Below are 220819 nucleotides of genomic sequence, written 5' to 3'. Positions count from 1 at the left end.
CATTAAGGTCTTACCGGCCCTTCGGGGGCGAACCCGAAGAGCCAAACCTTGGAAACAATCCCGGCAATGCACCACTCGGGTGCTTGCCTCAAAGAAATCCCCAGCCTTACATCCCCTGACGGGGGTGCAGGGCCTCGGGGTTATCCGGCCTGCCGGCCGAATCGTTAAAGGCACTGGCTTTTAACACGCTGTTGAGTTCTCAAGAAACGGACACCCACCGCGCTCGACCGGCTTTCGCTGGTCTCGCCCCGGGGCGACTGTTCTTACTTTATCGGTTCCGGCCGGCTTGTCAATTTCCGGCTTTTCCCGATGCCTTTCGGGTTCTGCTTGCGCGGTTCCTTCCGGGCGGTGGTGCTATTTCATCAGATCCGGCCGGTTTGTCAAAATCGGCTGTTTCCGACCCACCGACGGACCCCGGGCACGGCGAAGCCGCTCCGGCGGAGTCTGATGGTGGTTTCCCCGGTCGGCCGGCCGCCGCTCGGGCGTCCTGCATCCGTAAGGGGACGAGGGGTTAACTTACGCGGTCGGGTCGGCGGCGTCAAATCGGCGCGCGGGGCTCCGCCGGGCCGGGCCGACCGTGCCTGAACTGTGTTGAGGGGGGCGTTTACCTGCTGAAGGGGAACCAGGCATGCTTGTTGACCATCTACTTGATGGAAACCCAGCCCACAGGGAAGGAACCACATGAGCTACTACCCGCCACCCGCCCCCGGTGGTCCCGGTTCGTACGGCGTCCCGCCGGCGCCGCCGCCGAACCACCTGGTGTGGGCCATCCTGACGACGCTGTTCTGCTGCCTCCCGGCCGGAGTCGTGTCGATCGTGTTCGCCGCGCAGGTCAACGGCAAGTGGAACAGCGGTGACCACGCGGGTGCCATCGCGGCTTCCAAGAACGCCAAGACGTGGGCGATCGTGTCGGCGATCGTGGGCGTGGTCGTCGGCGTCATCTACTTCATCTTCAGCGTCGCGCTCGCCAGCAGCAGCACGACGTACTGACGGATGACCCGGGAGCATCGGCTCGCCCCGCCTCGGCGGGGCGGGCCCTCGCCCGATCGCGACGGCGCGTCCCGCGGCCTGACCGCGGCGGCGCGCCGTCTGCTCTCCCCCCTGGGCGTCGCGGTGCTGGCCGTCGCGGCGACCGGGTACGTCGCCGCGGTCGACCCGAACGAGCAGGGGCACTACCCGACATGCCCGTTCCTGGCGCTGACCGGCTACCAGTGCCCCGGCTGCGGGGCGCTGCGCACGGTGCACGCCGTGGCGCACGGGCAGCTCGGCGAGGCCGTCGCGCTGAACGTGTTCACGGTGACGATGCTGCCCGTCCTGCTGTTCTTCTGGGTGCGCTGGGCCGTCGCGCGGGCCCGGGACCGCCCCACCCGGACGAAGGCGGCGGACCCGCGGCTGATCTGGGCTTTCTTCGCCGTCGTCATGGTCTTCTGGGTGGTGCGCAACCTCCCGTTCGGCGCCGCGCTCGCCGCCTGACAGAGCTGTTCGCGCGGCAGGCGGACGGCGGGCCTGCAGAACCGGGAGGCGACGCCGTCGGGCACCCCTGGCGGAGGCGTGCGGGCGCGTGCCGGCACCGGCCTCGATGGACGGCGGCACGCTGGACGAGCGGGTCGCCGGGATGTCGGGGAAGGGCGAGGTGGCGCGTTCCGACGAGGCCTCTCTCGCGGTGTTCGGGGCGGACCCGCTGAGCTCGTCGTCGCGGACGCCGTCCGCCGGGGCGGCGCGCACGCAGGGGCGGACGCTCGCGGCGTTCTGGGAATAGGCCCTGCGGGTCCGGGCGGCCGCCGTCCCGCCGCCCGGCGCGCGGGCGGGCGGACTTCCGGCCTCGGCGTCCGGCCCGCGGCGGGCGCCGCGGGCCGGAGCGGCAGGGTCAGCTCGCGGGGGCCTTCTCCGCGCCGTTCTCGGGCGGGGACGTGCGGGCGAACACGTTGAACACGAGGTTGAGGACGATCGCGGAGATCGCGCCGAGGGTGATGCCGCTGTTGAGGATCGCGGAGACCTCGCGGGGCATCTGCGCGAAGACCTCGGGCGCGGCGGCGGGGAGCAGGGCGAGCGCGATGCTGACGGCGACGACGAGGGCGTTGCGCTCCTGCCGCAGGTCGACCTTGGAGAGGGTCTGGATGCCGACGACGCCGACCATGCCGAACATCGCGACGGCCGCGCCGCCGAGGACGTCCGGCGGGATGGACGCGACGTAGCCGGCGGCCTTCGGGAACAGTCCGAGCACCATCATGATCAGGCCGGCGGCGACGACCACGAAGCGGCTGCGGACGCCGGTGAGGCGCACGAGGCCGACGTTCTGCGCGAAGCAGGTGTAGGGGAAGGCGTTCAGGACGCCGCCGAGGAAGGTGGACACGCCGTCGGCGCGGAGCGCGCGGGTGATGTCCTCGTCGCCGACCTCCTTGCCGACGATCTCGCCGGTGGCCTTGGCGTCGCCGACGGTCTCCACGACGGTGACCATCATCACCAGCAGCATCGCGATGATCGCGCCGATGTGGAAGGTGGGCATCCCGTAGTGGAAGGGGGTGGTGACGCCGACCCAGTCGGCCTGGCCGACCTGGTCGAAGGTGGTGTCGCCAAGCGCCCAGGAGACGAGGGTGCCGCCGACGAGGCCGAGCAGGACCGCGATGCTGCTGAGGAACGGTCGGTGCATCCGGTAGACGGCGAGGATGAACAGCAGGGTGCCGCCCGCGTACATGAGGTGCTTCCAGCTGCCGAAGTCGTCGGCGCCCGCGCCGCCCGCGGCGTCCTTCAGCGCGTTCGGCAGCAGGATCAGGCCCATGATCGTCAGGACGGTGCCGGTGACGAGGGGCGGGAAGAACCGCAGGAGGCGGCCGAGGAACGGCGCGGCGATCAGCGTGACGAGGCCGGCGGTGATGGTGGCGCCGTAGATGGCGAGGAGCCCGGCGGTGGCGTTCTCCGCGCCCTGCCCGATGGCGATCATGGGGGCGACGGCGGTGAAGGTGACGCCCTGCACGATGGGCAGCCGGACGCCGACGCGCCAGAAGCCGAGCGCCTGGATGATCGAGGCGATGCCGCAGGTGAACAGGTCGGCGTTGATGAGGTAGACGAGTTGCTCGTCGGACAGTCCGATCTGCCCGGCGACGAGGATGGGGACGATGACCGCGCCGGCGTAGAAGGCGAGGACGTGCTGGAACCCGTAGAGGGCGAGCTTGGGGACGGGGAGAACCTCGTCGACGGGATGCCTGCGCGGTCCTGCTTCGGACATGCGTGTGTCGCCTTCCGGGGTCGGTGAGGTGGGCGCCCGCGGTGACCTGTGCGGATGCGCCGATTCCGACGGCCGAACATACCGGCCCGGACCGGTTCGTCCCGTAACCGCCCCCGGTGGGCGCCGGGGGCGGTGCGCGCGTCAGGCGGGGTCGGTGAAGGCGGGCGGGCGCTTCTCGAAGTAGGCCCGGACGGCCTCGGCCTGGTTCGGCGTTCCGCGCAGGGCGCCGAGTTCCCGGGACTCCTCGAGGAACTGGCCGGCGAGGTCGCGGTCGGCGGCGCGGTTGAGCAGCCGTTTCGCGGCGCGGACGGCGTCGGGGCTGTTCGCGGCGATCTCGCGGGCGAGGTCGGTGGCGGCGGCGTGCGGGTCGTCGGCGGTGCGGGTGGCGAGGCCGATGCGGACGGCGTCCGTCCCGCTGACCGTGCGGCCGGTGAAGGTGAGCTCCTTGGCGGTGTCCTCGCCGACGAGCCGGATGAGCGCGGCGGTGCCGGTCATGTCGGGCACCAGTCCCCAGCGGATCTCCAGGACGGACATCTTCGTGTCGGGGGCGACGATGCGCAGGTCGGCGCCCAGCGCGATCTGGAGTCCGCCGCCGAGCGCGTGGCCGTGGACGGCGGCGATGACCGGCTGGGGCAGCTCCCGCCAGGTGTGGACGGCCTGCTGGCCGAGGTTGGTGATGCGGCCGGGCGCGCGGTCGGTGATGTCGGACGATCGGGCGGAGCCGGCGGACGCGCGCTCGGCCATCGCGGCGAACGCGGCGAAGTCGAGGCCGGCGCAGAAGGCGCGGCCCTCGCCGGACAGGACCACGGCCCGGACGGACGGGTCGGCGGCCAGGGCGTCGCCGGTCGCGGCGAGCGCCTCGAAGGTGGGCAGGTCGAGGGCGTTGAGCTTGTCGGGGCGGTTGAGCCGCACGTCGGCGACCCCGTCGTGGACTTTCACGGTGACGCGTTCGGTCATGCCGTTCATCCCTCCTGCGAGACGTCTCCGGAGATCATTCCAGGCGGTCGCGGAGCCAGGCGAGGGCGACCTCGCCCTGGGCGCGCTGGAAGGCGCGGAGGGCGGGCAGGCCGGGCGGCGGCGGCTGGAGGGCGCCGTGCACGAAGAACCCGGCGACCGCGGCGAGGACGGCGGTGACGGCGCGGTCGTCGGCGGACGCGGCGAGCGGGTGGGCGGCGAAGGCGTCCGCGGGCGGCGGGCCGCCTTGGAGGCGGACGCTCGGCAGCATCGCGAGGAGGTCGAACCAGGGGGCGGACAGGCACGCCCAGGGCCAGTCGACGACGACCACCCGGCCGGGGGTGAGCAGGATGTTGTCGGCGCGGACGTCGGCGTGCGCGAGGGTGTCGCCGGCGGCGGCCGCCTCCCAGGACTCCTCGAGTTCCGCGAGTTCGGGGAGGCGGGCGCGGGCCCACGGGTCGAGCCCGTCGGGCCCGCCGGCGCCGGCGGGCCCGGCGGCGAGGAGCCGCCAGCCCCGGAAGGCCGGGCCGAAGCGCTCGGCGACGGTGGGCGCGTCGATGGGCGCGGGCGTCATCGCGGCGGCGAGGTCGCCGAGGGCGGCGAGGACGCGGGCGAGTTCGGTGTCGTCCCAGGGTTCGCGGGGCGGCGCGCCGTCGACGTCCTCGAAGACGAGGGTGACCCAGCCGTCCCGGTCGAAGGAGCCGAGCAGCCGCGGGGCGGGCGCGGACCGGGGCAGCGCGGCGGCGACCCGGGCCTCCGCGCGGTGGATGCCGGGCGAGTCGGGGTTGAGTTCGGCGCCGACGGACTTGACGAACGCGCGACGTCCGTCGTCGAGCCGGAGGCGGGCGGCGACGCCGGGCGAGTATCCGCCGGGCTGCGTGGTCGCCTCGGCGACGCGGGCGCCGAGCAGGGTTTCGACGTCGGCGCGGACGTGGTCGGGCGTCTTCTCCCAGGGCAGGCGGGTCATGACGGCATTGTGCCGCGCGGCGGTCAGGTGACGGGGACGATTTCGGCGCGGGCGAGCCGTCCGTCGCGGACGTCGAGGATGCCGAGGGTGCCGTGGGGCTGGCGGCGCCGGTCGGTGGGCGAGCCGGGGTTGAAGATGCGGACGCCGTCGCCGGTCTCGTCGAGCGGGATGTGGGAGTGGCCGAAGACGACGAGGTCGGCGCCGGGGAACCAGCGGCGCATGCGGGCGGTGCGGCCGCGTTTCCGGCCGCTGTCGTGAACCATCGCGACGGCGAGTCCGCCGAGGTCGAGTTCGAGCCGTTCCGGGGCGCCCCAGGCGGCGACGTCCGGCCGGTCGTTGTTGCCGAGGACGGCGTGGACGGGCGCGTACTGCGCGAGTTCGTCGAGGACGGGCGCGATGCAGACGTCGCCCGCGTGCAGGATGACGTCGGCGCCCCGCAGGTGCTCGGCGACCCGCGGCGGGCACGACTTCCAGTACCGGGGCGCGTGGGTGTCGGAGACCACGACCGCTCGCACGGTTCCATTGTGTCACCGGGGCTCGGTGATTTTGCGCCGGGGCGGTCCGGACCGCGGTGGGAAAGAACTGTAAGCGCGATGTCATTACGGTGCGCTGACCTGCGGGGTTAGGCTCGTGGTCCTCGCGCTCGCCGGGGCGGCCGATCGCCCCCGGCCGGCCCGCGGCGACCCGGTGCGCGAGGATCGGGGCGGCCGGGCGCCGCGGGCGGAAAGCCACTCCCTTGCACCGGCCCGGCGCCCGGCCGCCCGCCCCGCGCTACTCGGTGAGGTAGAGCTTCTGGTCGAAGACGCCGGAGCCGGGGGCGCTCTCGCCGCGGGCGACGGCGGTGCCGGTGCCGGTGCCGTCGGACGGGCAGAGGAAGTCGCTGCCGGGCTTCTTCACGAGGGTGATGTCGGTCGCCTCGCCTTGGGCGTCGTCGACGCCGGGGAGCGGGCGGTTCGGGTTGTCGCGGTTGTAGACGTCGAAGGACAGGCCGTCCTCGCCGCCGGTCTGGAAGCCGTAGTTGCAGGTGCGGACGCGGCCGAGGAACTCGCCCTGGAGGCTGAAGGTCAGGTCGCCGTCGATGGCGAGGGTGCCGTCGCGTCCGCCGGGGGCGGGGTCGTAGGCGACCCGGCCGCTGTTCGCGGGGATTTCGCCGATGTCGGTGGGCGGGGAGCTGAGGCCGTTGGACGTCGTGCAGGCGCCGATGGACGCGGACGTCAGCGCGCCGGCGCCCGCGGCTTCGACGGTGCCGCGCAGTTCGGCGCCGTCGCAGGTGCCGGTGACGGTGACGCCGAGGAACACGACGGAGAATTCGAGCGGCCCGACGGTGGACACCTGGAAGGCGCCCGAATAGGGCGCGCCGGTGGCGGTGCCGGCGCGGACGGTGGTGGTGGCGGCGGCCGCGGGGCCGGCCGCGAGGACCGCGGCGGCGGACGCCGCGATCAGGGGAGCGGTGATTCTGCCGAGAGCTTTCACGGGGTGGTCACTCCTCGGTGAGGCGTTCTGCTTCCGCGCACGGCGCGGCGCCGTGCGCGGCCCCCTCGCGCGGCACGGGGGCACCGTGGCCGCGCGGATTACAGATCGTTTCTACCTCGGTGATCCCGTGCTGAAAAGAGCGTCGGACATTTATTTTAACATTCTGCATTCCATTGATAAATGCCCGTTAATGATCACTCAATCGACGGTGGATAAAGCGTTCCAATGCACCTGCCCGGCTTCCCGGCCTTGCGTCGGCGGGGCCGCCGTCAGCGGCGCTGCGGGACGCCCCGGACGTCGGGGTTCGCGCAGTGGACGAGGGGTTCGCCGCGCAGGTGGCGGGCGACGTCCCGGGCGACGATGCGGGCGGCGTTGGCGGCGGTCTGCTTGCTGGCGCCCGCCAGGTGCGGGGTGACGATGATGTTCGGGGTGGTCAGCAGGCGGGAGCCGGCGGGGACGGGCTCCTCGGGGAAGACGTCGAACGCGGCGGCGAACAGGTGGCCGGACTCGACGGCGTCGCAGACGGCCTCGTAGTCGAGGAGGGAGCCGCGCGCGCAGTTGACGATGATGGAGCCGGGGGCCATCGCGGCGATCTCCCGGGCGCCGATCATCCCGGTGGTCTGCGGGGTCGCGCGGGCGTGCAGGGAGAGGATCTGCGCGCGCGCCAGCAGTTCCTCGAGGGTGACGAGTTCCGCGATGCCGGCGAGGTCGTCCAGGCCGTCCAGGTACGGGTCGTGGACGAGGACGCGGGCGCCGAGCGCGGCGAGCGCCCGGGCGACGCGGCGTCCGACGGCGCCGCAGCCGACGAGGCCGACGGTGCTGCCGAGCAGCTCGATGCCGACGTCGTCGTAGCGGTAGTAGTCGCCGCGCCACCGGCCGCCGGTCAGGTCGACGTGGGTCTGCGGGATGCGGCGGACGGCGGCGAGGATCAGCGCGAGGGTGTGCTCGGCGGTCGCGTCGGCGTTGCGTCCGGGCGCGTAGCAGACGGCGACGCCGTGCTCGGTGGCGGCGTCCAGGTTGGCGTTGACGGGCCCGCCCCGGGTGATGCAGAACAGCCGCAGGTCGGGGGCGTTCTCGAGGATCCGGCGGGTGAGCGGGGCCATCTGGGTGACGCAGACCTCGGCGCCGCGCAGCGCCTCGATGAGCTGGTCCTCGGTACCGGACGCCTCGTCGACCTCGGCGACCCGGCCGAACGGCTCGACGGGCCACGGCAGGGTCAGCTCGGCGAACTCGAGGTCCGCGGCGGGCCCGCCGCCGGGGCCGTCCGCCGTCTCGGCGCGGAGCGCGTCGACGAGGAGGCGGTTGAGGACGAAGTGGTCACCGGCCGCGAGGACGCGGGTCGTCATTGCTTGCTCCAGGGAACGAGCGATCGTTCGATCGCGGTGTTGAACTCCAGGAGGGCGGCGTCGCCGTCCCGGAGCCGTATCTCGGTCAGTGCGCAGTTGCCCAGCGACGGGAACCGCCGCCGGTAGTCCTTGAGGGGGACGCCCAGCAGCGCGCAGAGCGCGAGCCGGATCGCCGTCGAGTGCGCGACGACGAGGACGCGGCCGCCGGTGTGGGCGGACGCGGCGTCGTGCAGGGCGGCGGTGAAGCGGGCCGCGGCGCGGGCCGGGTCCTCCCCGCCGGGCAGGTGCCCGGCGACGGGGTCGGCGAGGAAGGCGCGCAGGGCGTCGGGGAACTTGCGGTCCATGTCGTCGCGGGTGAGGCCCTCGCCCTCGCCGAAGTCGAGCTCGCGGAGCCGGGCGTCCACCCGGACGTCCGTGCCGAGCGCGGCCGCGGAGGCGGCGGCGGTCAGCCGGGCGCGGGACAGGTCGGACGACCACACGGCGTCGGGCCGCGCGAGGAGCGCCCACGCGGCGAGCAGCCGGGCCTGGTCGCGGCCCCGGGCGGTCAGCGCGACGTCGCTGCTCCCGGCGTAGCGGTTCTCCGCGTGCCATTCGGTCTCGCCGTGGCGGACGAGGACGATGCGGGTCATCGGCGTGCACCTTTCATGCCGGTCATGCCGGTTCTTTCCCGTGCGCGGTCGGCGGTGGCCGCCGGCAGCCAGCCGCGGCGTTCGAGTTCGCCGACGAGCCGCAGGTAGGCGTCGTCGAAGCGGCCGGCGCGGTCGGGGCGGGGGTCGACGACGGTGCGGACGGCGACCATGCGGGCGGCGACCTCGGCGACCGGGCGGCCCGGGGACGCGGCGAGGACGGCGGCGCCGAGGGCCGACTCGGACCGGCGGGGCAGCACGACGGGCCGTCCGAGCACGTCGGCGCGCAGCTGCACCCAGTAGGGGCTGCGGGCCGCTCCCCCGGTGAGGGTGAGGTCGCCGCCGGTGGGGGCGCCGAGCAGGTCGAGGTGGTCGAAGCACAGCCGTTCGATGTAGGCGACGCCCTGCAGGACGGCGGCGTAGTCGTCGGCCTCGTCGCCGGTGCCGCCGAGCCGGAAGCCGCGCGCGTCCGGCGCGAGGAACGGGAAGCGCTCCCCGGCGGGGACGAGCGGGTAGGCGAGCGCCGCGGCGGGTTCGCGGTCCGCGGCGCGGCGGTCGAGGCCGGCGAGGTCGCGGCCGGCAAAGTCGCGGGTGAGGGCGCCGGCGCCGGTACTGGACGCGCCGCCGGGCAGCCACCGGCCGTCGGGGGCCTTGTGCGAGTAGACGGCGCCGAACGGGTCGTGGACGGGGTGGTCGGTGACGCCCTTGAGGACGAGCGTGGTGCCGAGGACGGAGTTCCAGGAGCCGGGGGTGAGGCGGCCGGTGCCGAGCTGGGCGGCGCACCCGTCGGTGGCGCCGGCGACGACCGGGACGCCCTCGGGGATGCCGGTGGCGGCGGCCGCCGCGGCGCAGACGGTGCCGAGGGGCGTGCCGGACCGTTCCAGCGGCGGCAGCAGGCCGTCCGGGACGCCGAGCGCGTCGAGGACGTCCCCGGGCCAGCGCTCGGCGATCAGGTCGGCGCCGGTCTTCAGCGCGTTGGACAGATCGGCGGCGACGGGGCGGCCGGTGAGGCGCCGGTTGACGAAGTCGGCCTGGTGGGCGAGGCGGGCGCCGTCCGGCGGGCGGGGCGTGTGCTCCAGCAGCCACAGCAGCTTCGGGAGCGCCCAGGCGGGCTGCATCCGCTGGTACCCGAGGCTCCGCCACAGGTCGGCGCCCGCCTCGTTGACGCGGTCGACGTGCGCGGCGGCGCGCGTGTCGTCGTACATGAGGGCCGGGGTCAGCGGGTTCCCGTCGCGGTCGGTGAGCAGGATCGTCCCGGACGTCGCGTCGACCGCGACGGCGCGGACGGCGCCGGGCGGGACGTCCCGGAGCGCCTGCGCGCACGCGGCGGCGACGGCGTCCCACCAGTGCTCGGGGTCCTGCTCGTGGCGGGGCCCGTCGCGGCGCCCGGTCAGCTCGGCGCCGCCGGCGCCGATGACGTCCCCGGCGGCGGTGACGGCGAGGGCGCGCGCGCCCTGCGTGCCCAGGTCGATCCCGAGCCAGACGTCGTCGTTCACGAGTTCCTTTCTGCGGTGCGCGCCCGCGCGGACGCGAGGGTGGGCCACGCGGACGCCGTCGCGGCCCGGACGTCGAGGAAGTCGCGGTAGGCGGCGGCGTAGTGCGCGGCACGGGCGGGGTCGGGTTCGTGGACGTCGCCCGGACGGACGTGGGCGGCGGCCGCCGCGCCCGCGTCGGCGGCCCGCCCGGTGGCGAGCAGGCCCACGAGGAACGCTCCGCGGGCGCCCGCCTCCGTGTCGGCGGACCGGACGACGGGCACGCCGGTGGCGTCGGCGAGCATCGCCAGCCACACCGGGCTGGCGGACCCGCCGCCGCTCACCCGCAGCTCGGTCGGGCGCGTCCCGGCGGCGGCCAGGCAGTCGCGGACGACCAGGCTGAGGCCCTCGAGGACGGCGCGGGCGATGTCCGCGGCGGTGTGGTCGACGGTCAGACCGTGCAGGCCGCCGCGCGCCGCCGGGTCGAGGAACGGGGCGCGCTCCCCCGCCGGCGACAGGTACGGCAGGAAGACCAGCCCGTGCGCGCCGGGCGGTGCGGCGGCGGCCAGTTCGGCGAGTTCGCGGGGGGCGCCGAGGCCGAGCAGGCGGCACGCCCAGTCGACGACCTGGCCGCCCGCGAGCGTGGGGAACGCCCGCAGGAACCGGCCGGGCAGGCCCATCGCGACGGTCAGCCCGGACGGTTCGCCGGTCAGGTCGGGCTCCTCGACGACCGTCTCGGTGCACAGCGTCGTCCCGAGGATGGTGCACGCCCGTCCCGTCTCGACCGCGCCGGTCCCGATGGCGGTGGACGCGATGTCGTAGGGGGCGAGGACGACGGGGAGCCCGGCGGGCAGGCCGAGCGCGGCGGCGGCGTCCGGGGCGAGGGGCGCGGCGCGGTCGCCGTCGTCGCGCGGGTCCGGCAGCAGCGGCCGCGCCCACTCCATGCCGTAGCGGCGCAGGAGGTCGTCCGACGGGCGCCGGGTGCGGACGTCCATGAACGGGGCGGACGCGTCCGAGGCGTCCATCGCGATCTCGCCGGTGAGCCGGGAGAAGATCCATCCGCCGCAGGTGAGGACGGCGGCCGTGCGGGCGAGCCGGTCGGGGTCGTGTTCGCGCAGCCAGGCCAGGATCGCGTTCGGCAGGCCCGCGAAGGTCAGCGACCCGTTGACGCGGAACGCGTCCTCCAGCACCCCGGCCCGCGCCCATGCGGCGACGACCGGGGCGGCGCGGCCGTCGTTCCACAGGATCGCCGGGCCGGCCGGGTCGCCCGCGCGGTCGACCGGCCAGCAGCCGTCGCCCTGCGCGGTCAGCGCGAGGTAGTCGACCGCGCCCGGCAGCCGCGGGAGGATCTCGCGGACGGCGTCCGCGACCGCCCGCCACACCGATTCCATGTCCTGTTCGGCGTACCCCGGGCGGGGGCGGCTCACCTCGGCGGGGCGCCGGGCGACGGCCAGTTCGGTGCCGTCGGCGGCGTACCCGACCGCTTTGATCATCGTGGTGCCAGCGTCGACGCAGACGACGGCCATCGCGTTCCTCCCTCAGGCCCGGCCGTGCGAGCGGCGGGACCGGCGGGCGGCCGAGTCCAGCGCGACCGCCAGCATCAGCACCGCGCCGGTGACCATGAACCGGTAGGACGAGTCGAGGTTCAGCAGCGTCAGCCCGTTCGAGATCGACTGGATGACGACGATGCCGAGCAGCGCGGCGAACGCGCCGCCGCGCCCGCCGAACAGGCTCGTCCCGCCGATGACGGCGGCGGCGATCGCGTTCAGGTTGACGTCGCCGGTGCCGCTGCTCTGGTTGGCGGCGGCGAGCCGCGACGCCGCCAGGACGCCGCCGAGCGCGGCGAGCGACGTGCACAGCACGAACGCCGACGTGTAGATCCGCTGGACGTCGATGCCCGCGCGGCGGGCCGCCTCGACGTTGCCGCCGACCGCGTACAGCGACTTGCCGTACTTGGTGCGGGACAGGGCGTAGTGCGCGGCCAGCACGAGGCCGAGGAAGAGGACGAACATCCAGCCGACGCCGCGGTCCCGGTTGAGGTACCAGACGGCGAGCCCGAGCCCGGCGAGCAGCGCGACGCTCCGCAGGATCAGCGTCCGCTCCCCGGTCGCGGGCAGGTCCGCCCGCCGCCGCTCGGCCGCGCGGAGGCGCCCCGTCCAGTAGAGGGCGGCGGCGCCCGCGGCGACCAGCGCGTACGCCAGCCACGGCGGGACGAACGCGAGCTGCGCGAACGTGACCGGCCAGGAGTCGAACGGCAGGTTGATCGAGCCGTTGGGTCCGAGGATCCACAGTTGCAGGCCGAGGAAGCCGAGCAGCCCGGCGAGCGAGATGACGAAGCTGGGCACGCCGAGCCGGTTGTAGACCTGCGCGTAGCACCAGCCGACGGCGGCGCCGAGCGCGACGGCGGCGAGGATCGCGACCCACGCGGGCATGCCCCGGTCGACGAACAGGACGGCGGTGACGGCGGCGGCGAGCCCGCTGATCGATCCGACCGACAGGTCGATCTGCCCGACCAGCAGCATGAACACGACGCCGAGCGCGATCACCCCGACGGGCACGCACTCCAGCAGCAGGTTCACGAGGTTCGCGCTGGACAGGAAGATCGGGTTGAGGATCTGCATCACCGTCCAGATGACGACGAGCCCGGCGACGACCGGCGCGACGCCGAGGTCGCCGCCGCGCAGCCGGGCGCCCGCGGCGGCGAGCCGGGCGCGCGGGCCGCCGCCGGGCGGCCCGGCCGGTGCGGGCGCCTTCGCGGGCGGGGCCGCGGCGGCGCCGCGGGTGGTGGTGTCACTCATCGTCGGTCCCCTCGTCTCCCGTCCCCGCGTTGCCCGTACCCCCGTCGCCCGTATCCCCGTCGCCCTTCCCCGCGGCGGCGGCGCGGGCGGCGGTGCGGCGCGCCACCACGTTGTCGCCGGCGCCGGTGATCGCGGCGACGAGCTCCTCGCCGGACGCGGTCCGGGCGTCGAACACGCCGTTGTTGCGGCCGAGGCGCAGCACCGCGACGGTGTCGGCGACGGCCCGCACGTCGGCCATGTTGTGGCTGATCATGATGACGCCGTGGCCGCGCTCGCGGAGCCGCTCGATGAGGTTCAGCACCTCGGCGGTCTGCGCGACGCCGAGCGCGGCGGTCGGCTCGTCCAGGATGATGATCTTCGGGTCGCCGAGCAGCGAGCGGGCGATCGCGACGGTCTGCCGCTGGCCGCCCGACAGCGCGGCGACCGGCACCTCCACCGCCGGGATCTTCGCGGACAGCTGCGCCAGCAGTTCCCGGGCCCGGACCTCCATCCGGACGTCGTCGAGGCGGAGCGCGCGCAGCTCGCGGCCGAGGAACAGGTTCTCGATGACGTTGAGGTTCTCGCACAGCGCCAGGTCCTGGAACACGGTGGCGATGCCGAGCTGCTGCGCGGCGGCGGGGGTGGGGACGGTCACCTCCCGCGACTCGAACGTGATCGTGCCCGCGTCCGGGCGGTGCACCCCGGACAGGACCTTCACGAGCGTGGACTTCCCGGCGCCGTTGTCGCCGACCAGGGCGACGACCTCGCCGGCGGAGACGTCCAGGGAGACGTCGGTGAGCGCGGCGACCGCGCCGAACGACTTGCTGATCCCGCGCAGCGACAGCAGGGGGCCCGCCGCGCCGGCGGCGGGGGTGGGCGATGGTGACATGGCGAACCTTCGAACGGGAGCGGCGGCCTACTGGATGCCGAGTTCGGCGCACTCGGCCTTGTACTCGGCGGTGCACGCCTCGGCGGCCTTCAGCGGCCCGCCCGGGCCGAAGAGGACCTCCTTGATGTTCTCCCGCGTGACGACGGTCGGGGTGAACAGCTCCGAGGGGGTGTCGAAGAGGGTGGTGTTGCCCTCGGGCGTCTTGCCCTGGACGAACGTGTGCGCGGCGACCGCGGCGGCCTCGGCCACCGTCTTGATCGGCTTGGAGATGGTGTTGTACTGGTCGCCCTTGATGATCCGCTGCGCGGCGGCGAGCTCGGCGTCGTTCCCGGTCACCGGGGGCACGTCCTCGCCCGCGGCCTTGAACGCGGCGATGGTGCCGCCGGCCGTCCCGTCGTTGGCGGCGACGACGCCCGCGATCTTCCCGCGGAACTTGCTGATCTGCCCGCTGACCCACTCCTGGGCCTTGCTGGGCTGCCAGCCGGGCGTGTCGTACTCGGCGAGCGGCTCGAACCCGGCGCCGTCGACCGAGCCGTGGATGCCCTTCTTGATGAGGCCCGCGGCGGCGTCGGTCGGCGAGCCGTTCACCTGGAGGATCCCGCCCTCGGCGTCCTCGGCCTCGAGGTGGTCGACGAGCGACTTGCCGATCATCGCGCCGATCTTCTCGTTGTCGAACGAGACGTAGTAGTCGGACTTCGCCTTCGGGATCGGGCGGTCGTAGGCGATCACCTCGACGTCGCGGGACTGCGCCATCCGGACGATCGACGCGGCGGCGGCCGAGTCGACGGGGTCGATGACGATCACCGAGACGCCCTGGGCGAGCGCGGAGGTGGCCTGCTGCTGCTGCTTCGCCGCGTCGGAGTCGGCGTTCTGGTAGAGCACGGAGCAGCCGCCGCACAGCTCCTTCATCTTCGCCTTGAACAGCGGCGCGTCGTACAGCTCGTAGCGGGTCGAGGCGAGGTCCGGCATGAGGAACGCGATCTTCGCGTCGTCTCCGCCGCCGCCGGATCCGGAGTTCTGCGACGCGCAGCCGGCGGCGGGGGCGAGCACGGCCAGCGCCGCGCCGATCGCGGCGGCCGTCCTGCGGGGGGTGGTCTTCACTGGGGGTTCTCCTCGGTGCCACGCCCGTGATGAAGGGCGACTGAGCCGGGTGCGGCGGCCGTCCGGCCGGAACGATCGGGCCGCCGCGAGGAGAACGTAACATCAACAACGTTAGAAGTGTCAATACCAGAATGTTAATTAACACTCGCCTACGTGAATTTTGCGGCGGACCGTCGCGAAGGCGCAGGTCACAGGTCCATACCGGTCACGCGAAGACAGCGGCGGGCGAGCCCGCCGCGGGGCGGTGTTCACACCGCCGGCCGGCGGCGGTCACCGGCGGCGCGCCGCCACCTCGTAGCGCACGTTGTGCCGGTCGAACTCGTCGAGCGCCTCCGCGGACGCGCCGTCGTCGACGATGACCCGCTCGAAGCCGCCGAGCGGCGCGACCCGGTGCAGCGCGGTCCGCCCCAGCTTCGTGTGGTCCACCAGCAGGACGGTGCGGACGGCGCTGCGCAGCATCGCGCGCTTCACCACCACCACGTGCTGCTCCTGGTGGCAGGCGTTGCCGTTGGAGATCGCCGAGGTCGACACGAAGCACAGGTCCACCTGCAGCGCCTCGATCGCCTCGACGCACGAGACGCCCATGAACGAGTTGTGCAGGGGGTCGTAGTCGCCGCCGAGCGCGATGAGCTTGAGGTCCTGCACGGGCGCCAGCAGGTTCAGCGCGTCCAGGAAGTTCGTGACGACCGTGAGCGGTCCGGCGTCCTGGAGCCGCCGCGCCACGGCGAGGGCCGTGGTGGAGTCGTCCAGCATGATCGCCATGCCGGGTTCGACGAGATCCATCGCCCGGTCGGCGACGGCCTCCTTCTCGTCGCGCTGCGCCCGGCCCCGGTACCCGACGCTGCTCTCGAAGACTCCGGAGCGCTGGGCGGTGACGCCGCCGCGGAACTTGCGGACGATCCCCTGCCGCTCGAGTTCGTCGAGGTCGCGGTGGATCGTCATCAGGCTGACCCCGAACCGCTCGGCGAACTCGGCGGCGGTGGCCGAGCCCTGCGCGAGCACGGTCTCGGCGATGGCGTCCTGCCGCTGGGAGGGGCCCCGCCGGGTGCGTTCGCTCATGCCGCTCCTCCGTCCGGACGCCGGGAGGGGCTCCGCGGCCTCGGATGACAGGGGAGTAGTTAACACTACGAGTGTTAACTACTCAAGACCCGTCTCGGAGGGCGTCAGCCCAGCTGGACGCCGAAGAACAGCGCGACGAGCGCGCCCACCGCGCCCAGGGCGCCCCACACCGCGAGACCCGCCTTGGACGTCGCCCGCGCGTGCAGGAACGCCGCGACGCCCGACAGCAGGACGAACGCCATCTTGACGTTCAGGGTCATCTGCGCCTCGTCGCTCATCTCGCCGGACGTCATGTTCCAGATCCCGGTGAGGACGAGCACGCCGAACGCGGGCCACGCGATCATGTTGAAGCGGCGCGCGGCGACCTTGGTGACGCCGTCGAAGCCGCGCAGCGCGGGGACGAGCGCGCCGAGCACGATCTGCCCGCCGACCCACACGGTCGCGGCGAGCACGTGCAGGAACAGCCGGACGTCGGCGAGCGTGACGCTGAGCACAGGGGCCTCCCGGGGCGAGGCGGCCGCGCCGGGTGCCGCGCGGCCGTTGACCTGGACGATCTTTCTCCGGGGAACGCTACCGCCCGCCCGCGCGGCGTCCCGTCCGGGGCCGGGTGTGGCGAGGCGCACAGGATAAATCGGACTTTTCAATTCCTATTTGACTCTAGGCTCTTGACCATGCACCTGACTCAGTCGACCGACCTGGGCCTGCGCGTCCTCATGTCGCTCGGCGCGGGGACCGACCGCCGGTCCGCCGCCGAGCTGGCCGACCGGCTGAGCGTGCCGCCGCAGCACATGGCGAAGATCGTGCAGCGGCTGCGACGGCACGGGTTCGTCGAGACGGCCCGGGGGCGCGGCGGCGGCGTCGTGCTCGCGCCCGGTGCCCGCGAGGCGACGGTCGGCGCGATCGTCCGGGCCCTGGAGGGCCCCGGCGAGGTCGTCGACTGCGACAGCCCGCCGTGCCCGCTGCGCGGGGGCTGCCGGCTGCGCGGCGTGCTGCGGGCGGCGCAGGAGGCGTTCCTGGCGTCGCTGGACGGCGTCCGCCTGCGCGACCTGGTGGCCGATCCGGCCGAACCCGTCCTGTTGTCACTGGCGCCTCCCGCCCCGCCCGTCCCGGACGCGGCGGGACCGCCCCCAGAGGAAGGCTGATGATGCTGTCGTCCGACCACGCCGAGACGGTCCGGGCCACGCTGCCCGCGGTCGCCGCCCACGGTGTCGAGATCACCGGCACGTTCTACGACGCGATGTTCGCCGCGCATCCGGAGCTGCGGAACCTGTTCAACCAGGGCAACCAGGCCAACGGCGAGCAGCGGCAGGCCCTCGCGGGCTCGGTGGCCGCGTTCGCCGAGCACCTGGTGACGCCCGACTCCGGCATCCCCTTCCAGCAGATCATGTCGCGCATCGCGCACAAGCACGCCTCGCTGGGCATCCGGCCGGAGCAGTACACGATCGTCGGGCGCCACCTGCTCGAGGCGGTGGCGGAGGTGCTCGGCGACGCGGTCACACCGGAGGTGCACGCGGCCTGGTCGGAGGTGTACTGGCTGTTCGCGACGCTGCTGATCGCCGAGGAGGCGCGGCTCTACCAGGAGGCGGCCTGCGACCCGGCGGCGCCGTACCGGACGTGGCGGGTCGTGGAGCGGCGGGACGAGGCGCGGGACGTGATCTCGCTCGTGCTGGCGCCCGCCGACGGCGGCCCCGCCCCCGCCCACCTGCCGGGCCAGTACGTGAGCGTCGCCGTCACCCTGCCGGACGGGCTGCGGCAGCCGCGCCAGTACACGCTCTCGCGCGCGACCGCCGACGGCACCGCGCAGATCACGCTCCGCCGGGTGCGCGGGACGGACGGCGCCCCCGACGGCGCCGTGTCGACGCACCTGTTCGAGCACGCGGTGCCGGGGACCGAGCTGGAGGTGTCGGCGCCGTTCGGCGACGTCGTCCTGCCGGACGAGCAGGACCCGCTCGTCCTGATCAGCGCGGGCATCGGCATCACCCCCGCCGCCGCGATGATCGACCGGCTCGCGGACGCCGGCACCGGCCGGCCCGTGCTGGCCGTCCACGCCGACCGCTCCCCCGGCGCGCACGCGCTGCGCGCGCAGATCGCGGACGCGGGCCGCAGGATCCCCGGGTTCCGGCAGGTCACCTGGTACGAGGAGCCCGGCGACGCCGCCGCCGACGCCGACGTCCGGGAGGGGCTGCTCGACGTCGCCGCGCTCGACCTGCCGCCGAAGGCCCGGGTGTTCATGTGCGGGCCGCTGCCGTTCCTGCGGGAGACGCGGCGCGGCCTGCTGGACGCGGGCGTCTCGGACGAGCGCGTCCACTACGAGGTGTTCGGTCCCGACCTCTGGATCCGCTGAGCCGGATCGGCACCTTGCGCTCCCATCCCCGGCGGGGTGGGAGCGCCCCCGTCGCGGGAGCGGGCCGTCCCCGCACCGGGGCCGCCCGGGCCCGCCCCCGGAACGAAGGAAGATCTTCCCGGCGCGGCTGGAAACGACCGCCCCCCGCGGCGATACCGTTTCCGCAGGACGTGCAGGCACGGGGCGACCCGGAACGGGAGGCGGGACCGACATTGACTGCTCAGCGTGACCTGGCGGCGGCGTTGCGGCGGGCCGGGGTGTCCGGGGTGGACGACTCGGCGCTCGCCCGCGCGATGTACTCGTCCGACGCGTCCCTGTACCGGGTGCCGCCGCAGGTGGTGGTGACCCCCCGCGAGACCGGCGAGCTGCCTGCGGCGCTGGCGGTGTGCCGGGAGTTCGGGGTGCCGCTGACGATGCGCGGCGGCGGCACGTCGATCGCGGGCAACGCGGTCGGGCCGGGCGTCGTCGCGGACGTCTCCCGGCATCTGAACCGGGTGCTGGAGGTCGACCCGGACGCGGGGACGGCGCTGGTCGAACCCGGCATCGTCCAGGCGCGGCTGCACGAGATCGCGGGCGCGCACGGGCTGCGGTTCGGGCCGGACCCGTCGACGCGGACGCGGGCGACGCTGGGCGGGATGATCGGCAACAACGCGTGCGGGTCGCGCGCGCTGGGCTACGGCCGCACCAGCGACAACGTGCTCGGGCTCGACGTCGTGGCGGGGACCGGCGAGCGGCTGCGGATCGGCGACGTGCCGGGCGGCGCGGCGGCCGGGGACCTGCGGAGCCCGCTGCTGGAGCGGCTGCGGTCCCTCACCGCCGACCGCCTGGCGCTGATCCGGACGGAGTTCGGGCGGTTCGGGCGGCAGGTGTCGGCGTACTCGCTGGAGCATCTGCTGCCGGAGCGGCGGTTCGACGTGGCGCGCGCCCTGGTCGGCAGCGAGGGGACCCTCGCGCTGACCCTGGCGGCGCGGCTGCGGATGGTGCGGGAGCCGGCGCACCGGCTGCTGGTCGTGCTGGGGTACGGGTCGATGGCCGAGGCCGCCGACGCCGTCCCGGGGATCCTGCCGCACGGGCCGGTCGCGTGCGAGGGCCTGGACTCGCGGATCACGGGCGTGGTGGCGGAGCGGCGCGGGCCCGGCGCCGTCCCCGAGCTGCCGAAGGGCTCGGGGTGGCTGCTGGTGGAGCTCGCCGGGCCGGACGCGGGCGCCCTGCGGGACACGGCGGCGCGGGTCGTCGCCGACGCCGCCTGCACCGGCTCGATGGCGGTCGAGGACATGGCGCTGGCGGACGCCCTGTGGCGGATCCGCGAGGACGGCTCGGGGCTGGTCGCCCGCACGCCGGACGGGGAGCAGGCGCACGCGGGCTGGGAGGACGCGGCCGTCCCGCCGGAGCGGCTGGGCGCCTACCTGCGGGAGTTCGAGGCGCTGCTCGGCGAGCACGGGCTGGCGGGCGTGCCGTACGGGCACTTCGGCGACGGCTGCGTGCACGTGCGCATCGACTTCCCGTTCGGCCGGTCCGGCGGGACGCGGGTGTTCCGCGACTTCCTGCACGACGCCGCCGCGCTGGCCGCCCGGCACGGCGGCACGATGTCCGGGGAGCACGGGGACGGGCGGGCGCGCGGCGAACTGCTCCCCCACATGTACTCGGGCGACGCCCTGGCGCTGTGCGCGGACGTCAAGGACCTGTTCGACCCGGACGGCGTCCTCAACCCGGGGATCATCGTGCGCCCCGCGCCGGTCGACGCCGACCTGCGGGCCGCGCGGGTGCCGCGGGCGACGCGGCGGGAGCTGCCGCTCGGGCTGGCCTACCGGGACGACCGCGGCGACCTGTCGCGGGCCGTCCACCGCTGCACCGGCATCGGCAAGTGCAGGGCCGACAACACGGGCGCGGGCGGTGTGATGTGCCCGTCCTATGTCGCGACCCGGGAGGAGAAAGACTCCACGCGGGCGCGGGCGCGGGTGCTGCAGGAGGTCGTGTCCGGGAAGCTCGGGCCGGACGGGTGGCGCTCCGAGGCGCTGCACGAGGTTCTGGACCTGTGCCTGTCCTGCAAGGGGTGCGCGTCCGACTGCCCGACCGGGATCGACATGGCCTCCTACAAGGCGGAGGCCCTGCACCAGCGGTACCGCCGCAGGATCCGCCCGCGCGCGCACTACGCGCTCGGGTGGCTGCCGCGGTGGACGCGCCTGGCCGCGCGCGCCCCCGCGGCGATCCGTCCCGCGAACGCCGCGATGCGGTCGAGGGCGCTGCGGCCCCTCGTCGCGTGGGCCGCCGGGATCGACCGGCGCCGGTCGCTGCCGGAGTTCGCCCCGGTCACGTTCCGCCGCTGGTTCTCCTCGCACACCTCCCCGGAGGGCCGCCGCGGCGACGTCGTCCTGTTCGTGGACACCTTCACCGACGCGTTCTCGCCCGACGTCGGGAAGGCGACCGTGCGGGTGCTGGAGGACGCCGGGTACCGCGTCACCGTGACCGAGCGGCCGGTGTGCTGCGGCATCACGTGGATCTCCACCGGGCAGCTCGACGGGGCGCGCGCCAAGGCTCGCCGCACCGTCCGCGCGCTGCTGCCGCACGTCCGGCGCGGCGCGAAGGTCGTCGGGATGGAGCCGTCGTGCACCGGCGTGCTCCGCGCGGACGCCGAGGAGCTGCTGGCCGGGGTGGACGCGGCCGCCGCCCGGGAGGTGGCCGCCGCGACCCGCACCCTCGCCGAGCTGCTCGCCGAGACCGACGGCTGGACGCCGCCCGACCTGTCGGGCGTGTCCGGCGTCGCCCAGCCGCACTGCCACCACCACGCCGTCATGGGCTGGCGGCCGGACGCGGCGCTGCTGCGGGACGCGGGCGCCGACGTGCGCGGGATCGGCGGCTGCTGCGGGCTCGCCGGGAACTTCGGCGTCGAGGAGGGCCACCACGACGTGTCGGTCGCCGTCGCCGAGCACCGGCTGGTGCCCGCCGTCCGCGACGCGGCGGACGGCGACGTCGTCCTCGCCGACGGGTTCAGCTGCCGCACGCAGCTCGACTTCCTCGCCGGGCGGACGGGCGAGCACCTCGCCCAGCTCCTCGCCCGCCACCTGCCGGACTAGCGGAGGGCGCGCGGGCGGCCCGTTCAGCGGCGGGTCCGGGGCCGGCCCAGGGTGCGGGAGAGGGTGAGCGCGGCGGTGTGGACGGCCGGGGCGACGGCGGCGAGCCGCATCCCGGTGGACCAGCCGGACACCGACAGGGCGCCGAGCGCCTCGCCGTCCGGGCCGAGGACCGGGCTGGCGGCGCACACGATGCCGTTGCCGGACTCCTCGCGGTCGTAGGCGACGCCCTCCGCGCGGATCGTCTCGAGCTCCCGGGCGAGCAGGCCGGGCGCCGTGACGCTGCGTCCGGTGGCGCGGACCAGCCCGGCGTCCATGACCGCCCGGACGACCTCCGGCGGGGAGAACGCCAGGATCGCCTTGCCGACCCCGGTGACGTGCGCGGGGAGCCGGCCGCCGACCTGGGACGGCATCGGCGGGCCGCCCGGGGAGCCGAGGATCTCCACGTAGACGACCTCCGCGCCCTCCAGCACCGCGAGGTGGACGGTCTGCCGGGTCGCCTCCCGCAGGTCCGACATGTACGGGACGGCGGCGTCGCGCAGCACCCGCTGGCGCGGCACCCGCTGCCCGATCTCGAACAGCCGCAGCCCGAGCCGCACCCGGGAGCCCTGCCGTTCGAGCAGCCCGGCCTCGACCAGGTCGAGGGCGATGCGGTGCGCCGTCGACTTGGGCAGGCCGCTGCGGCGGGCCAGCTCCGCGGCGCCGAGTCCGTCGTCGTCCGCGCGGAACGCGGTCAGCACCGCGACGACGCGCCGGAGAAAACTGTCATCGGACGACATGACCCCACTTTAGGAGAAGCGTCCCACCGTGCGGGACGCGCGCGTTGCCGCACGGCCGCCCCGCGGGCAGGCTCGGAACCGCCATAACGACGAAAGGACGGCCATGGACCCCGGTTCGGTGGAGAAGGCCGCGGGCGCGCTGCTGGACGCGTACGCCACCGGCACCCCCATCTCCCCCCTGACGACGGACTACCCCGACATGTCCATCGCCGACGCCTACGCCGTCCAGGCGGTGCAGGTGAAGACGTGGACGGACGCGGGGGCGCGCGTCAAGGGCCACAAGGTCGGGCTGACCTCGGCGGCGATGCAGCGGCAGCTCGGCGTGAACTACCCCGACTCCGGCGTCCTGCTGGACTCGATGTTCCTGCCGGAGAACGACGCCATCGAGCGCACGCGGTTCCTGCAGCCGCGCGTGGAGCCGGAGGTCGCGTTCGTCCTCGGCCGCCGCCTGGCCGGGCCCGGGGTCACCGCGGCGGACGCCGTCGGCGCCGTCGAGTACGTGCTGCCCGCGCTGGAGGTCATCGACTCCCGCATCGCGGACTGGAAGATCAAGCTGCCGGACACGATCGCCGACAACGCCTCCAGCGGCGGCGTCGTGCTCGGCACGCGGCCCGTCCGGCTGGACGGCCTCGACCTCGCGCTGATGGGCTGCCTGCTGCACCGCAACGGGAACCTGATCGACACGGGGGCGGGCGGCGCCGTGCTGGGCTCGCCGATCAACGCGCTGGTGTGGCTGGCGAACGTGCTCGGCGAGAGCGGCCAGGCGCTGGAGCCCGGCCACGTCGTGCTGCCCGGCTCCATCACCGCGATGGTCCCGGTCGCGCCCGGCGACACCATGACCGCCACGTTCGCCGGAGTCGGGTCCGTCACGGCCCGCTTCGCAGAGGAGGACGCGTGAGCAAGCTCAGCGCCGCGATCGTCGGGCCGGGCAACATCGGCACCGACCTGCTCGTCAAGCTGCTGCGCAGCGACCTGATCGAGGTCCACTCGATGATCGGGGTGGACCCGGAGTCCGACGGCCTGGAGCGCGCCCGCAAGTTGGGCGTCCCGGCGTCGGCGGAGGGCGTGGACTGGCTGCTGAAGCAGCCGACGCTCCCCGACCTGGTGTTCGAGGCGACGTCCGCGAAGGCGCACCTGGCGAACGCGCCGCGCTACGAAGAGGCCGGGATCACCGCGATCGACCTGACGCCGGCCGCGGCGGGCCCGTACGTGTGCCCGCCGGTCAACCTGGACTCGCTGGCGGACGTCCCGAACCTCAACATGATCACGTGCGGCGGGCAGGCGACGATCCCGATCGTGCACGCGGTGTCGTCGGTCGTGCCGGTGCCGTACGCGGAGATCGTCGCGTCCATCGCGTCCCGCTCGGCGGGGCCGGGGACGCGCGCGAACATCGACGAGTTCACGCAGACGACGGCCGGCGCGATCGAGCGGGTCGGCGGCGCCGAGCGCGGCAAGGCGATCATCATCCTGAACCCGGTGGACCCGCCGATGATCATGCGGGACACGGTGTTCTGCGCGATCCCCGCGGACGCCGACACCGCGGCGATCGCGGCGTCCGTCGAGAAGATGGTCGCGCACGTCGCCGAGTACGTGCCCGGCTACACGCTGCGGGCCGAACCGCAGTTCGACGAGCCCCGCGACATCTGGAACGGGATGGCCCGCGTCGCGGTGTTCCTCGAGGTCAAGGGCAACGGCGACTACCTGCCGCCCTGGGCCGGCAACCTCGACATCATGACCGCGGCCGCCGCCCGGGTCGGCGAGCAGCTCGCGCGCAGGAAGGTGGCATCATGACGACTCCGGAGACCCCGGCCGAGGCGCCGCAGAAGATCCGGATCACCGACTCGACGCTGCGGGACGGCAGCCACGCGATGGCGCACCGCTTCACCGAGGAGCAGGTCCGCGGCGTCGTCCACGCACTGGACGGCGCGGGCGTCGAGGTCATCGAGGTGACGCACGGCGACGGCCTCGGCGGCTCGTCGTTCAACTACGGCTTCTCGCTCGAGGACGACATCAAGCTCGTCGCGGCCGCCGTGGACGAGGCGACCCGCGCTAAGATCGCGGTGCTGATGCTGCCGGGCCTCGGCACCGTCGAGGACCTGCGCAAGGCGCACGGCGCGGGCGCGTCCGTCGCCCGGATCGCCACGCACTGCACCGAGGCGGACGTGTCCCTGCAGCACTTCGCCGCCGCCCGCGACCTCGGCATGGAGACCGTCGGGTTCCTGATGCTGTCGCACCGGGTCGGGCCGGCCGAGCTGGCGAAGCAGGCCCGCATCATGGTGGACGGCGGCGCCCAGTGCGTGTACGTCGTCGACTCGGCGGGCGCGCTCGTCCTCGGCGACGCGCAGGAGCGGATCAGCGCGCTGGTCAAGGAGATCGGGCGCGAGGCGCAGGTCGGCTTCCACGGCCACCAGAACCTGTCGCTGGGCGTCGCGAACTCGGTGCTGGCGCAGCAGAACGGCGCCCTGCAGATCGACGGCGCGCTGTGCGCGCTGGGCGCGGGCGCGGGCAACTCCCCCACCGAGGTGCTGGTCCCGACGTTCGAGCGGCTCGGCGTCCCGACGGGCGTGGACGTGCAGGGCGTGATGGCCGCGGCGGACGACGTCGTCAAGCCGTTCCTGCACCGGCTGCCGTTCGCCGACCGGGGCGCGATCACGCAGGGCTACGCGGGCGTGTACTCGAGCTTCCTGCTGCACGCGGAGCGGGCGGCGGAGCGCTACGACGTGCCGGCGCACGAGATCCTGCAGCGGGTCGGCGAGGCCGGGTACGTCGGCGGCCAGGAGGACATGATCATCGACGTGGCCCTCCAGCTCGCCGCCGAGCGGGAGCAGGCGTCCGCCTGACACCGGGCACGACGGGAGAGGGGCGGGGAGCACGGCTCCCCGCCCCTCTCCGCGCGTGCGGCGCGTCAGCGCCTCCGGCGGCCGACGCCGATCTCCATGAGGTCGCGGCCGACGGTGAGGGCGCCGTCGAAGCCGCGGCCCGCCCGCCGCCACCGGCCGTCGGGAAGCCCGCCGGGCACGAAGTGGTGGAGCACGAGCCGCCGCGCCCCGGCGTCCCGCGCCACCCGCCCGACCTGCTCGCTCGTGGTGTGGGCGCCGATCATGTGGTTGACGTAGCCCTCCTTGGTCTCGTCCGGGACCGGGAGCCCCGCGATGCTCTCCTCCACCCACGCCCGGTCGATCACCTCGTGGACGAGGACGTCGCAGCCGGCGGCCAGGTCGACGAGGTTCGGCGACACGGTGGTGTCGCCGGAGAACACGACCGAGCCGTCGTCGGTGTCGAACCGGTACCCGAAGGACGGGGCCATCTGGCCGTGGTCGACGAGCGTCGCCGTGACGCGGACCCGGTCGTCCTCGTAGACGGGCAGGGGCGCCCGCAGGCGCGGGACCGGCCCGCCGGGCGCGGCGCCGTCCGGCAGGGCGATGTCGTGGGCCCGCACGCGGGTCGTGACGTCCGGCGCGCCGGTGTCGAACAGGCGGTCGTTGAAGTCGGTGGCGAACGCGGCGACGAGGGACCGGGTCATGGCCTCCGTCCCGGGCGTGGGGGCGTCCGGGTTGACCGGGCGGGGCACCGGCCGTCCCGCCGGGAACACCTCGGGAAGCCGGCCGCGGTCCCCCGGCCCGTGGACCCGCACCGGGCGGTCGGGGAGGCCGAGGCCGCCGCCGGACGTCCCGTGCAGCAGCAGCGCCGGGTAGTCGGCGATGTGGTCGGAGTGCAGGTGCGTCAGGAAGACGGCGCGGAGGTGCCGGAGGTCGTTCATGCCCTCGCCGGGCCCGAGCAGCCCGGCCGGGCGCAGGTTGTGCAGGGCCGCGGAGCCGAGGTCGACCAGGTAGAGGGCGTCGCCGACGACGACGGCCGAGCAGATGCCGGCGCGGCCGGAGCCGCCCTCCCACCAGATCGGCCCGCCGGACGTGCCGACCAGCACCACCCGCGTCCGGTACCCCCGCGCGGACGGGGACGGCGCCGGGCCCGGGGAGGCGGCGGCGGGCGCGGCGCCCAGCAGTCCGGAGGCGCCGAGCGCGCCCGCCGCGAGGCCGGCCGAGCGCAGCAGGCCGCGCCGGGACGGCAGGGACCGGGATTCTTCGCACATGTCAGGCCCTTTCAGGTCGACGGGTGAGGCGGGGAAGCGGCGTGGCGGGGCGGTGGTCACGCCCCGCGGGGCGGGCCGAGGGTCGCGGCGAGGCGGTTCCCGATGATCCACCCGAAGCCGAGGGCGGCGAGCAGGCCGTTCCCGGACATGTAGCCCTCGGTGGACGGCCCGGAGATCCCGCACGCCGAGCCGCCGCCCGCGGAGAGGCCGCCGATGGTGCCGCCGTCGCGGTGCAGGACGCGCCCCTGCTCGTCCACGAGCAGGCCGCCCTGCGTGGTGAGGACGCCGTGCGTGATCCGGCCGGCGTAGAGCGGGAACCGGAGCGGGCCGTGGTCGGCGCCGCGCGGGTCGTCCTCGACGGAGACGGCGCGGAAGGAGGCGAGGGTCGCGGCGAGGGCGTCCGGCGGGAGGCCGAGGGACGCCGCCAGGTCCGCCGCCGAGTCGTGGCGGGAGAAGGCGCCGGCCGCCGCCGACTCGCGCATCAGCTCGGAGCGCATCGCGATCCCGTGCATGCGCTCGTCCCAGATGAGGACGGCCCGGCCGTCGGGGCGCGCGGCGACGAGCCGGCCGAGCTTCGAGTAGCCCTGCGCCTTCTCGTCGGCGAACCGGCGCCCGTCCGTCCCGACGAGCAGCGCGCCGAGGAACGGCAGGACGGGGTTGAGGCGGGTGCCGTGGCCGGGCACGACCATGCCGTGCCCGAGGTAGGCGCCCATGTTGCGGACGGCCGCGCCCAGGCCGGTCCCCCAGCCGATCGCGTCCCCGGTGCTGGTGGAGACGCCGCCGTAGAAGGCGTCGCGGGCGTCCGGGCAGTGCTCGGCCATCATCGCGGCGTTGGCGGCGAACCCGTCGGCGGCCAGCACGACCGCGCGGGCGCGGACGCGGCGGCGGGCGCCGTTCTCCAGCACCTCGACGCCGGTCACCCGGCCGCCCGCCGCGATGAGCCCGACGCCGGGCGTCTCGTCGACGAACGCGATGCCGGGCGCGGCGGCCACCGCGTCGCGGAGCGTCCGGACGAGCAGCGCTCCCCCGGCGCGGCCCGCGTCGGTGTGCAGGCGCGGGACGCTCTGCCCCGCGCGGGCCATGTCCAGGCCGAGCTCGACCGGGTGCCCGAGGTCGTCGGCGAGCCATTCGACGTAGCGGGGCGCGGCCCGGCAGAGGGCGTGCACGACCGGTGCCGACGCGGCGTCGCCGCTGGCGGCGAGGATGTCGCGGGCGTGCCGCTCCGGGGAGTCGTCGACGCCGGCGGCGCGCTGGAATCGGGTGCCGCCGGCGGCGAGGCTGCCGCTGGAGAAGCGGGTGTTGCAGCCGTCGCGGGTGCTCTTCTCGTAGACGGCGACGACCAGGTCGCGGGCGCGGGCGGCGCGGAGCGCGGCGACGAGGCCGCAGGCCCCGCCGCCGATCACCGCGACGTCCACCTCGTCGTCGTAGCGGCCGTCGAAGGGGCCGTCGAAGGGGGCGTCGCAGGGGTCCTCGTGGTGGCCGGCGGACGTCATGGGCGGTCCAGCCCGTAGAACCGGCGGGCCGCCGCGACCATCTCCGGGTCGGGCTTGGAGAAGTACAGCCCGGTGCGGGGCGGGCGGAGGCCGTCGCGGCGGTACTGGACGGCCCGCGTCTCGGCGAGCGCGAGCGCCGTGCCCAGCGAGTCGATCACCGGGACGCCGTCCACGCGGGACACGCCCTGGTCGGCGAGGAACACGTTGAGCGGCCCCTCCCCCGGCACGATGACGTCCGCGCCCGCGGCGGCGGCCCGGCGCGCGGCCGTCCGGAACGCCTCCAGCAGCGGGCCGGGGTCGGCGTAGGCGGCCATCACGTCGGTGAAGCCCTTCTCGACCTGGACGATCGGCCCGACCAGCGGCCCGAATCCGTAGGCGTCCATGGTGCGGCGGAGCTGCGGCTCCAGCTCGGCGATGAAGTTGACGATCCCGACGCGCGACCCGACCGTCGCCGCGTACGCGACGGACGCGTTGCCGAACGCCACCACGGGGATGTCGACGAGGGTCCGGATCTCCTCGAACCCGGTGTCGGGGATCGTGGCGATGAGGAACGCGTCGTAGCCCTCCTCCGCGGCGCGCAGCGCGGCCCGGACGAACTGCTCCCGGTGCAGGTTCGTCAGGTACAGGTGCCCGATGTGCACGCCCGGATAGGAGCCGGGGTAGGTGCCGGGGGCCATCCCGTGCAGCTCGACGGTGGTGCCGGGGCGGGCGGCGGACGCCAGGTGCCGCCGCAGCGCGTCGCGGTAGTGCGGGACGTCGTCCAGGACGGTGAAGCTCTGGTGCCAGATCCTCATCGGCGCGCCGCCTCCGCTCCGGCGATGCGGCCGAACACCGCGCCGCGCAGGACCGACGTCGAACCGGTGTAGTTCGTGTAGTACATCCCGGTCAGCTCGCCCGCCGCGTACAGGCCGGGGATCGGGTCGCCGTCGGTGTCGAGGACCTCCGCGCGGTCGTTCGTCTTCAGGCCGCCGAACGTGAAGACGTTCGAGGCGATGACCGGGTAGGCGTGGAACGGCGCCCGCTCGATCGGGCGCGCCCAGTTCGACTTCGGCGGGACGAGCCCGGCGGTCGCCAGCCCGTCCGGTTCGAGGGGGCGGAACTCCCCGTCCGGGCACGCCCGGTTGAACTCCGCGACCGTCTCGGCGAGGGCGTCCGCGGGGATGCCGAGCCGGGCCGCGAGCTCCTCCAGGGTGTCCGCGGCGACGGGCGGCCGGTCGGTGCGCACGGCGGCCGACAGGTTCGGGACGTCCGCGCAGCCCGCGTCGAAGACCGCGTAGCCGATGCCGTCCGGCTGCGCGTGGATCCGCCGCGCGACCCGCTCGTACCAGGCGTCCACCGGTCCGGGCGCCTCGTCGGCGAACCGGCGGCCGTCCCGGTTGACGAGGATGCCGTACGGGAACGAGAAGACCGCGGCCTCGGCGGCGCCCGAGCGGGGGTCGACGGGCTCGGCGTGGAAGTACGCGAAGTCGCCCGCGGTGGCGGCGCCCGCGTCGAGGGCCATCAGCAGCCCCTCGCCCTTGTTGTAGTGGCCGCCGCGGGCGACCGGGCGGGTGAGGCGCCCGCCGCGCCCGTGGTAGCGGGCCATCAGCTCCGCGCTGCCCTCGTACCCGCCGCAGGCCAGGACGACCCGGCCGCGCAGCTCGCCGCGCGAGGTGCGGACGCCGGCGACCCGGCCGTCCGCACGCAGCAGTCCCCGCGCCGTGGTCTGGTGGCGGAACGCGACGCCGAGCCGTTCGGCCGCCGCCGTCAGCGCGTCGACCAGGGCGAGGCCGCCGCCGACCGGCATGAGCCGGGTCGTCGAGGTGGTGAGGAACGCGGTGGCGAGCCGTTCGAACCGGACGCCGTGCCCGGCGATCCAGCGCAGCGTCGGCCCGGCCCGCTCGGTCAGCGTCGCGACGACCCGCTGGTCGGCGACGCTCAGCGACCGCAGCGGCGCCGACCAGGACGCCGGGTCGCGCAGCGACTCGACCAGCAGCCCGGGATCGGGGTGCCCCTGGAAGTCGCCGAGCAGCTTCTCCTCGAAGTCGTCGGACACCTCGTCGATCGACTTCATCCGCAGGAACGCCTCGGTGTGGCGGGTGTTGCCGCCCGCGTCCCCGCGCGGCGCGCGCTCGGCCACCGCGACCCGCGCCCCGGCCTCGGCGGCCGCCACCGCCGCCGTCAGCCCGGCGACGCCCGCGCCGACGACGACCACGTCGAAGTCGGTCACGTCGGATCGAGTCACGTCGGATCGAGTCACGTCGGACTGAGTCACGTCGGATTCGGTCACGTCGAATTGAGTCACGTCCGTTCGGGTCATGGCTCCCCTCACAGCCCGGCGATGACGTCGGCGGAGGAGCGCACGTCACCGAACATCGGCAGGATCTTCCGGACGGCGACGTCGTGCAGCTCCAGGTCGAACGAGGCGCACATGTCCTCGACGACGGTGACGGCGAGGCCGCTGTCGACGGCCGTGCGGGCGGTCGACTCCACCACGAGGTTCGTCGCGACGCCGCCGAGCACGACGTGCCGGACGCCGGTGCCGAGCAGCATCTCCAGCAGCGGCGTCCCGGCGAACGCGCCGACGCCGCCCTTGTCGACGACCGGCTCGCCCGGCAGCGGCGCCAGGGCGCTCACGATGCGGGCGCCCGGCGCGTCCCGCAGCATGGCGCGCTCGCGCGGGTACGCGTCGAACCGCGCCGACCGGTTGGTGCGCAGTTCGTAGGACGGGTCGAACGCGAGCCGCACGTGGACCACGTACAGGCCGGCGTCCCGCGCCGCGGTGAGGGTCTTCTCGGCGGCGGCGAGGACGCCGCGCCGCTCGACCTGGTCCACCAGCGGGGGCATGCGCATGTGCTCGCCCCGCTCGCACAGCGCGACCTGGTAGTCGAGCATCAGCAGGGCCGTACGGTCGGTCATCGGGGTTCCTTTCGGTTCACGGGGGTCACCACGCCGACCAGCCGCCGTCGACGTAGACGATCTGGCCGGTCATGTAGCGGCCGGCGTCGGAGGCGAGGAGCAGCAGCGGGCCGTCGAGGTCGGCGCCGGGCTCGCCGAGCCGGCCGAGCATGGTGCGCTCGGTCATCCAGCGGAGCCGCTCGGGGTCGTCGCCGAGCGGCGCGGTCATCTCGGTGGGGTAGAACACGGCGGGCGCGAGGCAGTTGACGGTCACGCCGTGCCGGCCGAACTCGGCGGCCATCGACCGCGTCAGGTTGCCGACCCCGGCCTTGGACGCGTAGTACGCCGACTCCGGGACCGGCCCGACGCGCTCGGCGTAGACCGTCGAGAAGTTCACGATCGCGCCGCGGCCGCGCGCGGTCATGCGGCGCCCGGCGGCCCGGTCGAGCAGCCAGGTGCCGGTGAGGTTGACGTCCAGGACGCGCCGCCACTCCTCGAGCGTCGTCTCCTGGACGTCCTTGCGGAGCATCACCCCGGCCGCGTTCACCAGGATGTCCAGGCGCCCGTCGGGGTCGGCGGCGTGCGCGACGAGCGCCTCCACCTGGTCCTCGCGGGTGGCGTCGAAGCGCAGCGCGCGCGCCGGCCGGTTCTCGGCGAGGAGCGTCCCGAGCGTCGCGTCGAGGTCGGCGCCGCGCGACGGCAGGTCCGCGACGACCACCTCGGCGCCCGCCCGGGCGAGCGCGAGCGCGGCGTGCGCGCCGAGGCCGCCCCGGGCGGCGCCCGTGACGAGCGCCCGCCGCCCGGTCAGGTCGAACATTCCGGTCATCGGAGGGCCTCCTCGCTCGCGGCCGTCCCGGCGACGCGGCCGAAGACCGCCGCCTTGCCGAGGGACGTGCCGGTGACGTAGCCCGCGCCGTGGAACCCGCCGGTGACCTCCCCGGCGGCGAACAGGCCCGGGATCGGGTCGCCGTAGACGTCCAGCACCCGCGTGTCGGCGTCGACGGTGATCCCGCCGTAGGTCGCGAGCATCACGGCGGTGCTGGGGTAGCCGTAGAACGGCGGCGTGTCGATCGGACGGGGCGCGCCGACGTCGCCCGACAGCGTCCGGCGGCCGAACGGGTCCGGCGCCCCGGCGGCGATCGCGGCGTTGTAGGCGTCGACCGTCTCCCGCAGCCGGTCGCCCGGGATCCCCAGCCCGTCGGCCAGGTCGCGCAGCGTGTCCGCCCGCTGGATCTGGCCCGCCCGCAGCCGCGGCCGGAAGTCGTAGATCGGCACCTCGGCGTCGGCCCGCTCCAGCACGGGCGCGTCGAAGATCTGGAACGCGACGCCCTCCGGCTGGGCCAGGCAGGCGTCCCCGATCTCCTTGTACGGCAGCGACTCGTCGGTGAACCGCTCGCCGAGGCCGTTCACCGCGATGGCGCCCTTGTACACCGCGAGCAGCCCGTGGCCCTCCTCGGCGGACGACGGCCAGGGGAAGACGCCGAACGTCGCCTTGATGTGCGGCAGGTCGGCGAGCCCGGCGCCGAGCGAGCAGGCCATCTTCAGCCCGTCGCCGTTGCTGCCGGCGCCGCCCGCCTTGACCGCCCGCTCCATGCCGGGGGCGAACCGGGACAGCAGCGCCGGGGCGCGGGAGAAGCCGCCCGTGGCCAGCACCACCGCGCCGGCCCCGACGTGCTCCGCGCCGTCCCGGGACCGGACCCGCACCCCGGCGACCCGGCCGTCCGCGACGGCGGGCCGCTCGGCGGCGCAGCCGAGCCGGACGTGCGCGCCGCGCGAGCGGGCGAGCCGCAGCAGCGTCTCGATCGCCGCCGCCGTGTCGACCGGGTGCGAGCGCGGCACCGACTGCCCGGAGGCGGCGCGCGGCGCGCCGAACCCGACGCCGAGGGAGCGCAGCCACCGGTACGTCCCGAGCTGCTCGCGGCAGTAGGCGTCCACGAGCGCCGGGTCGTTGCGGTGCCGTCCGGTCTCCAGCAGGTCGCGGCGCAGCAGGTCCGGGCCGTCCTCGACGCCCGCCGCGGCCTGCTCGTCCGTCCCGGCGTAGGCGTTGAGCCCGGAGCTGAGGACGGTGCTGCCGCCGGGGGCGGCCGTCTTCTCCAGCAGCAGCACCGACGCGCCCCGCTCGGTCGCGGCGGCCGCCGCGGCGGCGCCCGCGAGCCCGCCGCCCGCGACCACCACGTCGTACCGCGCGGTCACCGGCCGTACCGCCCGTCGGCCTCGGTGTACGCGGGCAGTCCGAAGAGGCGCTGCCGGTCCGCCCACGGCAGCAGCCGGTCGCCGCGGCCGCGGGTCCCGCCCTCGGCGCGCAGGTGCGCGAGGGCCTCCCGCCCGGCGTGCATCATGCTGCGCATCAGGTAGTTGGCGAACAGCGCGACGCGGAAGCCCAGCTCGCCGAGTTCGGCCGTGTCCAGCTCGGGGGTCTTGCCGCCCTCGACGATGTTGGCGATCAGCGGGACCCCGGCCAGCTCGCGGCCGATCGTCCGCATCTCGCCGACGCCGCGCGGCGCCTCCACGAAGATCACCTCGGCTCCGGCTTCGGCGTACGCGCGGGCCCGCCGGATCGCCTCGTCCAGGCCGTGGACGCCGCGCGCGTCCGTCCGGGCGACGAGCACCGGGCCGCCGTCGCCGCGGGCGTCCAGCGCCGCCCGGATCTTGGCGACCATCGCGTCGGCGGAGACGAGCCGGTGGTCGTCGAAGTGGCCGCACCGCTTGTCGAGGACCTGGTCCTCGAGCTGGACGGCCGCCGCGCCCGCCGCGTCGAGCATCCGCATCGTGCGCATCACCGCGAGCGGGCCGCCGTAGCCGGTGTCGGCGTCCACGATCACCGGCAGGTCGGTGGCGCCGGCGAGCCGCTGCACGTGGTCGGCGACCTCCCGCTGGGAGATCAGCCCGATGTCGGGGACGCCGTACTGGGCGTTGGCGAGCCCGGCGCCGGTCAGGTACGCGGTCTCGAACCCGGCCTCCTCGACCAGGCGCAGCCCGGCGGCGTCCGTGACGCCGGGCGCGATGACGACCCGGTCGGACGCGAGCAGCGACCGCAGTTCGGCGCGCCGCTGCGCGGCCGTCTTCCCGGGCAGGATGGCGTGGGTCATCGCCGCACCGCCGCCTCGCGCGCGCCGGGGCGCCCGGCGTCCGGTGCCTCCGGACGGGCCCCGGGGGTCACAGGTGCACCGCCGGGACGTCGTCGGCGCCGAGCGCGAGGGCGCCGTGCGCGCGGCCGAGGGGGTCGGCCAGCAGGAACGCGTGCCCGATCGCGGCGGTCACGTCCTGGAAGCGGCGGTGCAGCGGGTGGTCGGTGTAGGCGGTGCGGCCGCTGGAGGCGCGCATGAGCCGGGTGACGGCGGCGCCCGCGTCCTGCGCGGAGCGGGCCAGCGCGTAGCGGTGCCGGGCGCGGGTCTCGCGGGACGGCCACTCCCCCGCCTCGGCGGTCGCGGTGAGCTCGGCGGCGACCGCGCGGAGGCCGGTGATGCCGGCGTCGACGGCGTAGGCGTTCTCGGCGAGGTGCCGCTGGACGAGGTGGTCCTCGCGGACGGGGCCGGCGGCGGTGCGGCGGTCGCGGGTCGCGGCGGTCCAGGCGTCCACGAACCCGCGGGCGGCGCCGAGCGCCCCGGCCGCGATGATCGCGTTGAAGACGACGGCCCAGGGCAGCCGGTAGAGGGCGCCGGGGTTGACCTCGCGGCCGGGCAGCGGCGTGCCGAGGCCGTAGGTGTAGTCGACGTGCGACTGGGCGCGGTGCGCGGGGACGAACGCGCCGTCGACCACGATGTCGTTGCTGCCCGTCGCGGCGAGCCCGGCGGTGTGCCAGGTGTCCTCGATCGCGTACTGGTCGCGGTCGAGGATCACGCTGACGAAGTCGGCGACGGGCGCGCCGTTCCAGTCGCGCTCGCCCGCGATGCCGCCGAGGATGACGCCGTCGGTGTGCAGGCAGCCGGACGAGAACGACCAGCGGCCCGACACCCGGTAGCCGCCGTCCGCGCGCTCGACCTTGCCGGTGGGCGTGTAGGACGACGCGAGCGTGCGGGCGGGGTCGTCGCCCCAGATCTCCCGCTGCGCCTCCTCGGGGAACAGCGCGACCTGCCAGGGGTGGACGCCGACCACGGCGGTGACCCATCCGGCGGCGGGAGCGGCCCGGCCCGCCTCGACGACCGCGTCGAGGAACTCGGCGAGGGGCGTCTCGGCGCCGCCCCAGCGGGCGGGCTGCAGGGCGCGGAGCACGCCGGTGTCCTGGAGGTGCTTCCAGGCGAGGTCGGTCAGCCTGCGCTGCCGCGCGCCCGCCGCGTCCTCCGCGGCGAGGACGGGTGCGGCCGCGCGCACGGCGTCGACGATGGACATGGGGTGGCCCCCTCTGATGTCGTGTGGCACTGATATCATGTAGCACTTACTACAGGGAAATGGGCGTGCAGCGGCCCGGGCGGATGCGAGACGAGGGCTCCGGGAAGCGGGTCGCCGGGTCGAGGCGGGCCGTCAGGAGGCGAGCGGCTCCCGGTAGCCGCCGTAGCCGCCCCGGTAGAAGATGAGCGGCCCGCCGGTCCCGCGCACGCCCATGTCGACGACGCGGCCGAGCGCGAGGAAGTGGTCCCCGGCCTCGGTGACCCGCTCCAGGCGGCAGTCGATCCAGGTGAGCGAGTCGTCCAGGACGGGCGAGCCGGTCGGCCCCGGGGTCCAGCCGAGCGACGCGAACTTGTCGGCGCCGCGCGTGGCGAACCGGCGGCAGACGTCCTGGTGCTCCTCGCCCAGGACGTTCACGCAGAAGCGGCCGGCCTCGCGGATGCGCGGCCACGTCGTGGACCCGGCGTCGGGGAAGAAGCCGACCAGCGCCGGGCGCAGCGACACCGAGGTGAACGAGCCGACCGCCATGCCGACCGGCTCCTCCTCCCCCGGCGGGCCGTGCATCGCCGTGACGGCCACGACGCCCGTCGGGTAGTGGGACAGGACGCGCCGCAGCGCGTCCGGCGCGATGTCGGGGGCCCGCGGCGCGCTCTCCGGGGCCGCGGCCGGCATCGCGTCATGGGCGTGCGGCGCCGTGCCGGCCGCCCCGGCCGTCCGGTGCGCCGTGTCCCGGCCGGTGTCTCGGATGGTCATCGGTCCTCCTTTCGCCGGGGCGCCGCGCGGACGGGCGCGGCGCCCCCTCACGGACGTGTCAGAACGCGCCCCGGACGAACCCGTCGACGAGGTTCGCGAAGGTCTCGGGGTGCTCGATCTGGCTCCAGTGCCCGCAGTTCGGCACGATGTGCAGCCGCGCGTTCGGGATGTGCCGGGCCAGGTAGTGGCTCACCTCGGGCGGGACGATCTTGTCCTCGCGGGCCGCGACGACCAGCACGTCCTTGTCGATCTTCGCCAGTTCCTCGGGCCGCCAGCCGATGCGGCCGCCCGCGCTGAAGTCGAACGTCGCGAGGTGCGAGCGGCGCACGTCCTCGCGGAGCGCGCGCGGCATCCGCCCGGCGGCGATCTCCCCGAGGCGGGGCCCGAACGCGGACGGGTCGTGGACGAACAGCGTGAGCAGCTCGGCCATCGCCTCCTCGGTCGGGTCGTCGTAGAAGCCGATCAGCTTCGCCAGCCCCGGCAGCGGCTTCAGATCGGGCATGCCGCCGCTGCCCATGAGGATCACCTTCCCGACCCGCTCCGGCCGCTCCAGGGTCATGGCCAGGGACATCTGCCCGCCGTAGGAGTTGCCGACGAGCGTGACGCGGTCGATGCCGAGGGCGTCCAGCAGCTTCCAGGTCGCGGCGACGCGCAGCTCGGTGAAGGCGGCCATGCCGCGCGGCGGCGGGTTCGGGTGGTCGGAGTCGCCGAAGCCGAGCGTGTCGGGCGCGATGCAGTGGTAGCGGTCGCCGAGGTCGCCGATCAGCCGCTCCCAGTTCGACAGCCCGCTGACGCCCGGCCCGGAGCCGTGCAGGAACAGCAGCGGCTCGGCGGACGGGTCGCCGGACGTGCTGACCCGCAGCCGGTGCTCCCCGGCCTGGACGTCGGTGGTGGTGATCTCCGCGGGCATCAGGCGCTCTCCTCCGTGGCGGCGGGCTTGTTGAACAGGGCGAACGGGAGCTTCTCGCGGTGCTCGGTGCCGCGGTGGCCCCAGATCTTGGTGCTGGTGTAGGTGGCGGGCTCCCACAGCGCGTCGTCCACGACCACGCCGCCCTGGCCGTACTCGAGGTTGAAGCCGGCCGGCGTGTAAAGGTAGAAGGACGTCGCGCGGTCGTTGGTGTGGCGGCCGAGGGTCAGCACGATCGGGACGTCGCGCTCCTCGCAGAGGTCGTAGGCGATGCCGACGTCGTCCAGCGACTCGACCTCGACCATGAGGTGCTGGAAGCCGCTCGTGCCCGGGATCTCGGCGATCGCGAGCGAGTGGTGGCGTCCGTTGACGTGGTAGAACTGCGCGTTCAGCGGCGGGTCGACGATGCGGTCGGACAGCTTGAAGCCGAGGACCTCGGTGAAGAACGCGTTGGCCTCGGCCATGTCCGGGACGACGAGGACCGCGTGCCCGAGCCCCTGCGGGCCGGTGACGAACCCGCCCGACATCGCCCGTCCCGGCCGGAACCCGCCCGGATGCCGCCGCTGGCCCCACGACAGCTCGTGCCGGTTGCCGAACGGGTCGGTGAACGAGACGAGCGCGGCGACGCCGCGTTCGGCGGCGAGCCCGGCGTCCTCCTCCCGCACCTCGATGCCGCGGTCGCGCAGGCGCGCGGCGAGCTCGTCCATCGCGTCGGGGGTGCGGACGCCCCAGCCGAGGTACTCGTGCGCGTGCTCCCCGCCGGGGTGGATCACGAGGCGGTAGTCGGCGTCGTCGACGCGCAGGCGCACGGCGCCGTCGCCGCCGCGCCCGGCGACCTCCATCCCGAGCACCTCGGGGCCGAACGCCAGCCACTCCTCGTAGGCGGGCGAGGAGAAACCGATGTAGTCGAGCGACTGGATCACAGCTGTACCTCCGGCGGCGTGGCGCCCAGGACGCGGGCGGCGTAGGCGAGGGCGACGTTGTCGGTGGCGAGGAACGCGTGGCCGAGGGCGGCGACGATGTCCTGGAACCGGCCGTGCAGCGGGTGGTCGAGGTAGGCGACGCGGCCGGAGGAGATCCGGTAGAGGTCGGCGACGGCGTCCCCGGCCAGCTCGCAGCCGCGGTTGACGTCCCAGCGCAGCCGGGCCCGCTCCTCCTTCTCGACGTACCGGCCCGACTCCCCCGCCTCGGTGATCGTCACGGCGGCGTTGCGCATCTTCGCGACGGCGGCGTCGAGCGTCCAGTACGCGTCGGCCAGGTGCTTCTGGACGAGCGGGTCCTCGCCGACCTTCCCGCCCCAGTTCGCCCGCCGCTCGCGGGTGGTCCTCGTCCACTCGTCCAGGAACCCCTGCGCCATGCCGAGGGTCGGCGCGACGAGGACGAGGTTGAACAGCGTCGCCCACGGCAGCCGGTAGCGCGGGCCGGGGTTGGTCTCCTGGCCGGGGGCGAGGACGCCCGGCAGGTACTCGTAGCGGACGTGGGACAGGAACCGGCGCGCGGGGACGACGACGTCCTCGACGACGATGTCCTTGCTGCCGGTGCCCTTGAGCCCGGAGGTGTGCCAGTTGTCGTCGATGCGGTACTCGCCGCGCAGCAGGATGAGCGACCCGTAGTCGGGGACGCGCGCGCCGCCGGCGTCCGCCTCCCCGGCGATGCCGCCGAGGATGACGCCGTGGCCGTGGTCGCAGCCGGAGGAGAACGACCAGCGGCCGCTCACCCGGTAGCCCCCGTCCACGGGGACGACCTTGCCGGTCGGCGCGTACGACGACGACAGCATGCGGGACGCGTCCTCGCCCCAGAGCTCCTTCTGCGTCTCCTCGGGGAACAGGGCGCTCTGCCACGGGTGGGAGCCGACGACGCCGGCGACCCAGCCCGCGGACGGCGCGACCCGCGCCACCTCGAACACGCCGTCCAGGAAGTCGGCGAGCGGCGCCTCGCCGCCGCCCCAGCGGGCGGGCTGCAGGGCCCGCAGGACGCCCGTCTCGAGCAGCAGCCGCCAGGTCTCGGCGGTGAGCGAGCGGTCGCGGACGGCGACGCGCTCCTGCTCGGCGAGGCCGGGGGCGGCCGCCCGCACCCGTTCAGCGATCGTCATGGACGACCCCCTGTCGTCTGTAGTGAACATTCTTCCCTGTAGTAAGCGTTACAGGATGTTGTGCGGCAACCTACGCCTCGCCGGCGTGTGATAGCAAGAGGTCCGTGGCCCCCAAAACAGACCGACGCACCCAGCACAGCGGCGAGACGCGCCGCCGCATCCTGCGCGCCGCCGCCGAGATCGCGGCCGAGCGCGGCTACGACGGGACGAGCGTCGCCCTGGTCACCAAGCGCTCCGGGCTCCCGGCCAGCTCCGTCTACTGGCACTTCGGCAGCAAGGACGACCTGCTCGCCGCGGTGATCGAGCACAGCTACACCGAGTGGCTGCCCGCCCGCCCCCGCTGGGCGCCGCCCGAGCCCGGCACGGACCGCATCGAGTACCTGCGCAACTGGCTCCGCGAGGCCGGGCAGAGCTTCGCCGACCGCCCGGTGTTCATGCGCCTCGGGCTGATGCTGCTGCTGGAGCGCCGCGCCGAGGAGCCCGCCGCCCGCGCCCGCTTCCAGCAGATCCGCGCGGAGATGCTCACCGCGATGGCCGACTGGTGGGGCGCCGTGCTGCCCGGCGAGGTCGTCGAGCGGCGCCCCGACCTGCCCGGGCTGCTCGCGCAGCTGAACATGGCGGCGTCCGACGGCCTGTACGCGATGTCCGCCGGGGACCCCTCGATCGACATGAACGCCCTCCAGGACCTGCTCGCGACCGCCCTCGACTCCGTCGCCGACCGCATCGCCCGCGAGGTCGCCGGGGACGCCGGGGCGGGCGGGGCCGGGGGCTCCGGCGGCGTCTGAAACCGCGGGCCGGGCGGCCGTCCGTGGCGCTAAGCTGCTGCTTCAGGCAGTCGGCCGTCCGGGGGGCGTCACAGGTGGAGCTCGGCACGCGCCGCGACGGGCCGCTCCCCCTGCGGGTGCTGCCGTTCGCGGCGCTGGCGGTCATCTCCGTCGTCGACTTCTCCGCCGGCCCCACCGTCGGATACCTGCCGCTGCTCGCGCTCGGCCCCGCGTTCGCCAGCCTCTTCGGCGGCGTCCTGCGCACCCTGTTCGTGGGCGTGCTCGCGATCGTCCTCTGCACGCTGCTCGGCGCCTACAGCGACGTCCTCGGCACCTTCCGGACGAACCTGACGTTCGTCTCCATCGGCGGCGTCACCGTCGCCGGGACGATCGCCGCGGTCTACCGGCAGCGCCGCGAGCGCGAGCTCGCCGACGTGCGCAACATCGCCGAGGTCGCCCAGCGGGTGCTGCTGCGCCCGATGCCGCGGCGCGTCGGGCCGGTGCGCGCGACCGTCCGGTACATCTCCGCCGCGGCGGGGGCGCGGATCGGCGGCGACCTCTACGAGGTGGTGCAGACCGCGCGGGGCGTGCGCGTCATCGTCGGCGACGTGCAGGGCAAGGGCCTGGACGCCGTCGAGACCGCCGCGGTCGTCCTCGGCGCCTTCCGCGAGGCCGCCTACGACGAGGCGGACCTGCACGGCGTCGCCGGGCGCATCGAGCGGGCGCTCGCCCGGCAGCTCGGCAGCGAGCAGTTCGTCACGGCCCTGCTCGCCGAGGTCCACGAGGACGACGGCGTCACGCTGCTGAACCGCGGGCACCCGCCGCCGCTGCTGATCCGCTCCGACGCCTCGACCGCGACGCTCGACCCGCCCGAGCCCGCGCCGCCGCTCGGCCTCTCCGTCCTGGTCGAGGAACCCGCGCCGAGCACCCGCGTCGACCTCTTCCCCGGCGACCAGATGCTGCTCTACACCGACGGCGTCATCGAGGCCCGCGACGCCGACGGGGCCTTCTACCCGCTCACCGAGCGGGTCGGCGTGCTGGCCGCGGACGACCCCGAGGACGCCCTCGACGGCCTGCAGTCCGACCTGCTCTCCTACGTCGGCGCGCCGCTCGACGACGACGCCGCGATGCTGCTGCTGCGCCGCCGCGTCTGACCCGGGGCGGCGGGCCGCTCGGCGGCTACGGTTCGATGACCAGCTTGCCGCGCGTGTGCCCCTCGCGGCTCGCGTCGAACGCCTCCCCGACCCGGTCGAGCTTGTACGTCGCGGCGACGTCCACGGTGAGCGCCCCGCGCTCCGCCATGTCCGCGAGCTCGGCGAGCTTCGCGCCGTCCGGCCGCACCCAGATCCAGTGCCCGCCGTGCTCGGCGGCGGAGGGGTCGGCGACCGACGCGTGCCGCCCCCCGGGCGCCAGCACGGCCAGCGTCGTGTCGAGCTGCCCGCCCGCGAAGTCGGCGACCGCCGTGACCCCGTCCGGCGCGGCCTCCCGCACCCGCTCGACGAGCCCCTCCCCGTACACGAGGGGTTCGGCGCCGCGCCCCCGCAGGTGCGGGTGGTTGCGCTCGGACGCCGTCCCGATCACGGACGCGCCCCGCGCCCGGGCCATCTGCACGGCGAGGTCGCCGACGCCGCCGGACGCGCCGTGAATCAGCAGCGTGTCGCCGGGGCCGACCTCGAGCCGGTCCAGGGTGCGCTGCGCGGTCATCCCGGCCAGCGGCAGCCCGCCCGCCTGCCGCCAGTCCAGCGTCGTCGGCTTGCGGGACACCGCCCAGGCCGACACCGCCACGTACTCGGCGAACGTGCCCGCCCGCACCACGTCCTTGCGGGCGTAGGACATCACCTCGTCCCCGACGGCGAACTCGGGCGTGTCCGGCCCGACGGCCCGCACCACCCCGGCGACGTCCCAGCCGGGGATGACGGGGAACAGCGCCTCCATCATCCCTTCCAGACCGCCCGCCATCACCTTCCAGTCGACCGGGTTCACTCCGGCCGCCCACACCTCGATCAGCACCTGCCCGGGGCCCACCCGCGGATCCGGGACGTCCCCGATCTCCAGCCGCGAGTTGTCCTCCGCGAAGGCCGCATAAGTCACAGCGCGCATGACCACACACATAACCAGCAGAAACGGAACTAACCGCGATGTGCGCGGGCCCACAGCGCGGGCCAGCCGCCCGACCCGAGCCACGAGGCCGGGACCCGCAGCCCGTACTCGGCCGCCTCGTCCCAGAACGCGCCGGTGTCCGCCCCGAGCTCCCGCGCGGCGGGGAACGCCCGCCGCCACGGACCGTCCTCGTCGGCGAGGGAAGCCGCGGGAAACCCGGGGACGGTCGCGCGGCGCGGCGCCGCGACCTCCGCCAGCGCGATCCCGGGACGCGCGCAGGTGACGTGGACGGCCAGCGCGCACAGCGGCCCCGCGGCGGGACGGCGGCGGACCGCGCGGGCGAGGGCCGGGTCGTCCCGGACGGCCAGCAGCCCGACGGCGCGGCGGACGCGGCGCGCGGCGAGCTCGATCGCGTGGGCGTCCGCGATCCCCGGCAGCCGGACCAGGCGGCGCAGCGACTTCGGCAGCGGCGCCTCGCCGGACAGTGGCGCGAGCCGGTCGCGGGCGGACGGGTCCAGCGCCTCGACCGCGTCGCGCAGCGGGCGGTGCGCCGTCGCCTCCCACAGTCCGGCCAGGTCGGCGGCGCGCCCGTCCAGCGCGCGGGCGCAGTCCCGCGCGAGCCGGTCGAGATCCGACCGGCCGATCCGCACCGCCGCCGCGTCCGGCGCGGTCGCGGCGACGGCGGCGAGCACGCCGAGCGCCGCGCCGTCCACCCGGACCAGCTCCCGGAGCGCCGGGCCCGCCTCCGCAAGCAGGCGGTCCCCGGCGCCGCGCCGGGCGGGACGCGCGGGCGGCCCGCCGGCGTCCGGAGCGCCGCCCTCCTCGGCGGCGGGCGCGTCGCCCGGGAGCGCCTCGACGCGGGCGCGGAAGGCCGCGGCGAGCTCCCGGGGCGCCTCCTGGTTGAACCGCCCCTCGATCTGGGCCACGCACCATCCGCGGGCGGCGGGCCTGAGCCGCACCACCTCCGCGTTGGCGACCAGGCGCCCGGAGGCGCCGTACAAACCCACCAGGACGGACTTCCCCGACTCGCCCTCCGGGAAGTACGCCGCGATGCAGTTGCCCATGTAACCGGCCCATTCGGCCAGGTCGCGAGCGGTGCGCGCCACTTTGGCGCGGTGGCCGCCCACCTCGGCGCCGTCCAGCGCGGCGAGCGGCGCCGGCACCGCGAACTCGCCGGTGAGGGCCTCGGTCACGGCGGTCCCGGTCAGCAGCGACTCCACGAGCGCGGGCCACGTCCGGGCGTTCCCGGGCGGCACCCCGCCGAAGGCGACGAGCCGCGCGGTGCCCGCCACCGCCTGCGTGACCGACGCGTACCCGGGACGGTCGTCCGGCTCGGGCTCGGCATCGTGCGAGAACCAGGGTTCACCGGTGCCGGGCTCGGCCTGCGCCCGCTCGCGGCCGTGCACCTGCGCCAGGGCGTCGATCAGGTCCACGTACCAGAGGAAGTCCCCGATCACCTCGGCGCCGGAGGCGTCCCCGCCGGCCTCGGCGACGCGGGCCGACAGCGGCGCGCGGTCGAGCATCCGCGCGGCCCACGGTCCGATGCCGTCCCACTCCTCCGGCGGCCGCACGCCGTACCCCGCGCCCCTCCGCCAGCCGCCCACCGGGACCTCGGCCCAGCCGCGCAGCGCGGTCTCGGGAACGCGCGTGTCGACCTCGTCGAGGGCGCGCACGATGTCCTGCACCACCACGAGGGCGAAGTCCCGGGCGCAGGCCAGGCGCGGGCGGACGTACCCGGCGAGCCTCGCGTCCTCCGGCTCGCCCACCTTGCGGCGCAGGTCCCGCACGTAGGCGCCGGGACGGGGCGGCAGGCCCGTGAGCCCCGGCACCCGCCGCGCGTCGTACACCGCCGCGTCGTCGCGCGCCTGCTCCACGGCCGCGTCCAGAAGGTCCGCGGACCGTGCCAGCCCCTCGCGCACACCGTGATCGGCGACCGCGACGGCCGTGCGGAGCAGCGCCGTCGCGGCGAGCGCGTCCCGGTACAGCCCGCACAGCGCGATGTGCCAGTAGGCGTCCGGCGGCACCCACCGCGCGTAGTCCGCGAACGACGCGTCGGCCCCGAGGTCCCCCCTCGCCCACTGCAGGACCCGCTCGTCCTCGGAGTGCCGCCGGCGCGCGTGCAGGTCCGCCACCCGGTCGCGGCGCGACTGCGTCGCCCGGCGGCGCTCCCGGCGCGCCTCCTCGACCCGGTGCTCCGCCACCCGCCGCCACAGGTCCAGGACGAGGTCCGGCCTGCGCGGCCGCGGCACCGGCGCGAGCACCCGCCGCAGGTCGGCGCCCAGCGCCGACGGCGAACCGCCGGGGACCACCGGCTCCGGCGCGGCGAGCTCCAGCACCCGCTCCAGCTGCTCCGGGCCCAGGACGTCGCTCGCCGCCGACGCCACGTGCAGCGCGTCCCACCGGCCCTCCTCGGCGGCCCGTGCCGCCGCGGCCCCGACCCGCTTGGTGGCCGAGGGCCCGAACAGCGCGACCATGACCGCGGCCCGGTCGCCGAGCCGCCGCGCGTCCCGCACGCCGACGGCCCGCAGCGCGGCCAGGACGGCGTCGCGCCGGTCCCCGCGCGCGCCCTCCAGCCGCCCGGACCGGAACCCCGCCCCGAGATCGACCCCCGCGCCCGCCGCGACGTCGCCGCCGTCCGCCACCAGCACCCGCAGCGCCGCGACCGCCCGCCGCACGTCGCCGCCCGGCGCGTCCTCCGGGCCGAGCGCCACCGGGGTGCCGGGCTTCGCGCCCGGTCCGTCCGCCCGCACGGGCCCGGACGGCCCCGCGATCCACGCGGACCGCCGCGCGTCCACCACGCCGCCCGCCAACCGGATGTTCATCGCACGCCATCATGCGCCCGGCCCCGGCGCCCGCCCAAACGGTTTTCCCGTCAGGCGCTCACTCGGAATTCATCGGAAAGAAACGCTCCGACAAGGCCATCCACGACGCGAACGCCAGATATCCCGTCTCGAACGCGACGAGATCGCGGTCCCAGCGCGCCCCGTCCTTTCCCTTTCGCGCGAAACGCAGCAGCACGGCGCCGCCCGCCAGGTTGAGCCCGGCCCACACGCCGTTCGCCACCGGGCCCGACTCCCGCCCGGCCAGCGGCGTCATGTGCCGGCGCCCGCTGACGGCGGTGGCGATGTGCGGCGCGCTGTTGGCGACCAGCATCCCGGCGAAGAAAGACTGCGCTCGCGACGAATTCATGCCGCGATGCTAATGCAGCGGGCTCTCGTCCAGATTCGCGAGCAGCGCCCGCGGATCGTCATAGACGGCGACGGCGCCCGCGGCCTCCAGTTCGCCGCGCGCCCACCCGCCGGTGAGCACCCCGACGCACGGCACGCCGACCCGCCCCGCCGCCTCGACGTCCCACGCGGTGTCCCCCACGAACACCGCGCGCCCCGCCGGCGCACCCGCCCGTTCGAGCGCCAGCTCCACGAGGTCCGGCGCGGGTTTGCTCTGCCCGACCTCCGACGCCGACGTCGCCTCGTCGATCGCGTCCTCCGCGTCCAGCGCCGCCCGCAGCGCCCGCATCTCCGGCTCGGCCGCCGAACTCGCGAGCACCACCCGCTTCCCCCGCGCCTTGCACGCCCGCAGCAGCTCCGCCGCGCCGTCGAACGCCTGCAATCGGCCCCAGTACTGGGCGTACAGGGCCGTATGCGCGTCCCGCATCGCGTCGTCGGCGCCCCGGTCGCGCCCGTCCGGCAGCACCTGGTCGAGCAGCTTGTCCGACCCCATCCCGACCGCCCGGTGGACCTCCGCCATCGCCACCGCGTGCCCCTGCTGCCGGAACGCCTCCCACCACGTGACCGCATGCAGGAACGTGGTGTCGACGAGCGTCCCGTCCACATCGAACAGCACAGCCTCAACCATGCCCCGGCCCTACCCGCCGTCCCGGCCCCCACTCGGCCCGCGCGGCTCGGGCTCGACTGGTGTCAGGTGACCGGGTCGGGGCCCCAGATGGGCCAGGCCCAGGCGGCCGGGTCGCCGATCTCCTTGGACGTCATCCCGCTGCATCCGGTGAGGACGTCGACGAGCAGTTCGGTGATCGTGCACCCGTAGTCGACGGGGCCGTCGAAGTCGAGGCGGACGACGGGCCACCGGTCGGGGTCCGGGTCGCGGGTGTCCCAGCAGAGGACGTCGCGGCCCTCGGTGCTCGCGCAGAAGAGAAGGCCGCCCGGCTCGGGGAAGACATAGAAGTACTCGTCGGGATCGGCGTCCTCGGGGCGGTCGTCGGTGCATCAGTCCTCGAGCAGGTCGCGGTGCATCTCGTGGTGGGACGCCGTGTCCTTCGGAGCGACGACGAAGAAGCCGTTCCACACGGCGGCGGGGAAGGACTCCTGGAGCCTCTTGTAGTCGGTCGGGAGCCGCGTTCCCAGCTCGCCCTCGATCGCGTCCCAGTCGTGGACCTGCGGTCGGCCGGGGCCGACGATGGTCTTGAGCTGGGCGAGCGGGTCGCGGCGGACCTCCGGGTCCGGGACGGGCGCGGGCGCGGCCCGGGTCAGGACGCGTTCGCGGCGGACGGGCGGGAGCGAGAGGACCGGGAGGTCCAGGCCGCCGTCGAGCCACCGGGTGAGGAACTCGCCGGTGGAGATGTTGAGCTGCTGGTGCCCCCGGCCGACGAGGACGATCAGCCAGTCGGCCGGGTCGGGGCGGACAGGGAGCCACCAGCAGGTCTCACCCGTCGCGAAGACGCCCCACAGCCGCGCCTCGGCGGGGATGTCCGGGGTGCGGTGCCGCTCTTCTTCGGCGTCCCCGGGGACGAGCAGGCGGAGGACGCCGGCGAGGGTCCCGGGGCCGATCGCGGTGATCAGCGCGGCGTAGTCGTCGGGGGCGCCGGGGACGGGCCCCCGCCACGCGCCGGGCTCGTCGACGCGGATGGACGAGGCGAACGCCCGGCCCGCGCTCTGAAGATCGCCTTTCATGCGGACACTCTGGCACGCGGGTGCGACGTTCCTCGAGCGGGCGGGCGGTGCCGGCGCGACCGGCGGACGCTCGGAAGGCGTCGCCGGTTTCCTGATGGCGCTTCGCCGAAACCGGTTCGCCTATTCCGATCCCGCTTCTTCGCTGTAACGATCCGGCTCCGCTGCGGCGTCCCCGGAGCATCGGGGGTAGCTGGCGGCACTCGGCCTGTGCATCATCGTCGACTGCCCATCAGACGACAGGAAAGGGTCGATTCATGGATGAACCCGTCGGCGGCGAGGCCGGCACCAAGAGCGATGCCGGTCCGCCCGGTACGGGCGAGGGGCCGCTGAGCGCGGCGGCCCGCAGGCTCGGCCTCCACACGGACCCGATCATCTTCTTCGTCTCGGCCGGGCTGATGATCGCCTTCCTGGTCCTGGTGCTGGCGCTCCCCGGCCCGATCAACGACCTCTTCACCTCCGGCCGGGACTGGATCGTCACCAATCTGGGGTGGTTCTTCATCCTCGGGGTGACCGCCTGGCTGGTCTTCCTGGTGTGGGTCGCGCTGAGCCGGTACGGCAACCTCCGGCTCGGCGGAGACGACTCGCGGCCCGAGTACGGGAACCTCTCCTGGTTCGCGATGCTCTTCGCCGGCGGCATCGGCACCGTCCTGATGTTCTGGGGCGTCGCCGAGCCGATCTCGCACTTCGCGAACCCGCCGATGGCCGACGTGGCCCCGTACTCGGTCGACGCCTCGCGCGAGGCGATGAACTTCTCGCTGTACCACCTGAGCCTGCACACCTGGGCGATCTTCACCCTGCCCGGGCTCGCGTTCGGCTTCTTCATCTACCGGTACAACCTGCCGCTGCGGGTCAGCTCGGTGTTCTACCCGTTCCTCAAGGAGCGGATCCACGGCCCGATCGGCCGGACCATCGACATCTTCGCCGTCCTCGGCACCCTCTTCGGCCTGGCGGTGTCGCTCGGCCTGGGGACCTCGCAGATCGCGGCGGGCCTCGAGGTGCTGACCCCGCTGCCGGACAACGTGGGCACCCGGGTGCTGGTGATCACCGTGCTCACCGCCGTCGCCGTGAGCTCGATCGTGGCCGGCCTCGACAAGGGCGTGAAGCGGCTCTCGAACATCAACATCCTGATGGCCGTCGGGCTGATGGTCTTCGTGCTCCTCTTCGGCGAGACGGTGTTCCTGTTCCGGCAGATCTTCGAGAGCACGGGCCGCTACATGGAGAGCATCGTCGGGCTCTCGCTGTGGAACGACGCGATGGCCGGCTTCACCAAGGAAGGCGGCTGGGGCTGGCAGGGCGGCTGGACCGTCTTCTACTGGGCCTGGACCGTCACCTGGGCGCCGTTCATGGGCGTCTTCCTGGCCCGCATCTCCAAGGGCCGCACCATCCGCCAGTTCGTCGGCGGCGTGCTGTTCGCGCCGGCGGTCTTCACGGTGGTCTGGTTCGCCATCTTCGGCTGGTCGGCGATGCGGATCGACGGCATCGGCGGGGACGGCGGCTCCCTGACCCAGAAGGTCGTCAAGGACGAGCAGGTCCCGCTCGCGATGTTCGAGTTCTTCTCGAACTTCCCGGCGGAGACCCTGATCAAGGGCATCGCGGTCGTCGTCGTCGCACTGTTCTTCGCGACGTCCTCCGACTCGGCGTCGCTGGTCGTCGACATGCTCTGCTCCGGTTCCGAAGACCCCGGGCCGGTGCGGCAGCGGCTGTTCTGGGGCATCGCCGAGGGGACCCTGGCCGCCTCGCTCATCGTCCTCGGCGGCGACGCCGCGCTGGAAGCCTTGCAGCAGGTCATCACGGTGATCGGACTACCGATCTTCATCCTGGCCTGCCTCATGCTCGTCAGCCTCGCCAAGGGGCTGAAACAGGAGTCGCACGCGGCCTACGCCGCGCAGTTCAGGGAACTGCAGCGCCGCGCCCAGGCCGGAGACGGACCGGCGCCGCCCGAGAAGGCCGTGCAGAAGTCCTGACGGACCGGGCCCGCCCCCGATGTCGCTTCCGGGGCGGGCCCGTCGTTTTTCGTCAGCGGGTCAGCAGGTCGCGGAGGGTCTTGGTCACCTCGGCGGGGGCTTCCTCGGCCATGAAGTGGCCCCACGGGACGGTCGCGTGGACGAGGTCGGACGCCCACGGGCGCCAGAGGGCCTCGGCGTCGTAGCCGAGGGCGGCGCCCCAGTCCTGCTGGAGGACGGTGACGGGCATCGCGAGGCGGTTGCCCGCGTCCCGGTCGGCCCGGTCGTGGGCGATGTCGATGTTCGCGGACGCGCGGTAGTCGGCGACGATCGAGGGGACCGCGGCGCGGCAGGCGGCCAGGTAGGCGGCGCGGACGTCGGCGGGGATCGCGTCCGGGGAGCCGGCCCACAGGTCGAGGAAGTGGCCGAAGAACGCGTCGGGGGCGCCGGCGATCAGCCGTTCGGGGAGACCGGGCGGCTGGGCCATCAGGAAGAGGTGGAAGCCGACCGCGGCCGAGGCGCCGTGCATCGCGTCCCACATGTCGAGCGTGGGCAGGACGTCCAGGGTCGCGAGGTGCGTGACGGTGCCGGGGTGGTCGAGGCCGGCGCGGAACGCGACGAGCGCGCCGCGGTCGTGGCCGGCGAGCGCGAAGCGCTCGTGGCCGAGGGCGCGGGCGACCGCGACCGCGTCGGCGGCCATGGTGCGCTTGGAGTAGGTGTCGGGGGACGTCTCGGCGGGCTTGTCGCTGTCGCCGTAGCCGCGCAGGTCGGGGACGATGACCGTGTGGTCGGCGGCGAGGTCGGCGGCGACGTGCCGCCACATCAGGTGCGTCTGCGGGAAGCCGTGCAGGAGGACGACGGGGGCGCCGGTGCCCGCGACGGCGGTGTTGAGGTGGACGCCGTCGGCGACGGCGATCCGGTGGTAGTCGAAGCCTTCGATCTTCACGTTCGGTCTCCCTCGTTCGGTGTGCCTCCAGAGTGGGCGGCGCCGATGAGCGATCGATGAGCGCGGGCGGCTATAACCGAGGGGTGCGGTTCGGGGTACTGGGGCCCGTGGCGGCCTGGGACGACGCCGGCGACGCGGTCGGGCTGCGGGGGCCGCGGCACCGGGCGGTGCTGGCGCGGCTGATCGTGGCGCGGCGGCGGGTGGTGCCGGTCGGGGTGCTGGTCGACGACCTGTGGGACGATCCGCCGCCGGACGCGGTCGGCGCCGTGCGGACGTTCGTGGCGGCACTGCGGCGGGCGCTGGAGCCGGACCGGCCGCCGCGGGCGCCCGCGCGGCTGCTGGTGACGGAGGGGCCCGGGTACGCGCTGCGGGCCGAGGACGTCGACGCGTGGCGGCTGGAGCGGACGGTCGGCGAGGCGTCGGCCGCGCCCGCCGGGGAGCGGATCGGGCTGCTGGACGCGGCGCTGGGGCTGTGGCGCGGCCCCGCGTACGCCGACTTCGCGGACGAGGACTGGGCGCGGGCGGAGCGGGGCCGGCTGACGGAGCTGCGGCTGCAGGCGGTCGAGCGGCGGGCGGAGGCGCTGCTCGAGGCGGGGCGCGCGGCGGAGGCGGTGCCCGACCTCGACGCGCACGCGGCGGCGCACCCGTGGCGGGAGGACGCCTGGCGGCTGCTGGCGCTGGCGCTGTACCGGACGGGACGGCAGGGCGACGCGCTCGCGGTGCTGCGGCGGGCGCGGGGGCTGCTGGTCGAGCAGCTCGGCATCGACCCCGGTCCCGGCCTGCGGGGGCTGGAGGAGGACATCCTCCGGCAGGCGGACCGGCTGGACCCGGCGGGCGCCGCGGAGCGGGTGTGGGCGGAGGCGGCGGCCGCCTACGACCGGACGGTCACCGCGCGGGCGCGGCTGGAGTCCACGGTGGGGCTGCTGCGGGACCTCGCGGTGACCGGCGGGGAGGGGCTGCTCGCGGCGCGGCGGCACCGGGTGGACGCGGTCCGCGCGGCGGAGGAGCTGGGCGATCCCGAGCTGACCGCGCGGGTGATCGGCCTCTACGACGTCCCGGCGATCTGGACGCGCGTGGACGATCCGGCCCAGGCCGCCCAGGTCGTCGCGGCCGCCGAGCGCACCCTGGCGGCGCTGCCGGGCGGGCGGGACGCGACGCGGGCGCGGCTGCTGGCGACGGTCGGGCTCGAGCGGCGGGGCGACCGCGGCGGGCGGGGCGCGCGGGCGGCGCGGGAGGCGGCGGAGATCGCGCGGCGGCTGGACGATCCGGCCCTGCTGGGCTTCGCGCTGAACGCGGTGTTCATGCAGACGTTCGGGCGGGCGGGCCTCGCGCCGGAGCGGGACCGGATCGGGGCGGAGCTCGTCGGGCTGGCCGCGCGGAACGGGCTGGCGACCTACGAGGTGCTCGGGCACCTGGTCCGGCTGCAGGCGCGCGCCGCGCTGGCCGACTTCGCCGGGGCCGACGGGCACGCCGAGGCCGCGAACCGGCTGGCCGAGCGGCACGAGCGTCCGCTGGTCGAGGTGTTCACCCGCTGGTACGGCGCGCTGCGGACCGCGGCGGGCGGGGCGGCACCGGAGGAGGCCGAGGCGGCCTACCGGGACGCGGCGGCGCTGCTGCCGGGGGCCGGGATGCCGGGCCTGGAGGCGGGGCTGCTGCCGCTCGCGCGGCTGAGCGTGCGCGTGCTGCACGACCTGCCCGCGCCGACCGATGCCGCCGGCTGGGGCCCGTACGAGCCGTGGGCGCGCCCGCTCGTCCTGCTGGCGTCCGGGCGGGAGGCGGACGCGGCGGCCGCGCTGCGGCGGGTGCCCGAGCCGCCGCCCGACCTGATGCAGGAGGCCATGTGGTGCCTCGTGGCCCGCGCGGCGGCCGCGGTGTACGACCGGGCGGCGCTGGCGCGGGCCCGCGCGGCGCTCGCCCCGGCGGCGGGCGAGCTGGCGGGCGCGGGCAGCGGGCTGCTCACCTTCGGGCCGGTCGCCCGGTACCTGGACGGCGGCTGAGCACCGCGGGTCCGCTCAGGCGAACAGGCCCTGGAACGTGACGCCGTCGGGCAGCGGGCGGGCGATGCGCCACAGGACCGTCACGTGCGACGAGCGGATGAGCCACCGGCCGTTCTCGACCTCGTAGCGGTCGTCGTACTCGATCGCGCTGACGGACTCGGTGCCCGCGACCCGGTCCACCTGCCGGAAGCGGAGGGTCCACGCGCCCTTCGCGCGGCCGCCGCCGAGCGGCTCGATCACCGGGTGCATCGCGTGGTGCATGTCCAGGACGACGTAGCGTCCGTCGTCGTCCCGGGCGAGCCCGACGCTCCGGAAGACCGCGGTGAGGGCGTCGCGGTCCTCGAACGCGCCGGTCGGGCCGTAGTCCATGGTCGCGCCCTCGGCGACGAAGCAGTCCCGGAAGGCGTCGGCGTCCTTGCGGTCGCAGGCCCGCAGGTACCGGTACTTGAGGGCCTTGATCTGCTCGACGGCCTCGAGCGCGGCCACGCGCTCCTCGAGCGTCCCGCGGGTGGTCTCCATCCTCGGGACGCTAGGCGGCCGGGCCGCGGGCCGGGACCGGCGCTCCCGCCCAGCGGGACGGGGTTTCGCGGGACCGGCCGCGGGTAGGCGGGGCGGGTGGCTTGTGGCGGCATGTCCGGGCGGGGGCACCGGGGCGTCCCGCACACCGCGGACCTGCGGATCGAGGCGTGGGCGCCGTCCCGCGAGGCGTGCATCGCCGAGGCGGTGGCCGCGCTGGTGGAGAGCTTCGCCGACACCTCGGGCGTGCGGCGGGCGCGCACCGTCGGGTGGGACGTGCCGCCGGGGCCGGACGAGGACCTGCTGGTCGCGGTGCTCGACGAGGTGATCTTCCGGCTCGAGGTCGAGGGCGACATCGTGCTCGGCGCCGGGTTCGGCCCGGCGGACGGCGGCGGCCTCGCGGCCCGGCTGACGGTCGGGGACGTCGTCGAGGCGACGGCGGTCGGGGCGGTGCCCAAGGCGGTGTCGCTGCACGGCCTGCGGTTCGGCGCCGATCCGGACTCGGGAGTCTGGTCCTGCGCCGTCACGGTCGACGTCTGACGCCGCGTCCCGTCCGGCTACCCCTTCACGACGCCCACGGGGACGAGGCGGGCGACCTTCCGGCACAGGCCGGCGCCTTCGGCGGCCTCGACGACCGCCGACACGTCCTTGTAGGCGCCCGGGTGCTCCTCGGCGAGCCCGCGCCACGACGAGGCCCGCACGGCGATGCCGTCCCGCTCCATCGCGGTCCGCAGCTCCTTCCCGTCGACGCCGCGGGCGGCCCGGTGGCGGCTCTGCGCGCGGCCCGCGCCGTGGCACGCGGACGCGAACGCGGGGGCGCCCGCGACGCCGGCCAGCACGTAGGACGAGGTGCCCATCGTGCCCGGGATCAGCACGGGCTGGCCCGCGCTCCGCAGGTCGTCCGGCAGGTCCGGGTGGCCGGGCGGCAGCGCCCGGGTGGCGCCCTTGCGGTGCACGCACAGCCTGCGGCGGCGCCCGTCGACCACGTGGTCCTCGAGCTTGGCGAGGTTGTGCGAGACGTCGTAGACGAGGTCGAGGCGGGCGCCCGCGGCGCGGCGGAACACCGCGCGGGCCGCCTCGGCGAGCAGCTGCCGGTTGGCGCGCCCGTAGTTCGCGGCGGCGGCCATCGCGCCCAGGTAGGCGCGGCCCTCGGGCGACTCGACGGGCGCGCAGGCGAGCTGCCGGTCGGGCACCGCGATGCCGTGGCCCGGCATCGCCCGCTCCATCTCCCGCACGTGGTCGGTGCAGATCTGGTGGCCGAGGCCGCGCGACCCGCAGTGGATCATCACGCAGACCTGGTCATGGCGGATCCCGAACGCCTCGGCGACGGCGGCGTCGTACACCTCGGCGACCCGCTGGACCTCCAGGAAGTGGTTGCCCGACCCGAGGCTCCCGACCTGCCGGGCGCCCCGCTCGACGGCCCGCCCGCTCACCCGTCCGGGGTCGGCGTCGGCGACCGCCCCGGCGTCCTCGCAGCGCAGCAGGTCGCGCTCGTCGCCGTGGCCGCGCTCGACCGCGTAGCGGGACCCGCCGGTGAGGATGCCGGTCAGCTCCGCCCGTCCGGGCAGGTGCCAGACCGCGCCCCGCCCCATCCCGCGCGGGATCACCGGGTCGAGGCCGTCCATCACGTCCGTCAGGACGGGCGCGAGCGCGGCGGCGTCGAGGTCGGCGGCCAGCAGCCGGACGCCGCACGAGATGTCGAACCCGACGCCGCCGGGCGACACGACGCCGCCGTCGGCCGGGTCGGTGGCGGCGACGCCGCCGATGGCGAACCCGTACCCCCAGTGCACGTCCGGCATGGCGTAGGACGCCTCCACGACGCCCGGCAGGGCGGCGACGTCCGCGACCTGGCCGATGGCCCGGTCGGCGGCGTCCACCAGCTCCCGGGACGCGAACACGACGCCGGGCACCCGCATGGCGCCCGCGGGCTCGATGCGGAACCGGTACGGCGCCTCCTGCACCAGGTCCACGGGGGTCATGCCGAAACGGGATGCTTCAGGTAGTGGCCGAACCAGCGGACGGCCATGTCCGTGGCCTGCTCGAGGGTGCCGGGCTCCTCGAACAGGTGCGAGGCGCCGGGGACGATCTCCAGCCGGTGCGTCGCCCGGTGCATCCGGTCGGTGGCCTGGTCGTTCAGCCGCAGCACCTCCGGGTCGCGGGCCCCGACGATCAGCAGGACGGGCGCGCCGACCCGTTCCAACGCAGGCCCCGCCAGGTCGGGGCGGCCGCCGCGGGACACGACCGCGCCGACCAGGCCGGAGCGCTCGGCGGCCGCGGCCAGCGCGGCGGCGGCGCCGGTGCTCGCGCCGAACAGCCCGATCGGGGTGCCGGCGGTGCGCGGTTCGGCGGCGAGCCAGTCGACCGCGCCGACGAGCCGGCGGGTCAGCAGGCCGATGTCGAAGCGCAGCTCCCGGGTGGCGTCGTCCACCTCGCCCTCCCGGGCGGTGAGGAGGTCGATCAGCAGGGTGCCGATGCCCGCCCGGTTGAGGCCCGCCGCGACGGCCCTGTTGCGCGGGCTGTGCCGGGAGCTGCCGCTGCCGTGCGCGAAGAGCACCACGCCGCTCGGACGGTCCGGCAGGGCCAGATCGCCCGGCAGCGCGGCGTCCCCGAGTCCGAGTGTCACGTTCGCGGTTTCCATAGCGCGGGGGCTACCCCCGCGCTCGCCGCCCATTCCACCGCCGGGGCGGCGGCCGGGTCAGGGCGCCCGCCCGTCCTCGATGACGTCGAGGACGTGCTCGGCGATGGCCATCGAGGAGGTCGCCGCGGGCGACGGCGCGTTCCGGACGGTCGTGACCGGGCCGAGCCGGTTGACGCGGAAGTCGTCCACGAGGGAGCCGTCGCGGTCCAGCGCCTGGGCGCGCACGCCCGCGCCCGCCCGGACGACGTCCCGGGCGCCGATCTCCGGCACGTAGCGCCGCGCGGCCCGCATGTAGGCGCGTTTGGAGAACGAGCCGTACATCTCCTTCGCGCCGGTGCGCCAGTGGCGGGCGGCCATCCGCCAGAAGCCCGGGAAGGCCGCGATGTCCCGCACGTCGCGGGCCGAGGCCGCGCCGCGCCGGTAGCCCTCGCGGGACAGGGCGAGGACGGCGTTGGGACCGACCTCGACGTCGCCGGAGACGCGCCTGGTGAAGTGCACTCCGAGGAACGGGTAGCGGGGGTCCGGGACGGGGTAGATCAGGCCCCGCACCATGTGCGCCTTCGCGGGGACGACCGTCATGTACTCCCCCCGGAACGGGACGATCCTGGGGCCGGGCTCGTCGCCGGCCAGGACCGAGACCGCGTCGGCGTGGGCGCCCGCGCAGACGATCAGCTCGTCGACCCGCTCGGCGCGCTCGCCGGACGCGACGACCAGCCCGCCGCCCGCCCGCCGGGTGACGCCCGTGACGGGGAACGACGTGCGGACCTCGCCCCCCGCGGCGACGATCTCGTCCGCGAACGCCCGCGCGATCAGCGTGTAGTCGGTGATCGCGGTGTGCGGCGAGCAGAGCGCCGCCCGCCCGGTGCAGTGCGGCTCGATGTCGCGGATCTCCGCGGGCCCCGCGCGCCGCATCCCGGGCACGGCGTTCGCGCCGGCGCGCCGTTCCAGGTCGTCCAGCCGCGCGACGTCGGCGGCGGTGACCGCCACGACGAGCTTGCCGCACTCCTCGTACGGGAGCCCCTTCTCCGCGCAGTACTCGCGGATCATGGCCCGCCCGCGGGCGCACAGCGCGGCCTTCAGACTGCCGGGCGGGTAGTAGATGCCGGCGTGCACGACGCCGGAGTTGTGCCCCGTCTGGTGGGCGGCCACCCGGTCTTCCTTCTCCATGACGACGACCCGCGTCCCGGGGCGCCGCCGGGTGATCTCGCGGCCGATGGCGAGCCCGACGATGCCCGCCCCGACGATTCCGGTGATCCGGTCGGCCATGTGCGTCGTCCTCCGTTCGCGGTCCGTCCCCGGCGCCCGGCCATTCTGCCCGGCGGCCGGCCGGCCGGGCGGCACCCGGGGCATGTGTGCGCGTACCGTGTGTTCGCATACCGTACAGTTGTGTGCGATGCGAACAACGAGCGAGGGGAGGCGGCGGGGATGGCGGAGATCGTCTCGCTGGCCGAAGCCGTCGGGGAGCTGGTCCGCGACGGGGACGAGGTCGCGCTGGAGGGGTTCACCCACCTGATCCCGGTGGCGGCCGGGCACGAAATCATCCGGCAGGGGCGCCGCGACCTGACGCTCGTCCGGATGACGCCCGACATCGTCTACGACCGGCTCATCGGCGCAGGGTGCGCGCGCAAGCTGGTGTTCTCGTGGGGCGGCAACCCGGGCGTGGGCTCGCTGCACCGGTTCCGGGACGCCGTCCAGAACTCGTGGCCCGCCCCGCTCGAGATCGAGGAGCACAGCCACGCCGGGATGGCGAACCGGTACGTGGCGGGCGCGTCCGGGCTGCCGTTCGCGGTGCTGCGCGGGTACCGGGGCACCGGCCTGCCCGCGCACACGGCGAACATCGAGCCGATCACGTGCCCGTTCACCGGCGAGGAGCTGACGGCGGTGGCGGCGCTGAACCCGGACGTCGGCGTGGTGCACGCGCAGCGCGCGGACCGGCGCGGCAACGTCCAGCTGTGGGGCATCCCCGGCGTCCAGAAGGAGGTCGTGCTCGCCTCGAAGCGTTCACTGGTCACCGTGGAGGAGATCGTGGACGAGCTGGAGGAGCGGCCCGGCGCGATCACGATCCCCTCGTGGGTGATCACGATGGTGGCGGAGGCGCCCGGGGGCGCGCGGCCCTCCTACGCGCACGGCTACTACGAGCGCGACAACGACGCCTACCGCGCGTGGGACGCGGTCAGCCGCGATCGCGAGAAGTTCCGGGCGTGGCTGGAGAGCGAGATCGGGGTGCGGGCATGACGTACACGTCGGACGAGATGATGACGATCGCCGCCGCGCGGGAGCTGCGCGACGGCACCGCGTGCTTCGTGGGGATCGGCCTGCCGAGCACCGCCGCGAACCTGGCGCGCCGCACGCACGCCCCGGGGCTCGTGCTCGTGTACGAGTCGGGGACGCTGGGCGCCGAGCCGGAGCGGCTGCCGCTGTCGATCGGCGACGGCGAGCTCGCCGAGACGGCCGCCGCGGTGGTGAGCGTCCCCGAGGTGTTCAACTACTGGGTGCAGCCGGGGCGCATCGACGTCGGGTTCCTCGGCGCCGCGCAGATCGACCGGTTCGGCAACATCAACACCACGGTCATCGGCGGCTACGGCGACCCGGAGGTGCGGCTGCCCGGCGCGGGCGGCGCCCCGGAGATCGCCGCGCACTGCGGCGAGGTGTTCGTGGTCGTCCGGCAGTCGCCGCGGACGTTCGTGGACCGCGTCGATTTCACGACGTCGGTCGGGTTCGGCGCGGGACCGGGCGACCGCGAGCGGTTCGGGCTGCGCGGCGCGGGGCCGACGTTCGTCGTCACCGACATCGGCGTGCTCGAACCGGACCCGGAGACCCGCGAGCTGACGCTGACGCGGCTGCACCCGGGCTCGACCGTCGAGCGGGCGCGGGAGGCGACCGGCTGGGACCTGAAGGTCTCCCCCGGGCTGCGCACCGGCGAGCCGCCAGCCCCGGACGAGCTGGACGCGCTGCGGACGCTGACGGCCGCGGGCTGAGCCCGTCCGCCATAATGGTGCGCTGATGACCACCGAGGACGAGCGCGGCGCGCACTTCGTGCAGTCGCTGGAGCGCGGCCTGGCCGTGATCCGGGCGTTCGGCGCGGACGCGCCCGAGCTGACGCTCAGCGACGTCGCGCGCGCCACCGGCCTCACCCGGGCCGCCGCCCGCCGGTTCCTGCTCACGCTCGCCGACCTCGGGTACGTGCGCACCGACGGGCGGCTGTTCTCCCTCACGCCGCGCGTCCTGGACCTGGGGTACGCGTTCCTGTCCGGGGTGTCGCTGCCGGAGATCGCGCAGCCGCACCTGGAGCGGCTCGCCGCGCGGGTGCACGAGTCGACGTCGGTGTCGGTGCTGGACGGCGCCGACGTCGTCTACGTCGCGCGGGTCGCGGTGTCGCGGATCATGGCGGTCGGCGTCAGCGTGGGCACCCGGTTCCCCGCGGCGGCCACCTCGATGGGGCGGGTGCTGCTGGCGCACCTGCCCGACGCGGAGCGGGACGCGCTGGTCGACGCGTGGGACCCGGCGCCGCCCGCCTCCCGCGCCGTCCCGTCGAGGGACGCGCTGCGCGCCGAGCTCGGGAGGGTGCGCGAGCTCGGCTGGGCGATGGTCGACCAGGAGCTCGAGGAGGGGCTGCGCGCGGTGGCGGCGCCGCTGCGGGACCGGGACGGCCGGGTGGTCGCGGCGGTCAACATCTCCACGCACGCGAGCCGCACGCCCGTCGCGTCCGTCCGGCGCGACCTGCTGCCGCCGCTGCGGGAGGCGGCGGCGGCCATCGAGGCCGATCTCGCGTCGCTGCCCGCGGCGCGGCGCGCCGTCTAGCCGGAGCGCCGTCTGGCCGGAGCGCCGTCGGGGGCGGGCTTTGCCGGGCGGCGGCGCGGTCCTGGGTTTAGCCCGTGGCCCCTCGGGTCAGATCTCCCGCAACCCACGCACCGAGGACGAGGCCGATGACCGATCCCCTGCCGCCGACGCGCCGCAACCGCGCGAGCCTGACCTACCGGCTGCGGTACGCCGCGCGGAACCCGGACAAGATCAGGGCCCACCTGTCCCGCATGTCGCGGGACCTGAAGCTGCGCGCGGTCAACCGGAACCACGTCGCGTACTACCGGGCGGTGATGAAGTCCGACACCGCCCGGAACCCGGAGGCCGCCGTCGGGAGCCGCAGCCACGAACGCTGGCTCGCGCTCGGCCGGATGCAGTTCGACTACCTGCGCGAGCACGGCCTCAAGCCGGACGACCGGATGCTGGAGATCGGCTGCGGCAACCTGCGCGCCGGCTGGCGGTTCATCGACTTCCTCGACGCCGGCAACTACTACGGCGTCGACATCTCGCCCGACATCCTGCTCGCCGCGCAGAAGACGCTCGTCCGGCACGGCCTGCGCGACAAGACGCCGCACCTCGCCCTCGTCGACGACCTGAAGCTGGAGTTCCTGCCGTCCGAGCGGTTCACGGTCGTCCACGCGCACAGCGTCTTCAGCCACTCCCCGCTCCACGTCATCGACGAGTGCCTCGCCCACGTCGGCCGCGTCCTCGCGCCCGGCGGCTTCTTCGACTTCACCTTCGACCGCACCGAGGGCGCGGAGCACCACGTCCTGCGCGAGGACTTCTACTACCGCACCGAGACCCTGACCCGGCTCGCGGAGCGCCACGGCTTCACCGCCCGCTTCATGGAGGACTGGGAGGAGCTGCCGCACGGCCAGTCCAAGATCCGCGTGACCCGGCCGGAGGCCCGGGCGGAGCCCTGACGGGGCCGCCGCGGCGGCCGCGGGCGCGCGGGGCCTGTGACCGTGCACAGTCCCGCGGCGAGACGCTGGTGCGCGCGATGGGAGAAGCGCATAATCAAGGCTCCTTCCGGGCGGTCGAGGAGGCCGGGATGCGCGGTGCGGCGGTCGTCGTTCTGGCCGGGTTCGGAGTGTTCCTGCTGGCCACCGGCGTGCTCGTACGGACGTACGTGGCACCGGCCGTGGTGCGCGCGCCGACGGATATCTACAAGGTCCAGCGGCTGCGGGCCGAGAACGCGACGTACTTCGACGCCGGGGCGCTGCGGGTCCGCACGGGCGCGACCGTCGTCGCGACCGCGACCGTCCGCGGGGACGTCGAGGCGAGCGGCGACGACGTCGCGGTGTGGGACATGACCACCGTGATCCAGGACCTCGACCGCGGCCGCCTCGTCGACGTCGCGACCCGGCGGCTGGCCTTCGACCGGCGGAGCGGCGAGCTCGTCGCCTGCTGCCGCGCGGCCGTCCAGGACGACACGTCCGTGCGGCAGTCGGGCCTCGGGGTGTTCTGGCCGATGGACGTGCGGAAACGGACGTACCGGATGTTCGACGCCCAGACGCGGCGGACCTGGCCCGTCGTGTTCAAGGGCGTCGAGGACGTCGGCGGGGTGGACGCCTACCGGTTCGAGTTGCACGTCCCGCCGACGAAGGTGCCGGGCGAGGTGCCCGCCGTGCCCGCGCGGCTGCTGGGGGCGGACGGCGGCGGGGCGGTGCCGGTCGACCGCTACTACCGGGGCGACGCGGTCTTCTGGGTCGACCCCCGCACCGGCGCCCCGGTCGACCAGCGGCAGAGGGTGCGTTCGACGCTGAGGGCGCGGTCGGGCACCGGGACCCTGGTCGTGGCCGATCTGGAGTTGCGGACGACGCCCGAGGGGCGGACCGCGCTGGCCGGGACGGCGAACGACGCCGCCGCTCGGGTCCGGCTGCTGGAGACGGTCGTGCCCCTGGGCGCGGTGGCGCTGGGAGCCGTGCTCCTGGCGGCCGGCGTCGTCCTGGACCGGCGCGGCGCCCGGACCCGTCCCCGTGCGGCGCCGCCCGGGGACGGCGCCGCGCGGCGGCTCCGGCCCGGCACGCCGGGCGTCGGCTGAGCGCTCAGGGACGGCCGCTCATCCGCGCGATGTCGGCGCGGTCGAGCATGACGAAGTCGCCCGCGGCCTCGACCGTCACGCGGTCCTGCTGGATCAGCCGGCCGACCGTCCGGACGCGGCGGCCCTCCTGCGACTCCACCTCGCCCTCGAACAGGCACGGGACGTCCAGCAGGGTGGGCCGCCGGTACCTGATCTCGAGGCGGGCCGTCGGGCCGGGCAGGTCCGCGATGACGTTCGCGGCGGCGCAGACGAGGTCGAAGGAAGCCGCGATCACGGCGCCGTGCACGCAGCCGGGCGGGCCCTGGTAGGGGCGGGTGAAGGTGCCGCGCAGCAGCGCCTTGGGCGGTTCGAACTCCACGGACAGGGGCGGCGCGAGCGGGCTGTGGCGGCCGACGACCACGTCGTAGGGCATCCGGGCGGCGAGGTCGGGAGCCTCGTCGTCGGCCGTGATCGAGGGGGCGAGCAGCATGGTCATCGGGTGCGGCGGGTCCGGCACGTGGCGCTCCAGCCGGTCCGCGACGGCGTTCAGCTCGCGCGCGGCGGCGCGGGTGACGCCGGCCGGAGCGGTGGTGGAGGTGCACAGCGCGATGAGGCGCCGCACGGCGTCCGCCAGCTCCTCCGATTCGCTCTCCCGGCCCGCCAGCGCGGGCGGGAGGCTGCTGTCAGCCGACATGGGCGTCACGTCCTTCGGTCTCGGTGACCCTGCCGTCGATCATCGCGGATTCCCGGCGTCCAAGGCCAGAGCCGTGGTCCGCGGTTCCGCCGGAGGGCCCCGGCCCGTCCCCGGGAGCCGCGGCGGCCGGCGGCCGGTCGGGGGGCCGCCGCGGGCGGGGTTCAGTCGCCGGTGACCAGCGCTTCGAAGGCGGCGCGCACGTCACCGCGGGAGGGGTCGACGTAGTCCTTGGTCGGCGGTCCGGTGTCGGTGCCGAACGAGGTGTACGGGATGACGGCGGGGCAGCTCCCGCCGCCGATCCGGACCTCGGTGTCCGCCACGGCCTCGCCGGTCCGCAGCTCGTACACCTTCACCGGGATCTCGATCTTGTGGAACCGCACGGTCACGATCTTGCCGCCGCCGTAGGTGTACGGGCAGCTCTGCTGGACGGGCCCGAAGCGCTGCTCGCCCAGGCACACCACCAGGACGGCGTCGGCGGGGTCGGTGGTGCGCCATTTCTTCGGGAGGGCGCTCGCGTGCTCGTCGTCACCGACGAACAGCGCCCGGTTCACGCCGCCGCCCCGGGCGTCGGCGCCGGTGTACTTCGCGGGCGCGGCGCAGTACCGGGGCTCCTCGCCGTCGTCGGCCTTCAGCAGCTCGCGGACCGCCGCGAGCTCGATGGCCCGGGTCGCCTTCCGCGCCCCGGCGCGGGCCTCGGCGGCGAGGGCGTCGCCGGGGTACAGGGCGAGCAGCTGCTCGTAGCGGGAGCGCGCCGTCTGCCATGACCTGCCGGACATCAGCCGGTCGCCGCACCGGACGAGCGCGGTGGGCGCGGTGCGGGCGACGGCGCCCTCGGAGCGGTCGAGCACGTCGCCGCTCGCCTTCCGGGAGCGGAGCCAGTCGGTGATCCCGGCGGTGGCGCAGGGGTCCGCGGCGGGCAGCCCGGCGAGGAACCGCTCGAGGGTCGCGCCGACCATCCGCTCGTGGCCGGGGGCGTCGGCGAGGACGGCGGCGAGGGCGGCGTGGCCGTCGCGCAGGCCCGCGATGTCGCCGGTCAGGCCGGTCTCGAGCTCGTCCGCGGCGGCGGCCAGCCGGCGGCAGGCGTCCGCGGTCCGGTCGCCGCGGGCGGTCGCGGGCGCGGCGGCCAGGCGGTGGCCGAACCAGACGGCGTCCAGGGCGTCCCGCGCCTCGGCGCAGTCGCCGTCCCGGCGGGCCTGCGCGACGGTGTCCTCGATGCCCGCGGCGTCGAAGCGCAGCAGGCCCACGGCGGCGAGCACGGGCAGCGTGACGCAGAGCGCCGGCACGCGCCGCCCGCCTCTGGACGAGGACGGGGCGCGGCCCGCCAGGATCCATCCGTGCCCGATGAGGGCGGCCCACCAGAGGAGCACGACGGCCTCGAACCACGCCGACCGGAAGGCGGTCGCGAGGAGGGCGACGAGCACGAGGGTGACCAGGCCGGTGGCGGCGGCGAGGCGGCGCCGTCCCAGCATCAGGTAGCCGACGTTGAACAGGGATGCGTTGGCGATGGCGACGGCCGACCGGTCGTGGCGGCGGGGCGGCGCATCCGGGGCGGCCTGCGGTGGATGCTCCATGTGGTCCCTTCCAGCAGAACGGACGTTCGGGCCCGCCATTGTGAGCGCCCGGATCCGGGAGGGGTCCCGCGCCGGACGCGGCGGCCGTTTCCGGACGCCCGTCCCGTTCGTCGCGCGCCGCTTCGCCGGCCATGCCGACCGGGAATCGAAGCAATGCGGCGGCAGGGCGCCTGCCAGGCGGTTCGCGGCAGAGGCGCGGGGCGTTCGCAACCCCGGTCCCGCTCACCGGACGGGTTTCCTCGGCGGAAGGAGAATCGTCTTACCATCCAGTCTTCGAGCGGGCCTCGGCGGCCCCGCGCGGTGCTCGGGCGACCTTGCTGGAGGCGGCACATGCCGGACGACGACACCGGGGGTTCGGGCTTCGGCGCCCCCGCGCCGTCCGCGCGGAGCCGCGGCGGGGGCGCGGGCCCTCCAGGGGACCCGGACGCGGTACGGCCCGGCCGGCGCCGCGGAACGCGTTCGCCCACGAGCCTCCGCCGCGGTCGTCCGGCGGCCGATCCCGGCGTCCCCTGACGAAAGGTGCGCGCATGCCCGACCACGCCGTCAACGAGTCCATCAACCTGATCAGCGGGGAGTTCTGGGGGCGGAACCCGCACGAGGAACTGCGCTGGATGCGGGAGAACGCGCCGGTCTACCGCGACGAGAACGCCGGGGTGTGGGGGATCTCCCGGCACGCCGACGTGAAGCGGGTGTCGCGGACGCCGGAGGTGTTCTCCAACGCGCACGGGATCCGGGCCGACGCCCCCGCCCTGCCGATGATGATCGACATGGACGACCCGGAGCACAAGCTGCGCCGGAAGCTGGTCAGCGCCGGGTTCACGCCGCGGCGCGTCGCCGCGCAGGAGGACTACCTGCGGCGGGTCTGCGACGAGATCATCGACGAGGTGTGCGAGCGCGGCGCGTGCGACTTCGTCGCCGACGTCGCCGCGCCGCTGCCGCTCATCGTGATCGGGGACGCGCTGGGCGTGGCGCCCGAGGACCGCGCGATGCTGCTGACCTGGTCCGACGACATGCTGCGGGCCCTCACCGGCGGCGACGACCCGGCGCTGCTGGAGCGGGCCGCGGACGCGTTCGCCGGGTTCACCGAGTACGCGACCCGGGCGGCCGAGCGCCGCCGCGCCGACCCGTCCGACGACCTGCTGAGCGCCCTCGTGCACGCGGAGATCGACGGGGACCGGCTCGACCCGGCGTCGATCGTGCAGGAGTCGCTGCTGATCCTCATCGGCGGGGACGAGACGACCCGGCACGTGGTCTCCGGCGGGATGTACCAGCTGTGCCGGCACCCGGAGCAGCGGCGGGCGCTGATCGACGACCCGGGGAGGATCCCGGTGGCGGTCGAGGAGATGCTGCGCTGGGTGTCGCCCATCAAGAACATGGCCCGGACCGCCCTGCGGGACGTCGAGCTGGGCGGGCAGCGGATCCGGGAGGGCGACAAGCTCCTGCTGCTGTACCCGTCGGCGAACCGGGACGCGGAGGTGTTCGACGAGCCCGACCGGTTCGACGCCGCGCGCACGCCCAACGACCACATCGCGTTCGGCAACGGGCCGCACTTCTGCCTCGGCAACAGCCTGGCGCGGCTGGAGCTGAAGGTGATGTTCGAGCGGCTGCTGGCGCGGCTGCCCGACATCGAGCCGGTGGACGACGCCGAACCCGCGTACCGTCCGGCGAACTTCGTGTCCGGCTACGACGCGTTCAAGGTGACGTTCACCCCGACCGCGCGGAAGGCGGGCTGACATGGCGGACGACCTGCCGGAGCTCGGCTTCTACGGGCTGCCGGGGCATTCCGGGTCGCCGCGCGACCTGCTGGACCAGGTGCGGGACGGCGAGCGGCTCGGCCTCGGGTCGGTGTTCCTGTCCGAGCGGTTCACCACCAAGGAGGCCGCGACCCTGTCGGGCGCGGCGGGCGCGGTGTCCGAGCGCCTGGGGGTCGCGACCGCCGCGACCAACCACAACACCCGGCATCCGCTGCTCACCGCGACGTTCGCGACGACGATGCACCGGCTGACCGGCGGACGGTTCGCGCTGGGCCTCGGCCGCGGCTTCGACATGCTGTTCGACGTCATGGGGCTCCCCCGGGTGACGACCGCGCAGCTCGAGGACTTCATCGGCATCGTGCGCCGGCTGTGGCGGGGCGAAGCGGTCGTCGACCACCGCGGCCCCGCGGGCGACTTCCCGTACCTGAACCAGGACGCGTCGTTCGACGAGGACGTGCCCGTCCTGCTCACCGCGATGGGCGCGCGGACGCTCGAGTTCGCGGGGGCCGTCGCGGACGGCGTCGTCCTGCACACGTTCTTCACCGACGAGACCCTCGCGCGGTCGGTGGCGGCGGTGCGGCGCGGCGCGGAACGGGCCGGGCGGGACCCGGCGCGGGTGCGGGTGTGGTCGGTGCTGGCGACCGTCGGCGACCACCTCGACGAGGATGCGCGGCTGCGCAAGCTCACCGGGCGGCTCGCGACCTACCTGCAGGGGTACGGGGACCTGCTGGTCCGCGTGAACGGCTGGGACCCGGCGGCCCTCGCCCGGTTCCGCGCGGACGAACTCGTCGCCGGGTTCCCGGGGGCGTTCGACGCCGTCGCGACCACCGACCAGCTCCGCCGGGTCGCGGACCTGCTGCCCGCCGACTGGTTCGGCGCGGCGGCGACCGGCGGCGCGGACGCCTGCGCGCGGCGCGTCGTGGACCAGTTCGACGCCGGCGCCGACGGGGTGATCCTGCACGGCGTGACGCCGGCCGAGGTCGAACCGGTCGTGGCGGCGTACCGGAAGGTGAGGCCGGCGCGGGTCGCCGGGCTCCCCCGCAACCCGGGGAGGTGCTGACGGCGTGCGCGTCATCGACACGGCCGACGGGCTGACGCCCGAGGCGCTCGGCGAGGTCCTCGGCGTCCCGGTCACGGCCGTCCGGTGGGAGAGGGTCGGGTCGGGGCAGATCGGCTCCTGCTACCGGCTCCGGCTGGACTGCGCGGACGGCGTCCGGCGCCGGCTCGTCGCCAAGCTCGCCGCCGAGGACGAGGGCGCCCGCGCGTTCCTCTGGCCGGTGTACCGGGCGGAGGTGGCGTTCTACCGGGACCTGGCCGCCACCGTGAAGGTGCGGACGCCGCGCTGCCACTACGGCGCGATCTCCGCCGACCACACCCGCTTCGTGCTGCTGCTGGACGACCTCCACCCGGCGGTGCAGGGCGACCAGCTCGCGGGCTGCGCGCCGGACCGGGCCGCCGCCGCGGTCGCGAACCTCGCCGGGCTGCACGGCCCCCGCTGGTGCGACCCGACGCTGCTGGACGTGCCGTGGCTGAAGCCCGTCGGGGCGGAGGACGCGGCGCAGCTCGGCGAAATGTTCGGCCCGGCGGTCGACACGTTCGTCGAGCGGTTCGCCGGGCGGCTGGACGACCGGGACGCCCGGACGCTGCGGGAGGCGGCGGACGCGATCGCCGCGTGGGTCGTCGGGCGCCCGGACGTCTTCGGGCTCGTCCACGGCGACTACCGGCTCGACAACCTGCTGTTCGGCGACGACGGGCGGGTCACCGCGGTCGACTGGCAGACGATCGGCCTCGGGCATCCGCTGCGGGACCTGGCGTACTTCCTCGGCACGAGCCTGCTGCCGGACGACCGCGCCGCGCGGGAGCGCGACCTCGTCGGCGTCTACCACGCCGAGCTGGAGCGGCACGGCGTCACCGGCTACGGCCTCGACGCCTGCTTCGACGACTACCGGTTCGCGGCCCTGCAGGGGCCGCTGATCACCGTCCTCGGGTGCGCGTACGGGACGCCGACGGAGCGCGGCGACCGGATGTTCCTGGCGATGGCGGCCCGGTCCTGCGCCGCGATCCGGGCGCTGGGCACCCTGGACCTGATCTGACCGGCGCCGCCGCTCAGGCGGGCTCGCAGATCACGACGGGGATCTTCCGGTCCGTCCAGGACTGGTAGCTGTCGTAGTCGGCGTACACCTCGACCAGGCGGGGCCAGAGCGCCGCGCGCTCGGCCTCGTCGGCGGTGCGGGCCCGCATGCGGCGGACGTCCGGGCCGATCCGCACCGCGACCCGCGGGTCGGCCCGCAGGTTGAGGTACCACATCGGATGCTTCGGCAGCCCGCCCCGCGAGGCGACGATGACGACCCGGTCGCCGTCCCGCATGTACAGCAGCGGCAGCGTGCGCGGCCGGCCGGTCTTGCGGCCGCGGGTGGTGAGCAGGCAGATCGGCACGCCGCGCCGCCGGGCGGACCCGACGCGCCACGTCCCGCCGACCCGGCCGCCCGTGAGCCGGTACGCCTCGACGTGCAGCCGCGACACGACCTTCATGACCTTCGGGACGAACGGCGAGTCGAGCCCCTTCGGGGGCATCTTCGACGGCATGGTCCTCACTTCCATTCGGCGTCGGGCAGGGGCGGCAGCCGTCCCGCGGCGAGGGCCGCCGCCTGGTCGGCGAGGCCCGGTTCGTACTCCGGGTGCGTCAGCACGAGGAAGCGCCGCTCGCGCACCGCGCCGACGACCCGCGCCGCGACGTCCTCGGGGGCGATCCCGCCCGCGACCGTCGCGGCGATCATCTCGTCCATGAACGCGACGTCGTCCCCGGGGGCGCTCTCGAGCCCGGCCGGGCGCGCCCGCTCGGACTCGTGGATCCGCGTCGCCACGCCGCCCGGGCACAGCGCCGACACCCCGATCCGCGATCCCTCCATCGCCAGCTCCTGCGCGAGACTCAGCGAGGCGGCGAACGCCGCCCACTTCGAGACCGTATACGGCGCCGCACCCGGCCCGGCGAACAAGCCGGCGACCGAGCACGTGTTGACCACGTGCCCCTCGCCGCCCTGCTCCAGCATCCGCGGGACGAAGGCCCGCACGCCGTGCAGGACGCCCCACAGGTTCACCCGCAGCGTCCACTCGAAGTCGGCGGCGGGCCGGGTCCACATCCGGCCGCCCATGTAGACGCCCGCGTTGTTGCACAGCAGATGGACTTCGCCCGTCTCGGCGAACACCCGATCGGCGAACCGCCGCACCGCCGCCTCGTCCCCGACGTCCACGGTCTCCGTGAACACCACCGGCGGCCCCGCCCCCTCGCCCCCGGCGGGGCGGTGGGCGGCCCGGGCGAGGGCGGCGGTCTCACCGAGGCCCTCGGGGTCCACGTCGGCCAAGGCCAGGTGCATGCCCTCGCTCGCGAGGCGCACGGCGAGCGCGCGTCCGATCCCGCTCGCCGCGCCGGTCACCACGGCGACCCGTCCGCCCAGTTCGCGCACCGAACCTCCCGCGTCAGGCCGTCCGCCCCTGTCGGGGAGACGATCAGCACGCTAGCCTCGCCCGCACGGAGTGTTCAATACAGGGAGCGCGATGTCTCGGACCGCGGTCGTCGTCACCGGAGGCGCCTCCGGCATCGGGGCCGCGTGCGCCCGGGCCCTCGCCGAGCACGGCAGGCCCGTCGCCCTGTGGGACCGCGCCGACGCGGCGGACGTCGCGCGCCGGATCGGCGCGGACACCGGGACGGCCGCGCTCTCCGTGGTCGTGGACGTCACCGACGCCGCCGCGTTCCCCGCCGCCCTCGACGCGTCGCGCGCGGCGCTCGGGCCGCTCGGCGGGCTGGTGCACGCGGCGGGGATCGCCGGTCCCGCCGCGGTCGGCGATCTCGACGAGGCCCGCTGGGACGCCGTGCAGCACGTCAACCTCCGGGCCCAGGCGCTGCTGGCGCAGGCGATGCTGGACGACCTGCGCGCGCAGGAGGGGTCGGCCATCGTGGGGATCTCGTCGATCGAGGCGTTCGTCGGGCAGCTGTTCATCCCCGCGTACTGCGCCTCGAAGGCGGGGCTGCTCGGCCTGACGCGGGCGCTGGCGCACCAGCTCGCGGGCGACGGCGTCCGGGTGAACGCGGTGTGCCCGGGCTACATCGACACTCCGCTGCTCGCGGCGGCGGCGCCGGCGGGGATGCGGGCGGAGTTCGCGGCGAAGGCGCCGGTCGGGCGGCTCGGACGGCCCGCGGAGGTCGCGGCGGCCGTCCGGTTCCTCATGAGCGACGAGGCGTCGTTCATCACCGGCACGCATTTGACGGTCGACGGCGGCGCCACCGCGGTCGACCGCTGACACGGCCGACACGAGCGGGAGGGCACAGTGGGAACCCTGGACGGGACGGCGGCGTTGGTGACCGGCGGCGGCAGCGGCATCGGGCTCGGCTGCGCGCTGCGGCTGGCCGCGGCCGGCGCGGCCGTGACGATCTGCGGACGGACGGAGGAGCGGCTGCGCGACGCCGCCGAGCGGGCGCGCGAGGACACCGGGCACGACATCGGCCACGTGGTCGCCGACGTCACCGACGACGCGCAGGTGGCGGAGGCGGTGCGGGCGGCGGGCGAGCGGGGGCCGCTGCGGACGGTCGTCGCGAGCGCGGGCGGGTCCACCTCGATCGGACCCATCGGCGACCTCGACCTGGAGCAGTGGCGCGCCACCCTGGAGCTGAACGCGACGGGGACGATGCTGACGATCCGGCACGCCGCGCGGGCGATGGCGCGCGACGGCGGCGGCGGGTCGATCATCGCGATCTCGTCGATCGCGTCGTCGAACACGCACCGCTGGTTCGGCGCGTACGGGGTGTCCAAGGCGGCCGTCGACCACCTGGTCCGGCTGGCGGCGGACGAGCTGGGCGGCGTCGGCGTCCGGGTCAACGGCGTCCGCCCGGGGATCGTGCGCACCGAGCTCGTCGCGGGCATCGCCGACACCGGGCCCGTCCTGGAGGACTACCTGTCGTGCATGCCGCTGGCCCGGGTCGGGGAGCCCGCGGACATCGCGGGGGCCGTCGCGTTCCTCGCGGGGCCCGAGGCGTCCTGGATCACCGGGCAGGTGCTGAACGTGGACGGCGGGCACCACCTGCGGCGGGGGCCCGACTACTCGTCGTTCTTCGAGCCGATGTTCGGCGCGGACGCGCTGCGCGGCGTCCCGCCGGAGGACGCGCGGTGAGCGGCCCGCGGTACTGATCCCCGGCGCGCGCGGGGCGGCCGGCACCTGCGACCCTGTGGTCATGCGCATCGTCATCGTGGGCGGCGGGATCATCGGCGCCGCCCTGGCCGACCGTCTCGCCCGCCCCGGCACGGCGGAGGTGACGCTGGTCGAGCGGGACCGGCCGGGCGCGGGTACCTCGGGCGCGAGCTACGCGTGGCTCAACGCCAACGACCCCGCCGACGCCCGGTACCACGCGTTCCGCGTGGCCGCGCTGGACGCCTGGCGGCGGGTCGCCGCCGAGTTCGGCGGGCCGGACTGGGCGCGGTTCGCGGGCAGCACCGAGTGGGCCGTGGCCGAGCCCGCGCGGGACGCCCTCGCCGAGCGGGTCGCGCGGCTGCGCGACCTCGGCTACCCCGCGACGCTGACCACCGCCACCCGGCTGCGCGACGACGAGCCGGCGCTGCGCCCGCCCGCGGGCGCGGTCATCGCCCGCTTCCCCGGCGAGGGGCACGCGCACGGGTCCGCCGCCGTCGGCGCGCTGCTCGCCCGCGCCCGGGACGCGGGGGCCGCGGTCCGCTCCGGGACGCCCGCGACCGGGCTGCTCGTCCGCGGCGACCGCGTCACCGGCGTCCGCACGCCCGCCGGGGACCTGGCCGCCGACACCGTGGTCTGCGCCGCCGGGTGGCGCAGCCCCGCCCTCCTCGCGACCGCCGGTGCGGCGCTCCCCCTCGTGGACCCCGAGGCGCCCGGTTCGTCCGCGCCGGGCCTCACCGCGGCGATCACGCCGGGGGCGGGGCCGGTCCGCGGCCCCGTGCACACTCCCGGTCTCGACCTGCGGCCCGTCCCGGGCGGCGGGCTGCTGCTGGAGGCCGCCGACCTCGACGCCGCCACCGACCTCGCGACCCCGCGGGCCGACCTCGACGCCCGCGGGGCCGAGCTGCTCGACCGGGCGCGCGTCCTGTTCCCCGGCCTGGACGCCCGCGTCGACCGGGTGCGCCGCTGCGTCCGGCCGCTGCCCGTGGACGGCCGCCCGCTCGTCGGCCCGCAGCGGCCCGGCCTGTACACCGTCGTCACCCACAGCGGCATCACGCTGGCCCCGCACCTGGCCGACCTGGCCGCCGGGGAGATCCTGGGCGAGGGGGCCGAGCCGGCGCTGGCGCCCTACCGTCCCGACCGGCCGCCGCCGGCTCCGCGGCGGCCCTGACCGGACGCCGGACCCGCCGGTATGCTGGACGGGCCCCGGCCCCCCCGGGGCCGGCCGGGCGGCGGTGGGGCCCGCCGTACCCGAACCGCGGCGCCGACGCCGCCAACGGTCCCTGCTCGTAACGGACGCGCCCGCGACCGGGCACGCACGAGTAGGAGACGGACACGATGACGACCCCGCGCGACCGGATCGACCGCGGCACGGCGGCGTCCGGCGGAACCGGCCGCTCCCCCGCCCCGCCGCGCGCCCGCCGGGAGGCGGCCGTGATCGCGGCGGTCTCGGCCGGCGGCGGGCTCGGCGCGGCCGCCCGGCACGGCGCCGCGCTGCTGTGGCCGGCGCACGGGCACGCCTTCCCCTGGACGACCCTCGCGGTCAACGCGCTCGGCTGCGCCCTGATCGGCGTCCTCATGGCCGTGCTCGCCCGCGCGCGGGCGGCGCACCGGCTGGTCGGGCCGTTCCTGGGCACGGGCGTGCTCGGCGGGTTCACGACCTTCTCCACCTACGCGGCGGACGTCCGGGGCCTGTTCGGGGACGGGCACGCCCGCCTCGCCCTCGCGTACCTGGTGGCCACGCCGGTCGTCGCGGTGGCCGCCGCGTGGGGCGCCGGGGTCCTGACCCGCCGCCTCTCCCCCGCGCCGCGGCGGGAGGCCGGATGAGCTGGCTGCTCGTCGTCGCCGGGGGCATGGTGGGCGCGCCGCTGCGCTACGCCGTCGACCGCGCCGTGCGGGCCCGCACCGGTTCCGGGTTCCCCTGGGGCACCTTCGCCGCGAACATGCTCGGCTGCCTGGTGCTGGGGGCGCTGACCGGCGCGGCGATGCGGGGCGCGGCCGCGGACTCGGTGCGCCTGCTGGTCGGCACGGGGCTGTGCGGCGCGCTGACGACGTACTCGACGTTCTCGTACGAGACGGTGCGGCTGGCGGAGTCGGGCGCGCGGCTGCCCGCCGCCGCGAACGCGGTCGCGGGCGTCGCCGCCGGGCTCGCCGCCGTGGCCGGGGGCACGGCGGCGGCCGGGGCGCTCTGGGCCTGACCGCCTCCGGACGAAGGCGGTCCGCTCGCCGCCGGACCGGGCGGGGCGCGCTCCGGCGTGGGAACCTGGTGGCGTGACGTCGTTCAGTGGGAGCCGCCGGGTGATGGGACGGCCGCGGGTGACCTCGCGGCCCGCCCTGGAGCGGCTCGCGTTCGAGCTGTTCGCCCGCCAGGGGTTCGACGAGACGACCGTGGACGACATCGCGGCCGCGGCCGGGATCGGGCGGCGCACGTTCTTCCGGTACTTCGCGTCCAAGAACGACCTGGTGTGGGGCGACTTCGACGCGCAGCTGCGGCGGCTGCGCGCGCTGCTGGACGAGGCCGACCCGCGGGCGCCGATCATGGACGCCGTCCGCCGCGCCGTCGTGGAGTTCAACCGGTTCGACCCGCAGGAGGTGCCGTGGCACCGGCAGCGGATGGAGCTGATCCTCACGGTGCCGACCCTGCAGGCCGACGCGACGCTGCGGTACGCGTCCTGGCGGCGGATCGTCGCCGAGTTCGTCGCCGCCCGCACCGGGCAGCCGGTGTCGGCGATGGGGCCGCGGCTCGCGGGCAGCGTGATCCTCGCCGCCGCCGTGACCGCCTACGAGCACTGGCTGTCCGCCGGGGAGGGGACGTCCCTGGCGGAGCTGCTGGACGAGACGCTGCGGCGGGTCGAGGCCGGGTTCGCCGAGATCGGGCGGGCCCCCGCGCCCGGCTAGGGCCCCCAGCCGCGCCGGACGGCGTCCGCGGCGAGCTCGCCGATGAGGACGGCCGTCGCGGCGGGGCCGCGCAGCGGCGCGGTCGGCAGGACCGAGGTGTCGGCGACGCGCAGCCCGCGCACGCCGCGGACCCGCCCGGAGGCGTCGACGGCGGGCCCCATCGGGACGGTGCCGCATGTGTGCTGCGACGTGCCGAGGCGCGCGCGGATCCACGCGTCCAGCACGCGGTCGTCGTCCACCGGCACCGGTTCGACCGGGCCCGCGCAGACCTCGCCGAACGCCCCGGACTCCACGACCGCGACCGTCGCCCGCACGGCCTCGCGCATCCGGCGGCGGTCGGCGCCGGTCTCCAGGTAGCCGTAGTCGATGCGCGGCGGGACGTCCGGGTCGGCGGACACGGTGCGCAGGCCGCCGGACGTCCGGGGCGTCTGCACGGACGCGAGGAACGCCAGGGGCATGCCGGGGACGCCGGCCTTCCCCCCGACGAGCCCGGCCATCGGCACGAGCGACTGCAGGACCTCCAGGTCGCCCGCCGCGGGGCCGTCCGACGACGGCAGGTGCAGGGCGCCGCCGAGCCACGAGCCGGACGGCTCGCCCAGCGGCCGCCGGGGCGTCCACTCCACGACGATCTGCGGGTGGTCGCTGAGCGCGGCACCGACGGCGGGGAGGTCACCGACGACGGGGATGCCGACGCGTTCGAGGTCCGCCGCGGGCCCGATGCCCGACAGGTGCAGCAGGTGGGGGGTGGAGAGGGCGCCCGCGCACAGCACGGTCTCGCCCGCCTCGAAGACCGTGCCGTCCGCGGCGGCGACGCCCGCGGCGCGCCCGCGCCGGACGACGACCGAGCGCACCGGGCGGTCGCCCAGCAGCGTGAGGTTCGGGCGCCCGGACGCCGCGCCGAGGAGGTAGGCGAGCCCGGTGTTGACGCGGAGGCCGCCGGCGGTGTTGGACGGCACGGGCCCGAACCCCGGCGCCTCTTCGGCGTTCTTGTCGGGTTCGTCCGGATATCCGAGTTCGTGCGCGGCCGCCCGGAACGCGGCCGCGGCGGGATGGCGGAGGTCCGTCCGGCGCACCGGGACCGGGCCCCGGTCGCCGTGCGGCCCCGCCGCCCCGCGGTCGAGGTCGGTCTCGAGCGCGCGCATGAACGGCAGCGCCCGCTCGTACGACCAGGCGTCGCCGCCGGCGGCCGACCAGCGGTCGAAGTCCGCGCGCCGGGCGCGGACGAAGTAGCCGCCGTTCACGGTCGTCGAGCCGCCGAGGATCCGGCCGCGCGCCGCCATGTACGGCAGGCCGGGCGCGAGCCGCGCCGGGAACGTCCGGACGGCCGGATGCCCCGGCCGCGCCCCGGGCACGAGCCGGGCGTCCAGCAGGTCGGCGGGGAAGGCGGGCGGCACCGGCCCGGCCTCCAGCACGAGCACCTCGCAGGCCGGGTCCTCGCTGAGCCGGGCCGCCAGCGCCGCACCGGCCCCGCCCGCGCCGACCACGAGCACGTCCGGGGGGCGCCGCCCGCCCGGACCGTTCCGTTCGCCCATCACCGCACCTTCCGCCGCACCCGCCGCACCCGCCGTGCCGGGAGGGCCGCCGCACGCCGGGCGAACTCTACGCGCGGGCGGCCCGCGGCCCGGTCCGCCCGTCCCGCCCCTTCCTTTTGACACTCGATGCACTTAGTATCCCCTCAAGCCGGGCGGCCGTGCCCCGCCGCCGGACACGGACCGGGGGCACGGGAGACGGCCGCCGCACGCGAACGAAGGAGGACGCCATGGACAGCGCCGCCACCGAGAACCAGAGCGCCGACGAGCGGACCGAGGACGCCGCGGCCGCCGAGTCGCTGATCGAGGAGGTCTCGATCGACGGCATGTGCGGCGTCTACTAGGCCGTGCCGGCGATCGACCTGGACCGCGCCTGGGACCTGCACCCGCAGGTCTCGGTGCGGCCCGAACCCTTCGGCGCGCTGCTCTACCACTTCGGCACCCGCAAGCTGTCGTTCCTCAAGGACCGGCGCCTGCTGGAGGTCGTCCGGGGGCTGCGCGACGCGCCCACCGCCCGGGACGCCTGCGCGGCGGCCGACGTGCCCGCGTCCGACCTGCCCCGGTACGGCGCGGCGCTCGGCGCGCTCGCAAGCTCGTCCATGCTCGTGGAAAGGACGCCGTGACCACCGACGCCGCAAGCCAGGCCGCGCAGACCACCGGCCCCCGGCTGGTCGACCTGTTCGAGCGCGGGCTCGACGCGCCGATCTGCCTGACCTGGGAGCTCACCTACGCCTGCAACCTCTCGTGCGCGCACTGCCTGTCCAGCTCGGGGCGCCGCGACCCGCGCGAGCTCTCGACGGCCGAGGCGAAGGCCGTCATCGACGAGCTGGAGGCCATGCAGGTCTTCTACGTCAACATCGGGGGCGGCGAGCCCACGGTCCGGTCCGACTTCTGGGAGCTGCTCGACTACGCCACCGCTCACCATGTGGGCGTGAAGTTCTCCACGAACGGCGTCCGCATCACGCCCGAGGTCGCCCGGCGGCTGGCCGCCAACGACTACGTGGACGTCCAGATCTCGCTGGACGGCGCCACGCCCGAGGTGAACGACGCGGTGCGGGGCGCGGGGTCGTACGACACCGCGATGCGCGCCATGCGGAACCTCGCCGACGCGGGCATGCGGAACTTCAAGCTGTCGGTGGTCTGCACGCGGCACAACATCCCGCAGATGGACGCCTTCAAGGCCATCGCCGACGAGTACGGCGCGCAGCTCCGGCTGACGCGGCTGCGCCCGTCCGGGCGCGGGGCGGACGTGTGGGACGAGCTGCACCCGACGCAGGCGCAGCAGCGCGAGCTGTACGACTGGCTCCTCGCGCACGGCGACCGTGTGCTGACCGGCGACTCGTTCTTCCACCTCTCGGCCTACGGCCAGTCGCTGCCGGGGCTGAACCTGTGCGGCGCGGGGCGCGTGGTGTGCCTCATCGACCCCGTCGGGGACGTGTACGCGTGCCCGTTCGCCATCCACGACGAGTTCCTCGCGGGGAACGTCCGCGAGCCCGGCGGGTTCGCGCGGGTGTGGCGCGAGTCGGACCTGTTCGCGGGCCTGCGGGAGCCGCAGACGGGCGGCGCCTGCGCCTCGTGCGGCTTCTACGACACCTGCAAGGGCGGCTGCATGGCCGCGAAGTTCTTCACCGGGCTCCCACTGGACGGGCCCGACCCGGAGTGCGTGCAGGGCCACGGCGAGAAGCTGCTGGCCGGACGGCCCGAGGACCGGTCGGGCATCCCGAAGCCGTCCGGCGACCACTCGCACCGGACCTCGCCGCCCCGCCGCCGGGAGCCCGTCCTGGTCCGGCTGGGGCGGCGCGCCGACATGGGCCGCCCGCCCGTCAGCGCCTGCGAGGAGAACCCCCTCGCCGGGCTGCGGATCACCTGACCCTTTCCCCCAGGAGACGACATGTTCCAGAACCCGTGGTTCGAGACCGTGGCCGAGGCGCAGCGCCGCGCCAAGCGGCGGCTGCCCCACATGGTCTACGGGGCGCTGGTCGCGGGCTCGGAGCGCGGCCGGACGGTCGGCGACAACTGCAAGGCGTTCGGCGACCTCGGGTTCGCGCCCCGCGTGGCGGGCCACCGCGCGCAGCGCGACCTGTCCACGAGCGTGATGGGCGTGGAGACGTCCATGCCGGTGGTCATCTCCCCCACCGGCGTGCAGGCCGTGCACCCCGACGGCGAGGTCGCGGTGGCGCGGGCCGCCGCGAACCGCGGCGTGATCATGGGGCTCAGCTCGTTCGCGAGCAAGCCCGTGGAGGAGGTCGCCGAGGCCAACCCGAACGTCTTCTTCCAGATGTACTGGAGCGGCGACCGGGACGCGATGGTGCAGCGCATGGACCGCGCGCGCCGCGCCGGGGCGAAGGCCCTCATCGCCACGCTCGACTGGTCGTTCTCCAACGGGCGGGACTGGGGCAGCCCCATGATCCCGGAGAAGGTCGACCTGAAGACGATGGCGAAGCTGGCACCGGGCGTCCTGCCCCACCCGGGCTGGCTGTGGCGGTTCGCCAAGACCGGGCGCATCCCGGACCTGACGACCCCCAACCTCCGGGCGCCCGGCGGGACCGCGCCCACGTTCTTCGGCGCGTACGGCGAGTGGATGCAGACCCCGCCGCCCACCTGGGAGGACGTGGCGTGGATGCGCAAGGAGTGGGGCGGCCCGTTCATGCTCAAGGGCGTCACCCGCGTGGACGACGCGAAGCGGGCCGTGGACGCGGGGGTCACGGCGCTGTCGGTGTCGAACCACGGCGGCAACAACCTCGACACCACGCCCGCGACGATCCGGGTGCTGCCGTCGGTCGCCGAGGCGGTCGGCGACCAGATCGAGGTCCTGCTGGACGGCGGGGTGCGGCGCGGCGGGGACGTCGCCAAGGCGCTCGCGCTCGGCGCGCGCGCCGTGCTGATCGGCCGCGCCTACCTGTGGGGCCTCGCGGCGAACGGGCAGGCCGGCGTGGAGAACGTGCTGGACATCATGCGCGGCGGCCTCGACTCCGCCGTGCTGGGCCTCGGCCACGCGTCCGTCCGCGACCTGGCGCCGTCCGACCTGGTGATCCCGCCCGGGTTCGCGCTGACGCTGGGCGGCGGGGAGGGCTGACGTGCGGGACCTGGCCGGGGCCGCGTGGCCGGAGGTCCGGGAGCGGCCGCCGGTGCTGGTGCCGGTCGGGTCGACCGAGCAGCACGGCCCGCACCTGCCGCTGAACACCGACACGGTGGTCGCCCGGGCCGTCGCCGAGCGCGCGGCCGACGCGCTCGGCGGCCCCGTGCTCGTCGCGCCCGCCCTCGCGTACGGGTCCAGCGGCGAGCACGCGGGCTTCCCCGGCACGGTCTCGATCGGACGGGACGCGCTCGAGCTCGTCCTCGTCGAGACCGTGCGGTCCCTCGCGCTGTGGGCGGGGCGGGTCGTCTTCGTCAACGGGCACGGCGGCAACGCCGCGGCGCTCGACGCCGCCGCGGGCCGGATGCGCGCCGAGGGGCACGACGCGGGCTGGGTCGGCTGCGGCGTCCCCGGCGGCGACGCGCACGCCGGACTCACCGAGACGTCGGTCATGCTGCATCTCGCGCCGGAGCTCGTCCGGCCGTCGCGCGCGGTCGCGGGCGACACCCGGCCGATCGCCGAGCTGCTGCCCGAGCTGGTCGCCCGGGGCGTCCGGGCGGTGTCGCCGTCGGGCGTCCTCGGCGACCCGGCGGGCGCGTCGGCCGAGCGGGGACGGGAGATCGTGGACGCGATGGTGGCGGCGGTCGTCCGGCGGATCGGCGCCGGGCGCGCGGACGCGCGCGGCCGGTTCCTCGACCCCGGGGCGGCGACATGAGCGCCTCGCGGCGCTTCCCCCTGCCCGCCGGCTTCCCGATCGTGCTGGACGAGGGGACGTCGCTGTGGTCGGGCGGCCGCGTGGCGACCGGAGGCGCGCCGTGGAAGGTGGTGCGCCCGGCCGACGCCGCCCGACCGCACCTGGCGGCGCTGCACCGCGCGGGCGGGCGCGGGCTCGCCGATCCCTCCCCGGTCGGCCGGGCGGTGGCCCGGCTGCTGCTCGACCACGGGCTGGCCCGTCCCGTCCCGGCGCCGCGCCCCGGGCCGCACGGGGTGACCGTGGTGATCCCCGCGTACGGGCGGGCCGACGAGCTGGCGCGGTGCCTGGCGGCGGTCGAGGGCGTCCCGGTGATCGTCGTGGACGACGCCTCGCCCGATCCCGGGCCGCTGCGCCGGGCCGCCGAGGCCGCCGGGGCCCGGCTGGTGCGGCACCCCGTCAACCGGGGCCCGGCCGCCGCCCGGAACACGGGCCTGCGGCTGGTGGAGACGCCGCTCGCCGCGTTCGTCGACTCCGACTGCCGCCCCGAGGCGGGCTGGCTGGACGTCCTCGTCCCGCACTTCGACGATCCGCGCGTGGCGGCCGTCGCGCCGCGCGTCCGTCCGGACCCCGGCGACGCCCGGCTGCTCGCCCGCTACGAGACCGCCCGGTCGGCGCTCGACATGGGCGTCCGGCCCGCGCTGGTGCGCCCGGGCGGCCGGCTCGGGTTCGTGCCGACGGCGACGCTGCTGGTGCGGGTCGCGGCGGCGCGCGGCCTCGGGCCCGGCGGGGCGTTCGACGAGGAGCTGCGGCTCGGCGAGGACGTCGACTTCGTCTGGCGGCTCGGCGACCTGGGGTGGAACGTCCGGTACGAGCCGGGCGCGCGGGTCGCGCACACGTCGCGGCTGCACCCGGTGGACTGGGCGCGGCGGCGGCACGAGTACGGGACGTCCGCCGCGGACCTGGCGCGGCGGCATCCGGGGCGGCTCGCGCCGGCGCGCCCGTCGGCGTGGAACCTCGCGGTGCTGGGCCTGCTCGCGCGGGGGCGTCCGGGGACCGCCGCGGCCTGCGCGGCGGTCGCGGCGGCGCTGCTGGCGCGGCGGCTGGCGCGGCTGCCCGCCGACTGGAGCCTGGCCGCCGCGATCGTCGGCAAGGGCGTCCTCGCGGACGCCGCCGCGCTGGGGCACGCGCTGCGCCGCGAGTGGTGGCCCGCCGGGCTGCTCGTCCTGGCGGCGGCCCCGCGAAGCCGCACCGCCCGTGCGGCGGCGGCGGCCATGCTCGCGCCGATCGCGCTGGAGTGGCTGCGGGAGCGCCCGGACGTCGATCCGGTCCGGTACGCGGTGCTGCGGCTCGCCGAGGACGCCGCGTACGGCTCGGGGGTGACGGCCGCGTCGGCGCGCGCGCGTTCGGCGGCGCCGCTGCGCCCGGACGTCCGGTTCCCGGAGGGGCTCTCGGCCGCCCGGGCCGGCGGGTGGGCGAGAGCCGCGGCGCGGGCCGCGGTGCGGCGGGCGCGCCGGGTCAGCGGTTGATGTTGCCCATGTCGACGCGGAGCTGGGAGCCGGTGACGTACCTGCCCTCGTCGGACGCCAGGAACGCGACCATGTTCGCGATGTCCTCGGGCTGGACCACCTGGTAGGGCAGCGCCGGCATGTAGATGGGGCCGAGCATGGGCGACTGCTCGAGGTAGTCCTTCATCGAGCCGTCGTTCATGCCGGTGGCGACGCCGTGCGGGTGGATCGTGTTGACGCGGATGTCGTGCTCGCCCAGCTCGTTGGCCAGCACCTTCGCGAGGCCGACGACGCCGTGCTTGGAGCTGGCGTAGTGGGCGAGGAACGGCAGCCCCTTCGAGCCCGCCACCGAGCTGGTGATGATGATCGAGCCGCCCTGCCCCTGCTCGATGAGCACCGGCACCGTCGCCTTGACCGTCTTCCACACGCCGGTGAGGTTGACGTCGATGAGGTCCTGCCACTGCTCCTCGGTGATCTCCCAGGTGCGGCCGTAGTTCACGATGCCCGCGTTGGCGACCACGATGTCGAGGCGGCCCAGCTCGGCGACGCCGTCCCGGACGGCCGCCTCCAGCGCGGGCAGGTCGCGGACGTCGGCCTTGCGCGCGACGATCCGGCGGCCCAGCTCCTCGACGAGCTTCACCGTCTCGTCCAGTTCCGCCTGCGTGGCGGGCTCGTAGCGGACGTACGGGCTGGCCGACTCCACGAGGTCGATCGCGATGACGTCGGCGCCCTCGGCGGCGAGCCGGACGGCCTCCGCCCGTCCCTGCCCGCGCGCGGCACCGGTGATGAAGGCGACCTTGCCCGTCAAACGTCCCATGCGAAACCTCCAGGTCGGGCGGCCCGGCGACGCGCGGCGTACGGCCGAAGGGACAGGTCGCGCACCGGCGGAAGGCCGGGCCGATAAGCGGTACGAGCATGATGGCACTCGGTGCCATAAAGAGCAACGGCCCGCTCGCCCCGGCCTTCGCCGCCCCCGCGGACGGCGAAGGGAGGCGGCCGTGCGGCCGCCTCCCCCGACACGATCGCCCGATCCTAGACGCCGTCCTCCTCGGCCATGCCGAGCAGGCGGTCGAGGACGGCGGTGCCCTCCTTCAGCCCGTCGTGCTCGTACTCGTTGGTGATCCACGGCCGCAGCCCGCGCACCGCGCGCGCCGTCTCCAGGGAGAACTCGCGCGGGACGAACATGTCGTCGTGGTAGATCGCCGCGTAGACGGGCACCTCGTTGCGGGCGAGCCGGCCCGCGTCGTACAGGTGCGGCCAGTCGTCCTTCGCCGCCAGCAGCTCCGCCGTCTCGCGCAGCGGCACGAGCGCCGGGTCCTCGGCGAAGTGGAACGGGTAGTACGTCTCGCCCGTGAAGGCGAACGGCGCGCCGCCGTCCAGGTCGAACTCCGGACGCTGCCGGTAGACGCGCTCGGCGGCCCAGTTGGTCGCCCGCCCCTGCGCGTAGATCAGCTCCTGGAACAGCGCGTAGAGCGGACGGGCGGCCAGGCTCGTCGCGTCGTGCACGCCCGCGAGGAAAGTGTCCGACAGCTCGGGACCCTCCGGGCCCTCCACGAACGCCTCCTCCAGGAGGAAGTGCAGCGAGTCGAAGCCCGCCCGGGTGCCGAGCCCGAGGCCCAAACCCTGGAAGCGGCGCGGCGACAGCCGCTCCCCCGTGGGCATCCGCACGTCGCGCGTCCGCAGGTGCTCGGCGATGCGGGCGCACAGCTCCCGGTCGCCGGGGTGGCGGGCGAAGTACTCCTCGTTCTTCTCCAGCGTCCGGTCGAACGTGAGCCGGTAGACGTCGTCGGCCGTGCCGGTGAGCGTGGGCAGCCCGCCCGTGACGAACGACCGCCGCAGCCCCTCGGGCGCCAGCGACAGGTACGCCAGCGTGATGAAGCCGCCGTAGCTCTGCCCGAGCGTCGTCCACGGGCGCCCGCCGTTGAGCTCCCGGCGCAGGACCTCGGCGTCCCGGACGATCGCGTCGGCGCGGAAGTGCGCGAGGTACGCGGCCTGCTCGGCCGGGCCGCCGACGCGGGCGAGGGTGCGCCGGTTCACGGGCGCGGAGCGGCCGGTGCCGCGCTGGTCGAGCAGCACGACGCGGTGGTCGTCCAGCGCCCGCCCGACGAAGCCGCTCTTGGACGCGGGCCGCACCGCCTTGCCGCCGGGGCCGCCCTGCAGGAACAGCAGCCGGGGCAGGTCGGCGCCGGCCTTGGCGGCCGCGACCACCTCGCGCGCGTACACCTCGATGCGCGGGCCGTCCGGGCGGTCGTGGTCGAGCGGGACCTCGACGACGTGGTCGGTGCAGACCAGCCCCCGCTGCCGGAACGTTCCGGTGATCATCAGTACCCCGGGATCCCGAGGCGGCGGCAGATCTCGACGAGGTCGGGGTGCACGTAGCGGCCCTCGATCTCGATCGCCTCGCCGTCCAGGTAGATGGACGGGTTGAGCAGGCTGCCGTCGGTGTGCGCGGGGGCGAGGAACGGGTCGCCGCCGATCCAGGCGCCCTTCGTGCCGAGGCCGAGCTCGACGCAGCCGAAGATGCGCTCGTCCTCCACGATCCGGCCGGTCGGCTTGGTCACGCCGGGGTTGAACCCGAGCGACCAGTGCGCGATCCGGTACATGTTGCGGCCGACCTCCGGGTCGTCCGCGGACGCCGCCTGGTCCTCCATCCAGCGGCGGAAGACCGTCGCGTCGGTGCCCTCGCCCTCGATCGAGGTCACCGTGCCCTCCTCGACCTCCATCCGGATGGGCGAGCGGATCAGCCCCAGGTCGTTCGGCGGCCACACGGCGCCGTCGAACACCAGCACGCCCTCCTGGGTCTCCTCGAGAGGGTTCCAGGAGATCTGCCCGGCCAGCATGACGGTCTCGCCCGGCTTCTCGGCGGGCTTGCCGCGCAGGTTGATCGGCCGGCCGCCGTTGCGGGCCCGCAGGTCGGTGCCCGCCGGGGTGGTGATCCGCACCTCGTCGGCCTTCTCCAGCAGGCCCACCAGCGCCTTGCCGAGGTCGATCGTGCCCTGGAAGTCCACCCGGGCCACGGTGTCGACGAGCATCTGGACGTCCATGCCGGTCAGGTTCGCGTAGCGGGTCCCCTGCGCCATCGCCGCGCGGAAGGCGTCCGAGTGCATGATGTACGCCAGCGCGTACTCGATCCACACCTGCGACCGGGCGACCGCGCCCGCGACGGGGCCGGGCGGCTCCATCGCCGAGGACGGCCGCGTCGGGTACCACACGACGGTCGGCGTCGCCCCGGCCGCCGCGACGGCCTGCGCGGTGACGTCCACGACCCGCGCGTCGGTGGAGCTGTCGGCGGTGATCACCACGTCCTCGCCCGGCTTGACGAGCATGATCTCCTCGACGAGCTTGCGGGCGCCGAGCGCGGCCTCGTACGACAGGTACTCGGGCCGGGACTCGATCCGGCTGGTCACTTCCACTGTGCGCCTTATCCCTTCACTACGCGGCTGACATCGGTGAGCGAGCTTCCGGCGATCAGACCCGAACCGATCAGGTTCAGCTCGCCGCTCGCGGCCTCGGGTCCGCGCACCCGGGCCCAGATGATCCTGAAGGCCAGTGCGCCGAGCACGAACCAGCAGGCGTACGGGGTGAGGATCAGCAGTCCGGTGGCCAGCAGCACGCCCATCTGCCGCTCCGGTCCGCCGATGAACTGGATGAGCGCCCCGGGGACCGCCCAGATCAGGATGTTGGTGAGCGTGGAGGTGTCGGTGAGGCCGCCCGCGACGGTGTCGGCGTACACCTTCGACACCGGCGGGATCTCACCGCCCTCGAAGTAGGACCTCCAGGTCACCGCGACCACCGCGAGCGCGACGCCGAAGCCGACGAGCTGCGCGATGTACTGCTGCTTGCGCCCGGCCCGCTCCACGAGCCGGTACGGGGTGCCGCCCTGCCGCAGGATCCAGCCCGCCTTCAGGTCGTAGCCCATGTCGGCGAACGCGGGGCCGGTCGCGGCGATGTAGGCGACGAACAGCGCCAGCGGCACGGTCGGGATCCCGATGACCAGGCCCAGCACCATGAAGATCAGCGTGACCGCGAACGCCGGGAACCAGCCCGAGTGCATCGCGGCCAGGCCGACGATCAGCTGGTGCACCAGCGCGGCGAACCCCGCCAGCAGGCACCAGCCGACCAGCTCGACCACCGACAGCTCGCCGAGGATCCCGCCGGTCAGCGCGACCGCCAGCGCACCGAGCACGAACAGGACGTACCCCTGGGTGAGCGCCCGCCGCAGCCCGTTCTCGTCCACCGTGGTCTGCATGGCCTCGCCGGTCCGCGCGCCGACGGCCGTCCGGCCGTCCCCGTCCTCGTCCTCGTCCCCGTCCTGCTGCCTGCGGACGAGCAGGATCACGGCCTGCAGGAGGGCGACGAGCCCGGCGCCGACCATGAAGCCGTGCGGGATGTACATCTCGTTGAGGTCGATGTCGAACCATTCCTGGCCGTACTGGTTCACGCCCAGCCCGACGCCGAACATGCCGAGCGCCCAGATGTTGCCGATCAGCGCGACGCCCGCCGCCGAGAACGGCAGCGCGTTGCCGGCGACCTTGACGAACGAGCCGAGGAAGCCCACGAGCCCGCCGATGCCCAGCACGACGGCTTTGCGGCCGCCCTCGTCCCCGGCGACGATCGTCTCCGCCGCCGCGACGCCGGGCGGCCAGGTGGAGCGGGCCGGGAACAGCTTCGAGTCGAACACCCGGTACAGCACCAGGGAGTCGACGAACAGGCCGATCCCGGCGCCCAGCAGCATCGGCCACACCAGGTCGGGGCGGCCGAGGACGAACGGGACGCCGATCGGCACCAGCAGCGAGTTCGCGGCGGCGAACGTGGCGCCGGAGATGGCGCTCTGCACCAGGTTCTGCCGGTGCACCGACCGCATCTCCCGCAGCTTCCGCGCCGGGATCCGCCCCACGAGCATCGCGATCAGCGCCCCGATGACCGAGGTGTTGGCCGAGATGCCGAGCGTGGTCACCAGGTGCAGGCCGATCAGCGCGCCGAGCACCGACAGCACGATGGTGAGGATCAGGACGACCGGCTCGTGCGCGCGGGGGTGCGCCTCCGGCCCGTGCAGGGCCGCCCCCTTCAGCGATCGCATGGTCACAGGACTCTTCCTCGCTACTCTTCGGCCCCGCCGCCGTCGAGCAGGCGGGTCAGCGACTCGGCCGCCCCGCGCACCCTCGCGATGGTGGTGTCGATCTTCTCCGTGACGTTGTGGTGCGGGCCGATCACGACCAGCGAGCCGACGACCTCCCCGGCGGCGAACACCGGCGCCGCGACCGAGGTGACGTTGAGGTCGTACTCGCCGTGCGAGATCGAGACCCGGTCCCGGCGGACCCGCGCGTACAGCGCGCGGAGCCCGTTCGGGTCGGTGACCGTGGTGTCGCTGAACCGCTCCAGCGGTCCCGCGCCCAGCAGCCGCCGGACGTCGTCGTCCGGGTAGAACGCGAAGATGGCGTGCCCGGCGGCCCCGCCGTGGGCCGGGAGCGTCTCCCCCACGATCGCCGAGTACCGCATGGGCCCGGCGGCGTCGACCGCCAGCGCCGTCCGGTACCCGGCGCCGTGCGGAACGTTGAGGACGGCGCTCTCGCCCAGCTCGCGGGCCAGCGCGGTGAGCAGCGGCCGGGCCGCGGCCTCCAGCGCGCCGCCCCGCTCCGCCGCCCGGGCGAGCACGCCGACCGCGACGCCGAGCCGGTACCGCCGGGTGTCGGGGTCGGCGAGCACGAACCCGCGGTGCGCGAGCGTGGTCAGCAGCCGGTGCGCGACCGCCTTGTCGAGCCCCAGTTCCCTGGCCAGCTCGCTGACCCCCCACTCCGTCCGATGCTGGAAGGCCAGCAGCACCAGCAGCCCCCGATCGAGGGTCTTCGCCGTACCGCGTCCCGGCTCGCCCAACGCGACCACCTCTCTGTTGCGTTTATCGCAACAGCGTTGCTATTTCTGAGGCGCACTGTATCTGCTGTTTGCTCATTACGGTCAAGCCGGAAAGAGGGAAGTAACCGGGTTTTTACCGACGAACGTCGCTCCGACCAGCGCGAAGCGCCCGCCCGCACGCGCTGATCGGCGTGCGGACGGGCGCTTGTCGGGCGTCCTCGGGCTCGCGGGTCAGGCGCCCACCTCGCGGCGGGCCCGCGCCAGCAGCCGGTCCGGATCGGGCGCGTACCCCCAGGCGCGCAGGGGCGGTGCGGTGCGGCCGACCCGGGACAGGTGGCGGCGGGCCCGCTCGCGGTCGCCCGCGCGGAAGAACGCGGCACCGAAGAAGTGGTGGGCCTCCAGATCGCGGGGGTGCGGCCGGTGCGCGGCGAGCCAGCGGTCGGCCGCGCCGACCACGGCGGCGTGCACCTCCGGCCGGGCCATGTAGGCGTCGAGCATCTCCCAGCTCTCGTCCGGCGCGACCTCCATGTGCGCGGTCGTCAGCACGGCGGTGACCGGGTCCCCGGGCTCGGCGTCGGCGACGGTCCGCTCCGCGAACCCGAGCACCTCGGCGTCCGAGCCCTTCCACTTCGCGCACAGGATCTGCACGCGGGTGACATGCCCGGCGTACAGGGACGGGTGCCGCGCCTTGAGCTCGTCCCACATCCGGTCGAGCTCGTGCCGCTCGAGCTGCAGGCCGTTGCCGTACCGCTGGAGGTGGTCCCAGGGCACCGGGTCGGCCGGCAGCAGCTCGGCCGCCTTCTGCAGCGGTCCCCCGGCGAGGGCGAGCAGCCGCCAGAACCGGGCGAACCGCTCCCGCGTGACGTACTCGGCCCGGTACCCGGTGCGCGCCTTCCACGCCTCGCCGACGCGGACGGCGCCGAGCCACAGCTGCACGTCCGGGTCGCCGGGGGCGTCGGCGGCGAGCCGCGCGAGGTCCGCGCCGCGGCCGAGCGCCGCGTCGGTGAGGTTCTCCACGTACAGCGAGCGCGCCTCGGCGTCGTCGCGGCTGCGGGCCAGCAGGTCCAGGCCGGGGCGCAGGTCCCCGCCCCGGACGGCGGGCAGCGCCGCCGCCAGCGCGGCGTCGTCCCAGGCGGGGCCCGGCTTCGACCCGATCCGGCCCCGCAGGCCGCGGACGGCCGCCACGGCCCGGGTCAGCGGCGGTTCCGCCGCGAGCGGGTCCTCCTCGGGCGCGGGGGCGGCCTCCGGACGCTCGGGCACGTGCTCGGCGGGACGCGCGGGCATCCGCACGACCGCGCCGGCGGGCGCGTGCCGGTCGATCTCGGCGACGATGCCCGCGCCGTCCGCCCACAGGTTCGGCTCGACGGCGACGGTGAGGCCGTCCAGGCCGATGAGCACCCGCAGGCCGTCCGGCCAGGCCAGCACCGCGGCGCACGCGTCGTGGCGGACGGTGCGCAGTTCGGGGCCCGTCAGGGACGTCACGCCCTCCCGGCCGACGACGAGGCTCAGCCGCGGCTCGTCGGGACGGGTGTGGACGCGGCCGTCGACCGCGATCGTCGAGGCGGTCGGGGCGGGCCGGAACCGGGCGTCGCCCGGCTCCTGCTCGTGCGGCAGCATCAGCAGGGCGCCGGCCAGGACGGCGCGGCCGACGTCCTGGAGGTCCTGCGGCTTGACCGCGTCCAGGTCGGCGAGGTACTGCTCGACGGTCTGGGACCGGTGCCCGAGCAGTTCGTCCACGCTGTGCGCGACGGCCCGCGCGGCGCGGCCGTCGTCGGACGCGGCGCGGGTGCGGGCCGCGTCCGCGACCTCGGCGAGCTCGTCCGCGCCGACGGGCTCGGCGGCCATGCGGTCGAACTCGGCGAGGAACCGCTCCGCCAGTTCCGGGCGCACCTCGGCGAGCCCGTCCGCGAACGCGGTGATGTGCGCGGTGTCGCCGTCGCGGGGCGCGTAGTCGACGTCGGTGGTGTAGCTGAGCGCGCCGTCGCGGCGCAGCACGCGGTGGAGGCGGCGCCTCAGGACGCCGGCGTAGAGGGTGCCCGCGATCGTGCGCGGCACGACGCCGTTCAGCGCGACGCCCTTGACGTTCGCCGTGAAGTAGGCGGGCGTGTACGGGAGGGCGCTGGACGGTGCGGGAAGGGGCCGCCGCTCCCCGTCGGGGAGGCGCAGCGCCAGCCCGTCGGGCGGCGGCCCCCCGACGATGGCGAGCGCGGCGTTCTGCCTGGTGAACCAGTGCGCCGCCCACGCCTGGACGTCCTCGGCCGTGTGGGCGGCCAGGCCGTGCTCGTCGTACGCGGGCAGGCCGTAGGTGGCGGCGCCGTAGCGCCACAGCAGCATCTGCCCGGCGAGCCCGGTGTCGCGGCTTTCGGCCTCCGTGCGCAGAATCTTCTTCTCCGCGTCGAGCCGGTCCACGGGCAGTTCGCGCAGCGAATCGCAGAGCGACGTCAGAAACGCCGCCACTTTCCCGGCCTCACCGTGGGTGACGAACATGGTGGTGTTCGTGTCCACGGCGCCGTTGTAGTGGTATTCCGTCTCGCCGACGGCGTGCAGCGCCAGATGCTCGACGAGATGGGTCAGACCGCCGCGCGCGAGGGTCTCGTCGGCCCGTCCCACCCGGAACACCAGGGCGGCCCGGTATTCGTCGCCGCCGGTCCCTCCCCCGGTCCAGAACACGGGCACCCCATCGATTTCGGTGCGCACGACTTCCACTCGGCCTCCCTTTTTCCGGAGGCGAAAGCGTACGATTCTCAGATTCCGGGAGAATCTCGTATCGGTATCGAATGATGGGGCGTCCGGGACAGGTCATATGCTGCACGGATGACGACGACCGGGCCCGACGGAACGGCGCCGCGCCGCCGGCGCGGGCGTCCCGGATACGACCAGGCGGCGATCCTGCGCACCGCGGTGGAGCTGTTCAACCGCAAGGGGTACGACGCCACGAGCATGGGCGACCTGGCCAGGGAGCTGGGGCTCACCAAACCGGCGATCTACCACCACGTCACCGGCAAGGAGCAGCTCCTCGGGCAGGCCCTGGACGACGCCCTCGACGAGCTGACGGCCGTGGTCACCGCGGCGGCGGAGGAGCGGGCCGGGCGGACGGCGTACGAGCGGCTGCGCGAGGTCGTCCGGCACAGCGTCGAGGTGCTGGTCGCGCACCAGCCGTCCGTCACGCTGCTGCTGCGGGTGCGGGGCAACAGCGGCGTCGAGCTGGCGGCGCTCGACCGGCGGCGCCGGCTGGACGAGCGGCTCGCCGCGCTCGTCGCGGACGCCGCCGCCGAGGGCGCCCTGCGCGCCGACCTGCCGCCGCCGCTGGTGAGCCGGCTGCTGTTCGGCATGGTGAACTCGCTGGTCGAGTGGTACCGCGCGGACGGCGCGTACGACCCGGCGACGGTCGCGGACGCGATCACCACGATCGCCTTCGACGGCCTCCGGCCGCGCGGCGGCCGGACGCCGTAGGCGGCGGTCGGGCGTCCGGGTCCGCGGTCGGGCGTCCGGGCCCGCGGTCAGGCGTCGTAGTCGACGGTCACGCGCCCGCCCACCGGGAACGTCTGGCAGGTGAGGACGAAACCGGCGTCGACCTCGGCCGGCTCGAGCGCGTGGTTGCGGCGCATGTCGGCCTCGCCCTCGCGGACGACGGCGCGGCACGTCCCGCAGACGCCGCCCTTGCAGGCGAACGGCAGGTCGGCGCGGGTCGCCTGGGCGCCCTCGAGGATCGTCGTCTCGCGGGAGACGGTCGAGGTGGTGCGCAGCCCGTCGAGGACCGTGGTCAGCTCGGTCGTCGCCCCGGACGGCGCCCCGGCGGCCCGGCGGGGCTCGGGCGGGGGCGCGTCCACGTAGAACAGCTCGACGTGCACGCGGTCGGGCGGGACGCCGAGGCCGGCGAGGACGGCGCGGGCGTCCTCGACCATCGGGTGCGGCCCGCAGAGCCACACGTGGTCGAACACCTCGGCGGGGGCGACGTCAGTGAGCAGGCGGTGCAGCCGGTCGCGGTCGAGCCGTCCGGAGAACAGCTCGGCGTCGCGGGGTTCGCGGGACAGCACGTGGACGAGCTGGAGCCGGGGCCCGTACCGGTTCTTCAGGTCGCCGAGCTCCTCGGCGAACATCACGGTGCGGCTCGTCCGGTTGCCGTAGACCAGCGACACCTGCGCGGACGGGTGGGCCAGGACGGTCGAGGCGACCGACAGCAGCGGGGTGATGCCGGACCCGGCGGCGACGCACAGGTGCCGCTCCCCCGTCGCGGGGTCGGCGCGCCAGGACCCGGTCGGCGGCCCCACCTCGATGCGCGTGCCGGGCGCCACGTCGTGCACGAGCCAGGACGAGAACAGCCCGTCGGGGATCTCGCGGACCCCGATGCGCGGGGCCGCGCCGGCGGGCGCGCAGATCGAGTACGTCCGGCGGTGCTCCCGGCCGTCCACGACGCGGCGCAGGGTGAGCGACTGCCCGGCCCGGAAGTCGTAGACGTCGCGCAGCTCCGCCGGCACGTCGAAGGTGATCGCCACGGCGTCCTCGCACAGGCGGTCCACCGCCGCGACGGCCAGCGGGTGGAAGACGGCCGCCCGGGCGGGCGCGGGCGCGGTGGCGGGCATCTCAGATCTCCTTGACGTGCTCGAAGGGCTCGAGGCAGTCGGTGCAGCGGTAGAGGGCCTTGCAGGCGGTCGAGCCGAACTCCGAGGTCGGCCGGGTGGCCGCCGAGCCGCAGCGCGGGCAGGCGGGCGCGCGCCGGGGCGGCCCGAGCGTGAGCGCCACGGGACCGGACGCGCGGCGGGCGGGGCCGGGCGGGGACAGCCCGGCCTCCCGCAGCGCGGCCCGGCCGCGCTCGGAGATCCAGTCGCTGGACCAGGGCGGGTCGAGGACGACGCGCACCTCGACGCGGGGGAAGCCGGCGTCGTTCAGCCGGTGGACGAGGTCGTCGCGCATCGTCGCCATGGCGGGGCAGCCGGTGTAGGTGGGGGTGATCGAGGCGACGACGGTCTCCCCGCCCCGCCCGTCCGGGACCACCTCGACGCCGCGCAGGACGCCGAGGTCGGCGAGGGTGAGCATCGGCATCTCCGGGTCCCGCACCCCGGCGGCGGCCGCGGCGGCGCGGTCGCGGGCGTTCACCAGACCCCCGTCGGGTGGGCGCGCGCGACCTCCTGCATCTCGGCGAGCAGCGGGCCGAGCGCGGCGGTGTGGTCGCCGTCGCGGCCGGGCGTCCCGCCGGGCGCGGGGGCGTCGTCCGGACGCTCGACGCCGCTCACCGCGAGGACCTGCGCGAGGACGGCGTCCGCCGCCGCGCGCACCGACGCGGGGTCGACGCCGGCTCCGGACGCCGCGAGGGACGTCTCGACGGGGTGGGGCGCGAACAGCTCGGGCAGGAGCGGCCACAGCCCGCCGAGCGCCGCGACCAGCCTGCGGCGCGACTCGGCGGTGCCCCGCGCGAGGGTGAGGAACCAGCGGCCCGCCCAGTCGCGGTGGTAGGCGACCTCCTTGGCGCCCTTCGCCGCGACGGCGGCGAGGACGCCGTCCCGGCTCGCGCGGAGCCGCTCGAGCAGCGCGAGGCGGGCCGTGGCGAACAGCAGGAGGCGGACGACGACGTGCGCGAAGTCGCCGTTCGGGACCTCGGCGAGCCGCACGTTGCGGAAGTCCCCGGCGTCGCGGAAGAACGCGAGCGCGTCCTCCGCCGGGACGGGCGAGCCCGCCGGGAGCGCCGGGACGACGGACGGGTCGGCGGCGGCGGCACGCGACAGCAGCAGGCGCGCCTGGCCGAGCAGGTCGAGGGCCATGTTCGCGAGCGCGATGTCCTCTTCCAGGTCGGGGGCGCGGCTGCACCACTCCGCCAGCCGCTGCGACATGATGAGCGCGTCGTCGCCGAGCATGAGGCAGTACGCGGCGAGGGCCGCCGGGTCGGCGCCGTCGGGGACGGTCGTGTCGACGCCGGCGAGCGGGTCCTCGAAGCCGGTGCCGAAGGCCCACTGCGACGCGTCGTCGTCGGCCTCGACGAGGCCGGCGAAGACGCCGCCCGGCCCGCCGGTCGTCTGGTCGTCGTTCATGGTCGGTCCGCCCTCACATGTGCGGCACGTCGCCGGGGATGTCGTAGAACGTGGGATGCCGGTAGACCTTGTCGCCGTTCGGGGCGAACAGCGGGTCCTTCTCGTCCGGGCTGGACGCCGTGACGGCGTCGGCGCGCACGACCCAGATGCTGACGCCCTCGTTGCGCCGCGTGTAGACGTCGCGCGCGTGGCGCAGGGCCAGCACGTCGTCCGGGGCGTGCAGCGAGCCGACGTGGACGTGGTTGAGGCCGCGCTTGCCGCGCACGAACACCTCGTAGAGCGGCCATTCCCGCCGGTCGGCGCTCATCGCGCCCCCTCTCTCGCGTCCTCGGCGGACCGCTCCGCGAACGCGGTCGCCGCCTCCCGCACCCACGCGCCGTCCTCGTGGGCGGCGCGCCGGTGGGCCATGCGCTGCGCGTTGCACGGCCCGTCGCCGCGCAGGACGGCCGCGAACTCGTCCCAGTCGGGCTCGCCGAAGTCGTAGTGGCCGCGCTCGGGGTTCCAGCGCAGCTCCGGGTCGGGCAGGGTGACGCCGAGCGCCTCGGCCTGCGGGACGGTCATGTCCACGAACTTCTGCCGCAGCTCGTCGTTGGAGTTGCGTTTGACCCCCCACGCCATCGACCGCGCGCTGTTGGGCGACTCCGCGTCCGGCGGGCCGAACATCATCAGCGACGGCCACCAGAACCGGTCCACCGACTCCTGCACCATGGCGCGCTGCTCGTCCGTCCCGCGCATCATCGTCATCAGCAGCTCGTAGCCCTGCCGCTGGTGGAACGACTCCTCCTTGCAGATGCGGATCATCGCGCGCCCGTAGGGGCCGTAGGACGTCCGGCACAGCGGCACCTGGTTGCAGATCGCGGCGCCGTCGACGAGCCACCCGATCGTCCCGACGTCGGCGTAGGACGGGGTCGGGTAGTTGAAGATCGACGAGTACTTCTGCTTCCCCGCCAGCAGCAGGTCCGTGAGCTCGGCGCGGGACACGCCGAGGGTCTCGCAGGCCGAGTACAGGTACAGCCCGTGCCCGGCCTCGTCCTGCACCTTGGCCAGCAGGATCGCCTTGCGGCGCAGGGACGGCGCCCGCCCGATCCAGGCGCCCTCGGGCTGCATGCCGATGATCTCCGAGTGCGCGTGCTGGGCGATCTGCCGGACGAGCGTCCTGCGGTAGGCGTCCGGCATCCAGTCGCGGGGCTCGATGCGGTCGCCCCGCCCGATCGTCGCGTCGAACGCCGCCCGGAGCGCCGCGTCCGGCTCCGCCCGTGTCGTCACTGGTCCTCCCGGCGTATTTACTTACCGTTCGATCAGTAATAACGTGACACGAGACCGCCGCTCGGCGCAAGAGGGGTGCGGGCCCGCCTCGGAGAGGAGACAGGCGTGAGTCGACTGCTGGAGAGCTACGCCGCCGGACGCTGGTTCCGCGCGGACGGCGAGGGTGAACCGCTGCTCGACGCCGCGACCGGCGAGGAGGTCGCGCGGCTGGCGCGGCGCGGCCCGGACGTCGCGGAGATGGTCCGGTACGCCCGCGGGACCGGCGGGCCGGCGCTGCGCGCGCTGACGTTCCACGAGCGAGCCGGCCTGCTGAAGGCGCTCGCCAAGCACCTGACCGAGCGCAAGGAGGAGCTGTACGCGCTGTCGGTGCGGACCGGCGCGACCTCCCGGGACACCGCCGTCGACGTCGACGGCGGCATCGGCACGCTGTTCGGCTACGCGAGCAAGGGCGTGCGCGAGCTGCCGAACGACACGATCGTCCTGGACGGCGGCCTGGAGCGCCTCGGCCGGGGCGGGACGTTCGTGGGGCGGCACGTGTACGCGTCCCGTCCGGGCGTCGCCGTGCAGATCAACGCGTTCAACTTCCCGGTCTGGGGCATGCTCGAGAAGCTCGCCCCCGCGTTCCTCGCCGGGCTGCCGTCGATCGTCAAGCCCGCGGGCCAGACCGCGTACGTCACCGAGCTCGCCGTCCGGCAGATCATCGGGTCGGGCATCCTGCCGGAGGGCGCGCTGCAGCTCCTCGCGGGGAGCCCCGACGGGCTGCTCGACCGGCTCACCGTCCAGGACTCGGTCGCCTTCACCGGCTCCGCGCACACCGCCGGCATCCTGCGCCGCCACCCGAACGTGCTGGACGGCGGCGTCCGGCTCGGCGTCGAGGCCGACTCCCTCAACTGCTCGATCCTCGGGCCGGACGTCCGCCCGGACGATCCGGAGTTCGACCTGTTCGTCAAGGGCGTCGTCACCGAGATGACCGTCAAGGCGGGGCAGAAGTGCACCGCCATCCGCCGGGTGCTGGTGCCCGAGCCGATGGCCGAGCCCGTCATCGAGGCGCTCGCCGCCCGGCTCGCGGAGATCACCGTCGGGGATCCGCGCAACGCCGACGTCCGGATGGGCGCGCTGGCGAGCCTCGCGCAGCGCGCCGAGGTCCGCAAGGCCGTCGAAGCGCTGCGGGCGGCGGCCGAGGTGGTCGCCGGGGACCCGGCGGGCGCGGGCCCGCTGCTCGACGGCGACCCCGAGCGCGGCGCGTTCATGACGCCGGTGCTGCTGCGCGCGCGTCCGGGCGCCGCGGAGCCGCACGACGTGGAGCCGTTCGGGCCGGTGAGCACCGTGCTGACCTACGACGGCGTCGACGCGGCGGTCGAGCTGGCCGCGCGGGGCCGCGGCAGCCTCGCCGCGTCCGTCGTCACGCACGACCCCGACGTCGCGCGCACGGTCGTCCGCGGCCTGGCGCCGTGGCACGGGCGGGTCCTCGTGCTGGACCGCGACGACGCGAAGGAGTCCACCGGGCACGGGTCGCCGCTGCCCGCGCTCGTCCACGGCGGGCCGGGACGCGCGGGCGGCGGCGAGGAGCTCGGCGGGATCCGGGGCGTCCTCGGCCACATGCAGCGCACCGCCGTGCAGGCGTCGCCCGACCTGCTCACCGCGGTCACCGGCACGTGGACGACCGGCGCCGAGCGCACCGGGTCCGGCGTCCACCCGTTCCGCAAATCGCTGGCCGACCTGCGGATCGGCGACACCATCGCCTCCGCGCCGCGCACGGTGTCGCTCGACGACATCGCCCACTTCGCGGAGTTCACCGGCGACACGTTCTACGCGCACACCGATCCGGAGGCCGCCGCCCGCAACCCGCTGTTCGGCGGCATCGTCGCCCACGGGTACCTCGTGGTGTCGCTCGCCGCCGGGCTGTTCGTCGACCCGGCGCCCGGGCCGGTCCTGGCGAACTTCGGCGTGGACGGGCTGCGCTTCCTCACCCCGGTCAAGGCGGGCGACTCGATCGCGGTGACGCTGACCGTCAAGCAGATCACGCCGCGCACCGGCGCCGACTACGGCGAGGTCCGCTGGGACGCCGTCGTGGCGAACCGGGACGGCGAGCCGGTCGCGACCTACGACGTGCTCACGCTCGTCGCCAAGACCTGGCCGCAGTCCTCCGAGTGACCCCCGCCCGCCCCGGCGCCGGATCCCCGGCGCCGGGGCGGAGCCGTGCCCTCCGGCCGCCCGCGGGACGGCCGTCAGCCGCCGTCCGCGCCCCAGCCGGCGCCGCGGCCGCGGGCCTCGTCGAACACCAGCCAGGTGCGGGTGGCGCGGACGCCCGGGATGTCCTGGATGCACTCCAGCACCACGTGCCGCAGCGCCGCGTTGTCCGGCGCCCGCACCAGCACGAGGACGTCGTAGTCGCCGCCGACCATCGCGAAGTGCTCGACGTACGGGACCTCCCGCAGCCGGGCCGACAGCTCCCGCCAGGAGTTCTGCTCGATGGTGACCGACACGTAGGCGCTGGTGCCCAGGCCCGCCTTGTGCGGGGCGAGTTCCACCGTGAACCCGGTGATGACCCCGTCGTCGGTCAGCCGGGTCAGCCGCGCGTACGCGTTCGCGCGGGAGATGTGGACGCGCTCCGCCAGGGCCCGCACCGACATCCGCCCGTCGCGCAGCAGCTCCGCGATGATCGCGCGGTCCACCGCGTCCAGCGGGCCGCCGGCCATTCGTCCCGGCGCACCGCCCGCACCACCCTCGTCGCTGGACATTCGGCCCTCCATACGTCCCGCAAGTACTTACTTGTCGCTCATTGTGCCCGAAGTATTGAACAGATGGTCGACACGGCGGACGCTCTCCTTAAAAGCGTCCAGTGAAAGGGAGCGACCCCATGACCGTGGCCGCACATCCACCGGGGGCCGACCGGCTGCTTCCCTCACCCGTCCCGGTCCGCTTCGTCGCCGAGGACGGCACGGCCGCCGAGCCGCCCGCGGGCTACACCGCGCCGGAGGGCGGGCGGCTGCTGGAGGCGTACCGCCGCATGGTCCTGGGCCGCCGCTTCGACGCCCAGGCGACCGCGCTCACCAAGCAGGGGCGGCTCGCCGTCTACCCGTCCAGCCGCGGCCAGGAGGCGTGCCAGATCGGCGGCGTCCTCGCGCTGCGCGGCGACGACTGGCTCTTCCCCACCTACCGCGACTCGATGGCGCTGGTCGCCCGCGGCCTGGACCCCGTCGAGGTGCTCACGCTGCTGCGCGGCGACTGGCACTGCGGCTACGACCCGGCCGCCGTCCGGGTCGCCCCGCAGTGCACGCCGCTGGCGACGCAGACCGTCCACGCGGTCGGGCTGGCCGACGCGCTGCGCCGCAAGGGCGGGGGCGGCGTCGTGATGGCGTTCGTCGGCGACGGCGGCACCAGCGAGGGCGACTTCCACGAGGCCCTCAACTACGCGGCCGTCATGAACGCCCCCGTCGTGTTCTTCGTGCAGAACAACAAGTACGCCATCTCGGTGCCGCTGGCGAAGCAGACGGCGGCGCCCGCGCTCGCGTACAAGGGCGTCGGCTACGGCGTCCGGTCCGAGCAGGTGGACGGCAACGACCTCGTCGCCGTCCTCGCCGTCCTGGACGCGGCCGTGGCCGACGCGCGGGCGGGCGGCGGCCCGTTCCTCGTGGAGGCCCACACCTACCGGATGGACGCCCACACCAACGCCGACGACGCCACCCGGTACCGGACGGCCGAGGAGGTCGAGCGGTGGGCGGCCGCCGATCCGCTCGCCCGGCTGGAGGCCCACCTGCGCGGCCGCGGCCTCCTCGCCCCCGGAGACGTCGCCGCCGCGGACGAGGCCGCCGAGGAGTTCGCCGCGCGCCTGCGCGACCGGATGAACGCCGACCCCCGGGCGAACCCGCTGGAGCTGTTCGACCACGTCTTCGCCGAGCCCACCCCGCAGCTGCGCGAGCAGCGCGACCTGCTGGCGTCCGAACTCGCCGCCGAGGAGCAGTGACATGACCGCGTTGACGATGGCGCAGGCGCTGAACACGGCCCTGCGGGACGCGCTGCGCGAGGACGAGCGGGTGCTCGTCTTCGGCGAGGACGTCGGCCCGCTGGGCGGTGTCTTCCGCATCACCGACGGGCTGACCGCCGAGTTCGGCGACGACCGGTGCTTCGACACCCCGCTCGCCGAGGCCGGCATCGTCGGCCTGGCCGTCGGGATGGCGATGGGCGGGTTCCGCCCGGTCGTGGAGATGCAGTTCGACGCGTTCGCCTACCCGGCGTTCGAGCAGATCGCCTCGCACGTGGCCAAGACCCGCAACCGCACCCGCGGCCTGCTGTCGCTGCCGATCGTGATCCGCATCCCCTACGCGGGGGGCATCGGCGGCGTCGAGCACCACTGCGACTCCAGCGAGGCGTACTACGCGCACACCCCCGGCCTCAAGGTCGTCACCCCCGCGACCCCCGACGACGCCTACTGGCTGCTGCGCGACGCGATCGCCGACCCCGACCCGGTCGTCTTCATGGAGCCCAAGCGGCTGTACTGGGCCAAGGACGAGACGTCCGCCGCCGCCCGGCGCCCCGCCGGGTTCGGACGGGCGGCGGTGCGGCGCGCGGGGGCCGACGCGACGCTCGTCGCCTACGGGCCGACCGTCCCGGTGGCGCTGCAGGCCGCCGAGGCCGCTGCCCGCGACGGCATCGACCTCGAGGTGGTCGACCTGCGGACGATCGTCCCGTTCGACGACGACACCGTCGTGGCGTCCGTCCGCCGGACGGGCCGCTGCGTGGTCGTCCAGGAGGCGCAGGGGTTCGCGGGGGTCGGCGCGGAGATCGCGGCGCGCGTGCAGGAGCGCTGCTTCCACTCGCTGGCCGCGCCCGTGCTGCGCGTCACCGGCTTCGACATCCCCTACCCGCCGCCGCACCTGGAGCACGCGCACCTGCCCGACGTCGACCGGATCCTCGACGCGGTCGACCGGCTGCAGTTCGGCGACGAGCCGGACCTTCTCCACCTCGCGCGGGAGGCGTCGTGACGGCGACCGCGACGGGCCGGGTGTTCCGGCTGCCCGACCTCGGCGAGGGGCTGACCGAGGCCGAGATCGTCGACTGGAAGGTCGCGGCCGGCGACACGGTCGCGATCGACCAGGTCGTGGTGGAGGTGGAGACGGCCAAGGCAGTCGTGGAGGTGCCGGTGCCCTACGCCGGGACCGTGCTCCGCCTGCACGCCGAGGCGGGCGCCGTGCTCGCGGTCGGCGAACCCCTCATCGAGGTCGGCGCGGACGCGCCCGGCGACGCCGGCGGGTCCCCGGGCGAGTCCCCGGACGCGGCCCGCTACCGGGAGGAGGAGCGGGCCGGTTCCGGCAACGTCCTGATCGGCTACGGCACCGGCCGCACGGCCCGGAAGGGCGGGCGCCGCCGGGGCGCCCGGCGCGACGCCCGGGACGCGCCCGCCGCGCCGCCCGAGCGGCACGCGCCCCGCGTGATTTCCCCGCTCGTCCGCCGGATCGCCCGCGAGCACGGCGTCGACCTCGCGGACGTCCGCCCGACCGGGCCGCGCGGGGTGATCCTGCGCCGCGACGTCGACCGGGCCGTCGCCGCCCGGGCGGCCGCGCCCGCACCGTCCGCGTCCGCACCGTCCGCGCCCGCGCCGCCCGCACCGTCCGCGTCGGCGCCGCCCGTCGCCGCGGGCGGGTTCGCGGCGGAGCGGATCCCGCTGCGCGGGCTGCGCCGGACGGTCGCCGACCGGACGGCCCGCAGCCGCCGGGAGATCCCGGACGCCACCACCTGGGTGGACGCCGACGCCACCGGGCTGCTCGCGGCGCGGGACGCGCTGCGGGAGGCGCGGCCCGACCTCGGCATCGGGCTGCTGGCGCTGCTGGCCCGCATCTGCGTGGACGGACTGCGGCGCTTCCCCGAGCTGAACGCGTCGGTCGACGGGGAGCGCGGCGAGATCGTCCGGCACGGGCACGTCCACCTCGGGTTCGCCGCGCAGACCGACCGGGGGCTCGTCGTGCCCGTCGTCCGGGACGCGCACCTGCTGACGACGGCGGGGCTCGCCGCCGAGCTGACCCGGCTCACCGGCCTCGCGCGGGACGGGCGGCTGCCGCCCGGCGACCTCACCGGCGGCACGTTCACCCTCAACAACTACGGGGTGTTCGGCGTCGACGGCTCCACCCCGATCATCAACCATCCGGAGGCCGGGCTGCTGGGCGTCGGCCGCGTCGCCCGGCGCCCCTGGGTGGTCGGCGACGCGGTGGTGCCGCGCCGGGTGGCGCAGCTGTCCCTGACCTTCGACCACCGGGTCTGCGACGGCGGCGCCGCTGGCGGATTCCTGCGCCACGTCGCCGACCTCGTCGAGAACCCGGCGGTCCTGCTCGCCGACGTCTGACGGAATGAACGGCCGCGCCATGATCGTTCTCATTGCGATCATGATCGGGGGGCGCGATGCGGTTCATGTGGCACGTCACGCGGGCGCTGGTCCGCGGGCTTCTGGAAGGCTCACGTCCGGGCCGCGGCGCGCCCGCGGCGCGGCCCGGACGTGAGCCGGACCCCGCGGCTGCGCCGAGGGCCGCCGGCCGCCCCGGCCGGGCGCCGGATCCCCGGCGTCGCCGGTGAACTGAGCCGACCACTACCGGGGGCGACCCGTCCCGGCGCCGCCGGCCGCGTCCCGCGTCGCCCTCGCCGACCCCCCACCGCCCGGCCGCCGGCCGGGCGGTGGCTTTTTTCGGCGCCGACTTCCGCGGCGCCCCTTGACAGTACTACTCGCGCCAGAGTGTACTGTCGCTCTCTGCGTTGAAAATCACACATCAAGTATCCGCGAACGACTTGCACCAAAACGAGAATGTCGATCTCAACAGAGGAGCGACTGTTTCTCATGGTGACCGCCCGCCTTCGCGCGCGCCGGGGCCGGCCCCTCGGCGCACTGGAGCAGACCGGCGTCCTGCTCGCCATCACCCTCGAGGGCTTCCGCAAGACGTGGGACGTCCGCCGCTGGGGCGCCGAGTTCGTCGAGCAGTGCTGGTTCGTCGCCCGCGTCACGACGCTCCCGGTGATGCTGATCGCGCTGCCGCTCGGCGGCACCATCGCGCTGCAGGTCGGCCAGATCGTCCGGCAGATCGGGGCGGAGTCGGGCACCGGCGCCACCGTCGTGCAGGCGCTGGTGACGCAGGTGGCGCCCATGGCGGCGGCCCTGCTGATCTCGGGGGCCGCCGGGTCGGCCATCACCTCCGACATCGGCTCCCGGCGGATCCGCGACGAGCTGGACGCCATGGAGGTCCTGGGCATCAACCCCGTCCACCGGCTGGTGACGCCCCGGCTGTGGGCGGCCAGCACGGTCGGCGTGATGCTCTGCTCGCTGATCATCCTGGCGGGCGTCGCCGGCGGGTTCTTCTTCAACGTCGTGCGGGGCGGGGTGACGCCCGGCTCGTACTTCGGCGAGGCGACGTCGCTGCTGCGGCTCTCCGACCTGCTGATCACCCTGTTCAAGGCGTGGGTGTTCGGCTTCATCGCCGCGGCGGTGGCCTGCTGGAAGGGCATGACCTGCGGGTACGGCGCCAGCGGCGTCGGCCGCGCGGTCAACCGCGCGGCCGTCATCGCCGCGATGCTCGTCTTCGCGGCCAACTACGTGATCTCCACCCTGGCGTACGGCCTCTTCCCCCCGAGGATCTGATGACCGCCCTCGTCCCGCACCGCGCCGCCGTCGTCCTGCGCCGCGCCCGCCCGCGGCAGGCGCCGGAGTTCGCCGAGTTCGTCGTGTTCTGCGGCAGGGTGCTGCACCACCTGGTCGCCGACATCGCGCGCGGCCGGCACCGGAAGACGGTCATCGCGCAGGTCAGCGACATCAGCGCCGGGGTCGGCGCGGTCGTCCTCGGCCTCGGCATGGTCGTGGTGATCTTCTTCATGTCGTTCTTCACCGGCACCACGGTCGGCCTCCAGGCCATCCCGGGGCTGCAGCGGGTCGGCGTCGAGTCGCTCGCCGGGATCATCGCCAGCTACGCCAACGTGCGCGAGGTGACCCCGATCATCGCCGGGGTCGCGCTGATCTTCCAGCTCGGCGGCTCGTTCACCGCCGAACTGGGCGCGATGCGGATCTCCGAGGAGATCGACGCCCTGGAGGTCATGGGCGTCAACTCGCTGGCCCACCTGGTCTGCACCCGGCTCGCGGCCGCGCTGATCACGCTGGTGCCGCTGTACCTGCTGGCGCTGTTCGCCAGCTTCTTCGCCACCCGGCTGATCTCGATCCACTTCTTCGGCATCTCGCCGGGGATCTACGACTACTACTTCCACCTCTACCTGCCGCCGATCGACGTGCTGTACAGCGTCGTCAAGGTGGTCGTGTTCACGGTGATCATCGTGCTCGTCCACTGCTACCGCGGCTACAACGCCGCCGGCGGCCCGGTCGGCGTCGGCCTGGCGACCGGGCAGGCCATCCGCGAGTCCATGGTGACGATCATCATGGCCAACCTGCTGCTGTCCTACATCTTCTGGGGCGACGGCGGAACAGTGAGCCTCACGGGATGAAGACCGTCGACCTGACACCGCGCTCCCGGCTCCGGTTCGGCGCCCTCGGGGCGGCCGTCCTCGCGGCCTGCCTCGCGGCGTCCGTCCTGGCCGCGCGCGACACGCATCCGGGGTCGATCCATCTGCGCGCCTCGTTCGGCCGCGCCGGCGAGGGCCTGACCGACCACTCCGACGTCCGGATCCGCGGCGTCACCGTGGGGCGGGTCGCGTCGATCCGCCTCACCGGCGCGGGCCGCGCGCTGGTGACGCTCCGCGTCGACCCGGGAGTCCGCGTCCCGGTCGCCGCGGAGGCCGCGATCGTCCCGCTGTCGGCGTTCGGGCCGAAGTACGTCGACCTGCGGCCGGGACGGGACGAGGCGACGGGCCCGTTCCTCGCGGACGGCGGGACGATCGCGCGGACGACCGACCCGCGGGAGCTCACGGACGTCGCGGCGCCCGCCGTCGACCTGCTCGAGGCGCTCGGCCCGCGGGACGTCGCCACGATCACCGCGGCGCTCGGCGGCGGCCTCGGCGGCCGGGGCGGGACGCTGGGCGGCCTGATCGACGACTCGGCGGCGCTCCTCGGCGTCACCGCGCGCCGCGCGGACGACCTCGGCGCGGTCATCGCGGACGGCGGGGCGCTCGCCGCGACGGCCGCCGAGCACGGCGAGGAGATCGGCGGGATCGCCGCCGACCTGGACACGGTGCTGCCGGCCGTCACCGGCGAACCGGAGGAGTTCCGCCGGCTGCTCACCGGCCTCGACGAGTCGGCGCGGACCGTCGAGCGGATCCTCGCCGCCGACCCGGGGGCGCCCGGCCGGATCATCGGGGCGGCCGATCCGGCGGTCGGCGTCTTGTACCGCGAACGCGGCGTCTTCCCCGACCTGATCAGCAGCAGCGGCTCCATCCTGACCCAGCTCGCGGGCATCGCGAACATCCCGGGCCCGCACGGCACCCTGCTCTCGCGGGTGACCGTGCACGTCGAGTCCAGCACCCTGCTCTGCGAGACGCTGCCGGGCATCTGCGGGCCGGTCGAACCGGCGATCCCCGAGGACCCGCGCGCCGCCGGACGGGAGGGCGACTGATGGCGCGGCGCAGGGCGCTCCCGGACGGCCGGGCCGCGCGCGGGTTCCTGGTGTTCGGCGTCGTCACCACCCTGCTCACCGTCTACCTGGCGTTCCGGATCGCGGGCACGGACCTCGGCTCCGGGATGGCGCTGCGGGCCCGGTTCGACGACGTCAGCGGGCTGCGGCCGGGCGACCCGGTCAAGGTCGCGGGCACGAAGGTCGGCCGGGTCGAGTCGGTCGAGGTGGTGAAGGGCCGCGCGGTGGTCGGGATGGAGGTCCGCGCGTCGCTGCGGCTCCCGGAGGACTCCGCGGCGGTCGTCCGCTGGCGGGACCTCATCGGCAACCGCGAGGTCTACCTGGAGACCGGGTCCAGCCCCGTCATGCTGGCGGACGGCCGGACGCTGACCCGCACGCGCTCCGCGGCGGACCTCGGCGCGCTCGTCAACGACCTGGCGCCGCTGCTCGGCGGCATCGACCCGAAGCAGGTCAACGCGATCCTCCGGTCGTTCGCGGTCGCGCTCGAAGGCAACCAGGACGAGATCCGGCAGATGACCGCGAACCTGGCGTCGCTCCTCCGGATGCTCAGCTCCCGGACGGGGACCGTCCAGCAGATGCTCGCCGACTACCGGACGGTCACCGACGCGCTGGCCGCCCGGGACCGGCAGATCGGGCAGACCATCGACAACCTGACGAGCCTCACCCGGGCGTTCGCGCAGAACCGCGCCGCGATCGGGGACGCGGCCGTCCGGCTGGAGGGCCTGGCCGCGGGGCTCGACGAGGTGCTCGGCGACGCCGCGCCGCGGCTCGGGCGGCTGGTGGACGGGACGTCGGAGCTGATGGAGGTCGCGCACAGCCGGATGGACGACCTCGACCGGATGATCAAGGCGCTGCCGTCCGCGCTGCAGGCGCTGCTGACCCTCATGTCCGGGGGCAAGTTCCTCCGCGGCAACGCCCTGTGCATGAACGTCGTCTACGCCGAGACGTGCCCGTTCCCGATGCGGCTGCCGCCGCCTCCGGCCGCCGGGACGGGCCGGGGCCCGGACCCGGCGGTGAGCGCCGAGGAGGCGCGGCTGACGCCCGACCAGCAGCGGGTCTTCCGGGCGATGGTCCAGATCCTCTTCCTCGGCGACCAGACCGGCGGGCAGACCGGCGGGCCGGGGGCCGGCCGGACGGGAGGCCGGGGATGAGCCGGCGCGCGAACCCGCTCGCCCGGTCGTTCCGCGACCGCGATCCGGTGCGGCTCGCGCTGGTGACGGTCCCGGTGCTGGCCGTCCTGGTGGTCGCGACCTACGCGTACGGGACGCTCGGGCTGCTGCGCGGCGGCTACACGGTCAGCGGCGTGTTCGCCGGGGCGGGCGGCATCAAGGAGGGCGCCGAGGTGCGGCTAGCCGGGGTGCGGATCGGCGAGGTCACCGGCATCGCCCCCGATTTCGGCCGCGGCCGCGTGGTCGTCTCCTGGAACGTCGAGTCCGGCGTCGAGCTGGGACCGCGGATGCACGCCGACATCCGGCTGTCGAACCTGCTCGGCGGCCACTTCCTGCGGCTCTCGGGACCGGTCGTCGCGCCGTACCTCGAGTCCCGGCCGGAAGGCGAGCGGCGGATCCCGCTGGAACGCACGAGCGTCCCCTACTCGCTGAGCACCGCGCTCGGCTCGGCGGCGGAGACGGCGGGACGGCTCGACGCGAAGGCGATCGACAAGCTGCTGACGGAGGCCGCGAAGGTCGAGCTCCCGTCCCGGGAGAAGACGGCGGAGATGCTCGCCGACCTGCGGAAGGTCGCCGCCGGGTTGAACGAGTCGTGGCCCGAGATCAGCGCGGTCATCGCCGGCGGGGAGAAGCTCACCGGGGCCCTGGCGGCGAAGGACGAGCAGCTCGCGCGGCTGCTGCGGTACGGCGAGGCGCTCCTCGGCGAACTCGCGGACCGGCGGGACGAGCTGGCCTCGGCGCTCGGCTCCGGGAGCAGGGTCGTGCGGAGCCTCGACGAGGTGCTCACGAAGCACCGGAAGCAGCTGGAGACGGTGCTCGACGACTTCCACCTCGCCATGGAGACGATGACGGGCGAGAACCTGCCGTCCCTGAACACCGCCCTCGCCTGGTTCGGCCCCGCCTTCTTCGGCATGAGCACCAGCGGCAGCCGCGAGGGCCGGTGGATGGAGGGCGGCTTCGTCGGCTTCGGCCCGGTCCAGCCAGGCGTGGTCGGCCCGCAGCCGAACTTCAACCCGCCGAACTACCCCCTCGTACCGACGGGACAGGTCGAATGACGGCGCGCGACCGACGCTCCCCGGCCGCGGCGCTCGCGGCCGCGCTCGTCCTCGTCCTCGGCGGGTGCGGCGTCCCGATCGGCCCCTTCGCCGCGGAGACCTACCGCGTCACCGCCTTCTTCGTCCGGGCCGTGTCGTTCTATCCCGGTTCGCAGGTCCAGGTGATGGGCATCGACGTCGGCACGGTCGTCTCGGTCGAGCCCGTCGGCGGCCGGGTCCGGGTGGTCGCGGAGATCGACGAGGACGTGCCGCTGCCCGCGGCGGCGAACGCGGCGATCGTCCCGCTGAGCCTGATCGGCGAGCGGACGCTGACGTTCGCGCCCGCGTGGCGTCCCGGCATGCCGCGGCTCGCCGACGGCGCCGTCCTGCGCACCGACCGGACGCGCGTGCCGGTGGAGGTGAACGAGGCGCTCCAGTCGTTCGGCCGGCTGCTCGACGGCGTCGACCCGGCGAAGGCCGACGCGGCGCTGGGCGCCGCCGCCGCGAGCATGGACGGCAACGGGACCGCCTTCAACCAGGCGTTCCAGGAGGCCGGGCGGCTCATGGACGACCTCGCCGGGCAGGACGAGCGGCTGCTGGAGATCGCGCGCAACCTGAACCGGCTCGCCGGGGTCGTCCGGGGCCGGGAGCGGACCCTCGGCGCGCTGGTCGACCACTTCTCCCGGGCGTCCACGACGCTGGCGGCCGAGCGGCGGAGCATCCGCACGCTGGTGCGGGAGATCGCCGACCTCGTCGAACGCGGCGAGGAGCTCATCGACGAGTACCGGAACACCCTGCCCGGCGACCTGGCGAGGCTCGCGCAGGTCGCGCTGATGATCGAGGGGAACGCCGACCGGCTCGGGCAGCTCCTGCGGTCGCTGCCCGGCACCGGCTTCCAGTTCGTCAACGCCTACGACCCGGAGAAGCGGTCGATCACCCTCCGGGTCACGCTCGACAACTTCGCGCGCTCCTACCTGGCCGCGATCCTCCGCGAACCCGACATCAACGAGAACGTGCCGTGCCCGCTCCCCCCTCCCTACTCCAACTGCCAGTAGGAGCCGCCGTGAGATACCTCCTGTTCGCCGGGGTGCTCGTGCTCACCGGAAGCCTGTCCGGATGCTCCCTGCAGACGCTCTCCGCCACCGCGGGCCCGCTCACCCTGACCGGCGAGTTCGCGGACGTCCAGAACCTCGTCGCCGGGCACGCCGTCAAGATCGCGGACGTGGAGGTGGGGTCGGTCTCCGGCATCGCCCTGGTGGGCGGCGGCACCGCCGGCTACCGCGCCCGCGTCACCATGTCGATCAGGGACGGGGTGGAGGTCCCCGCCGGGACGACCGCGAAGATCACGGTGACGTCCCTGCTCGGCGAGAACTACGTCCAGCTGCGGCCGCCGCGGGGCCGGCTGGACCGGGGCCCCTTCCTGCCGGACGGCGCCCGGGTCGCGTCGGCCGGCACCGCCCCCGGGTTCGAGGACGTCGTCGGCGGCGCCGCCCCGCTGGTCGGGGCGCTCGCCGCGGGCGACGCCCCCGGGATCGTCGACACCGCCGCCACCGCCCTCGCCGGGCGCGGCCCGGCGATGAACGCCATGGTCGGGGACGCCGCGACGCTGCTGGCGACGTTCGAGCGGCACCGCGGGGAGCTCGCCCGCGCCGTCGACGACCTGGCCGAGCTGGGCGAGCGGCTGGCCGCCCGGGAGGAGTCGCTGGACCGGCTGCCGGGACGCCTCGCCGACGCCACCCGGGTGCTCGCCGGCGACCGCGAGCGGCTCCTCGCCGCCGTCCGCTCGCTCTCCGACACGGCGAAGACCGTCAACGACACCGTCCTGATCGGGTACACCGACGAGCTGCGGAACCTGGTGGAGCGGCTCGGCCCGACCTTCCAGGTCCTGGCGGACGACCGGACGCGGCTCGGCACGCTGATCACCCGCCTCCAGGAGTTCGTCGAACGCATGCCCCGGCAGGTCTACAACGGGCAGCTCCTCGTCTACACGGTGATCAACTTCGACGGGTCGGCGACCGGCGCGGGCGCCGCGGCGCCGTCGACGCTCGCCGGGCTCGTCGACATGCTGGGACCCCGGCCGTGACCCGCCGCGTCCGCCTCAACCTGGCGGTCTTCGCGCTCCTCGCGGTCGTCCTGTCGGTGTGGGCGGTGCGCAACGTGCTCGAGTTCGACCCGTTCGCGCGCCCCTACCGGATCACCGCCCGGTTCGAGCGGTCGCCGGGGCTCCAGCCCGGCTTCGACGTCACCTACCTCGGCGTGGCGGTCGGGAAGATCGGGGCCGTGCGGCTGGAGCGGGGGGCGGTGGCGGTCGACCTCACCATCGAGAAGGGCGAGCGGGTGCCGCGCGGCGCCACGGCCGCGGCCGGCCTCAAGTCCGCGATCGGCGAACCGTACGTGGACCTCGCGCCCGCGCGGGGCCGGCTGGACGCGCCGCCGATGCGTCCCGGCACCGTCATCCCGCTGTCCCGGACGAGCGTCACCCGCACCTACGGCGACCTGTTCGAGGCCGTGACCGACGCCGTCGACGGGCTCGACGCGCGGAACCTCCGGATCGTCACCCGGGAGCTGGCGGACGGCCTCGAGGGCCGCGGCGGCACGCTCCGCGCGACCGTCGACGGCGCCGCCCGCCTCGCCGGCACGTTCGCCGAGGACACCCGCGTCCTGGACGGCCTGATCGGCGACCTGAGCGCGCTGACCCGCACGCTCGCGGCGAAGCGCGGCGAGCTGGCGGCGGGCGTGTCCGCGACCGCCGGCCTCACCTCCGCCCTCGCCGACGTCGAGGCGGACCTCGCCCGCATCCGCGACGGGTCCCCCGATCTGGCGGCGAAGGTCGCCGCACTGCTGCGCGCGTCCGAGCCCGCCGCGCGGTGCGCGCTCGGCGCCTTGGGCAACGCGCTGCCGACCGCCCTGTCGGACGGCAACGTCGCCGCCCTCGCCGAGGGGCTGGCGTGGTCGCCGCGGCTCGCGGAGGCGATGCGGGGCGCCGTCACGTTCGTCGGCGGCCAGCCGAACCTCAACATCAACTTCGTGATCACGCCCGGGCCGGTCGAGGGCGCGGTCGAGTACCGGAACCTCGCGCCGCTGCCCGGCATCCCGCCCGTCCCGTCCTGCGCGGGCGTCGACCCGCCCGCGGCGCACAAGCCGCCGAAGCCCGAAGCCTCGGCGGCGCCCGGCACCGGCACCGGCGCGGACACCGGACCCGCCACGGCGGCGCGGACCGCGGTTCCGGCGGGCCACGGAACCGATGCGGGCCGCGACGACGGCACGCCGTGGCCCGTCTACCTGCCGCCGGCCGTGGCCGGCCTGATCCTGCTGCGCGTCGCCCTGGGCATGCTCGGGGCGGCCCGGCGCCCGTCCTGGAGGAGGAGAAGCCGATGAAGGGCGAGACCGCGGTCTACGAGTACGGGCTGACGCTCGGCCCGGCCGACGAGAGCGGACGGAACGGGAGCGGGCGGGACGGGAGCGCGCGAGACGGGGACGAGCGGGACGGCGGCGCCGCGCGGCCCCGGCGGCGGACCGTCCCCGGGCTCGACGGGCGGCGGCCGCCGAAGGTCCCGCCCGCGATCCTCGCCGCGTCGTTCGGCAAGGGCGGCGGTGAGGACGCCGGCAAGGACGGCGACGAGGGCGGGAACGGAGACGGACCCGCGAAGGGCGCCGCGAAGCCCGCGGACGCCGGGAGCGGCGCGCGCGCCCGCGGGCCGCGCGTCCGGCTCGCGCTGCGCATCGTCCCGGCGGCCGCGCTCGTCGCGGTGAGCGCCGCCCTCGGCGTCGTCTGGCAGGACAAGAGCGAACTGGCGCGCGAGGCGGAACTGCGCCGGGACCTGGCGAGCGCGGCGGGCAAGGTCGCGGACACCTTCTTCAACTGGGACCACCGGCGGATGGACGAGTCGTTCGCGGCGAAGTACCCGCTGCTCACCGAGAAGGCCGCGGACGCGATCCGGCCCACCGCCGCGAGCCTCACGAGCTACTTCACGAAGAACAAGGTCAGTTCCGAGGCCCGCATCCACGGGATCTACCCCGGCGAGATCGAGGACGGCGCCGCGAACGTGCTGGTCGTCATCAACACCAAGGTGACCACGGCCGAGACCGTGCAGAGCAACAACGGGGCCACGGTCGCGCTCAGCATGGAGCACGCGTCGGGCCGGTGGCTGGCGGGCAACATCACGCTGCTCAGCCCCGGGGCGGAGTCCGTCACGGACGAGAACGGCGAGCCGCTGCCCGGCGGGGACGGCGCGGAAGGCGCGGAAGGCGAGCAGGGCGCGGACGGGTCGGCGGGCTCCGGGCTGCCGGGCGGGCTCCCGTCCACGGGACGGCCCTAGCCGCGGGGCGTGTAGCGTTCCAACGGACCCGATCGACCCAGTGCTCAAGGGGGAGCCCACGCATGCGCACGCACGGCTGGCGGGGCGACCCTCCCCGGGACGACGACGAGGCCCGGCGGCGGATCATCGAGGCGATGATCCGGTGCGTGGACCGGTACGGCGCGCGCAAGGTCGGCTTCACCCAGGTCGCCGAGGAGCTCGGCGTCACGCGCGCGACCGTGTACCGGTACTACCGCAACATCGAGGAGCTGATGAAGGCGGCCGGGCTGGCCGCGGCGGACGAGTTCGAGGCGCGGATCGCGGCGGAGCTGGCCCACCTCACCGACCCGGCCGCGATCGTCGTCGAGCTGTTCGCCCGCGCCGTGGAACGGCTCCCCCGCGAGTCGTACGTCGGGATGCAGCTCACCAGCGGGCACACGGCCAGCCTCGGGTCCGACATCCTCTCCGAGGCCGCGCTGGCCGAGATGAAGGCGTTCCTCCTCCGGCTGCGGATCGACTGGGCGGCCCTCGGCTACGGCTCCGCCGACCTCGACGGCCTCGCCGAGTTCTTCATGCGGCTGCTGTTCTCCTTCCTCGCGGTGCCCGAGGCCGCGCGCGCCGATCCGCGCGCGTTCGCGCGCCGCTGGATCGTCCCGGGGCTCCTCGCCGGCGCGGGCGCCGGGGCGCCCGGGGCGTCCCGGGCGTCCTAGCGTCCGTCCCGGCCCGTCACCGGCCCGTCTCCGGCCCGCCCCGGCGCGCGGCGCGGACCGTGCGCGCCGGGGCGGGAGTCCGGCGGCGCGCCCTCACCCGATGACGAGCGGCAGGGTCTCCCAGCCCCGGACGGTCGAGGTCTGCGCCAGCCGGGCGCCGTCCCAGTCCACGTCCCAGCGCGGGAAGCGCCGGAGGATCTCCTCCAGCGCCACCCGGCCCTCGAGCCGGGCGAGGGCGGCGCCCAGGCAGTAGTGGACGCCGAGGCCGAACGTCAGCTGCTGGCCCACCTTGCGGCGGACGTCGAACCGGTCGGGGTCGGGATACCGGCCCGGGTCGCGGTTGGCGGCGGCGACGATGAACATCATCGCGCTGCCCTCCGGCACCGTCCGTCCGTGGTACTCCACGTCCTTCGTGACGTACCGGGCGATGAACGGCCCGGGCGGCTCGTACCGCAGCACCTCCTCGATCGCGCCGGGGATCAGCGCCGGGTCGTCCACGAGCGCCTCCCGCTGGTCGGGGTGCCGGGCGAGCACCGAGCCGAGCCAGCCGATGAGCCGCCCCGTGGTCTCGTTGCCCGCCCCCGCGACGACCGTGGTGTAGGTGAGGGCCTCGTCGTGGGTGAGCGTGCGGGTCCGTCCGTCCTCGTCCTCGAACTCGGTGGTCAGCAGGCGGGTCATGAGGTCGTCGGACGGGTGCTTCGCGCGCCATTCGATGTAGTCGCGGAACAGCTCGCTGCTCATGATCGCCATGTCCTGGAGGTCCATCTGCCCGCCGGCCTCGGTGCGCAGGCTCGCGTCGGCGGAGTCGCGGATGGCCTCCTGGTCGGCCTCCGGGATGCCCAGCAGCATCCCGATCACCCGCATCGGCAGCTCCGCGCCGACCTCGCGGATCAGGTCGAACTCCGACGCGCCGACGAGCGGGTCGAGGGTGCGGACGCAGTAGTCGCGCACCCGCGGCTCCAGCTCGGCGATGCTGCGCGGGGTGAACACGCGGACGAGGAGGCGGCGGTGGACGTCGTGGATCTCGGGGTCCTCGAAGATGAGGGTGCCGGGCGGCATCTCGATGCCGGACTTGACCATCTCCAGGATGCCGCCGCGCGCCGAGGAGAACGTCCGCCAGTCGGGCAGGCCGCGCTCGATGTCGTCGTACCGGCTGACCGCGTAGAAGTCGTGCTTCTCGTTGTAGTACAGCGGCGCCTCCTCCCGGAGCCGCCGGTAGGTGGGGTAGGGGTCGCGGGTGAACCTGGTGTCGTAGGGGTCCCAGTAGAGCGGCTCGTCCGTGTGCACGTGCCCTCCTCGCGTGTCGGTGGACGTGAGCGGCGCGCGTCCGGTCACTTGAGCATCGAGCCCGCGTCGATCGGCAGCGGCACCCCGGTGATGTAGCGGCTCTCGTCGGAGGCCAGGAAGAGGACCGCGTTGCTGATGTCCTCGGCCTCCACCCACGGGACGGGCAGCGCGTTCATCATCTGCGAGATCGGCGCCATGTCCTCCCGGGTGGGGTTCTCCAGGTCGGGGCGGAACATCCGGTAGGTCAGGTCGTTCATCAGCATCGGCGTGTTCACCTGCGTGGGGTGGACGGAGTTGACGCGGATGCCGTACTGCGCGAGCTCCACCGCCATCGAGCGCATCAGGCCCACGACGCCGTGCTTGGCGGCGACGTAGTTCGCGATGTTCGGGTGGGCCTTGAGCCCGCCGACGGAGCTGGTCAGGACGATGGAGCCGCCCCGCTCGCCGTCGATGACGTGCGGGATCGCGGCCTTGCCGGTGTGCCAGACGCCGGTGAGGTTGACGTCGATCGAGTCGCGCCAGAGCTTCGCGTCCATCTTGTGGATCTCGTCGCCGGAGGCGGCGAGCCCGGCGTTCGCGACGACGATGTCGAGCCGGCCGAAGCGGGCGACGCCGTCGTCCACCGCGGCCTTCAGCGCGTCGAAGTCGCGCACGTCCGCCCGCGTGGCGGCGATCTTGCGTCCGGTCGCCTCGACCAGGGCGACCGTCTCGGCGAGGTCCTCGGGGGTGGACATGGGGATCGGGACGGTGTCGATCTGCTCGCAGACGTCGACGGCGATGATGTCGGCGCCCTCCTGCGCGAGGCGCACGGCGTGGCCGCGCCCCTGGCCGCGCGCGGCGCCGGTGATGAAAGCGACCTTGCCTTCGACTCGTCCGGGCATGGGGGTCCTCTTCTCTCTTCGGAAGGGGCGGCGGAGGTTCAGCCCGACGCGCCGGCGGCGGACGGGTCGGCATCCGGGCCGGCGTGCGGGTCGGCGTGCGGGCCGGCGGGGGCCGTCCGCGCCGCCGTCCGGACGGCCCTGAGGATGCCCTGGTAGCCGGTGCAGCGGCACAGGTTGCCGGACAGGGCCTCGCGGATCTGCTCGTCGGTCGGGTCGGGGTTGTCGCGCAGGAACGCGGTCACCGACACGACGAACCCGGGCGTGCAGAACCCGCACTGCAGCCCGTGCTCGTCGCGGAACGCCTCCTGGACGGGCGACAGCGCGCCGTCCGGCGCGGCGACGCCCTCGACGGTCGTGACGTCCGCGTCGTCGGCCTGGACGGCGAACACCAGGCAGGCCCGCACGGCCTCGCCGTCCAGCAGGACCGTGCAGGCGCCGCACACGCCGTGCTCGCAGCCCAGGTGCGTCCCGGTGAGGCCGCAGCGTTCCCGCAGGAAGTCGGCCAGGGTGAGGCGGGGCGGGACGGTCGCGCGGCGGGGCACGCCGTTGACCCGCACCCGGATGTCGGCGTCAGGCATGCGCGGCCTCCCGGACGGCTCGTCGCCAGGCGCGCGCCGTCACGGCGGCCCCGACGTGTCTGCGGTGGTCGGCGGACGCGTGCAGGTCGGCCGGGACCGCGTCCAGCCCGGCCACGGCGGCGCGCCCCACCTCGTCGGCGGTGACGTCGGCGACGGCGGTGCCGGTCGCGGCCTCCTCCGCCGCGGCGGCGCGCAGCGGCGTCGCGCCGAGGCCGAACAGGCCGATGCCGCAGCGCCGGACCCGGTCGGCGGCGTCGAGCTCGACGGCGACGGCCGCGCCCGCGATGGCGAAGTCGCCGCCGCGGCGGGCGAACTCCTCGATCGCGAAGCCGCGGCGGCCCCGCCACACGGGGAAGTCGACGGCCGTCAGCAGCTCGTCGTCCGCGAGGTCCGTCGTCCACATGCCGGTGAAGAACCGGTCGGCGGGGACGGTCCGCGCGCCGCGCGGCGACCTGGCGTGCAGCAGGGCGCCGAGCGCCAGGGCGACCGCCGGGTACTCGGCGGCGGCGTCGGCGTGGGCCAGCGACCCGCCGACGGTGCCGCGGTTGCGGATCTGGAAGTGCCCGATCAGCGGGGTCGCGCGGGCGAGCAGCGGCACGGCGCGGGCCGCCTCGGCGGACCGCTCGATCGCGGTCTGCGTGGTGCAGGCCCCGACCCGCAGGACGCCGTCGCGCCCGTCGGCCGGGCCGTGCTCCGCGACGCCGCGCAGCCCGGCCGTCCGGCGCAGGTCGACCAGGTGCTCGGGGACCGCCAGGCGCAGCGCGAGCATCGGGACGAGGCTCTGCCCGCCGGCGATGACCTTCGCGTCCTCGCCGAGGTCCGCCAGCATCGCGACGGCCTCGCCGACGTCGGCGGGGGCGTGGTGGTCGAACGCGGCGGGCTTCATCGCGGCACCGTCCCGTCCGCGGCGCGCACCAGCGCCGCGATCGACTCCGGGGTGAGCGGGAGGCGGGTGATCTCCGCGCCGAACGGGGCGAGGGCGTCGGCCACCGCGTTCACCACCGCCGGGGGCGCGCCGATCGCGCCGCCCTCGCCGACGCCCTTGTAGCCGCCGGGCCCCGCGGCGGGGGTCTCGACGTGCCCGTACTCGATGGCGGGCACGTCGCCCGCCGTGGGGAGGAGGTAGTCCATGAACGTGGTCGCGACGGGGTTGCCGTCGCCGTCGTAGGCGAGGTTCTCGTACAGGGCGCCGCCGATGCCCTGGACGACGCCGCCCGCGATCTGGCCCTCGACGACGTTCGGGTTGATCATCGGGCCGCAGTCCTCGCCGACGATGTAGCGCAGCAGCGTCACCGCCCCCGTCACGACGTCCACCTCGCAGGTGCACACGTGCGTCGCGTTCGCGAAGATCACCGGTGTGCCGGGGTGGTACCGGCCGCTGTGCTCCAGTCCCGGCGGGACGCCGGGCGGCAGCGCGTCAGGCTGGAAGTAGGCCAGCTCGGCGATCTCCGCCAGGGACACCTCCGCGCCGGGGACGCCGCGCACCCGCGCCCGTCCGCCGGCCAGCTCGACGTCGCCCCGCGCGGCCTCGAGCCGGTGCGCGGCGATCGCGGTGATCCGCTCCCGCAGCACGGCCGCCGTCTCGCCGACGGCGCCCGCGGTCATCGACCCCGACCGGCTGCCCGCCGCGCCGCCGCCGAACGGGGTGACCGCCGTGTCGCCCTGGATCGTGCTGACGTCGGCGATGTCCACGCCCAGCGCGTCCGCGGTGAGCTGCACGACGGTGGTCTCGATGCTGTTGCCGCTCGACCCGCCGGACACGTAGACGTTCACCTTGCCGGACGGCTCGATGCGGATCGTCGCGCCCTCGGTGGCGTGCAGCGCCATCGCGGCCGTGGTCGGCTCGACGTAGGTGCAGGTGCCGACGCCGAGGTACCGGCCCTCGGCGCGGGCCCGCTCCTGTTCCTTGCGGAACTCCTCGTAGCCGAGGACCTCCAGCGCCCGCTCGAACGTCTCCAGCGGCGTGATGTCGCTGTACGGCATCCCGTTGGGGTTGGTGTACGGCAGCTCGTCCCGGCGCAGCAGGTTCCGGCGGCGCAGCTCGGCGGGGTCGAGGCCCATCCGGCGGGCCGCGACGTCCAGCAGCACCTCGCGGGCGAGCGACTCGAGCTGCCACGGGCCCCGGTAGGCGTTGCGCCCGACGGTGTTGGAGAACACCGACGTCGACGTCCAGGCGGCGCGCGGGACGCGGTAGGGGCCGGGGAAGAACATCCCGACGGCCGCGGCCGTGCCGACCGGCCACGGCACCGGGTACGCGCCGACGTCCTGCACGTGGTCGACGGCCGCCGCCAGGATCGTCCCGTCCGCGGCGAAGGCGAGCCGGGCGTCGGCGTGCTCGTGCCGCGACTGCCCGGCGGACATGAGGTTCTCCCGCCGGTCCTCGATCCACTTGAGCGCGCCGGGCACCTTGCGGGCGGCCAGCATGACGCACATGTCCTCGCGCTGCGGGACGACCTTCTGCCCGAAGCCGCCGCCGGTGTCGCGCATCACCACCCGGACGCGCTGCTCCGGGAGCCCGAGCAGCCGCGAGCAGAACAGGCGGACCTCGTGCGGCGACTGCGTCGCGGCCCAGATCGTCAGCTCGCCCGTCGGCGCGGACCACTCGGCGACCAGCCCGCGCGTCTCGATGGGCACCTGCGCGTACGCCTGCTGGCGGATCGTCTCGCGCACCACGAGCGCGGCGCCGTCGAAGACCGGGGCGAGCTCGTCGGCGGGCGGGCCGCCGAGCTCGCCCGCGACGTTGCCGGGGTAGCCCTCGTGGACGAGCTCGCCGGACGCGCGCGCGGCGGCGTAGTCGGCGACCGGCGGCAGCGGCCCGTAGTCCACGGACACCAGCTCGGCGGCGTCCTCGGCGACGTAGCGGTCGGCGGCGACGACCAGGGCGACCGGGTCGCCGACGAAGCGGACCTCGCCCTCGGCCAGCGGCGGGCGCGGGGTGTCCGGGACGTCCCGGCCGATCAGCGTGTACCACTGCTCGCGGACGTCCGGGTTGAGGTCCGCCGCGGTGAACACCGCGTGGACGCCCTCGAGCGCGAGCGCCTCGGCGGCGTCGACACCGAGGACGCGGGCGCGGGCGAGCGGGCTGCGGACGAAGCAGGCGTGCAGCATCCCGGGCCGCACCACGTCGTCGACGTACGTGCCGCGGCCGGTGAGCAGCCGGGGATCCTCCACCCGGGGCACCCGGGCGCCCGCGTAGCGCGCCGCGGCCGCCCGCGCTCCGGTCACCGGTCCGGTCCGGGGGGTCGGGGTGGGACGTGTGCCATCCGGGCCTCCTCGAGCGGTTCCGGTAATGACGTTCTCGCTCAGTGATGCTGAGCATATGCTTAGCATCACCCCCAGAGGCGGTCAAGGGCCCCCGGCGCCGCCTGCGCGGGCTCCCGTAGGCGTTCCGCGAACGCGGTCAGCCGGGACGGCCGCCGGCGGCCGCGTCCGGCGGGCGGCGCTCGAAGCGGCGCCGGAGGTCTGCATCGATGGACGCGGGGTCGCGGTGCTCGGTCTCCGGGACGCAGCGGACGACGAACAGCAGCCCGAGCAGCGAGACCGCCGCGAAGATCCAGAAGGTCCCGCCCTGGCCGATCGCGCCGGCGATGGGCAGGAACGCCAGGCTCACCGCGACGTTGGACGCCCGGTTGACGGCCGCCGAGGCGTCCGAGCCCGCCGCGCGCGCCCGCGCCGGGAAGATCTCGCCGATCAGCGTCCAGAACACCGGCCCCAGCCCGGCCGCGTAACCGGCGATGTAGACGACCATGAACGCCAGCGCGACCTCCGACGGCCAGTCCGCCGCGAACGACAGGCCGAGCAGGACCATGGCCACCGTCATCACGGCCAGCGACCCCAGCATGAGCGGGCGCCGCCCGGCGCGCTCGACGGCGCGGACCGCCACGAGCGTCATCAGCAGGTTGACGACCCCGATGGCGATCGCGTAGGAGATCGCGTGCGACGCCGTCAGCCCGGTCCGCTCGATGATCGTCGGCGCGTAGTAGAAGACCGTGTTGATCCCCGCGAACTGCTGCAGGGCCGCGAGCGCGAGCCCGACCGCCAGCGCCGGGCGGAGGCGCGCCTCCCGCAGCGCCCGCGCCCCGGTCTCCCCCGGCCCGCGCCGCGCCGCCTCCTCGCCCGTCCGCCGCTCGTACCGCTCGATCAGGCGGTCGGCGGACGCCGGGCCGGTGACCGAGGCGATCACCTCCCGGGCCCGGTCGCGGCGCCCGTGCTCGAGCAGCCACACGCCCGACTCCGGCAGGACGAGCACCGCCGCGGCCACCATCGCGAACCCCGGGATCGCGCCGACCGCGATCATCGCGCGCCAGTCCCCGGAGCCGGAGAACGCCAGGGCGACCAGGTACGCGACCAGGACGCCGAGCGCGATCATCAGCTGGTTGAGGGTCAGCAGGCGGCCCCGGAGGTCCTTCGGGGCGATCTCCGACAGGTAGACGGGGACGGTCGCGGACGCGGCCCCGACCGCGAGCCCGAGGACGAGCCGTCCCGCCAGCAGCGTCCCGTAGCCGGGGGCGAAGACGGCGATCACCGTCCCGGCCAGGAACACCAGGCCCTCCGCCTCGAGCGCCCGCCTGCGGCCGAAGCGGTCGGCGAGGCGGCCGGACGCCGGGGCGCCCGCCAGCGCGCCCAGCACCAGCACGCCGACGACGCCGCCCTGCTGGACGGGGCTCAGGCCGAACTCGGGCCGGATGAACAGCAGCGCCCCGGAGATCACCCCGGTGTCGAACCCGAGCAGGAAGCCGCCGAGGGCGATGAGGGCCCCCCACGTCCAGATCTTGCGGAGCCCCGCGGGCGGGACGTCGGCCGGCGGCCCCTCGCGCCCCGGAGCGCCGGAGAACCCCTGCATGCTCGTCCCCTCCCGGCCGGGCCCGCCGATCGGCGCCGATGCCGATCACCGGACGTCCTCCCCCGGCCTTCCCGGCGCCGCCGGACGGGATCTCGAGCTTTCGCAAAATGATCGTGCGGCGCCGCCGCGGTCCATGACATTTCGCACTGTCACCGGGACCGCGCGGGCGGGACGCTGGTGCCATGACGGACCTCGCGATCCGCCTGGCGGGCGTACGCAAGACGTACGGCCCGGTCACGGCGCTCAACGGAATAGACCTGGAGATCGAGCGCGGCCGGGTCGTCGCGATCCTCGGTCCCAACGGAGCGGGCAAGTCGACGACGCTGAACACCGTCCTCGGCCTGACCCGGCCGGACGCCGGCACCCTCGAGGTGCTGGGCGGCCCGCCGCGGGCCGCGCTGGCGGCCGGGCGCGTCGGCGCGATGCTCCAGGACAACGGACTGGTGGACGAGGCGACGATCGCCGACCTGCTGCGCGCCTTCGCCTCCTGGTACCCCTCCCCGCGCCCCGTGGAGGAGGTGCTGGAGCGCGCCGGGCTCACCGCGGAGCGGGACCGGCGGGTGCTCAAGCTGTCCGGCGGCCAGAAGCAGCGCGTCCGCTTCGCGCTCACCCTCATCGGCGACCCCGAACTGCTGATCTTCGACGAGCCCACCGTCGGCATGGACGTCGCGTCCCGCCAGGCGTTCTGGGACGAGCTGCGCCGCCTCGCCGAGGACGGCCGCACCATCGTGTTCGCCACCCACTACCTCGCCGAGGCCGACGCCTACGCCGACCGGATCGCGCTGATCACCGAGGGCCGGGTCGTCGCCGAGGGCAGCGGCACCGAGATCAAGAACCGGGTCCCCGGCCGCGCCGTCCACGTGACCCTCGACGCCCCCGACGCGGCCGCGGTGGCCGCGCTGCCGGGCGTCACCGACCTGGACGTCGAGGGCACCCGGGTGCACATCACCTCGACCGACGCCGACGCGACGCTGCGCGCGCTGCTGGCGAAGCACGACGACGCCCGCGACATCGAGGTCGGCGGCGTCGACCTGGAGGCGGCGTTCGTCGCCCTGACCCGTGGGGAGAAGGTGTCGTGAGCGCCCTGCTGCGTTTGGAAGTGATCCGGCTGCTGCGCAGCCCGCAGTTCCTGATGTACCTGGCCGCGTTCCCGGTCGGGATGTACCTGATGCTGGTGAAGGTCCTCGACATCGGCGCCGACGACCCGAACGCCGACCCGGCGGCGGTCATGGTGTCGATGGCGACCTACGGGTCGCTCGGCATGGCGCTGCTCGCCGCGGGCAGCATCGCGACCGAGCGGCACAGCGGCTGGACGCGGCAGCTCGCGATCACGCCGCTGACCACCCGCGCCTACGTCATCGCCAAGACGCTGTCCGGGCTGTTCGTGGTGCCGCTGGCGCTCGGCCTGGTGCTGCTGGCGGGCGCGTTCGTCGGCGAGGTCCGGCTGGACGCCCTGCAGTGGCTCGAGATCATCGTGCTGGTGTGGCTGGCCGCGACGCCGTTCGCGGTGCTCGGCGTCACGATCGGCTACCTCGCCGCCGGGCAGGCCGCGCAGGGCCTCACCGTCGGCCTCTACTTCGCGCTCGCGATCCTCGGCGGCCTGTGGTGGCCCACCTCGCTGTTCCCCGAGGGGCTGCGGCCGTTCGCCGAGGCGTCCCCGGCGTACTTCGCGGGGTCGCTCGGGTGGGACGTCGTGGACGGCGAGCCGGTCAACCTGACCGCGATCGGCGGGCTCGCGGCATGGACGGTCGTTTTCGCCGCGATCGCGGCATGGCGGTACAAGCGGGTCGCCGCCGCGGGATGACACCATGACGACCGTGGACCGACAGACACTGGACGGCGCGTGGTGGCGGACCGGTGCGGCCAAGCGGATCTGGTTCGCCCTGTTCCTCGTCTACCTGGTGTTCCCCACGATCGTCTTCCTCGAGGGCGCCCACTCCCCCGCCGACGTCGCGATCACGCTGGCCGGCATCGCGGCGTTCGCCCTGCTCTACCTGCGGGTGATGTGGGCGTCCGTCGACCGCTTCGGGCAGAACCGGGCGCCGGTGGCGCTGGCCTGCCTGGTCGTCGTCTCGATCGGCCTGGTGTTCGAGCTCCCGCAGGACTGGCTGATCGCCCACCCCTACTACCTGTTCGCGGCGTTCGCCGTCAGCCTCCGGGCGCGCGGGTACATGCTCGGCTGCGCCCTCGTCCTCGGCTCGCAGCCGCTGCTGGCCTGGGCGGTGGGGTTCTCGCTCGCGGAGCTGGTCGCGATCCTCGGCCAGGCGACGATCATCGCGGTCGCGGTGCGAATCTTCGTGCAGCTCGCGGAGACCGTCGCCGAGCTGCAGGCGGCCCGGGCCGAGATCGCGCGGCTCGCGGTGGAGAGCGAGCGGCTGCGGTTCGCCCGCGACCTGCACGACACCCTCGGGCACACGCTGTCGGCCATCACCGTCAAGAGCGAGCTGGCCCGCAGGCTCGTCGAGCGCGACACCGAGCGGGGCGCCGAGCGCGCCGCCGCCGAGATGACCGCCATCGAGCAGGTCGCGCGGCGCGCGCTCGACGACGTCCGGGCGACCGTCGCCGGGTACCGGGCCCGGTCGCTGCACCAGGAACTGGAGGGCGTGCGCGAGGTCCTCACCGCCGGAGGCATCGCCTGCACCGTCGAACGGCCCGGCGAGGAGCTGCCGCCCGCGGCCGCGTCCCTGCTGGCCTGGGTGCTGCGGGAGGCCGCGACGAACGTCGTCCGGCACAGCGGCGGCGCGCACTGCGCCGTCCGGCTGCGCCGCGTCGGGGGCTGCGCCGAGCTGGAGGTCGCCGACGACGGCATCGGGACGCGCGACGGCGCCGCGGTGCCCGGGAACGGGCTCGCGGGGCTCACCGAACGCGTCACCGGGGCCGGCGGGACCCTCGCCGCCGGACCCCGCGAGGAGGGAGGATTCCGGGTGGTGGCCCGCGTACCGCTGGACGTGCCGGCATGATCCGCGTCCTGCTCGCCGACGACCAGCATCTGTTCCGGGGCGCGCTGGCGGCGCTGCTGACGCTGGAGGACGACCTGGAGGTCGTCGCCGAGGCCGGGACGGGCGACGCGGTGCTGCCCGCGGTCCGCGACCACCGGCCGGACGTGGCGCTGCTCGACATCGAGATGCCCGGGCGGGACGGCCTGGCCCTCGCCGCCGACATCGCCCGCGCGTACCCCGGGTGCCGCGTCGTGATCGTCACGACGTTCGGACGTCCCGGCTACCTGCAGCGCGCGCTGGACGGCGGCGCGACCGGCTTCGTCGTGAAGGACACCCCCGCGGACCGGCTCGCCGAGGTGATCCGCCGGGTGCACGCCGGCGACCGCGTGGTCGATCCGAAGCTGGCGTCCGCGAGCGTCAGCCTGGGCCGCTCCCCCCTCACCGACCGCGAGCGCGACGTCCTGCGCGCCGCCGCCGACGGCTCCCGGGTCGCCGACGTCGCCGCGCGGCTGCACCTGGCGAAGGGCACCGTCCGCAACCACCTGTCGTCGGCGATCCTCAAGACGGGCGCGAAGACCCGCAGCGAGGCGGTCCGGATCGCCGAGGACAACGGCTGGCTCTAACGCTCCTCGACCGCCCCGTGAGGGCCGCGCGCGACGCTGCGGGCATGTTCCAACAGAATCTCGCCGAGGTGTACGACCTCATCTACCGGGGCCGGGGCAAGAACTACGAGAACGAGGCCGCGACGGTCTCCGAGCGGATGCGCCGGCGGTGCCCGGACGCGCGGTCGCTGCTCGACGTGGCGTGCGGCACCGGGGAGCACCTGGTGCACCTCCGCAAGGAGTTCGCCGAGGTCGAGGGCCTGGAGTACACGGGGCAGATGCTCGGGGTGGCGCGCCGCAAGCTGGGCGACGGCCTGCCGCTGCACTCGGGCAACATGTGCGACTTCGACCTCGGCCGCCGGTTCGACGCGGCGATCTCGATGTTCGCGTCCATCGCCTACCTGCGGACGGTCGAGCAGCTCGGCCAGGCGCTCGACTGCATCGCGCGGCACGTCGAGCACGGCGGCGTCGTCGCGGTGGAGCCCTGGTACTTCCCGGAGGACTTCCTGGAGGGGTACGTGTCCACCAGCGTCGTCCGGGACGGCGACCTCACGATCTCCCGGGTGTCGCGCACCACCCGGGACGAGCGCACCGACTGCAACGTCAACATGGAGATCCACGTGGTGCTCGCCGGGCCGGACGGCATGCGCCACTTCACCGAGACGCAGGTGCTCTCGCTGTTCACCCGCGACCAGTACCTGGACGCGTTCACGGCGGCGGGCTGCGAGGCCGAGTTCCAGGAGCCGGACGAGACGTTCGGGTGCGGCCTGTTCGTGGGGGTGCGCAAGTAGCACCGCGGCAGCGAACGAGGACGGCCCCGCCGGGAGCTCCCGGCGGGGCCGTCCTCGTTCGCGCGGCGCTCCCGTCCCCGGGAGGCGGCGGAGACCGCGGGTCAGGCGGGCTGGCGGGCGCGGACGCGCGCGCCGACGAACTCGTGCACGGACTCCACCATGTAGTCGGTCATCTCGGGCGTGATGCCCGGGTAGACGCCGATCCAGAACGTCCGGTCGGTGATGACGTCGCTGTTGGCGAGGTCGCCGGCGACCCGGTACTCGACCTCCTGGTAGGCGGGGTGCCGGGTGAGGTTGCCGCCGAACAGCAGCCGCGTCTGGATCTGCCGCTCCTCCAGGAACGCGACGAACTCGCGGCGGGTGAACGGCGCGTCCTCGCGGATCGTGATGAGGAACCCGAACCAGGACGGGTCGCTGTCCGGCGTCGCGGACGGCAGCAGCAGCACGTCCTCGAGGTCGGCGAGGCCCTCGCGCAGCGCCGCCCAGTTGCGGCGGCGCGCCGCGCCGAACGCGGGGAGCTTCTCCAGCTGGCTCAGCCCGAGCGCGGCCTGCAGGTCGGTGCTCTTCAGGTTGTAGCCGACGTGGGAGAACGTGTACTTGTGGTCGTACCCGTACGACAGTGAGCCGAGCTGGTAGTCGAACCGCTTCAGGCAGCGGTTGCTCTCACCGGGCTCGCACCAGCAGTCGCGGCCCCAGTCGCGGAACGACTCGACGATCCGCGCGAGCTTGGGGTTGCCGACGACGACGCAGCCGCCCTCCCCCATCGTGATGTGGTGCGCCGGGTAGAAGCTGGCCGTCGACATGTGCCCGAACGAGCCGGCGGGCTGCCCCCGGTAGGTGGAGCCGACCGCGTCGCAGTTGTCCTCGATCAGCCAGAGGTCGTGGTCGGCGGCGATCTGGGCGATCTCGTCGGCGGCCCAGGGGTTGCCGAGGGTGTGCGCGAGGATGATCGCCTTCGTGCGCGGCCCGATCGCCGCCGCGACCGCCTCCGGCGTGGCGTTGTAGGTGCCGAGCTCGACGTCCACGAACACCGGGGTGAGCCGGTTGTGCACGATCGGGTTGACGGTCGTCGGGAACCCGGCGGCCGCGGTGATCACCTCGTCGCCGGGGCGCAGCCGGTTCTCCACCTGCGGCGACGTCAGCGCCGCCAGCGCCAGCAGGTTCGCCGACGATCCCGAGTTGGTGAGGTGGGCGCGGCTGCCGCCGACGACCCGGGCGAACCGGCTCTCGAACCGGCGCGAGTGCCGCCCCGCGGCGATCCGCAGGTCGAGGGCGGCGGCCACGAGCGCGGCCCGGTCCTCCTCGTCCAGGACCGCCCCGGAGGGCAGGATCGGCGTCACTCCCGGCTCGAACCGCGGCTCGGGCCGCGACCGGTGGTAGTCGCGGACGCTTTCCAACAGTGCTGCGGCGTCGCTCGTCATCGTGTGGTGCCTCCAGCTTCGGCCATGCCACCGATCGTCGCGGCGCGTCCTCGAAGGCGGCTAGGGCGGCGCTGGAAGGACCCGCGCCGGGCGGCGCGACCAGTCGCCTTCGAGCGCGGCTCTAGCGCCGCCGGGTGCCCTGGGGACGGAGCCCGCCGATGGAGCCCGCCGATGGAGCCCGCCGACACGAGGGAGCGCGCATGCACCGGACACTGATCGTCGCCCGGATGGAACCGGACCGGGCCGACGACGTCGCGAAGATCTTCGCCGACTCCGACGCCACGGACCTGCCGCACATGATCGGTGTGTCCGCGCGGAGCCTGTTCCGGTTCCACGACCTGTACTTCCACCTCGTGGAGGCGGACGAGGACATCGCCCCGTCGCTGTACAAGGCGCGGAGCCACCCGCTGTACGGCGACATCAACACGCGGCTGGCCGAGCACATCCGCCCCTACGACCCGAACTGGAAAGAGCCGAAGGACGCCATGGCGGAGCCGTTCTACCGCTGGACGGCGCGCTGACCGGCCTCCCGGCCGGGGCACCCGGCCGGCCACTGCGAGGGAGATCGAGAAGGACGATGAGCGAGATCACGCTTGATGACCTGCGGCGGCTCATGCGGGCCAGCGCGGGCGACGACGAGAACGTCGACCTGGACGGCGACATCCTGGACCGGTCGTTCGGCGAGCTGAGCTACGACTCGCTGGCCGTGCTGGAGCTGTCGGTGCAGCTCTTCCAGGAGTACGGCATCGAGGTGGACGACGACGTGCTGACGGGGCTCGAGACGCCCCGCGCCTTCCTGGACCACGTGAACTCGCTGAAGTCGGCGGCCGCGTGATGGCCGGGCACACCGAGAACTCGGTCGTCATCGACGCCCCGATGGACCTGGTCTGGGACATGACCAACGACGTGGCGTCGTGGCCGTCGCTGTTCAGCGAGTACGCCGCGGCGGAGATCCTGTCCGAGGAGGACGGGGCGATCCGCTTCCGGCTGACGATGCACCCGGACGAGAACGGCAAGCAGTGGAGCTGGGTGTCCGAGCGGCGCCCGGACCCGGCGACCCGGACCGTGCGGGCGCGCCGCGTCGAGCCCGGCAACTTCGAGTTCATGAGCATCTTCTGGGAGTACCGCGAGGTCGACGGCGGCGTGGAGATGCACTGGGTGCAGGACTTCCACATGCGCCCGGAGGCGCCGGTCGACGACGCGTGGATGACCGACAACATCAACCGCAACACCCGCGTCCAGATGGAGCGGATCAAGAAGCTGGTCGAGCAGGCCGCCGCGGAACGGAGCATGCGATGACGACCGTGATCCCGGGCGGCGCCCGGCTGGTGACCGGCGGCGCCCACCTGGTGACCGGCGGCACGAAGGGCATCGGACGCGCCATCGTGCTGGGGCTGGCGGAGTCGGGCGCCGACGTCGTCGCCTGCTACTCCTCCGACGAGGACGCGGCCGAGCGGCTCCGCAAGGAGCTCGCCGAGACCGGCGGGAACCACGCGGTGGTGAAGGCCGACGTGGGCCGCGCCGCGGACGTCGAGGCGCTGCTGGAGGAGGCGAGGACCCGGTTCGGGCGGCTCGACTCGCTGATCCACAACGCCGGGATCATCAGCCACGTCCCGTTCGACAAGCTGCCGGACGACGAGTGGGGCCGGGTGATCGACACGAACCTGACCTCGGCGTTCCTGCTGGCGCAGCGGGCGCTGCCGCTGCTGGGCGAGGGGTCGTCGCTGGTGTTCGTCGGGTCGAAGGCCGCGCTGGTGGGCATCCCGCTCCGGGCGCACTACACGGCGTCCAAGTCGGCGCTGCTCGGGCTCGCCCGGTCCCTGTCGAAGGAGCTGGGGCCGCGCGGGATCCGGGTGAACGTGGTCGCGCCCGGCATCGTCGACACGACCGAGCCCGACGCGGAGGACGCCGCCGACCCGGGGATGGCGGCGCGGCTGGAGGAGTACCGCAAGCGCAGCCCGCTCGGCCGGCTGGCGTCCCCGGCCGAGGTCGCGGCGGTGGCGATGTTCCTCGCGGGGCCGCTGTCGTCGTTCGTCACCGGCGAGACCGTCAACGTGGACGGCGGCCTGTGACCGCGACCGGGCGCGTCCGGGTGCTGGTCTGGCACCGGCCCGGCGAGCGGGCGGACGAGCTGGCGGCGCAGTACCACCGCATCAGCCGCGCGATGGCGGGCACGCCCGGCCTGCTCGGCAACGAGCTGTGGGAGTGCGGCGACCAGCGGGTCGTGATGAGCGAGTGGGCCGACGCGGACGCGTTCGACCGGTGGGCCCGCGACGCCGCTCAGCACCGGGTCACCGCGTCGCTGCGGGAGTACCGGGCGCCGGACGACCCGCCGGCGCTGCTGTGCCGGGTCGTCGACCGGGAGGGCGCCGGAAGAAACGACCGGGAGGGCGCCGGGGAAAGCGACCGGGAGGGCGCGCGGGAAGGCGCGCCGGAGAGCGGAAGGGAGGCCGCCGATGCCGTACGCGGCGATCACGTATGACGTCAAGCCGGGCCACGAGGCGGAGATCCGGGACGTGTTCAGCCGGTTCCGCCGCCCGGAGTCGCCCGTCCTGCACGACGCGGACGGCGCCCCGGTCGGGATGCTGCTGGGCACGGGGCTGTTCATCCAGGGCGGCCTGATGATCCGCGTCATCCACTACGAGGGCGGCACGGTCGAGGACGTCGCCCGGCACATGTCCGTCCAGGAGGGCGTCCACCTCATCGAGACGGAGCTGGCGCCGTACCTGGCGACGCCGCGGGCGACCGACACCACGACGCCCGAGGGGTTCGTCGCGCACTTCGAGACGGCGCTGATGGCGGAGGTCCAGCAGTTCCAGCTGCCCGGCGAGATCGCCGAGCGGATCCGCGAGAAGGCGTTCGCGGGGGACGGCTGACGGACCGGCGGACGAACGGGGCGAGGGGCCCGGCGAATGTCGCCGGGCCCCTCCCTTTCGTCCGCGCGCTCTCGTCCGCTCGCTCCCGCCCGCGGCCGGCGTCAGGCCGGGACGGGCTCCTCCATGCGGCGGGCGACGTCGGCGCCGTTGCGGGCGACGAAGTCCAGCAGCCCGCACAGCGCGCCGATCTCGGGCGCGCCGACCGCGTTGCCGGTCGGCAGGGTGATGACCCGGGCCGCGAGCGCCTCGGTGTGCGGGAAGCCGGCCGGGTCCGCGGTCGCGTTGTAGGGCGCCATCCGGTGGCAGCCCGGGGAGAAGTGCGCCCGGGTGACGACGTTCTCCGCCTCGAGGACCCGCATCAGGGCGTCCCGGCCGACGCAGGCCCGCTCGTCCACCTCCGCGACGACGAACTGGTGGTTGGCCCGGACGTCGGCGGGGTACTCGTGCAGGGTCATCCCGGGCACGTCCCGCAGCCCCTCCCGGTACGCCGCGTGGTTGGCCCTGTTGGTGCGCAGCAGCCCGTCGAGCGAGTCCAGCGAGGTGAGGCCCATCGCGGCGCACAGCTCGTTCATCTTGGCGTTGGTGCCGACCGCCGCGACGTCCTCGCCCGCGAACCCGAAGTTGCGCAGCGACCGGGCCCGGTCGGCCAGGTCGGCGTCGTTCGTCACGAGCGCGCCGCCTTCGACGCTGTTGACGAACTTGGTGGCGTGGAAGCTGAACACCTCCGCGGCTCCGAAGCCGCCCACCGGGACGCCGTCCGCGGTGACGCCGAACGCGTGCGCGGCGTCGAACAGCAGCGCCAGCCCGTGCCGGGCCGCGACCTCCTCCAGCTCGCGCGGGAAGCACGGCCGCCCCCACACGTGGACGGCCAGGATGCCGGTCGTCCGCGGCGTGACGGCGCGCTCCACGGCGGCCGGGTCCAGGTTCCCGGTGACCGGGTCGACGTCGCACAGCACCGGCGTCGCGCCCGTCCAGCCGAGGACGTGCGGCGTCGCCGGGTAGGTGAACGACGGCACGATGACCTCGCCCGTCAGTCCCAGCGCCCGGACGGCGACCTGGAGGCCGATCGTCGCGTTGCACATCGCGACGCAGTGCTCGACCCCGGCCAGCGCCGCCACCCGGCGCTCGAACTCCAGCACCAGCGGGCCGTTGTTGGTGAGCCACCGGCGGTCCAGGACGCCGCGGACCCGGTCCAGGAACGCCGCGGTGTCGCCGAGGTTCGGCCGCCCCGTGTGCAGGGTCTCGCCGAACAGGGGGTCCCCGCCGAAGACCGCGAGGTCCGAGAGGGTGCGCTTCACGTCGTCTCTCCTTCGCCGTGCGCGAGCCGTTCCAGCGTCCGGACGGCGGCGGCCGGGGACGGCCGGCCCCGCATCTCGGCGGCCAGCCCCCGCGCCGCGGCGGCCGCCGACGGATCGGTGCGCAGCCGGGCGGCGCCGTCGCGCAGCGCGTCCGGGGTCGTCTCGTCCGGGACCAGGAACGCGCCCGCCCCGGACTTCTCCAGCGGGATCGCGTTGACCACCTGGTCGGGGGTCTGCACGACCGCGAGCTGCGGGACGCCGTGCAGCGCCGCCGTCAGCGTCGTCCCGGCGCCGCCCTGGTGGACGACGGCGGAGCAGCCCGGCAGCAGCGCGTCCAGCGGCGCCGACTCCACGAGCCGGACCCCGTCCGGGACGTCCGGGACGAGGGCCCGCTGGTCGGGGGTGACCGCGAACACCACCTCGGCGTCCGGCCCGGCGAGCGCGGCGACCACCTCGGGCAGCCGGGCCGCGTGCTCCGCGCTGAACTTGGCGGTGGTGGTGCCCCAGCTCACCAGGACGCGGGGGCGGTCCGGCGGGTCGAGCGCCCAGCCCGGCATGTTCGGCTGCCCGCTGTACGGGACGTACCGGACGTGCAGGCGGCGCAGCGGCGCGGGGAACTGCAGCGCGCCCGGCACCGGGTCGACGGTGAGGTCGCCGAGCGGGTCGATGCGGTCCACGCCGAACCGGTCGGCGAGCGGCTGCGCCGCGGCGGACTCGAGGTCGGCGATGTCCACGTTGAAGTCCGGCCCGAACAGCGACCGGACGGCGGGCACGCCGACGAGCCCGGCGACCAGCGGGCCCGCGTAGGTGAGCGGGTCGTGCACCACGAGGTGCGGGCGCCACCGGCGCGCCACGTCCAGCAGGTCGTCGGCCATCAGGTCGGCGATCTCGGCGAACTTCGCGAACCCCTGCTGGACGCGGGTGCGCTTCGCCGCGTTCCAGGCCGCCGGCGGCTCGGCGTCGCGGGTGACCCGCAGCCCGGCGTGCTCGGTGCGGTGGTAGCCGACGATGTCGAGGTCGGACCCCACCGCCACGGCCGGGTGCCCGGACCGGGCGATCGTCCCGGCGAGCGCGGGCTGGCTCGCGACCAGCACCTCGTGCCCGGCGGCGCGGAACGCCCACGCCAGCGGCACCATCGGGAAGTAGTGCGACGGCCACGCCCAGGTGGTGAACAGGACCCGCAGCGGCCCGCCCGGGTTCACGCGGCCCTCCCGGCCTCGTCCGCTTCGGCGGCGATCGCGAACAGCGGCTGGTCGTACTCGACCGGGGCCCCGTCCTCGACCAGCACCTCCAGGATGCGTCCGGGCCGGTCGGCGTTGACCGGGCTGAGCAGCTTCATCGCCTCGATGATCGCGATCTGGCTGCCCGCCGCGACCACGTCGCCCTCGGCGACGAAGCTGTCGGCGCCCGGCGCGGGCGCCCGGTAAAAGGTGCCGACCATCGGGGCGCGCAGGTAGTCCCGGTCGTCCTCGGGTTCGGCGGCGGGCCCGGCGGCGGGGACGGCCGCGGGGCCGCCCGTCCCCGCCGCCGGGGCGGCCGCGGCGGCCGGTGCGGCCGCCGGCTCGGGCCACTCGAGCTCCAGCCGGGCCTCCCCGCTCTGGAGGCTGAGCCGCCGGACCGGGCCGGGCAGGCTCGCCAGCAGCTCCGCCGAGCGGCGGCACAACGTTTCGACGACGTCCTGAGGTTCTTCGCCATCCATGGATCCCGAGCATGCCGGACCCGGTTCGCGGGCCGCTCGAAGGAGGCTGGACGCCGGCGCGGACCCAGCGAAGCTCCAGCCGGGCTCGAACCGCGCCGGTGAGACTGCCGCCGCGCGCGTCCGCCCGCGGCGCGGCACGGGAGGGAGCGAATGGAACGGACTTCGGTTCTCATCGCGGGAGGCGGCCTGACCGGCCTGTCGGCCGCCGCCTTCCTGGCCTGGCACGGCGTGCCGGTGACGCTGCTGGAACGCCGGACGGACGCGCTCGCGCACCCCCGGGCGCGGGCGGTGAACCCGCGCACCGTCGAACTGTACCGGCGGCTCGGGATCGAGCCGGCGATCCGCGCCGCCTGCACCTACGAGCTGGGCGGCGACTCGCTGCTGGTCCGCGCGGAGACCCTCGCCGGACCGGAGCTGCGGCGGGTGCCGCTGGAACCCGAGACCGCGGACGAGCGGATCGGGCCGTGCGCGTGGGCGACCATCTCGCAGGACCGGCTCGAGGCGATCGTCGCGGCCCGCGCGGCGGACCTGGGCGCGGTGCTCCGGTTCGGGCACGAGCTGACCGGTTTCACCGACACCGGCGACGGCGTCGTCGCGACCGTCCGGACCGGCGACGGCGGCGGGTACCGCGTCGCCGCCGACCGGCTCGTCGGCGCGGACGGGCACCGCAGCCCGGTCCGCGCCGCGCTCGGCGTCGGGGCGGACGGCCCCGGGGCGCTCGGCCACACCGCGACGTTCGTGTTCCGCGCCGACCTGGAGCCCGTCCTGCGGGGCCGGCGGATCGACATCGCGAACCTGGACCGCCCCGCCCCCGGCACCGTCCTGCTGCGGCACGACGCGGCGGACGGCTGGGTGCTCAGCATCCCGTTCCGGCCCGAGCGCGGCGAGTCCCTCGCCGACTTCGACGAGGCCCGGTGCGTCGCGGCGGTCCGGGCGATGGCGGGGCTCCCGGACGCGGCCGTCGCGCTCGTCCCGCAGCTCCCGGACGGCACGACGGTGCTCGGCTACGAGATCGCGGCGCGGGTCGCCGACCGGTTCCGGGCCGGCCGGGTGCTGCTGGCCGGCGACGCCGCGCACGTCATGCCGCCGAGCGGCGCCCTCGGCGCCAGCACCGGCGTGCAGGACGCGCACAACCTCGCGTGGCGGCTCGCCGCGGCCGCCGGCGCACCGGCGCGCGAGGCGGACGCCCTGCTGGACGGGTACGACGCCGAGCGGCGGCCCGTCGCGTGGCTGACGCTCGCGCAGGCCCTGCACCAGCTGCACGTCCGGACCGGGCGGGACGTGCCGGGCCGCCCGGAGAGCACCGCCTCCTACGAGGCGGTGGTCTTCGGCTACCGGTACGGGACGGGCGGCGGCCCGGCGGCCGTCGAGCCCGCGGAGCTGTCCGGCGAGCCGGGCACCCGCGCGCCGCACGTCCCGCTGGAGCTGGCGGGCCGCCCGGTGTCCAGCCTCGACCTGTACGGGCCGGAGCACACGCTGGTCACCGGCCCGGAGGGCGCGCACTGGGCGAAGGGCGCCGGGCCGGACGTCCGGACGTTCGTCCTGGGCGTGGACGTGGAGGACCCGGGCGGGACGTTCCCGGCCCGGCACGGGCTGCCCCCGGACGGCGCGGTGCTGGTGCGCCCGGACGGGTTCGTGGCCTGGCGGTCGACCGACGGCGGGGCCCTGCCCGCCGTCCCGGTGGAGGGGTGAGGAAGCGATGCGGGTGCTGATGACGACGTGGGCGACCGCGTCGCACTACCTGCCGATGGTCCCGCTCGGCTGGGCGCTGCGCGCCGCCGGGCACGAGGTCCGGGTGGCGTGCCAGCCGTCCTTCGCGGAGTACGTCGCGGGCACCGGGCTGCATCCGGTGGTGATCGGCGAGGACGTCGACGCGGGCGTGTTCTGGCGCGGCGCGTCGGTCGACGACGCCCCGGCGGCGCGGTCGGCCCGCGCGGTGACGATGTTCGCGACGGTCGGCGAGCGGCTGGCCGACGGCGTCACCCGGTTCGCACAGGACTGGCGCTGCGACGCGGTGGTGTACGAACCGCGCGCGTACGCCGGGCTCATCGCGGCGGCGCGGCTCGGCGTCCCGGCCGTCCGCCACCTGTACGGGGTGGACTACACGTACGCGCGGCACCCCGACGAGCGGGAGCTGCTCGACCCGGTGTGGGCGCGGCTGGGCCTCACCGACGTGCGCCCGCACGGCGACCTCACCGTCGACCCGTGCCCGCCGACCCTGCAGATACCGGGCGCCGGGAACGCGCACGCCGTCCGGCACGTCCCGTACAACGGCCCGGAGACGGTCCCCGGGTGGCTCGCGGAGCCGCCGGCGCGGCGCCGGGTGTGCGTCACGTGGGGGACGACCTTCGCGAAGACGGCCGGCCACCTCGACCCGCTGCGGGCCGTCCTCGCGGGCGTCGCGGACCTGGACGCGGAGGTCGTGCTGGCGATCGCGAAGGGGCAGCGGGAGCTGGTGGAGCCGGTCCCGGACGGCGTGCGGGTCGTGGAGTCCATGCCGCTGAGCCTGCTGCTGCCGGGCTGCTCGCTGGTGGTGCACCAGGGCGGGCCGGGGACGGCGCTGGCGGCGGTCGCGGCGGGCGTCCCGCAGGTGACGATCCCGTCGATCGGGGACCAGCCGCTCAACACCGAGCGGCTCGAGGCGGCGGGCGCCGCGCGCGGCGTCGCGTTCGCGGAGCTGTCGCCCGCCGTGGTCCGGGCCGCCGCGGCGGCGGTGCTGGACGGCCCCGGGTACGCGGCGGCCGCGGAGGCGCTGCGGGCGGAGAACGCGGCGCAGCCCGCCCCGGCGACGGCGGTGGACCGCCTCCTCGCCCTGGTCTGACGGCGCGGGAACGGCGGAAGCGGCCGGCGGGAGGTCCCGCCGGCCGCTTCGGCGTCTCGCCGGGCGCCGGTCAGCGCAGGTCGATCACGCTCGTCATGCCGGTCGCGGCGGCGTCCAGGAGGGTGTCGGAGTCGCGCAGCCAGGAGAACAGCCCGTAGGTGTCCGCGGGCATCTCGTACCCCATGATGATCTGCTTGTCCGGGGACAGCGCGAGCATCCCGCCGATGGAGTCGCCGAACGGGCGCGGCGGCAGCGGGCGGCCGTCCAGCTGGGCGTCGAAGTACGCGCGGACGTCGCGGTGCGTCGCGCCGTCCCGCAGGTCCATGAACACGGTCTCCTGCGGCTGCCGGGTGTGGTTGATCACCCACACCCGGCCCCGCGCGGGCAGCCGGCGCGGGGCGATCATGACGTCGCGGCCGCCCATTTCGGTCATGTAGACGAGGCCGTCGACCCGCGGCAGCCGGGCCGGCCGGTACTCGTCGGTGATGTCGAGCCAGCCGAAGACCGACGGCTCCTGCGCCCGCACGGCGGCCTTCGCGGCCGGCAGGGCGTCCGGGGCGGGCGCCGCGACCCGCGCGGAGACGCCGCCGTCCGCGGCGGCCGGTTCGGGGGCGGCGCCCTGGGGGCCGGGGATGGCCAGCGAGCCGAAGTAGTACGTTCCAGGAGTCAGCGTCTGGGTCAGCTCCAGCGGCTTGCCGGGGTACACCTTCGCGCCGCCCGACCACTCGACGTAGCGGTAGAGGTTCTTCATCGCGGCGCGCGCCACCTCGGGGTCGTCGGAGCCGCGCTCCGCGTTCCAGGTGACGAACTGGTCGATCGTCGCGCCGTCCAGCAGCTTGTAGACGTTCCACCAGTAGCCGTGGGCGCCCTCGGCGGTCACCCGGAAGGTGACCGGGCCGCCGGGCCGCGGGTTCGGGCCGGGCACGACGAAGCCGTCCGGCGTCACGTGCACGTTGAGGACGGGCGCCGGGCCGAGGCGGGACGGTTTGGCGGGCGCCGCCTGCGCGGGCGCCGCCGCTCCGACCGCCGCGACCGCGAGCAGCACGGCCAGTGCCGCCGCCCGCGCCGTGGTCAACCAGGTCCGGGTCATGGGATGGGGATCTCCTTGTCTTCGGGCAGCGCGGCGGGGTACTCCGCCGCCAGGACGAACAGGTGGTGGTGGCCGCCGGGGCGGTCGCGGTCCTGGAACGGGCGCAGCGGCGACGGGTGCCCCGCCGCGCGGTGCCGCTCCTCCCAGGCCCGGTAGTGCTCGGCGCTCGTCCAGTCCATGAGCAGGACGCGCGCCGCGGGGTCCCCCGGGACGTCCAGCAGCTCGGTGCCCAGCAGCCCGGGGACGCCCGCGAGGCCGCGGACGGCGGACCGGTAGGCGGTCTCGACCGCGTCCGGGCGGCCGTCGGGGACCCGGTGGTGGACCAGCACCCGCGCCCGGCTCACAGCAGCACCCCGACGAGCGCCGTGTTCACCGCGAGGCCGAGGACCGCCAGGACCGTGCGGACGAGGTTCCAGTTCCGCCAGCGGACGCGGGGTTCCATGCTGTCGAAGTCGTCCGGCAGCGCGGCCGGGTCCAGGCCCGCCACCCACCGGTTGATCGGCACGTTCTTGGTCACCGACACGACCACCACGGAGGCGTACAGGAGCACGGCCGCCCCGGCCATGGCGCGGGTCGCGCCGCCGTCCCCGACCGCCGCCAGCAGCGCGTCGCAGACCAGCGCCGCCAGCAGGCAGATCGGCATGAACGGGTCGAACCGCGTGACGAGGAACTTGTGGACCGGCAGGTAGCTGTCGGCGGGCAGCGCGAGCAGCATCGGCGCCCCGCCGAGCGCGGACAGCACCAGCGCTCCCGCGGCGAGGCCGCCGGCGAGCAGCGCCACCGGCAGCAGAATCTCGACCATCGTCACCGTCCCGTGCGGAAAGGGCGCCCGGCCTTCTGCGGGCGGCACCGCGGATCAGCGTTCCGCGCACCGCTCGAAAACGGCTAGAGGACAATTGGAGAAAAGCATTCCTGGACGATTCGAATTTCCCGGGGTTATGTTTCTCGGGTGACTCGCTACAGGACCGCACTCATCACCGGGGCGTCGGGCGGGCTGGGCGCCGCCTTCGCCCGCGCGCTCGCCGCCGGCGGCACCTCGCCGGTCCTGGTGGCGCGGCGCGCGGACGCGCTGACGGAGCTGGCGGACGGGCTCTGCGCCGCGCACGGCGTCACCGCCGAGCCCCTGCCGGCCGATCTGGCGGACCCGTCCGGGCTGGCCGCCGTCGAGGCCCGGCTGGGCGACCCCGCACGCCCGGTCGACCTGCTGGTGAACTGCGCCGGGATCGTCGGCGGCATCGGCCCGCTCCCGCACCAGGACCCGGCGGCGCTGGACGCGCTCGTCGCGCTGAACGTGACGGCGGCGGTGCGGCTGACCCGCGCCGCGGTCGGCCCGATGGCGGCGCGCGGCGGCGGCGGGGTGCTGAACGTGGCCTCGACCGGCGCGTTCGCGCCCGCGCCCGGCGGCGCGGCCTACGGGGCCAGCAAGGCGTTCCTCGTCGCGTTCAGCGAGTCGGTGCACGGCGAGGTGACCTGGCTGGGCGTGCACGTGACGGCGCTGTGCCCGGGCGCCGTCCGCACTGGCGTCCACGACGCCTCCGGGCACCGGGGCAAGCGGATCGGCCGGGTGCTGGAGGCCGACGACGTGGTCCGGGAGGGGCTGGCGGCGGTGGCCGCCGGGCGCCCGGTCCACGTTCCCGGGCTCGACTACCGGGCCCGCGCCCGGCTCGCCCGGCTCGCGCCCGCCCTCGTCCGGCGGCGCCGCTACAGCACCTGGGGACGCCGTACCGCGCGGGCGCTCGCCGAACCCCGCGCATGACATCACCCCGCGCATGACGTCGTCCCGCCCGGCCGCGGCCGGGCGGGACGAGCGCTCTCGCGTCAGGCCGCCAGTTCCTCCAGCGCCCGCACCGCGTCCGGCATGCGCGGCAGCCGCTCCATGTCGTCGGCGAGCGCGCGGGCCTGCCGGCGGAACGACGAATCGGGCTCAAGAATGCGCGCCGCGTTTTCCCGAATTGTTTCCGCGTCGGCTTCGTCCGGGCGGAGGAAAACGCCCGCGCCGGACGAGCAGAACGTGCGCGCCGTGAGGAGCGTGTCGGGCATCAGCGGGAGGATGAGCTGCGGCACCCCGTACAGGGCGGCGGTGTGGCTCGTCCCGGAGCCGCCGCGCTGCACCACCAGGTCGCAGGTGGGCAGCAGCACGTCCAGCGGGACGGACTTCGCGATCGTCACCTCCGGCGGCAGGTCCGGCAGCAGGTGCTCCTGGCGGGCCGCGATCGCGATGACCAGCTCGGCGTCCAGCGACAGCATCGCCTCGAGCACGTTCGGCGGCAGGAACGCCGTCTCCCCCACCATCCGGTCGGTGGTGGTCCCCCAGGTCAGGCAGACCCGGGGGCGCCCGGACCGGCCGGGCTCGTGCGCCGCCGGCGGGACGACCGGCAGCGCGTTGTAGGGCACGAACCGGATGTGCTGCCGCCGCACCGGCGCGTCGATCTGGACGTACGGCGGGCACGGGTCGACGGTCAGGTCGCCGAGCGTGGACGCCGGCCGGTCCAGCCCGAGCGACTCCAGCAGCGGGTCCAGGACGTCGGTGTGCTCGGGCCGGATCGCGGCCGACAGGTCGGGCCCGAACAGGCTCCGCACCGCCGGGACGCCCAGGTCGTCCGCCACCAGGACGCCCGCCCACGCGAGCGGGTCGTACACGACCGCGTCCGGGCGCCACGCGCGGGCGTAGTCGAGCAGGCCGGGCGTCATCGCGGCGGCGATCGCGGTGTAGTGCTCCATGACGGCGCGGCTGCGCGCGGCGTGCCGCTCGGCCAGTTCGGCCTCGCCGCGCGCGTGGTCGTTCTCGTAGTCCATCACGGTGACGATCCGCTCCTGGAAGTCCCCGACGATGTCGAAGTCCTCCCCCGCGGTGACGGCGGGCAGCCCGGACGCCGTGATCGACGGCACCAGGTCGGACGGCGCCGCGAAGCGGACGTCGTGCCCGGCGACCCGGGCGGCCCAGGCGAGCGGGACCATCGGGTAGAAGTGCGTGGTCCAGGCCCAGCTGGTGAACAGGATGCGCATGGCGGGGTCCTCCTCAGGCGGGCACGGCCCGCTGCGCGAGCCGCTCCAGGTCGGCGACGATCTCCCAGGGGGCGGGCTGCGCGGCCAGCTCGGCGCGGAGCCGCGCCGCCGCCGCGCCGAACGACGGGTCGGCCAGCAGCCGCCGTACCAGCGGCCCGGTCCCGGCGCGGACGGCCGCGGCGCCGCCGTCGCGCGGCAGCAGCATCAGCCCGGCGCCGCTCGCCTCGATCCGCAGCGCGTTGCGCACCTGGTCGGGCGAGAGCGCGACGACGAGCTGCGGCACGCCCGCAGCGACCGCGCCCAGCGTGCTCCCGCTGCCGCCGTGGTGGACGACCGCCGCGCAGGTCGGCAGGATCGCGTGCAGCGGCACCTGCTCCAGCTCCCGCACCCCGTCCGGGACCGGGCCGAGCAGCTCCGCCTGGTCCGCGGCGCGCGCGACGAGCACCTCCAGGTCGTCCCCGGCGAGCTCCGCCGCGACCGAAGCGACGGCCTCGCGCAGCCAGAACGCGTCGGGGCGGCCCATCCGGGACATCGCGGTGCCCCAGGTGACGAGCACCCGGGGCCGGGCGGCCGGGGCGTCGAGCCAGCGCGGGATCTCGCCGGGGCCGTTGAACGGGACGTACCGGACGGGCCGGTGGTCGGGCGTGCCCGCCTCCCGCAGCGACGCCGGGCCCGGGTCGAGCGTCAGCTCCCCGCCGAGGTCCACCTCGGTCAGCCCGAACCGCTCCCACAGCGGGGTGAGCAGCCGCCGGTGCAGGTGCTCGACGGGCGCGGTGACGTCCGGCCCCCACAGGTGCCGGACGGACGGGACGCCGAGCACCGCCGCGACCAGCGCGCCCGCCGCGGCCGTCGGCTCGTGCACGACGAGGTCGGGGCGCCACGACCGGGCGAACGCCACGAGGTCGTCCGCCATCCGGTCGGCGATGCCGGCGAAGACGCCGACGACCGCCTCCGCGTCCGCCTCGGCCGCCGCCGGGTCGCGGTCGCTCCAGTCGATGTCGTACATCGGCCCGACCCGCTCGGCGAACAGCGGCGCGACGTCGCCGTCCGGCCCGCACTCGACGATCTGGTGCCCGGACCGGCCCACGGCGTCGGTCAGCCCGGGACCGGACGCGATCCGCACCTCGTGGCCCGCGCCGCGCAGCGCCCACGCGAGCGGCGCCAGGACATGGAAGTTCGTCGGCCACGGGACCGTCACGAACAGTACGCGCATCTGTCGTCCCCTCTAGGAGTAGTAGGCGGGCCCGGTCGTCAGCTCGGGCCACTGCTCGGCGCAGTGCCCGTGCACCACGAGCGCGCCCGTCGCCTCGGCCAGGTCCATCAGCCGCGCGGTGGCGGCGCGGGTCGCGGGCTCGTCCACGTCGAACGGGTACATCGGCCGGGTCTCGGCGTTGCGGGCGGCCCGCTCGGGGATCGCGTCCACCGCGAGCAGCACGGGCCCGGTGTCGGGCAGCCGCACCAGCAGCGACTGGTGACCGGCGATGTGCCCGGACGTCTCCAGCAGGTCGATCCCGGCCAGCAGCTCGGTGTCGCCCTGGACGCGGCGGTACTTCAGCTCCGGGCGGTCCCAGGCGGAGCGCGTCATCTCCAGCCTGGGCACCGTCCCCGACAGCGCCAGCTCGTGGTGCTCGCGCTGGATGACGAACTCGGCGTCCGGGAACGCGTCGTGGTTGCCGGCGTGGTCGGGGTCCAGGTGCGAGCAGACGACCATGTGGACGTCCTGCGGCGCGAGCCCGACCTCGGCCAGCCGGGACACGACGTCCTCGCCGGCCTCGACGCGGATGGGCTCCGGGGACCCGGGCGCGTACCGGCCGGCGCGCGCCCGGGGGTAGCCGGTGTCGACGAGGACGTTCACGCCGTCGTCGGTCTGGATCAGGTAGCAGGCGATCGGGGCCCCGGTGGCCACGAGCGTCCCGGTGCGAAACAGGTACAGGCGCATGTCGGCTCCTCGCGGATTCGGCTCCTCGCGGACGAGGTGCGGTGCTGGTGTCAGCGGGCCCGGTGCGGCCGGGTCACGACGACGCGGGTGGGGTCGCCGGGGGCGCCGCCGGTGACGAGCGCGGCGACGAACCCGCGTCCGGCGTGCGCGAGCCCGGTGTAGGTGCCGATGTAGGGGCCGCCGAACCAGTACGGCGCCGCGGCCAGGTCGGCCGGTGCGGCGAGCCGCCGTTCGGTCCACTTCCCGGCGGCGGCGCAGTCGCCGGCGCGGCAGGTCGCGAGCCACACCGCGGCGGGCGCGCCCGCCTCGGGAGTGTTGCCGCGGAAGTCGTAGTAGCTGACCCCGACGGTGCCGTCCGCCGCGACGTCGACCTGCGGCAGGAACGCCTGCCCGGAGCCGTACTCGTCCGAGTCCGGCGTGAGGTTCGCCTTGCGGCGCGGCGTCCAGGTGGCGCCGCCGTCCTCGGACGCGGACAGGCCGACCGCGCTGAGGCTCCGCGACAGCCCCGCCTCGCCCCACACGACGTAGACCTTGCCGGTGCGGCCGTCCACGGCGATGTCGGGGACGGAGCCGGGCGCCATCATCGGGACGTACGGCGGGTGGTCGGGCAGGATCGGCGTGTTCATCTCGACGTCGGCGACGGTGACGGGGGCGCTCCACGTCGCGCCGCGGTCGGCCGAGCGCAGCACCCGGACCCGTTCGGGCAGGTCGCCGGGGTGCGGGCCGCCGCCCACCGGGTGCTCGTTCTCCAGGAACACCGTGACGAGGCGGCCGTCGGGCAGCACCACGACCTGCCCGCCGAAGGTGCCCGCGCCGGGCGTCTGCGGACGGTGGATCGAGCGCGGCTCGGCGAACGTGCGCCCGCCGTCGTCGCTGACGGCCAGCAGCAGGTCGTGGGTGCCGCCGTCGACGTCCCGGCGGTTCCACACGGCGTACACGCGGCGCGGGTCGCGGGGGTCGACGGTGACGGTCGACTTGTCGTTGAAGTAGCGGGGGCGCGGGTCGTTCGTGAGGGTGACGGGGTCGCTCCAGGTGCGGCCGCCGTTCCACGACCGGCTGACGACGACGCCCGTCGCGTCCTGCCCGGTGGCGCTGACCGTCGCGTACAGGACGCCGCTCGGCCCGAACGCCACCCACGGGTTGGTGGCGCGGCCGTTGGCGCCGCCCGCGCAGGCGCCGACGCCGGGCAGCACGGTGCGCCGCCAGGTGCGGCCGCCGTCGGCGGTGGACGCGACGACGATGCCGCGCGAGCTGCCGCTCGCCCACAGGTCCTGCCGGTAGGCGACGGCCCGCCGCCACGGGCGGCGCGGGTCGACGGCGAGGTGCGACTCCGATTCGGCGTGCAGGGTGAAGGTGTCGCCGGGGGACGCGTCGGCGGTGCAGTCGGCGAACGGGCTCGGCCCGTCGAGGCGCCGCTCGGGCGACCCCCCGGGGCCGGCGGCCGCCGCGGGCGGCGCGGCGACGAGCGCCCCGGCCAGCGCGGCGGCGACGGTGGCGGCCGCACCGGCGCGGCCGGTGCGGGATCGGGTTCGGGACACGGGGCGGCTCCTAGCTCTCGGGCGCGGGGGGCGGGGCGGTCAGGCGAAGACGCGGCCGAGGTAGCCGCGCAGCGCGGTCAGGTCGTGCAGCGGGCCGCGGAACCCGATGTGGCCGTCCGGGCGGACGACGTACAGCCGGGGTTCGTCCGCGTCGACGGCGCGGTGCAGGGCGCCGTCCGGGTCGGCGGTCTCGCCGGGGCGGGGCTCGCCGGGGGTCAGCAGCCAGGTCCGCAGCTCCGGGTAGGCGTCGGCGAGGGCGCGCACCCGGACGGTGTCGGTGCCGGGGCCGTCCAGGCCGGCGAGCCCGGTGAGCGCGACGAGCGCCCAGTCGGCGCCGAGCGTCTCCGACAGCGGCGCCCCGGCGCCGTCCGGGCCGCGCACGGGCGGGTCCGGGAGCCGCTCCCCGGCGGCGGGGCCGGGCAGGTCGGCGGCGTCGCGGCACAGCTCCCCCGCCGGGTAGCGGACGGGCGGCTGGGTGCGGACGTCGTGGGTGGCGGTGCGGACGCGGGGGCCGTGCAGCGCCTCGGCGTCCGGGTGGGTGCCGTAGGCGAGGATGCGGGACGCGTGCTCGATGGTGGCGCGGGCGACGGCGCGGCGCTCGTGGTCGTAGGAGTCGAGCACCGCCTCGCCGGTGACGCCGCGTTCGACGTCGGCGAGCTTCCAGGCGAGGTCGTGGGCGTCCTGCACGCCGCCGTTGAACCCGTGCACGGGCATGGGGACGGTCTTGGCGGTCTCGCCGACGACGAAGCAGCGGCCGGAGCGGAACCGCCCGGCGAGGCCGCGCGCGGGACGGGACCGCCAGACCGGCCCCGTGTACCGGGGATCGCCGGTCATCCCGGTGACCGCGCGGACCGTGTCGGCCAGCGCGGACCAGTCCGGCGCCGACCAGTCGGCGGGGTCGGGGTCGGGCTCCATGGTGAAGAGGCGGTGGCGGCCGTCCGGCAGCGGGACGAACCCGATGTTGCGGTGGTCGGCGAGGAAGATGTGCTCCTCCTCGGGCGGCAGCGGGAGGACGCCGCCGAGGTCGACGTCCAGGTGGAACATGCGGACGCCGGGGACCGCCTCGCCCGACCAGCCGAAGCCGAGGGCGGTGCGCAGCCCGTCGTCCGCCGCGCCCTGCGCGAGCACGACCCACCGGACGCGGACCCGCTCGACGCCGCCGGGGCGCCGGAGCTCGACGTCGGCGCCGTCCGCGTCCTGGCGGACGGACGCGGCGAGCACCGGGCGCTCCACCGGGACGCCGCGCGCGGCGAGCGCCCGGGTCAGGACGTCCTCGGTGACCGGCTGCGGCAGGGTCAGCGGCAGCGGCCAGCGGCCGTCCTCGTCGGCCATGGAGTGCGCGAAGGACTCCCCGCCGAGGTGGAACACCTTGCGGCGCAGGGTCACGGCGGACCGCGCCAGCTCGCCGACCGGCGCGCCCGCCCGGTGCAGGACGCCCAGGGTGCGGGGCCACAGCATGTAGCAGCCGGTCGCGGCGGCCGGCCGGGGCGTCCGGTCCACCACGCGGCACGGCACCCCGCGCCGGGTCAGTTCCAGGGCGGCGGTCAGGCCCGCGGGGCCCGCGCCCACGATGAGCACGGCGGTCGCTGCGTCGGTCATGCCCGGGACGCTAGGAACGGCGGATCGAGACCCGGTCGAGGGCGGCTGGGGCGAGCGGTCCTCGACCCGCCTTCAAGCCCCGCCGCCCAGCATCGGCGCCGGAGACCGACACCGAGGAGGCGGCGGGATGCACGCGAACACGGAGACCGGCACGGGGGCGGCGACCGAGACGGGCGCGGGGACGGGCGCGGAGCGGCGGGCGGTGGCGTTCGTCGGGCTGGGCGGCATGGGCTCGGGGATGGCGCACGCGCTGCTCGAGGCGGGCTTCCCGCTCACGGTCCACAACCGGACGGCGAGCCGCGCGGAGCCGCTGACGGCGGCGGGCGCCGCCGCCGCCGCGACGGCCGGGGACGCGGTGGACGGCGCGGCCGTCGTCGTGGTCAGCCTCGCCGACGAGGCCGCGGTCGAGGAGGTCGTGTTCGGGGCGCTCGTGGGGCGGCTGCGGCCCGGCGCGCTGCTCGTGGACACCTCGACCGTGTCGCCCGCCTACTCGCGGGACGCCGCGGACCGCCTCGCCGCCCTCGGGGTGCGCCGGGTGGAGGCGTGCGTCGTCGGGAACCCGCTGATGGCCCGGGCCGGGAAGCTGCGGGTGTTCACGGCGGGCGACCCGGCCGACGCCGAGGCCGCCGGGGACGTCCTCGCCGCGTTCGGCCGGGAGGTCCGGCACCTGGGCGCGACCGGGAGCGCGTGCGTGCTGAAGCTGGCGTTCAACGTGCTGCTCGGCGTGCAGGTCGCCGCGCTGGCCGAGGCGGTGACGATGGCCGAGGGCGCGGGCCTGCCCCGCGCGGAGCTCCTCGACGCGCTCACCGGCAGCGGCTTCAGCGCCCCGACCCTCGACTTCCGCGCCGGGTTCATGCGGTCCCGCGAGTACGCGCCCGCCGCGTTCCGCACCGCGCTGATGGCCAAGGACCTGCGGCTGGCGCTGGACGTCGGCGCGGGCGGCGGGACGCCGATGCCGGTGACGGCCCGCGCCGCCGACCGGTACCGGTCGGCGGCGGAGACGGGCCGCGCCGACCAGGACGCCGCCGCCATCGTCGAGCTGCCCGGCTGACCGGGCCCGGCGGCGGGCGGGGACGTCAGCCGCGGGCCTTCTTGCGGGCGTCGTACCGGGCGGCGAGCGCCGACCCGACGAGGACGACGTAGCCGATCGCGCCGCGCGCCGCGCCGTCCACGGCGGAGCCCGCGGCGGTCTCGTCCATCCCCCAGGCGAGCGCGCACGCGCGGCGCGCGGCGAACACCAGCACGGCGATCAGCAGCGCCGGGACGATGGCGAGGACGGGCGCGAGCCGGCGGACCGTGTCCTGGGCGGCGGTGTTCCCGCCGTCCTCGCGGAGCACCATCACCAGCCCGCCGAGCAGGAAGAACACCATGATCCCGATGCAGAGCGGGCTCGCCACGAGGATCCCCCGGAAGTCCCCGCCGGACAGCGACAGCACCAGCCATCCCACGGTGACGGCCGCCGCGCACAGGGCGGACATCTTCCACGGGAACAGGCGTACCGCCTCGCGCATGTGCTCTCCTCGGCTCACGGTCGGTGGACGACGATCCTCGCACGGGGCGGTCGAGGATCGGTCGAGAACGGCGGAGCCGATCGTTCCTCGACCGGGCGTCGAGGCCCGCCGCCCAGCATCCTCGGCATGGACGCGCAGGAACGCACCTCGGTACTGATCGTCGGCGGCGGTCTCGTCGGGCTGGCCATGTCGGCCTTCCTGGCCCGGCTCGGCGTGCCCGCCCTGCTGGTGGAGCGGCGCTCCGGGCCGTCTCCGCACCCCCGGGCGCGCGGGGTGAACCCCCGCACGATGGAGCTGCTGCGGCTGCTCGGGATCGCCGACCGCGTCCGGGACGCGGAGTCGGCCCGCGCGCTGGCCGGCAACCACGGGATCGTCGCGGTCGAGACGCTGGCCGGGCGGCGGCTCGGCGAGCTGGCCGAGCCGTACTTCCGCGGCGTCCGGGACCCGGCCGGCCTGTCCCCCGAGTCCTGGTGCATGGTCCACCAGGACGAGCTGGAGCCGCTGCTGCGCGACCGGGCCGTCGAGCTCGGCGCCGCCCACCGCTTCGGGACGGAGTACGTCGGCCACACCGAGACGGACGGCGGGGTGGTCGCGACGGTCCGCGACACGGCGTCCGGGCGGACCGCCGCGGTGGCCGCCGACCGCCTCGTCGCCGCGGACGGCGCGGGCGGCGGGATCCGGGAGCGCCTCGGCATCGGGACGCACGGCCCCGGGGCCCTCGCCCGGTTCGTGAACATCGCCTTCACCGCCGACCTGACCGGGCCGCTGGACGGCCGCCGGTTCATCATGTGCTACACGACGGGCACCGGCACCCGGTCGGCGCTGCTGCCGGTCAACAACACCGACCGGTGGATGCTGCACGTCCTGCGCGACGCCGACGACGCCTCCCTCCCCGGACCGGACGAGTGCGCCGCCCTCGTCCGCGCGGCGGCCGGCGTGCCGGACCTGCCCGTGCGCGTCGACGGGGTCCTGCCGTGGGTGTCGGCGGGCCGCGTCGCGGACGCGTTCGCCGCCGGGCGCGCGTTCCTCGTCGGCGACGCCGCGCACGTGATGCCGCCGTCCGGCGCGTTCGGCGCGAACGTGGGGGTGCAGGACGCGCACGCCCTCGCCTGGCGGCTCGCGGCCGTCGCCCGCGGCGACGCCGGCCCCGCGCTGCTGGACGGCTACGACGCCGAGCGCCGCCCCGCCGCCGACCACGCGATGCGGCAGGCCGTGCTGCGGTCGCGGGACCGGCCCCGGTTCGTCGGCGGCGGCGACGCCCCGCCCCCGGACCCGGACCTGGAGCCGGACGAGAACGTCGTGTTCGGCCCCGAGCCGGACGGGACGCCGGGGCGGCGCGCGCCGCACGTCGTCCTGCCCGGCGGGACGTCCACGATCCACCGGTACGGCACCCGCTTCGTGCTCGGCCACGGCCCCGCCGGGGACGGGTGGGGGCGCGCCGCCGCGGCCGCGGCGGCGGACGCGGGCATCGGCGTCGACGCCTACGGCGGCGACGACGCCTGGTGCGCGGCGCACGGCGTCGCGCGCGACGGCGCGGTGCTCGTCCGCCCGGACGGCGTCGTCGCGTGGCGGGCGGCGACCGGGCCGGACGATCCGGGCGCGCTCGCCGGCGCGCTCCGCGGGGCGCTCGCGGCGCCCGTCCCGGGGGCGGCGCGATGAGCGTCCGGGCCGCCTTCACCGGGCACGGCCCCTGGTACCGCACGCTGTTCCTCACCGACATGTGGGAGCGGTTCAGCTTCTACGGCATGCAGGCGATCCTCGTGCTGTGGGCGGCGGCGCCGGCCGCCGAGGGCGGGCTGGGGCTGGACGGGCCGACGGCCGCGGCGCTGTTCGGCGTCTACATCGGCGGCGTGTTCGTGCTGGCGATGCCCGGCGGCTGGCTGGGCGACCGGGTGCTCGGGGAGCGCCGCGCCGTGCTGTGGGGCGGCCTCGGGATCATGTGCGGGCACTTCGCGATGGCGCTGCCCGCGCGTCCCGCCGCGTACGCGGGGCTGCTGCTGATCGCGGCGGGCACCGGGCTGCTCAAGCCGAACATGAGCGCGCTGCTCGGCCGCTTCTTCGACGCGGGCCGGTCCGTCGAGCGGGAGGCCGCGTTCTCGGTCTTCTACATGAGCATCCAGGTCAGCGCGCTCGCCGCGCCGCTGCTCGTCGGGTTCCTCGGCGAGACGGTGAACTGGCACCTGGGGTTCGCCGCGGCCGGCGTCGGGATGGCGTTCGGCGTCGCGCAGTACGCGGCCGGGCGCCGCCACTTCGGTGACGTCGGCGACCGGCCCGCCCGCCGCGCGGCGCCCGCCGAGCTGCGGCGGGCCGGGCTGGTGGCGGGGACGGTCGCCGGTGCGGCGGCGGCGCTGCTCGCCGTCGACGTCGCCGCGGGGACGTTCGTCCCCGACCATCTGATCGTCCCGATCGGGCTGGTGATCATCCTGGCGGCGCCGGCGGCGTACACCGGGATGCTGCGCCGTCCCGGGCTGACCGCCGCGGACCGCGCCCGCGTCCGCGCGTTCGGGTGGCTGTTCCTCGCCGCGGCCGTGTTCTGGATGCTGGTGGGCCAGTCCGGGTCGGTGCTGAACCTGTTCGCCGAGCGGTCCACCGACCGGGACGTCCTCGGCTGGACGGTACCGGCGAGCTGGTTCCAGTCCGCGACGCCGCTGTTCGTGCTGCTCGTGGCGCCGGTCACCGCGGTGGTGTTCCTGCGGCTGGGGCCCCGGTTCGGGGTGCGCGGCAAGTTCGTGGCGGGGATGGCGCTGTCGGGCGCCAGCTTCGTCGTCATGGCGGGCGCGGCGCTCGCCGCCGGAACGGGGAAGGCGTCCCCGCTGTGGCTGCTGGCCGTGCTGTTCCTGCACGCCTGCGGCGAGCTGGTGCTCGGCCCGGTCGGGCTGAGCGCCGCCGCCGACGCCGCCCCGCCGGCGTTCCGCGTGCAGATGCTCGGGCTGTGGTGGCTGTTCTGCGCGATGGGGATGGGCCTCGGCAGCTCCACCGCGCGCGTCTCCGAGTCCGTGTCCCCCGCCCTGTACTTCGCGGCGCTGGGCGCGCTCGCGCTGGCCGTGGCCGTCCTGCTCGCGGTCTGCGCCGGGTCGGCCGCCCGCCGCCTCGCCTACGCCGCGCCGGCGCCGACCGCGCCGGCGCCCGCCGACCGGACGGCCGGTCCGGCGGCCGGGCCGCGCACGACCGGCCCGCTGATCACCGACTGAGCAAGGGATGGGAACAACGTGAAGGCTCTGGTACTCGCCGGGGGCACGGGGTCGCGGTTGCGTCCCCTCACCCACAGCATGCCCAAGCAGCTCGTCCCCGTGGGCGGGCGGCCCGTGCTGTTCCACGGGCTGGAGGCCCTGCGGGACGCGGGGGTCGAGGAGGTCGGCGTCATCGTCGGCGACCGCGGCGCCGAGATCCGGGCCGCGCTGGACGCGGAGGACGGGCTCGGCCTCGACCTCACCTTCATCCCGCAGGACGCGCCGCTGGGGCTCGCGCACTGCGTGCTGATCGCCTCGGACTTCCTCGGGGACGACGACTTCGTCATGTACCTCGGCGACAACGTCATCCTGGACGGCGTCGCCGGCATCGTCGGGGCGTTCGGCCGCGCCCGGCCCGCCGCGCAGATCCTGCTGGCGCCGGTGCCCGACCCGGAGCACTACGGCGTCGCGGAGGTGGACCGGTCGGGGCGCGTCATCGCGCTGGCGGAGAAGCCCGCCGAGCCGCGCAGCGACCTCGCGCTCATCGGCGTGTACGTGTTCTCGCCGGAGATCCACGAGGCGGTGCGCGCGATTGAGCCGAGCGACCGCGGCGAGCTGGAGATCACCGACGCGATCCAGTGGCTCCTGTCGCGGGGGCGGCCGATCGCGTCGCACCGGTTCGACGGCTACTGGAAGGACACCGGACGCGTCGAGGACCTGCTGGAGTGCAACCGCGCCGTCCTGGAGGGCATCGCCCCAGACGTGCGCGGCAAGGTCGACTCGACGAGCGAGATCATCGGCCGGGTCGTCGTCGCGGAGGACGCCGAGGTGAGCGGCTGCCGGATCGTCGGCCCGGTGGTCATCGGCCGGGGCAGCCGCCTGTCGGGGACCTACGTCGGCCCGTTCACCTCCGTCGGCGCCGACTGCCGGGTCACCGACTCGTCGCTGGACTTCTCGATCCTGCTGGACGGCTCGACCGTGGACGGCGTCCGCGGGCTGCACGGCTCGCTGCTCGGCCGGGAGACCACGATGGGGCGCCCGCGCGGCGCGCACACGGCGAACCGCGTCGTGGTGGGCGACCACAGCAGGCTGCAGATCGGAGGCGTGCGGTGAAGGGGTGCGGGGTGAAGGAACTCGGCACGGTCCTCGGGCTGGGCGTCCGGCGCTGGTTCGAGGGCCTCGCGTGCGTCACCGTCGCGCACGGCTGGCTGCCGCCGGACCGCGCCGCCGCGGCGCCCCTGCTGGACGAGCCGCCCGCCGGCCATCCCGAACGGCTCGTCGCCGGCGACGCCGGGTGGCACCGGGAGTGGGTGCGATGAGCGGGCCGGACGTCCCGTTCCGCAGCGTGCTCATCGCCAACCGGGGCGAGATCGCGCTGCGGGTCGCGCGGACCTGCAGGGAGATGGGCATCCGGACGATCGCGGTGTACTCCACGGCCGACCGCGACTCGGCCGTGGTCCGGTTCGCCGACGAGGCGGTGCACATCGGGCCGTCCCCGGCGCGGGCCAGCTACCTGAACGTGCCCGCGATCGTGGAGGCCGCGGCGGCGACGGGCGCGGAGGCGATCCACCCCGGCTACGGCTTCCTGTCGGAGGACCCGGACTTCGCCGAGATCTGCGACGCGAACGGCTTCGCCTTCGTCGGGCCGCCGCCCGCGCTGATGGCGCGGCTCGGCGACAAGTCCGCCGCCCGCGCGATCATGGCGGAGGCCGGGCTGCCGGTCCTGGGCGGCAGCACCGGCACGCTGGACGGCGCCGCGCAGGCCAAGGCCGTCGCCGACGGCATCGGCTACCCCGTCATCATCAAGGCGACGGCGGGCGGCGGCGGGCGCGGCATGCGGGTGGTGGACGGGCCGGGCGCGTTCATGCGCGCCTACAGCGAGGCCCGCGCCCAGGCGCACTCGGTGTTCGGCGACTCGCGGGTGTACGTGGAGCGCTACGTGGACCCGGCGCGGCACATCGAGGTGCAGATCCTCGCGGACGAGCACGGCGGCGTCGTCCACCTCGGCGCCCGGGACTGCTCGGTGCAGCGCCGCTACCAGAAGCTCGTGGAGGAAACGCCCGCGCCGCGGCTCGACCCGGCCGCCGCCGAGGAGCTGTGCGCCGCGGCCGTGCGCGGCGCGCGGGAGATCGGCTACGCGGGCGCGGCGACGTTCGAGTTCCTGCTCGACGCCGACGGCGCGTTCCACTTCATGGAGATCAACTGCCGGATCCAGGTGGAGCACCCGGTGACCGAGATGGTGACGGGCGTGGACGTCGTCCGCGAGCAGCTCCGCGTCGCCGCCGGCCTGCCGCTGTCGATGAAGCAGGAGGACGTGGCGCCGTCCGGGGTGTCGATCGAGTGCCGGATCAACGCCGAGGACCCCGCGGCCGGCTTCCGGCCGACGCCGGGGCGGCTGGACGAGCTCGTCCTGCCGGGCGGCCCGTTCACGCGCGTGGACGCGCACGTGTTCCCCGGCGCGTCCGTCGCCGCCGAGTACGACCCGCTGCTGGCCAAGGTCGTCGTCTGGGCGCCGGACCGCGGCACGGCGATCGCCCGGATGCGGCGGGCGCTGGACGAGCTGCGCGTGTCGGGGCCCGGTGTCCGCACGACCGGGTCGTTCCTGCGCGGCGTCCTGGACCATCCCCGGTTCCGGGACGGCTCGCACTCCACCGGCCTGGTGGACGAGATCACGAGCGGGGAGGACGGTCGTGGGTGACGTGCTGGGCGAGGGCGTGGCGCTGGTGGCGCTGCTGTGCACGGGCGTGGCGGCGGGGGTGCTGTTCGCGGTGGCGGTGAGCGTCGTCCCGGCGCTCGCCGCGCTCCCCCCGGAGCGCTACATCGAGACGCACAAGCTGCTCGGCCGCAACTGGGATCCGACGATGCCGATCATCGTGCTCACCGCGACCGCGGGGCACCTCGCGCTGGTCGCGGTCGCCGACGGCGCCGCCGACCGGGTGCTGTCGGGGATCGCCGCCGCGCTGATGCTCGGCACCGCCGCCGTGTCGCACCTGCTGAACGTGCCGCTGAACCGCGCGGTCAAGGCGCTGGACCCGGCGCGCGGCGTCGGCCCCGACTGGTTCGACCCGCGGCCCCGCTGGCGGCGGTTCCACCTGGTGCGCACCGCGTTCGCCGTGCTCGGCTTCGCGTCCGCCGGCCTCGCCGTCGTCACCTGAGCGCCGCCGCCCGCCGCCCCCCTGCCGCCCCCGCTCCGGCACCCGGAGCGGGGGCTTACGCCATCCGCCCCCGCCGGCGAGCCGCGGACCGTCCCGCCGAAAAGCCCGGACCGCCCCCGCTCCGAAGGCGGAGCGGGGGCGGTCCGGGGCCGGCATGCCGGCGGGCGTCGCCGGGCTACTCCGCCGGAACGTCGCGGACGGCCTCGCGGCCGAAGGCGCGGAAGCGGGCGCGGCGCCCGCGCACCAGGTCGCCGGACGGGACGCCGTGCAGGTCCGCCAGCGCGTCCAGCAGCACACGGCGCAGCCGCTCGGCGGCGCCCGCCGGGTCGGCCTGCGCTCCGCCGGGCGGCTCCGGCACGCAGCCGTCCACGATCCCCAGCCGCAGCAGGTCCGGGGCGCCGATCCGCAGCGCGCGGGCGGCCTCCGGTCCCCGTCCCGCGTCGTTCCACAGGATCGCCGCGCACCCCTCCGGGCTGATCACCGAGTACACCGCGCCGGCGAGGGCGTACACCCGGTCGGCGACGCCCAGCGCGAGCGCGCCGCCGCTGCCGCCCTCGCCCGTCACCACCGCGACGACCGGGACCGGCAGGCCCGCCATCAGCCGCAGGTTCTCCGCGATGGCGAGCGCCTGCGCGTTCTCCTCGGCGGCGATGCCGGGGTAGGCGCCGGGGGTGTCGACGAGCGTCACGACCGGCAGGCCCAGCTTCGCGGCGAACCGCATCAGCCGGGCCGCCTTCCGGTAGCCCTCGGGCCCGGCCATCCCGAAGTTGCGGGCGGACAGCTCGGCGGGCGTGCGCCCCTTCTGGTGCCCGATCAGCATGATCGGGACGCCGTCCAGGGTGCCGACGCCGCCGACGATCGCCGGGCAGTCGGCGCGGAGCCGGTCGCCGTGCAGCTCGAGGAAGCCGTCCAGCAGCGAGAACGCGTAGTCGAGCGTGGTGGGCCGGTCCAGGTCCCGGGCGGCCCGGACGGCTTCGGCCGGGTCCCGCTCGGGCAGCGCCGCCGGGTCGGTCACCGGCGCGCCGCCCGCCCGGCGCGGGGCCGCCCCGGGACGGCCGAGCGCGAGCAGCCGCCCCAGCGTGGGGCGCAGTTCGGCGCGGGGGGTGATCCGGTCGACGACGCCGTGCGCGGCGAGGAACTCCGCGGTCTGGAAGTCGGCCGGGAGCTCCTGCCGGATCGTCTGCTCGATGACCCGCGGCCCGGCGAACCCCATCCGGGAGCCCGGCTCGGCGAGCAGGACGTCCGCGAGCGTCGCGAACGACGCGGCGACCCCGCCGTAGGTGGGGTCGGTCAGCACCGCGACCGTCAGCACCCCGGCCTCGTCCAGCGCGGCCAGGGCGGCGCTGGTCTTGGCCATCTGCATCAGCGACAGCGCGCCCTCCTGCATCCGGGCGCCGCCGGACGCGGTGACCAGCAGGAGGGGGGTGCGCTCGGCCAGCGCCGTCTCGGCCGCCCGGGTGACCAGCTCCCCGGCGGCCGAGCCGAGGCTGCCGCCGAGGAACGGGAAGTCCATGACGGCCGCGACGACGGGCGCGCCCTCGATCGTGCCGCGCACCGCCCGGACCGCCTCGTCGGCGCCGGTCCGCTCGCGCGCGTCGCGGACCCGCTCCGGGTAGGGCCGGACGTCGACGAAGCCGAGCGGGTCGTACGGGACGGCCTCGGCCGGCAGCGGCCGGACGGAGCCGGGGTCGAGCAGCATCGCGATCCGCTCGGCCGCACCGAGCCGGGCGTGGTGCCCGCACTCGGAGCAGACCCGCAGGTTCCGGACGAACCGGCGGACGTACAGCAGCGTGCCGCAGGCCCCGCAGCGCACCCAGTCGGTGGCGGCGGCGGAGTTCCGGCGGACGTCGACGACGGTCACGCGGCGCCCTCCCGGTCGGCGGCGCCGCGCAGCCGGTGCACGACGTGCATCGTCGTCATCGACCCGCCGCTGCGGTACGGGTGGAGCTTCTGCCGGTGCTCCACGTGCTGGTCGCTGTGCTCGAACTCGCGGAAGCGCGGTTCGTCCACCCAGTCGCTCACGATGTAGTAGATCCCCGGCTCCTCCGCCGACCGCATGAGCCACTGCCCGAGGTTGGCGGGATGGCCGGTGATCACGTCGCCGACCGACCGCCACACGTCCTCGAACTCGGCCTCCACGCCCGGCTTGATCTGCATCCGGAGCATCACGCGGAACGCCACGGCGGGGCGCCCGTCGGCCTGCACGGTCATCTGCTCTCTCCTTCGGTCGTCTCCACGACGAGGGCGGCGTTGAAGCCGCCGTGGCCGCGCGCCACGACGAGCGCGCGGCGCAGCGGCAGCGCGCGGGGCGCGCCGCGCACGAGGTCCAGCGGGTACGGGCACGGGTAGTCCCCGGCCGTCGCGGGCACCAGCCCGTCCCGCAGCGCCAGCAGGGCGGTCGCGACGTCCAGCGACGCGCCGCCCGCGTACAGCCGCCCGGTGAGGGTCTTCGGCGCGGTGACGGGGACGCCCTCCGGGCCGAACACCGCGACGAGCGCGGCGGCCTCGGCCCGGTCGAGCTCGGGGTCGGCGACCGCGTCGGCGAACACCGCGTCCACCTCGGCGGGCGCCGCGCCCGCGTCGTCGAGCGCCGCGCGGATCGCCCGCTCCAGGGTGGGCGGGCGGCCCGAGCCGGGCGGCGGGTCGAACGTGGCCGCGTACCCGGTGATCCGGCCGTAGCCGGCGACGCCGCGCTCGGCGGCGTGCGCGGCGTCCTCCAGCACGAACATCGCGCCGCCCTCGCCGGGCGCGTAGCCCGCCGCGTCGGCGGCGAAGGGCCGGTAGGCGGCGGCCGGATCGTCCGCGGTGCTGAGCTTCCCGGTGGCCGTCTGCGCCGTCAGCCCGTACGGGCACAGCGACGCGTCCGTGCCGCCGGTCACGACGAGCCGGGTCCCGGTGCGCAGCAGCCGCCGGGCCTGCGCGAGCGCGTCCAGCCCGCCCGCCTGCTCGGTCGCGACGACGCCGCAGGGCCCGCGCATCCCGTGCCGGATCGAGATCTGGCCGGTCGTCGCCGCGTAGAACCAGGCGATCGACTGGTAGGCCCCGACCGCGCGCGGCCCCCGCGACCAGAGCCGCTCGATCTCGCGCTGGCCGAACTCGGTGCCGCCGGACGAGCTGGCCGTCACCACCGCCATCTCGTACTCGGGCAGGCCGGCGGGGTCGGCGGCGGCGTCGGCCAGCGCCATCTCGGCGGCCGCGAGCCCGAGGTGCGTCCAGTGGTCGGTCTGCGGGATCAGCCGGCCCGGCACGCGCTCGGCGGCGGAGAAGCCGGGCACCTCGCCCGCCACCCGCACCGGGTAGCGGGACGGGTCGAACCGGGCGAGGACGCCGAGGCCGCTGCGTCCCGCCCGGGTGGCGTCCCAGTAGGCGTCCGTGCCGAGCCCGTTGGGCGCGACGACGCCGATCCCGGTCACGACCGCGTCGCGCGCGCCCGTACCGTTCGTCTTCCCGCCGTTCCCGTTCACGCCGTTCCCGGTCACGCCGCCCTCCCGGGGCGGGTCAGCACCATCGCGGTCTGGAAACCGCCGAATCCCGAGCCGACCGTCAGCACCGCGCCGGTGCGGTGGTCGCGCGCCTCCTTCGGCACGTAGTCCAGGTCGCACTCGGGGTCGCGGGTCTCCAGGTTCGCGGTCGGCGGCACCACCTGGTGCTCCAGCGCCAGCACGCACGCCGCCGCCTCGATCGACCCGATCGCGCCGAGCGAGTGCCCGACCATCGACTTGATCGAGCTGACCGGCACCTCGTGGGCCCGGGCGCCGAGGCTCCGCTTGAACGCCGCCGTCTCGTGCCGGTCGTTCTGCTTGGTGCCCGACCCGTGGGCGTTGACGTAGTCGATGTCGGACGGGTCGAGCCGCGCCTCGTCCATCGCCACCCGGATCGCCTCGGCCATCTCGCGCCCGTCCGGCTTCAGGCCCGTCATGTGGAAGGCGTTGCTGCGGGCGGCGAACCCGGCGAGCTCGGCGTACACGTGCGCGCCGCGGGCCTCCGCGCGCCCCGCCTCCTCCAGGACGAGCACCGCCGCGCCCTCCCCGAGCACGAACCCCTTGCGGTCCAGGTCGAACGGGCGGGACGCGTGCTCGGGGTCGTCGTTGCGCGGCGAGGTCGCCTTGATGGCGTCGAAGCACGCGACGGTGATCGGGGAGATCGGCGCGTCGGTGGCGCCCGCGACCATGACGTCCGCCGCGCCCTCCTGCACCAGCCGCAGCGCGTGCCCGACCGAGTCCAGCCCGGACGTGCAGCCGGTCGAGGTCAGCGACACCGGCCCCTCCGCCCCGACCCGCCACGCCACCTCGACCGCCAGCGTGCTCGGCACCATGTGGCCGTACAGGTGCGGGACGGCGTACTCGGGGTCGACGAGCCACTCGCGGCCGCCGTCGCTCAGCACGACGTACTCCTGCTCCAGGCCCATCGTGCAGCCGACCGCGCTGCCGATGCTGACGCCGGTGCGCTCGGGCACCAGGTCGCCGGCGGCGAGCCCGGAGTCGGCGAGCGCCTCCTCCGCCGCCACCACCGCGAACTGCCCGGCCCGGTCCATCCGCCGGATCTCCCGGGGCCGCAGCCCGGCGGCGGCCGGGTCGAAGTCGACCTCGGCGGCGATCCGCGACCGGTATCCGGTGGCGTCGAACAGCGAGATCGTGCGGGTCGCCGTGCGGCCCGCCGTCAGCATCGCCCAGAACGCCTTCGCGCCGACCGCGCCGGGCGCCACCACCCCGACGCCGGTCACCACGACCCGACGGTCCGCCATCACGCCCCACCCACCTGCGGACCGGACTCGTCCGGGGCCGGCAGCGGCTCGGTGTCGACGTGGCCGAGGTCGGGCCGCGGCGCGAGCGGGCTCAGGTGGAACACCACCTCCGCCCGCTCCGTCCCGGCGTTCTCCAGCCGGTGCCGCACCCCGATCGGGACCATCAGCGCGTCGCCGGCCCGCAGCGGCACCGGCTCGTCCGCGACCCGCATCAGCAGCTCGCCGCGGACGACGTACAGGAACTCCTCCGAGTACGGGTGGTAGTGCTCGGACACGAACTCGCCCGGTTCGAGCGTCAGCACGCCGAAGAACCCGGAGGTGGAGCCGACGGTCTTCGGGCTGAGCAGCACCCGGATGTCGCCGCCGCGCCGCCGGTTCGCGGCGACGTCGTGCGCGCAGACGGGCCGGACGGCGGCGGCCGGCTCGACGGCGGCGGGCCGGGCGGGGGCGAGCTCGGTCGCCTTGCTGGACGTCATGGTGTCTCCCTGGAGGTCGTCGGAACGTGTGCGCCCGCCGGTCACGCGGGCAGCGCCGCCGCGGCCTCCCGCAGCGGACGGTGCGGGGACAGCGCGGCGCGCTTCTTCAGCGGCTCCCACCAGTCCCGGTTCTCCCGGTACCAGCGGACGGTCTCGGCCAGCCCCTCGGCGAACGCGACGCGCGGCCGGAAGCCCAGCTCGTCGCGGACGAGCCGGTCGTCCAGGGCGTAGCGGCGGTCGTGGCCCTTGCGGTCGGCGACCCGGCGGATCCGGCTCCGGTCCGCGCCGACGGCGTCCAGCAGCAGCTCGGTCAGCTCGAGGTTCGACAGCTCGGTGTCGCCGCCGATGTTGTAGGTCGCGCCCGGACGGCCGCGCTCCAGCACGAGCTGGAGGCCGCGGCAGTGGTCGTCCACGTGGATCCACTCGCGGACGTGATGCCCGTCCCCGTACAGCGGGACGTCCTCGCCGTCCAGCAGGTTCGTGACGAACAGCGGGATGACCTTCTCCGGGAACTGGTAGGGGCCGTAGTTGTTGGAGCAGCGCGTGACGGACGTCTCCAGCCCGTGCGTCCGGTGGTAGGCCCGGACGAGCAGGTCGCTGGACGCCTTGGACGCCGCGTACGTGGAGTTCGGCTCCAGCGGGTGCCGCTCGTCGGACCGCCCGTGCTCGACCGATCCGTAGACCTCGTCGGTCGAGACGTGCACGAACCGCCGCACCCCGGTGCGCAGGCAGCACTCCAGCAGCGTGTGGGTGCCGACGACGTTCGTGGTGACGAACTGGGCGGCGCCCGAGATGGACCGGTCGACGTGCGACTCGGCGGCGAAGTGGACGACGGCGTCGTGGCCCGGCAGCAGGTCCATCATCAGGCCGCCGTCGCAGATGTCGCCGTGGACGAAGTGGAGCCGCGGATGGGCCAGGTTCAGGCTGTCGAGGTTCCCCGCGTACGTCAGCTTGTCCACGACCGTGACGTCGACCGGGTCACCTCCCGTCAGCCTTCCCTCCAGCGCGCTCCGGACGTAGTGCGAGCCGATGAATCCGGCACCGCCGGTGACGAGCAGCCGCACGGTTCTCAATCCCTCCGCAGTGAAGACGGGACGGACGTCCCTATGCGAGGAGACTCGGCGGCGGGGGTCGAGAGCCGTTCGAGATCCGCTGAACCGGCCCTCGACCGGGCCCTCGACCGGCGCCTCGGCGGGCCCGCGGAAGGGGCTCGACCGAGGCTCGACCGGCGCGGAGCACGCTGGGCGCCGACATCCGAAGGGGGAGCCCATGCCGGAAGAGGCCATGCCGGAACAGGTCATGCCGGAACAGGCCGTGCCACCGGAGCCCGTGCGGGACGAGGCGGCGCCCGAACCGCCGCCGTTCCCGTTCCCCGTCCCGGACGGCCCCGACCCGGCCGCCGAGTTCGGCCGGCTGCGCGCGGCCGGGCCGGTGGCGCGGGTGCGGCTGCCGTCGGGGACGGACGCCTGGCTCGTCACCCGGTACGCCGAGAACCGGGAGGTGCTGGCCGGGGCCGCGTTCAGCCGCGCCGCCGCGGCCGCGGCGGGGGCGCCCCGGCTGCGCCGCGTCCCGCTGGAGTCCGGGTCGATCACGACGCTGGACCCGCCGGAGCACACGCGGCTGCGGCGGATCGTGGCGGGCGCGTTCACGCACCGCCGGGTCGCGGCGCTGCGGGTCCGGGTCGCCGCGATCGCCGACGAGCTGCTCGACGGCCTCACCGCCGGGTCCCGGACCGCCGACCTGGTCGGCGGGTACGCGCGGCCGCTGGCGATGACGGTGATCTGCGAGCTGCTCGGCGTGCCCCGTCCCGACCAGGACCGCTTCGCCGCGCTGAGCGCCGCCTACCTGGGCGGCGCCGCGACGCCGCCGGAGGAGACCGAGCGGGCGGCGAAGGAGCTGCGCGGCTACCTCGCGGAGCTGGTCGCGCTGCGGCGCGCCGAGCCGTCCGGCGACCTGCTCGGCACGCTGGTGCGGGCCCGCGACGAGGACCGGATGACCGAGACCGAGCTGGTCGCGCTCGGCCTGACGATCCTCGTGGCCGGCTTCGAGACGTCCGCCGGGATGGTCGCGGGGTCGGTGCACGCGCTGCTGCGCCGCGACGGGATGCTCGACCCGCGGCTGGCGGACCGGGCCGCGCTGCGCACGGCGGTGGAGGAGCTGCTGCGCCACGTCGCGGTCTCGGCGGCCGGGGGGACGATCCGGGTCGCGACGCGGGACGTGCGGCTCGGCCCGCCGGGGTCGGGGGTCACCGTGCGGGCGGGCGAGGCGGTGCTGCCGGCCACGACGTCGGCGAACCGGGACCCGGCGGTGTTCGCCGAACCCGACCGGCTCGATCTGACGCGCAGCCCCAACCCGCACCTGGCGTTCGGGCACGGGCCGCACCACTGCCTGGGCGCCTCCCTGGCCCGGGTGGAGCTGGAGGAGGCGCTGGCCGCGCTCGTGCGGCGCCTGCCGGCGCTGCGGCTCGCGGTGCCGGACGCCGAGGTCCGCTGGCGCGGCGGGGGGATGGTGCGCGGTCCGGAACGGCTGCCCATAGCCTGGTGACACGGCTGGTGACACGGCTGGTGACACGGCTGGTGACACGGCTGGTGACACGGCCGGTGACACGGCCGGTGAGGCGGGCGGTGCCGCGCGCGGCGCGTCCCGTTCCCGCCCCTTGGACCGCCGGTGATGATGGCCCGTGTCCCCGACGGGCCATCATCACCGGCCCTAGCTTGCGCGCAGGCTCTCCGACAGCGACTCGACCACCTGGTCGCACACCATGATGCGGTGGAGTTCGGACGTCCAGCGGTAGACGCGGTGCTCGGCGCCGGGGTCGGAGCCTTCGTACATCGGTGTCTCCCGCAGGAAGCGCGCGGCCGTGAGCCGTTCCAGCACGTCGGACGCCTGCGCCCGGTCGGTGCCGATCAGGGCGGCGCACCCGCGCGGGGTGAAGGCGGAGCCGGAGAGCAGGCTCAGCCAGCGCAGCGCCGTCCGGTCCGCCTCGCCGAGCCTCCGGTAGGCGGCCTCGAGCTGGGCGCGCAGGTCGAAGTCGGACGAGCGCAGCTGGGCGAGCCGCTGCCGTTCGACCGCGAGCTGCTCGGCGTAGGCGGCCAGGCTCAGGAACGGCAGCGCCGCGAGGCGCGCCCCGGCGGCGCGCACCGCGAGCGGGAGCCGCCCGCAGTACCGCACGATCCGGTCCGCGGCCTCGGTCTCGTCGGCGAGCCGCTGCCGTCCCACGACCCGGCCGAGCAGGACGCGGGCGGACTCGGCCGACAGCTCGCCGACGGCGACCTCGCGGTCGCGCAGCGGTTCCGGGGGGACGCCCCGCATGGTGGCGATCAGCGCGCAGCCCGGGTCGCTGGGCAGCAGGTCGGCGGTGCCCGGCCGGTCGCCCATGTCGTCCAGCAGGACCAGCGTCCGGCGCCCCTCGAGCCGCCGCCGGTACAGCTCGGCGCGGCCGGCGCGGTCCGGCGGGATCTCCTCGGCCGCGACGCCCAGCGCCCGCAGGAACCCGTACAGGACCGTCGCGGGGTCGGCGGGGTCGGTGCCGGAGCCGCGCAGGTCGACGTACAGCTGGCCGTCCGGGAAGGCGTCCCGGACCCGGTGCGCGGCGTGCACGGCGAGGGCGGTCTTGCCGGTCCCCACGGCCCCGGTCAGGGCCGCGGCGGGCGCGCCGGTGCCGGCGGGCGGGCCGGACAGCATGCCGAGCACGGCGTCCAGCGACCGGGCGCGCCCGGTGAAGTCGGCGATGTCGGGCGGGAGCTGGGCGGGGGGCCGCGGTCCGGCGGGTGCGGTGGCGGGGCGCTGCCGCGCCGGGCCGAGCGGCCCGCGGCCGGCGTCGCGGGGCAGGTCGAGCGACGGGTCGCCGGTCAGCACCGCCTGCTGCAGCTCGGCGAGTTCCTGCGACGGTTCCAGCCCCAGGTCGCCGACCAGCACCTCGCGCAGCGACCGGTAGGCGTTGAGCGCCTCCCACTGCCGGCCGGAGCGGTAGAGCGCCAGCATCAGCGGGCGGTGGAAGCCCTCGTGGTAGGGGTGCTCGGCGGTCAGCGCCTTGAGTTCGCTGATCAGCTCCCGGTGCCGGCCGCAGCGCAGGTCCGCCTCGATCCGCATCTCCAGCGTCCGGATGCGGCTCTCCTCGAGCCGGGTCACGTGCGCCTGCAGCAGCCGGCCCGTCCGGACGTCCGCCAGCGCGGCTCCGCGCCACAGGCCCATCGCCTCGCTGAGCAGGTCCGCCGCCGTTTCGGGGTCACCGCCGTGCAGCGCCGCCCGCCCGCGCTCGGTGAGCGCCTCGAACCGGAACAGGTCGATGTGGTCGCTGGGGACCGCGGCCATGTAACCGGACGGCCGGGTGAGCAGGAACCGCTCCCCCGCGTCCGGTTCGAGTTCCTCGTTGATGATCTTCCGGAGCAGGTAGATGTAGGTCTGCATGGTGGTCATCGCACTGCGCACGGGCGAGTCGCCCCACAGTTCGTCGATGAGCGCTTCGGTCTGCACGATCTGGTTCGGATGGAGAATCAGGAAGCACAGCACCCTCCGCAGTTTTGGTGCGGTCGGGGTGATGTCTCGGCCGTCGTGGAGTACTTCAAGACCCCCGAGGATCTTGAATTCCATGCTGCCTCCCATGGTGAAACCCGGGATCATCCGGCGATCCGCCGCGCCGGCCGGCCGGGTGGCGGCCTCCGCCGGGGCGGCATCGGACGGATGCGGTCTCGATCGAGACCTGGCGCCGGAGATCTCCACGCCCGGTCAACGTGACGATCATCTGATAGCGCCGGTCGGACTTTATCAGTACATATTTCGACAGTCTAGGACTTATAGGGTCAGGAACCAGCAAAGCCGCTAATCGTTCGCAAAGCTAAGACAATTGAAAGACGAACCTTCGGTGCACGGAAGGGACCCGTGACAGATGACACTTGCGCGCCGGAGTCTCCCCTCCCGGGTTTCGGTCGGGGACCGAAACCCGGCCGGTGGCACGGTCCGACACGGGAGCGCCCCTGGACGCCCGTTCACACGAGTCGGCTCGCGCCGTCGACGAATGCCGTCAGTGCATGACAGGGATCTTCGGAATGCGGTCGGTCCGAAACCCGTACCGCGAGACGGGACGCGGGGCGGCGGCCGGGACCGCCGGTGCGCCCGGGACCTCGCCGGTTTCTCGATCGAGAGCGGTTCCGCGGCGGCTCGGGAGCGATTCCACGCCCCGCCGCAGAGTGTCCGTAATCGAATGAAATCCGGTATTACGGATTCTCGCGGGCCCCGCGGCGGCTCAGCCGAAGTATTCGGCGAGGAAGGCGTAGGCGAAGGCTGCGAATTGGTAACGCATCCGCCCCTCGCCGGTGTACCCCGTAATCACGAGGAAACAATGTTCGGCCGCGACGGCCACGATCGCCTCGGCGGCGCGCTCGTCGGTCCCCAGCGCCCGCGCCGCGTCCGCCACCGTGGCGGGGCCCGGCTCCAGCTCCGCGAGCCGGCGGACGGCGGCGCGCTCGTCCTCCGACAGGCGCGCGTACATCGAGGCGCACAGCGCCCGCAGCCGCTCCCCGCCCGCGCCCAGCTCGTCCAGCGGGCGCCGCGCGCCCAGCAGCCGGTCGGCGAGCGCGCCGGCGGGCAGGGACGGGTCCTCGCGCAGCCTCCCGGCGATGGCGTGCGCCGTGAGCGGGCTGCCCGCGCACAGCCGCGCGAGCCGCTCCATCCCGCGCCGCTCCCCCTGGCCGCGCCGCCCGGCCGCGGCCAGCAACCGGACGAGGTCGTCGCGGGACAGCCCGTCCAGCCGCAGGACGCGCGCGCCCGCCAGCCCGTACAGCGGGACGCGGCCGGTCACCAGCACCGCGCTCAGCGGGCAGCCGGGCAGCAGCAGCCGCGCGTCCGCCGCGGACGCCACGTCGTCGAGCACCAGCAGCGTGCGGCGGCGCTCCAGCACGGTCCGCAGCAGCGCCGAGCGCTCCGCCGTCTCCGCCGGAAGCTGCCGGGACGGGACGCCCAGCGCGCACAGCATCCGCTCCAGCGCGGCGTCCACCGGCATCGGGTCGGGGCCGCTGCCGCCCAGCGGCACGAACAGCGTGCCGCCCCGGAAGCGGCGCGCGACCCGGCGGGTGATCTCGGCCGCCAGCGCCGTCTTGCCGATGCCCGGCATCCCCGCGAGCGCCACGATCGGGGTCGCGACCGCCGCCTCGCCGTGCTCCAGCAGCATCCCCACGGCGGTGCCGCGGTCGCCGCGCCGCCCCACGAACGGGTCCGGCACCGGCGGCGGCCGCAGCCCGCCCGGCGGCGCGCTCCGCGGCGCGCTCCCGGCCCCCGGCGGGCGGCCGCCCCCCGCGCCGCGGCCGCCGGAGCCGTCCCGGCCGTCCGCGCCGTCGTCGTCGAGGGCGAGGTACAGCCGCCGGAGCGCCTCCGACGGCTCCAGGCCCAGCTCGCCCGCCAGGGTGCGGCGGACGCGCCGGTACACCTCGGCGGCCTCGCGGCCCAGCCCCGAGTGGGACAGCGCCGTCATGAGCTTGTGCGTCAGGCCCTCGTGGGTCGGATGGTCGGCGCTGAGCCGCCGCAGCTCGGTGATGACCTCGCGGTGCCGGCCGAGCCCCAGCTCCGCCTCGATGCGCCACTCCAGCGTCGTCAGCCGCCGCTCCTCGAGCCGCATGGCGTGCGCCGCCAGCGACCCGCCGGGCGCCGCGCCCGCCAGCGCCGGGCCCCGCCACCACGACAGGGCCTCGGCCAGCGTCGTCCGCGCGCCCGCCGCGTCGCCCCGCGCCAGCATCCGCCGGCCCTGCTCGCTCAGCCGCTCGAACCGGCACAGGTCGAGGTCGTCCGGGGCGATCCGCAGCTGGTAGCCGCGCGACCTGGTCAGCAGGACGTTGTCGCCCCCGAGGATCCGCCGCAGCTTGTACACGTACGTCTGGACCGTGGACGCCGCGCTGTGCGGCGGGCCGTCCCCCCACAGCTCCTCGATCAGCTCCGGGATCTGCACGACGCGGTTGTGGTGCAGCAGGAGCAGGGTCAGCAGGGCCTGCAGCTTCGGCGTCGTCGGCGTGACGTTCCCACCGTCGCGCCGGACGCTCAGCGGGCCGAGCACCCCGTATGTCGTTCGTCCATCGCTCATCGCACGGCTGCTCTCACGCGCCCCCCGTACCGGATGCCCGCACAGTCACATCGACTGCTCGAATTCCCCTCGAAACCGCCTCGAAGGGAGCGGCGCGCCCGCCGGCGGGCGGCCCCGTGACCTGCGGCTCGCCGGGAACTCCAGGCGTCTTCGAGCGTCCCGCGCGACGGTCCGGCCATGCGCGTGCTGATGACATGGACATGGCCGACCCACTACCTGCACATGGTCCCGCTCGGCTGGGCGCTGCGCGCCGCCGGGCACGAGGTCCGGGTGGCGTCGCGGCCCGGGCACGTCGCGGCGACCGTCCGCTCCGGGCTGCCCGCCGTCGCCGTCGGCCGGGACGTGGACGTGATGGCCGCGGCCCGGCGCAGCGCCGCGTCCGGCGACGGCGGCGCCGCGGACGAGCGGCGGTGGACGGCCCCGCACCGGGAGCGCGTCCTGCGCGCCATCGGGACGTGGGCGCGCGTCGCCGACGCCATGGTGGACGACCTGCTCGGCTTCGGCCGCGCCTGGCGCCCCGACCTGGTGGTCTTCGACCCGATGGCCTACGCGGGCGCGCTGGCCGCCGCCGCCCTGGACGTCCCGGCCGCGCGGCACCTGTGGGGCGTCGACCTCGCCTACGGCGACCGCCACCGCGACCCCGGGCTGCTCGGCGACGTCCCCGAGTTCGGCCCGCTGCTCGGCCGGCTCGGGCTGCCCGGCTTCGACGACCTCGGCGACCTCACCCTCGACCCGTTCCCGCCGTCGCTGCAGATCCCCGCGCCGATCCCGCGCCGCACCGTGCGCTACGTCCCCTACAACGGGCCGGGTGCCGAGCCGGACTGGACGCTCGCGCCGCCGCGCCGCCCCCGGATCTGCGTCACGTGGGGGACGACCGGCGGGCAGTACGCGGCCGAGGGCTACTTCCACGGGTCCGCCGCGGTGGCCGCCGCCGCCGAGCTGGACGTCGAGGTGCTGGTCGCGACGACGCCCGAGCAGCGCCCCCTGTACGGGGACCTGCCGGACGGGGTGCGGGTCGCCGAGTCCGTCCCGCTGCACATGCTGCTGCGGCACTGCTCGGCGATCGTCCACCAGGGCGGCGGCGGCACCACGCTGACCGCGCTGGACGCGGGCGTCCGGCAGCTCGTCGTCGGGCACCTGCCCGACCACCGGCTGCACGGCCACAAGATCGCGGCCGCGGGGGCGGGGATCGTCCGGGAGGCCACCGGGACGGACGCGGCGGCGCTGCGCGCGGACCTGGTGCGGCTGCTGTCGGAGCCGCGGTTCGGCGAGCGGACGGCCGCGCTGCGCGCCGAGGTGCGCGCGCAGCCCGCGCCGGCCGCCGTCGTCCCGGACCTGGAGCGCCTCGCGGCGGGCGTCCCCGCCGGAGCCGCCGCCGGACCGGTGCCCGTGGGGTGAGGTGCCGCGCCGACACGCCGCCGCCGCCCGCCCGGTCCCGGGCGGGCGGCGGCGGCGTGTCGGGCCCCGGCGTCAGGACGCGCGGAGCAGCGCGTCGCGCGTGTAGGCGCCGATGTAGCGGTCGATGACCGAGCGGTAGTAGTCGGGGCCGAACCCCATCCAGGCGACCCCGGGCACGAGGGACGTCAGCCGGGTGAGGTCCACCGGCTCCTCGATGTTCCCGTCCGGCGGGTCGACCCAGTGCTTGTCGGCGGTGCGGCCGAGCCGCCGCTCGATGTGGGCGACGATGTCCTCGATCGGCACCGGCACCCCGGAGGCGATGTTGACGACCCGCCGGCCGACCCCCCGGAACAGCAGCGTGTCGAGGATCGCCACCATGTCCACGACGTCGAGCAGGTCGCGGCGGGCGCCCCGGTGCAGGGTCAGCGACCCGCCCAGCGCGCCCCGCACCAGGTGCGGGAACAGCTGGTGCGGGCGCTGGAACGGGCCGACCAGATGCGTCAGCCGGATGACGAGGTAGTCGATGCCCGCGGCGGCGAGGACGCCCTCCATCGCCAGGTTGTGCCGCCCGTAGGCCGACAGCGGGAACACCGGGGCGTCCTCGCGGCGCAGGCAGTCCGGCACCCCGTACATCGCGGCGGAGCAGGTGGAGAAGAACACCAGCCGCCGCCCGTCCGCCTTGCACCGGCGCACGACGTCGTAGAGCAGCACCGCCTCGCGGCGGAACTGGTCGTCCAGCGTCGTGCTCGTCGTCGGCACCCCGGCGGCGAACGCCACCACGTCGTCGTGCGACCCGGAGATGGGCCGCAGGTTGCGCGCGATGAAGCCGCGCCCCACGATCTCCACGGCCGCTCCTCAGCCCGCGGGCGCCGGACCGGCGGGCACCGGCCCCGGCGCCATCGACCGCAGGCACGCGATGAGGCTGCGGGCCTGCATGTTCAGGTAGTGGCTGTGCCGGAGCAGCCCGGTGAGCTGGTGCAGGGTCATCCAGCGGTAGTCGTCCAGCTCGCCGATGATCTCGTCGATCTCGTCGCCGACCTCGATGACGAGGTAGCGGTTCTGGGCGTGGTGGAACCGCCCGCCCTCCTCCGACAGCAGGACGTCGTAGCGGACCCGGCCGGGGTCCGCCGACTGGACGTAGTCCAGGAACGGCGGGCGGATCTCGGGCGGCAGGTCCTTGTAGTTGCCCGGGTTGAAGTGGACGGTCGGCGACAGCTCCAGCAGGTCCACGTAGCCCGGCTCGACCCAGGCGTGCACGAGCACGTGCAGCACCCCGTCGATGGGCCGGGCGAGGAACGCCACGATGCCGTGGCCGGTGGGCCGCAGCAGCGGCTGCGTCCACCCCCGGACCTCCCGGGTGCTCGCCTCCACGTTGACGGCGATGACGTCGAAGTACCGTCCCTCGTCGTGACTGATCGTCGTGTCCGTGCGGTGCCAGCGCTCCACCCGCCGCAGCGGGACGCGCTCGACCGTGACGGTGTGCCGGGCCTTCGCCGACGTCAGCCAGTCCAGCAGGTCGCCGACCGGGTGCAGGGGGCGGGCGTCGGGCGCGAACGACCGCGCGAGGGCCGCGCGGAAGCCGTCCCCCTCGATCCCGCCGGACGCGCGGTCGGGCAGGACGAGCGGAAGGTGCGCCATGACCGACCGGCTGTCCATGTTGAGGACGTTCGGCTCGTGCAGCAGCTCGTACAGGACGTCGAGCGGCACCCAGCGGAAGTCCTCGTCGGCCGGGACGTCGCCCTCCACCTCGACGATCATGTTGCGGTTCCGCTTGCGGAAGAACCAGGAGCCCTGCTCGGACTGCAGGACGTCGATGAGCATGCGCGACGGCGCCTGCCCGGTGAAGTACTCCAGGTACTTCACGCTGTTCCCCGCGTGCACCCGCGTGTAGTTGCTGCGCGTCGCCTGCACGGTCGGCGAGAGCTGGAGCGTGTTGACGTTGCCCGGCTCCATCTTCGCCTGCATCAGCGCCTCCCAGCCGCGGGCCGTGCGGCGCAGCGCGATCCCGACGATGCCGAGTTCGGGCTGCACCATGATCGGCTGCGACCAGGCGGTGACCGGGCCGAGTTCGGAGCGGACCGAGACGCCCTCCACCGAGAAGAACCGGCCGCTGTCGTGCCGCAGGTTCCCGGTGTCGGGGTCGAAGCCCCAGCCGCGCGTCTCCTGGAACGGGATGGGCGTCACCTCGAACGAGCCGGCCCCTCGACGCTCGTCGAACCAGGCCGTGAACTCGGCGGCGGACCGCACTCCTTGGGATGGACCTACCGTCAGCTTGGGCATGCCGTCATCGTCCGGAACGGCTCTCGAAGACCGCTCGACCCGGAATCGAGCCTCCCCGGCGACGCTGACGGCGGAAAGGAGCCTCATGGACGAGATCCGGTTCGGTGTGCTGGGCTGCGCGGACATCGCCGCGCGCAAGACGATCCCGGCGATCGCGGCGGCGGGGCACCGCGTCACCGCGGTCGCGAGCCGCGACGGCGCGCGGGCGGAGCGGTTCGCCACGCGGTTCGGGGCCGCGGGCGTCGCCGGGTACGCGGCGCTGCTCGACCGCGGCGACGTCGACGCGGTGTACGTGCCGCTGCCGCTGTCGATGCACGCGGAGTGGACGGCGGCGGCGCTGCGCGCGGGCAAGCACGTGCTGGTGGAGAAGTCGCTGACCGGCGACGCCGGCACCGCCCGCGACCTCGTGGCGCTGGCCCGCGGGCGCGGGCTGCTGCTGATGGAGAACTTCGCGTTCCTGCACCACGCGCAGCACGACGCGGTCCGCCGCCTCATCGCCGACGGCGCGATCGGCGAGGTCCGGTCGGTGACCGCCGAGTTCGGCATCCCGCCGGGCCCGCCGGACGCCGTCCGGTACGACCCGGCGCTCGGCGGCGGGTGCCTGCTGGAGACCGGCACCTACCCGGTGCGGGCCGCGCAGCTGTTCCTCGGGCCGGACGCCGAGGTCGCGGGCGCGGCGCTGCGCCGCGACGACCGCGGCATCGACGTCGACGGGGCCGCGCTCCTGCGCGACGGCGCGGGCGTCACCGCGCACTGCACGTTCGGTTTCGACCACCACTACCGCTGCGCCTACGCCGTGTGGGGGTCGGCGGGGCGGATCGCGCTCGACTGGGCGTTCACGCCGCCGCCGACCGTCCGGCCCGTGCTGCGGCTGGAGCGCCGGGACCTCCGCGAGGAGCGGGTGCTGGACGCCGACGACCAGTTCCGGGGCATGGTGAGCGCGTTCGCGGCGGCCGTCCGCACCGGGGAGCACGCCCCGCACGGCGCGGCGATCGAGCGGCAGGCGCGGCTGCTGGAGGACGTCCGGACGCGGGCGGGCGGGACGCGAGCGGAACGATAGCCGTCCTTGAGCCGCCGGGCGCACGCTGGCGGGCATGTCGAAGGTAGAGAGGGTCCCGGCGGCCGCGCCCGCCGGGACGGTCATCGCCGCCCTGGAACGGGACGGCGTCGTCATCGTCGAGGACCTGCTGGACCCGGACCTGCTCGCCCGGTTCAACGCCGAACTGGACCCGGTGCTCGAGGCCGCCGCCCCCGGGCACGACGCGGCGTTCATCAACGAGAGCGTCGCGGCGTTCTTCGGGGAGCGCACCCGGCACGTCACCGGGGTGGCGGGACGGTCGCGCGTGTTCGCCTCCGAGGTGCTCGTCCATCCGGTGCTGCTCGCCATCGCCGACCACGTGCTGCTCCCGGCGTGCGCGAGCTACCTGCTGAACGTCGCCCACGTCCTCGACCGGGGGCCGGGCGCCGAACGGCAGTGGACGCACCGCGACGAGATCGTGTGGTCCCATCTGCCCTCCCCGCACCCGGAGATCGAGCTGTCGACCGTGATCGCGCTGAGCGAGTTCACCGCGGCGAACGGCGCCACGGTCGTCGCGCCCGGCAGCCACCGGTGGCCGGAGGGCCGCGAACCGTCCGAGGACGAGCTGGTCGCCGCCGAGATGGCGCCCGGCTCGGCGGTCGTCTACTACGGCTCGACCGTCCACGCGGGCGGCGGCAACACCACCGCGGACCGGTGGCGGCGCGGCATGCACATGAGCTACGTCGCCGGGTGGCTGCGCACCGAGGAGAACCACTACCTGAGCGTCCCGCCGGACCTGGCCCGCGGCCTGCCGCGCCGCGCCCAGGAGCTGCTCGGCTACGGCGCGCACGACGCGCTGGCGTCCGGCGGCGGCTTCCTCGGCGCCCACGAGCTGCGCGACCCCCTCGACGCGCTGGCGGCCGGCCGCCTCTGATCCGCGGGGCCGGGCGCGGTCAGGCGTCCGGGGACGGGGCGGGGGCGCGGTCGCGGCGGCGCCACAGGGAGCCGGGCCACCACACGACCGGGCCCGCGTCCCGGACGAGCGCGGGCACCAGCAGCGAGCGGACCACCAGCGTGTCGAGCAGGACGCCGAACGCGACGATGAACGCGATCTGGACGAGGAACGCGAGCGGGATGACCACGAGGGCGGCGAACGTCGCGGCGAGCACCACGCCCGCCGAGGTGATGACGCCGCCGGTGGCGGTCAGCCCGCGCAGCACGCCCTCGCGCGGCCCGTGCCGCAGCGACTCCTCCCGGACCCGCGTCATCAGGAAGATGTTGTAGTCGACGCCCAGGGCGACGAGGAAGACGAACCCGTACAGCGGCACCGAGGCGTCCGTGCCGGTGAAGCCGAGCACGTGCCGGAAGACGAGCGCGGCCACCCCGAGCGTCGCGAGGTAGTTGAGCGCGACCGTCGCGACCAGCAGCAGCGGCATCAGCAGCGAGCGGAGCAGGACGACCAGGATCACCACGATGATCGCGAGCACGACGGGGACGATCACCGTCCGGTCGTGCTGCGCCGCGGCCTGGGTGTCGACCTGCTGGGCGGTGTAGCCGCCGACGAGGGTGCCGTCGATGCCGTGCAGGTTGCCGCGCAGCCGCTCGACGGCGTCCCGCGCGGCCTCGCTGTCGGCGGCGTCGCTCAGCGTGACGTCCACCAGCGCGCGGCCGTCCACCACGAGCGGCTCGCCGGCGCCCGGGCGCCCCTCGGTCCGCGGCGCCGCGCCGAACACGCCGTCGGTGCGCTCGGCCGCGGCCACGACCTGCCGCACCGCGGCGGCGTCGGTGAGCACGACGGCGGGGTTGCCCTGGCCGCCGGGGAAGTGCTCGTCCAGGACCTCCTGGGCGGTCACCGACGGGGCCCCGCCGACGAACGTCTCGCTCAGCGGCACGCCGTCGGAGCGCAGTTGCGGCATGAAGGCCGCGCACGCGATCAGCACGATCAGGGAGCCGGCCCAGAGGCGGCGCGGCCGGTGGTCCACCAGGCGGGCGACGCGCTCCCAGACGGGGTGGGCGGAACGGCCGGTGTGCGGCTTCGCCGGCCAGTAGGCCGCGGGCCCCAGCAGGGCGAGGACGGCGGGCAGGAAAGTGAGGGCGCTGAGCAGCGCGCAGCCGATGCCGATGGCGCCGACCGGCCCGAGCGCCTGGTTGTTGGACAGGTCGCTGAGCAGGAGCGCGAGCAGCCCGGCGGCCACGGTCCCGGCGCTGGCGGCGATCGCCCCGGCCGACCCGCGCCACGCGGCCAGCACGCCGGGCAGCCGTCCCGTGCCGGCGGCGAGTTCCTCGCGGTAGCGGGAGGACAGCAGCAGCGCGTAGTCGGTGCAGGCGCCGATCACCAGGATGAACAGGATGCCCTGCACCTGCCCGTCGACCGTCACGACGTCCCGCCGGGCGAGCCCGTACACGATCGCGCACGCCAGCGCGAGGGCGAACACCGAGCCGAGGATGATCACCAGGGGCAGCAGCACGCTGCGGTACACCACGAGCAGGATCACCAGCACGACCCCGACGGCGACGCCGAGCAGCAGGACGTCGATCCCGGCGAAGGCGTCGCCGAGGTCGGCCTGCGTCGCGGCGGGCCCGCCGACGTACGCGCTGGTCCCGGGCACCCGCTCCGCGGCGTCGCGGATGCGGTCGACGGTGTCGGCGACGTGGTCGCCGGCGTCGGCCGGGATCTGCACGACGGCCTGCATGGCGGCGCCGTCCTCGGCGGGGATCGGCGGCGACGGCTCGCCCGCGATGTACGGGGCGCCGCGCAGGGAGCCGAGCGCCGCCGCGGCCGCGGTCCGCTGCTCGGGCGTGACGCCGCCGTCCCCGGCCGTCCAGACGACGATCGCGGGGAACGTCCGGTCGCGCTCGAAGGCGGCCTGCTCCTCCAGGACCCGCGTGGACTCGGCGCTGGTCGGCAGGAAGGACGACTGGTCGTTCGTCGAGACCTCTCCGAGCTTGCCCGCGAACGGCCCGAACACGCCGCCGACGACGAGCCAGGCGAGCAGGAGCAGTGCGGGGACGGACCAGCGTGCGGCTCGTGGTGCGGGCATTTCCGTTCCTGGGGTCGCGGGACCGGGCGGGCGCGGACGCGCTCCGCTCGGCGAGGGCACACGGAAAGTTACCTCAATAATTGAGATAACGCTATTCTGGGGAGCGTGTCCTCGCCCACCTCCCCGCGCCCGGCCGGCCCGCCGCCGGATCCCGGCACCGACCTGCGCACCCTCGCGGAGCTCCTCCGCCGGATGAACGCCGAACTCGGCCGCGCCACCCGCGACTTCGCCCGCGCGCAGGGCCTGCACCAGTCCGACGTGCAGGCGCTGGCCGCGCTCCTCGACGGCATCGCCACCACGCCCGGCGAGCTGCAGCGGCACCTCGCCCTCACGTCCGGGGCGATCAGCGCGTGCCTCCGGCGGCTGGAGCGCGGCGGCCACATCGAGCGGGTCCGCGACCCGGACGACGCGCGGATCGTCCGGCTCCGGTACACCGAGTCCGGGCGCGCCCTCGCCCGCGAGCACTTCCGGCCGCTCGCCCGCACGACCGAGGACGTCCGCCGCGGCTTCGACGAGACCGAACTGCACACGATCGTCCGGTTCCTCACGGAGCTGTCCCACGGGCTCGGCGACGACCGGCATGCTCCCTAGCGCGGGGCGCCGGGTCTCCCGATCGTCGGTCGCGTCTCGGACGGGCCGACGGTATCGGCGGTCCGCCCCCTGATCGATATCCGATGGTTCGGAACTGCCCAGAAAACAGGCGGTTATTCGTGGGCCATTTCAGGAAAAGGCACGACGCGGCATCTATGCAGGTCAGAAGCCATTTCGACCGCCAAATTGCGTAGGCTCGCGGCGTTCAGCAAACTGGCGTCGAAGATCTCCCGCCCCCCGACCGTGCGCGAATGCGCACTTCAAGGAGACGTTCCTCGGTGAAGTTCAGCTACGCCATGCTCCCCGACCACCCGGTCGCGGAGTCGCTGGCCTCCATCAAGCTCGCCGACGAGCTCGGCTTCCACGCGGTGTACGCGGCCGACGAGCCGTGGCACAAGGACCTGTGGCTGCTGTTCGCCGCCGCCGCGGCGAGCACCTCGCAGATCCGCATGGGCCCGTCGGTGTCCGCGGTCACCCTGCGCGAGCCGTCCCTGATCGCGCAGGCCGCCGCGACCCTCGACGAGCTCACCGGCGGCCGCGCCGAGGTCGTCCTCGGCAGCGGCAACTTCGGGGTGCTCGCCCAGTACAAGATCGACTGGGCGCGGACGAAGCCGCTCACCCGGGTGAAGGAGGCCGTCGCGGTCGTCCGGACCCTGCTGGACGAGGGCACCATCACCCGCGACGGCGAGTTCTACTCCTACGACGGGCTGTTCACCTTCGCCCGCCCCGTCCAGGAGCGGCTGCCCGTGAAGATCGGCGCGATGCGCGGGCCGAAGTCGTTCGAGGCGGCCGGCGAGCTGTCCGACGGCGTGCACCACGCGCTCAGCTACTCGCGCGGCGCCTACGAGTACGCGGTCGAGCACTTCCGGGCGGGCGCCGAGCGCGCGGGCAAGGACTGGCGGTCGCTGGACGTCGGAGCCTGGGTGGTGTTCGCGGTCGGTCCGGACTCGGCGGCGGCGAAGGAGGCGGCCCGCAGCATGGTCGGGCTGTACGCGTCGGCGATGCCGCCCGAGCAGCTCGAGCGCAACGGCGTCGACCCGGCGGACATGGCCCCGATCATCGAGGCCATCGGCGCGGGCGACCTCGCCAAGGGCATCGAGCTGACCACGCCCGAGATCACCGAGAAGCTGTCCCTGGCGGGCACCCCGGACGAGGTCCGCGCCCGCATCGAGAGCGACATCGCCCCGACCGGGGTCAACCACATGATCTGCGCGATCACGGACCCCGTCCTGGTGAAGTCCTTCACCGGCCGCGACCTCACCGGCGTCCCCGGCGTGGACGGCCAGCTCCGCCTGATCCACGAGCACCTGATGCCCGCGTTCGCGTGACCGCGGGCCCCGGTGCCGGCACCGGCACCGGGGCTCCGGGTCCTCCTCCGGCGGCGTGCGCCGGAGGAGGGTCCCGAGGGCGGGCGGCCGGTCAGGCGAACCGCCGGCCGGGGGCGGCGGCCAGCGCGCCGAGGTCGACGGGGCCGCCCGTCCGGAGACCTGCGGCGTCGACGGCGCGCCGGACGGTCTCGCCGGCCTCGTCGAAGTGGGCCTGCTCGAGCTCGAAGGTCGGGCTGGCGTGGCACCCCTCCTCGGCGAGGACCGGGTCCGGGTGCGGGTTGCGGTACATCCACCGGGCCCGGTCGCGCAGTTCGAGCATGGTGGGTACGGCCAGCGCCATGTGGCGCGGGCGGCCGTTGAAGGCCGAGTGCAGGAAACCGAGCAGCTTCGCGTAGCAGGTGTTGAACTCGACGGCCTCCCGGTAGACGGCGCTCGTCGCCTCGTACTCCCGGTAGTCCTCCACCTTCGAGTCCCCGTGGATGGGGTAGGTCTCGTCCCAGTCGACGTCCAGCAGCGGGCCGCTGGGCGGGGTGGACGGGAGGTCGTGCGGCCCGTAGCTCCGCCCGGTGTAGATCTCGTTGAACCGGAAGTAGTGGGCGAGCTGGCGCTGCTCCCCGAAGACGCGGTCGTCGTCGGTGAAGATCGTGTCGTCGGTGCCCTCCCCCTGGTCGCCGATCACCTCGATCGCCTTCAGCGCCGCGGGAAGGCCGGTGACGGCGAACGCCTCGCCGCCGGAGTTGTAGAAGTCCTCGGGGCCGACCTGCCTGCGGGCGTCGCCGGTGAAGACCGCCGCCGGTCCGTGCGCGTCGACGAGGGCGACCAAGCCGCGCCGGATCGCGTCGTAGAACTGGCCGATGGACGTCCACCCGGGATCGCCGCCGGGGTCCGGGAGGAGCGACCGGGGCTTCTCGATCCGCAGGAACGTCTCGAGCGCCTCCGGGGAGAAGTGCCGCAGCCCGATGTCCGGGATCGTCCCGCTGCTGAACGGCAGCCTGGCCGGGTACTCGGAGACGAACTCGGGATGCGCCACGTTCGGCTCGCCGCCGACCGCGTTGAGCAGGTTCGCGGCCAGCGTCATGTGCAGCATCTCCTCCAGCACGACGCCGCGGAGGGTGAAGGAGGCCCGGCGGTTCGTCCCCGCGCGGATCGTGTACATCCCGGTCATGTAGACGGGGATCGTGAGGTGCTCCACCTCGATGGCGGCCTGCAGGTACGTCCGCAGCTCCGGGACGGTCTCGGGGATCTTGAAGCCCTGGGCGTGCAGGGCGCGGGCGGTGATCACGATGTCGCCTCCTGCCGGGCGGCGGGGTCCCGCGGGGCCGGGCCCCGCACGGCGACGGGCCGGTGCAGGTCGGCCAGCTGCCGGTCGATGCGGTCGGCGCTGCGCAGCGCCAGCGCCGCCATGGTGACCGTGGGGTTGCTGGTGCCGATGGACGGCATCGAGCCGCAGCCCGCGGCGTAGAGGTTGGGGTGGTCGTGGGTGCGCTGGTAGGAGTCCACGACCGAGGTGTTCGGGTCGGTGCCCATGATGTGGGTGCCGGCGCCGTGGCCGGCGCCGCGGTACGCCAGGTGCACCTCCCGGCCGCCGTAGGTGCGGGTCAGGTGGCCGATGGGCGGGACGCCGTCCTGCGGGCGGTAGGTGGTGAAGTCGGTCGCGCCGAGCCGCGCGAAGATCGCGCGGGCCACGTGCCGGGCCGCGACCATGCCGTCGCGGACGTGGCCGTCGAGGTCGTAGGCGACGACCGGGCGGGGGTTGCCCATGGGGTCCCGGTACCGGCGCGGGTCGATCGTGACGCGGTTGGCCGGGTCGGCGGACTGCTCGATCGCGATCTGCAGCTGGAGCTGCCGCCCGATCACCGAGCCCAGCAGCCGGCGCAGCTCGGGCCCGAACGTGCGGTCCGGCCGCACCTCGCCGTCCGCCGTGCCGCCGACGCCCAGCGCGGCGGCGACGTTGCTCATCGGCGCCCCGGTCGCCCAGCTCCACCCCCAGTTGCTCAGCTCGATCCGGAACGGGGCCCGCGCGCGGCGGGCGTCGCCGAAGCGGAACACCTCCACGCCGGACGTGTGGCCGGGACCGCGGTAGGGGCCGACGGGGCCGTCCGCCTCGGCGCCGAGCGCCCACGCCAGCATGGTGGGGTGGTCCATCAGGTTCCGGCCGACCTGGCCGCTGGTGGCGGCGAGTTCGGAGAACAGCAGCAGGCGGGCGTTCTCGACGGCGTGCGCGGCGAGCACGACGATGTCGGCCTCCGCGGTGTACGGCTCGCTGACCGGCGTGGCCGGGTCGCCGTAGGAGCGGTACTCCACGCCCCGGACCGTCCCGCCGCGCCCCCGGAGCACACGCGTGACGACGGAGCGCGTCGCGAGGGTCACGTTGCCGCCGAACCCCGCCTGCACCCGTAGCGGGGACGACTTCGCCTGGACCGGGCAGATCGGGACGCAACTGGCGTTGCCCACGCAGCGCTCGCCGTAGTTCGGCAGCCCGGACGCACCCGCGGGCCGGTACCCCCGGCCGCCGTCGTACGCCGGGTCGGGAGTGCTGTTGCGGGCCTGCGGCAGGGCGGTCACCCGCAGCTCGCCGGCCTGCCCGCCCACCGGTTCCGTGACGACGTGGCCGTCGAGCCGCTCGGCGCAGTAGCGGTCGATGTAGCTGGGCGGGACGGTGTGCATCGGGTAGACGTACGCGGGGTCGCCCACCACGCCGAGCCGGCGCTGCTCCGCGGCGTCCCCCGCCACGCCCATCTCCCGCTCGGCCCGTGCGTAGTAGGGCTGCAGGTCCGCGGCGGTGAGGGGCCAGTCGCGCCCGTAGCCGTACGCGGTCCGCACGCGGAAGTCGTCGGGGTGCATGCGCGGGACGGCGCCCAGCCAGTGCATGCCCGCGCCGCCGAGCGCGCGCAGGTAGTCGGTGCCGTAGGGAAGCGGGCCCTCCTGGACGAAGTACCCGTCCGCCGTGAACTCCTTCCCGCCGGGTTCCGCGGCGCGGACCGGCGCCATGTCCAGGACGTCGGGGGACGGCACGGCCTTGTTGGGGCGGTACGCCGAGTTCGGCACCTTCGCGACGGCCGAGTAGAACGTGTCGAGGGAGTCCAGGTAGCCGGGCCAGGTCTCGGTGCCGCCGCCGCCGGCCTCCAGGACCAGCACGTCCCAGCCCTTCTCGCCGAGCCGCCGGGCGATGAGGCTGCCGGCCCAGCCGGCTCCGACGACGACGGCGTCGTAGTGGCGGCGGGCCGCCGCCGCGGGCGGCACGGTCGGTGGCGCCGTCATGTGTCGTCTCCCGGCATCTCGTCTCCCGGCATCTCGTCTCCCGGCGCGTCGGCCGCGGTCGGGACGGTGGACGGTGCGGTGCCGCGCGCGAGCGGCGGGCCGGGGAGCTTGGCGGCGGGCACCGCCTCCCCGGCGGCTCCCTCGGCGGCCTCTTCGGCGGCCTCTTCGGGGGGCGCGTCCGTCCCCGCCTCGCGCCGCAGTTCGGCGAGCGTGCGCGGGCGCGGCGGACGCACGCTCCACGTCCCGTACCCGGGCGGCGCGGCCCCGGCAGGATGTCCGTCGAACGTGCGCCACACCAGGCCCTCGGTGTAGGCCGCGGGGGCGGCGACGAACTCGACGTTGGCCTTCTCCCGCCGCAGGGCGGCGTGCGCGGCCGGCGCCATCCGCGGCCACGCGCCCGTGTACCAGAGGTAGGTCACCGCGCGGGCGATCTCCAGGTGCGTCGGGGAGAGCGCCTCCGGTCCCCCGCCCGCCTCGACGGCGGCGGCCCACGCGCGCAGGAACCCGGCGAAGTGCTCCTCCCCCACCTGCGCGCGGGCGGTGTCCAGATAGAGCTCCGCCATGCCGGTCCCGTAGAGGTCGTACTCGGCGAAGCCGGTGAGGGGTACGCACGATCGGACGAACTCGCGCGCGTCCGCGGAGATGGCCATGTCGCCCCGCCTTCTCGCTCGATCATCTCGGACACGTTCCGAAGATCAGCCTAGAGTCGCCGATCGACTACCTAAAGTCACATTCCCCTTGCCTGGCGGCTGCACATGCGGTTCCCACACCCGCCCGCACCCTCGCACCTGCGGAGACGAAGACGCACCTTGTCGACTCCCCGGACGCCGGTCGCAGGACCGGACGAGCTGGAGGGCCGGCCCGGTGTCCATGGTGTCCTGGGCCGTGGTGCCGCAGTGCACCCGCCCGTCACCGTGCGGGCGGGGGATCCATCGCGTTTCGCGATCAATCCGATGAACAACATGTGTTGGACTCATCGATAGCCCGTCCCCGAGGCTGGCGGCATGACGACGAGATCCCATCCGGGCGGGGCGCTGCCGCGCGGGCTGCTCCTGCTCATGTCGACGGCGACCGGGCTGGCGGTCGCGGGCAACTACTTCGCGCAGCCGCTGCTCGACCTGATCGCCCGCGAACTGGCGATCGGGACCTCCCTCGCGGCGCTGGTCGTGACCGCCGCGCAGAGCGGGTACGCGCTGGGGCTGGTCCTGCTCGTCCCGCTCGGCGACCTGCTGGAGCGGCGGCGGCTGGCGGTGTCGCTGTACGCGGCGACCGCGCTGTTCCTGCTGGTGTCGGCCGCCGCCCCCAACGGCACGGTGCTGCTGGCGAGCACGGCGCTGACCGCGCTGACCTCGGTCGGCGCGCAGGTCGTGGTGCCGTTCGCGGCGACGCTGGCCGCCCCGGCCGAGCGCGGCCGGGTGGTCGGGACGGTGATGACCGGCCTGATGCTCGGGCTGCTGCTGGCGCGCACCGCGTCCGGAGCGCTGTCGGAGCTGGGCGGCTGGCGGACGGTCTACTGGGTGAGCGCGATTCTGATGGCGCTGATGGCCGTGCTGCTGCACCGCTTCCTGCCCCGGCTCGGCGGCGGCGGCGAACGGCCGTCCTACCCGGGGCTGCTGCGCTCGACGGCCGCGATGTTCCGGTACGAGCCCCTGCTGCGGTGGCGGGCGGGCATGGCCGCGCTGAGCCTCGCCTCGTTCAGCGTGCTGTGGACGGCGCTGACGTTCCTGCTGGTGCGGGCGCCGTACGGCTGGTCGGAGCCGGCCATCGGCCTGTTCGGGCTGGTCGGCGCCGCCGGTGCGCTGACCGCCACGGTGGCGGGACGGCTGGCCGACCGCGGGCACGTCCAGCGGGTCTCCGGCGCCGGCGCCCTCCTCCTGCTGGCCGCCTGGCCGCTCATCGCCGCCGGGGCGGACGCGCTCGCCTGGCTGCTCGCGGGCGTGATCGTCCTGGACCTGGCGCACCAGGCGGTGCTGAACAGCGGCCAGAACGTCCTGTACGCGCTGCGGCCCGAGGCCCGCAACCGCATCAACTCCGCGTTCATGACCTCCATGTTCCTGGGCGGCGCTGCGGGCTCCGCGCTGACCTCGGCGATCTGGGTGCACGGCGGCTGGACCGGCGTGTGCGCCCTCGGCACCGCGCTGTCCGCCGGCACCGTCGTGCTCTGGGTCCTGGAGCGCCTCACCGTCCGCCGGGCCGCCGCCGCGAAACCGGAGAGCGATCCGACCCGCGTCCCCGCCCTCACCGCCACCGCCGAAGGAGAATGAGCGTGCCGCGCACCGTACTTATCACCGGAGCGACCGGAACCGTGTCCACCGCGCTGCTGGACGCGCTCGCGGGGGCCGGCGTGCGCCTGCGCGCGCTCGTCCGCGACCCGGCCGGGGCGGACGGCCCGCGGGCGCGGGGGGCCGAGGTCGTCGCCGGCGATCTCGGCGACCCCCGGTCCCTGCAGCGCGCCTTCGAGGGCGTGCAGGACGTGTGGCTGCTCGTCCCGAACGGGCCTCGCGCCCCGGAGCACAGCTCGAACGCGGTGTGGGCCGCGCGGCGGGCCGGCGCCGAACGCGTCGTGCGCCTGTCCGTCGTCGGCGCGGCGCACGACGCGCCGAACCGCAGCGGCAGGCTGCACGCGCTGTCCGACCGCGAGACCGAGCGGTGCGGCATGCGCTGGACGATCCTGCGGCCGCACTGGTTCATGCAGAACCTGCTGAACGAGGCGGCCGACATCGCCGCCACGGGCCGGTTCTCCCTGAACATGGCGTCGGCGCGGGTCGGCATGATCGACGCCCGCGACATCGCCGAGTGCGCCGCCCGCGTGCTCCTGGACGACCCGGACCGCCACCACGGCGAGACGTACACGCTCACCGGCCCGAGCCCGCTGACGTTCGACGAGGTCGCCGAGCGGGCGGGCCGCGCCCTCGGCCGGCCCGTCGCGTACGTGCCGGTCGGCGACGACGCCAAGCGGAAGACCCTGCTCGGCCACGGGGTCCCGGTCTGGATCGTGGACATGCTCGAGGAGTACGCGCGGGCGTACGCCTCCGGCTGGGGCGACTTCGCCACCGGCACGGCCGCCGAGCTGCTCGGCCGTCCCCCGCGCGACGTCGCGGACTTCGTCCGCGACCACGCGGCGGCGTTCGGCGGGACCGGGCTCGGCTGAGGGCGGCCCTCCGCGGGCGGTGCGCGGGCGGCCGTCCAGGGCGGTCAGCCGTCCAGCAGGCCGCGCATGCGCTCGATCTCGGCCGCCTGGGTGGACTGGACGTCGCGGGCCATCTCCTGGACCGTGACGTCCGTCCCCTTGTCCAGGACGTCGTCGACCATCGTGATCGCGCCCTGGTGGTGGGTGATCATCAGCTGCAGGAAGAGCTCGTCGAACGCCGCGCCGGTCGAGCCCCGCAGCCGCTCGAGCTGCCGCGGCGTGGCCATCCCCGCCATGTTCCCGGCGGTGTGCCGCCCGCCGTGGCCGTCGCCGTGCGCCTTCAGGACGGCCTCGGGGTTCTCGTCGAGCCACGAGCGCATCGCGTCGATCTCGACCTTCTGCGCCGCCTCGATGCGGGAGGCCAGCGACCGCACCCGCTCGTCGGACGCCCGGGACGGCGCCAGCCCGGACATCTCGAGCGCCTGCGCGTGGTGCGGGATCATCATCTGGACGAACCGGACCTCGGCCGCCGTCGGCGGCGCCGCCTCGCTCGGGCCCGCGACCCGGGTCTCGTTCGGGTCGCCCGGACGGTCCGGGACCAGCACGGTCCGCTTCGGCGCCGGCTCGGGCCCGTCCTCGCCGCCGAAGAACGCCACGGCCCCGGCGGCCAGCAGGACCACCGCGCACGCCACCAAGATCCGTTGCCGCATCGAACCTCCCGATTCCAGCCCGAACCGTACCCACTGAGTGGTCAGTACCAAAAGGTCGTTTGATCTCTAGAGGCTTACATTTGCGTTCAGACCTAGGCATGGACTCCAAATCACTAGATACTCCGGGAGATCAGATCCTGTACACCGGGGGCGTGTAGACAAAGGAGTCATGGGGTGGCGCAAGTTCCCAAGCGAAGAACCGGACGCAGAACCCTCTTCGGCACCGTTTCGGCCCTCCTGCTGGTGATGTCGGCCGTGCTCGTCCCGTCGGCCTCGGCCGACGGCGCTCCGGGCCGGGACGACATCGACAAGAGCCGGAACATGCATCTCGTGGCGAACATCCCCAAGCAGGGGCCGCTCGCCGCTCCCAACGCCTACGGCTCGGACTGGGCCTTCCAGGGCCGCTACGCCTTCGGCGGCAACTACGAGGGCTTCACGGTCTACGACATCAGCCGGCCCACGCGGCCGAAGGTCGTCACGGTCGTGCACTGCCCGGGTTCCCAGAACGACGTGTCGATCTCGGGGAACCTGCTGTTCCTGTCGACGGACAGCTCGCGGAGCGACGACTCGTGCCGGTCCGTGCCCAAGCCCGCGACCGAGAAGTCGGCGTGGGAGGGCATCAAGATCTTCGACATCAGCGACGTGCGCAACCCGCGCTACGTCAAGGCCGTCGAGACCAAGTGCGGCTCCCACACCAACACCCTCGTCCCGGGCAAGCGGGGCACGGCGTACATCTACGTGTCCTCGTACTCCCCGAGCGACACGTATCCGGACTGCCGGACCCCGCACGACCTCATCTCGGTCGTGAAGGTCCCGCTGAAGAATCCGCGCGCGGCGCACGTGGTGGCCGAGCCGGTGCTGTTCCCGGACGGCGGCAACCCCGGTGACCCGCCGGGTACGCCGTGGCCGAACGAGACCCGCGCCACGTCCGGCTGCCACGACCTCACCGCCTACCCGGACAAGGACCTGATGGCCGGGGCCTGCATGGGCGACGGCGTGCTGTTCGACATCTCCGACCCGGTCAGGCCGCGCACCATCACCACCGTGCGCGACGACGAGAACTTCGCGTTCTGGCACTCGGCGACGTTCAACAACCGCGCCAACAAGATCGTCTTCACCGACGAGCTGGGCGGCGGTTCCGCCGCCACCTGCAACGCCGAGGTGGGCCCGGAGAAGGGCGCCAACGCGATCTACGACATCGTCGGCAAGGGCGACAAGCGGAAACTGAAGTTCCGCAGCTACTTCAAGATCCCGCGCCACAACACCGACAGCGAGAACTGCGTGGCCCACAACGGCTCGCTGATCCCGGTGAAGGGCAAGGACATCATGGTGCAGTCCTGGTACCAGGGCGGCATCTCGGTCATGGACTTCACCGACTCGCGGAACCCGAAGGAGATCGCCCACTTCGACCGCGGCCCGTGGGCGGACGACCTGAGCGTCCTGGCCGGGACGTGGTCGACGTACTACTACAACGGCTACATCTACTCCAACGGCATCCAGCGGGGCCTGGACGTCATCGACATCCGCGACCGCCGCACCGACAAGGCCAAGCGGGTCCGGCTCGACGAGCTGAACGCCCAGTCGCAGCCGAACTACTTCGACTGACCTGACGGGACGGGTCCCCGGCCTCGCCGAGCACGGCTCGGCGGGGGCGGGGACCGTTTCGCGTCCGGGGACGGCCCGGGCGGGCCGCCCCGTCCGCCTCGTTCGTCCGGCTCGCCCGTCCGGCTCAGCCGTCCGCCTTGCGGGGCCCGGTGAAGCCGAACAGGTACCCGGCGACCTTGCGCATCTGGATCTCCTCGGCGCCCTCGGTGATCCGGTAGCGCCGGTGGTGGCGGTAGATGTGCTCGAACGGCGTGTGCCGCGTGTAGCCGAGGCCGCCGTGCACCTGCATCGCGCGGTCGGCCGCCTCGCAGACGAACCGGTTGGCGCGGTAGTTGCACATCGACACCCGGTCGCTGATCTCCATGTGCGGGAGGCGGTCCAGCTCCCACGCGGTCTTGCGGACCAGGCCGCGGAGCATCTCCGCCTCGGTCTGCAGCTCCACCAGGGGCCACTGGATCGCCTGCCGCGTCGCCAGCGGGCGGCCGAACGTGGTGCGCCGCCGCGCGTACTCGACGCTGCGGTCGATGCAGTACTGCCCGGCGCCCACACCGGACGCGGCCTGCCGGATGCGGTTCTCGTGCACGAACGTCTGGGCGACGGCGAGGCCCTCGCCCTCCGCGCCGAAGACCGCCGAGTCCGGGACCCGGACGTCGCGCAGGGTGACCTCGGCGTGGTCGGTGGGCATGTTGAGCGTCCACCAGTGGAAGTCGACCGACAGGCCCGGGGTGTCGACCGGGACGATGAAGGCCGTGATGCCGCGCGCGTCGCCGGGCTTCCCGGACGTCCGGGCGAAGACCACGTCGTGGGTGGCGGCGTGCATGCCGGAGTTGAAGCGCTTGGCGCCGTTGATCACCCAGTCGCCGCCGGTGCGGACGGCCGCGGTCTCCATCCACGTCGCGTCGCTGCCGTGGTCGGGTTCGGTGAGCCCGAAGCCGACCCGCTTCCCGCCGGTCAGCATCGGCTCCAGGAACTCCTGCCGCTGCTCGGCGGAGCCGTACTCCAGCATCATGTGGACGAACGGGAAGTTGCCCACGACGGAGGACTCGTTCTGCAGGTCGTTGTGCAGGCCGATCCCCCTGTGCGCGAGGTGCTCGCGGATCACCGCCATGTCGAGGTTGGTGCCGTCCGAGCCGCCCGCCTCCTTCGGCAGGCCGTAGCGCAGCCAGCCCGCGGCGTCGGCGCGCCGGAACATCTCGCCCAGCAGCTCCTCCCACTCGGGGCGCGGAACGCCGCCGTTCTCGAAGTCGGTGCGGGCGTACTCGCGGCGGTGGTCGAAGAACCGCTGGTTGTCGTCCCGCTCCTGGAGCGGCGCGATCTCCCGGTCGATGAAGTCGTCGAGGTCGGCCAGCAGGCGGGTCAGCTTGCCGGGCAGCGCGAAATCCACAAGTCCTCCTGAACGCTCGTTCAACCAGCATGGCACCGGCCGCAGCGCCGAGCCAAGAGGAGAGCACGGATGCGCGAGATCCGCTACGCGGTGGACGCCGGGGTCGCGACGCAGGCCGTCGATCGCCGAGGCGTCCCCGTTCGCGCCGGCCCGGACCAAGCGGCTGGTCGTGGAGGGGGCGGCGGCCGGGCTGCGGGACCACGTCCGGGCCACCGGCGAGGCGCTGGCCGAGTGCTTCGGCTCCGCGGACCACGCCGAGGGCGTCGCGGCGTTCCCGGAGAAGCGGCCGCCCCGCTTCACCGGCCGGTGACGCCGGAGCCGTCCCCCGGGTCGCGCGGGAGCCCGGGCCGGTGGCCGACCGTGTCGAGGGCCATCCGCCGGTAGACCGCGGCGACCTCGTCGGGCGTCATCGGCCCCGACTCCCGGAACCAGGTCGCCACCGCCGTGCAGGCGGTGACGATCATCCGGGCGGCCTCCTTGGGGTGCGGGGTGGCGAACGCCCCGCGCACCACCCCGTCCCGGACGACCCGGTCGAACATCCGCTGCTGGGTGTCCCGCTTGGAGATGATCAGCCGCCGGGCCTGCTCGGTGAGGCTGCGCAGCTCGGTGTTGCCGAGCAGGCTCTCGCGGCGGAACCGGGTGTGCGCCAGCACGTGCTGCCCGACGATCGCGCGCAGCCGGTCGGCCGGGTCGTCCCCGGCGTGGAACAGCGCCTCCTCGGTGCTCTCCACCAGCCGGTCCATGCCGCGGTCGAGGATGGTCAGCAGGAGGTCGTGCTTGGAGCCGAAGTGGTGGTAGATCAGGCCGGGGCTCACCCCGGCCGCCTCGGCCAGGTCGCGCACCGAGGTGCCGTGGTAGCCGTGCCGGGCCATGACGTCCACCGCCGCCATGATGATCGCCTCGGCGGCGGGGTCGCCGCCCGCCACCAGCGCGTTGCTCGGCACGCGGCCCGTGCCCGGCCGCGGCCGCTCGCCCTTCCCCGCTGCGCTCACGCCGCCTCCCGCTCCTCGAGCGCCATCCTATCGAGCCCGAACGATCGTTCAGTTCGTCTACAGGAAGGGTCGGCGAGCGAAAGTCAAGCCTTCTGAGGGCCCTGTGATTTTACGCACCGCGACGAACGTTCACTTGAACGGTCGTTTAGCAACGGTCGGACGGGCGCGCCCCGGGCGACGCCGCCGGGCCCGGGTCACGACACGGTTCCGCGGGTCTCGCCGGGTCCGGCGGAGGAGGCCTTGAGGCGGGCGGCGAGCGCCGCGGCCTGGGTGCGGCGGTTCATGCCGAGCTTCGCGAAGATGGTGGAGATGTAGTTCTTGACCGTCTTCTCGGCGAGGAAGAGGCGCTCGCCGATCTGCCGGTTGGTGAGGCCCTCCCCGATGAGCTCCAGGATGTGGCGCTCCTGCTCGGTGAGGCCGTTGAGCGGGTCCTTCTTCTCCTGCCGGTCGCGGATCCGCCGCAGCATGCGGGCGGTGCTGCGCGGGTCGAGCAGCGACTGCCCGGCGGCGACGGTGCGGACGGCGCCGACGAGGTCGGACCCGTGGATCTGCTTGAGGACGTACCCGGACGCTCCGGCCATGACGGCGTCGAAGAGCGCCTCCTCGTCGTCGAAGGAGGTGAGGATGAGGCACGCGGGCGCGTCCTCCCGGGACCGGATGTCCCGGCAGACGCCGACGCCGTCGCCGTCCGGGAGGCGGACGTCCAGCACCGCCACGTCGGGCCGGGCCGCGGGGATCCGCGCCAGCGCCTCGGCGGCCGTCCCCGCCTCGCCGACGATCTCGATGTCGTCCTCGGCGGTCAGCAGCGCCGCGACGCCGCGCCGGACCACCTCGTGGTCGTCCAGCAGGAACACCCGGATCGTCCCCGCGCCCTCGGGCTCCTGGCCGGTCATCGCACATCCCCCGTCTCTCCGGTGTCGATCGGACGTTACCCCGTGGCGGGCGGTGCCGCGACGGCGGCCGGGGAGCCCGGCGCCGAGCCGTCCGGGATACTGGGTTCATGGCCGATGCATCCCGAACTGGCGCGGATCGGGCGAGGCTCGTTCTCCCGCAGCTGCACCTCGACGAGCTGCTGAGCGAGCTGCAGACGCGGCTGGAGGCCGCGCGGGCGACGCGCGACCGGGTGCACGCGCTGCTGGAGGCGGTCGTCTCGATCGGCAGCGACCTGGCGCTGGAGACCGTGCTGCGGCGGATCATCGAGGCCGCGACGACCCTGGTCGACGCGCGGTACGGGGCGCTGGGCGTGATCGGCGACGACCGCGAGCGGCTGGTGCGGTTCGTGACGGTCGGCGTGAGCGGCGGGAAGATCGAGGAGATCGGGGACTGGCCGGACGGGCACGGCATCCTCGGCCTGCTGATCAAGGACCCGCGCCCGATCCGGCTCGCGGACCTCGAGGAGCACCCGGAGTCCTTCGGGATCCCGCCGGGCCACCCGCCGATGCACTCCTTCCTCGGGGTGCCGATCCGGGTGCGGGACGAGGTGTTCGGCAACCTCTACCTGACCGAGAAGGCGGGCGGCGGCGCGTTCGAGGACGAGGACGAGGTGGTGGTGACGGCGCTCGCGACGGCCGCGGGCGTCGCCATCGAGAACGCGCGGCTGTACGAGGAGACGCGGCGGCGGGAGCGGTGGCTGGAGGCGTCCACCGAGATCTCCACCGCGCTGCTGTCCGGCACCGACCCGCACGAGGTGACCGCGCTGGTGGCGCGGCGCGCCGGGGAGATCGCCGGCGCCGGGCTGGCCGCGGTGGCGCTGGCCGCCGAGGACGGGCGGTCCCTGCTGGTCGAGGCCGCGCACGGCGCGGACGCCGAGCGCCTGGTGGGGCTGCGCGTGCCGCTGGACCACCCGGTGGCCGGGCCGGTCTTCGCGGACGGGACGGCGCGGCGGCTCGGCGACGGGGCCGCCGCCGCGGGCGGGACGGAGCCGCCGCTGCCGGTCCCCCTCGGGCCGCTGCTGGCGGTGCCGCTGGGCGTCGGCGCGTCGGCGCGCGGGGTGATCGCGGTGGTGAACCCGCCGGGCGGCGCGACGTTCTCGGACGGGACGCAGCGGCTGCTGGAGGCGTTCGCCGGGCAGGCGGCGATGGCGCTGGAGCTGGCGGACCGCCGCCGGGACGCCGAGCGGCTGGCGCTGCTGGAGGACCGCGACCGGATCGCCAAGGACCTGCACGACACGGTGATCCAGCGGCTGTTCGCCACCGCGATGACGCTGATGGCCGCGACGAAGATCACCCAGAAGCGGGAGGTCCGGGTCCGGATCGAGCGGGCGGTGGACGACCTGGACGGCACCATGCGGCAGATCCGGTCGACGATCTTCGCGCTGCAGGCGCCCGCCGACGACGCGTCGCTGCGGGGCCGGGTGCACGAGCTGGTGGACGCCGCCGCGGAGCAGCTCGGGTTCGCCCCGTCCGTGCGGCTGGACGGGCTGCTGGACACCGCGGTCGACGACGACATCGGCGAGCACCTGCTGGCCGTCGTCCGGGAGGCGCTGTCCAACGCGGCGCGGCACGCGCACGCGTCGCGGGTCGACGTGGCCGTCGACGTGGACGACGCGGTGACGCTGCTGGTGGAGGACAACGGTGTCGGCCTCCCCGAGGGCGGGCGCCGCAGCGGCCTCCGCAACATGGCCGAGCGCGCCGCGGGCCTGGGCGGCTCGTTCACCGCCGGGCCGCGCGCGGACGGCGGGACGGCGCTCGTGTGGCGCGTCCCGCTGCGGGACGGCTGAACCGGCTCACGGGCCGATGCGGTGGTCGTCGAAGCGGGCCCACGCGGCGTCCCACATGCCGCGGCGGATCCGGTCGTAGCGGCGCCGCGCCAGGAGGTAGGCGCCCAGCAGCGGCGCGCCGACGGCGGCGACGGCCCCGGCCCCGGCCGCCGCGGCGGCGAAGCGGGTCTCCGCCCGTGTGCGCGGCGGAACCGCCGACACCGTGTCCCCCGCGCCCACCCAGACGACGACCCGCTCCCCTTCCGCGCGGTCGCGCCCCGTCGTGTGAACGCCGGTGCGCCGCGTCCCGTCCGGCCCGGTCCACGCCACGGTGACCCGGTGCCGGCCCCGCGAGTCCGCGACCCGCACCACAGTGGCGTCCACCCGCCGCCAGGCGGACGCCCCGTGCCGCTCGGCCCGCACGCCGGACTCGTGGACGGCGCCGGCGACCGGCGCGCCGAGGACCGGGGCCGCCACGAGGAAGATCCCGAGCAGCGCCAGGCCGAGCCTCCACTGGGCGCGGTCCACGTAGCGGCGCAGGTCGTTGCGGTCGAAGCCGCAGCGGCGGCGCCACCGGTCCAGGCGCGCTGCCGGTCTCATCACGCGTTCCCCCTCCCGCTCGCCTGACGCGACGTTAAGCACCGGAGCCGCGCGCGGTGCAGGGGCCGAAGGCTTCCGATCACGGGCCGTTGGGCCCTTTACACGGCCGGGCGCGGCCCCTTCCCCGTTCCGGCGGCGGAAGTCCCTGCCGGGAAGGGCCCTTCGGCCCTGGGCCGGCGCCCCGCACGGCGGTGGGATGGCGCTCCGAGCACCGGCGGACGACAGGTGGGAAGGGAAGGGGGCGGTCCGGATGAGCACGGTGGCCGGTGCGGACCTCGCGTCCGCACCGTTTTTCGGCGACATGCGCGGCGCCGACCTGGACAGGCTGGCGTCGGCGGCCAGGCGCGTCGCGTTCCCGGCCGGGCGGCGGCTCTTCCGCGAGTCCGATCCGGCGGACCGGTTCTGGCTCGTCCTGGACGGGCGCGCGGCCGTCGACCTGCACGTGCCCGGGCGCGGGCCCGTCGTCCTGGAGGCCTTCGGGGCCGGGGCCGTCCTCGGCTGGTCGTGGCTGTTCCGCCCGCACCGGTGGCGGTTCGGCGGCGTCGCCGCCGCGCCGACCCGGGCGGTCGAGTTCGACGGGCGCCTGGTCCGGACGCTCTGCGCGGTGGACCCCGCGATGGGCCACGCGCTGGCGCGCCGCTTCGCCGAACTGGCCGTCGAGCGGCTGGAGACGGCCCGGATCCGGCTGGCCGGTACCGGCCCGGCGGTGAGGGACCCGTGTGGGGACGAAAGTCCCTACTCGGGTACGGGCACCTCCGCGAGGGTGGCGGCGATGGAAGTCGATCGGCGGGACACACGGTGACTGAGATGCGTGATGAGAACGGGCCCGGGTCCGGACGGGCCGTGGTGATGCTCGCGGTGGCCACGGTCGGGTTCGCGGTGAACTTCTGGGCGTGGGCGCTGCTGAGCCCGCTCGGCCCCCGGTTCCAGGACTCGCTGGACCTGTCGTCGTTCGAGCAGTCGCTGCTGGTGGCGGTGCCGGTGGTCGTGGGGTCGGTGGGCCGGATCCCGGTGGGCGCGCTCACCGACCGGTTCGGCGGCCGGGTGATGTTCCCCCTGGTGTCGCTGAGCACGATCGTCCCGGTCCTGTACCTGGGGCTGGCCGGGCAGTCGTCGCTGGCGGCGCTGCTGGTGGGCGGGTTCTTCCTCGGCGTGGGCGGGACGGCGTTCGCGGTGGGGGTCCCGTTCGTGAACGCGTGGTTCCCGCCGGAGCGCCGCGGCATGGCGATCGGGGTCTTCGGCGCGGGCATGGGCGGCACCGCGATCAGCGCGCTGACCACGGTGAACCTGGTCGACGGGTGGGGCGACGCGGCCCCGTTCGCGCTGACCGCCGTCTTGCTGGCGGTCTACGCCGCCGCGGCGTGGCTCCTGCTGCGGGAACCGCCGGAGCGCACCGCGCCGACCGAGCCGATGCTCCGGCGGCTGGCGGCCACCGCCCGGATGGGCGTGACCTGGCAGATGTCGGCGCTGTACGCGGTGACGTTCGGCGGGTACGTGGCGTTCTCGGTGTACCTGCCCACGTACCTGCGGACCGAGTACGGCCTCGAGCAGGGCGACGCGGCGAACCGGACGGCGGGTTTCGTGCTGCTCGCGGTGCTGATGCGCCCGGTGGGCGGCTGGCTGTCGGACCGGTTCGGCGCCGTCCGGGTCCTGACCGGGGCGCTGGCGGTGACGGTGGCGGCCGCGGCGGTGCAGGCGTTCGCGCCCCCGCTGATGCCGGTCGGGACCATCGCGTTCCTCGCGATGGCGGCGGTCCTCGGCGCGGGCAGCGGCGCGACGTTCGCGCTGGTGGCGCGGCTCACGCCGGCGGGCGAGGTCGGCTCGGTCACCGGTGTCGTCGGCGCGGCGGGCGGCCTGGGCGGGTTCGTCCCGCCGCTGGTCATGGGTTCGGTGCACGGCGGCCTCGGCTCGTACGCGGTCGGCCTGCTGCTGCTGGCGGTCGTGGCCGCGGCGGCCGCCGTCTTCACCGGCACGGCCGTCCGGCGCGCCACCACAACGTGAAGCTTGGAAGGGAATCCGCATGAAGTCGAGCAAGGGCGGGCCGGGCCTCGACGGCCCGCTGGAGGAAACGCTGGTCGGAACCCGCCGGTTCTTCACCCGGGCGGAGGTGTCGCCCGATCTGCGGACGCTGACCCGGAAGGGGGGACGGAGCGCCGACGCGTTCTACCGGGACCGGTGGTCGCACGACAAGGTGGTGCGGTCGACGCATGGCGTGAACTGCACGGGTTCGTGCTCGTGGAAGGTGTACGTCAAGGACGGCATCATCACGTGGGAGGCGCAGCAGACGGACTACCCGTCGGTGGGTGCGGACCGTCCGGAGTACGAGCCGCGGGGCTGCCCGCGGGGCGCGTCGTTCTCCTGGTACACGTATTCGCCGACGCGGGTGCGGTACCCGTACGTGCGGGGCGTGCTGCTGGAGTCGTACCGCGAGGCGCGTGCGCGGACCGGTGATCCGGTGGCGGCGTGGCGGGACGTGGTGTCGGACCCGGAACGGGCCCGCCGGTACAAGGACGCGCGGGGCCGCGGCGGTCTGGTGCGGGCGTCGTGGGACGAGGCGGTGGAGATGATCGCCGCTGCGCACGTCCACACGATCGCGGAGTTCGGGCCGGACCGGGTGGCGGGGTTCTCGCCGATTCCGGCGATGTCGATGGTGTCGCACGCCGCGGGTTCGCGATTCGTGTCCCTGATCGGCGGGACGATGCTGTCGTTCTACGACTGGTACGCGGACCTGCCGGTGGCGTCGCCGCAGGTGTTCGGGGACCAGACCGACGTTCCGGAGTCGGGCGACTGGTGGGACGCGGGCTACCTGGTGATGTGGGGCTCGAATCTGCCGGTGACGCGGACTCCGGACGCGCATTGGATGGCGGAGGCGCGGTACCGGGGGCAGAAGGTCGTCGCGGTGTCGCCGGACTACGCCGACAACGTCAAGTTCGCCGACGAGTGGCTGCCCGCCCAGCCCGGCACCGACGGGGCCCTGGCGATGGCCATGGGCCACGTCGTGCTCAAGGAGTTCTTCGTCGACCGCCAGGTCCCGTATTTCGTCGATTACGTCAAGAAGTACAGCGACCTGCCGTTCCTCGTCCGGCTGGAACGGCGAGGAGACGCCTACGTCCCGGGCAAGTTCCTGACCGCCGCCGACCTCCCGGGCGAGGAGAGCCGGACGGAGAACGCGGCGTTCAAGACCGTGCTGGTGGACGCCGCGACGGGCCGGCCGCTGGTCCCGAACGGGTCGCTCGGCTTCCGCTACGGCGAGTCCGGCGAGGGCAGGTGGAACCTGGACCTCGGCGGCGCCGACCCGCTGCTGTCGGTCGAGGGCGGCGAGGCCGTCGAGGTCGAGCTGGCCCGCTTCGACGCCCTCGACGGCGCACCGGGCGTCCTGCGGCGCGGCGTCCCGGTCAGGGACGTCGGCGGGCATCTCGTCACGACCGTCTACGACCTGATGCTGGCGCAGTACGGGGTGCGGCGCGCGGGCCTGCCGGGCTCGTGGCCGTCGGGGTACGACGACGTCTCGGAGCCGGGGACGCCCGGCTGGCAGGAGGAGATCACCGGGGTGCCCGCTCAGGCGGCGGCGCGGATCGGGCGGGAGTTCGCCGCCAACGCCGAGCAGACGCGCGGCCGCTCGATGATCATCATGGGGGCGGGGACGAACCACTGGTTCCACTCCGACACGATCTACCGGACGTTCCTGGCGCTGACGACGCTGACGGGCTGCCAGGGCGTCAACGGCGGCGGCTGGGCCCACTACGTCGGCCAGGAGAAATGCCGCCCGGTCACCGGCTGGGCCCAGCTCGCGTTCGGCCTGGACTGGAGCCGCCCGCCGCGCCAGATGATCGGCACCGCCTTCTGGTACCTGCACACCGACCAGTTCCGCTACGACCCGTTCGGCGCCGACACCCTGTCGGCCACGACCGGCGCGGGCGCGCTCGCGGGACGCTCGACCGCCGACGTGATCGCGCAGTCGGCGCGGCTCGGGTGGATGCCGTCCTACCCGACCTTCGACCGCAACCCGCTCGACCTGGCGGACGAGGCCGAGGCGGCGGGCAGACCGGCCGCCGACCACATCGTGGACGAGCTGAAAGCGGGCCGCCTGGGGTTCGCCTGCCAGGATCCCGACGCGCCCGAGAACTTCCCCCGCGTCCTGACGGTGTGGCGGTCGAACCTCATGGGGTCGTCGGCGAAGGGCAACGAGTACTTCCTCAAGCACCTGCTGGGCGCCGCGTCGTCGGTGCGCGCGGAGGAGGCCGCGCCGGACGCGCGTCCGCGGGACGTCGTCTGGCGGGACGACGCCCCGGCCGGCAAGCTCGACCTCCTCCTGACGCTGGACTTCCGGATGACCAGCACGACGGTCTACTCCGACATCGTGCTCCCGGCCGCGACCTGGTACGAGAAGCACGACCTGAGCAGCACCGACATGCACCCGTTCGTGCACTCGTTCAATCCCGCGATCGCCCCGCCCTGGCAGACCCGGAGCGACTGGAGCGCCTTCCAGGCCATCGCCGACGCGTTCAGCCGGCTCGCCGAAGGAACGCTGGGCGTCCGCAAGGACGTGGTGGCGATGCCGCTGCTGCACGACACGCCGGGCGAGATGGCGACGCCGCACGGCCGGGTCGCCGACTGGGCCGAGGGCGAGTGCGAGCCGGTCCCGGGCGTCACGATGCCCGGACTCGTCACCGTCGAGCGCGACTACCCGGCCGTCGGGGCGAAGATGACGGCGCTCGGCCCGCTGGCCGAGCGGCTCGGCGCCACGACCAAGGGCGTCACCTTCGACGTGGCGCGGGAAGTCGAGCGGCTCGGGCGCACCAACGGCCTGGTGCGCGGCGGACCGGCGGACGGACGCCCGTCGCTGCGGCGGGACGTGCATGCCTGCGAGGCGATCCTCGCGCTGTCGGGCACCACGAACGGCCGGCTGGCGACCCAGGGGTTCCGGGCGCTGGAGCGGCGGACCGGGACGCCGCTGGCGGATCTGGCGGCCGAGCACGAGGGCATGCGGATCACGTTCGCCGACACGCAGGCGCGTCCGGTCCCGGTCATCACCTCGCCGGAGTGGTCGGGGTCGGAGAGCGGCGGCCGCCGGTACTCGCCCTTCACGGTCAACGTCGAACGCCTCAAGCCCTGGCACACCCTGACCGGGCGGCAGCACTTCTACCTCGACCACGACTGGATGGCCGAACTCGGCGAGCAGCTGCCGGTCTTCCGGCCGCCGCTGAACATGCACGCCCTGTTCGGCGAGCCGCGGTTGGGCGAGACGGGCGAACTCGGTCTGGCGGTGCGGTACCTGACACCGCACAACAAGTGGTCGATCCATTCGGAGTACCAGGACAACCTGTTCATGCTGTCGCTGTCGCGCGGGGGCCCGACGATCTGGATGAGCGGGATCGACGCCGCCAAGATCGGCGTCCGCGACAACGACTGGATCGAGGCCGTCAACCGCAACGGCGTCGTCGTGGCCCGCGCGGTGGTCTCCCATCGGATGCCCGAAGGCACCGTGTACATGTACCACGCCCAGGACCGGCTCATCGACGTCCCGCGGGCGGAGACGTCCGGCCGCCGGGGCGGGACGCACAACTCGCTCACCCGGCTTCTGATCAAGCCGACCCATCTGATCGGCGGCTATGCGCAGTTGTCGTTCGCGTTCAACTATCTCGGCCCGACCGGCAACCAGCGCGACGAGGTCACGGTGATCCGGCGCCGCTCCCAGGAGGTGACGTACTAGCCATGCGCGTGATGGCGCAGATGTCGATGGTGATGAACCTCGACAAGTGCATCGGATGCCACACCTGCTCGGTCACCTGCAAGCAGGCGTGGACCAACCGCAGCGGGGTCGAGTACGTGTGGTTCAACAACGTCGAGACCCGCCCCGGCCAGGGCTACCCCCGCCGCTACGAGGACCAGGACAGATGGCGCGGCGGCTGGACCCTCAACAAGCGCGGGCGCCTCGCGCTCAGAGCCGGCGGCAGGCTCCGCAAGCTCCTCACCATCTTCTCCAACCCGAAACTGCCCGGCATCGACGACTACTACGAGCCCTGGACCTACGACTACGAGACCCTCACCGCCGCCCCGCTCCAGGAGCACACCCCGGTGGCCCGCCCCAAGTCGCTGCTGTCGGGCGAGGACATGAAGGTGTCCTGGTCGGCGAACTGGGACGACGATCTCGGCGGCTCCATCGAGCACGGCCACGAGGACGTCGTCCTGGCCGAGATCTCCGACAAGGTGAAGATGGAGTTCGACAAGACCTTCATGTTCTACCTGCCCCGGATCTGCGAGCACTGCCTCAACCCGAGCTGCGCCGCCTCCTGCCCGTCCGGCGCGATCTACAAGCGGACCGAGGACGGCATCGTGCTGGTCGACCAGGACCGGTGCCGCGGCTGGCGCATGTGCGTGTCGGGCTGCCCCTACAAGAAGGTGTACTTCAACCACCGCACCGGCAAAGCCGAGAAGTGCACCTTCTGCTTCCCCCGCACCGAAGTCGGCATCCCCACCGTCTGCTCCGAGACCTGCGTCGGACGGCTGCGCTACATCGGCCTGGTGCTCTACGACGCCGACCGCGTCCTGGAGGCGGCGTCCGCGCCCGACGACACCGACCTGTACGAGGCGCAGCGCGGCGTGTTCCTCGACCCCCGCGACCCGGAGGTCGTCCGGGCCGCCGAGCGCGACGGGATCCCGGCCGACTGGATCGAGGCCGCCCGGCGCTCCCCGGTGTACGCGCTGATCAACACCTACAAGGTGGCGCTGCCGCTGCACCCGGAGTACCGCACCATGCCGATGGTCTGGTACATCCCGCCGCTGTCGCCGGTCGTGGACGTCGTCCGCGACACCGGCCACGACGCCGAGGACGCCGGGAACCTGTTCGGCGCCATCGACGCCCTGCGCATCCCCGTCGAGTACCTCGCCGAGCTGTTCACCGCCGGCGACACCGCGCCCGTCGACGCCGTCCTGCGCCGCCTGGCCGCCATGCGCGCCTACATGCGCGACATCAACCTCGGCCGCGACCCCGACGAGGGCGTCCCCCGCGGCGTCGGCATGACCGGCGAGGCGATGTACGACATGTACCGGCTGCTGGCCCTCGCCAAGTACGACGAGCGGTACGTGATCCCGCCCGCCCACGCCGAGCAGGCTCACGACCTGGAGGAACTCGCCACCGAATGCGCCCTGGACTACGAGGGCGGACCCGGGATGGGCGGCTCGGGCCCGTTCGGGGAGGCGTCCGGCGGCGCGTCGCCGATCGCGGTCGAGAACTTCCACATGCTGCGGCAGCGCCAGACGGCCGACAGTCCGGTCGATCCCGCCGACAAGCACAGCCGCGTCAACCTCCTCAACTGGGACGGCAAGGGCGCCCCCGCCGGGCTCTTCCCGCCCCGTGGCGAGGGCGCGACCGGCGAGGACGACGAGAGCGGAACGGAGGCGACCCCGTGAAGGCACGATCGGCCGGCAAGCCGGAACTGGACGACGCCCAGGTGGCGACGGCCTGGCAGGCGGCGTCGCTGCTGCTCGCCTACCCCGACGGGGAGATGCTGGACCGGCTCCCGGTGCTGCGCCGGCTGGTCCGCGGACTGCCCGCGCCCGTCGCGGAACCGCTGGGCCGGGTCCTCGGCCATCTCGAGACGGCCGCGCCGCAGGCGCTCGCCGCCGAGTACGTCACCACGTTCGACCAGCGCAAGCGCACCTGCCCCTACCTGACCTACTACGCCTGCGGGGACACCCGGAAGCGGGGCATGGCCCTGCTCCGGTTCAAGCAGGTGTACGACGCGGCCGGGCTCGTGCTGGACGGGGAGCTGCCGGACCACCTCGCGGTCGTCCTGGAGTTCGGCGCCACCGGCGACCTCGCCGGAGGCCGCCGCCTGCTCCTCGAGCACCGCGCCGGCCTCGAACTGCTGCGCCTCGCGCTCACCGAGGCGGAATCGCCGTGGACCGGCGTGCTCGACGCCGTGTCGGCGACGCTGCCGCCGCTCACCGGCGACCTCCGGGAGGCCGTCGCGCGGCTCGCGGCCGAGGGCCCGCCCGGGGAGCGGGTCGGCCTCGCCCCGTACGGGACCGGACCGGGTCCCGTCCTCCTTCCCGACCCCGTTCTGGAGACTCGCTCATGAACGTCCTCGCGTCGCTCGCGCCCGCCGCGGCCGCGCCCGCCCTCGCCGCACCGGACGGGGCGCGGGCGGGCGTCGGGTCCGTCCTGCTGTGGGTCGCCCTGCCGTACGTGGCGATCGCGGTGTTCGTCCTCGGGCACGTGTGGCGGTACCGCTACGACAAGTTCGGCTGGACGACCCGCTCGTCGCAGCTCTACGAGCGGCGGTTGCTGCGCATCGGCAGCCCGCTGTTCCACTTCGGCATCCTGGTGGTGGCGCTCGGCCACGTCGGCGGGCTGCTGGTCCCCGACGCGTGGACGGACGCCGCCGGGATCAGCGAGCACACCTACCACGTCGTCGCGGTGGCGCTCGGGACCGTCGCGGGGTTCTGCACCCTGTCCGGCCTCGCGATCCTGATCTACCGGCGGCGCACGGTCGGTCCCGTGTTCTCCGCGACGACCCGCAACGACAAGCTCATGTACGCGGTCCTCGCGCTGACGATCGTGCTGGGCCTGGCCGCCACCGTCGCGGCGAACATCGTCGGCGGCGGCTACGACTACCGGGAGACGGTGTCCCCCTGGTTCCGGTCGGTCTTCGTCCTGCGGCCGGACGCCGAACCGATGGCGGGCGTCCCGGTCCTGTTCCAGCTCCACGCGCTCAGCGCGCTCCTGCTGTTCTCGATCTGGCCTTTCACCCGCCTGGTGCACATGCTCACCGCCCCCGTCGGCTACCTCACCCGCCCCTACATCGTCTACCGCAGCCGCGACGAGCGGCTGGGGGCGGCCCCGCCCCGCCGGGGATGGGAGCGGACGCCCTAGGACGCGCGCTCCGCGGCCCCCTCACCGTCCGGCGCGCGGCGGTGCGGGGGCCGTCCGCCGTCCGGGGACCGGGTGCCGCCGATGCGGCGGCCGGTGACGAGGTCGGATCCGATGCGGATGAAGACGTCGCGCCGGCCCGGCACCCAGGTGTCCAGGGGCAGCGCCTCCAGCGCGGCGATCTCGCGCGGGTCGGTGACGCGCCGGGCGCGGCCGACGACGACCATGGACCAGCCCGTGCGGGCCGCGGTGTCGACGTCGTCGATCTCGAACGCGACGACGGTGTCGGCGGCGGCGGTGGCGAGCCGGGACGTCCGCGACGTCCGGATCACGATGTCGCGGCGGGCGACGACGAAGTTGACCGGCTGCACGGCGGGGAGCGCCCGGTGGGTGAAGACGATCCGCCCGATCGCGGCGCGTCCGAGGAGGTCGCGGCACTCGTCCTCGTCCAGGATCTCCAGTCCGCTCTGATCGACCTGCATGACCCCACATTGCCGCAGCGGCGGCGGCGGTGTTAGGGACGAAGGTCCCAGGTCCCGCCTTCACCGTGCCGGCTTTACCGTGCCGGCTTTACCGGGCGGGCTCTACCGTGCGGGGAGGGTCGCGCCGAGGGCGGCGAGTTCGTCATGGAAGGGGAAGGAGCCGGGGACGTAGGAGCACCAGGCGTCCTCCGCGTACGGGCCCCCGGACACGGCCAGGGCGCGTGCCCCTGGAGGATGCTCGGCGTTCCGGTCGGCGCGATGCCGCTTCGGCCATGGTCGTACGGTTCTCTCAGCTCGGCCGAACACGTGTCAGGACCTCCGGGTAGGGCCGCCGGGGCGCGCCGGGGACGGGCGCCCCGTAGCCGAAGCGGACGATCGCCTGGATGTGCCCGCCCGCCCCGGCGCGGGTCCCGTCGCACCTGTCCAGGGGCTGCGTCAGCAGCGAGGCCGCCACCCCGTGCCGCTCGGCGGTCAGCAGCACCCGCTGCAGGGCCTGCCCGGCCCGCAGCCAGTCCGCCGGGCCGTCGCCGGCGGTGAGCAGGACGCCGAGCTGCGGGCGGGCGGCGAAGTCGTCGACGTCCCGGCCGGGCTCCGTCCCGCCCGCCCCGAAGTCCCGCACGGGCACGCCGCGCCCGCTCGGCCGCGGCCCGAACGCGTAGCGGGGGACGCCGTCGCCGCGGGCGCGGAAGGACGTCCAGCGCCGCAGTTCGGCGAGGTAGCGGTCATCGGCGGCCAGCCGCTCGTCCGCGGCCGCCACCACCCCGAGCAGGTACGCCGTGGTCTGCGGGCCGGGCCAGGCCAGCACCGCGCCCTCGGCCCGCGCCGCCGCCGCCAGTTCGCCGCGGACCGGCGCCGGGACGGCGCGCCGGCCGAACGGGCGCCGGTTGCTGCGGCGCCGCGGGATCCGCGCGTACAGCTCGGCCTGCTCCAGGGCGGGCATGGGCGCGGGCACGGCGCCGACGGACGCCAGCAGCGTCGCGCCGCCGGTCCCGTCCGGGAAGTACCGCACCTGCGGGCGGTGCCCGGTCGTGCGGATCGCCAGCCGCAGGTTGAGCAGCGCGGCCCCGCAGCTGACGTGCAGCGCGCGGCCGCGCGGGTCGATGACGTCCAGCCGGCGCTCCGGGTCGGCGTGCAGTTCCATGACCGCGGCGCCGTCGACCCGGAAGCGCCAGGGCTGGGTGTTGTGGACGGACGGCGCCGCGATGGCCGCGGTGACCAGCCGCCGGACACCGGCGTGCGTCGCGAACGGATGAGGCACGGTCCTACCTCCGCGTGCTGTTCCACGTACTCCACCGACCCCCTCAGGCTCCCGCCCTTCGGAGCGGCGCCCCAGGGACGAAGGTCCCCCGCCCGGAGGACCAACGGCGGCACGGCGGAGGCGGGCGGAAAAGGGGGGGCGTCCGGCCTTTCAGGGCACCGCGGGCCGGACCGGCGCCGGGCCGCCCCGGCCGGGAAACCGACGTACCGGTCATTGGCGATGTCGCCCCACAGAAAGCGAATGAGGCCGTGATGTCCTGCCGTATATCGACCACCTCACTGGAAACAGAGAGTACTTCTTTAGTCACACATTGTTATATTGTGGGACGGTGAGCGTCCGGTACGAGTTCGGAATCCTGGGGCCCCTCGAGGTCACGCGCGACGGCGTGGGCGTGCCGCTCCGCGCCGGCCAGCAACGCGCCCTCCTGGCGGCGCTGCTCATCGACGCCGGGCAGGTCGTGTCGGTCGACGCCCTGGTGAGCAGGCTGTGGGGCGAGGACCCGCCGGGGGGCGCGCGCAACGCCGTCCAGAACTACGTCCTGCGGCTGCGCCGCACCCTCGGCCCCGGCGTCGTCGTGACCGACCGCCGCGGTTACGTGATCGCCGTGCCGCCCGACGGCGTGGACGCCCGCCGGTTCGAGGCCCTCGCCCGGCGGGGGGCCGCCGCCTCGTCCGCGGGGAGTCCCGAACGCGCCGCGGCACTGCTCGGGGAGGCGCTCGGCCTGTGGCGGGGCGAGCCCCTGGCCGACCTGCCCGCCGAGCGCTTCCAGGACGTCGTCCCGGCGCTGTGCGAGCAGCGCCTCGCGGCGCAGGAAGCCTGGATCGACGCGGTCGTGCAGTGCGGCCGTCCCGCCGAGGTCCTGCCGGAGCTGCGGCGGCTGACCGAGCGCCACCCGCTGCGGGAGCGCTTCTGGGCGCAGCAGATGCTGGCCCTCTACCGGTGCGGGCGGCAGGGCGAGGCGCTGGAGCGCTACCGGGCGGTCTCCCGGGTGCTCGCCGACGAGCTGGGGATCGATCCGGGCGACGAACTCCGGACGCTGCACCAGCGGATCCTCACGTCGGCGCCGGAGCTCGCCTCGGTGCGGCGCCGGCCGCCGGGCGGCGCCGGGGCCCTGCCCGCCGAGACGACGTCGTTCATCGGCCGGGAGCAGGAGCTGGCCGAGACGCGGCGCCTGCTGCGGGCGGCGCGCCTGGTCACCCTGACCGGGGTGGGCGGCGTCGGGAAGACGCGGCTCGCCCTGCGGACCGCCGAGCAGGTGCGGCCGTCCTTCCCCGAGGGGGTGTGGCTGGCGGACCTCGCCGCGCTCACCGACTCGACGCTGGTGGCGCGCGCCGTCGCCGAGGCGCTCGGGCTCCGCGACCAGTCCGTGCGCTCCGCGCTGGACGCCCTGGCCGACCACGTCCGCGACCGGCGCCTGCTGCTCGTCCTGGACAACTGCGAGCACCTGATGGACGCCGTCGTGCCGCTCGTCCAGCGGCTGCTGTGCGCGGCGCCGGGCCTGCGGGTGCTCGCCACCAGCCGCGAGCGGCTCGGCGTCCCGGGCGAGCACGTCTTCCTCGTCCCCGGCCTGACGCTCCGCGACGACGCCGACGGGGGCGCGTGCGAGGCCGTCCGGCTGCTGAGCGACCGGGCCGCGGCCTGCGCCGCCCCCCTGCGCGACGGCGGCTCGGCCGCCGAACTGTGCCGGCGCCTCGACGGCATCCCGCTGGCCATCGAGCTGGCGGCGGTCCGCCTGACCTGCCTCACCGTCGAGGAGATCCTCGAACGCCTGGAGGACCGCTTCCGGCTGCTGTCGGTCCCTCAGGCGCCCGCGGCGAACCGCTACCGGCGGACGCTCCGCGGCGTCATGGACCTGAGCCACAACCTGTGCACGCCCGGCGAACGGCTGCTGTGGACGCGGCTGTCGGTCTTCGCCGGGAGCTTCGACCTCAAGGCGGCCGAGGCCGTCTGCGCGGGCGACGGCATCGACGGCGCCGACATGCTGGACCTGGTCGGCGGCCTCATCCGCAAGTCCGTCGTGGTCCTCGACGGGACCGGCCGCGCCGCCCGCTACCGGCTGCTCGAGACCATCCGCCAGTACGGGCTGGACCGGCTCCGCGCGGACGGCCGGGCCGTCGCGTACCGCGTCCGCCACAGCGACCACTACCACGCCCTGGCCAGGGAGGCCGCCGCGGACTGGTGCAGCCCCCGCGAGGCCGGCTGGCTGGACCGGCTGCGCACGGAGCTGCCCAACTTCCGCGCCGCCCTGGCGTTCTGCCTCACCCGGCCGGACCGGGCCCGGATCGGCGCGGAGATCGCCGCCGATCTCACGCGCACCCGCTCCTGGTTCTTCAGCGGCACCCTCGGCGAGGCGCGCCACTGGCTGGAGAGCTTCTCGGGCGGCCCGGGCCACCGCGTCCCCGAAGCGACGATCATGAAGACCTTCATCGCGTCCCTCCAGGGGGACGTGGCGGCGGCCGCGGCGCTCCGGCGCGAGTACCTCGCCGACCCCGCGGCCGCGCAGGCACCGCCGGTCGCCTACGTCGAAGGCGTCCACGCGCTGCTGGCGCACGGCGACCCGGCGTGCATCGACCGGCTCGCCCGGGCGCGGGACGGGTTCCGCGCCGCGGGGCGCACCGGCGACGCCCACATGGCCATGATGTTCTGGGCGATCGCCGCGGCGTTCCTGGGCCGCCGCGGCGCCGCCGCGTCCGTCTGCCGCCGCTACGCCGCCGAAGCCGACGCCTCCGGAGCCGAGTGGGCGCGCACCTGGGCGCGGTGGTGCACCGGCCTCACCGAGCTCCTGCACGGCGACCCCGCCGCCGCGGTCGCCCCGCTCTGCGCCGCGCTCGTCCGGCAGAGCTCGATGGACGACCGCTGGGGGCCCGCGTGGGACCTCGAGCTGCTCGCGTGGACGATGAGCGCGCTCGGCCACCACCGCCACGCCGCCCGGCTCCTCGGCGCCGCCCACCGCCAGCGCCAGGTGACCGGCGCCGCGCTGACCGGCCTCAAGCCCATCCTCCTCCACCACACCCGCGCGAGGAACCGGGTGCGCGAGCACCTGGAGCCCCGGGCGTACACCGATGCCTGGCAGGGCGGCGCCGACGCCGAGGACGGCGTCGCCCTGGCGCTCGGCATCGCGGACGAACTGCGCCGGGGCACGGCCGGGTGACCGGGGAGCGATCGGCGGAGCGCGTCCGGACGGAGGCCGCCGCGCCGCTCACTCGGTCGTGGCGGCCTCCAGGACGGGCACGGCCGCGGCCCGGCGCGCGGGCAGCGCCGACGTCGCCAGGGTCGCCGCCGCCGCGCCGGCCGCCACCAGCGGGAACAGCCACCACGGCGGGTCCGGGCGCAGGAAGGAGCTGCCGCTCGTCACGTGCAGCAGCGCCAGCGTCCCGGTCGCGATCGCGAGGCCGAGCGCGGTGCCGAGGACGACGACCGCGGCCGCCTCCCAGCGGACGATCGAGCGGATCTGCCGCGAGGTGGCGCCCACGGCGCCCAGCAGGCCGAACTCCCGGGTGCGTTCGGCGACGCCCAGCGACACCGTGGTCGCCATCCCGAACAGCGCGAGCAGCAGCGCCATGCCCGCGAAGGTGTACGTCGCCCGCAGCGGGCGGGTGAGCGTGTCCGACGCGGCGTGCACGTACGCGTCGCGGTCGAGGACGCGCGCGCCCGGCACCGCCGCGACGGCGCCGGCCAGCGCGTCCGGGGAGCCGCCCCGCACCAGGACGGCGCGGGTCTCGGCGTTGGGGTCGAGCCGGTCCATCGTCGCGGCCGACACGAGCGCCTGCTCGGCGAACACGTGCGAAGGGTCGTGGTAGGCGGCCGCGACGGTGAGCGCGACCCGCCCCTGGGGGCCGCGCACGACGATCTCCTGCCCGCGCCGGAGCCCGAACTGCTCCATGGCGGTGGAGGCGAGCGCGATCTCCCCGGTGCGGAGCGCGGGCGGACGTCCGCCGAGCCGCAGGACGTCCGGCAGCCCCTCCTGCTCGGCGCCGCTGACGAGGAAGGTGGACGGCTCGGGCGCCTCGCCGTCTTCGGTCCGGGCGGGCGGCGACACCAGTTCGGCCTCGGTCTGCGTGAGGGCCACGGCCCGCGACACTCCGGGCGCGCCCGCCGCGAGGGCGGCGACGTCCCGGGACAGCGGCGCGGGCGCGCCCTCGGCCGTCCGGGAGGTCGCGGCGATCGCGTGCTCGGCCGCCATGACCTCCCGTCCCGCTTCCCGGAACCGGTCCTGGACCGACACCGTGATCAGCGCCACCGAGGACACCAGCGCGACGCCGAGCATCAGCGACGAGGCGGCCGAGGACACCCGGCGCGGGCTGCGGGTGACGGCGGCGCGCGCCAGCCGCCCGGTCTCCCCGCCGACGAGCGTGCCGATCCGGCCCACCGGCCCGCCGAGGGGCGCGACGAAGAACGGCGCGAGGACGGCCAGCGCCGGCACGGCGAGCACCGCCCCGAAGACGATCATCAGCGCGACACCGAACGTCCGGTCCGGACCGGGCGGGTCGTCCGCCCGGACCGCCACCGCGACCGCCCACCAGAAGCACGCGCCGACCAGGAGCGCGGACGCGCCCAGCAGCCGCGGCAGCCGGCGGCCCGGGGTCTCGGCGGCGGTGCTCCGCAGCGCCTGGACGGGCGGGACGCCCGCGGCGCGGCGGGCCGCGCGCCACGCGGCCAGCTGGGTGACGCCGATCCCGGCCGCGACCGGAGCGGCCAGGGCGACCGCTCCGAACTGGGGCCCGGCGGCGGAGACGTCGAAGCCGTCCCGCGCGAACAGGCGGATGAGGAGGGCGGAGAGGGGGAAGCCGGCGGCCGTGCCGCCGACCGCGGCGAGCGCGCCCAGCACCAGCGCCTCCAGGCGGATCAGCCGGTGGATCTGCCGCGGCGTGGCGCCGATCGCCCCGAGCAGCGCGAGCCGCCGGGTCCGCTGCCGCACCAGCGCGCCGAAGGTGTTGGCCACGACGAACAGGCCGACGAAGATCGCCACCAGGGCGAGCATGCCGATCACCCCGGCGACCGAGGCGCCCTCGCCCGCCGCGGCGGCGGCCTGCGCGTCCCGCACCGACGTCGCGGTCCGGACGGTCGCCGTCCCCTCCAGATGCCGGGCCAGGTCGTCGCGGAGCCGCTCGGCGGACACCCCGGGTCCGGCCTTCACCCAGACGGTCCGCCAGACGCCCGGAGGGAGCACCGCGGCACGCCGCACCGTCTCGGGCGGCGCCAGCACCAGATCGCCGGCGGCGACCGCGCCCCGCCCCTGGACGCTCACCACCCCGGCGACCGTCACTCTGCGCGTCTCGCGGGGCAGCGTCAGCGTGAGCGTGTCCCCCACGTCCAGGCCGCCGGTCCGCGACAGGTGCTCGACCACGGCCACCTCGCCGTCGGCGGCCGGGGCGCGCCCCGCCTCCAGCCGGTACGGGTTCAGCCGCGGGTCGGCCACCCAGGGGCGCAGCAGCGTGCCGCCCTCGGCCGACGCGGTGATCGCCCGCCCGCCGGGGCCGGCCGCCGTCACCGCCACCGCGGCGTCGCCGGCGACCGCCGCGACGCCCGGCCGGGACGCGACGAGGTCCAGCCGGATCCGGCCGTCGGGTGACGCGTTCGGGTCGTCCGGCACGTCCGTCCCGCCCTGGACGAGGACGTCCGCGCGGTGGTACTCGCTCGCGTCGGCGCTCGCCACCGCCTCCTGCGCGCGCAGCGCGAACTGCAGCGACCCGGCGATGAGCGCGACGGACCCGAGCGCCGCGAGCAGCGTGGCCGTGAGCCGCGGCCACCCGTCGGCGAACGAGCGGCGCGCGATGAGCCACAAGGGGTTGCCCATGGTCAGCCCTCCGTCTTCCGCATGCGGGCGTGGACGGCGTCGACGGTGGGCGCGGCCAGTTCGTCCACGATCGTCCCGTCGGCGAGAAACAGCACCCGGTCGGCGCGGGCGGCGGCCGCCGGATCGTGCGTGACCATGACCACCGTCTGCCGGTAGGAGTCGACGGCCGTCCGCAGGAAGGCGAGCACCTCGGCGCCGGAGCGGGAGTCGAGGTTGCCGGTCGGCTCGTCGGCGAACAGCACCTCCGGCCGGGTCAGCAGGGCGCGCGCCACGGCGACCCGCTGCCGCTGCCCGCCGGACAGGTCCGAGGGGCGGTGGCCGAGCCGCTCGCGCAGCCCGAGCGCGTCCACGATCGTGGCGAACCACCGCTCGTCCGCGCGGCGGCCCGCCAGCCGCCCGGTGAGCCGGATGTTCTCCTCGGCGGTCAGCACGGGCAGCAGGTTGAACGACTGGAAGACGAATCCCAGCCGCTCGCGGCGCAGCTCGGCGAGCCGGGCGCGCGACAGGCGGGTGATGTCGACCGGGCCGATCACGACGGTGCCGGACGTCACGGCGTCCAGGCCGGCCAGGCAGTGCAGGAACGTCGACTTGCCGGACCCGGACGGCCCCATGATCGCGGTGAACTGCCCGCGGGGGAACGCCGCCGACACCCCGCGCAGGGCGTGCACGGCGCCGTCCCCGCTCCCGTAGGTCTTGACGACGTCCGACGCGACCATGACCGGTTCCTCGACGTCCGGCCCGGTCGGCGCCGCGTTCCGCGCCGCGGGAGGGGGCGGGGCCGGCGCGGCGGGTCGCGCCGGCCGGCGGAGCGGCGCGCGGCGGCGGATCGGCTCTGGCATGTCTCCTCCGGTCGCTTTCTGGCGTATCACGAGAGATAATCTCACCTGAGACTATATCAAGTGGTCCTAGAATGGACCCATGCTCCACGACCTGCTCGAACGACTCCTGTCCGGAGACGGCGGCCCCGCCGCCGACCACGTGGGGCTCGGCATGCTGCTGGCCGAGGCCCACAACCGGAGCCGGGAGCGCGTCAACGACGCGCTGCGCCCGCTCGGCATCAACATCCGCGGCTTCGGCGTCCTCCTCGCGCTGCCGCTCTACGGCCCGGTCACCCAGCGCGACCTGATCGACCGCACCGGCATCGACAAGTCGACGATGGTCCGGCTCATCGACGAACTGGAGGACGGCGGGCTGGTGTCCCGCGAGCGGACGCCGCAGGACCGGCGCGCGTACTCGATCGTCCTGACGCCGCGGGGCGGGGAGACGCTGGAGAAAGCGTGGCGGGCCACGGACGAGGTGGGCGGCGCGATGTTCGGCCGGCTCACCGGTCCCGAACGCGGCCTGCTCGTCGACCTGCTCCGCCGCCTCGCCGACCCCGCCGGCGCGCCCGGCCCGGACGGGCCCGCGCCCGGCCCGCGCTGACCGCCGGCAGCCGGGCCCGCGTCCCGGCCGTCCGCCGGGACGCGGTCAGGGGCGGCCCGGCGGGGACAGCGCGGGGGCCAGCCAGCGCTCCAGCAGGGCGCGGAGCCGGGCCTCGTCGTGCGGCGGCTCGCCCGGATGCTGCAGCAGCGAGGTCAGGAGCCGCATGATGATCTCGGCCAGGCCGTCGAGGTCGTCGTCCCCGATCCCGGCGGCGGCCCAGTCGACGGGGTAGCGCTGCAGCATCTTCGCACCGTAGGCGATGGTGTCGGCGGTCGTCGCGCCGCGCCCGAAGGCGCTCGCGTCGCCGAGCCGCAGCAGGAGGCTCAGCCGCGGGTCGGCCGGGATGGTCCGGACGCAGAACACCATGCCCTCGACGACGGCCTCGGCCGGGTCGGTGACGCCCCGGAGGCGGGCGATCAGCCGGTCGACGAACGACTCGGCGCCCTGGGCCGCCACCTCGGCGAGGATGTCGCCGATGCGGCCGAAGTGGCGGTAGACGGTCTGGCGGGTGACGCCGAGCTCGTTCGCGACGTCGGACAGGGTCGTCTTCGCGACACCGTGCCGCTCGATGCACCGGACGGTCGCGTCGACGATGCGCTGCCGGGCCTCGGCGTCCGATCCGGGCGGCCGCCCTCCCCAGCCGTGGTGCCCCATGGCCCTAGGATCGCACAGGCTCCGCCGTCCGCCGCGCGCCGGACGCGCGGACCGCGGCCGCGATGAGCGCCGCCGCCGCGGCGGCGCACGGCACGACGTACCAGAGGCTGCCGATCGGCGTCCCCTGCTCGGTGACGCCGTCCGCCGCCGCGAAGTACGCCGGCAGCGCGACCAGCCACAGGACGACGTGGACGCCGAGGTACAGCGCCGGGTAGATCCGCGCGAACCCCGGCGACGCCACCGGGGACGGCTCGGCGCGCGCGGCCCGCCAGGCGTCCGCGAGCAGCCACAAGCCGGCGGCCCAGACGACGGCGAGCTCGGCGCCCAGCACGGCCCGCTGGACTCCCAGCAGGTCCTCCCCGCGGAAGGCGCCGCTGGGCGCGCTCGCGATGATCATCGCCAGGGGCGTCGCGGCGCCCGCCACGGCGGCGCGCCACCCGATCCGCGGGCCGGTGAGCGTGCGCGGGCCGTCCGTCCCGCCGGTCAGCCGGACGACGAGGTAGGTCATCGCGCCGAAGGACACCGAGGCGAACAGCAGCATGCTGTTCATCGGCACCGACGCGAGCGCCGGCTGGTTGATCGTCTCGTTCCCGGTGTTCCACGCCCACCACTTCAGCTGCGGGCCGAGATGGTCGAAGATCTCGTAGAAGACCTGGCAGGCGAACGCGACCGCCACCGCCCCGGCCAGCGGCCCGCGCCGCGCGAAGACGCCCAGGACGCGGACCAGCTCGTAGGCGAGCTGCGACAGCGCCGGGTAGAAGGCCACGATGTAGAGCGGAAGCCGATCGAACATGAACTGCACGGTGAACACGTTGTGGGAGAAGATGAACCCGACGTGCTGTTCGAGGCCGAACCACTCCGGGAAGTAGAGCGGCGGCTCGATCACGGCCAGGTAGACGACCGACGCGAACCACAGCGCGATGTTGGCCGGGTCGCCGTCGCGCCGCCACCGCCGCCACGCGTGGACGAGCGCGAACACGGCGCCGCCGATGACGAGCAGCTCCAGGACGGGCATCGTGCCGTTCTCGAGGCCGAACGGGTCGCGCAGATCGACCACCGGCTCGGTGCCGTGGCAGGAGTAGCCGAGTCCCTCGGCGAGGCGCTCGGCCGCGGCGCCGCAGGTGTGGTCCATGGGGGCTCCTCGGGTCAGGCGTCGACGAGGCCGGTGCCGGCGGACGCGCCGGCGGAGCGCGTGCGGCCGGTGTAGTCCGTGCCGGGCGGGTCCTTCTTCTCGTCGAACCCGCCGGGCACGACCGTGCGCCCGAGCCGCCGCCGCACCTGGTGGCGCGCCAGGCCGAACCAGAACCGCGGATCGAGGGCCATCTGCCGCAGCGACCGGTCGAGGTTGAACACCTCGGCGAACGTCCGCTCCACATAGGCGTCCTCGCGGCCCGCGGCGGTGATCGCGTTGAAGACCGGCCAGCCGAACCGCGCGGTCAGCCTGCGCCGCCAGGGCGCCGCGACCTCGGTGCCGGTGGCGAAGTCGTACGCCTGGTCACGGGCCATCGCGAGCATCCAGGGCACGTCGAGGGACGCCTTCTGCCGATCGAGGAACGCGCGGAAGAAGCCGGGGTCGAGGGCGTCGCGGTCGCGCAGCAGCTCGCCGAGGATGAGCGCCGAGCGGGCGGCCGAGCTCATTCCCTGGGCGTAGAACGGGTTGAAGGCGCAGATCGAGTCCCCGAGGGCGACCAGCCCGGCCGGAGGGGCCTCGAGAAGGTCGAACCGGCGCCACTTGTTGCCCGTCGAGCGCGTCAGGTGCACCTCGGACGTCGGCGTGCACGCACGCGCCGCCCGTCCGAAGGCGGCGGCCCGCACGCGATCGGCCGCGGCCTCGAACGCGTCCGCCTCGCGCGGCATCCGGATGCCCCACGACCCCATGCACACGATGGCGCGGTCGCCCTCGATGGGGAAGAAGTTGCTGAGGAACTCGTGCTCCTCGGGACGGTCGCCGCGGTCCTGCGTCGGCGTGACGACGAGGTGCTTCCACCACCACGTCTCCGGGCGGCGGTCGGCGGGCGGCAGGTCGTACCACCGCGAGACGTAGGTGACCTTGGCGTCGAGGGTCCGCTCCGGCGGCGCGGGCCAGCCCGCCGCCGCGAGCCAGTCGGCCACCGGGGAACCGCGCCCGAGCGCGTCGACGACCAGGTCCGCGGCGAGCCGGCCCGCGCCGTCGGCGGTGCGGTACTCGACGCCCTCGACGCGCCCGCCGGCGGTGCCGCCCCCGGACGAGCGGAGCCCGGTGACGGTCGCGCCCTCGCGGATCTCGATGGACGGCAGTTCGCGGACCCTGTCGCGCAGGACCCGCTCGATGAGCACGCGCGAGCCGTAGACCATCGTCATCGACCCGGACTTGCGCGGCGCCCAGCCGTCGTTCTCGCAGTACGCGGCGTCCATCGACGGCATCAGCCGCATCCCGCCCGCGGCGATCAGCGATTCCTCGAAGCCGGGGAAGATCTCGCCGATCGCGCGGCGCCCGGAGTTGAGGAGGAAGTGCGGGTGCTTGCTCTGCGGCACGCCGCGGCGGTGCTCCGCGCCCGGCGGCAGCCGGTCCCGCTCCAGGACGACCACCGCGTCGAAGTGCCGCGCGAGCACCCCCGCGGCGCACAGGCCCGCCACGCTGCCGCCGAGCACCACGGCCGTCCGTCCCCGCATCCCGCCCACCTCACATTCATACAGATTGTGAGTGAATGTATGATCCAGGCATGGGCGGGTCAAGGGGGGAGCGGCCGGCGGCCGGGGTCAGGCCCGGTGCCCGGGCTCCATGGCGGGCAGCGAGCGGAAGGTGAGCGGGGCGGACCCGGTGCCGGCCGACACCTCGGTCGGTTCCAGCAGGAACCCGACGTGGTCGCCGACGTCGAGGCGCTCCAGGACTCGGCCCACCAGGTGGCGGCGGGCGCCGGTGAGCAGGGGCACGCCTCCGGGCCCCGGCCGCCAGGAGCAGCGGGCGAACTTGTCGATCTCGTCGCCGGTCCGCGAGCCGAACAGCGCGGCGAGCCGCCGCTGGTCGCCGTCCCGTCCGAGGACGTGGACGGCCAGGACCTCCGCCGCCTCGGCGACCCGGAAGGTGCGGTTGCGGCGGGACAGGCACACCAGGAACCGGAACGGGTCGATGCTGGTCTGCGTCGCGAACCCGACCAGGCAGCCCGCCCGCGCCCCCGTCCCGGCGTCGGCGGCGGTCACCACGAACATCGGGTAGTCGAAACCGTCGACGAACTGTTCGCTGTCCACCGTCTCTTCGCTGTCCACCGTCTCTTCGCTGTCCACCGTCGCAGCCTATGAGCCGGGGCCCGCGCGGCCGAGGACCGCGGCCCGCGGGCGCGCCCGGTCACGCCGTCGCGCGGGCGGCGAGCAGGTCGAGGACGAGGCGCAGCGGCGGCCAGTTCGCGTGGCCGCGGCGGACCACCGCGTACGAGCGCAGGACGACCGGCGGGCCGGCCGGCGGCAGCAGGGCGGTCTCGGGCGGCACCGGCCGGCAGCGCCGGCGCCTCGGCGGGCTCGTGCTCGCGGATGCGCAGCCGCACCGCCGGGCGGTCGGCGAGGTCGGCGACCACCGGCAGCAGGGAGCGGCGGACGGCGGTGGCGAACCCGTCCCTTCCACTGGGGGCATGACCTCCACCTCCCCTCCCCCGCCGCGCCTGCGGGGACGACCGCGCCGCGTCCGCGGGAGCCGCGCGCGGGGGCGGCGTCCGCGCGGGGGCACCGCCAGCGCGCTGGGGTTCCTCGGCCCGCTCGGCCTGGCGGTGGCCCCGGGGCCGCGGCGGCGCGCGGCTGTGGCCGCTGCCGGCGGGCGCGGGGGTCCTGCTGCTCACCGAGCCCTGGCACGGCGCGACCGACCCGGTCGGCGGCGGCTGCGCCCTGGCCGCCACCGCCTGCTGGGCCGTCTCCATGCCCGTCGCCGCCGTGGTGGCCACCGCGGTCGCCGGACCGCAGGTCGTGGACCGCCTCGCTTGGCCGCTGCCGCCGGCCGGGCTGGGCCTGGCGGTCCTGGTGCCGGTGGTGCCGTTCATCCTCGAACTGATCGCTCTGCGGCGGCTCAGCACCGCCGCGTTCGGCACGCTGATGAGCCTGGAGCCCGCCATCGCCACCGTCATCGGCCTGGCCCTCCTCGGGCAGACGCCCGGCCCGCTCGCCGCCGCGGGCGTCGCGCTCGTCGTCATCGCCGGCGTCGGCGCCGAACGCACCGGGGCCCGCGCGGGTGCCCGCGCCGGCGCACCGTCCGGGGGCCGCCCGCCGGAACCGGGCCCGGATCCGGGGGCGCCCGTCAGTGCCGGGTCTCGATGAGGCGCCGCAGCGCGGCCCGGGCGGGCGGGCCCCACGTGGCCTTGCCGCCGGGCCGGCCGTGGACGCCGGCGTCGCCGATGAGGACGCAGGCGAGGGCGCGCAGCACCGCCCATCCGCGGGCGCGGCGCAGGGTCGCGGCGTCCGGGGCCGGGCGGTAGGCGGCGTGGAAGCGGTCGACGGCGCCGTCCGGCAGCAGGATCCAGGCGGCGGCGAGGTCGCAGGCCGGGTCGCCCGCGCAGAGGTCGCCGAAGTCGACCACACCGTGGAGGGCGCCGTCGGCGGTGAGGACGTTGGCCGGATGCAGGTCGCCGTGGAGCCACAGCGGCGGGCCCGCCCAGCCGGGCGCCGCGGCGGCGTCCTCCCACACCTCCCGGACGGCGTCCGGGTCGGGGACGAGCCCGAGGCCGGCGGCCGAAGCGAGCTGCTCGGCGAACCACGCGGTGTGCTCGGCCGGCGGGCCTCCGCGGTTCCGGCCGACGGGCGCCCCCTCGGGAGCGGGCCGGTGGAGCGCCGTCAGGAAGGCCGCCAGGGCGTCCGCCGCCTCCGCCCCGCGCGCGACGGGGGCGCGGTCGGCGGGCGTGCCCGGCACCCAGGTCGTGACGATCCAGGGGCGCGGGAACCGCGCGGAGGGCTCGCCGAGCCGCTGCGGGACGGGCACCGGCAGCGGAAGGCCCGGAGCGAGGACCGGCAGCCACGCATGCTCCTTGCGCAGCAGCTCGTCCGCGGACGCCGTCGCCCAGGGCAGCCGCACGGCCAGGTCGTCCCCGAGCCGCCACAGCTGGTTGTCCCAGCCGCGGGCACCGAGCCTCACCGGGCGGCCGGCCAGGTCGGGGTGCTGGTCGCGCAGCAGGTCCCGCACCAGCCCCGCGGTGATCTCGATCTCGGAATGCGTCATGGGGAGCAACGGTAACCGGACGGCGGCGGCCCCGGCGCCGCCGCGCACGCGGGCACCGATCCCGGTCCGTCATCGATGAGTCTCGCCGGCCTCCCGAGTCTGTATCCCCGAAACGCCGCACGATCGACCGCACCCGGGGAGAGAGCATGACCGCCACCTACACGTTCGACGTCTTCTCCAGCCTCGACGGCTTCGGCGCCGCCGGCGGCGACTGGACCGGCTACTGGGGCAAGCAGGGCCCCGAGCTGCTCGACCGCCGCCTCGCCCTGTACCGCGAGGAGCAGCGGATGGTCTTCGGGGCCGCCACGTACCGCCTGTTCGCCCGGATGCTCGCCGAGAGCACCGAGGACTCCGACGTGCGCGACCCCTGGGTCACCCGGATGTGGAACCTGCCGGCCACGGTCGTGTCGACCACGCTGGAGGAGCCCCTGGACTCGCCGGACGCGACCGTCGCGAACGGCGACGCCGTCGACGTCGTCGCCCGGCTCAAGAAGGAGTCCGCGGTGCCGCTGCGCTCGCACGGCAGCCTGTCGATGAACCGGGCGCTGATGGCCGCCGGCCTCGTCGACCGCGTCCAGGTGACGCTCTTCCCCGTGATCACCGGCGCGACGGGGCTGGACCCGGTCTTCCGGGGCGCCGCCGACTTCGATCTCGAACTGCTCGAGCGGCGGACGCTCGACGGCGACATCCAGGAGCTCGTCTACCGGCCCGCCCTGCACGCCTGACGGCTCCCCTCGGGACGAACCGGGAACCGGGACGCGCCACCGGCGGTCATACTCCTTCGGGACGATCTCGAGGAGTGTGGGTGCGTACCTTCGCGCGTGTGGTGACCGTACTGGGACTGGCGCTCGCCTCGTCGGCAGCCGGCGCGGCGCGGCCGGCGGCGGCGTGCGGCTGCGGCGCGATGATCGCCGACAGCTCGGTCCGGATCTCCGACGAGACGTCGATCGTCCGCCACGACGCGGCGGCCCGCACCGAGGACATCGTGATGCGGCTGTCGGCGGAGTCGGCGGAGAAGGACGCGGCCTGGCTGTTCCCCACGCCGTCCGAGGCGACGGTCCGGCTCGGCGAGCGCGGCTGGTTCGAGCAGCTCGACGCGCTCACCGAACCCCGCGTGGTCACCCGCCGGATCTGGTTCCCCGACCTGGGCTCCGGCGACGGCGCGACCGCCGGGGCCGCGCCGTCCGGGCCCGGCGGGTCCGTCGAGGTGCTCGGCGAGCGCGACCTCGGGCCGTTCCGGGTGGCGACGCTCGACGCCGACGCCCCGGACGCGCTGAGCGGCTGGCTCGGCCGCAACGGCTACCGCCTCCGGCCCGACCTCGCGGAGGCGCTCGGCCCGTACGTCGAGCAGGGATGGAAGTACGTCGCGGTGAAGCTGCGGCCGAGTTCCGGCGACCGGCTCACCGGTGAGCTGGCCCCGCTGCACGTGTCGTTCGCGTCGGACGAGCTCGTCTACCCGATGCGGCTCTCGCGCCTCGCGGAGAACACGCAGCGCCTGCACCTCTACGTGCTCGCCGACCACCGCGTCGAGCAGACGACCGGCGCCCGCATGCGGCTGGCCTTCGCCGGACGGGTGGCGCCCGGGCAGGTGCGGTCCCCGGAACTGCGGGAGTTCCTCGGGGACGGCCGGTTCATGACCGAGCTCACCGACGCCTCCATCGACCCCGAGGAGATCGACGACGACTACCGCTTCGCGGCCTCGGACGACGAGCCCTACCGGCAGGTCGTCTACCGGGAGGAGGTCGTCCGCTTCCTGGGCATGCCGGCCGGCTGGGTGATCGTCTTCGGCGGCGGCGCCCTCGCCGCGGGGCTGGGGGCCGTCCTGGCGGCGCGCCGTCTCCGGCGCTCCCGGGTCACCGGCGCGTGACCGCACCGGGCCGCGCCCGCCGCCTCGAAACGTCGCAGCGCGCCGCTACTCTCCCTCCACCAGAACCGATCAAGGGAGCCCGCATGGACCTGCCCCTGCCGCGCACCGCGTACGACATCGAGTTCGACGACGAGGGCCGGGACGGCCACGCCTTCGGCCGCCCGCCCGGGCTGCGGCCCGAGCAGTGGCCCCGCTCCCGCGTGAACGGGCTGCCGATGGCGCACCTGTTCACCGTGCGGGTCCCGGAGGAGTACCGCTGCGCCGGCGGCGACCTGGCCGGGCTCAGCGTGTTCCAGTCCGACGACCACGTGGCCGACGCGGTGGAAGGGGCGGCGGACGCGATCGGCGGGGCCGCCCCGCCGGAGCACGGCCCGCAGGCCGCGGCGTTCTGGTCCGCACTCGCGGCCTACGCGGAGGACCGCCATGCCCGTGAGCGCTACCGCGAGGACGAGATCGGCGGCGGCTGGGCCTGGATCTGGCTGACCGAAGCGGAGCTCGCCGCACCGCCCTGCCCGCTGCCCGACCCCGCGACGAAGGAGCCGGACCAGACGGACGACGACTGCGCCGACGCCTGGCGGCACGATCGTCCGGCACGCCCGCTGCGCCTCCGGGCCCGCGCCGACGACCCGAACGCCGGCAAGCGCTACGACGAATGGGGAAGCAGCGGGTCCGGGTACGTCGAGATGCACTCCGAGGAGGGCGAGCGCCTCGGGCTGAAGGAGAGGTTCTTCGACCGGTGCCACTTCGGCGGCACCGCCACCGTGGCGAACGGCGGCGACTTCGGCCCGTTCTTCCTCGGCTTCGGCGAGGCGCTCGGCGACCCGAACCTCGGCGGCGGCGGCTTCGCGCACCTCGACCTGGAGACCGAGGAGATCGACTGGTCGCAGTGAAGGTCCTCCCCGGCCGGGCGGTCAGGTGAAGCGGTCGCGGAGTTCCACCTTGCGCACCTTCCCGGTGGCGGCCGCCCTGGGGAGGGCGTCGACGAACTCCAGGCGCTCCGGCCAGAAGAACGCCGTCATCCCGGCGTCGCGCAGCAGCGCCCGCACCTCCTCCAGCCCGATCCGGCCGTCCGCGGAGGCCGGTCGGACGACCGCGCAGATCGTCTGGTCGGCGCCGCCGAGCACCGGCAGCCCGACCACCGCCGCCTCCTCGACGGCGGGATGCCGGGCGAGGATCTCCTCCATCTCGGTGGTCGGCACGAAGAACCCGTTGCGGAAGACGGTGTCCTTCGTGCGGCCGGTGATGCGGATCCCGCCGCGCCCGTCGCGGCGGGCCAGGTCGCCGGTGTCGAACCAGCCGTCCTCGTCGCAGAACGACGCGTACAGCTCCTCCCGCCGCAGGTACCCCAGGCATTGGGCGGGGCCGCGCACCCGCAGCGCGCCGACGTCCTCCCGGCCGGGCAGCGGGTCGATGCGGACCTCCATGCCGGCGATCGGGCTGCCGTCGCTGTGCGCCGCCCAGTCCACCGGGTCGTCCGGGCGGCTGATCGTGACCGCGCCGTTCTCCGACATGCCCCACAGCGAGAACAGGCGCCGCCCGAACACCTCGCCCACCTCCCGGACGAGCGAGGTCGGGATCGGCGCGGACCCGCCGACCACCCAGCGCAGGGCGCCGAGGTCGCGCGGCCCGGCGCGCTGGGCGTCCACCAGCGGCCGCAGGAAGTGCGGCGGGGCGTACAGGTAGGTGACCCGGTGCTCCGCCAGCAGGTCCGCCATGGCGGCGCCGTCCGTGGTGTCCTGGAAGACCGCGGTGCCGCCGAGCGCGAGCGGCATCAGCATCCCGCGGACGAACCCGGTGTAGTGGGTGTAGGCGGCGACCATGGTCAGGACGTCGCCGGCGCCCAGGTCGAAGACCTCGGCCTCGCCGCGGATCGGCGCGTACAGGGTGTTCTGGCTGTGCAGGACGCCTTTGGGCTCGCCGGTGGTGCCCGAGGTGAACAGGGTCAGGTACGGCTCGTCCGGGCCGAGCTCCCGGCCGTCGAGGTCCGCTTCGCGCGTCTTCTCCCACGGGGTGTCGAAGAAGAACTCGTGCAGGTCGCGGACGCCCGGGGGTTTCGGCCCGCCCGACACCACGACGTGCTCGAGCGACGGCAGCTCGGCGGCGAGCCGCAGGCCGAGCTCGCCCGGCGCCTCGCCGCCGAACTCGGCGAGCGTGACGAAGACCCGGGACTCCGTCAGGCCGAGGTAGGCCGCCAGCTCCCGCTCCCGGTACACCGGGAGGAGCGGGCAGATCCGCGCCCCGGCGCGCAGGCAGCCCAGCGCGAGCACCGTCAGCTCCCAGCCGTTGGTGAGGTGGACGGCGACGGTGTCGCCGGGGCGCACGCCCAGCTCGATCAGCGCCCCGGCGCAGCGGTCGGTCAGCAGGGCGAGCTCGGCGTAGTCGAGCGTGCGGGTGTCCCCCGAGTCCGCGCGGCGCGCGACGACCGCGGCCTTGCCCGGGTGGTCGCGCGCGTGCCGCCGCAGGTCGTCGAGGAAGGTCGCGTCCCGCCACCAGCCGCTCCGCCGGTACTCCTCGGACATCCCGTACCTCCGTCTGGTTCGCCTCGAACGTCGGATTCGATGGGTGGTCTCCCCGGGGCGCGTCACGCCGTGGAGAAGTGGAAGGCCGACCGGGCCGTGTCGCGCTCCCACGCGTCGCGGTCGCGGATGTAGAGGGCGTCGCGGGCCTCCACCGACAGCACGGTCATCCCGGTGCGGTCGAGCCGGTAGGTGATCCGGCCGGTCACCCGCTCGGCGACGCTCGTCACGAACGCCTGCGCGGCCACCCGGAGCGACCCGAACCAGCGGCCCTCGAGCGCCTCCCTGGTCCACGCCTGCTCCAGCGACAGCTTCTCCCGGATGGTCTCGGCGGGGACGGTGGCGCTCTCCAGCTGCCGGTAGGCGTGGAGCAGCAGGCACGCGGCGGGCATCTCGCGGACCTCCAGCACCTTCTCGCCGCTGTCGATGTGCTCCAGGCCCGAGTAGCGGCCGAGACCGTAGCGGCCCGCCCGGCGGTTGAGGGCCCCGATCAGCTCGCGGAGGCCCGCGGGCTCCCCGTCCAGCGCCACCGGCCTGCCGGCCGCGAAGTCGATGGCGACCTTCTCCGGCCGCTCCGGCGGCGCGGCGGACGTCCAGGTGTAGAGGTCCTCGGGGACCGGGAACCATTCGGGGTCGTCCAGCAGGCCGGACTCGAACTCCCGGCACCACAGGTTGGAGTCCCCGCTGTGCGAGCGGTCGGCGAAGTCCGGGAAGCCCGCCTTCTTCAGCGCGGCCCGCTTGTCGTCGCGGCCGATCGCGTCGAGCTCGTAGGGGCTGCCGAAGTGCCCGTCGAAGCCGAGCGCGGCGATCGAGGTGTTCAGCCTCCGCAGGCTGTTCTGCGACCGGTTCGCGGTGTGCAGCACCACCTGCGCGCCGACCTCGCGGGCGAGCTCCACGGCCGCGCGCGCGAGCAGCGGGCGGCTCAGCGAGGAACTCACCGGGTGGATGCCGAGATAGGACGCCTGCGCGGCGATGGCAGGCGCCACGAACTCGTCGGCGAAGACCGCCGCGCGGTCGGCCAGGACGTGCCGGGCGCCGAGCCGCGCCGCCCCGCCGGCGCTGTCGTCGTACTCGGCGTCGCCGCCCAGGCCCACCGACAGCGCGTACACCTCCAGGTCGGGGTGGCGGCTGAGCCGCCACAGCAGGTAGAAGCTGTCCAGTCCGCCGCTGAACAGCGTCACGACCCGCCCGCCGTTCCGGGCGACCGCTTCGATGTCGTCGAATTCGCGGACGCATTTCTTGGTCCACACGTCAAACCTCCGGAGCGGGACGCTCCCATGCCGTTCCGAGCCACGTCGGTAGTGAGAAACGGGACGCGGACGCGCGCCCGTGCAGATCCGGGGGGTCAGTTGACCTGGCGGTCCCTTCCCGCCCAGTGCGGCTTGCGGAGTTCGCGTTTGAGGACCTTCCCGGTGTTCGACAGCGGGAGGGCGTCGACGAACTCGTAGCCGGTGGGGGTCTTCCAGGCGATCAGCGGCTCGCAGTGCCGCCGGATGTCCTCCGCGCTCGCCGTCCGGCCGTGCTTGAGCACGATGACCGCGTGCACCTTCTCGCCCGGTTTGTCGTCGGGGACGCCGATCACCGCGACCGCGGCGACGGCGGGGTGGGACGCGACCGCCTGCTCCACCTCGGTGGAGTAGACGTTCCACCCGTCGACGTTGATGACGTCCTTGATGCGGTCGACGATGTAGAGGTAGCCGTCCTCGTCCATGTACCCGCCGTCGCCGGTGTGGAGCCAGCCGTCCCGGACGGTCCGCGCCGTCTCCTCGGGCTTGCTCAGGTAGCCGAGCATCATGGCGCCGGTGCGGACGAGGATCTCGCCGACCTCGCCGCGCGGCACCTCCGCGCCGGTCTCGTCGGCGATCCGCACCTCGGCGCCGATCGCGGGCCGCCCGGCGGACCGCAGCTTGCGGCCCGCGGCGTGGTCCTCCGGCGGCAGCAGCGTGGCGAGCCCGAACTCGTTCATCCCGTACCACTGGTGGAAGGCCGCGTTGGGGAACACCTTCATCACCCGCGTCAGCAGCGCCTCGGTGATGGGCGCCGCGCCGTAGGCGATGCTCCGCATGCTGGACAGGTCCCGCTCGGCGATGTCCGGGCGGTCGACGATCTGCTGCATCGTGCCGGGCGCGAACGGCGCGTGCGTGACGCCGTGGCGCTCGATGGCGTCGAGGAGCCCGTCGACGTCGGTCGACCGGGGGACGACGGTGATCCCTCCCCACATCCCCTGGATCAGCCAGGTCACCATCATGGAGATCGAGGAGAAGTTCGACGTGATCAGGATGCGCCCGCCGGGGACGCCGTGGCACGGGACCCGCGCCGGGAGGATCAGCGCCTGGTGGACGAGCCCGGCGTGGCTGACCACGACGCCCTTGGCGCGTCCCGTCGTCCCGCTGGTGTAGACGACGCAGGCGGGGTCCTCCCCGCCCCGGCGGGCGTCCTCCACCGGCCCGGTGCCCGCGATCAGCTCCTCGAACCCGGCCATCCCGGCCGGCGGCGGCCCGTCGCCGACGTGGACGACCTCGCGCAGGTCGGGGCAGGCCGCCCTGATCTCCTCGAGACGGTCCAGGAACGCGTCGTCGATGAAGAGGATCTCGGTCCGGGACTCGGCCAGCGCGTAGATCATCTCGCGCGTGCTCCACGCGGGGTTGACCGGGTGGAACACCCCGTTCGCCCACGCCGCGGCCAGGAAGAACTCGATGTAGCGGTCCGAGCCGAGGGCGAGCATCCCCACGTGTTCGCCGCTCCCCACCCCGCGCTCCCGCAGGGCGCCCGCGAGGCGGGACACCCGGTCGGCCTGTTCCCGCGCCGTACGGAACCGGTCGCCGTAGGCCGTGACCGGCTCGTCCGGGGCGAGCTGCAGCGCCCGATGGACGATGTGGGTTAGGTGCATGGTGTCCTCCGAGTAGCGAACGGGCCGGGCAGGGCCCGCCGGCCGGGATCGCGCCGCCCGTCCGGGTTCACGGCGTTCACAGCGCGGTGGCGAGTTCGTCGAGGGCCGCGGTGAGCACGTCGACGCCCCGCAGGTACTCGCCGATCTCGATGTGCTCGTCGTCGGCGTGGTCCAGCGAGCTGTCGCCGGGGCCGTACGTCGCCATCGGCACGTTCCAGTGGGGTGCCACGGTGTTCATGTCGGACGTGCCGGTCTTGAGGGTCGGGCGCGGCCGTCCGCCGTGCCGCCGGATCGCCGTCGTCACCGCCCGGACGACCGGGTCGGACCGGTCGCGGCGCACGGCGGGGATGTACCGGACGACCGTGACCTCGCCGCCGTCCGCGCGCCCGCGCAGCCGCGCGGCCAGGTCCTCGACGTCGAAGCCCGGCGGGACCCGGCAGTCGATGTCGACCACGGCCTCGGTGAGGTCGCCGCGGATGCCGCGCAGGGTCGCGGCGGGCGCCCCGAACGCGCCGTGGTCGGCGCCGGGCCCGAGCTCCTCCAGCAGGCCGCGCCAGAATCCCGCCGCGACCTCGCTCGCCTTGGCCACGGGGTTGGTGGAGTGCGTCGCGGGGCGCGCCACCCGGTACTCGATGTCGATCTTGCCCTTGTAGCCCAGCACGACCCGCGACCAGCCGCTCGGCTCCCCCACGACCAGCGCGTCGGGCGCCGGGACGGTGCGCGCCAGGTGCTCGCCGCCGCGCGAGAGCCGCTCCTCCTCGACCGCCCCCGCGACCCGGATCGTGCCGGGGAAGGTCGGCCGGGCGGCCGCCGCGCTGATCATCGCCGCGAGCGGCCCCTTCGCGTCCGCGGCGCCCCGGCCCACCAGCCGGTCGCCGTCGCGGCGCGCCGGCAGCGGCCGGTCGACGGTGTCGAGGTGGCTCAGCAGCATCACCACCGGGCCCCGCCCGGTGCCGATGTCGCCGATCACGTTGCCGACCTCGTCGCGGTACGCGGCCATGCCGAGGTCGTTCATCGTCTTCTCGAGGAAGCGCGCCAGCTCGTCCTCGCGGCCGGACGGCGAGGGGATGTCCAGCATGGCGTGCAGCAGGTCGACGGGCCCGATCATGTGATCTCCAGGGTCGTGCCGGCGCCGCGCAGGGCCGCGGTGACCGGACGGGGCACGCGCCCGTCGCAGACCGAGACCCGGGGGACGCCGGCGAGCAGCGCCTCGCGAGAGGCGATGAGCTTGCGGTGCATGCCGCCGCTCGCCGCGTACGGCACCGGGCCGTCGGGGGCCAGCGCGCAGCGGTCCAGGACGGTGTCCTCGTCGGCCGCGTCGCGCAGCAGGCCGGGTGCCGTGGTCAGCAGCACCAGCCGCTCGGCGCCGAGCGCGCCCGCCACCGCCGCCGCGGCCCGGTCGGCGTCCACGTTCACCGGCGCGCCGTCCTCGCCCAGCGCGGGCGGCGACACCACCGGGACGAACCCGCCGTCGAGCAGCACCCGCAGCACCCGGGTCCGCACGCCGGTGACGCGCCCGCTGTGGTCGTCCCGGACGAGCACGGTGCGGCCGTCCCGGACGGTGCGCTGCGCGGGTTTGCGCCGCGCCCGCAGCAGCCCGCCGTCGAGCCCGGTCAGCCCGACCGCCGGGACGTCCGCCGCCGCGAGGGCGCGCAGCAGCCGCGGCTTGACCCGTCCCGCGAGCGCGAGGGTGACGACGTCCAGCATGGCGGGGTCGGTGTACCGGCTGGTCACGCCGCTGGGCGACACGAGGGTGCGGGCGGGCACGCCCAGCTCCCCCGCCAGCCGGTCGGCCTCCGGGCCGCCGCCGTGCACGAGGACGACCTCGCCCGCGCGCCCGGCCAGGTCCGCGCACACCGGCTCGGGCGGCACCGCGCCGCCGCACTTCACCACGGTGACGCCCATCAGACCGGGTGCAGGCCGGGGAACCCCAGGCCCAGGGTCTCGGGCTCGCCGGCGCGGATGTTGAGGCACTGCACCGCGGCGCCCGCTCCGCCCTTCACGAGGTTGTCCAAGGCCGCGATCGCGGTGATCCGGTCGCCGTCCACCGCGAAGCCGACGTCGCAGTAGTTCGACCCGGACAGCAGCTTCGGGTCGGGGAACCGGTGCGCGCCCGTGCGGTGGGCGACGACCCGGACGAACGGCTCGTCCGCGTAGCGTTCGCGGTAGGCGCGCCGCAGGGTCTTCTCGTCGGCCGTCCCGGTGGCGTGGCAGACGACCTGCACCCCGCGCACGGCCTCGACGCCGGTGGCGGTCATCCGGGCGTCCAGGCCGGTCAGCCGGGTCACCTCGGCCTCGTGCCGGTGCCGCACCGGGGCGAACACCCGCATCGCGCCGCTGCGCTCGGCGTGCAGGTTGGCGGCCCCGGCGAGCGCGCCCGAGCCGCTCGACCCCGTGCGCGCGTCGATCTGCACGTCCGGCCGGACCAGCCCGGCCAGCGGCAGCAGGGCGAGGGTCGCGGCGGTCGCCGCGCATCCCGGCACACTGATCAGGTCGGCCCCGGCCAGTTCGGCCCGGTACATCTCCGGGATGCCGGGGACGAACGCGCCGAGCAGTTCGGGGGCGGCGTGCGGCACGCCGTAGTACCGCTCGTAGACCGCGGGGTCGGGGTCCCGGAAGTCCCCCGAGAGGTCGATGACCGTGCCCGCCCGCTTTCTCACCTCGGGCAGCAGCGCCATGGTGGCCCGGTGCGGCGTGGCCGTCAGCAGCACGTCGCAGGTGTCCAGGTCGTCCGGTGCCGTGAACACCAGGTCGGTCTGGCCGCGCAGGTTGGGGTGGACGGAGTCGGCGCGGCGGCCCGGGAAGCGGGTGGAGACCGCCTGCGCGACCGTCGCCCCGGGATGCCCCAGCAGCAGCCGCAGCAGTTCGCCGCCCAGGTATCCGGCGGCGCCCATGACGCCGACCCGGATCATGTCGCCTCCCCGGTTCGCGCGCCCGGCGCCGACCCGGCCGCGGCGGCGGGCTCGGCGCCGGCGCGGGACGCCGCGTCCAGCAGGTGCGCGACGATGGCGTCGGCCACGTCGACGGCGTCGCCGTGCGCTTCCTGGAACCCGTGGAACTCCACGGTGTGGTTCACCTCCAGGACGAGGGGCCCGGCGGGGCCCTCGACCAGGTCGACGCCCAGCACCCCGCCGCCGACGGCGCGGGCGGCCGCGCGCGCCGGCTCGGTGAGGTCCGGGGTGAGCGGGCAGGGGACCGACCGCGCGCCCCGGGCGGCGTTCGTCCGCCAGCCGTCCGCGTAGCGGTACGTCGCGCCGACCACCTCGTCCCCGGCCACGATCACCCGGATGTCGCGGTTCGGCTTGTCGACGAGTTCCTGCAGGTAGACGATGTGCTGCTGCGGGGTCGGCAGGGCGGCGCGGTGCTCCAGGACGGTCTCCGCCTGGTCCCGGTCGCGGACGGCCGCGACCAGCCGCCCCCAGGACCCCGCCAGCGGCTTGATCACGACCGGGAAGCCCAGCCGTTCGGCGGCGTCGGCGCCCGCCTCGGGGGCGAGCGCGACCGCGGTGCGCGGGACGGGCACCCCGGCGCGCCGCAGCAGCAGCGTGGTCCGCAGCTTGTCGCCGCAGGCGGTGATGGTGTCGGACGTGTTGACGGTCGCGACGCCGCGGGCCTCCAGCAGCAGCGACGCGTACAGGCCGCGGCTGTGGGAGATCTCCCGGTTCAGCGCCGCCGCGTACTCCGGCGCGCCGCCCGCCGCGGGCCCGCCCGGCTCGTCGGCGAGCCGGCGGGTGTCGACGTGCGCGTACGCGACCCCGCGCCGCTCCAGCGCGGCGAAGATGCGTTTCTCCTCGTAGCGGACGCGGGAGGCGAGGACGGCCACCGGCCTCACTCTCCCCAGTCCTCCTCGATCTCGGGGGCGAGTTCGAGGGTCACCGGGTCCAGGGCGACGACCTCGAGTTCGCTGGAGCAGTCCGCGCACTGGGCGATCTCGCTCATCCGGACGGGCTCGGCGAGCCGTACCGGGCCCTCACACTCGGGACAGGCAAGGGTCATCCGTACCACCTCCATGGGTTCCGCTGAACAGCTTCAGTGCCGCGGCGACGGCCGCGTCGGCCGTGATGCCGTACCGGTCGAGCAGGTGCTCCTGGTCGCCCGCGCGCTCGGCGAACGTCGCGGGCATGCCGATCCGCGCCACCCGGACGGGCGCGTGCTCGGCCAGCGTCTCGGCGACCGCGCCGCCGAGCCCGCCCGAGCGCCAGTGCTCCTCGACGGTGACGACGCCCCGGGCGCCCGCGGCGGCCTCCAGGACCGCGTCCGCGTCGAGCGGGTGCGGCGTGTGCAGGTTGAGCACGGCCGCCCGCACCCCGCGCGCCGCCAGCAGGTCCGCGGCGCGCAGCGCGGCCAGCACCGGGTGCGGCCCGCACGCCATGAGCGCCACGTCCCCGGGCGGCGGCCGCAGCCACTGGGCGCGGCCGATCTCGAACGGGGCGGCGCCGGGTCCGCCGCCGTCCAGGTCCGGGGTGGCGCCGCGGCCGAGCCGGATGTAGACGGGGCCGGGCAGCGCCAGGCTCTGCCGGACCGCCTCCTCCGCCTGCCGCGCGTCGCCCGGGACGACCACGGTGAAGCCCGGCAGCATCCGCATGATGCCGAGGTCCTCGAGCGCGTGGTGGGTCGGTCCGAGGTGCCCCGCGGCCAGCCCCCCGTGGGTCGCGACGATCCGGACCGGCAGCGCGTTGTACGCGATGTCGATCTTGATGAACTCCAGCGCGCGGGTGGCGGCGAAGGTGGCCATCGTGGTGACGAACGGCATCTTCCCGCTCGCGGCGAGCCCGGCGGCCGTGCCCATCAGGTTGTGCTCGGCGATCCCGAGGTTGAGGTAGCGGCCGGGCACGGCGGCGAAGGCGTCCCGCTCGAACAGCCCGGTGTCGCTGTCGAGGCAGTAGAGCCGCTCGTCGGCGCCCATCAGCCCGGGCAGCAGGTCGCGGTACACCTCCCGCGCGGACCGCGGCCGTGCGGCCGGGCGCTCGTCCGTCCGCGTTCCCGAACGCCGGTCCGGGCCCGCTTCCGGGCGCCGGTCCGGCCGGTCTCCGCGCGCGCCGTCCGGCGTGCCCGTCCCGTCGCCGGTCACGGGGCCTCCTCCCTTCTGCGCCGGGCGCGCAGCACGGCCAGCGAGCGGTCGGCCTGGCGGCCGCTCAGCTTCGCGTAGTGGCTGCGGGTCTTCGCCTCGACCGACGGGAGCCCGCGGCCCTTCACCGTGTGGGCGATGACCGCCACCGGGCGCCCGTCCCGGCGCGCCGCGCTCCCGTTCGCGCCGGACGCGCCGGGGGCGAGCGCGCCGCGCAGGGCGGCGAAGTCGTGGCCGTCCACCTCCCGCACCGACCAGCCGAAGCTCCGCCAGCGGTCCGCGAGCGGCTCCAGGCCGATCGCGTCCTCGGTGGGACCGGTGATCTGCAGCCGGTTCCGGTCGATGACGGCCGTCAGGTTGCCGAGCCCGAGCG

Annotated in this window: 207 protein-coding genes (1 of these 207 running past the window's edge); 94 read left to right on the top strand and 113 right to left on the bottom strand. The window is 75.2% G+C overall.

The genetic code is table 11. The annotated features are described in order from the left end of the window. The first annotated feature begins 681 nt into the window (after positions 1-681). The 3 genes from H505_RS40610 (at position 682) to H505_RS0108620 (ending at position 1759) form a co-directional block, all read left to right on the top strand. Positions 682-990: a CD225/dispanin family protein gene (locus tag H505_RS40610; protein WP_034517076.1), complete on the top strand. Its 309-nt coding sequence runs from the start codon at positions 682-684 to the stop codon at positions 988-990. A 3-nt stretch (positions 991-993) separates the two neighbouring features. Further along, positions 994-1473: a DUF2752 domain-containing protein gene (locus H505_RS0108625; protein ID WP_051300434.1), complete on the top strand. Its 480-nt coding sequence runs from the start codon at positions 994-996 to the stop codon at positions 1471-1473. Between the two features lie 88 nt (positions 1474-1561). Further along, positions 1562-1759: a hypothetical protein gene (locus H505_RS0108620; RefSeq protein ID WP_157432942.1), complete on the top strand. Its 198-nt coding sequence runs from the start codon at positions 1562-1564 to the stop codon at positions 1757-1759. A gap of 108 nt (positions 1760-1867) precedes the next feature. Here the strand turns inward: H505_RS0108620 and H505_RS40605 are convergent, their stop codons facing one another. From H505_RS40605 to H505_RS0108550, 14 genes are all read right to left on the bottom strand, one after another. Beyond that, positions 1868-3226, bottom strand: a complete 1359-nt coding sequence (locus tag H505_RS40605) for a nucleobase:cation symporter-2 family protein (protein ID WP_051300433.1) — start codon at positions 3224-3226, stop codon at positions 1868-1870. A gap of 141 nt (positions 3227-3367) precedes the next feature. Continuing rightward, complete coding sequence (locus H505_RS0108610; RefSeq protein ID WP_026401664.1) at positions 3368-4183, bottom strand: crotonase/enoyl-CoA hydratase family protein; 816 nt, start codon at positions 4181-4183, stop codon at positions 3368-3370. A gap of 34 nt (positions 4184-4217) precedes the next feature. Continuing rightward, positions 4218-5147 carry an aminoglycoside phosphotransferase family protein gene (locus tag H505_RS0108605; RefSeq protein WP_034517074.1) on the bottom strand — a complete coding sequence of 310 codons (930 nt, stop codon included), beginning with the start codon at positions 5145-5147 and terminating at the stop codon, positions 4218-4220. A 23-nt stretch (positions 5148-5170) separates the two neighbouring features. Then, positions 5171-5662 (bottom strand): metallophosphoesterase family protein, encoded by a 492-nt coding sequence (locus tag H505_RS0108600; protein ID WP_026401663.1) that lies wholly within the window; start codon positions 5660-5662, stop codon positions 5171-5173. Between the two features lie 256 nt (positions 5663-5918). Next, on the bottom strand, positions 5919-6620 hold the full coding sequence (locus H505_RS0108595; protein WP_026401662.1) for a hypothetical protein: 702 nt from the start codon (positions 6618-6620) through the stop codon (positions 5919-5921). 269 nt (positions 6621-6889) lie between these two features. After that, positions 6890-7966 (bottom strand): 2-hydroxyacid dehydrogenase, encoded by a 1077-nt coding sequence (locus H505_RS0108590; RefSeq protein WP_026401661.1) that lies wholly within the window; start codon positions 7964-7966, stop codon positions 6890-6892. After that, a complete protein-coding gene (locus H505_RS0108585; RefSeq protein ID WP_026401660.1) occupies positions 7963-8595 on the bottom strand; it encodes a histidine phosphatase family protein in 633 nt (210 codons plus the stop codon). The genes H505_RS0108590 and H505_RS0108585 overlap by 4 nt, the downstream gene beginning before the upstream one ends. Further along, positions 8592-10088 carry an FGGY-family carbohydrate kinase gene (locus tag H505_RS50540; RefSeq protein WP_026401659.1) on the bottom strand — a complete coding sequence of 499 codons (1497 nt, stop codon included), beginning with the start codon at positions 10086-10088 and terminating at the stop codon, positions 8592-8594. The genes H505_RS0108585 and H505_RS50540 overlap by 4 nt, the downstream gene beginning before the upstream one ends. Continuing rightward, on the bottom strand, positions 10085-11590 hold the full coding sequence (locus H505_RS50535; RefSeq protein WP_034517071.1) for an FGGY-family carbohydrate kinase: 1506 nt from the start codon (positions 11588-11590) through the stop codon (positions 10085-10087). The genes H505_RS50540 and H505_RS50535 overlap by 4 nt, the downstream gene beginning before the upstream one ends. A gap of 12 nt (positions 11591-11602) precedes the next feature. After that, the gene (locus H505_RS0108570) at positions 11603-12862 is read right to left on the bottom strand and encodes a sugar ABC transporter permease (protein WP_026401658.1); all 1260 of its coding nucleotides are present in this window, start codon (positions 12860-12862) and stop codon (positions 11603-11605) included. Beyond that, positions 12855-13730: an ATP-binding cassette domain-containing protein gene (locus tag H505_RS40595; RefSeq protein ID WP_084549986.1), complete on the bottom strand. Its 876-nt coding sequence runs from the start codon at positions 13728-13730 to the stop codon at positions 12855-12857. The genes H505_RS0108570 and H505_RS40595 overlap by 8 nt, the downstream gene beginning before the upstream one ends. 27 nt (positions 13731-13757) lie before the next feature. Further along, positions 13758-14831: a substrate-binding domain-containing protein gene (locus H505_RS0108560; protein ID WP_034517069.1), complete on the bottom strand. Its 1074-nt coding sequence runs from the start codon at positions 14829-14831 to the stop codon at positions 13758-13760. 270 nt (positions 14832-15101) lie between these two features. Then, positions 15102-15890, bottom strand: coding sequence for a DeoR/GlpR family DNA-binding transcription regulator (locus tag H505_RS0108555; protein ID WP_026401656.1), 789 nt, complete (start codon positions 15888-15890; stop codon positions 15102-15104). A 104-nt stretch (positions 15891-15994) separates the two neighbouring features. Further along, complete coding sequence (locus H505_RS0108550) at positions 15995-16384, bottom strand: hypothetical protein (protein ID WP_026401655.1); 390 nt, start codon at positions 16382-16384, stop codon at positions 15995-15997. A gap of 177 nt (positions 16385-16561) precedes the next feature. Between H505_RS0108550 and H505_RS0108545 the strand changes: the two genes are divergently transcribed. The 3 genes from H505_RS0108545 (at position 16562) to H505_RS0108535 (ending at position 21308) form a co-directional block, all read left to right on the top strand. Then, positions 16562-17032 (top strand): RrF2 family transcriptional regulator, encoded by a 471-nt coding sequence (locus H505_RS0108545; RefSeq protein WP_026401654.1) that lies wholly within the window; start codon positions 16562-16564, stop codon positions 17030-17032. Continuing rightward, positions 17032-18234: a globin domain-containing protein gene (locus tag H505_RS0108540; RefSeq protein WP_325052924.1), complete on the top strand. Its 1203-nt coding sequence runs from the start codon at positions 17032-17034 to the stop codon at positions 18232-18234. The genes H505_RS0108545 and H505_RS0108540 overlap by 1 nt, the downstream gene beginning before the upstream one ends. 293 nt (positions 18235-18527) lie before the next feature. After that, entirely contained in the window at positions 18528-21308 is a 2781-nt protein-coding gene (locus H505_RS0108535; protein ID WP_245592465.1) for an FAD-binding and (Fe-S)-binding domain-containing protein, read from the top strand. Positions 21309-21331: 23 nt separating this feature from the next. Here the strand turns inward: H505_RS0108535 and H505_RS0108530 are convergent, their stop codons facing one another. Further along, positions 21332-22084 (bottom strand): IclR family transcriptional regulator, encoded by a 753-nt coding sequence (locus tag H505_RS0108530; RefSeq protein ID WP_026401651.1) that lies wholly within the window; start codon positions 22082-22084, stop codon positions 21332-21334. A 103-nt stretch (positions 22085-22187) separates the two neighbouring features. Here H505_RS0108530 and H505_RS0108525 point away from each other — a divergent pair, with 103 nt between their 5' ends. The 3 genes from H505_RS0108525 to dmpG are packed head-to-tail and all read left to right on the top strand — an operon-like array spanning position 22188 to position 24924. Beyond that, on the top strand, positions 22188-22982 hold the full coding sequence (locus tag H505_RS0108525) for a 2-keto-4-pentenoate hydratase (RefSeq protein ID WP_026401650.1): 795 nt from the start codon (positions 22188-22190) through the stop codon (positions 22980-22982). Beyond that, positions 22979-23875 carry an acetaldehyde dehydrogenase (acetylating) gene (locus H505_RS0108520; protein WP_026401649.1) on the top strand — a complete coding sequence of 299 codons (897 nt, stop codon included), beginning with the start codon at positions 22979-22981 and terminating at the stop codon, positions 23873-23875. The genes H505_RS0108525 and H505_RS0108520 overlap by 4 nt, the downstream gene beginning before the upstream one ends. Continuing rightward, positions 23872-24924, top strand: coding sequence for a 4-hydroxy-2-oxovalerate aldolase (gene dmpG, locus H505_RS0108515; RefSeq protein ID WP_026401648.1), 1053 nt, complete (start codon positions 23872-23874; stop codon positions 24922-24924). The genes H505_RS0108520 and dmpG overlap by 4 nt, the downstream gene beginning before the upstream one ends. A gap of 65 nt (positions 24925-24989) precedes the next feature. Here the strand turns inward: dmpG and H505_RS0108510 are convergent, their stop codons facing one another. From H505_RS0108510 to H505_RS0108450, 13 genes are all read right to left on the bottom strand, one after another. Then, entirely contained in the window at positions 24990-26174 is a 1185-nt protein-coding gene (locus H505_RS0108510) for an MBL fold metallo-hydrolase (protein ID WP_026401647.1), read from the bottom strand. Between the two features lie 56 nt (positions 26175-26230). Beyond that, positions 26231-27667, bottom strand: coding sequence for an FAD-dependent oxidoreductase (locus H505_RS40590; RefSeq protein WP_084549984.1), 1437 nt, complete (start codon positions 27665-27667; stop codon positions 26231-26233). Further along, a complete protein-coding gene (locus H505_RS0108500) occupies positions 27664-28461 on the bottom strand; it encodes an aspartate/glutamate racemase family protein (RefSeq protein ID WP_026401646.1) in 798 nt (265 codons plus the stop codon). The genes H505_RS40590 and H505_RS0108500 overlap by 4 nt, the downstream gene beginning before the upstream one ends. Further along, complete coding sequence (gene tcuA / locus H505_RS0108495; RefSeq protein WP_211238420.1) at positions 28458-29876, bottom strand: FAD-dependent tricarballylate dehydrogenase TcuA; 1419 nt, start codon at positions 29874-29876, stop codon at positions 28458-28460. The genes H505_RS0108500 and tcuA overlap by 4 nt, the downstream gene beginning before the upstream one ends. Positions 29877-29974: 98 nt before the next feature. Further along, entirely contained in the window at positions 29975-30565 is a 591-nt protein-coding gene (locus tag H505_RS0108490) for a cysteine hydrolase family protein (RefSeq protein ID WP_026401644.1), read from the bottom strand. A gap of 25 nt (positions 30566-30590) precedes the next feature. Then, positions 30591-31370, bottom strand: a complete 780-nt coding sequence (locus tag H505_RS0108485; RefSeq protein WP_026401643.1) for an SDR family oxidoreductase — start codon at positions 31368-31370, stop codon at positions 30591-30593. Beyond that, positions 31367-32737 carry an FAD-dependent oxidoreductase gene (locus H505_RS0108480; protein ID WP_026401642.1) on the bottom strand — a complete coding sequence of 457 codons (1371 nt, stop codon included), beginning with the start codon at positions 32735-32737 and terminating at the stop codon, positions 31367-31369. The genes H505_RS0108485 and H505_RS0108480 overlap by 4 nt, the downstream gene beginning before the upstream one ends. Then, positions 32734-33633 carry an isocitrate lyase/PEP mutase family protein gene (locus H505_RS40585; protein WP_051300432.1) on the bottom strand — a complete coding sequence of 300 codons (900 nt, stop codon included), beginning with the start codon at positions 33631-33633 and terminating at the stop codon, positions 32734-32736. Before H505_RS40585 ends, H505_RS0108480 begins: the two co-directional genes overlap by 4 nt. Positions 33634-33700: 67 nt before the next feature. After that, positions 33701-34873, bottom strand: coding sequence for an acyl-CoA dehydrogenase family protein (locus H505_RS52305; RefSeq protein WP_026401641.1), 1173 nt, complete (start codon positions 34871-34873; stop codon positions 33701-33703). Between the two features lie 132 nt (positions 34874-35005). After that, on the bottom strand, positions 35006-35623 hold the full coding sequence (locus H505_RS0108465; protein ID WP_245592463.1) for a flavin reductase family protein: 618 nt from the start codon (positions 35621-35623) through the stop codon (positions 35006-35008). Between the two features lie 58 nt (positions 35624-35681). Then, on the bottom strand, positions 35682-36533 hold the full coding sequence (locus H505_RS0108460; protein ID WP_034517064.1) for an alpha/beta fold hydrolase: 852 nt from the start codon (positions 36531-36533) through the stop codon (positions 35682-35684). Further along, positions 36533-37453 (bottom strand): VOC family protein, encoded by a 921-nt coding sequence (locus tag H505_RS0108455; RefSeq protein ID WP_026401638.1) that lies wholly within the window; start codon positions 37451-37453, stop codon positions 36533-36535. The genes H505_RS0108460 and H505_RS0108455 overlap by 1 nt, the downstream gene beginning before the upstream one ends. Further along, the gene (locus H505_RS0108450) at positions 37450-38622 is read right to left on the bottom strand and encodes an acyl-CoA dehydrogenase family protein (protein ID WP_026401637.1); all 1173 of its coding nucleotides are present in this window, start codon (positions 38620-38622) and stop codon (positions 37450-37452) included. The genes H505_RS0108455 and H505_RS0108450 overlap by 4 nt, the downstream gene beginning before the upstream one ends. A gap of 104 nt (positions 38623-38726) precedes the next feature. On the opposite strand from H505_RS0108450, the gene H505_RS0108445 reads away from it, so the two are divergent. Together H505_RS0108445 and H505_RS0108440 are read left to right on the top strand one after the other, a co-directional pair. Next, a complete protein-coding gene (locus H505_RS0108445; protein ID WP_026401636.1) occupies positions 38727-39407 on the top strand; it encodes a TetR/AcrR family transcriptional regulator in 681 nt (226 codons plus the stop codon). 74 nt (positions 39408-39481) lie between these two features. Then, positions 39482-40540, top strand: coding sequence for a PP2C family protein-serine/threonine phosphatase (locus tag H505_RS0108440; RefSeq protein ID WP_051300431.1), 1059 nt, complete (start codon positions 39482-39484; stop codon positions 40538-40540). 25 nt (positions 40541-40565) lie between these two features. On the opposite strand, the gene H505_RS0108435 is transcribed toward H505_RS0108440, so the two are convergent. The 5 genes from H505_RS0108435 to H505_RS0108410 all read right to left on the bottom strand — a co-directional run bounded on the left by H505_RS0108435 (position 40566) and on the right by H505_RS0108410 (position 46393). Continuing rightward, a complete protein-coding gene (locus H505_RS0108435) occupies positions 40566-41486 on the bottom strand; it encodes an NADP-dependent oxidoreductase (protein ID WP_026401634.1) in 921 nt (306 codons plus the stop codon). A 29-nt stretch (positions 41487-41515) separates the two neighbouring features. Beyond that, positions 41516-44308, bottom strand: coding sequence for a hypothetical protein (locus tag H505_RS40580; protein ID WP_034517062.1), 2793 nt, complete (start codon positions 44306-44308; stop codon positions 41516-41518). A gap of 58 nt (positions 44309-44366) precedes the next feature. Beyond that, a complete protein-coding gene (locus tag H505_RS40575; RefSeq protein ID WP_157432941.1) occupies positions 44367-44675 on the bottom strand; it encodes a hypothetical protein in 309 nt (102 codons plus the stop codon). 9 nt (positions 44676-44684) lie between these two features. Then, on the bottom strand, positions 44685-45341 hold the full coding sequence (locus H505_RS0108420) for an HAD family hydrolase (RefSeq protein ID WP_026401633.1): 657 nt from the start codon (positions 45339-45341) through the stop codon (positions 44685-44687). 368 nt (positions 45342-45709) lie between these two features. Further along, a complete protein-coding gene (locus tag H505_RS0108410) occupies positions 45710-46393 on the bottom strand; it encodes a hypothetical protein (RefSeq protein WP_026401632.1) in 684 nt (227 codons plus the stop codon). Here H505_RS0108410 and H505_RS50530 point away from each other — a divergent pair. Both H505_RS50530 and H505_RS40570 read left to right on the top strand, forming a co-directional pair. Beyond that, a complete protein-coding gene (locus tag H505_RS50530) occupies positions 46392-46541 on the top strand; it encodes a hypothetical protein (protein WP_169528806.1) in 150 nt (49 codons plus the stop codon). The genes H505_RS0108410 and H505_RS50530 overlap by 2 nt on opposite strands. Before the next feature lie 106 nt (positions 46542-46647). After that, positions 46648-48357, top strand: a complete 1710-nt coding sequence (locus tag H505_RS40570) for a BCCT family transporter (RefSeq protein WP_084549980.1) — start codon at positions 46648-46650, stop codon at positions 48355-48357. Between the two features lie 52 nt (positions 48358-48409). On the opposite strand, the gene H505_RS0108400 is transcribed toward H505_RS40570, so the two are convergent. After that, on the bottom strand, positions 48410-49282 hold the full coding sequence (locus H505_RS0108400) for an alpha/beta hydrolase (RefSeq protein WP_026401631.1): 873 nt from the start codon (positions 49280-49282) through the stop codon (positions 48410-48412). 56 nt (positions 49283-49338) lie between these two features. On the opposite strand from H505_RS0108400, the gene H505_RS0108395 reads away from it, so the two are divergent. After that, positions 49339-51279: an AfsR/SARP family transcriptional regulator gene (locus H505_RS0108395; RefSeq protein ID WP_026401630.1), complete on the top strand. Its 1941-nt coding sequence runs from the start codon at positions 49339-49341 to the stop codon at positions 51277-51279. 15 nt (positions 51280-51294) lie between these two features. Here H505_RS0108395 and H505_RS0108390 read toward each other — a convergent pair whose 3' ends face one another. Next, on the bottom strand, positions 51295-51798 hold the full coding sequence (locus H505_RS0108390) for a nuclear transport factor 2 family protein (RefSeq protein WP_026401629.1): 504 nt from the start codon (positions 51796-51798) through the stop codon (positions 51295-51297). A 111-nt stretch (positions 51799-51909) separates the two neighbouring features. On the opposite strand from H505_RS0108390, the gene H505_RS0108385 reads away from it, so the two are divergent. Continuing rightward, positions 51910-52335, top strand: coding sequence for an archease (locus tag H505_RS0108385; RefSeq protein WP_026401628.1), 426 nt, complete (start codon positions 51910-51912; stop codon positions 52333-52335). A gap of 17 nt (positions 52336-52352) precedes the next feature. On the opposite strand, the gene H505_RS0108380 is transcribed toward H505_RS0108385, so the two are convergent. The 3 genes from H505_RS0108380 to lhgO form a co-directional block, all read right to left on the bottom strand. Then, complete coding sequence (locus tag H505_RS0108380; RefSeq protein WP_281173415.1) at positions 52353-53774, bottom strand: RtcB family protein; 1422 nt, start codon at positions 53772-53774, stop codon at positions 52353-52355. Then, entirely contained in the window at positions 53771-54418 is a 648-nt protein-coding gene (locus H505_RS0108375) for a dienelactone hydrolase family protein (protein ID WP_425248245.1), read from the bottom strand. Before H505_RS0108375 ends, H505_RS0108380 begins: the two co-directional genes overlap by 4 nt. Before the next feature lie 72 nt (positions 54419-54490). Then, entirely contained in the window at positions 54491-55699 is a 1209-nt protein-coding gene (gene lhgO / locus H505_RS0108370) for an L-2-hydroxyglutarate oxidase (protein ID WP_026401625.1), read from the bottom strand. Positions 55700-55858: 159 nt separating this feature from the next. Between lhgO and H505_RS0108365 the strand changes: the two genes are divergently transcribed. The 5 genes from H505_RS0108365 (at position 55859) to pgfA (ending at position 60278) form a co-directional block, all read left to right on the top strand. Beyond that, positions 55859-56668: a CoA transferase subunit A gene (locus H505_RS0108365; protein WP_026401624.1), complete on the top strand. Its 810-nt coding sequence runs from the start codon at positions 55859-55861 to the stop codon at positions 56666-56668. Further along, positions 56665-57411 (top strand): CoA-transferase subunit beta, encoded by a 747-nt coding sequence (locus H505_RS0108360; RefSeq protein WP_026401623.1) that lies wholly within the window; start codon positions 56665-56667, stop codon positions 57409-57411. The genes H505_RS0108365 and H505_RS0108360 overlap by 4 nt, the downstream gene beginning before the upstream one ends. Positions 57412-57436: 25 nt before the next feature. Then, positions 57437-58234, top strand: coding sequence for an IclR family transcriptional regulator domain-containing protein (locus H505_RS0108355; protein WP_026401622.1), 798 nt, complete (start codon positions 57437-57439; stop codon positions 58232-58234). A gap of 125 nt (positions 58235-58359) precedes the next feature. Next, the gene (locus tag H505_RS0108350; protein WP_026401621.1) at positions 58360-59157 is read left to right on the top strand and encodes a class I SAM-dependent methyltransferase; all 798 of its coding nucleotides are present in this window, start codon (positions 58360-58362) and stop codon (positions 59155-59157) included. A gap of 128 nt (positions 59158-59285) precedes the next feature. Then, positions 59286-60278: a cell envelope lipid trafficking protein PgfA gene (pgfA, locus tag H505_RS40565; RefSeq protein ID WP_051300430.1), complete on the top strand. Its 993-nt coding sequence runs from the start codon at positions 59286-59288 to the stop codon at positions 60276-60278. A 4-nt stretch (positions 60279-60282) separates the two neighbouring features. On the opposite strand, the gene H505_RS47415 is transcribed toward pgfA, so the two are convergent. Together H505_RS47415 and H505_RS0108335 are read right to left on the bottom strand one after the other, a co-directional pair. Next, on the bottom strand, positions 60283-60951 hold the full coding sequence (locus H505_RS47415) for a PaaI family thioesterase (protein WP_051300429.1): 669 nt from the start codon (positions 60949-60951) through the stop codon (positions 60283-60285). A 161-nt stretch (positions 60952-61112) separates the two neighbouring features. Next, positions 61113-62522, bottom strand: coding sequence for a hypothetical protein (locus tag H505_RS0108335; RefSeq protein WP_026401620.1), 1410 nt, complete (start codon positions 62520-62522; stop codon positions 61113-61115). A 527-nt stretch (positions 62523-63049) separates the two neighbouring features. Between H505_RS0108335 and H505_RS0108330 the strand changes: the two genes are divergently transcribed. From H505_RS0108330 to H505_RS0108320, 3 genes are read left to right on the top strand one after another with little or no spacing between them, the layout of a single operon-like run. Next, a complete protein-coding gene (locus tag H505_RS0108330; protein ID WP_026401619.1) occupies positions 63050-64255 on the top strand; it encodes a cytochrome P450 in 1206 nt (401 codons plus the stop codon). Between the two features lies 1 nt (position 64256). Further along, positions 64257-65336: a TIGR03857 family LLM class F420-dependent oxidoreductase gene (locus H505_RS0108325; protein ID WP_026401618.1), complete on the top strand. Its 1080-nt coding sequence runs from the start codon at positions 64257-64259 to the stop codon at positions 65334-65336. 4 nt (positions 65337-65340) lie between these two features. Next, the gene (locus H505_RS0108320; RefSeq protein WP_026401617.1) at positions 65341-66369 is read left to right on the top strand and encodes a phosphotransferase family protein; all 1029 of its coding nucleotides are present in this window, start codon (positions 65341-65343) and stop codon (positions 66367-66369) included. Positions 66370-66382: 13 nt separating this feature from the next. Here the strand turns inward: H505_RS0108320 and H505_RS0108315 are convergent, their stop codons facing one another. After that, a complete protein-coding gene (locus H505_RS0108315) occupies positions 66383-66862 on the bottom strand; it encodes a nitroreductase family deazaflavin-dependent oxidoreductase (RefSeq protein WP_026401616.1) in 480 nt (159 codons plus the stop codon). A gap of 5 nt (positions 66863-66867) precedes the next feature. Beyond that, the gene (locus H505_RS40555) at positions 66868-67740 is read right to left on the bottom strand and encodes an SDR family NAD(P)-dependent oxidoreductase (RefSeq protein ID WP_051300428.1); all 873 of its coding nucleotides are present in this window, start codon (positions 67738-67740) and stop codon (positions 66868-66870) included. 91 nt (positions 67741-67831) lie between these two features. Here H505_RS40555 and H505_RS0108305 point away from each other — a divergent pair, with 91 nt between their 5' ends. The 6 genes from H505_RS0108305 (at position 67832) to mftR (ending at position 72355) form a co-directional block, all read left to right on the top strand. Next, positions 67832-68575, top strand: a complete 744-nt coding sequence (locus tag H505_RS0108305) for an SDR family NAD(P)-dependent oxidoreductase (RefSeq protein ID WP_051300427.1) — start codon at positions 67832-67834, stop codon at positions 68573-68575. A 27-nt stretch (positions 68576-68602) separates the two neighbouring features. Continuing rightward, the gene (locus tag H505_RS0108300) at positions 68603-69442 is read left to right on the top strand and encodes an SDR family oxidoreductase (RefSeq protein WP_026401614.1); all 840 of its coding nucleotides are present in this window, start codon (positions 68603-68605) and stop codon (positions 69440-69442) included. A gap of 61 nt (positions 69443-69503) precedes the next feature. Next, entirely contained in the window at positions 69504-70628 is a 1125-nt protein-coding gene (locus tag H505_RS0108295) for an NAD(P)/FAD-dependent oxidoreductase (protein WP_034517215.1), read from the top strand. 167 nt (positions 70629-70795) lie between these two features. Then, on the top strand, positions 70796-71284 hold the full coding sequence (locus H505_RS0108290) for a fluoride efflux transporter FluC (protein ID WP_026401612.1): 489 nt from the start codon (positions 70796-70798) through the stop codon (positions 71282-71284). After that, on the top strand, positions 71281-71655 hold the full coding sequence (gene crcB / locus H505_RS0108285) for a fluoride efflux transporter CrcB (protein ID WP_026401611.1): 375 nt from the start codon (positions 71281-71283) through the stop codon (positions 71653-71655). Before H505_RS0108290 ends, crcB begins: the two co-directional genes overlap by 4 nt. A gap of 73 nt (positions 71656-71728) precedes the next feature. Next, a complete protein-coding gene (gene mftR / locus H505_RS40550; protein WP_034517056.1) occupies positions 71729-72355 on the top strand; it encodes a mycofactocin system transcriptional regulator in 627 nt (208 codons plus the stop codon). On the opposite strand, the gene mftG is transcribed toward mftR, so the two are convergent. Next, positions 72352-73887: a mycofactocin dehydrogenase MftG gene (mftG, locus tag H505_RS0108275; RefSeq protein WP_026401610.1), complete on the bottom strand. Its 1536-nt coding sequence runs from the start codon at positions 73885-73887 to the stop codon at positions 72352-72354. The genes mftR and mftG overlap by 4 nt on opposite strands. Positions 73888-74114: 227 nt before the next feature. On the opposite strand from mftG, the gene mftA reads away from it, so the two are divergent. The 6 genes from mftA to mftF are packed head-to-tail and all read left to right on the top strand — an operon-like array spanning position 74115 to position 79180. Beyond that, positions 74115-74228: a mycofactocin precursor MftA gene (gene mftA, locus H505_RS51485; protein ID WP_064743537.1), complete on the top strand. Its 114-nt coding sequence runs from the start codon at positions 74115-74117 to the stop codon at positions 74226-74228. Positions 74229-74231: 3 nt separating this feature from the next. After that, positions 74232-74507, top strand: coding sequence for a mycofactocin biosynthesis chaperone MftB (gene mftB / locus H505_RS0108265; protein WP_026401609.1), 276 nt, complete (start codon positions 74232-74234; stop codon positions 74505-74507). Beyond that, positions 74504-75754 (top strand): mycofactocin radical SAM maturase, encoded by a 1251-nt coding sequence (mftC, locus tag H505_RS0108260; protein ID WP_051300425.1) that lies wholly within the window; start codon positions 74504-74506, stop codon positions 75752-75754. Before mftB ends, mftC begins: the two co-directional genes overlap by 4 nt. Before the next feature lie 21 nt (positions 75755-75775). Then, positions 75776-76960 carry a pre-mycofactocin synthase MftD gene (mftD, locus tag H505_RS0108255; RefSeq protein ID WP_026401607.1) on the top strand — a complete coding sequence of 395 codons (1185 nt, stop codon included), beginning with the start codon at positions 75776-75778 and terminating at the stop codon, positions 76958-76960. 1 nt (position 76961) lies between these two features. Next, entirely contained in the window at positions 76962-77675 is a 714-nt protein-coding gene (mftE, locus tag H505_RS0108250) for a mycofactocin biosynthesis peptidyl-dipeptidase MftE (RefSeq protein WP_026401606.1), read from the top strand. Continuing rightward, a complete protein-coding gene (gene mftF / locus H505_RS40545) occupies positions 77672-79180 on the top strand; it encodes a mycofactocin biosynthesis glycosyltransferase MftF (RefSeq protein ID WP_051300424.1) in 1509 nt (502 codons plus the stop codon). Before mftE ends, mftF begins: the two co-directional genes overlap by 4 nt. On the opposite strand, the gene H505_RS0108240 is transcribed toward mftF, so the two are convergent. From H505_RS0108240 to H505_RS47410, 6 genes are all read right to left on the bottom strand, one after another. Continuing rightward, a complete protein-coding gene (locus H505_RS0108240; RefSeq protein ID WP_026401605.1) occupies positions 79170-79976 on the bottom strand; it encodes a mycofactocin-coupled SDR family oxidoreductase in 807 nt (268 codons plus the stop codon). The two genes, mftF and H505_RS0108240, sit on opposite strands and share 11 nt — an antisense overlap. A gap of 215 nt (positions 79977-80191) precedes the next feature. Beyond that, positions 80192-81481: an alpha/beta fold hydrolase gene (locus H505_RS0108235; RefSeq protein ID WP_026401604.1), complete on the bottom strand. Its 1290-nt coding sequence runs from the start codon at positions 81479-81481 to the stop codon at positions 80192-80194. Further along, positions 81481-82572: a 2,5-dihydroxypyridine 5,6-dioxygenase NicX family protein gene (locus tag H505_RS0108230; protein WP_026401603.1), complete on the bottom strand. Its 1092-nt coding sequence runs from the start codon at positions 82570-82572 to the stop codon at positions 81481-81483. The genes H505_RS0108235 and H505_RS0108230 overlap by 1 nt, the downstream gene beginning before the upstream one ends. Positions 82573-82580: 8 nt before the next feature. Next, positions 82581-84239, bottom strand: a complete 1659-nt coding sequence (locus H505_RS0108225; RefSeq protein WP_034517211.1) for an OPT/YSL family transporter — start codon at positions 84237-84239, stop codon at positions 82581-82583. A gap of 20 nt (positions 84240-84259) precedes the next feature. After that, entirely contained in the window at positions 84260-85033 is a 774-nt protein-coding gene (locus H505_RS40540; protein ID WP_051300423.1) for an IclR family transcriptional regulator, read from the bottom strand. 210 nt (positions 85034-85243) lie between these two features. Next, the gene (locus tag H505_RS47410) at positions 85244-87718 is read right to left on the bottom strand and encodes a hypothetical protein (RefSeq protein ID WP_157432939.1); all 2475 of its coding nucleotides are present in this window, start codon (positions 87716-87718) and stop codon (positions 85244-85246) included. 108 nt (positions 87719-87826) lie between these two features. Between H505_RS47410 and H505_RS0108210 the strand changes: the two genes are divergently transcribed. Beyond that, positions 87827-88465, top strand: a complete 639-nt coding sequence (locus H505_RS0108210) for a TetR/AcrR family transcriptional regulator (RefSeq protein WP_026401601.1) — start codon at positions 87827-87829, stop codon at positions 88463-88465. A 47-nt stretch (positions 88466-88512) separates the two neighbouring features. On the opposite strand, the gene paaE is transcribed toward H505_RS0108210, so the two are convergent. Genes paaE through paaA form a run of 5 tightly spaced genes read right to left on the bottom strand, consistent with a single transcriptional unit; the run spans position 88513 to position 92304 of the window. Then, positions 88513-89595 carry a 1,2-phenylacetyl-CoA epoxidase subunit PaaE gene (paaE, locus tag H505_RS0108205; protein WP_026401600.1) on the bottom strand — a complete coding sequence of 361 codons (1083 nt, stop codon included), beginning with the start codon at positions 89593-89595 and terminating at the stop codon, positions 88513-88515. 1 nt (position 89596) lies between these two features. Continuing rightward, positions 89597-90109 (bottom strand): 1,2-phenylacetyl-CoA epoxidase subunit PaaD, encoded by a 513-nt coding sequence (gene paaD, locus H505_RS0108200; RefSeq protein WP_267898530.1) that lies wholly within the window; start codon positions 90107-90109, stop codon positions 89597-89599. Next, the gene (gene paaC / locus H505_RS0108195; RefSeq protein WP_026401599.1) at positions 90106-91038 is read right to left on the bottom strand and encodes a 1,2-phenylacetyl-CoA epoxidase subunit PaaC; all 933 of its coding nucleotides are present in this window, start codon (positions 91036-91038) and stop codon (positions 90106-90108) included. The genes paaD and paaC overlap by 4 nt, the downstream gene beginning before the upstream one ends. A 13-nt stretch (positions 91039-91051) precedes the next feature. Beyond that, a complete protein-coding gene (paaB, locus tag H505_RS0108190) occupies positions 91052-91345 on the bottom strand; it encodes a 1,2-phenylacetyl-CoA epoxidase subunit PaaB (protein ID WP_026401598.1) in 294 nt (97 codons plus the stop codon). Further along, positions 91342-92304, bottom strand: coding sequence for a 1,2-phenylacetyl-CoA epoxidase subunit PaaA (gene paaA / locus H505_RS0108185; protein WP_026401597.1), 963 nt, complete (start codon positions 92302-92304; stop codon positions 91342-91344). Before paaA ends, paaB begins: the two co-directional genes overlap by 4 nt. 105 nt (positions 92305-92409) lie before the next feature. On the opposite strand from paaA, the gene paaZ reads away from it, so the two are divergent. Next, entirely contained in the window at positions 92410-94458 is a 2049-nt protein-coding gene (paaZ, locus tag H505_RS0108180; protein ID WP_034517053.1) for a phenylacetic acid degradation bifunctional protein PaaZ, read from the top strand. 74 nt (positions 94459-94532) lie between these two features. Here the strand turns inward: paaZ and H505_RS0108175 are convergent, their stop codons facing one another. Further along, complete coding sequence (locus tag H505_RS0108175) at positions 94533-95045, bottom strand: Lrp/AsnC family transcriptional regulator (protein WP_026401595.1); 513 nt, start codon at positions 95043-95045, stop codon at positions 94533-94535. 119 nt (positions 95046-95164) lie between these two features. Here H505_RS0108175 and pdhA point away from each other — a divergent pair, with 119 nt between their 5' ends. The 13 genes from pdhA (at position 95165) to H505_RS0108110 (ending at position 109069) form a co-directional block, all read left to right on the top strand. Beyond that, entirely contained in the window at positions 95165-96271 is a 1107-nt protein-coding gene (gene pdhA, locus H505_RS0108170) for a pyruvate dehydrogenase (acetyl-transferring) E1 component subunit alpha (RefSeq protein WP_026401594.1), read from the top strand. Position 96272: 1 nt separating this feature from the next. Then, complete coding sequence (locus H505_RS0108165) at positions 96273-97289, top strand: alpha-ketoacid dehydrogenase subunit beta (protein ID WP_026401593.1); 1017 nt, start codon at positions 96273-96275, stop codon at positions 97287-97289. After that, the gene (locus tag H505_RS0108160; RefSeq protein ID WP_026401592.1) at positions 97286-98644 is read left to right on the top strand and encodes a dihydrolipoamide acetyltransferase family protein; all 1359 of its coding nucleotides are present in this window, start codon (positions 97286-97288) and stop codon (positions 98642-98644) included. Before H505_RS0108165 ends, H505_RS0108160 begins: the two co-directional genes overlap by 4 nt. A 486-nt stretch (positions 98645-99130) precedes the next feature. Then, positions 99131-99925 carry an MlaE family ABC transporter permease gene (locus H505_RS0108155; RefSeq protein ID WP_026401591.1) on the top strand — a complete coding sequence of 265 codons (795 nt, stop codon included), beginning with the start codon at positions 99131-99133 and terminating at the stop codon, positions 99923-99925. Continuing rightward, the gene (locus H505_RS0108150; protein WP_026401590.1) at positions 99925-100776 is read left to right on the top strand and encodes an ABC transporter permease; all 852 of its coding nucleotides are present in this window, start codon (positions 99925-99927) and stop codon (positions 100774-100776) included. Before H505_RS0108155 ends, H505_RS0108150 begins: the two co-directional genes overlap by 1 nt. Then, positions 100773-101840, top strand: a complete 1068-nt coding sequence (locus tag H505_RS40530; protein ID WP_051300421.1) for an MlaD family protein — start codon at positions 100773-100775, stop codon at positions 101838-101840. Before H505_RS0108150 ends, H505_RS40530 begins: the two co-directional genes overlap by 4 nt. Beyond that, on the top strand, positions 101840-103009 hold the full coding sequence (locus H505_RS40525; RefSeq protein ID WP_051300420.1) for an MCE family protein: 1170 nt from the start codon (positions 101840-101842) through the stop codon (positions 103007-103009). The genes H505_RS40530 and H505_RS40525 overlap by 1 nt, the downstream gene beginning before the upstream one ends. Further along, positions 103006-104082 carry an MCE family protein gene (locus tag H505_RS40520; RefSeq protein WP_051300419.1) on the top strand — a complete coding sequence of 359 codons (1077 nt, stop codon included), beginning with the start codon at positions 103006-103008 and terminating at the stop codon, positions 104080-104082. Before H505_RS40525 ends, H505_RS40520 begins: the two co-directional genes overlap by 4 nt. Then, positions 104079-105116: an MCE family protein gene (locus H505_RS0108130; protein ID WP_026401589.1), complete on the top strand. Its 1038-nt coding sequence runs from the start codon at positions 104079-104081 to the stop codon at positions 105114-105116. Before H505_RS40520 ends, H505_RS0108130 begins: the two co-directional genes overlap by 4 nt. An 8-nt stretch (positions 105117-105124) precedes the next feature. Continuing rightward, positions 105125-106144, top strand: a complete 1020-nt coding sequence (locus H505_RS40515; RefSeq protein ID WP_051300418.1) for an MCE family protein — start codon at positions 105125-105127, stop codon at positions 106142-106144. Continuing rightward, positions 106141-107439 (top strand): MCE family protein, encoded by a 1299-nt coding sequence (locus H505_RS47405; RefSeq protein ID WP_051300417.1) that lies wholly within the window; start codon positions 106141-106143, stop codon positions 107437-107439. Before H505_RS40515 ends, H505_RS47405 begins: the two co-directional genes overlap by 4 nt. Then, entirely contained in the window at positions 107436-108380 is a 945-nt protein-coding gene (locus H505_RS0108115; protein ID WP_026401588.1) for a hypothetical protein, read from the top strand. Before H505_RS47405 ends, H505_RS0108115 begins: the two co-directional genes overlap by 4 nt. A 62-nt stretch (positions 108381-108442) precedes the next feature. Then, positions 108443-109069 (top strand): TetR/AcrR family transcriptional regulator, encoded by a 627-nt coding sequence (locus H505_RS0108110; RefSeq protein ID WP_026401587.1) that lies wholly within the window; start codon positions 108443-108445, stop codon positions 109067-109069. A gap of 93 nt (positions 109070-109162) precedes the next feature. Here H505_RS0108110 and H505_RS0108105 read toward each other — a convergent pair whose 3' ends face one another. From H505_RS0108105 to H505_RS0108080, 6 genes are all read right to left on the bottom strand, one after another. Next, positions 109163-110356, bottom strand: a complete 1194-nt coding sequence (locus H505_RS0108105; RefSeq protein ID WP_026401586.1) for a cytochrome P450 — start codon at positions 110354-110356, stop codon at positions 109163-109165. 44 nt (positions 110357-110400) lie between these two features. Next, positions 110401-111237 (bottom strand): mycofactocin-coupled SDR family oxidoreductase, encoded by an 837-nt coding sequence (locus H505_RS0108100; RefSeq protein WP_026401585.1) that lies wholly within the window; start codon positions 111235-111237, stop codon positions 110401-110403. 38 nt (positions 111238-111275) lie between these two features. Further along, complete coding sequence (locus H505_RS40505) at positions 111276-111815, bottom strand: (2Fe-2S)-binding protein (RefSeq protein WP_169528805.1); 540 nt, start codon at positions 111813-111815, stop codon at positions 111276-111278. After that, entirely contained in the window at positions 111808-112701 is an 894-nt protein-coding gene (locus tag H505_RS0108090; RefSeq protein ID WP_026401584.1) for an FAD binding domain-containing protein, read from the bottom strand. The genes H505_RS40505 and H505_RS0108090 overlap by 8 nt, the downstream gene beginning before the upstream one ends. Continuing rightward, a complete protein-coding gene (locus tag H505_RS0108085; RefSeq protein WP_026401583.1) occupies positions 112698-115040 on the bottom strand; it encodes a xanthine dehydrogenase family protein molybdopterin-binding subunit in 2343 nt (780 codons plus the stop codon). The genes H505_RS0108090 and H505_RS0108085 overlap by 4 nt, the downstream gene beginning before the upstream one ends. A gap of 175 nt (positions 115041-115215) precedes the next feature. Further along, positions 115216-116658 carry a sugar porter family MFS transporter gene (locus tag H505_RS0108080; protein WP_026401582.1) on the bottom strand — a complete coding sequence of 481 codons (1443 nt, stop codon included), beginning with the start codon at positions 116656-116658 and terminating at the stop codon, positions 115216-115218. A 182-nt stretch (positions 116659-116840) separates the two neighbouring features. On the opposite strand from H505_RS0108080, the gene H505_RS0108075 reads away from it, so the two are divergent. The 5 genes from H505_RS0108075 to H505_RS0108055 are packed head-to-tail and all read left to right on the top strand — an operon-like array spanning position 116841 to position 120990. Beyond that, on the top strand, positions 116841-117737 hold the full coding sequence (locus H505_RS0108075; RefSeq protein WP_026401581.1) for an ABC transporter ATP-binding protein: 897 nt from the start codon (positions 116841-116843) through the stop codon (positions 117735-117737). Beyond that, on the top strand, positions 117734-118462 hold the full coding sequence (locus H505_RS0108070; RefSeq protein ID WP_084549974.1) for an ABC transporter permease: 729 nt from the start codon (positions 117734-117736) through the stop codon (positions 118460-118462). Before H505_RS0108075 ends, H505_RS0108070 begins: the two co-directional genes overlap by 4 nt. A 13-nt stretch (positions 118463-118475) precedes the next feature. Beyond that, positions 118476-119618, top strand: coding sequence for a sensor histidine kinase (locus tag H505_RS40500; protein WP_158642274.1), 1143 nt, complete (start codon positions 118476-118478; stop codon positions 119616-119618). Next, positions 119615-120220 carry a response regulator transcription factor gene (locus H505_RS0108060; RefSeq protein WP_026401579.1) on the top strand — a complete coding sequence of 202 codons (606 nt, stop codon included), beginning with the start codon at positions 119615-119617 and terminating at the stop codon, positions 120218-120220. The genes H505_RS40500 and H505_RS0108060 overlap by 4 nt, the downstream gene beginning before the upstream one ends. 44 nt (positions 120221-120264) lie before the next feature. After that, positions 120265-120990 carry a class I SAM-dependent methyltransferase gene (locus H505_RS0108055; protein ID WP_026401578.1) on the top strand — a complete coding sequence of 242 codons (726 nt, stop codon included), beginning with the start codon at positions 120265-120267 and terminating at the stop codon, positions 120988-120990. Between the two features lie 101 nt (positions 120991-121091). Here the strand turns inward: H505_RS0108055 and rfbH are convergent, their stop codons facing one another. Beyond that, on the bottom strand, positions 121092-122411 hold the full coding sequence (gene rfbH / locus H505_RS0108050; RefSeq protein ID WP_026401577.1) for a lipopolysaccharide biosynthesis protein RfbH: 1320 nt from the start codon (positions 122409-122411) through the stop codon (positions 121092-121094). Between the two features lie 200 nt (positions 122412-122611). On the opposite strand from rfbH, the gene H505_RS0108045 reads away from it, so the two are divergent. Genes H505_RS0108045 through H505_RS40490 form a run of 6 tightly spaced genes read left to right on the top strand, consistent with a single transcriptional unit; the run spans position 122612 to position 125287 of the window. Continuing rightward, positions 122612-122932, top strand: a complete 321-nt coding sequence (locus H505_RS0108045; protein WP_026401576.1) for a TcmI family type II polyketide cyclase — start codon at positions 122612-122614, stop codon at positions 122930-122932. Positions 122933-122988: 56 nt separating this feature from the next. Then, the gene (locus tag H505_RS0108040) at positions 122989-123246 is read left to right on the top strand and encodes a phosphopantetheine-binding protein (protein WP_026401575.1); all 258 of its coding nucleotides are present in this window, start codon (positions 122989-122991) and stop codon (positions 123244-123246) included. After that, a complete protein-coding gene (locus H505_RS0108035) occupies positions 123246-123710 on the top strand; it encodes an SRPBCC family protein (RefSeq protein WP_026401574.1) in 465 nt (154 codons plus the stop codon). The genes H505_RS0108040 and H505_RS0108035 overlap by 1 nt, the downstream gene beginning before the upstream one ends. Next, positions 123707-124483: an SDR family NAD(P)-dependent oxidoreductase gene (locus H505_RS0108030; RefSeq protein WP_051300414.1), complete on the top strand. Its 777-nt coding sequence runs from the start codon at positions 123707-123709 to the stop codon at positions 124481-124483. The genes H505_RS0108035 and H505_RS0108030 overlap by 4 nt, the downstream gene beginning before the upstream one ends. Beyond that, complete coding sequence (locus tag H505_RS50525; RefSeq protein WP_051300413.1) at positions 124480-124893, top strand: antibiotic biosynthesis monooxygenase family protein; 414 nt, start codon at positions 124480-124482, stop codon at positions 124891-124893. Before H505_RS0108030 ends, H505_RS50525 begins: the two co-directional genes overlap by 4 nt. Next, positions 124868-125287: a SchA/CurD-like domain-containing protein gene (locus H505_RS40490; protein ID WP_051300412.1), complete on the top strand. Its 420-nt coding sequence runs from the start codon at positions 124868-124870 to the stop codon at positions 125285-125287. Before H505_RS50525 ends, H505_RS40490 begins: the two co-directional genes overlap by 26 nt. Before the next feature lie 101 nt (positions 125288-125388). Here H505_RS40490 and H505_RS0108015 read toward each other — a convergent pair whose 3' ends face one another. The 3 genes from H505_RS0108015 to accB are packed head-to-tail and all read right to left on the bottom strand — an operon-like array spanning position 125389 to position 128284. Next, positions 125389-126585, bottom strand: coding sequence for a DegT/DnrJ/EryC1/StrS family aminotransferase (locus tag H505_RS0108015; protein ID WP_026401572.1), 1197 nt, complete (start codon positions 126583-126585; stop codon positions 125389-125391). Further along, the gene (locus H505_RS0108010) at positions 126582-127787 is read right to left on the bottom strand and encodes a nucleotide disphospho-sugar-binding domain-containing protein (RefSeq protein WP_051300411.1); all 1206 of its coding nucleotides are present in this window, start codon (positions 127785-127787) and stop codon (positions 126582-126584) included. The genes H505_RS0108015 and H505_RS0108010 overlap by 4 nt, the downstream gene beginning before the upstream one ends. Next, positions 127784-128284 carry an acetyl-CoA carboxylase biotin carboxyl carrier protein gene (gene accB, locus H505_RS40485; protein ID WP_051300410.1) on the bottom strand — a complete coding sequence of 167 codons (501 nt, stop codon included), beginning with the start codon at positions 128282-128284 and terminating at the stop codon, positions 127784-127786. Before accB ends, H505_RS0108010 begins: the two co-directional genes overlap by 4 nt. A gap of 150 nt (positions 128285-128434) precedes the next feature. On the opposite strand from accB, the gene H505_RS0108000 reads away from it, so the two are divergent. Both H505_RS0108000 and H505_RS0107995 read left to right on the top strand, forming a co-directional pair. Next, complete coding sequence (locus H505_RS0108000; protein ID WP_026401570.1) at positions 128435-129976, top strand: FAD-dependent monooxygenase; 1542 nt, start codon at positions 128435-128437, stop codon at positions 129974-129976. Between the two features lie 7 nt (positions 129977-129983). Next, entirely contained in the window at positions 129984-131105 is a 1122-nt protein-coding gene (locus tag H505_RS0107995; RefSeq protein WP_026401569.1) for a nucleotide disphospho-sugar-binding domain-containing protein, read from the top strand. A gap of 70 nt (positions 131106-131175) precedes the next feature. Here the strand turns inward: H505_RS0107995 and H505_RS0107990 are convergent, their stop codons facing one another. From H505_RS0107990 to H505_RS0107980, 3 genes are read right to left on the bottom strand one after another with little or no spacing between them, the layout of a single operon-like run. Then, positions 131176-132195, bottom strand: a complete 1020-nt coding sequence (locus H505_RS0107990) for a hypothetical protein (RefSeq protein ID WP_026401568.1) — start codon at positions 132193-132195, stop codon at positions 131176-131178. Beyond that, positions 132192-132539 (bottom strand): antibiotic biosynthesis monooxygenase family protein, encoded by a 348-nt coding sequence (locus tag H505_RS40480; protein ID WP_064743532.1) that lies wholly within the window; start codon positions 132537-132539, stop codon positions 132192-132194. The genes H505_RS0107990 and H505_RS40480 overlap by 4 nt, the downstream gene beginning before the upstream one ends. Beyond that, entirely contained in the window at positions 132536-132997 is a 462-nt protein-coding gene (locus H505_RS0107980) for an anthrone oxygenase family protein (protein ID WP_026401567.1), read from the bottom strand. Before H505_RS0107980 ends, H505_RS40480 begins: the two co-directional genes overlap by 4 nt. Positions 132998-133144: 147 nt before the next feature. On the opposite strand from H505_RS0107980, the gene H505_RS0107975 reads away from it, so the two are divergent. After that, complete coding sequence (locus H505_RS0107975; RefSeq protein ID WP_026401566.1) at positions 133145-133951, top strand: SDR family NAD(P)-dependent oxidoreductase; 807 nt, start codon at positions 133145-133147, stop codon at positions 133949-133951. Between the two features lie 62 nt (positions 133952-134013). On the opposite strand, the gene H505_RS0107970 is transcribed toward H505_RS0107975, so the two are convergent. Genes H505_RS0107970 through H505_RS0107950 form a run of 5 tightly spaced genes read right to left on the bottom strand, consistent with a single transcriptional unit; the run spans position 134014 to position 140277 of the window. Then, a complete protein-coding gene (locus tag H505_RS0107970) occupies positions 134014-135201 on the bottom strand; it encodes a nucleotide disphospho-sugar-binding domain-containing protein (protein WP_026401565.1) in 1188 nt (395 codons plus the stop codon). Between the two features lie 13 nt (positions 135202-135214). After that, a complete protein-coding gene (locus H505_RS0107965; RefSeq protein WP_026401564.1) occupies positions 135215-136414 on the bottom strand; it encodes a nucleotide disphospho-sugar-binding domain-containing protein in 1200 nt (399 codons plus the stop codon). A 12-nt stretch (positions 136415-136426) separates the two neighbouring features. Continuing rightward, positions 136427-137140 carry an N-acyl homoserine lactonase family protein gene (locus H505_RS0107960; protein WP_026401563.1) on the bottom strand — a complete coding sequence of 238 codons (714 nt, stop codon included), beginning with the start codon at positions 137138-137140 and terminating at the stop codon, positions 136427-136429. Positions 137141-137190: 50 nt separating this feature from the next. Beyond that, entirely contained in the window at positions 137191-138678 is a 1488-nt protein-coding gene (locus H505_RS0107955) for a sialidase family protein (protein WP_026401562.1), read from the bottom strand. 39 nt (positions 138679-138717) lie between these two features. After that, positions 138718-140277 (bottom strand): FAD-dependent monooxygenase, encoded by a 1560-nt coding sequence (locus H505_RS0107950; RefSeq protein ID WP_026401561.1) that lies wholly within the window; start codon positions 140275-140277, stop codon positions 138718-138720. A gap of 127 nt (positions 140278-140404) precedes the next feature. On the opposite strand from H505_RS0107950, the gene H505_RS0107945 reads away from it, so the two are divergent. Then, complete coding sequence (locus H505_RS0107945; protein WP_084549972.1) at positions 140405-141328, top strand: NAD(P)-dependent oxidoreductase; 924 nt, start codon at positions 140405-140407, stop codon at positions 141326-141328. Between the two features lie 25 nt (positions 141329-141353). Here the strand turns inward: H505_RS0107945 and H505_RS0107940 are convergent, their stop codons facing one another. Further along, on the bottom strand, positions 141354-141788 hold the full coding sequence (locus H505_RS0107940; protein WP_026401559.1) for a hypothetical protein: 435 nt from the start codon (positions 141786-141788) through the stop codon (positions 141354-141356). 126 nt (positions 141789-141914) lie between these two features. Here H505_RS0107940 and H505_RS0107935 point away from each other — a divergent pair, with 126 nt between their 5' ends. Genes H505_RS0107935 through H505_RS0107910 form a run of 6 tightly spaced genes read left to right on the top strand, consistent with a single transcriptional unit; the run spans position 141915 to position 148113 of the window. Continuing rightward, entirely contained in the window at positions 141915-143447 is a 1533-nt protein-coding gene (locus H505_RS0107935; RefSeq protein WP_034517048.1) for an FAD-dependent monooxygenase, read from the top strand. Beyond that, positions 143444-144979, top strand: a complete 1536-nt coding sequence (locus H505_RS40475) for a peptide MFS transporter (RefSeq protein ID WP_064743549.1) — start codon at positions 143444-143446, stop codon at positions 144977-144979. The genes H505_RS0107935 and H505_RS40475 overlap by 4 nt, the downstream gene beginning before the upstream one ends. A gap of 18 nt (positions 144980-144997) precedes the next feature. Then, on the top strand, positions 144998-146071 hold the full coding sequence (locus H505_RS0107925) for a glucose-1-phosphate thymidylyltransferase (RefSeq protein WP_026401557.1): 1074 nt from the start codon (positions 144998-145000) through the stop codon (positions 146069-146071). Positions 146072-146082: 11 nt separating this feature from the next. Next, entirely contained in the window at positions 146083-146277 is a 195-nt protein-coding gene (locus H505_RS0107920) for a DUF6059 family protein (protein WP_125617853.1), read from the top strand. Continuing rightward, positions 146274-147656, top strand: coding sequence for an acetyl-CoA carboxylase biotin carboxylase subunit (locus H505_RS0107915; protein WP_034517046.1), 1383 nt, complete (start codon positions 146274-146276; stop codon positions 147654-147656). The genes H505_RS0107920 and H505_RS0107915 overlap by 4 nt, the downstream gene beginning before the upstream one ends. Then, positions 147649-148113 (top strand): anthrone oxygenase family protein, encoded by a 465-nt coding sequence (locus tag H505_RS0107910; RefSeq protein WP_233617767.1) that lies wholly within the window; start codon positions 147649-147651, stop codon positions 148111-148113. The genes H505_RS0107915 and H505_RS0107910 overlap by 8 nt, the downstream gene beginning before the upstream one ends. 175 nt (positions 148114-148288) lie before the next feature. Here H505_RS0107910 and H505_RS40470 read toward each other — a convergent pair whose 3' ends face one another. From H505_RS40470 to rfbB, 6 genes are read right to left on the bottom strand one after another with little or no spacing between them, the layout of a single operon-like run. After that, positions 148289-149974: an acetyl-CoA carboxylase carboxyl transferase subunit gene (locus tag H505_RS40470; protein WP_034517045.1), complete on the bottom strand. Its 1686-nt coding sequence runs from the start codon at positions 149972-149974 to the stop codon at positions 148289-148291. After that, positions 149971-150324, bottom strand: a complete 354-nt coding sequence (locus H505_RS0107900; protein ID WP_051300409.1) for an antibiotic biosynthesis monooxygenase family protein — start codon at positions 150322-150324, stop codon at positions 149971-149973. The genes H505_RS40470 and H505_RS0107900 overlap by 4 nt, the downstream gene beginning before the upstream one ends. Further along, a complete protein-coding gene (locus H505_RS0107895) occupies positions 150321-151592 on the bottom strand; it encodes a ketosynthase chain-length factor (protein ID WP_425248244.1) in 1272 nt (423 codons plus the stop codon). The genes H505_RS0107900 and H505_RS0107895 overlap by 4 nt, the downstream gene beginning before the upstream one ends. Next, on the bottom strand, positions 151589-152857 hold the full coding sequence (locus H505_RS0107890; RefSeq protein ID WP_034517042.1) for a beta-ketoacyl-[acyl-carrier-protein] synthase family protein: 1269 nt from the start codon (positions 152855-152857) through the stop codon (positions 151589-151591). The genes H505_RS0107895 and H505_RS0107890 overlap by 4 nt, the downstream gene beginning before the upstream one ends. Then, positions 152857-153333, bottom strand: a complete 477-nt coding sequence (locus tag H505_RS40465; RefSeq protein WP_051300408.1) for a cupin domain-containing protein — start codon at positions 153331-153333, stop codon at positions 152857-152859. The genes H505_RS0107890 and H505_RS40465 overlap by 1 nt, the downstream gene beginning before the upstream one ends. A 41-nt stretch (positions 153334-153374) precedes the next feature. After that, positions 153375-154397: a dTDP-glucose 4,6-dehydratase gene (gene rfbB, locus H505_RS40460; RefSeq protein WP_051300407.1), complete on the bottom strand. Its 1023-nt coding sequence runs from the start codon at positions 154395-154397 to the stop codon at positions 153375-153377. Positions 154398-154602: 205 nt separating this feature from the next. On the opposite strand from rfbB, the gene H505_RS52300 reads away from it, so the two are divergent. After that, a complete protein-coding gene (locus H505_RS52300) occupies positions 154603-155877 on the top strand; it encodes a cytochrome P450 (protein WP_211238419.1) in 1275 nt (424 codons plus the stop codon). Positions 155878-156042: 165 nt separating this feature from the next. Here H505_RS52300 and H505_RS40455 read toward each other — a convergent pair whose 3' ends face one another. Further along, entirely contained in the window at positions 156043-157926 is a 1884-nt protein-coding gene (locus tag H505_RS40455; protein ID WP_158642245.1) for an AfsR/SARP family transcriptional regulator, read from the bottom strand. Between the two features lie 652 nt (positions 157927-158578). Continuing rightward, entirely contained in the window at positions 158579-160405 is a 1827-nt protein-coding gene (locus H505_RS40450) for an AfsR/SARP family transcriptional regulator (protein WP_084549966.1), read from the bottom strand. 177 nt (positions 160406-160582) lie between these two features. Here H505_RS40450 and H505_RS0107860 point away from each other — a divergent pair, with 177 nt between their 5' ends. Beyond that, entirely contained in the window at positions 160583-161803 is a 1221-nt protein-coding gene (locus H505_RS0107860) for a nucleotide disphospho-sugar-binding domain-containing protein (RefSeq protein WP_026401549.1), read from the top strand. A 72-nt stretch (positions 161804-161875) separates the two neighbouring features. On the opposite strand, the gene H505_RS0107855 is transcribed toward H505_RS0107860, so the two are convergent. Together H505_RS0107855 and H505_RS40445 are read right to left on the bottom strand one after the other, a co-directional pair. After that, positions 161876-162649 (bottom strand): NAD-dependent epimerase/dehydratase family protein, encoded by a 774-nt coding sequence (locus tag H505_RS0107855; RefSeq protein WP_026401548.1) that lies wholly within the window; start codon positions 162647-162649, stop codon positions 161876-161878. Positions 162650-162658: 9 nt separating this feature from the next. Continuing rightward, positions 162659-164083, bottom strand: coding sequence for an NDP-hexose 2,3-dehydratase family protein (locus tag H505_RS40445; RefSeq protein ID WP_051300403.1), 1425 nt, complete (start codon positions 164081-164083; stop codon positions 162659-162661). Between the two features lie 85 nt (positions 164084-164168). Between H505_RS40445 and H505_RS0107845 the strand changes: the two genes are divergently transcribed. Both H505_RS0107845 and H505_RS0107840 read left to right on the top strand, forming a co-directional pair. Further along, positions 164169-165143 (top strand): Gfo/Idh/MocA family protein, encoded by a 975-nt coding sequence (locus H505_RS0107845; RefSeq protein WP_026401547.1) that lies wholly within the window; start codon positions 164169-164171, stop codon positions 165141-165143. Positions 165144-165177: 34 nt separating this feature from the next. After that, entirely contained in the window at positions 165178-166035 is an 858-nt protein-coding gene (locus H505_RS0107840; RefSeq protein WP_026401546.1) for a phytanoyl-CoA dioxygenase family protein, read from the top strand. Positions 166036-166054: 19 nt separating this feature from the next. Here H505_RS0107840 and H505_RS40440 read toward each other — a convergent pair whose 3' ends face one another. Further along, positions 166055-168142 carry an MMPL family transporter gene (locus H505_RS40440; RefSeq protein ID WP_034517039.1) on the bottom strand — a complete coding sequence of 696 codons (2088 nt, stop codon included), beginning with the start codon at positions 168140-168142 and terminating at the stop codon, positions 166055-166057. Positions 168143-168247: 105 nt separating this feature from the next. Here H505_RS40440 and H505_RS0107830 point away from each other — a divergent pair, with 105 nt between their 5' ends. Next, positions 168248-168733, top strand: coding sequence for a MarR family winged helix-turn-helix transcriptional regulator (locus tag H505_RS0107830; RefSeq protein WP_064743530.1), 486 nt, complete (start codon positions 168248-168250; stop codon positions 168731-168733). A 278-nt stretch (positions 168734-169011) separates the two neighbouring features. Next, positions 169012-170061 (top strand): LLM class flavin-dependent oxidoreductase, encoded by a 1050-nt coding sequence (locus tag H505_RS0107825; RefSeq protein WP_026401544.1) that lies wholly within the window; start codon positions 169012-169014, stop codon positions 170059-170061. Positions 170062-170152: 91 nt separating this feature from the next. On the opposite strand, the gene H505_RS0107820 is transcribed toward H505_RS0107825, so the two are convergent. From H505_RS0107820 to H505_RS0107810, 3 genes are read right to left on the bottom strand one after another with little or no spacing between them, the layout of a single operon-like run. Then, the gene (locus tag H505_RS0107820) at positions 170153-171343 is read right to left on the bottom strand and encodes a ferritin-like domain-containing protein (protein WP_026401543.1); all 1191 of its coding nucleotides are present in this window, start codon (positions 171341-171343) and stop codon (positions 170153-170155) included. After that, positions 171340-173322 (bottom strand): GMC family oxidoreductase, encoded by a 1983-nt coding sequence (locus H505_RS0107815; protein WP_026401542.1) that lies wholly within the window; start codon positions 173320-173322, stop codon positions 171340-171342. The genes H505_RS0107820 and H505_RS0107815 overlap by 4 nt, the downstream gene beginning before the upstream one ends. Further along, positions 173319-173972, bottom strand: a complete 654-nt coding sequence (locus tag H505_RS0107810) for a hypothetical protein (RefSeq protein ID WP_026401541.1) — start codon at positions 173970-173972, stop codon at positions 173319-173321. The genes H505_RS0107815 and H505_RS0107810 overlap by 4 nt, the downstream gene beginning before the upstream one ends. Positions 173973-174326: 354 nt before the next feature. Here H505_RS0107810 and H505_RS40435 point away from each other — a divergent pair, with 354 nt between their 5' ends. After that, a complete protein-coding gene (locus H505_RS40435; protein ID WP_211238418.1) occupies positions 174327-175586 on the top strand; it encodes an MFS transporter in 1260 nt (419 codons plus the stop codon). 2 nt (positions 175587-175588) lie between these two features. Then, positions 175589-176473 (top strand): SDR family oxidoreductase, encoded by an 885-nt coding sequence (locus H505_RS0107800; RefSeq protein WP_026401540.1) that lies wholly within the window; start codon positions 175589-175591, stop codon positions 176471-176473. Between the two features lie 44 nt (positions 176474-176517). Here H505_RS0107800 and H505_RS0107795 read toward each other — a convergent pair whose 3' ends face one another. Beyond that, positions 176518-177162, bottom strand: coding sequence for a DUF305 domain-containing protein (locus tag H505_RS0107795; RefSeq protein ID WP_026401539.1), 645 nt, complete (start codon positions 177160-177162; stop codon positions 176518-176520). Positions 177163-177336: 174 nt separating this feature from the next. On the opposite strand from H505_RS0107795, the gene H505_RS0107790 reads away from it, so the two are divergent. Then, the gene (locus H505_RS0107790) at positions 177337-178767 is read left to right on the top strand and encodes an LVIVD repeat-containing protein (protein WP_169528804.1); all 1431 of its coding nucleotides are present in this window, start codon (positions 177337-177339) and stop codon (positions 178765-178767) included. 124 nt (positions 178768-178891) lie between these two features. Here H505_RS0107790 and H505_RS0107785 read toward each other — a convergent pair whose 3' ends face one another. Next, a complete protein-coding gene (locus tag H505_RS0107785; protein WP_026401537.1) occupies positions 178892-180151 on the bottom strand; it encodes an acyl-CoA dehydrogenase family protein in 1260 nt (419 codons plus the stop codon). 169 nt (positions 180152-180320) lie between these two features. Here H505_RS0107785 and H505_RS49735 point away from each other — a divergent pair, with 169 nt between their 5' ends. Further along, positions 180321-180461, top strand: coding sequence for a hypothetical protein (locus H505_RS49735; RefSeq protein WP_157432938.1), 141 nt, complete (start codon positions 180321-180323; stop codon positions 180459-180461). Here H505_RS49735 and H505_RS40430 read toward each other — a convergent pair. After that, positions 180448-181143, bottom strand: a complete 696-nt coding sequence (locus H505_RS40430) for a TetR/AcrR family transcriptional regulator (RefSeq protein WP_051300400.1) — start codon at positions 181141-181143, stop codon at positions 180448-180450. The two genes, H505_RS49735 and H505_RS40430, sit on opposite strands and share 14 nt — an antisense overlap. Positions 181144-181337: 194 nt before the next feature. Then, positions 181338-182036 (bottom strand): response regulator transcription factor, encoded by a 699-nt coding sequence (locus H505_RS0107770; RefSeq protein ID WP_026401536.1) that lies wholly within the window; start codon positions 182034-182036, stop codon positions 181338-181340. A 107-nt stretch (positions 182037-182143) separates the two neighbouring features. Here H505_RS0107770 and H505_RS0107765 point away from each other — a divergent pair, with 107 nt between their 5' ends. Beyond that, positions 182144-183862 carry a sensor histidine kinase gene (locus H505_RS0107765; protein ID WP_026401535.1) on the top strand — a complete coding sequence of 573 codons (1719 nt, stop codon included), beginning with the start codon at positions 182144-182146 and terminating at the stop codon, positions 183860-183862. Positions 183863-183868: 6 nt separating this feature from the next. Here the strand turns inward: H505_RS0107765 and H505_RS47395 are convergent, their stop codons facing one another. Further along, positions 183869-184441 (bottom strand): Rv1733c family protein, encoded by a 573-nt coding sequence (locus H505_RS47395; RefSeq protein WP_051300399.1) that lies wholly within the window; start codon positions 184439-184441, stop codon positions 183869-183871. Positions 184442-184691: 250 nt separating this feature from the next. Between H505_RS47395 and H505_RS40420 the strand changes: the two genes are divergently transcribed. Genes H505_RS40420 through narI form a run of 6 tightly spaced genes read left to right on the top strand, consistent with a single transcriptional unit; the run spans position 184692 to position 193319 of the window. Next, positions 184692-185243: a cyclic nucleotide-binding domain-containing protein gene (locus H505_RS40420; RefSeq protein WP_064743529.1), complete on the top strand. Its 552-nt coding sequence runs from the start codon at positions 184692-184694 to the stop codon at positions 185241-185243. A 5-nt stretch (positions 185244-185248) separates the two neighbouring features. After that, a complete protein-coding gene (locus tag H505_RS0107750) occupies positions 185249-186442 on the top strand; it encodes an MFS transporter (protein ID WP_034517038.1) in 1194 nt (397 codons plus the stop codon). Between the two features lie 19 nt (positions 186443-186461). Continuing rightward, complete coding sequence (locus H505_RS0107745) at positions 186462-190154, top strand: nitrate reductase subunit alpha (protein WP_026401533.1); 3693 nt, start codon at positions 186462-186464, stop codon at positions 190152-190154. A gap of 2 nt (positions 190155-190156) precedes the next feature. Continuing rightward, positions 190157-191854, top strand: coding sequence for a nitrate reductase subunit beta (gene narH, locus H505_RS0107740; protein WP_026401532.1), 1698 nt, complete (start codon positions 190157-190159; stop codon positions 191852-191854). Beyond that, entirely contained in the window at positions 191851-192525 is a 675-nt protein-coding gene (gene narJ, locus H505_RS40415; protein ID WP_051300398.1) for a nitrate reductase molybdenum cofactor assembly chaperone, read from the top strand. Before narH ends, narJ begins: the two co-directional genes overlap by 4 nt. Next, positions 192522-193319: a respiratory nitrate reductase subunit gamma gene (narI, locus tag H505_RS0107730; RefSeq protein ID WP_084549964.1), complete on the top strand. Its 798-nt coding sequence runs from the start codon at positions 192522-192524 to the stop codon at positions 193317-193319. The genes narJ and narI overlap by 4 nt, the downstream gene beginning before the upstream one ends. Here narI and H505_RS40410 read toward each other — a convergent pair. Then, positions 193316-193798, bottom strand: a complete 483-nt coding sequence (locus tag H505_RS40410) for a pyridoxamine 5'-phosphate oxidase family protein (protein WP_064743527.1) — start codon at positions 193796-193798, stop codon at positions 193316-193318. The genes narI and H505_RS40410 overlap by 4 nt on opposite strands. A gap of 289 nt (positions 193799-194087) precedes the next feature. Next, on the bottom strand, positions 194088-195056 hold the full coding sequence (locus H505_RS0107720) for an Acg family FMN-binding oxidoreductase (protein WP_026401530.1): 969 nt from the start codon (positions 195054-195056) through the stop codon (positions 194088-194090). A gap of 328 nt (positions 195057-195384) precedes the next feature. Here H505_RS0107720 and H505_RS40405 point away from each other — a divergent pair, with 328 nt between their 5' ends. Beyond that, positions 195385-198207, top strand: coding sequence for an AfsR/SARP family transcriptional regulator (locus tag H505_RS40405; protein ID WP_051300397.1), 2823 nt, complete (start codon positions 195385-195387; stop codon positions 198205-198207). A 48-nt stretch (positions 198208-198255) separates the two neighbouring features. On the opposite strand, the gene H505_RS0107710 is transcribed toward H505_RS40405, so the two are convergent. Both H505_RS0107710 and H505_RS0107705 read right to left on the bottom strand, forming a co-directional pair. Continuing rightward, positions 198256-200853 (bottom strand): FtsX-like permease family protein, encoded by a 2598-nt coding sequence (locus H505_RS0107710; protein ID WP_034517035.1) that lies wholly within the window; start codon positions 200851-200853, stop codon positions 198256-198258. A 2-nt stretch (positions 200854-200855) separates the two neighbouring features. Further along, complete coding sequence (locus H505_RS0107705; protein ID WP_026401528.1) at positions 200856-201569, bottom strand: ABC transporter ATP-binding protein; 714 nt, start codon at positions 201567-201569, stop codon at positions 200856-200858. A gap of 202 nt (positions 201570-201771) precedes the next feature. Between H505_RS0107705 and H505_RS47390 the strand changes: the two genes are divergently transcribed. Further along, positions 201772-202275, top strand: coding sequence for a MarR family winged helix-turn-helix transcriptional regulator (locus H505_RS47390; protein ID WP_051300396.1), 504 nt, complete (start codon positions 201772-201774; stop codon positions 202273-202275). Positions 202276-202320: 45 nt separating this feature from the next. Here H505_RS47390 and H505_RS0107695 read toward each other — a convergent pair whose 3' ends face one another. The 5 genes from H505_RS0107695 to H505_RS49730 form a co-directional block, all read right to left on the bottom strand. Next, a complete protein-coding gene (locus tag H505_RS0107695) occupies positions 202321-202929 on the bottom strand; it encodes a TetR/AcrR family transcriptional regulator (RefSeq protein ID WP_026401527.1) in 609 nt (202 codons plus the stop codon). Between the two features lie 4 nt (positions 202930-202933). Further along, a complete protein-coding gene (locus H505_RS0107690; protein WP_026401526.1) occupies positions 202934-204061 on the bottom strand; it encodes a hypothetical protein in 1128 nt (375 codons plus the stop codon). Positions 204062-204075: 14 nt separating this feature from the next. Then, entirely contained in the window at positions 204076-205581 is a 1506-nt protein-coding gene (locus H505_RS0107685; protein WP_026401525.1) for an FAD-dependent oxidoreductase, read from the bottom strand. An 87-nt stretch (positions 205582-205668) separates the two neighbouring features. Next, complete coding sequence (locus H505_RS0107680; RefSeq protein WP_245592462.1) at positions 205669-206193, bottom strand: flavin reductase family protein; 525 nt, start codon at positions 206191-206193, stop codon at positions 205669-205671. Positions 206194-206254: 61 nt separating this feature from the next. Next, entirely contained in the window at positions 206255-206395 is a 141-nt protein-coding gene (locus H505_RS49730; protein ID WP_199747608.1) for a hypothetical protein, read from the bottom strand. A gap of 419 nt (positions 206396-206814) precedes the next feature. Between H505_RS49730 and H505_RS47385 the strand changes: the two genes are divergently transcribed. Continuing rightward, the gene (locus H505_RS47385) at positions 206815-207210 is read left to right on the top strand and encodes an EamA family transporter (RefSeq protein ID WP_051300394.1); all 396 of its coding nucleotides are present in this window, start codon (positions 206815-206817) and stop codon (positions 207208-207210) included. On the opposite strand, the gene H505_RS0107665 is transcribed toward H505_RS47385, so the two are convergent. Beyond that, entirely contained in the window at positions 207191-208105 is a 915-nt protein-coding gene (locus H505_RS0107665) for a phosphotransferase (RefSeq protein ID WP_026401523.1), read from the bottom strand. The genes H505_RS47385 and H505_RS0107665 overlap by 20 nt on opposite strands. A gap of 146 nt (positions 208106-208251) precedes the next feature. Between H505_RS0107665 and H505_RS0107660 the strand changes: the two genes are divergently transcribed. The 3 genes from H505_RS0107660 to H505_RS40390 all read left to right on the top strand — a co-directional run bounded on the left by H505_RS0107660 (position 208252) and on the right by H505_RS40390 (position 210862). Then, positions 208252-208830 (top strand): dihydrofolate reductase family protein, encoded by a 579-nt coding sequence (locus H505_RS0107660; RefSeq protein WP_026401522.1) that lies wholly within the window; start codon positions 208252-208254, stop codon positions 208828-208830. Between the two features lie 98 nt (positions 208831-208928). Next, positions 208929-209972, top strand: coding sequence for a DUF2330 domain-containing protein (locus tag H505_RS0107655; RefSeq protein WP_051300393.1), 1044 nt, complete (start codon positions 208929-208931; stop codon positions 209970-209972). 83 nt (positions 209973-210055) lie between these two features. Next, on the top strand, positions 210056-210862 hold the full coding sequence (locus H505_RS40390; protein WP_051300392.1) for a hypothetical protein: 807 nt from the start codon (positions 210056-210058) through the stop codon (positions 210860-210862). Between the two features lie 21 nt (positions 210863-210883). Here H505_RS40390 and H505_RS40385 read toward each other — a convergent pair whose 3' ends face one another. From H505_RS40385 to H505_RS0107600, 10 genes are all read right to left on the bottom strand, one after another. Continuing rightward, entirely contained in the window at positions 210884-212491 is a 1608-nt protein-coding gene (locus H505_RS40385) for an AMP-binding protein (RefSeq protein ID WP_034517033.1), read from the bottom strand. 62 nt (positions 212492-212553) lie between these two features. Further along, positions 212554-213738, bottom strand: coding sequence for an argininosuccinate synthase-related protein (locus tag H505_RS40380; RefSeq protein ID WP_034517029.1), 1185 nt, complete (start codon positions 213736-213738; stop codon positions 212554-212556). 95 nt (positions 213739-213833) lie between these two features. Further along, the gene (locus tag H505_RS0107635; RefSeq protein WP_026401520.1) at positions 213834-215378 is read right to left on the bottom strand and encodes a class I adenylate-forming enzyme family protein; all 1545 of its coding nucleotides are present in this window, start codon (positions 215376-215378) and stop codon (positions 213834-213836) included. A 76-nt stretch (positions 215379-215454) separates the two neighbouring features. Further along, positions 215455-216486, bottom strand: coding sequence for a M20/M25/M40 family metallo-hydrolase (locus H505_RS0107630; RefSeq protein WP_026401519.1), 1032 nt, complete (start codon positions 216484-216486; stop codon positions 215455-215457). Further along, positions 216483-217283 carry a [LysW]-aminoadipate kinase gene (locus H505_RS0107625; protein WP_034517025.1) on the bottom strand — a complete coding sequence of 267 codons (801 nt, stop codon included), beginning with the start codon at positions 217281-217283 and terminating at the stop codon, positions 216483-216485. The genes H505_RS0107630 and H505_RS0107625 overlap by 4 nt, the downstream gene beginning before the upstream one ends. Then, positions 217283-218290 carry an N-acetyl-gamma-glutamyl-phosphate reductase gene (argC, locus tag H505_RS0107620; protein ID WP_026401517.1) on the bottom strand — a complete coding sequence of 336 codons (1008 nt, stop codon included), beginning with the start codon at positions 218288-218290 and terminating at the stop codon, positions 217283-217285. The genes H505_RS0107625 and argC overlap by 1 nt, the downstream gene beginning before the upstream one ends. Further along, positions 218287-219201, bottom strand: coding sequence for a lysine biosynthesis protein LysX (gene lysX, locus H505_RS40375; protein WP_211238417.1), 915 nt, complete (start codon positions 219199-219201; stop codon positions 218287-218289). The genes argC and lysX overlap by 4 nt, the downstream gene beginning before the upstream one ends. Positions 219202-219206: 5 nt before the next feature. Continuing rightward, positions 219207-219317, bottom strand: a complete 111-nt coding sequence (locus tag H505_RS0107610; protein ID WP_245592461.1) for a lysine biosynthesis protein LysW — start codon at positions 219315-219317, stop codon at positions 219207-219209. A gap of 31 nt (positions 219318-219348) precedes the next feature. Next, on the bottom strand, positions 219349-220449 hold the full coding sequence (locus tag H505_RS40370) for a transketolase family protein (RefSeq protein ID WP_199747610.1): 1101 nt from the start codon (positions 220447-220449) through the stop codon (positions 219349-219351). Continuing rightward, positions 220446-220819, bottom strand: the 3' end of a protein-coding gene (locus tag H505_RS0107600) for a transketolase (protein ID WP_026401515.1). Its footprint extends 481 nt past the window's final position; only the last 374 of its 855 coding nucleotides appear in the window; its start codon lies off the right edge, out of view — the gene reads right to left on this strand; its stop codon occupies positions 220446-220448. The genes H505_RS40370 and H505_RS0107600 overlap by 4 nt, the downstream gene beginning before the upstream one ends.

It is taken from the genome of Actinomadura rifamycini DSM 43936, assembly GCF_000425065.1.
Lineage (GTDB): Bacteria > Actinomycetota > Actinomycetes > Streptosporangiales > Streptosporangiaceae > Spirillospora > Spirillospora rifamycini.
Note: the sequence above shows the minus strand (reverse complement) of the source record. Positions and strands in the feature narration are given on the sequence as shown.

Bases quoted from the DNA above. Each gene is read 5' to 3' on its own strand.
- H505_RS40610 (WP_034517076.1), top strand. From the start codon at position 682: ATGAGCTACTACCCGCCACCCGCCCCCGGTGGTCCCGGTTCGTACGGC.
- H505_RS0108625 (WP_051300434.1), top strand. From the start codon at position 994: ATGACCCGGGAGCATCGGCTCGCCCCGCCTCGGCGGGGCGGGCCCTCG.
- H505_RS40605 (WP_051300433.1), bottom strand. From the start codon at position 3,226: ATGTCCGAAGCAGGACCGCGCAGGCATCCCGTCGACGAGGTTCTCCCC.
- H505_RS0108610 (WP_026401664.1), bottom strand. From the start codon at position 4,183: ATGACCGAACGCGTCACCGTGAAAGTCCACGACGGGGTCGCCGACGTG.
- H505_RS0108605 (WP_034517074.1), bottom strand. From the start codon at position 5,147: ATGACCCGCCTGCCCTGGGAGAAGACGCCCGACCACGTCCGCGCCGAC.
- H505_RS0108590 (WP_026401661.1), bottom strand. From the start codon at position 7,966: ATGACGACCCGCGTCCTCGCGGCCGGTGACCACTTCGTCCTCAACCGC.
- H505_RS0108585 (WP_026401660.1), bottom strand. From the start codon at position 8,595: ATGACCCGCATCGTCCTCGTCCGCCACGGCGAGACCGAATGGCACGCG.
- H505_RS50535 (WP_034517071.1), bottom strand. From the start codon at position 11,590: ATGGCCGTCGTCTGCGTCGACGCTGGCACCACGATGATCAAAGCGGTC.
- H505_RS0108570 (WP_026401658.1), bottom strand. From the start codon at position 12,862: ATGAGTGACACCACCACCCGCGGCGCCGCCGCGGCCCCGCCCGCGAAG.
- H505_RS40595 (WP_084549986.1), bottom strand. From the start codon at position 13,730: ATGTCACCATCGCCCACCCCCGCCGCCGGCGCGGCGGGCCCCCTGCTG.
- H505_RS0108555 (WP_026401656.1), bottom strand. From the start codon at position 15,890: ATGAGCGAACGCACCCGGCGGGGCCCCTCCCAGCGGCAGGACGCCATC.
- H505_RS0108545 (WP_026401654.1), top strand. From the start codon at position 16,562: ATGCACCTGACTCAGTCGACCGACCTGGGCCTGCGCGTCCTCATGTCG.
- H505_RS0108540 (WP_325052924.1), top strand. From the start codon at position 17,032: ATGATGCTGTCGTCCGACCACGCCGAGACGGTCCGGGCCACGCTGCCC.
- H505_RS0108535 (WP_245592465.1), top strand. From the start codon at position 18,528: ATGTACTCGTCCGACGCGTCCCTGTACCGGGTGCCGCCGCAGGTGGTG.
- H505_RS0108530 (WP_026401651.1), bottom strand. From the start codon at position 22,084: ATGTCGTCCGATGACAGTTTTCTCCGGCGCGTCGTCGCGGTGCTGACC.
- H505_RS0108525 (WP_026401650.1), top strand. From the start codon at position 22,188: ATGGACCCCGGTTCGGTGGAGAAGGCCGCGGGCGCGCTGCTGGACGCG.
- dmpG (WP_026401648.1), top strand. From the start codon at position 23,872: ATGACGACTCCGGAGACCCCGGCCGAGGCGCCGCAGAAGATCCGGATC.
- H505_RS0108510 (WP_026401647.1), bottom strand. From the start codon at position 26,174: ATGTGCGAAGAATCCCGGTCCCTGCCGTCCCGGCGCGGCCTGCTGCGC.
- H505_RS40590 (WP_084549984.1), bottom strand. From the start codon at position 27,667: ATGACGTCCGCCGGCCACCACGAGGACCCCTGCGACGCCCCCTTCGAC.
- H505_RS0108500 (WP_026401646.1), bottom strand. From the start codon at position 28,461: ATGAGGATCTGGCACCAGAGCTTCACCGTCCTGGACGACGTCCCGCAC.
- H505_RS0108490 (WP_026401644.1), bottom strand. From the start codon at position 30,565: ATGACCGACCGTACGGCCCTGCTGATGCTCGACTACCAGGTCGCGCTG.
- H505_RS0108485 (WP_026401643.1), bottom strand. From the start codon at position 31,370: ATGACCGGAATGTTCGACCTGACCGGGCGGCGGGCGCTCGTCACGGGC.
- H505_RS40585 (WP_051300432.1), bottom strand. From the start codon at position 33,633: ATGACCCACGCCATCCTGCCCGGGAAGACGGCCGCGCAGCGGCGCGCC.
- H505_RS52305 (WP_026401641.1), bottom strand. From the start codon at position 34,873: ATGTCCATCGTCGACGCCGTGCGCGCGGCCGCACCCGTCCTCGCCGCG.
- H505_RS0108465 (WP_245592463.1), bottom strand. From the start codon at position 35,623: ATGACCATCCGAGACACCGGCCGGGACACGGCGCACCGGACGGCCGGG.
- H505_RS0108460 (WP_034517064.1), bottom strand. From the start codon at position 36,533: ATGCCCGCGGAGATCACCACCACCGACGTCCAGGCCGGGGAGCACCGG.
- H505_RS0108450 (WP_026401637.1), bottom strand. From the start codon at position 38,622: ATGACGATCGCTGAACGGGTGCGGGCGGCCGCCCCCGGCCTCGCCGAG.
- H505_RS0108435 (WP_026401634.1), bottom strand. From the start codon at position 41,486: ATGCGCGCTGTGACTTATGCGGCCTTCGCGGAGGACAACTCGCGGCTG.
- H505_RS40580 (WP_034517062.1), bottom strand. From the start codon at position 44,308: ATGAACATCCGGTTGGCGGGCGGCGTGGTGGACGCGCGGCGGTCCGCG.
- H505_RS40575 (WP_157432941.1), bottom strand. From the start codon at position 44,675: ATGAATTCGTCGCGAGCGCAGTCTTTCTTCGCCGGGATGCTGGTCGCC.
- H505_RS0108420 (WP_026401633.1), bottom strand. From the start codon at position 45,341: ATGGTTGAGGCTGTGCTGTTCGATGTGGACGGGACGCTCGTCGACACC.
- H505_RS50530 (WP_169528806.1), top strand. From the start codon at position 46,392: ATGCGGACACTCTGGCACGCGGGTGCGACGTTCCTCGAGCGGGCGGGC.
- H505_RS0108410 (WP_026401632.1), bottom strand. From the start codon at position 46,393: ATGAAAGGCGATCTTCAGAGCGCGGGCCGGGCGTTCGCCTCGTCCATC.
- H505_RS40570 (WP_084549980.1), top strand. From the start codon at position 46,648: ATGGATGAACCCGTCGGCGGCGAGGCCGGCACCAAGAGCGATGCCGGT.
- H505_RS0108395 (WP_026401630.1), top strand. From the start codon at position 49,339: ATGAGCGCGGGCGGCTATAACCGAGGGGTGCGGTTCGGGGTACTGGGG.
- H505_RS0108390 (WP_026401629.1), bottom strand. From the start codon at position 51,798: ATGGAGACCACCCGCGGGACGCTCGAGGAGCGCGTGGCCGCGCTCGAG.
- H505_RS0108385 (WP_026401628.1), top strand. From the start codon at position 51,910: ATGTCCGGGCGGGGGCACCGGGGCGTCCCGCACACCGCGGACCTGCGG.
- H505_RS0108380 (WP_281173415.1), bottom strand. From the start codon at position 53,774: ATGACCCCCGTGGACCTGGTGCAGGAGGCGCCGTACCGGTTCCGCATC.
- lhgO (WP_026401625.1), bottom strand. From the start codon at position 55,699: ATGGCCGACCGGATCACCGGAATCGTCGGGGCGGGCATCGTCGGGCTC.
- H505_RS0108365 (WP_026401624.1), top strand. From the start codon at position 55,859: ATGGCGGAGATCGTCTCGCTGGCCGAAGCCGTCGGGGAGCTGGTCCGC.
- H505_RS0108360 (WP_026401623.1), top strand. From the start codon at position 56,665: ATGACGTACACGTCGGACGAGATGATGACGATCGCCGCCGCGCGGGAG.
- H505_RS0108355 (WP_026401622.1), top strand. From the start codon at position 57,437: ATGACCACCGAGGACGAGCGCGGCGCGCACTTCGTGCAGTCGCTGGAG.
- H505_RS0108350 (WP_026401621.1), top strand. From the start codon at position 58,360: ATGACCGATCCCCTGCCGCCGACGCGCCGCAACCGCGCGAGCCTGACC.
- pgfA (WP_051300430.1), top strand. From the start codon at position 59,286: ATGCGCGGTGCGGCGGTCGTCGTTCTGGCCGGGTTCGGAGTGTTCCTG.
- H505_RS47415 (WP_051300429.1), bottom strand. From the start codon at position 60,951: ATGTCGGCTGACAGCAGCCTCCCGCCCGCGCTGGCGGGCCGGGAGAGC.
- H505_RS0108335 (WP_026401620.1), bottom strand. From the start codon at position 62,522: ATGGAGCATCCACCGCAGGCCGCCCCGGATGCGCCGCCCCGCCGCCAC.
- H505_RS0108330 (WP_026401619.1), top strand. From the start codon at position 63,050: ATGCCCGACCACGCCGTCAACGAGTCCATCAACCTGATCAGCGGGGAG.
- H505_RS0108325 (WP_026401618.1), top strand. From the start codon at position 64,257: ATGGCGGACGACCTGCCGGAGCTCGGCTTCTACGGGCTGCCGGGGCAT.
- H505_RS0108315 (WP_026401616.1), bottom strand. From the start codon at position 66,862: ATGCCGTCGAAGATGCCCCCGAAGGGGCTCGACTCGCCGTTCGTCCCG.
- H505_RS0108305 (WP_051300427.1), top strand. From the start codon at position 67,832: ATGTCTCGGACCGCGGTCGTCGTCACCGGAGGCGCCTCCGGCATCGGG.
- H505_RS0108295 (WP_034517215.1), top strand. From the start codon at position 69,504: ATGCGCATCGTCATCGTGGGCGGCGGGATCATCGGCGCCGCCCTGGCC.
- H505_RS0108290 (WP_026401612.1), top strand. From the start codon at position 70,796: ATGACGACCCCGCGCGACCGGATCGACCGCGGCACGGCGGCGTCCGGC.
- crcB (WP_026401611.1), top strand. From the start codon at position 71,281: ATGAGCTGGCTGCTCGTCGTCGCCGGGGGCATGGTGGGCGCGCCGCTG.
- mftG (WP_026401610.1), bottom strand. From the start codon at position 73,887: ATGGGCGAACGGAACGGTCCGGGCGGGCGGCGCCCCCCGGACGTGCTC.
- mftA (WP_064743537.1), top strand. From the start codon at position 74,115: ATGGACAGCGCCGCCACCGAGAACCAGAGCGCCGACGAGCGGACCGAG.
- mftD (WP_026401607.1), top strand. From the start codon at position 75,776: ATGTTCCAGAACCCGTGGTTCGAGACCGTGGCCGAGGCGCAGCGCCGC.
- mftF (WP_051300424.1), top strand. From the start codon at position 77,672: ATGAGCGCCTCGCGGCGCTTCCCCCTGCCCGCCGGCTTCCCGATCGTG.
- H505_RS0108240 (WP_026401605.1), bottom strand. From the start codon at position 79,976: ATGGGACGTTTGACGGGCAAGGTCGCCTTCATCACCGGTGCCGCGCGC.
- H505_RS0108235 (WP_026401604.1), bottom strand. From the start codon at position 81,481: ATGATCACCGGAACGTTCCGGCAGCGGGGGCTGGTCTGCACCGACCAC.
- H505_RS0108225 (WP_034517211.1), bottom strand. From the start codon at position 84,239: ATGCGATCGCTGAAGGGGGCGGCCCTGCACGGGCCGGAGGCGCACCCC.
- H505_RS0108210 (WP_026401601.1), top strand. From the start codon at position 87,827: ATGACGACGACCGGGCCCGACGGAACGGCGCCGCGCCGCCGGCGCGGG.
- paaE (WP_026401600.1), bottom strand. From the start codon at position 89,595: ATGCCCGCCACCGCGCCCGCGCCCGCCCGGGCGGCCGTCTTCCACCCG.
- paaC (WP_026401599.1), bottom strand. From the start codon at position 91,038: ATGAACGACGACCAGACGACCGGCGGGCCGGGCGGCGTCTTCGCCGGC.
- paaB (WP_026401598.1), bottom strand. From the start codon at position 91,345: ATGAGCGCCGACCGGCGGGAATGGCCGCTCTACGAGGTGTTCGTGCGC.
- H505_RS0108175 (WP_026401595.1), bottom strand. From the start codon at position 95,045: ATGTCCAGCGACGAGGGTGGTGCGGGCGGTGCGCCGGGACGAATGGCC.
- pdhA (WP_026401594.1), top strand. From the start codon at position 95,165: ATGACCGTGGCCGCACATCCACCGGGGGCCGACCGGCTGCTTCCCTCA.
- H505_RS0108165 (WP_026401593.1), top strand. From the start codon at position 96,273: ATGACCGCGTTGACGATGGCGCAGGCGCTGAACACGGCCCTGCGGGAC.
- H505_RS0108155 (WP_026401591.1), top strand. From the start codon at position 99,131: ATGGTGACCGCCCGCCTTCGCGCGCGCCGGGGCCGGCCCCTCGGCGCA.
- H505_RS0108150 (WP_026401590.1), top strand. From the start codon at position 99,925: ATGACCGCCCTCGTCCCGCACCGCGCCGCCGTCGTCCTGCGCCGCGCC.
- H505_RS40530 (WP_051300421.1), top strand. From the start codon at position 100,773: ATGAAGACCGTCGACCTGACACCGCGCTCCCGGCTCCGGTTCGGCGCC.
- H505_RS40525 (WP_051300420.1), top strand. From the start codon at position 101,840: ATGGCGCGGCGCAGGGCGCTCCCGGACGGCCGGGCCGCGCGCGGGTTC.
- H505_RS40520 (WP_051300419.1), top strand. From the start codon at position 103,006: ATGAGCCGGCGCGCGAACCCGCTCGCCCGGTCGTTCCGCGACCGCGAT.
- H505_RS0108130 (WP_026401589.1), top strand. From the start codon at position 104,079: ATGACGGCGCGCGACCGACGCTCCCCGGCCGCGGCGCTCGCGGCCGCG.
- H505_RS0108115 (WP_026401588.1), top strand. From the start codon at position 107,436: ATGAAGGGCGAGACCGCGGTCTACGAGTACGGGCTGACGCTCGGCCCG.
- H505_RS0108110 (WP_026401587.1), top strand. From the start codon at position 108,443: ATGCGCACGCACGGCTGGCGGGGCGACCCTCCCCGGGACGACGACGAG.
- H505_RS0108100 (WP_026401585.1), bottom strand. From the start codon at position 111,237: ATGCCCGGACGAGTCGAAGGCAAGGTCGCTTTCATCACCGGCGCCGCG.
- H505_RS40505 (WP_169528805.1), bottom strand. From the start codon at position 111,815: ATGCCTGACGCCGACATCCGGGTGCGGGTCAACGGCGTGCCCCGCCGC.
- H505_RS0108090 (WP_026401584.1), bottom strand. From the start codon at position 112,701: ATGAAGCCCGCCGCGTTCGACCACCACGCCCCCGCCGACGTCGGCGAG.
- H505_RS0108080 (WP_026401582.1), bottom strand. From the start codon at position 116,658: ATGCAGGGGTTCTCCGGCGCTCCGGGGCGCGAGGGGCCGCCGGCCGAC.
- H505_RS0108075 (WP_026401581.1), top strand. From the start codon at position 116,841: ATGACGGACCTCGCGATCCGCCTGGCGGGCGTACGCAAGACGTACGGC.
- H505_RS0108060 (WP_026401579.1), top strand. From the start codon at position 119,615: ATGATCCGCGTCCTGCTCGCCGACGACCAGCATCTGTTCCGGGGCGCG.
- H505_RS0108055 (WP_026401578.1), top strand. From the start codon at position 120,265: ATGTTCCAACAGAATCTCGCCGAGGTGTACGACCTCATCTACCGGGGC.
- rfbH (WP_026401577.1), bottom strand. From the start codon at position 122,411: ATGACGAGCGACGCCGCAGCACTGTTGGAAAGCGTCCGCGACTACCAC.
- H505_RS0108045 (WP_026401576.1), top strand. From the start codon at position 122,612: ATGCACCGGACACTGATCGTCGCCCGGATGGAACCGGACCGGGCCGAC.
- H505_RS0108040 (WP_026401575.1), top strand. From the start codon at position 122,989: ATGAGCGAGATCACGCTTGATGACCTGCGGCGGCTCATGCGGGCCAGC.
- H505_RS0108035 (WP_026401574.1), top strand. From the start codon at position 123,246: ATGGCCGGGCACACCGAGAACTCGGTCGTCATCGACGCCCCGATGGAC.
- H505_RS0108030 (WP_051300414.1), top strand. From the start codon at position 123,707: ATGACGACCGTGATCCCGGGCGGCGCCCGGCTGGTGACCGGCGGCGCC.
- H505_RS40490 (WP_051300412.1), top strand. From the start codon at position 124,868: ATGCCGTACGCGGCGATCACGTATGACGTCAAGCCGGGCCACGAGGCG.
- accB (WP_051300410.1), bottom strand. From the start codon at position 128,284: ATGGATGGCGAAGAACCTCAGGACGTCGTCGAAACGTTGTGCCGCCGC.
- H505_RS0108000 (WP_026401570.1), top strand. From the start codon at position 128,435: ATGGAACGGACTTCGGTTCTCATCGCGGGAGGCGGCCTGACCGGCCTG.
- H505_RS0107995 (WP_026401569.1), top strand. From the start codon at position 129,984: ATGCGGGTGCTGATGACGACGTGGGCGACCGCGTCGCACTACCTGCCG.
- H505_RS0107990 (WP_026401568.1), bottom strand. From the start codon at position 132,195: ATGACCCGGACCTGGTTGACCACGGCGCGGGCGGCGGCACTGGCCGTG.
- H505_RS0107980 (WP_026401567.1), bottom strand. From the start codon at position 132,997: ATGGTCGAGATTCTGCTGCCGGTGGCGCTGCTCGCCGGCGGCCTCGCC.
- H505_RS0107970 (WP_026401565.1), bottom strand. From the start codon at position 135,201: ATGCGCATCCTGTTCACCAGCTGGGCCTGGACCACGCACTTCTACCCG.
- H505_RS0107965 (WP_026401564.1), bottom strand. From the start codon at position 136,414: ATGCGCGTACTGTTCGTGACGGTCCCGTGGCCGACGAACTTCCATGTC.
- H505_RS0107960 (WP_026401563.1), bottom strand. From the start codon at position 137,140: ATGCGCCTGTACCTGTTTCGCACCGGGACGCTCGTGGCCACCGGGGCC.
- H505_RS0107950 (WP_026401561.1), bottom strand. From the start codon at position 140,277: ATGACCGACGCAGCGACCGCCGTGCTCATCGTGGGCGCGGGCCCCGCG.
- H505_RS0107945 (WP_084549972.1), top strand. From the start codon at position 140,405: ATGCACGCGAACACGGAGACCGGCACGGGGGCGGCGACCGAGACGGGC.
- H505_RS0107940 (WP_026401559.1), bottom strand. From the start codon at position 141,788: ATGCGCGAGGCGGTACGCCTGTTCCCGTGGAAGATGTCCGCCCTGTGC.
- H505_RS0107935 (WP_034517048.1), top strand. From the start codon at position 141,915: ATGGACGCGCAGGAACGCACCTCGGTACTGATCGTCGGCGGCGGTCTC.
- H505_RS40475 (WP_064743549.1), top strand. From the start codon at position 143,444: ATGAGCGTCCGGGCCGCCTTCACCGGGCACGGCCCCTGGTACCGCACG.
- H505_RS0107915 (WP_034517046.1), top strand. From the start codon at position 146,274: ATGAGCGGGCCGGACGTCCCGTTCCGCAGCGTGCTCATCGCCAACCGG.
- H505_RS0107900 (WP_051300409.1), bottom strand. From the start codon at position 150,324: ATGACCGTGCAGGCCGACGGGCGCCCCGCCGTGGCGTTCCGCGTGATG.
- H505_RS0107890 (WP_034517042.1), bottom strand. From the start codon at position 152,857: ATGGCGGACCGTCGGGTCGTGGTGACCGGCGTCGGGGTGGTGGCGCCC.
- H505_RS40465 (WP_051300408.1), bottom strand. From the start codon at position 153,333: ATGACGTCCAGCAAGGCGACCGAGCTCGCCCCCGCCCGGCCCGCCGCC.
- H505_RS52300 (WP_211238419.1), top strand. From the start codon at position 154,603: ATGCCGGAAGAGGCCATGCCGGAACAGGTCATGCCGGAACAGGCCGTG.
- H505_RS40455 (WP_158642245.1), bottom strand. From the start codon at position 157,926: ATGGAATTCAAGATCCTCGGGGGTCTTGAAGTACTCCACGACGGCCGA.
- H505_RS40450 (WP_084549966.1), bottom strand. From the start codon at position 160,405: ATGAGCGATGGACGAACGACATACGGGGTGCTCGGCCCGCTGAGCGTC.
- H505_RS0107860 (WP_026401549.1), top strand. From the start codon at position 160,583: ATGCGCGTGCTGATGACATGGACATGGCCGACCCACTACCTGCACATG.
- H505_RS40445 (WP_051300403.1), bottom strand. From the start codon at position 164,083: ATGCCCAAGCTGACGGTAGGTCCATCCCAAGGAGTGCGGTCCGCCGCC.
- H505_RS0107845 (WP_026401547.1), top strand. From the start codon at position 164,169: ATGGACGAGATCCGGTTCGGTGTGCTGGGCTGCGCGGACATCGCCGCG.
- H505_RS0107840 (WP_026401546.1), top strand. From the start codon at position 165,178: ATGTCGAAGGTAGAGAGGGTCCCGGCGGCCGCGCCCGCCGGGACGGTC.
- H505_RS40440 (WP_034517039.1), bottom strand. From the start codon at position 168,142: ATGCCCGCACCACGAGCCGCACGCTGGTCCGTCCCCGCACTGCTCCTG.
- H505_RS0107815 (WP_026401542.1), bottom strand. From the start codon at position 173,322: ATGACGGCGCCACCGACCGTGCCGCCCGCGGCGGCGGCCCGCCGCCAC.
- H505_RS0107810 (WP_026401541.1), bottom strand. From the start codon at position 173,972: ATGGCCATCTCCGCGGACGCGCGCGAGTTCGTCCGATCGTGCGTACCC.
- H505_RS40435 (WP_211238418.1), top strand. From the start codon at position 174,327: ATGACGACGAGATCCCATCCGGGCGGGGCGCTGCCGCGCGGGCTGCTC.
- H505_RS0107795 (WP_026401539.1), bottom strand. From the start codon at position 177,162: ATGCGGCAACGGATCTTGGTGGCGTGCGCGGTGGTCCTGCTGGCCGCC.
- H505_RS0107770 (WP_026401536.1), bottom strand. From the start codon at position 182,036: ATGACCGGCCAGGAGCCCGAGGGCGCGGGGACGATCCGGGTGTTCCTG.
- H505_RS0107765 (WP_026401535.1), top strand. From the start codon at position 182,144: ATGGCCGATGCATCCCGAACTGGCGCGGATCGGGCGAGGCTCGTTCTC.
- H505_RS47395 (WP_051300399.1), bottom strand. From the start codon at position 184,441: ATGAGACCGGCAGCGCGCCTGGACCGGTGGCGCCGCCGCTGCGGCTTC.
- H505_RS40420 (WP_064743529.1), top strand. From the start codon at position 184,692: ATGAGCACGGTGGCCGGTGCGGACCTCGCGTCCGCACCGTTTTTCGGC.
- H505_RS0107750 (WP_034517038.1), top strand. From the start codon at position 185,249: ATGCGTGATGAGAACGGGCCCGGGTCCGGACGGGCCGTGGTGATGCTC.
- H505_RS0107745 (WP_026401533.1), top strand. From the start codon at position 186,462: ATGAAGTCGAGCAAGGGCGGGCCGGGCCTCGACGGCCCGCTGGAGGAA.
- narH (WP_026401532.1), top strand. From the start codon at position 190,157: ATGCGCGTGATGGCGCAGATGTCGATGGTGATGAACCTCGACAAGTGC.
- narI (WP_084549964.1), top strand. From the start codon at position 192,522: ATGAACGTCCTCGCGTCGCTCGCGCCCGCCGCGGCCGCGCCCGCCCTC.
- H505_RS40410 (WP_064743527.1), bottom strand. From the start codon at position 193,798: ATGCAGGTCGATCAGAGCGGACTGGAGATCCTGGACGAGGACGAGTGC.
- H505_RS0107710 (WP_034517035.1), bottom strand. From the start codon at position 200,853: ATGGGCAACCCCTTGTGGCTCATCGCGCGCCGCTCGTTCGCCGACGGG.
- H505_RS0107705 (WP_026401528.1), bottom strand. From the start codon at position 201,569: ATGGTCGCGTCGGACGTCGTCAAGACCTACGGGAGCGGGGACGGCGCC.
- H505_RS47390 (WP_051300396.1), top strand. From the start codon at position 201,772: ATGCTCCACGACCTGCTCGAACGACTCCTGTCCGGAGACGGCGGCCCC.
- H505_RS0107695 (WP_026401527.1), bottom strand. From the start codon at position 202,929: ATGGGGCACCACGGCTGGGGAGGGCGGCCGCCCGGATCGGACGCCGAG.
- H505_RS0107690 (WP_026401526.1), bottom strand. From the start codon at position 204,061: ATGGACCACACCTGCGGCGCCGCGGCCGAGCGCCTCGCCGAGGGACTC.
- H505_RS0107685 (WP_026401525.1), bottom strand. From the start codon at position 205,581: ATGCGGGGACGGACGGCCGTGGTGCTCGGCGGCAGCGTGGCGGGCCTG.
- H505_RS47385 (WP_051300394.1), top strand. From the start codon at position 206,815: ATGCCCGTCGCCGCCGTGGTGGCCACCGCGGTCGCCGGACCGCAGGTC.
- H505_RS0107665 (WP_026401523.1), bottom strand. From the start codon at position 208,105: ATGACGCATTCCGAGATCGAGATCACCGCGGGGCTGGTGCGGGACCTG.
- H505_RS0107660 (WP_026401522.1), top strand. From the start codon at position 208,252: ATGACCGCCACCTACACGTTCGACGTCTTCTCCAGCCTCGACGGCTTC.
- H505_RS40390 (WP_051300392.1), top strand. From the start codon at position 210,056: ATGGACCTGCCCCTGCCGCGCACCGCGTACGACATCGAGTTCGACGAC.
- H505_RS40385 (WP_034517033.1), bottom strand. From the start codon at position 212,491: ATGTCCGAGGAGTACCGGCGGAGCGGCTGGTGGCGGGACGCGACCTTC.
- H505_RS0107635 (WP_026401520.1), bottom strand. From the start codon at position 215,378: ATGCACCTAACCCACATCGTCCATCGGGCGCTGCAGCTCGCCCCGGAC.
- H505_RS0107630 (WP_026401519.1), bottom strand. From the start codon at position 216,486: ATGATCGGGCCCGTCGACCTGCTGCACGCCATGCTGGACATCCCCTCG.
- H505_RS0107625 (WP_034517025.1), bottom strand. From the start codon at position 217,283: ATGGGCGTCACCGTGGTGAAGTGCGGCGGCGCGGTGCCGCCCGAGCCG.
- argC (WP_026401517.1), bottom strand. From the start codon at position 218,290: ATGATCCGGGTCGGCGTCATGGGCGCCGCCGGATACCTGGGCGGCGAA.
- H505_RS0107610 (WP_245592461.1), bottom strand. From the start codon at position 219,317: ATGAGCGAGATCGCCCAGTGCGCGGACTGCTCCAGCGAACTCGAGGTC.